Here is a 176200-nt window from a genome sequence, read left to right as displayed (position 1 = left end):
ATGGGGCGCTCCTCTCCAAAAACCGGCAGCATGAGCGCCAACCCTGGCCGAGCCCAGGCCCCGATTACCCCATCTCAACGACACGCTGTTCTCGACGCTCGTCGAGGCCCGCAGCGCCATCACCTCATGGAAGGAGGACTACAACCGCCACAGACCCCACTCGGCCCTCGGCAACATCACGCCCGCCGAGTTCGCCCTCAAATCCACGCTGGAAAAACAGGCCGCATGAGGCCAGAAACGAAACCCAGGACTCTCCCTCAGACCGGAGGAGAAAAGGGTCTCAGGTCAGACCCTCTACGCCCATGCCTTCTGGCTCAAGCCCGAGGCCGAGCGCTTCCTGCATCGCAACATCTTCTTCGAGCATGTCGCGATCGCCGGCGGGCTGATCCTCCTCGCCATTCTCTCGAGCCGGCAGGCGCGGGCCCGATGACACAGACCTCGCCCGGCTCCGCGCCGCCGGCCTCGGCTTTCACGCCGCTGCGCTATGCTGTCTTCGCCGTGCTCTGGGCCGCGACGATCCTCGGCAATATCGGCAGCTTCATGCGCGATGTGGCGAGCGCCTGGCTGGTCACCGAGATCTCCGGTTCGCCCGCGGCGGTGGCGATGGTGCAGGTCGCCGGCACGCTGCCGATCTTCCTGCTCGCGATCCCGGCAGGCGTCCTGTCGGACATCGTCGATCGCCGCAAGCTGCTGATCGGCGTGCAGCTTCTGCTCGGACTCGTCAGCGCCGTGCTGATGGGGCTGGCGCTCACTGGGCATCTCAGCGTCGCGCTGCTGGTCGGCCTGACCTTTCTGGGCGGCATCGGCGCGGCGCTGATGGGGCCGACCTGGCAGTCCATCGTCCCCGAGCTCGTGCCGAAGCCGGAACTGCGCAGCGCGGTCGCGCTCAATTCGCTCGGCTTCAACATCGCGCGTGCGCTCGGGCCGGCCTTGGGCGGCGCGATCCTCGTCGCGTTCGGCGCCGCCGCGACCTATGGCGCCGACGTGCTCAGCTATGTCTTCGTCATCGCGGCGCTGCTCTGGTGGCGGCGCCCGGCGTCGGCCGATGACGAGCTGCGCGAGCAGTTCGCCGGCGCCTTCCGGGCCGGGCTGCGCTATGCCCGGGCGAGCCGGGACCTTCACAGAGTCCTGTTGCGCGCGACGCTGTTCTTCCTGTCGGCCAGCGCGATCTGGGCGCTGCTGCCGCTGGTGGCGCGCCAGTTGCTGGGCGGCGGCGCCGGCTTCTACGGCCTCTTGCTCGGCGCCGTCGGCGCCGGCGCCATTGCCGGCGCGATGATCCTGCCCCGGCTGCGCGCCCGCCTGGGCGCCGACGGCATCATGCTGGCGGCCGGGCTGCTCGCCGCTTTCGTGACGGCGGCGCTCGCCGCCGCACCGCCGCAATGGCTGGCCGTCGCCTTGCTGCTGATCCTCGGCGGCGCCTGGATCGGCGCCCTGACGACGCTCAACGGCACCGTCCAGGCGGTCCTGCCGAACTGGGTGCGCGGCCGCGGACTGGCGATCTACCTCACCGTCTTCAATGGCGCCTCCGCTGCCGGTAGCCTCCTCTGGGGCGTCATCGCAGAGGCGCTCGGCCTCCAGGGCACGCTGATCGCGGCGGGGGTGGCGCTCGTCACGGTCTCGCTCGTCTCGACCAGGCTGCCGCTGCCGGCCGGCGAAGCCGATCTCACCCCGTCATCGCATTGGCCGGAGCCGGCGCTGGCCGAACCCGTCGCGCATGATCGCGGCCCGGTCACGGTCAGCATCGAATACCGGATTGCCCGCGAGAACCGCGCGGCCTTCCTGCAGGCGATCGCGAAGCTGGCGGCGGAGCGGCGGCGCGACGGCGCTTTCGCCTGGGGCGTCAGCGAGGATGCCGCCGATCCCGAGCGCATCGTCGAATGGTTCATGGTCGAGTCCTGGGCCGAGCATTTGCGGCAGCACCGGCGCGTCTCGCTCGCCGATGCCGATATCCAGGCCGAGATGGCGCGTTTCCATATCGGTCCCGAAAAGCCCGTGGTCCGCCATCTGCTGGGGCTGGCGGCTGGGGAGGGGCGCGGCACGTAAATGCGCAACCCGCTGTCCGGCGGGCGCATGATTTCGGCGACCCCGCGCGAGGACCCGAATGTCTGCTTAGAAGCAAAGACTAAATGTCCGGGAGCCATGCTGCCGCGGCCTGGCAGTCGGCTGGTGCGGTGGTATGGCGGTGCATCCCGGTGCGGCATTCGACAACGCTGTCCGCGCCCTCGCGGCGGAGCTATCACCGCCTGGGGTTACGTCGCCGCGAGGGTCCAGGGGCAATGTCGTTGCAGGCCGTCGCGCTGGCGCGCAGCGACGACTCCGCTCAGTGCGAAAGAAGGAGGGGCACGTCGCAGTCCTTGAGCAGTGACTGCGTTACGCCGCCGAGCAGGAGCTCGCGCAGCCGCGAATGCCGATAGGCGCCCGCTACGATCAGCCCCGCCCCAAGGCCGGCGGCATGCGATCTGATGACGTCGGCGACGTCTCCGGAACCGGTCTCGGCGAGCTTGACCGTGACCTTGATCCCGTGCCGCGCCAAATGCGGCGCCAGTTCCGTTCCGGGGAGAGTGCCTTTGAGCTCTTCTTCATCGGCAACGGACAGGATCTCGACCGCTTCCGCCGCCCGCAGGATAGGAAGGGCGTCGGCGACGGCGCGCGCTGCGCTCGCCCCGCCATCCCAGGCGATGAGCACATTCCGGGCATCAAAGCTGGCATGGCCCGGCGGGACGATGATCAGCGGCCGGCCGCTGTCGAAGAGAACGGCTTCGATCAGACCGCGATCGATTTCAGACACGGAGGCTTCGGCGTCGAGCACGGTGACGTCGGCGACGCGGGCGCGGCCGACCAGCCGATCCCGCATCTCGGCGAACCCGGACTGCTCAGTCTCCACGGTGGAGACCACGCCGGCGAAATCGGCCTCCGCTTTGGCCGTTTCAGCGAGTGCGGTCGTCAGCTTGGCGATCCGGCGATTCTCTGACGACATCAGCGCGCGCCCAAAATCGGCAACCGCCGAATAAGGGATCGCATAGCGTCGCGCAGCGGCCTCCACCGTCAGATGCGCGTCGGCCGCCTTGGCCAGGGATAGGGCATAGGCGAGCGCGACATGGGTTTCCTGGAGACCCTCTTCGGTGATCGCGACGAAAACGCTCTTGATGCCGGTCAGCATGCCGTACTCCATTGCTCTTGATGAGCTTTGTCGAGCGGCCCCGCTTCGGCCGCTCGCATTGGCCACTATGAGAGTACAATCGGTCGAGGCGGCTGCTCTTCTGGCCAGACGGTCCGGCGGGCCTATGTCCGGGGCGGCATCACCTGGCCCCTCCAGCAAGAGATTCCCAATCTCCGGACGCATGCGACCTAGACCTTCGCATTGCCCGACAAATGCCTCCGCCCGATAGCCCGCTCGCGCAACTCCATCGCATTGTTCTCAGCGAAGGTTGAGTGAAGAGCCGGCCGATTATCCGGCTCCGCGAGACCATCCCCGCAACGCGAGCAAGGAGCTTTCGTAATGAAGATCGTCGTTATCGGCGGCACTGGGTTGATCGGCACGAAGACCGTCGCGAGGCTGCGCAGCAAAGGGCACGAGGTGATCGCCGCGTCACCGAACAGCGGCGTCGACACCATCACCGGCAAAGGGCTGAGCGAGGCCCTCGCGGGAGCGCAGGTCGTGATCGACCTGGCGAATTCGCCTTCGTTCGAGGACAAGGCCGTTCTGGAGTTCTTCGAGACCTCCGGCCGCAACCTTCTCGCCGCCGGAAAGGCGGCTGGCGTGAAGCACCATGTCGCGCTCTCGGTGGTGGGCACCGGTCGCCTGCCCAAGAGCGGCTATCTGCGTGCCAAGATGGCTCAGGAAGACCTGATCCGCCAATCCGGCCTCCCCTACACCATCGTCCACTCGACGCAGTTCTTCGAGTTCCTGGGCGCCATCGCCCAGTCGGGGACGGCCGGGGACACGACCACGCTCCCTTCAGCCTACTTCCAGCCGATCGCATCCGACGACGTCGCCGACATCATGTCCGAGGTGGCGCTCTCCGCTCCTGCTAACGGCGTGATCGAGATCGCCGGGCCCGAACGTGTCCCAATGAACGACCTCGTCGCGCGGTTCCTGAAAGCGAGCAACGATCCGCGTAAGGTGATCGGCAGCACGCAGGCGCAGTATTTCGGTACGGAGCTTGACGACCGCTCGCTCGTCCCCGTCGGCGACAATCCGCGCATCGGCGCGATCGGCTTTGAGGACTGGTTCAGCCACGCCGCACATCCGCGGCACTGACGACGCGCGGCCCGCGCCGGGCCCAAGCGCAAACCGGGAGGACTGCACCGATGCATGACGACATTCCTCGCGCTGGCGGAGCATCGCGTCGCGATGTCTTGTCCGGCGCCCTGGCCACGACGGTTGCAACCGGTCTGTCACGGGCCGCGGCGGCGCGGGCGGACCAGAACTCTCCTTTTTCCGACCCGAGCAAAGGAACGCTGACCATGAGCACGATCACCACCAGGGACGGTGCGGCCATATTCTACAAAGACTGGGGTCCCAAGGACGCACCGCCGATTGTCTTCCACCATGGCTGGCCGCTCAGCGGTGACGACTGGGATGCCCAGATGCTCTACTTCCTGGGCAAGGGCTATCGCGTCATTGCTCATGACCGGCGCGGCCATGGCCGCTCGGCGCAGATCAGCGACGGTCACGACATGGACCACTACGCTGCCGATGCAGCTGCAGTGATCGACCATCTCGGGCTTACCGGCGCCGTCCATGTCGGACATTCCACGGGCGGCGGAGAGGCGGCTCGCTACGTCGCCCGCCATAGCCGGGGGCGCGCTGCCAAGCTCGTCCTGATCGGCGCCGTGCCGCCGATCATGGTAAAGACGCAGACCAATCCCGGTGGACTTCCGATCGACGTCTTCGACGGTTTGCGCGCCTCCCTTGCTAGCAATCGGGCGCAGTTCTACGTCGATTTCCCGTCGGGTCCATTCTACGGCTTCAATCGGCCCGGCGCGAAACCAATACCCGGCGCAATCCAGAACTGGTGGCGGCAGGGCATGATAGGCAGCGCCAAGGCGCATTACGAGGGCATCAAGGCATTCTCGGAGACGGATTTTACCGAGGACCTCAAGCTGATCGGCGTGCCGACCCTCGTCATGCACGGCACGGACGACCAAATCGTCCCGTTCGCCAATTCCGCACCGCTCTCCGCGAAAGTTCTGAAGAAGGGAACTCTCAAGGTCTACGAGGGCCTGCCACATGGCATGTGCACGACGCACGCCGAGCTGGTGAATGCCGACCTGCTCGCATTCATCAGGTCATAGGCTCGAGCTGTGCTCCAGCGAGAGCCTGATCGCCGGCCGGACCGCCCCTTACCGGTCGGCGATCACCCTTTCAGCCTCATCGCAAACGGAGGCCATGACCAATGAACAGCGCGGCTCAATCGTCCTGCCCCCGGCCGAATTCGTGGGTTGTGACTCTGGTCGCGGTTGCACGGGTCCGGACAGACCGTCTGCGGGTGCTTCGCATTTCCCGCCTCAAATTCAATCGTGGGAGGTACCGACCATGGACTTCAGCGGAGAAAACCGGACTGTCGCAGCGGCCGTCATCGCAATGGTGATCTTCAACGGGGCGTTCCTCTCCCTGAACGGCCTTTTCATGCTGATCGCCCCACTGGCCTGGTATGAGCTGGTGCCCGGCGTGACCGATACCGGCTTCTTCAACCAGCATTTCATCCGCGATATCGGGATGATCCAGCTCTTCCTCGGCATCGCTTTTGCGATCGGGCTCTACCTGCCCGAGCGTCGCATCGGGCTTTGGGCCGCCTCGACGGCCTGGCTCAGCGCCCATGCGCTCTTTCACTTCTGGGAGGTTGCTGTCGGCATCTGCTCCCCTTCCGTCCTGCCACGCGATTTCCCGGGCGTGACCATGCCGGCGCTCTTCGGGATCGCGCTGACCCTGTGGGCGATCCGTCGCTCGCACGCGCAAAAGCCCGCCGCCGCAGCCGACCAGCCGCGCCTGCAGCAGCCGGAGGGAGGCGCATGAGAATCGTCGTCATCGGCGGCGATCGCCCGGTTGGCAGGAAACTGGCCGACATCCTGCGCCGGAAAGGGCACGACGTTCTGGTCGCATCGCCTCGTTCCGGCGTCGACACCATCACCGGCGAAGGTCTGGCAAAGGCGTTGAGAGGCGCCCGGGTCGTCGTCGATGTGGCACATCCGCCTTCGTTGGAAGACCTGTCGGCGCTGAATTACTTCGAGCGCTCTGGCCGCAACCTTCTTGCCGCTGAGGTCGCGGCCGGCGTCGGGCATCACGTGGCCCTGTCGGCAGTCGGCGCCGATCGCTTGCTCGAAAGCGGCTATTTCCGCGGCAGGATGGCTCAGGAGAAGCTGATCAGGGCGTCCAAGGTCCCGTATTCGATCCTGAGGTCGACCCAGTTCGCCGATTTCATGTGCGGGATCGCGCACGCCGCGACCAAGGGCCGAACGGTTCGCCTATCCTCGGCCGCCATCCAGCCGATCCTATCCGACGACGTCGCTGGTGCGCTGGCCGCGCTTGCCCTCGGTGCTCCGGTCAACGGTATTGTCGAGATCGCCGGCCCGGACCGCTTCCGGCTCGACGAGTTCGTCCGTCGCTTCCTCGCGGTCATCGGCGATGCGCGCCGGGTCATGACCGACCCCAGCGCCCGCTATTTCGGCGCGCGGTTGGACGACCGCTCGCTTCTGCCCGCAGAAGGGACCCATATCGGCGTCAGCCGTTTCGAGGATTGGGCCGAACGCGCGGCTTTCAGGATGTCAGCCTGAAGCGCCAGCGCGGCTGCCGGAATCGTGGAGTCGCTCCAGGCCCCTGTTTGATCGCGTTTTTCAGGCGATCCGGCGTCCGCTTCGCTCGACAATGCTCCGAGGCGCAACGGGCGGCGACTACCTGATCGGAGAAGATCCAGGACGATCGTGGCCGTGCGCGACACTAGGCCGATCACCGCCCGGAGGAGCGAACCGGACGATATGGCTTCGATCATCACATCTCATGGATTTCCATAAGGTGCGACGCAACCATGGCGGGGCTAACGTAGGCCGCATCCGGTTGGAGCAGCCGATAATGTATGCTTGGTCGCCACGCCCTCGACTCCTACACCTCGGGCTTTTTTTCTCGGCGTACCTCCTCGGGTGTGGCTTCGCTCAGGCGCTTGCGATCGTTCCCGGAATTACCGTCTCGATCTGGCCGCCGGGCGGGCTTTTCATGGCGACGCTCATCCTCGCCTCACCGTATAGCTGGCCGTGGTGGATTCTGTCCGGCTGCCTGGCCGAGATGACCGCGCAGCTCCTGTGGTTCCACAGTCCGCCGCTCGCGGGTTTGCTGATCTTCATCGGCAACGCGCTCTGCGCAGCCTTCGGCGCGACGCTCGTGAACCGGGCGCTGGGACGCCCCGTTCGGCTGGAGACTTTGCCGGACGTTTTCGTCTTCGTCGTTCTGGGCGCCGGGGTCGCTCCTCTGGTAAGCGCCACGATCGGAAGCGCGACGCTGGCCTGGTTCGGCGTAAAGTCCCAGACCTTCACTGCCGTATGGCCGTTGTTCTGGATCGGCGACGCCACCGGCATCCTGCTCGTCGCGCCGCTGGCTCTGGTCGCGATCCAGAGCTGGCGCAGCAAGACGCGACTCTCTGCGGGACAATGGATGGAAGCCGGCATCCTGGGGCTGATCTTCCTGGGGATCGCCGCGCTGTCGCTGAAGCACGACTTCCTGCTATCCGCCTACATCATCATGCCGCCGATTCTCTGGGCTGCGGTGCGCTTCGAGTTCAAGGGCGTCGCCGTCGCCCTGACCTTCCTTGCCCTCGTCACCTTGGCGCTCACCATATCCGGCGCCAGCCAGTTCGTCGGGGATGCCGAGACCCAGAGGCAGAAGCAGGTCATGCTGCAGCTCTTTCTGGCGATCTCGGCGCTTTCGGCCCTCATCGTGGCTGCGATCTCCCGGCAACACCAGCAGGCGCTGCTCTCCTTGCGGCAAAGGGAGCGCTCGATGCGGGAGCTCCTCGAAACGCTCCCCACCTGCATCTGGTGCGCTGCTCCGGACGGCGAGCTCACCTATTTCAGTCCGCAGTTCCGGGACTTCGTCGGCTTCGACATCGCCGACAAGGATACCGAGGGCGCTTCGCGACTGTCGAACGTGCTGAAGGCGATCGTTCATCCGGATGAGCTGGAAGCCGTCAAGGCGCACTTCAGTCGCTGCCTGGCCACCGGCGAGCCCTATGCGCGCAAGCACCGTCTGCGGCGCTTCGACGGGCAGTACCGATGGGTCGAGACCCGCGCGGCCGCGATGCGCAACAGCGAGGCGAAGATCGTCCAATGGAACGGCGTCTTCCTCGACATGGATGATCAGATGCGCCTCCACAGCGAGGTTCAGGAGCGTGACGCCAAGATTCGGCGGCTGGTCGAGTCGGATGTCATCGGGATCGTCTTCTGGGACCTGGACGGGCGGCTCATCGACGCCAACGACGCGTTTCTCCGCCTCGTCCAATACGACCGCACGGACGTGGAGGCGGGGCTTCGGTGGTTCGATATGACACCCCCGGAATGGCAGGAGGTGCATAACCGGGAGGAAGCGGAGGAGATCAGGGCGACGGGCAAGATGCAGGCCCGCGAGAAGGAGTTCTTCAGGAAGGATGGCAGCCGGGTGCCCGTGCTGATAGGGGCGGCCTGCTTCGAGGGGCAGCCGACGCAAGGCGTCGCCTACATCCTCGATCTAACCGAACGCAAGCGCGCCGAAGCGGAGCAGACGCGTGCCGAAGAGGCGCTGCGACGCAGCCAACTGCAGCTTCAGCAGCTCGTCGATACGGTGCCGGTCCAGATCTGGTGCGTCATGCCGGGTGGCGAGCCGGCCTACATCAACAAGACGATGATGGACTATATCGGGCTGAAGCTCGATGACTTCGACGCCGAGGGGGGACTGCCCAGCGCGATCCAGACGCTCGTTCATCCCGATGACAGGGCGGCTTTGCAGGCGGCACTATTCCACTCGTTCAGTACGGGCGAAGCGTTCGCGATGAGGTTTCGCAACCGCCGGGCCGATGGCGAATACCGCTGGCAGGACGGGCGTGCCGAACCGCTTTACGATGAATGCGGCCGCATCATCCGCTGGTTTGGCGCCAACGTCGACATTCATGATCTCGTCACGGCTCAAGATGCGCTGCGCGCGAGGGAGCACGAGCTTGCGCAGCTCGTCGACATGCTTCCGGTCTACATCAGGCGTCTGACGCCCGAAGGGGAGCCGATCTTCTTCAACAAGCGGCTGACGGATTTCATTGGCGTGAGCCTGGAGGAAATACGCGCGACCGGCACGAGTCGGCTTGCACCTGCCGTCGAGAATTTTGTCCATCCCGATGAGACCGCCAAAGTCATGGCGGCGCTCCGCCGTGCCGTCGCCACCGGCGAGCACTACACGATGAAGTATCGCATGCGCGGCGCGAATGGCGTGTATCGCTGGATCGAGACCCGTGCGGAGCCGCTGCGCAATCAGGATGGAACCATCGCGCAATGGTACTCGATGTCGATCGACATCGAGGACCAAGTGCGTGCGCTGAGAGCGGAAGAAGCGCTCAGGCAAGCCTCCGACGAACTTGCCAAGGCGACGCAAGCCGCCAGCCTCGCGGAGCTGTCGGCCTCGATCGCGCATGAGGTGAACCAGCCGCTCGCGGCGATCGTCGCCAACTCGCACGCTTGCAATCGCTGGCTGGCAGCCGAGCCGCCGAATCTCGAGCGCGCGAAGATCACGGCCGAGCGTATCATCCGTAACGCGAACTCTGCGGCCGATGTCGTAAGCCGCATCCGTGCCCTGTTCAACCAGTCGACCCAGTCCAGCAGCGCCACCGCGCTCGGCAGCGCCATCAAGGAAGCGGTGGAGCTCATCGCGGACGAGGCGGCGCAGCGCCATGTTCGGATCGACACCGACATCGAAGCTGATCTACCGCCGGTGCCCCTCGATCGGGTCCAGGTCCAGCAGGTGCTGATCAACCTCATTCGCAATGGAATGGAGGCAATGGAGTCGACCAGCGACGACAAAGTTCTTGGAATACGCGCGCGGCGGCTTGGGGACGTCGTTCAGACCGAGATCAGCGACTGCGGGCCCGGAATCGCGTCTTCCGACAAGATGTTCGAGCCGTTCTTCACGACGAAGGCGAACGGCATGGGCATGGGCCTCACGATCTGCCGATCGATCGTCGAATCCCACGGTGGGCGGCTTTGGGCCGACAAGAACGAGCCGTGCGGAGCGATCTTCGTCTTCACATTGCCGGTTGAACCGAAGGCGGCGCCATGACGTCGATGGGCGATCATATCATCTTCATCGTGGATGACGACGAGCCCATGCGGGAGGCCCTTACCGAGCTGCTGGCGTCCTACGGCATGCGCTCCGAAGCGTTCGGATCGGCCGGCGACTACATCAACGCCGAGAAGCCGGAGATCCCAGCCTGTCTCATCCTCGATGTCGAGCTTCCGGACATCAACGGTCTCGAACTGCAGCGGCAGATCGCGATCGGCGATCATCCGCCGATCATTTTCATTACCGGTCATGGCGACATCCCCTCATCGGTTCAGGCGATCAAGCACGGCGCCGTGGACTTCCTGACCAAGCCGTTCAGCCACGCAGACCTCCTCGCCGCGATCGATGCGGCAATGGCGCTGGACCGGGACAGGCGATCGGAGCGCGCCGAACTCGCTGCGCTGAAGCGACGCTATCTCGACCTGACGCCTCGCGAACGGGAGGTGCTACCGCTGGTAGTGAGCGGCCTTCTGAACAAGCAAGCTGCCGCCCAATTGGATATCAGCGAGGTTACCCTGCAGATCCATAGAAGAAACGTGATGAAGAAGATGGCTGCAGCTTCATTTGCCGACCTCGTGCGGATCGCGGAGAGGTTGGAGATACCGATTACTCACTCGCGCCGAGCGAGAGGGAGCTGAGCGTGACAAAGAAGAGACCTGTCGTGGCTGTTGTCGATGACGATCCAAGGTTACTGGAATCGCTCGAAGACCTTTTGGAATCTGCGGGTTACGCAGCCCGCACCTTCTCCTCGGCACACTCGTTCCTGGCCGACGGCCTATCGGATTCCGATGCGCTTATCAGCGATATCGGGATGCCGGACATGAACGGTTTCGAGCTTCGTGACCTCGTGAAGAAGGCGCGTCCCGAGCTGCCGGTATTCATGATCACAGGCCGCCACGAGCTTGCCGACCAAAGCCGGGCGCGGGGCATCAGCGGCTTCTTCCGCAAGCCCTTCGACGGGCAGGTCCTGCTGGCGGCAATTGGCGATGCCTTGCTGAACTCGAAAAAGGGAGGATCTCCATGAAAACTGGCCACCTGACTCTACGAGGATCGCAGTCGCTGTCGTCGCAGCCGGCACAGGGAGCGGAACCGCTGGTCATCATCGTGGATGACGACGCCGCTGTCCGGGAAGGGCTGTCCGAGCTGATCCTGTCGGCGGGCTTCCGGACGGTCAGCTTCCCCTCGACCGGCGAATTGCTCGATGCCGGCGCCTTGGACAGTCCCGGCTGCCTGATCCTCGATGTGCGCATGCCGGGAGCGAGCGGCCTCCAGTTGCAGAACCAGCTCGTTCAGAACGGCAACCGCAAGCCGATCATCTTCCTGACTGGGCATGGGGACATCCCGATGACCGTCCAGGCGATGAAGGCCGGCGCCGTGGACTTCCTCACCAAGCCGGTGAGGGACCAGACCTTGCTCGACGCCGTGACCGCGGCGATCGAGGCAGATGCCGCACAGCGGGCCGAAGCCGCGATCACGAAGCGCAGCATGGAATGCCTGGAGACGCTGACGCCACGCGAGCGCGCGGTTCTGCGTGAAGTGGCGCGGGGACGCCTCAACAAGCAGATCGCGTTCGATTTCGGCATCAGCGAAGTGACGGTCAAGCTCCACCGCAGCAACGCGATGCGGAAAATGCATGCGAACTCGCTCGGGGAGCTCATCCGCGCCTGGGAAGCGCTGCCTGCCGAGATCCGCGAAAGGCGCCCGGAGTAGAGCTATCCGGAACATGGCAGGCATTGCTGATGCGTGTTCGAGTCAGACTACGGAAAGGCCTCCGGCGCCGTCCCACTTCTCCGGGCCGGGCCGAAGCCCGTTCAAGAAGATTTCGACGACGGAGGCGACCGTCTCCTTCATTTCCTCGCCCGACGGCGGGGCGCGGAGTCCGAGAACGATCTGGAGATGAAGGTTGCCGCGGATCATGCCGACGAAATGCCCGGCAGCGCGCAGGCAATCATCCGTCCGGATGTCCCCTCGTTCCCGGGCGCGTTCGAGGACCCCAGCGAGCTGGGAAGTGGCGCGGCCGGGGCCCCGTTCATAGAATGATCGGACAAGGTCCGGGAAGCGATTGGCCTCGGTGATGGCGATCCGGTAGATGCCGACCAGAGCCGGCGACGTGTAGATGGACATGAGATGCTGGCCGAACGACGTCAGCGTCTCCTGCAGGTCACGCCCGCCCGGCTCGTCCATCGGCAAGGTCGACAAGGCCATGTCCGCGTTCTCGGCGACGAGGGCCAGGAAAAGGCCCTCCTTGTTGCCGAACTCGTTGTAGATGTTGCGCTTCGAGCCGCCGGCCCGCTCGATGATGGCATCGATCTTCGTCGCTGCGTAACCTTGCTCGAAGAATTCCTCGGCAGCCGCCTTCAGCAGCGCCTCCCGCCGATTGCCCGCCGAACCCGTCCTTGCTGCATCCACAGGACACCTGCTCCCGATCCGGAAATCCTCTCCGGCAACGGCCGGCAACCCTGCCGTCGCCGCCCCGACCTAGCCCTCGGTCTGGTCATCATAGACCGATCGCTTGGGCGCCCACGCCGCCGGCTCAATAGCGCGATCCGCGCCGGACCGACATGCTCCCCAGGACGACTGCGGCTGCATCCGGTCTCAGCCGTCTCTTGACTGGTAATCATTATTACCATATATGTCAACGGTAACAGGAATTACCGGAGGGCGACATGGCACATCTCAGCAAGAGGATGCGGATCGGCCTGCTTTTATGCATCAGCGCCGCGGCGGTCCCCGCTGCCGGGTGGGCCTGGGTTCGCTCGAACAGCGAGACCTCCACCGACAACGCCTATATCCGCGGGGACGTGACCGCCCTCGCGCCGAAGGTCGCGGGTTACGTCACGACCGTGGAGGTCGCCGACAACCAGCCGGTCAAGGTGGGCGACGTCCTGTTCCGGATCGACGATGCCGACTATCGCGCCAAGCTCGCCCAAGCCGTGGCCAATATCGAGGCGGCGCAGGCGCGCGTCACCAATGTCGACGCCGAGACCAAGCTCCAGCACGCTTTGGTCAAGCAGGCCGAGGCGCAGAAGCAGGCGGCGATCGCCGAAGTGACCCTGGCGACACGGTCGCAAGGGCGGCGGCGCGAGCTCATCCGTAGCAATGCGGTGAGCCAGGCCCTGCTCGACGAGAGCGACGCCGCCCGCTCGCGGGCCGAGGCCAACCTGGCCGCCGCCTCGGCGACGATCGAGGCGCAGCAGCAGCGCATCGCCGTGCTGACCACGCAGCGCGAAGCCGCCGTCGCCGCGGTGGCGCAGGCGCAGGCGGCGCATGACCTCGCTCAGATCGATCTCGACAACACCATCGTGCGCGCGCCGGTCGGCGGCGTGATCGGCAACCGCCAGGTCCGCGTCGGCCGGCTGGTCGCGCCCGGAACCGCCCTGCTCGACATCGTCCCGGTCGACGACGTCTGGGTCGTCGCCAACTTCAAGGAGACCCAGCTCGAGGAGATCCGGCCGGGCCAGCAGGTCCGCATCACCGTCGACGGCTATCCGAACCAGGCGCTGCAGGGCGTGGTCGACAGCTTCGCCCCCGGCAGCGGCTCCGCCTTCAGCCTGCTCCCGACCGACAATGCGACGGGCAATTTCGTCCGCGTCGTCCAGCGCGTGCCGGTCAAGATCCGGTTCGCGAACAATCCGCTGACCGGCCGCCTCGTGCCGGGCCTGTCCGCGCGGGTCGAGGTCGCCGTGGGAGGCAGCTCATGACCGCGGTCGTCGTCCCCCTGCCGAGCCGCGACCGCCCAACGGCCGGCGCCGTGCTCCTCCTGGGCATCGTGCTCGCCGCGCTGACCGAGGCGATCGCCGGCACCGTGCTCGCGCTCGGGCGCAGCGACATCATCGGCGACACCTCCGCCACGCCCGACGAGTTCGCCTGGCTCGACATCGGCTACACCACGCTCAAGCTGATCGGCTTCGTGACCGCCCCCTGGCTGATGAGCCGGATCGACCCGCGCAACCTGATCATCGCCGCGACCCTGACCATGGGCCTGGCTTCCGGCATCGCCGCCATGACGGCCCGGCTGGATCTGCTGATCGCGCTTCGCATTGTCCAGGGCTTCTGTGGCGGCGCCCTGCTCATCGCCGGTCAGGCGCTGGTTTTCCTGCGTTATCCGCGCGCCCATCAGCCGCTGCTCCAGGCGCTGTTCGCGATGGGCGCCGTGGTCGCGCCCGCGACGATCGCGCCGGCTCTTCAGGGCTGGCTGGTCGACACCCATTCCTGGACCTGGATCTTCTTCGGCATCGTCCCGCTGGCGCTGGCGGCCGCCGGGCTCCTGCTGATCGCAGACGGCCCGAAGTCCGCCAAGGAGGCGCCGCGCCCCTTCGACTGGGCCGGCTTCGCGCTGATCTCCGTCACGTTCTTCTGCGTCAGCTATGTCCTCTCGCAAGGCAGCCGCTGGGATTGGTTCGAGGAGCCGCGCATTCTCTGGCTGGCGCTGCTCGGCGTCGCCGCGCTGCTCGCCTTTCTCGGCCGGCAGGTCATGGCCAAAGGCCGGGGCCTGCTCGACTTCAGCATCTTCGGAGCGAATGATTTCACCTTCGCCTTCATCGTCAGCTTCGTCGCCGGCGCCGCCTTGTCGGGCAGCGGGTTCCTGCTCCCGTCCTTCGCGGTCTCGGTCCTCGCCCTCACGCCGACGGATGCCGGCCTGCTGCTGTTCCCGAGCGGCGCAGCCTTCATCGGCACGCTGCTCCTCGCCGCCTGCCTCATCCAGTTCCGCCACCTGCCGCCCTTCGCCACGGTGCCCTTCGGCATCCTAATCTTCATGGTCGCGATGTGGCTGCTCTCCGGCTCGAGTAGCGAGAGCGGCGCGCACGACATGATGACCGCGGTCCTGCTGCGCGGCTTCGGCCTCGGCTTCCTGTTCCTGTCGATCAACCTGATCGCGTTCAGCGATCTTCCCAGCCGCGGCCTCGCCAGCGGCATCGGCCTGTTCAACACCGGCCGGCAGCTCGGCGGGCTCATGGGGATCGCGGCTCTCCAGACGCTGATCGACCATCACACCATCGCCAATCTCTCGGTCCTCGGCGCCAATATCGCCGCCGGGAGGCCGGCGGTGATGGAGCGGCTGGCGACCATGACGGCGCTGCTGACGGCGAAGGGGATGGATGCGGTTGCGGCCAGCCGGGCAGCGGCGAGCTTCCTCGGCCGGCTCGTCACGGGTCAGTCGGCCGTGATCGCCTTCGACACCGCCTTCAACGCAGTCGCCCTGCTCTTCGTCGTCGCCGCGCCGCTGCTGGTCGCGATCAAGATCGGCTTGCACAAATACGCCCACGCTCACCACTCGGCCGGTCACGGCCCGGCGCCGGCGGAGCCAATCCCGTTGCAGCCCCGAGCGCCGGTGCAGGAACAGGCACACACGGCCCCCGCTCCAGCAGAACCGTTCAGCGGCGGAGCGCAGAGCATCCGCCTGTAACGATGGCCAAGTCGACATGCGTGCGGATAGCGCCCGCTGCCGAAGAGCGGCGGCGAATGTCGGTTCGCGCCGGCACCTTGGGTGAGCGCCTCCCGGGCGTCTGACAACGCCGAGTCCTTCGGTGCCTCCCTTCCTCCCAACCAGAGTAAAACGCCGCGGAAAGCTGCAACCCAAAGCCATCCGGTTTTTGGGACTCGGGCGGCTGGGGCTGGCGGCCTGCAGGTCGGCGATCTATCCTCACGCGGCGGCTGTCGGTGGTTACCGGTACGCCACGTCTCGGGTCGTCTTGCCAGCAGGGTACCAGGACAGTGGCTCAGCCCCAGACACCGCTGATCTCGAGTGTGCCACCGAGCAGGACGGAGAGGCGCGCGGCATTCGTCACCGCTGCGTTGCTTCTGGTCGTGTTCTTGTCGGTGCTGCCGTTCGCCAATGTTCGCCTCGAACGGCTTGATGTCTTCCTTCCGATCGTGGCGACCATCCTGTTTCTAACCGATTTGATCTCCGCGACGTTCCTTTATGCGCATTTTGCCATATTACGGACCTGGCCGCTTCGATTGCTCGCGGGCGGCTATCTATTCTGCGCACTCATCATCATTCCATATGCTCTCACCTTCCCGGGAGCATTTGCGCCGAACGGTCTGTTCAACGCCGGCCTGCAAACCTCACCATGGCTGTTCACCGTCTGGCACATGGCCTTGCCGACGACCATCATCGTGTACGCGATCGCCTGGCATTTTACGCCGCAGCGAGTGGTACGTGGCTCCGTTGCGACGGCCATTACTGCTGACGTCTGCATCGTGGCAGCCGCGGTGTGCGTCATAACCTGGTTTCTCACCGCACATGAGAACGTGGTGCCACGGTTGATCGTTACGGAAACCGACCCGGCAGTATTTGTGACATTCGTCTCCGCCTTCATGATGATGGTCGCCATAGCCGCATTGTTGTTCATTTGGTTCTCGCAGCGTTCAGTGCTTGACCTGTCGCTGCTGATCGTTGCGCTGGCCTGGCTCTTCTCGTCGATCCTCGTGAATCTCGTCGACACTCGCTTTGACGTCGCCTGGTATTCGAACCGCGTTTTCGCGGTCGTGTCGGACAGCCTGGTTCTGCTCGTCCTGCTTGCCGAGTCGACGATGCTCTACGCAGGACTGGCCTTGTCGGCGCTGGCGCGCCAGAGCGAGCGCGACAGCCGGCTGATTTCAATGAACGTTGTGTCCGCGGCGATGGCACATGAGATCAGGCAGCCGCTGACTGCGATTGCCTCCAATGCCGGAGCCGGGTTGAACTGGATCAACAAGGTCCCACCCGATCTCGGCAGGGCCCGGCGAGCATATGAACGTATCATTTCCGATATCGACAGAGTCAACGAAGTCATTCAATCGATACGAGATATATTTTCCGGGAGCGAAAGACCAAAAACGCCGATAAATACAAACCAGATCATCAGGGAGACCGTTGCTCTCACCCGGGAAGAAACGGAGAGCAGAAAGATCGCGATTGAACTGGATCTGAACGAGACGATTCCAACGGTGCTGGGTCACCAAGGGCAGCTTCGCCAGGTTTTGCTGAATCTTGTCGGTAATGCGATCGAGGCCATGCGGCATACGAACGGTCGCTCGCGACTGCTGCGGATCAAGTCGGAACCGGATGAGCGCGGTGGTATAGCGGTCTTCGTGGAGGACAATGGGACCGGGATCGCCCCGGAGAACACCGAGCGGATATTCGACGTATTCTTCACGACCAGGTCTGATGGAATGGGTGTCGGCTTGGCCGTCTGCCGATCGATCGTCGAAGCGCATGGCGGCACGCTATCCGTAGCACGGACCGGCAACGAGGGATCCGTTTTCCGGATCACGCTGCCGCAATCGCAGCACCTGGAGACCGAGGCCTCTCCAACGCGAGTTCGAACGCAGGACGTGCGATGAGAAACACGTTGTTATCGGGGGCTCAATTCGCCGGCAATCAGCCAATGACGACGCGTTGAATTGCGCCTCGCTCGGGCGCTGTAAAGGGTCCGCCGCTATTCGCTCGGATTGACCTGCGCGGCCAACGCAGCCGTCAGCGGAGGATCGGCGCCCCAATTGCCCGCTCGCCCGACCCCGCGTCCGACTTCGAACAATCGTTGCATGTAGTCGCGGTCGAATTCCGACTTCGCGACCGCCGTAAATCCGGCGGGGATGGCGACGAAGCGCAGTTGCGCGTGAGCTGCCGTGGCGTGGCCCTTGATGCGGGTCAGATCCGAGATCGCCTGATATTTGACGATCGTCTCGATCGCTCTGCGCGCGATGGCGATCGTCGTTTCCTTGGTTGTCGCATATTGCGGGGCCAACCGGCCGTTGCGGATGAGGAAAATGCGTCGCGAGCGGATATGCCCGAAATGGCGCCGTTCGAACTCGCCGAGACGGATCTCGGGCGGCGCGAAGAACAGCTGCGCGATGGTGCCGCCATCGACATGGAGTTCCTGGCGGCGGTCGCCACCGGCCTCGACTTCGATCCGAACCGGCGGGAAGACGGCGGGAATCGCGGCAGAGGCCAGGAGGATATCGATGATGAGCTTGCGACGCTCGGGGCGCCCGCTCGCCGCGATCGCCGAGAGATCCCAGATCACCGGGCGCTGTGCATCGATATTCGTGGTCTGGACCAGGAGCCGGCGCCCGCGGCGGTATTGGGCGGCGATCTCGTCGATCATCCGGTCCGTCAGGTAGCGGCCAATCAAGGCGCGCAACGGCGTGTTGTCGCTCAGGCTGCTCCCGGCGAGCCCGAACAGGCCCCGGCTCGTATAGATGTCGCCGTCGCCGTAGAGCGTATAGACCTGCCGCAGTTCCTCGTCGTAGCGGGAGCCGAGGAATGCGAACGGCGCCGCGAGCGCGCCGGTGCTGACGCCGGTGACCACCTCGAACTGCGGGCGGCCGCCCTTCTCGCTCCACCCGACGAGGACGCCGGCCGCATAGGCGCCATCGGCGCCACCGCCCGAGATGGCCAGGAAATCGGCCTTCTTCAGAGCTTCGGCGGGGCGCCGTCCCGATCCGACCGCGGCTTTTGTCTGACGGTATTGGACGTCGAGGAGCGCGCGCATCTCAGGCGTGGTACGGTCGCCCCAGACGCGAGCGAGCTCGACATGCTCGATCCGCGCGGCAGCAGCGAGATCGACCGGCACCGCAGCGCGATCCTCGACGGCAACGCAACCGGCTGCCAGGGCCGCCGACAGCATCGCGATGCCGATCGCTGTTCGGCGACCGCCCATGGCCGGTGGACGCAGATGTCGCGGCACGCCCCGCAACTCCGGCTGCCCGCGCGGAGCAGGATCGGCAAAGTGAGGCAGGATACCGGCGGCGATATCGGGGCGCTCCGGCTCCTGGGCCGGCTCCCGTCCGACCGGCGCCGTCCCGGGACTCTTCAACTTTTCATCCATCCCGGGAGCTCCCTGCCAAGCGATCGATCCGTCACGGATATCCTGGCGGAAGCAGCGGGCAGCGAAACGATACCGGGGTCGAGCCCGCACTATCGAAAGGTCGAAACCTCCTTATCCTAAGCCTCGGCGTGAAGAGCACTGGTTCCGCAGTTCTGCCGAATGCCTATCCCTGGCGATGGCACCGGAGCGATGGCCCGGAGAGGGCACCGCGCGCTGCGCGAAAGCGCTCGAGCGACCTCGAACGCGCGAAGCAGCTCTCGAACACGTAAGCGGGACAGCTGGCGGTCATTGCAGTCCCCAAGAGCCGATTGCCTATCCAACGGTCCATAGCGGCATCACCAGGTGCAGCTACTCAGTATCCTTGTGGGTGATTGAGAACTCCCCCGTCCCGTCACCACAATCCCGACAAGAGCCCACGACTGCGAAACTTGCGTGCGGCATCCGCCATTGATCGCGATGGCTCTGCAAATTGGAGTTGCTGCAATGCGTTCCGTCACGCGCCTTCTTGGATTGTCGGTCTTCCTACTGTCGCCGGGAGAGGCGGCTGAAGCGGCCGAGAGCGGACAGGTAGTTTCTCAAGCTCCGCGGCTGGGCGATATCGTTCCTGCCTCTGTGCGGGTGATCGGCGTCGACGGAGAGAGATTCCCGCGTCCCTATGGGCTGTTGATCATCGACGGTCGCATCATCATCCTGGTGGAAGCAAGCAGCCGCAAGGTCGTCGAGGTCACTTCGGACGCGCCGCTTCCCGCTCCTGCCACCCCAACACGGTGACCAGGCCAACAGCCCCAGATAACTTGCACTGCAGTATGTATTACCTCTCACTCGGCTCAATCGATTGCAATTGGCCTGTTTGCATGAGCTCTTGATCTGACCAGAGCCATCAGCGGTAGCCGATCAAACCGGCTGGTTGCGCGGCCTCCTTTCGACACGGGCCGCCGGCCCGGCATCTGGAGACCGTCGATGGGCACCGTCTCGTTCCTCAACATCGGGATGCACGGATATATCAATCCGACGCTTCCGGTCGTGGCAGAACTCGTCCGGCGCGGTCACACCGTGACTTACCACACCTTCCCCGCCTTCGCGGCCCCGATCGCTGCCGCCGGCGCGAAGGTGTGTCTCTATGCCCAAGGCAACCTGCCGCTGCCGGATCCGCCGATCCCCCTCGTGATGCTGGAATGGCTCGCGCGGTCCGCTCTTGCCGTGCTGCCCGGCGTACTCTCGGATCTCCGCGGGACCCGGCCCGACCTGATCGTGCACGGGGCGGCCTGTCCATGGGGGGCGGTGGCCGCGCGCGAGCTCGCCGTGCCGGCAGCCGCCACCTTCACTACCTTCGCCTTCAATGGACAGGTGCCCAGCCCCACCGGCATCTCCCGCGCGCTGCTGGCCGCGGCCGCCGCACATCCTCGCAGCGGCTGGGGCTACGCCCGCGCGCGCTGGGAACTGCACCGTGAGTACGACACCGGCGCACTGCCTCTGCTCGACCTGATGAACGCGCACGCAGCGCTGAACCTGGTCTTCACCTCCGGCGCGTTCCAGCCCGGCGCCGACGTGTTCGATCCTTCCTACCGGTTCGTCGGGGCAAGCGTCGGGTCCCGCCCGCACGATCCGGAGTTCGACACCGCCGGGCTGGAGGCCCCTGTGCTGTACGCGTCGCTGGGCACGGTGTTCGATGGCGGCCCCGCGCTGCTGCGGACCTTCGCGACCGCGTTGGCGCCGCTGGGCGGCACCGTCGTCGTCTCGACCGGGCAAACCGAACCGGCAGATCTCGGCCCGCTGCCGCCAAATGTGCTGGCCCGCCGATCCGTGCCGCAGCTCCAGGTGCTGGACCGGGCGGCGCTCTTCGTGACGCATGGCGGCATGAATAGCGTCAACGAGGCGATGCGGGCCGGGGTGCCGACGCTGGTCGTGCCGCAGGGCGCGGACCAGCCGCTGGTGGCGCGACGGGTCGTCGAACTCGGCGCCGGCCTCTCGCTGCGCACGGAAGACGCGACTGCCGAAACGGTCCATGCGCTCGCCCGAAGATTGCTGGACGAGCCGCGCTTCCGCGAGGCGGCTGCCGCCCAGCGCACGGCGCAACAGGAGGCCGGCGGCGCCCGGCGCGCCGCGGACGAGCTCGAGCGCTACCTCGACGATGCGCGCGCAGGCGCTGCGACCGCGCGGGCACGGGAGCGCTGAGCCATGTCGACGACCGTCCTCGTCCTGCTGGTCCTCGCCGGGCTGTCCGAGAGCGCCGGGCGGGTGCTGCCGCTGGTGGCGCGCCGGCCGAAGCTGTCGCCGCCGCTCGTGGCCGGGCTGATGGCGACCGGCACCGTCGTCGAGGGCACGATGATCGCGCTGTGGCCCCTCGCCGCCTGGACCGTCGCCGAGCTGGTGCAGCCGGTCGTAGCACCTGAAGCGGCCCCGCTGCCGGACTCGTCGGGACTGGCCTGGACACCCGCCCTCATCGCCCCGCTGCTCCTGGCCGCCATCCTCGCCTTTCCGCTGCTCGGCCCATTGCTGCACATCCTGCTCGTGGCCGCAGTCGGGGCCGGGCTGGCCGGCCCGTTGTCCGCGGCCTCGGGGCTGGGCTGGTGGAGCGCGGCCGGGTGCATCGCCGCGGCGGGGCTCGGGCTCACCGCCACGGTCGAGCTGGTTCGGCGGCTGATCGCCCGGATCATCGCCGGGCCACGGGAAAGGGAGGCGATCCTGTGAACGAGATCTTCCTCATCGCCCTCCTGGCGCTCGGCCCGTTCCTGCTCGCCGAGGGCCTGCTCGCCCGCTACGAGCTGATGCTCTACACCATCAGCCGGCGCACACCCGCCGCCGCGCTGCCGCCGGAGGTGCCCTACGCCAGGGGGGCCGATCCGGGGCGACCGCCGGACGCCTACCTGGTCTACCTGGACGGCATCGGCAAGCGCCGCTTCACCGATACGCGCGACGGCGGCCAGCTCGTCAGGGCGGTCATCGCCGGAGCACCGGAGCTGCGCGTGCTGGGCCAGGTCCAGCCCTACTCGCCTCTGGCGGAGCCGCTCGCGGGGCGTCCGGTGTGGGACTGGCTCCGGCGGCACGCCGGCATCACGCTGTTCCTGCACAACGTCATGCAAACCTTCGTCGCCGCCGATCGCCGGTACCGGCCGCTATACAACCGGGCCGTCGGCGCCCAGATCGCCGACCAGCTCCGGCGCGCGGGCTACGAGCCCGGCAGCGGCATACCGCTCGTCCTGCTGAGCTATAGCGGCGGCGCCCAGGTGGCCACCGGAGCGGTCGAGGAACTCTTCGAGCAGCTCCGCGCTCCGCTCTGGCTGATCACGCTCGGCGGCTTCCACAACGGCGCCAACGACCTCACGCATGCGCTCCACCTGTATCGGCTCACCAGCGCGAACGACTGGATCGAGCGGGTTGGCGCCCGGCTCTTCCCCCAGCGCTGGCGCCTGTGGCGACGCAGCGCCTGGAACCGGGCTCTCGCCTCCGGGAAGATCACGGCGCACGCGCTCGATCCGGCAACCCATGTCGGCCCGCAGAGCTACATCAGCGCGACCGCACGGCTCGCCGACGGGCGCAGCCATCTCGACCGCACCACAGAGACCGTGATCGAGATCATCCGGCATGACTGCAGGACGAGGATACCGTCTAAGCGAGGCGCGTCCGCTCACGCTCATAGGCTTGCGAGGAAACGGTCGGTTTGATTTCCGCCTATGCCGTTTCAAGGGCCGCCTGCGCGCGCGCCAAGTCAACCGGATCGCTCAACGACGAGAATGGCATGATCTGCAAGCTTTTGGCCAAATTCGGCGCTGATGCAAACTCGCGGGCGCCGCGGAAGTCCGCGGCGCCCGCAATGCGTCAGTAGTCCATACCGCCGGCTGGCGATCTCGTCGGCGATTCACTCCTACTGTCTTATCGGATAGCGAAGGCGGACGCGTGTTATGACCAAAGCTGCGAGCGAGCGGGCCATCCGCAGCCTGTGCCATGAATGGGAGCGCGAGACAGGAGCCATGCGAGAGCCGGCCGCGCATCCCCAATTCTGGGATTTCAAGCGTTGGTTGCAAGAGAAAGGCTATGCTCATTACCTAGACTTTCGGTCTATTGGGGGTGCCGATATGGCCGCCGAGCAATGGTTCGACGAGGAATTGAAGCAGACTTGGCGCAACTGAAACGTAAGGCAGGGGGATGCCAGAACTGACGGCGCGTACGATGCGCTCTTGGACCACGGGCGGGCTGGTCCTGCTGGTCTATCTGATGGGTGTAGGCATCGGCGTCTGCACGTGGACCATAGCGACCACGAAGACGCTCTTCGACTGGCAGACGCTTATTGGCGCGCTGACCGCGCTGCTGGCGGCGTTCATCGGTGCAGTATTTATCCATCGGCAGATTCGTACCGCTTGGCTCATCGAGGAGGACAAGCGTGTCCGCAAGCTCCTGGCAGCGCGTAGCGTGTTGCCGGTCGCGCTGTCCGCTTTGACGGATTACGCGATCGAGTGCGGCAAACGCTTGAGGCGCCTGCTGACCCACACCGGCTCGCCTCCGAGCGCTAACCTGCTTCGCTTCCCACCGCTTCCGACCGAGCTTATCCCGCTCTTCAAGGAAATCGTCGAGAATGCGCCGGCGGAGCACACCGTGAGCTTCCGGGCAGTGGTATCCGAGCTTCAGGTGCTCAACGCCAATCTCAGCGGACTACGACGGCCCTCTGATCTCGCGCCACTCAATCTGTCTTCCTATGCGGCTCGATGTGCTTATCTGCATGCCTTGTCGGACATGCTGTTTCCCTATGCTCGTTTCGAGCACGACCACCCTGCTCGTACGCCGGGCCTGAAGGAACTGGAGAAGGCGTTGCTGTTCTTCGGCTTCCACAAGGAGCATCCGGACGCCGAGCCGGCCTACAGGCTAGTGGCCCGGCGGGTCGAGAAGCTGGCATCACGGTGAGGCTCCATGCCGCAGGGTCAGGAACCGTCCCATGGCAGGTGACTTGTATTGTCTGGAGCGATCACGATTGGAATGCAGTGGCGATCTATGTTCTTGATTTGTTCTCATCTAAAGGCTATTTTTACTGCGATCTGGCAAGGCGCGAGCAGGTGAGCTGCGCCTGCTGATTCGATTGTGTGGATAGCAAAACGAGACCGCATAGGCCTGCAAAGCCTGAGGGGATATAAGCGCAAGAAGAGAGAGTTTCAGTGACCAACACAAAGCAAATCCTGGCCCTGCTTCGTAGCCGTGCCGAAGGCGATGATGACGCCTTCTATTCGATTGCTTTGCAGGTCGCTGCCTCCGAAGCGCGTCAAGGTCACAAGACCACTGCTGAGGAAATGCGCGCCGAGATCGAGCGCGCACGCGCACGTCGGCCCCGTGGCCCATCCATCCCCATCGCGTTCAATCAGCCCAGGGGCAATCTCGAAGGTCTGATCGAGGTCCGCGAACCGCGGTTCCGAATGAAGGACGTCGTGCTCGCGCCGAAACTGGTCGAGCGCATCGCCGATGTGGTGCTGCAGCAGCGCAAGCGCGAATGGTTGCGCGAGCATGGACGCGTTCCAGGGCGCAGGCTCCTGTTCGTGGGCCCGCCCGGTTCCGGCAAGACGATGTCGGCCGAGGCGCTCGCCGGCGAATTACATCTGCCACTGTATGTCATTCGCCTCGAAGGGCTCATCACGCGGTTCATGGGTGACACTGCCGCAAAGCTACGCCTCGTGTTCGATGAATCCGCCAAACGACGTGGTGTCTATCTGTTCGACGAATTCGACGCTGTCGGCGGGCACCGGACTGCGCCGAACGATGTCGCAGAGATGCGTCGTGTTCTCAATTCCTTCCTGCAGTTCATGGAAGAAGAGAGCGCAACGGACAGTTTGATTGTCTGCGCGACCAACCATCCCGAGCTGCTCGATCGCGCCTTGCTGCGCCGGTACGATCAGGTCCTCGAATTCGCCGCGCCGTCGCGCGAACAGATACGCGAGATCGTCACCAACCATCTGCGGCCGATGAAGGCTGCGCGGATAGCATGGACGAAGGTGGCCGAGGCCGCCCAGCATCTCAGCCAGTCGGAGATCGTCCGTGCGACCGACGATGCCGTAAAATCGGCCATCTTGGCAGAGCGTAAAGCGATTTCGACCGATGATCTAGTCAAACGCCTGACGGAGCGGCAGGATATGCGTGTGAGCTTTTCCGAAAGGCGAATCACCTAACGTATGGCGTCCCGTTTCACCCTTCCTCATATCGACATTACGAGGTTCCGGTCCTCTGGCGAGTACACGGGGCAAGGGAGCGGGGGATCAAGCGCCGTTCGCATCCGCGAAGAGCACGGCGCAAAGCTGCTGCACGAACTTGATGCCGCGTTCGCTGCGGCAGATGCATCCCGCCAGACCGATCCGAGGCTGCCCGATCCAACGGGCAGTTATATCGAGGTGGAGCTGCGACGGGGAGCGGACCCTTATCAGCTGGAGCGCAAGACCGAGGGCATCAGCCCGCGCGCGGTGAAGGAGCATGCCGGCGGCCGATCGGTCGCACTGTTCGTACCGGATCACGCGCGTATCGCGCTTCAACAGATCCTTGAAGATTACCGGGCGGGTCCACTGACCGCTGCGGGCAAACCACGCCGCGAGACCATGGTCGGGCCCATCGAGGCCTTCCGGCGCGCACGGCTCGAGGTGCTGTGGACGGATGACCTCGCGGCGCTGCCGACCGACCCCCAGCATCAGATGTGGTGGTCCATCTGGACGTTCCGCGAGACGGAAGCCGAGCTCGAGGCGCGATGCCAGTCGTTGGGTTTGCGCACGGCGGGTGCGGACCGGCGCTTGTATTTTCCGGAAGCGGCCGTTGTCCCCGTGCTGGCAACACGCGCAGCGATCGAGCTGCTGATGTTCGCGACCGGCGTCATCGTGGAACTGAGGCGCGCCTCCGACAATCCTGTGTTCTTCATCGAGGATGAGCGCGACACGCAGCACGCATGGAGCGACGATCTCGCCGAGCGCATTGAATGGCCGGGCGCGGACGTCCCTGTGGTCTGCCTGCTCGATACGGGCGTCAATCGCGCACATGCGTTGCTGGAGCCTGCGGTCGCACCGGCGGACATGCACAGCTACGAGCCGGATTGGGGCACGGACGATCATGCTGGGCATGGCACGTCGATGGCCGGCATTGCACTGCATGGGGACCTGGTGGCCCCGCTTGCCGATACCGAACCGCGCCGGCTGGCGCATCGGCTGGAATCGGTGAAGATCCTGCCGCCGAAGCTGAACGACCCCAACTCGCCGAGTGCGTATGGTGCGATCACCCAGGCTGCGGTGGCGTTGCCGGCGATCGAGCAGAGCGAGCGACAGCGCATCTTCTGTATGGCCGTCACCAACGGCGACGTGCCCGGCGCTCGTCCGACGACCTGGAGCGCTGCGATCGACCAGATCGCAGCGGGTACGATGCCGGGCGACGAGGAAGGCGCACCGCGCCGCCTGTTCGTGATATCGACCGGCAATTCTGATCCAGTGATGCGGCTTGCCGAGTGGCCGGGACCGGACGCCTATCCGGTCGAAGACCCTGCGCAGGCCTGGAATGCGCTGACGATCGGCGGATACACTGACGCCATCCATGTGTCCGACCCCGGCTACGAGGACTGGACGCCGTTGTCCGGGGCGGGTGAACTCAGCCCGCACAGCCGGACCAGCACGGGTTGGGGTGCCGGCCGGTCGCCGTTCAAACCTGAACTGGTAATGGAAGCCGGTAACCGGGCGGTCTGCCCTGCAAGGCGCGATCTACTGACGCTCGATTCCTTGCGATTGCTAAGCACCGGGCATGAGGTCGATCGCGTGCCGCTCGTCGCATTCGACGGCACTAGTGCAGCGGCGGCGCAGGCGGCAAGGATGGCAGCTCGTATCTCGGCCGAGCATCCCGATTATTGGCCGGAGTTGATACGCGCGTTGATGGTTCATAGCGCGGAATACACTGAGCCGATGCAGGCCGCCTTCGCGGCGCATCCGCAGTTGCGAGACCGCTACGGATTGGCCCGGCAGTTCGGCTATGGCGTGCCTGATCACGATCGCGCTGCCGCGTCCGCGCGCGACCAGCTGGCATTGATCGCGCAGTCGGAGATCCAGCCCTTTCGATTGAAGGGCAGTCGCCAATTCAATGAGTGCCATTATTACCAGCTGCCCATGCCCAACGCGGTACTGGAATCGCTTGGCAACGAGTTCGTCGACCTGAAGGTCACGCTATCTTACTTCGTCGATCCCAGCCCGGGTGTCTCTGCAAATGTCGACCCGCAGCGTTACCAGTCGTTCGGTCTGCGTTTTGACCTGCGGCGCAAGGGCGAAGGCGTCGGTGCGTTCCGCCAGCGGGTGAACCCATCCGAACGCGAGGACCCGCGAAAAGGCCCGCCTGCGCATCCAGACGATAACCGTTGGCTGCTTGGCCCGGACAGCATGTCTGCTGGGTCACTTCATTGCGACTCGTGGAGCGGCCCTGCGGTCGATCTGCTGGGACGCGATATGCTGTGCATCCGACCTGTGGTTGGCTGGTGGCGCGAGCGTTCGAGCCCGACCATCGTCAATCGCCAGTCACGTTATGCGCTGGTGGTCACATTGAAGGCGCGGCGCACGGACATCGACCTGTACACGCCGATCTCGACGCTGGTGACGCCGTCGGTCGAGACGCCGATCGACCCCTTTGCAGGGCTATAGCGGCGCGCGCCCCCACTTGCATGCCGATGCAGCATCTCGCCGCAACAATGCGCGTATTCTTCTCTTGAAGCGAATATCTAGACCGGATGGCGAATGCGCACGGTCTTCATGGGCAGGTAGGAGTGGAAGCCGCGAGAAGCCATCACCTGAGCGCAAAGCCGCTCCTGATTGGACTTCGTATCGATGACATACCAGGCGAGATTTTCGTTCATCTGGCACCGCAGCAGGGAGGCGCCCACGAGCGTCGGCTGTCAACGGCGCAGCCGATCCGTGTCTCGGAAACTGCGACCGGTTAGGACGCGATCACGCCGGGAGCGCGCAAATCTGGGATGGGGCCGGAACCATCAGAGGTCGACCGGCTTGCCCGATGCCTCCTCCTCCAGCGTCACGGCGATGCCGGCATTGGCGGAGAGGCGCACCTTGTTGCCTTCGACGCCAGCGACGAAGCCGAGGTCGATATAGTGGTGATGGCCCTCATGCCGGCCGTAGGAGTCGCTCTTCTTCAGCTTGATGCGCTCCCCTTCGACGCGATCCACCGTCCCGACATGGACGCCGTCGGCGCCGATGATCTCCATGCCTTCCTCGACCTTGGCGTTCATGCTGACGTCCTCCTGGGTTGAGATCTGCCGAATGCACGACCGCGAACGGCGGCTGTCGCTTCGGCGTGCCGAAACCTAACCGCCGGCGCCCATGTCGGTTCCAGCCCGTCCCTGCCAGCCGATTTGGGGCGGCTTACCCTCGAGGCTCAGTGCCCCTTCGCCACGAAGACCGCCACTTTCGAACTACCACGAATCTCGCGCGAGACGATGTTCTAGCGGAACGTTTTCGCCAATGCGTCGGCGTGCCTGGTCAGCAGGCCGAGATCGGAGCCGACCGCAACGAAACGGTAGCCCCATTCGATGTAGCGGCGCGCATCGGCCTCGGACGGCGTCAGGATGCCAGCCGGCTTGCCGACGGCCGTCAGCCGCTCGACCGCGCCCTTGATCGCGGCCTGCACCTCGGGATGGCCGGGATTGCCGATATGGCCGAGCGAGGCCGAGAGATCGGCCGGGCCGATGAAGACGCCGTCGACGCCGTCGACCGAGGCAATCGCCTCGATCTCCGCCAGCGCTTCGCCGGTCTCGACCTGGACGAGGACGCAGATCTCGGCATCGGCGTGCTTGAGATAGTCGGGGACGCGGCCATAGCGGCTGCCGCGCCCGCTGACGGTGATGCCGCGGATGCCGGCCGGCGGATAGCGACAGGCGGCGACGGCCTTGGCCGCCTCCTCCGCGTTCTGCACGAAGGGCACCAGCACGGCCTGCGTGCCGATGTCGAGCAGGCGCTTCAGCAGCACCGGATCGTTCCAGGCCGGGCGCACGATCGGCGTCGCCGTGCCGGCCTGCAGCGCCTGGAGCTGGGCGAGAACCGCCGGCGGCTCGTTGGGCGAATGCTCGGTGTCGACCAGGATCCAGTCGAAGCCGCTCTGGCCGATGATCTCGGCGACGATCGGGCTGCACAGGCTGCTCCATAGCCCGATCTGCAATTCGCCGCGAGCGAGCGCGGCCTTGAAGGCGTTGCGGGGCAGATCCATCGACGGCTCCTCCGAGCATGTTCCGCAAAAGTGGGGACCACTTTTGCGACGAGAACATGCTCAACTTGTTGAGTTGGCGCGAATTCTTTCCGTTCCGCCGAAGTCGGCTGAACGGAAAGCGCGCTAGACGAACTGCACGGAGACGCTACCGAGCGGCCCGAAATCGGCGTGCAGCGTATCGCCCTTAGCCGCCCAGACCGGCCGTGTGAAGGAGCCGGAAAGCATCAGGTCGCCCGGCTGCAGGGTGATGTCGAAGGGCGCGAGCTTGTTGGCGAGCCAGGCGATCGCCATGGCCGGGTGACCCAGCACGCCTGCGGCGAGACCGGTCTCCTCGATCTCGGCGTTGCGATAGAAGATCGCGCCGACCCAGCGCAGGTCGACATCCTCAGGCCGGACCGGGCGGCCGCCCAGCACGATGCCGGCGGCGGCGCCGTTGTCGGCGACCGTGTCGAAGATCTTGCGCGGCTCGGTGACGCGCGCATCGATGATCTCGATCGAAGGCACGACATATTCGGTCGCCCTGAGCACGTCGATCAGTCCGATGCCGGGCCCCTTCAGCGGTTCCTTCAGGATGAAGGTCAGCTCCGGCTCGACGCGCGGCACGCAGAAATTCTCGAACTTCACCTTGGCGCCGTCATTGAGCAGGAGGTCGTCGAAGAGATAGCCATAGTCGGGCTCGTCGATCTTCGAGGAGGCCTGCATCGCCTTCGAGGTTAGGCCGATCTTGTGGCCGATGATGCGGGCGCCGGACTTGACCCGCTCCTGCGCCACAGCCGAGGAGATCGCATAGGAATCGGCGATCTCGATCTCCGGGAACATCTGCGAGGGCCGCTCGCCCTGCTTCTTGGTGCGGTGGCTCTCGAGCAAAGAGCGCACCACCTGCGCGCGCTGGGCTTCGGTCAGCATGGACGTTTCCTATGGTTTACGGCGCTGAGCGCATTTGTGGAGCCGGCGGTCGCAAGCGGCGACCGCCGGGTGTCATTGAGAAAGCGAGGAGGTCTCAGAGCTTGACGCAGACGTTGCGCAGCTCGGTGTAGAACTCCATCGAGTGCACACCGCCCTCGCGGCCGATGCCGGACTGCTTCGAGCCGCCGAAGGGCGTGCGCAGGTCGCGCAGGAACCAGGAGTTCACCCAGGCGATGCCGACCTCGACCTGCGCCGCGACGCGATGGGCCCGTGTCAGGTTCTGCGTCCAGATCGAGGTGGCGAGGCCGTAGGGGCTGTCGTTCGCCAGCGCGATCACGGCATCCTCCTCGTCGAAGGGCACGATGTTGCAGCAGGGCCCGAAGATCTCCTCCCGCATCACCGCCGAATCCTCGGCAAGGCCCGTCCAGATCGTCGGCTCGACGAAGGAGCCGGTGGAGTACGGCGCCGCCAGCTCTGGGATGCCTCCGCCGGTGACGATCTCAGCCCCCTCGGCCTTCGCCTTGGCGTAATAGGACAGCACCTTGTCGCGATGAGCCTGGCTGATCAGCGGGCCGAGCGTGGTCGAGGCATCGAACGGATCGCCAGGCTTCAGCTTCTCGGCAGCCTGCTTCAGCCTTTGCGTGAACTCGGCGAACATCGACCGCTCGACATAGACGCGCTCGGTGCCAAGGCAGACCTGGCCGCAATTGGCGAAGACGGCGCGGGTCACGCCTTCGATCGCCTTGTCCATGTCGCAATCGGCGAAGACCAGCGATGCGTTCTTGCCGCCGAGCTCGAGCGAGACCGGACGGACGCCCCTAGACGCCGCCCGCATGATCGCCTCGCCGGTGCGGGTCTCGCCGGTGAAGGTGATGCCGTCGACGTCGGGGTGGCTGGTCAGGTATTCGCCGGCGCTGTCCTGGCCGAAGCCGTGCACGACATTGTAGACGCCGGGCGGCACACCGGCCTCGTTCATGATCTCGCCGAGCATGGTCGCCGTGGTCGGCGTCTCCTCCGAAGGCTTGACCACGACGGTGTTGCCGCAGGCGAGCGCCGGCGCGACCTTCCAGGTCATCAGCAAGAGCGGCAGATTCCACGGGCAGACCACGGCGATGACGCCGCGCGGCCCACGGATCGCATAGTTCAGTGCCCCTGCCCCGTCAGGCGTCGCCATGCGGAAGGTCTCGGTCGAAAGCGTCAGCACCTGGTCGGCGAAGACGTTGAAGTTCGCGGCGCCGCGCGGAATGTCGATATGCGAGGCGAGACTCCGGGGCTTGCCGGTGTCGAGCACCTCGGCGGCGAGGAAATCGTCGAAGCGGGCCATGATCCCGTCGGCGACCTTGCGCAGGATGGCCGAGCGCTGCTGCTCGCTCATCTTGCCCCACGGCCCCTTCAGCGCGCGCTTGGCCGCCTTGACCGCATCGTCGATCGCAGCCGAGTCGGCCTCCGGCACGAGGTTGATCACTTCGCCGGTCGCCGGATGGCGATTCTCGAAGCTGCTGCGGCCGGCCGGCACGAAGCGCCCGTCGATGAAATGCGACAGGCGGGCGGTCTCGGCACTGACGGCAGCGCCCTGGTAGCGCGGAACGGCGCTGTTCATCGTCTCACTCCCGGTTTGTTGTCGTTGTCGTCATGGGCGCATCATCGCGCCGCCGTTCACGTCGAGGATGGCGCCCGAGACGAAGCTCGCGGCCGGTGAACAAAGAAAGGCGATCGGCCAGGCGATCTCCTCCGGCCGGGCGGCCCGGCCGAGCGGATGCCTCGCCAACGCCGCCGAGAGATCGTGGACGCCGACCATGGCCGTGTCGGTGATCCCTGGCGCGACACCGTTGACCAGCACGCCCTGCCCGCCGAAGCGGGCGGCAAGCCAGCGCACCAGCGTGTGCAGGCCGCCCTTGGAGGCCGCGTAATGCGGGCCGACGCCCGGGAAGGAGCCGCCGGTCGCCGCGACGATCGAGCCGACGAGGACGACCCGGCCGCCGCCGCGCGCCGCCATGGCGGGCACGAGCTCGCGTGCCAGCCGCATCGGCGCCATCAGATTGAGCGACAGGGTCGTCTCGGCGATCTCTTCCCAGCCATCGGCATCCCAGTCGACCGGGCGGTAGATGCCGGCGCCGAGCACCGCGGCGTCGATGGGGCCGGCCAGTTCGGACAGTCGCCGTGGCGCCTCGCCGTCGAGCAGGTCGACGATGATCTCGCGTGGCGAGCCCGCCTTCTCGCCGAGCCCCGCGATGGTCGCAGCGCAGGAGACACGGTCGGTGAGAACGAGTTTCGCGCCCAGGCCCGCCAGCACTTGCGCCGTCACCGCACCGATGCCGCCGGCCGCGCCGGTGACCAGAATGGTCTTCCCGCTTAGATCGAAACCGCTCACGCCTTGTCTCCGGGAGCATCGTCGTCCTGCGCCAGCGCGGCCATCGCCTTGCGGACCTCTTCGGCCGTGCGAGAAAGATGCAGTTCGGTCATCCGGCAGGCGCGCAGCGCATTGCGCTGCATCGTCGCGTCGTAGATGGCGCGATGCTCGTCATGGACGTTGCGCCAGCCGCGCGAGACGTTGAGCGAGACACGGCGATAGCGCTCCGACTGCTGGTAGAGCAGGGCGCGCAGCTTGATCAGCATCGGCGAGCCGGCGGCCGAGACCAGAGCGGCGTGGAAGGCGCGGTTGCGCGCTTCCCAGATCTCGAGCTGCTCCGGGGGCAAGGGCTCTCTGGTATGCGGCAGATGCTCCTCAACCGCCGCCAGCGCCTCGAACGCTGCCGTGACGTCGCGCTCCCAATCTGCATCGCCATTGCGGATCGCAGCGTTCAGCGCCTCGGTCTCGATGAGGGCACGGACGCGGGAGACGTCGTCGAGCTCGTCGAGCGAGAGCGGCGCCACCCAGAAGCCGCGCTGCCCTTCCGAGACGACGAGCAGGTCGCCCATCAAACGGGCAAGCGCCTCGCGCAGCGGCGACATGCCGACGGCGTAGTCCAGCGCCAGCCCTTCGAGCTTCAGCTTGCTGCCGGCGGCGAGGCGGCCATTGACGATGTCGCCGCGCAATTGGCGGTAGGTCCGGTCGGCCAGGGTCTTGTCGGAAGAGGTCATCCCGAGGCACGCGGCTTCCATGGTTGATGGCCCTCTGTATCATTAAATTTCGAAATTACAATCCTGATTGAAGCATCAAGCTCGGCTAGATGTCGGCAATTGCGAGGTGTTTGTGGGTCGCTATGGCGATTGATGCTCGCCGCATCGCAAAAATATCGAAATAAGATTGACAACCTCATATCGACCTTGTTGGATGCCGGGCAATCGGGCGGCGCCAAGACCGCCCCGTTGGAGGACGTCCGATGACCGAGCTCTTTCCTCTCTCCCGCCGCAGCTTCCTCGCGACCGCCGGCGCCACCGCTCTCACCGGCGCTATCGGCGCACCCGCTTTGGCGCAGGGCGCCAACAAGCCGCTGAAGATCGGTATGGTGACCTCGCTGTCGGGGCCGTTCACGGCGCTCGGCGAGAGCATGCGCGCCGGCATGCAGATGTTCCTGGCGGAGAATGGCGGCAAGCTCGCCGGTCGCGCCGTCGAACTGATCGTCGAGGACGATCAGGCCAAGCCGGACGAAGGCGTGCGCAAATTCCGCAAGCTCCTCGGGCAGGACAATGTCGATATCGTCTCGGGCGTGATCTCGTCGGCCGTGGCGCTCGCCGTCCGCGACGTGGTGACCGAGGCCAAGGCGCTGACCTTCATCTCGGCCGGCTCGGCCAACGATCTCGCCCGCAAGGCGGCGAGCCCCTTCGTCTTCCGGCCGACCAAGACCAACTGGATGCTCGGCCATACCGCCGGCCAGTGGGCCTTCGAGAAGCTCGGCAAATCCGGCTGCCTGACCATCGCCGCCGACTACGCCGCAGGTCGCGAATCCGTCGGCGATTTCGTCGCGAGCTACCAGCGGCAGGGCGGCAAGGTCGGCAAGCAGCTCTGGGCGCCGCTCGGCACCACCGATTTCGGGCCGCTGCTGACGACGATCGCCGCCGAGAAGCCCGAATTCATCTTCTCCTTCTTCGCCGGCTCGGACGCGGTGCGCTTCCTGCGTCAGATGCGCGAGTACCGCCTGCACGGCAAGGTCAAGCTGATCGGCAGCGGCGCGCTGTTCGATCAGGAGGACGTGGTCTCCGCCGTCAAAGAAGCGGCGCTGGGCGGGCTCAATACCTGCAACCAGTCGCCGACGGCACCGAGCTCGGCCGCCTTCACCAGGGCCTATCAGGCCGCCCGCAACGCGATGCCCGGCGAGATGGGCACGGCCGGCTACGTCACCGGCCAGGTGATCAAGGCCGCGATCGAGCGCGTCCAGGGCGATCTTTCCAACAAGGACAAGGTCAAGGAGGCCCTGCTGGCCAAGGAAGTCGAGACAGTGTTCGGACCGATGCCGTTCGATCCGCGCAACAACCAGGCGATCCTCGACATCTACGTCAACGAGATCAAGGAAGGCGCTGGCGGCCCGGTCAACCAGGTAATCCACACCTATAAGGGCGTGCGCGATCCGGGCCCGGTGGCCTAAGGTCTACGAAGGAGCTTTTCCGTGGGCTTCTACGCCGTCCAGAGCCTGAACGCGCTGTCGTTCTCGATGCTCTTGCTGCTGACCGGCCTCGGCCTGTCGGTGGTGCTCAACCTGATGAATTTCGTCAACCTGACCCACGGCTCCTTCTTCCTGCTCGGCGCCTATGTCGGCGTCTACTGGCTGGCTTCGGGCGCGCCCTGGTGGCTCGCCTTTCCGGTCGCCTTTGTAGCCGCCGGCCTTGCCGGCTTCCTGCTGGAACGCTTCCCGTTCCGGCAGTTCTACGCCCGAACCCATCTGATGCAGGTGCTCTTGACCTACGGCCTGTCGGTGATCTTCGCCGACCTGATGCGCTGGGGTTTTGGCGCGCAGATCCTCTCGGCGGAAATCCCGGAGGCGCTGCGCGGCGTCGTCTTCATCATGGACATGCCGTTCCCGATCTACCGGCTGTTCATCATCGGCTTCGGCGCGGCGCTGGCCTTCGCGCTCTGGTTCGTGATCGACCGCACGATCTGGGGCGCGGTGGTCAGGGCCTGCGTCACCGATCGCGGCTTCGTCGAGACGCTCGGCCTCGACACGCGCCGGATCTTCACGGCGGTGCTGGTGATCTCGGCAGGGCTGGGCGGCATTTCCGGCGCGCTCGGCGCCGGCATCCTCTCCGCCTATCCCGGCCTCGACGAGGAGGTGCTGATCCTGGCGCTGATCGTCGTCGTCGCCGGCGGGCTCGGCACCTTCCGCGGCACCGTGCTGAGCGCGCTGCTGCTCGGCTTCGCCATGACCTTCTCCAAGGTCTGGGTGCCGGAATTCTCCAATGTCGTCGCCCTCGCCATCATGGCCGCGCTGCTGGTCGCGCTGCCCGAAGGCCTGGTCGCCAGGAAGGTGAGGCAGGTATGAGCTCGATCGCCGACGGGACCGGCCGCGTGGAGGCGCGCCCCGCCAGTGAGCGGCGCAGCCTGCCGATAGCGGCAAGGGGCGCGCTGCTCGCGCTTGCCGCCGCAGTCCCCCTGCTCTTCGCCGGCGACTACCAGCTGCGCTTCCTCGCCGAGATCCTGATCATCGGCACCGCCGTGCTCAGCCTCGACCTCCTGGTCGGCTTCGGCGGGCTGGTCTCGCTCGGCCATGCCATCTTCTTCGGCGGCGCGGCCTATGCCGCCGCGATCGCCGCGCAGACGCTCGGCGCCGATGTCGTGGTGATGCTCTCCGTCGGCATCGCCACCGGCATGGCGGCGGCGCTGCTGATGGGCGTCGTGGTGATGCGCACCATCGCCCTGTTCTTCCTGATCCTCAGCCTGATCGTCGGCCAGATCGTCTGGGAGGTTGTGTTCCACTGGCGCGAGGTCACCGGCGGCGCCGACGGCCTGCGCGGCTTCCCGGTGCTGACCCTGCACACCGGCTTCGCCACCATCCCGCTCAACAATGGCATCGCGCTTTATCTCGCCGCGCTGGTGCTGGCACTCGCCGCTTATCTTGCCGCCCGCTCCTTCGTCGATGCGCCGATCGGCCGGGCCCTGCTCGGCACCCGCGAGCGCCAGCTCCGGATGAGCGCGCTCGGTTATTCGATCCCGCGCATCCGCCTGATGGCGCTGCTCGCCTCCGGCGCCATCGCCGGCGCGGCCGGCGCGCTCTATCCCTTCGTCAACCAGTATGTCGGCCCCAATGCCGTGCATTGGACGATGTCGGCGATGATGATCATCATGCTGGTGATCGGCGGCGTCGGCTCGCTCTATGGCGCCTTCATCGGCGCGGCGATCTATCTCGGCATCCAGACCTATGTCTCGTCCTACACCGATCGCTGGCAGCTCGTCGTCGGCCTAGTCTTCGTGCTGACCGTGATGATCATGCCGAAGGGCGTCGTCGCCGGGCTGAAGGCCGCCTTTGGACGGCGCAAGGCTGCGGAGGGCCGCTCATGAGCGCGAACGCCATTCCCGCCCTCGCGATCGAGGGCGTCGCCAAATCCTTTGGCGGGCTGAAAGTGCTGAGCGATGTCTCGGTCACGCTCGGCCAGGGCGAATGCCTCGGCCTGATCGGCCCCAACGGCGCCGGCAAGACGACTTTGTTCAACATCGTCACCGGCTTCCTGATCCCGGACCATGGCCGCGTCGCCTTCGCCGGCGAGGACATCACCCGGGCAAAGCCGGATGTGCGCGTCCGCGCCGGGCTGGTACGCACCTTCCAGAAGAGCATGGCCTTCCCGGAGCTCAGCGTCCGCGAGAACCTCGCTCTCGCCGCACGCTCGCGGACGAGCGAAGGCTATGGCTGGTTCGGCAGCCGCAAGGCCGTCGCGGCAGCGGACGAGGCCGCCGATGAGCTGCTGACGCGCGCCCAATTGCGCGATCGCGCGGAACTGCCGGTCGCAGGCCTGTCCTATGGCGAGCAGCGCATCGTCGACGTGCTGGTCTCGCTGGCGATGCGCCCGCGCGTGCTCCTGCTCGACGAGCCCACCGCCGGCCTGTCGCGCGCCGAGGGGGAGCATCTGATCGAGGTCGTGCGCACGCTCGGCGAGGACCTCTCGACCATTCTGATCGCGCATGATCTCGATATCGTCTTCGGCGTCTGCGACCGCGTCGCCGTGCTCGATCTCGGCCGGTTGATCGCCTGCGACACGCCGGAGGCGATCAAGGCACATGAGGGCGCGCAGGCCGCCTATCTCGGCGCCTCGCTCGGGGAGGCCGCATGATGTCCGTGCAAGCACAGGAACAGGCGGCTCCCGCCAGCTATATCGAGGTCGCCGGGCTCGATGCCGGCTATGACGGCGTGCGCGTCCTGCACGGCGTCGACTTCTCGCTGGCGCAGGGCGAGGCCGTGGCGCTGCTCGGCCGCAACGGCGCCGGCAAGAGCACGCTCTGCTCGGCCCTGTTCGGGCTGGAGCCGCAGATCTCCGGCCGCATCGCGATCAAGGGCCAGGAGGTCGCCGGCTGGCCGGGGCATCGCATCGCCCGGCTTGGCGTCGCGCTGGTGCCGCAGGGGCGCGGCGTCTACGCCAACCTCACCGTCGACGAGAACCTGACCATGGCGGCGCTGTGGTCGCGCAAGCAGCCGAGCCGGCGCTGGGTCAAGGAGCGCATCTACGAGGACTTCCCGCGCCTCGCCGAGCGCCGCAGCTTCTCCAGCGGTGCGCTCAGCGGCGGCGAGCGGCAATTGCTGGCGATCGCGCGGGCATTGCTGACGCAGGCCGACCTGATCGTGCTCGACGAGCCCAGCGAGGGCCTCTCGCCACGGGCGATCGAAGAGGTCATCATCGGCACGGTCGGGCGCTTGCGTGGTGAGGGCTATACCTTGCTGATCGCCGAGCAGAACCTCGCCATGGCGCTGACGCTGGCCGAACGGGCGCTGGTCCTCGACCATGGCCGCGTCGTCTTCGACGGGTCGTCGGCGACCCTGCTGGCCGACAAGGACTTCCAGAAAGAGCATCTCGGGCTATGAGCGACGCGATCACCATCGAGCAACTGCGCTATGTCCGGCTCGGCACCGCGGATCTGAAAGGCGCGGCCGACTTCGCCTCGCGCATCCTCGGCCTGCAACTGGTCGACCGCACCGAGACATCAGCCTATTTCCGCTCCGACTACCGCGACCACACGCTGGTCTATGTCGAGGGGCTCGACGCCGGCCAGGCGATCGGCTTCGAGCTGCGCGATCCCGAGGCGCTGGCCCATGCCGAAAAGCTGCTGCAGGGCGCCGGCTTCGCCACCACGCGTGGCGATGCCGAGGCCTGCGCCATCAGAAAAGTCCGGCAGTTTGTCTCCTTCAGGATGGCTGGAGGCTACGACATCGAGCTTGTGGTCAGGCCGCTGGAGTCCGGCTGGCGCTATCACGGCCCGCGCGATGCCGGCATCACCGGGCTGGAAGCCATCGCCTTGCGCGGCGTACTCGACGCTTCCGACCAGCAGGTCTGGACCAGACTGCTCGGCGGCAAGGTCAGCGACTGGGTCGGCGAAGCCGCCTATATCCGCTTCGACGAGGCGCACCATCGCATCGCCGTGCATCCCTCCCAGGAGAAGGGCATCCTCTCCGTCGAGTTCGGCGTGGAGGACGTCGATCTCGTCATGCAGAACGCCTATCATCTGCGTGGCGCGCAGGCGCGCATCATGGATGGCCCCGGCCGCCGCACCGCCTCGCAGCAGCTCTTCCTCAGCGTCGCCGGCCCCGACGGCGTCAACTTCTCCTATGTCGCCGAAGGAGAGCGCCTCGCCTCTCCCCGCCGTGCCCGGCAGTTCCCACGCAAGCGCGAATCCTTCTGCGCCTGGGGCAGCGACACCCAGATTCCCGAATATCAGTGAAGCGTCTTCGCCGGCTTTGAACCGGCAGCAAGGAGCGACCCATGATCAAGCTTGCCGATGTCTCCTATGTCCGGCTCGGGACCCGCGATCTCGAAGGCGCGACCCATTTCGCCACCGAATATCTCGGCCTCGACGTCGCCGAGCGCGCCAAGGGCTCGGTCTATTTCAAGTCGGACGAGCGCGAGCACACGCTCTGCTATTTCGAGGGCGATCCGGGCGACCAGGTCGTGTGCTTCGAAGTGGAAGAACAGTTCCATCTCGACGAGGCCGCGGCGCAGCTCGAAAGCCTCGGCCATCCCGTCCGGCGTGGCACCGCCTCCGAGGCGGCACTGCGCAAGGTCCACGATTTCATCGCCTTCCGCGACCCGACCGGCAATCCGATCGAGCTCACCTGGCGCCCGGCCTATAGCGGGCGGCGCTATCACGGCGCGCGCGATGCCGGCATCACCGGCTTCAGCCATGTCGGCCTCTGCTCCAGCGATCTTGCCCGCGACGAGGCGTTCTGGACCAAGGTCACCAATGCCCAGGTCTCCGACCGGATCGGCGATGCGCCGCTGCTGCGCATCGATGAGGTCCATCACACCATCGCGCTGTTCCCGTCGGTGAAACCCGGCATCCAGCACATCAACCATCAGGTCGAGACCGGCGACGACATCATGCGCTCGCACCAGTTCCTGAAGGACCGGCAGGTGCGCATGGTCTTCGGCCCCGGCCGGCATCCGACCTCCTCGGCCAAGTTCCTCTATTTCGAGGGGCCGGACGGCATGGTCTTCGAATATTCCAGCGGCGTGCGCGAGATCGCCGACGAGCTGCTCTGGCGCGAGCGCCAGTTCATGTTCGAGCCGAAGGGCTTCTGCAAATGGGGCGCCAAGCCCAACATCGCCGAATTCAACAAGTGAGCGCTTCATCAGTGCCGCCGAGCGCCGCCCAGGAGGATCTGGTCCGGCAGGCCGGGCGCGCGCTGGCGCGCCATGGCCTCGTCCATGCCTATGGCCATTGCAGCGTGCGGCTCGACGAAGGCCATTTCCTGGTCTCGCCGGCCAAACCGCTTGGGTTGGTCGCCGACGGGGACATTTGCACCGTCGTGCCGATCGACGGGCCATTGCCGGACGGGGTGCTCGGCGAGGTCCGCATCCATCGCGAGATCTATCGGCGCCGGCCCGAGGTCGGCGGCGTCGTGCGGTCGATGCCTCCGAGGGTGATGACGCTCGGCACGGCCCGGATCACACCAAAACCACGACATGGCTTCGGCAGCTATTTCGCGCCGCAGCCGCCGCTCTGGGACGATCCGCAATTGCTGCGCAATGACGAGCAGGCGGCTGCGCTAGCCGAGCAGATGGGCCGGGCGCGCGCCATCGTCATGCGCGGCAACGGCGCGGTCACCGCTGGCGCGAGCCTGGAAGAGGCGGTCGTCCTGACCTGGTATCTCGAGGACGCGGCGCGGGTCGAGTTCGAGGCCAGGGCCGCCGGCATCGCCGATGCCGGAGTCATCCTCGGTGAGACGGAAGTTGCGCAGCGCGCGACCTGGTCCGGCGCCATCCTCGAGCGGATGTGGGCCTATCTGACGTCGGAGAAAACCTAGAGCCTGTAGATGTTCCTTGGAACCGCGTCGTCATCCTGGACAAGCGCCGAAGGCGCGCAGCTCCAGGATCCATCGTAGGGTTCCGGAGCCCTACGATGGATCCCGGGACGAGCTTCGCTCGCCCAGGATGACGGTGGTGGTTCCGCGGGAACTCGGTCAGCGAATGTCCTCGGCGGAGAGACGAGGCCAGGTGGCGTCGGCACGGGCGATATAAGTCTTCGTCCGGCGTGCCCAGGTCTCGCGCACGCCGAGGTCGTAGTTGAGGTAGAGCTTGCCATCGACAATCGACCAGGCTTCGGGCTCGATCTTGACGAGATAGCCGCGCGATGTGCCATAGGCGCAAAAGCCGCCATAGGCCGGCAAATAGCGCTTCGGCTCAGCCTCGAACAGCGCCTTGTGCTCGGCGCTGGCGAAGCGCCAGATGGCGCCGCCGTGCCGCACCGAAAATTCCGGTTTGCCGAGGCGCGGACCGCCATCGCGAAAATAGGCGACGGGGTCGTAGCCGCGGATCGCGAGTTCCTCGGTCGAGTCCAGCGTGTTGACCGGGCGGGGCGCGTCCGACCATGCCTCCGCGCCGACGAGGCCGGGAACGAGCACTACTGCTGCCAGATGGATGAAGCTGCGTCTGTCGAGCATCGTCTTGCCCTCCGCGTTCAGGACCGGCGCGCTTCGAGCGCTTCGAAGACATAGGCCGCGAGCCAGCCATAGATCGCATGGCCGACGAGACTCATCAGCGAGAGGCGCGGCACGTCGTTCAGCAGAAAATGCTGGCCGGCGAGCGGAGCGAAGAAGGCGAGCGCGATGAAATAGGTGATCACGCCCCAGATCCAGCCGTCGGCGGGCATGCCGAAGCTCTTCACCCAGCGCGTCAGCAGCCAATAGCCGAGCGGATAGAACAGGAAGCCGGTGACGAAATGCAGCAGCTTTGCGACTGGCGTCGAGAGGGTGATGCCGAGCTGATGGGCGAACAGCGACTTCACCAGCTCCGGCGGCTCCAGCGGATATTCGGCGAACCAGGCAGTCGGGACGGCGGAGAACAACTCCCAGAAGCCGAGGCCGGCGAAGCCGCCGATCGCGAGATTCATCACGGTGCGAGCCGAGGGCAGCGCGAAGCCCCTGGTCATGGTTGCGGTGTTCATGGCGTGTCCTTTCCGTGGGATCAGTGGGCGATTGCGAGCGGGGTTGAGGCGACGGCGAGTGCGGCGACGAGGCCGCTCGCCGTCTTTCCGAGCCGCCCGAGCTTTTCGAGCCGGCGGCTGGCGAAACGGTTGTGACCCCGGCGCCGGGCCAGGCGCTCGAGCAGGACGATCGCGGCCCGGTCGTGATTGCCGGAGCGGATCAGGCTCTCGGCATAGGCCTGCTCGAACAGGTCGCGCTGGGCATGGCTGCCACCGACCGTGAGCAGGCCGGGGCGCGCGGCTCCGAGAAGGCGGGCCGCCTCGCCATAGTCGCGCTCGTGGAAGGCGATCAGTCCGAAGGCGGCGAGCGCGCCGTTGCGGGCAGCATCGCGCCGCTCGCCGCTATGATGAGTTTTGGCATCTGCGATCAGGCCGCGGGCGATGGTCGCTGCTCCGTCGGTCTGGCCGGCGCCGAGCAGCGACAGCGCATAATGCAGGTCGGCGAAGACGAGGCAGCCGTCATGGACGCGGCCTTCCGCCCTGGCGGCGAGCTCCTCCCAGCGCTCGCCGACATCGATGCCGGCGAATTCGAGCCGGGCCAGCAGCGAGGCGCCGTTGGCGATGTCGCGATAATCGTCGGTCGATTCGGCCCGGATCTCCTCGTCGTAAAGCCGCAGGACCTCGCCGGTCTCGCCGCGCTCCAGCCGGAACAGCGCGAGATGCCAAAAAATATGGAAGCGCAGGTTGTTGGCGTGGGCCCAGTTGCGGCCGTCGCCGAGCCAGGCGATACCCTCGTCGGCCCGACCGGTCATCTCCAGCACATGGGCGACGGCATGGCGACCCCAGGCGTCGCGCGGGCTCAAGCTCACGGCGCGGCGGCCGGCGCGCTCGGCGTCAGCATAGAAGCCCTGTTCCTCGAGCGCGAAGGCGTGGCAGCCATGGACGTAGCCGGCGAGCGGATGATGCTCGCCGAAGCCGGGCGCGACGCGGCGCAGGGTCGACAGCATCTGCGCCTGGTCGCCGAGCATGAACCGGATGCCGTGCGAGAGCTTGAGCGCCAGTACGTCGAAAGGATGGGCGAGAAGAATCGCCTCCAGCTGCTCGGCCGCCCGGCGCGGGGCGTCGTCGAGCCAGAGCGCCAGCGCCTCGACGACCATGGTCTCGCGCCGTGAGATCGGCCGTTGCGCTGCCGCTGCCCTTGCCCGGGCAAGGCAATCGCGGGCTGGGCCGAGCAGCTCGCCGCGCGCCAGCGAGAGCAGCATCAGTCCTTTGGCGGCATGGGCCAAAGCGAAATCGGGATCGGCGGCGAGGGTGCGGGCGAGATGATCGGGCGTCGCGGCGGCATGGGCGACCAGCGCTTCGAGTGTGTCGTTCCAGGCGCGGCGCGCGGCGTCGCTCACCACGGTGACGGGGTCGCCGGACAGGTCGTGTTGCGTGGCGTAGGACATGGACTGCTCCGGGGTCGCGCCGGGAAGGGCGCTTTTCAGGGAGTTCGCAAAAGGTCGATCAAGCGGCGTTCAACTCGCTTCACGGACCCGTGTAGGCATGGTGGCGTCGGGCGTGGGGTCCTCCTGGCGTTCCACCACGGGCTGTCGCTCCGGGCCGGCCCAGGGCGCGCGCTTGAACCAACCGACCAGGATTGCGGTCGCGAGGATCAGCGCGAAGCCGGTGAGGTTGAGCAGCGCCACGATGAGCTCGCTGCGCCCGGCCATGTCGGCGGCTGCACCGAGCAGCCGGGCGAGCACGGCGCTGGCGAGGAAAGCCGCCAGAGACTGCCGGCCGATCAGGATCAGGAGATGGCCGGCGCCGCGATCAAGCCGCTCGCGCCAGGGCTCGATCAGGCTCAGCACGAAATAGGCGAGCGCCAGAAAATGCAGCACGCGCAGGATGTGCAGGTCGGTCTTCTCGTTAGCGGGGAGGAGGAGGTCGCGGGCGGCCTGTGCCAACGGCCAGTGCTCGAGGATGCCCCAGAAGGACAGCGGCAGCGAGACGAGGACGAAGAGCGCCGCGGCGAGCATCAGCCGCCGGTCGCCGAGCCGAGGCACCGGCAGCCATTTCATGCCGATGAAGAAGCCGATGAAGAAAATGAACTGCCAGGCGAACGGGTTGAGGAACCAGCTCGCGCCGTTCCAGGGATTGCCGGGCAAGTTGATACCCCTTGCCCAGACCGCGGCGTAGAGCAGGGCGGCGACGAGGAAGGGCAGGGCGGGGTGGAGGCGCCGGACCAGCATCATCACCGGAATCAGCGCCAGTATGACGAGATACATCGGCAGGATGTCGAGATAGTCCGGCTGCCAGGTCAGGGTGGCGATGCCGAGCAGCGCGCCCGCCGGATCGGTGAGCAGCGGCGGGAATTGCTCGGCGACCTTGCCCAAGCCGAAGACATGGTCGAGCCCGGCGGCGAGAGCGATCAGAGCCAGGACAAGACTGATCTGGGCCCAGTAGACCTGCCAGATCCGATAGGCGATGCGCGCCGTGCCGAGCGCGAGCCCGCGCCGGACAAAGACGCCGCCGAAGGCGAGCGCGCTGGCGATGCCGGAGCAGAAGACGAAGAGCTCGGCGCCTGAGGAGAAACCGAAACGGGCCGGAATCCACGCATTCCAGCTGTTCTCAGGCAGATGTGCCACGAAGATGATCAGCATGGTCAGGCCGCGAAAGACGTCGAGCCGTTCGTCGCGGGGCCGCTTCGCTGGCGTCGCGGGGAGGGCGGCCATCAGAAGGCTCCCTCATAGCTGGCGGCATCGATGCGGCAGGCGAGCAGCGTGAAGCCGTCGCGGCGCCGGAAGCCTGCCTGCGCTTCGCGCCCGAGGGTTTCGCGATCGTCGATCGTCGCGCCATGGCCGCCCATCGCCCGGGCGATTGCGGCGAAGTCGGTCTCGCCAATGTCGACGCCGGCACGCGAAAGACCGAGCTGGCGCTGCTTCAGCGCGATCAGCCCGAGCGCCTTGTCGACGAGCGCGACGACGATCAGCGGCAGGCGAAGATCGCGCAGCGTCGCCAGCTCGCCCAGCACCATCTCCAGCCCGGCATCGCCGACGAAGCATAGCGTCGGCTGGCCCCAGCCGAGCGCCGCCCCCGTCGCCAGCGGCAGCGCGCAGCCCATGGTGCACAGCCCGCTCGACTGCAGCAGGCGGCGCGGCCCGTCGCAGCTCCACATTTGGCTGAGCAGGATGCGGTGCGCGCCGGAATCGGCTGTTGCGATCGTGCCCGCAGGAGCAATGGCGCGCAGCGTCTCGACGACGATGTGGGGGCCCCATGCCGCAGGAGCGGCGAAGGCGGCATGGAGGCGGCTGCGGATCATGGCCGGCTCGCCGTCGCTCCAGGCAGCTTTTGTCGGCAGATCATCCGCCAGCGCAGTCAGGATCGCGCCGACGTCGCCTTCGAGCAGCAGGCTCGATGCATGCATGCCGTGCTGGACCGGCTCGGCGACAATGTCGATCACCGGCTTGCCGGCCGGCCAGGGATTGCGCCAGCCCTGGCGCATCTCGATCGGGTCGTAACCGGCCAGCACGATCAGATCGGCCGCGTCGATCAGAGGGCGGACGATGGCGTCGGCCTTCGGCGACAGGCCGACAGCGCCGATCACGCGCGGATCGTCCTCCGGCACAAGCCCCTTTGCCTTGTAGGTGGTGAGGAGCGGCGCGCCCGTGGCGGCCAGGAAGCGTTCGAGCCCGCTAGCGCCATCCTGGACGAGATCGAGCCCGGCGATGACCAGCGGCTTCTGCGCGGCGGCGAGCAGCGTTCGCGCGGGCCCGAGACCAGCCGGAATGACGGGAGAGGGAGGCGGGATGGCGGGCGCCTCGCGCAGGCTGGTCCGAGCTTCGGCGACCGAGATCGGCAGGTCGATATGAACCGGCCCCGGCCGGCCGCGCCGCGCAATGGCGACGGCCTTCTCGACGACAAGGTCCTCGGTGCCGGGCGCAACCCGGAAGCTCGCCTTGACCAGCGGGCGCAGCACCGCCTGATGGTCGAAGACCTGATGCGTGTAGCTCTCGGCCAGCGCCTGATCGACGCAGCCGGTGACGATTATGAGGGGCACCCGGTCCTGCTGCGCATTGGCGACGACGTTGACCGCGTTGGCGACGCCAGGCCCGAGCGTCGCGACCAGCACCGGTAGGGCTCCCGTCGTGTGCCAGAGCCCCTCGGCCATGAAGCCGGCAGCGTTCTCATGCCGCGCCAGCTCGAAGCGGATGCCGGCGCGACCGAGCGCATCGACCAGCGCCAGCACCTCGCCGCCGGGGATGCCGAAGGCATGGGTCGCGCCTGCTGCCGCCAGGCGAAGGGCCAGGAGATCCGCGCCGGTCACGATGTCGTCCGGGCCGGTTTCGCTCGACTCTGCGGCCGCTATCCGTTCGTGACGCATGCTTTGTCTCCAACTCGCCGGGCGGGCGTCGTTGCAGGAGAGATCGCGGCGGAGAGCGGTTTGGTTACATGATCACGCCGATGTGAGGCCGACCTGTCCGATCCCTCCGCGCGAGTTCGCGAACCTCGCCCGCCCTGTCGCGGCTTGTGAGTGCGCCATGAGCGTGCGACGGAAGAGGCCGGCCCGACCCGCGACCTCCCGAAAAGCGCGCCTGCCTTGTCGCTCGACGAACTCGAAACCCAGCTTAGACCGGTCTTCCTAGCGGCTCTCGCCGGCGATGCCGCGGCCTATCGCCTGTTCCTCGACGCGATCAGCGTGCGTTTGCGCGGCTATCTGCGCGGCATGCTGGCCCGGGCAGGGCGCCATGAGCCGAGCGAGATCGAGGACGTGTTGCAGGAGACGTTGCTGGCGCTGCATCTCTCGCAGCACACCTATGATCGCACGAGCCCGGTGACAGCCTGGGCCCATGCGATCGCGCGGTACAAGCTGATCGACCATCTGCGACGCTCCGGGCGCCATGCCGGCAGCCTGCCGCTCGACGATGAGGCCTATCAGCTCGCCGATCCGACCGGTGGCGCGGCCTCGGAAGCGAGGCTCGACCTGGAGCGCGCCATGGCGACCCTGCCCGAGCGCACGCGCAGGCTGATCGACCGGGTCAAGCTCCAGGGCGGGAGCATCGCCGAGGCCGCGCAGGCGGCGGGCATGACCGAGACGGCGGCCAAGGTCGCGATCCATCGCGGCCTGCAGGCCATGGCCCGGTTTCTCTCGCGACGCGGGGAGCGGCCGGGATGATGTCCTTGCACGATGGTGAGTGCGTAACCTTTCGGGGGCTTGGCCCGAACTTCCTGCCAAGTGGAACAGACAGCCATGCGAACCGATGACCTGATCGCCGTGATGACCGCCGGCCACCGCCCGGTGGATACTGGCTGGCTGCGCCGCGCCACCTGGCTCTGTGCCGTGGCGGCGCTGGCGCTGACCGTCCTGCTTGTCTTCCTCATCCTCGGCGCTCGTGCGGACATCGCCGGCGCCTGGCTGACACGCCCCGTGATCGCCAAGGCGCTGCTCGGCGCCAGCGTCGCGAGCATCGCGCTCGTTCTGTTCCAGCGCAGCCTTCGGCCTGGGCTGAAGCCCGGCCGTGCCCTGCCGCTCGTCGCCATTCCTGTCGCCTTCGTCGCCGGCTGGGCCTTGTTCACGCTGGCGCAGGCGCCCGCCGAGCAATGGGGCGAGCTGGTCTTCGGCCGCCACTGGCGTGCCTGCCTCATCGCGGTGCCGCTCTATGCGCTGGTGCCGCTCGTGGTCCTGTACGGGCTTGCGCGCCATGGCGCGCCGGTCGACGGCAGGGTGACAGGCGCCTGCGCCGGCCTCGCCTCAGCGGGGCTCGCGACGCTCGCCTACAGTCTGCACTGCCCGGACGACGCCGCGCCCTTCCTGGCGACGTGGTACACGATCGCGATCGCGGCGGTCGCCGCTATCGGCGCGATGGCCTTTCCGCGGCTACTGCGCTGGTGAGCAGGGCTCCGGTCGCCTGCGACCATCTTGCTCCGCGGAGGAGCGCGAGGAGCAGGTGCTCGGCATGCTGCTCGACAAGCGCGTCGACGGCCTGATCATCTGCAGCGCCCGCCTCGATGATGAACGGCTATTGCGCGTGATCGCGCCGCACCGGGCGGTGGTGCTGATCAACCGCGCCGCCGCCAAGCGCCATGCCGCCACGATCGAGGTCGATTACTGCGCCGGCGTCGAAGCCGTGGTGACGCAATTGAGCGCCCTGGACCGCATGCGCTTGGGCTTCGCCGCCGGGCCGGCGGCCTTGCAAGGCGGGCGCAAGCGGAGGGAAGGGATCGAGGCGGCGCTGGCGCGCCACGGCCTCTCCCCTCTTCTTCGATCTGCCCTGCACGCCGGACCGCCAGGGTGGCGCCGAGATCGCCGCAAGGCTGCTGCCCGAGGTTGCTCAGGTCGATACCATGATCTGCTACAACGACCTGGTCGCGCTCGGCCTGATGAAGCCGCTCGAACCGGCCGGCATCAAGGTGCCAGAGGAGAGATGGCCCTGGTCGGTTGGGACGATATCCCGGCCTCCGACCTGGTCTCGCCGGCGCTGACGACGCTCAGGATCGCCAAGCAGGGCCTCGGCGAGATGGCGATGCGGATGCTGCTCGACCGCATCGCCGGCCGCAACGCCCAGCAAGGCATCGTCATCGAGCCGGATCCGATCTGGCGGGCGACGACGCCGGCCGTTTAACACCCGGCAGCTCAGCTCATATTGTCGCGCAGGAATATCTCGATGCGGATGCGCTCCTGGTCGAGCAGGATCGGTTCGCCGGTGACCTCCGCCATCAGCAGGCGCGCCGCCGAGCGCGCCTCGTGGCCGGGGTCCTGGTTGATCACGGCCGCGACCGTGCCCGACAGAAGGCCGCGCCGCGTCGCCTCGGTCAATTCGTGCGCAATGAAGACGAGCGGCCTGCCGGCAGCTTCCAGCGCGGCGACGATGCCCTCATTGCCGGCGCCGATATTGTAGAGCCCGATCAGGTCGGGATACTCCGCGAGGAGCTTGGCCGCCGCCGCCTCGTTGCGCTCGCTCTGATCGCGCCCCTCCAGCGCCGGCAGCAGTCCGAGCCCGGGATACTCGCCGGAGAGCACCTGCTGGAAGCCGTAGAGCCGCTCGACGTGGTCGCGCAGCGACATCGAGCCGAGGACGACGCCGACCTTGCCGGTGCGGCCGCCGAGGAAGCGGCCCATCAGCGAGGCGCTGGTGCGCCCCGCCGCCGGATTGTCGATGCCGACATAATGGGCGCGGCGGGAGGTCGGGGCGTCCGAGACCAAGGTGACCACGGCAATGCCGCGCGCGACGAGATCGTCGATGGCGGCGCGGACCTTGGGATGGTCGAGTGCCACCGTGGCGACGCCGTGGAAATGCTCGGCGAGGCCGGCTAGCCCGCTCGCCAGTGCCTCGGGATCGAAGACGTCGAGCTGCAGGATGTCGATGAAGGCGTTCTGCGGCTCGAGCCAGTCCGAAATCCGGCGCACCTGCTGCATCAGCCCGGCCATGAACGCGTTCGTGCTGGAAGGGAGGATGAAGGCGAAGCGGAAGGACTGGCCGCGCGCCAGCCGCGCCGCCGCCGGATTGGCCCGGTAGTCGAGCTTGGCGATGGCGCGCCTGACGCTTTCGACGGTCTTGGCGCGGACGCCGTCGCGCTGGTTGACGACCCGGTCGGCCGTGGCGAGCGAGACCCCGGCCTCGCGCGCCACGTCTTCCAGCGTCGCTCGCCTGACCGGGAGCCGGTTCCGATCCACCGCGTCCTCCACGACCTCTCCTCGCATCTGCGCCATGGGATCGGCGTCAAGCTTCGCCCACGACGCAGGCCTTTGACATTGGCGTGGGCCTCAAGTCCAGCCGTTCGGCTAGCCCGATGCCTCAGCCATCAGCGCGCCGCCCAAAGCAGGCCGCGCGTCATGATCGTGCGGATCTCCGGCACGTCGAGCTCATAGGCACGGTGGCCGAGCGAGGAATAGAACACTCGCCCCTTGCCATAGCGCTTGCGCCAGACCACCGGCATCACCACCCCGTCGATCCAGGGCGCGTGCTCGCCCGTGAAGGTCGTGGTCGCCAGCACCTCGTTGGCCGGGTCGACATGCATGTAATACTGCTCCGAGCGGTGCTCGAAGCTGGCGATGCCCTGCATCAGCGGATCGTCGGGCCGGGTGATGTCGACGGTGTAGTCGATGATCCCGCCGGGATGGGCCACCCATTGGCCGCCGCACATGAACTGGTAGTCGACCGCGTCGCGGAAGGCGTCGCCCATGCCGCCGTGATGGCCGGCGAGCCCGACGCCGCCGGCGACCGCCTCGCACAGGGCGGCCGCCTCCGGCTTCTCGATCTTCGACATCGTATAGATCGGCACGATCAGCGAGTAGTCACGGATCGCGGGATCGAGAAAGACGGAAGTCGCGGTCTCGACCCGCACGTCGAAGCCCTCCGCCTTCAGCCAGCCCCGGATCATCGAGCTGCAGAGGTCGGGGTCATGGCCGCTCCAGCCGCCCCAGACGATGAGCGCAGTCCTTGTCATGTCGATCCCCGTTCAATCCAAAGTGCCGGTGGGCAGGCCGGGCGGCAGCATGGCCGGCCGCTCGACCGTGGTTGCAAGCGTGACGCGCCGCCCTTCGTCGGAGGCGGTCTGGAAAGCTTCCATCGCCTCGAGCACATGCAGCGCCAGCGCGCCGCTGGCCCGGTGCGGCCGGCCCGAGATCAGGCCCGCCGCCATGTCGGCGACGCCGATCGAGCGGAACTCGCCCTCGCTGTTGCCGTGGCTGAGGGCCTGCGCCTGCCAGTCGCCGCCGGCCTTGGCGACCAGGACCTCGCCGCCGAAGCGGTTGGGGTCGGGCACCGACAGGCTGCCCTGCGAGCCATAAATCTCGATCGGGCTGTGGCGGTGCTTGGGAACGTCGAAGCTCATGGTGATCGAGACCACCGCGCCCGAGACGAATTCGAGCACGCCGGTGACATGGGTCGCGACCTCGACCGGGATCAGCGTGCCGTTCAGCGGCTGGCTGGTGACGAGGCGCTCGGCCTTCGGCCGCGTCGCGAAGCCGACGACGGAGGCGATCGGCCCGAGCAGGTTGACGAGGTCGGTGATGTAATAGGGGCCCATGTCGAGCATTGGGCCACCGCCGCGCAGATAGTAGAAGCCTGGCGCCGGGTGCCAACGCTCATGGCCGGGACAGCCGAAGAAGGCGTTGCCGGCGACAGCCTTGCCGATGGCGCCATCGTCGATCAGCTTGCGGGCGGTCTGGTGGCCGCCGCCGAGGAAGGTGTCGGGGGCCGAGCCGACGCGCAGGCCCTTCTCCTCCGCGAGATCCATCACCTTGCGGGCCTCGGCGACGTTGACGCCGAGCGGCTTCTCGGAATGGACGTGCTTGCCGGCCCGCAGCGCCGCGAGGCTGACATCGGTATGGGCCAGCGGCACGGTCAGGTTGACGACGATCTCGACATCGTCGCGCTTCAGCAGCTGGTCGACCCGCATCGCCGGCACGCCGAACTCGGCGCCGCGCGCCTCGGCCGGGGCGGTGCGCATGTCGGCGACGGCGCGCAGTTCGATGGTCGAGAACTGCTGCATCGCCGTCATGTATTTCGTCGAGATGTTGCCGCATCCGATGATGCCGACGCCGATCTTTCGCATGGGACGCTCCTTGATAGCCGGATGCTCAGCCTTTCACCGCGCCGGCGGTCAGGCCGGCGACGATGTGCTTCTGGGCGAAGAGGAAAAGGATGATGGTGGGCAGGATGGTGAGGGTGATGAAGGCGAGGATCAGGTGCCACTCGGTCGAGTATTCGCCCTGGTAGACCATGATGCCGAGCGGCCAGGGGTAGAGGCGGTCGCTGTTCAGCATGACCAGCGGGATCAGATAGGCGTTCCAGCTGTGCACGAAGGTGATGGTGCCGACCGTCGCCAGGATCGGGCGCGACAGCGGCAGCGTCACGTAGCGGAAGAACTTCGGATAGGAGCAGCCGTCGACCAGCGCAGCCTCGAGCAGCTCGGTCGGCAGGTCCTTGAAGAAGCGCCGCAGCAGCAGGATGCTCATCGCCAGCGCGAAGGCGACCTGGGGCAGGACGACGCCCATATGGCTGTCGAGCAGGCCGAGATCGCGCACCTTGATGAACATCGGCAGGATCGCGGTGGCGGCCGGGAAGAGCAGGCCCATCGTCAGGTAGTTCAGCAGCATGTCGCGGCCGAAGAAGTGCAGATGGGCGAAGACGAAGGCGGCCATCGACGCGCAGATCAACGTCAGCACCACGGTCAACGTGGCGATGACGAAGGAATTGCCGAGCAGCTGCCAATAGCGCCGCGAGAGCAGGATGTCGGCGTAATTGCTCCATTCCCAGACGCTCGGCAGGCCGAACGGGTTGGTGCGCAATTCGCCGAGCGACTTGAAGCCGCCGAGAACGGTAGCGACCAGCGGCGTCATCACGAACAGGACGATGGCGGCAAGATAGAGCGCCTTGCCGACGGCTGCCGGGCTGAAACCGTCGTCGCTGAAGGGGGCGGAGGAGGCGGGCTCACTCATCGCGCATGATCCAGCGCTTGTAGGTGAAGGCGAACACCACGCAGATCAGGAACAGGATCACGCCGACGGCGCTGCCGAAGCCGACGCGCATGCGCGTGATCCCGAAGGTGTAGAGGAAGCTCACCATGGTGTGGGAGGAGTCCGAGGGGCCGCCGCGCGTCAGCGGCATCACCAGGTCGAAGAGCTGCAGCGAGCCGACGATGGCGAAGAAGACCGAGAGGCGGATGGTCGGCGCCAAGGCGGGTATGACGACATAGCGCAGGGTCTGCCAGCGGCTGGCGCCGTCGATCCTGGCCGCCTCCAGCATGGAGCGGTCGATGGTTTGCAATGCTGCGATGAACAGCATCATGTGGAAGCCGAAATACTTCCATACGACGACGACGAGGATGGCGGCGAAGGCCGTCTGCGGGCTGGCCAGGAGGTGTGGCGCCTCGGCGCCGAAGCCCTTGTAGATCGCCGCCAGCAGGCCGTAATCGCCGTCATAGACGAAGCTGAAGATCAGGCCGGTGGCGATCTCCGCCAGGATATAGGGCAGGAAGAACACCATCCTGAGCGCCACCGAGCCGCGGAAACGGTCGGCCAGGATGATCGCGAGCGAGAGCGCCAGCGGCAGCTGGATCACCAGCGAGACGACGATGATCAGCAGGTTGTTCTTGAAGGCGGTGCCGAAGGCGCGGTTGTCGAAGACGAAGCGGTAGTTGTCGAGGCCGATCCAGTTGGTCGGCTTGCCGAAGCCGTTCCAGTTGAAGCCCGAATACCAGGCGGCCTCGCCGACCGGCAGCACCACGAACAGCGTGAACAGCAGCAGCGCCGGCGGCAGGAACAGCAGGATCGTCGAGAGCTTGCCGACATCGGCGACTCTGCGTCCGGCGAGCGCAGCCATGATCACCTCGCGATGTGAACGGGCAGGAGAGGTCGGCCGGCGGGATGGAGCCGCCGTCTCGCACTTCGATCGATGGGGGACGAGCGATGTCCCCCGACTGGCTGGTCGTCAGTTGCCCTGGCGGAAGGCGTCTTGGATCGCCTTGGCCGCCTGCTTCGGCGTCATCGTGCCGGCGGCGATCTCGGTGGTCGCGTCGTTGACGACGCGGCCGACGGAGGGGCCGAGATCCTGGTCGTAGAAGTTCTGGTGATAGCTCGAATTGGCGATGTTCTGGGCGATGTTGCGCATGAAGGCGCTGCCCAGCCCCGCTTCGGCGCCCTTGTAGACAGGCACGATGAAGTTGCCGGCGGCGAGGCGCTTCTGCGGCTCGGCGCTGACGAAGTGCTTCAGGAAGGCGACGGCCTCCTTCGGGGCGCCCTTGGTGACGAGCCAGCCATTAATGCCGCCCAGCGTGTCGCTCGGCTGTCCTTTGCCGCCCGGGACGGTTGGGAAGTTGATCCAGGCGAGCTTGTCGTCGGGGATGCCGGTCTTGTCGACCGCGAAGACCTTCTGGGTGTGGTAGAAGCTGGAGATGGCGAGCAGCATCGCCGCCTTGCCGTCGCCGAAATGGCCGATGGCCTGCTGGCTCTTGAAGCCGAGAAAACCGTTCTGGAAAGGCTGGAGATCGACGAGCTGCTTGAAGAGCTCGCCCGATTTCTGGAAGGTGTCGCCCTCGAAGCCGCCGTCCTGCCCCTTCAGCGCCGCCTGGATCGCAGCCTTGCCGCCGAGGCGCATGGCCAGGTTGGTCCAGTAGAAATGCACCGGCCATTTGTCGGCGCCGCCGACCGCGAGCGGCGTGATGCCGGCGGCCTTGAGCTTCTTCACCGCGTCGAGGAGGTCGTCATAGGTCACGATCTTGCCGGCATCGACGCCGGCTTTGCCAAGCAGGTCCTTGTTGGCCATGAAGCCGACCTGCGAGACACCGTAGGGCACGCCGTAGATCTTGCCGTCGATCGTGAAGGCGTCGACCGCGCTCTGGGAGAGATTGTCCTTGTAGCCCTGCATCGCCGGGGTGATGTCCTCGAGGACGCCGGCCTCGACCTGGGACTTCAGCACGCCGCCGGCCCAGCTGTAGATGACGTGGGGCCGGTCCCTGGACTGCAGCAGAGTCGGCGCCTTGGCCTTGTAGGCCTCGTTTTCGAGATATTGCATCTCGACCTTCACGCCGGGGTTCTTCGCCTCGAAATCGCGCGCCACCTCTTCCCAGAGCTTCACCACGACGGGATTGGCCTCGATGTGCAGCCATCTGACCGTAGTCTGGGCGAAGGCCGAGCCTGCGCTAACGGCGAGGGCGACGGCGCCGACGAGCAGGGCTTTGAAACGAGCCATGAGTTCCTCCCGGGGTTCGGCCGCTGGCGGGCCGTTGATGGTTCGAACCGTAAGCTCAGGATTTGAGGTGCGCAACTCAAATTTTGATGTTATTCGGAGCCGGACGCTGCGACCTTGATGCGGCGATGGCGAGGGAGGCGGTCTTGGCGGGTGCGATTTATCCCGATCTCGAGGGCAAGGTGGTGCTGGTCACGGGCGGTGGCTCCGGCATCGGCGAGGCGATTGTGCGTGCCTTCGTCCGGCAGGGCGCGAAGGTCGGCTTCATCGACCTGAAGGAGGCCGAGTCCCGCGCCATTGCGGCGGAACTCGCTGCCGCTGGTGCGAGCGTCCATTTCGAGGGTGCGGACCTGACCGATATCGCCGCGCTGCGACAGGCGATCGGCGCGATCCGGGAGACGCTCGGTCCGGTCGACATCCTCATCAACAATGCCGCCCATGACGAGCGCCATAATGCGCTGGACGTGACGCCCGAATACTGGGACGAGCGCATGGCGGTGAACCTGAAGCACCAGTTCTTCGCGGCGCAGGCGGTGCTGCCCGACATGATCGCGCGGAAGGGCGGCGCGATCGTCAATTTCGGCTCGACCTCCTGGATGATCGGCCAGGGCGGCATGCCGGCCTATACGGCGGCGAAGTCGGCCGTGCTTGGGTTGACGCGCTCGCTGGCGCGCGATTTCGGCGAGCACAATATCCGCGTCAACGCGATCGCGCCGGGCTGGATCATGACGCAGCGCCAGATCGACCTGTGGCTGACGCCGGAAAGCGAGGCCGAGCTGATGCGGCGCCAGTGCCTGAAGCGCCGGCTGGTGCCGGAGGACATCGCCCGCGCGACGCTGTTCTTCGCTTCGGAAGAAGCGGGTGCCTGCACCAACCAGCATTACGTCGTTGATGGCGGCTGGGTCTGATCGCGGTCACATCGCCGGCGACGACATGGGTGAGGGCGGAGGGCGCGTGTCGCCGTGCTGGCGCTGGATTGTGCCGGCTGCATCTAGCCGTCGAGGAGGGCGGCGATCTCCGGCAAAGCTCGCAGGGCCGCCATCTCCTGCGCGGTCGGCAGCAACGACGCGGCCGACGATGTCGCCGAGGACGAAGGGGTCGATCGCCTAGGCCGGCATCTCGATGCTCTGCTCGACGGCGATCGCCCGGGCGCGCGCCTCGGCCTCGCCGGCCGCGCCCCGCAGATGATGGTGACTTCGATCCAGCTCGTCGCCGATCCCACCGAGGCGGGGTTCCGCCATTCCGTTCCTGCAGCGTTGTCGCGCGGGTGCACGGCGGCTGGGAGCCTGATGCGGTTGCAGGTGTCGTTCACCTTAAGGGGCAAGCCTCGCCGCTGTCCAAACGGCGCAGCAGCCGCCGTCCACAGCCCGTTCGAGGGCCGATGCCTCGCCGCTTGACGCCACAATCCCGCCATATAGGTTGACGCCCGTCGAGGTCTTCGGAGCGATCCGAAGCTAAGAGGGAATCCGGTGCGGCGTTCGCGCCCAATCCGGAGCTGCCCCCGCAACTGTAAGCGGTGAGTTTTCGACCCTGATGTCACTGGCGCTCGTGCGCTGGGAAGACGGTCGAGAGCGCTGATCCGCGAGCCAGGAGACCTGCCCCGACGGCGTATTGATGTCGCGCGGGCGGGGTGTCCGGCGGATCGAAGGCAGCTTTGGCCGCTTCCGCCGCCATAGCTGCCGCGTTCCCGAGCAGCCCTGTCCCGCACAGCGAGGGGCTGACGACGATGACCATGCACTCACAGTGCCGCTGTCGCTATTGGCGTCAGGCAGGGCCGGTCGCGCCCGCAGACGATAGAATTTCTTGTAATGATATAACATTTCATTCATAGCCGCGACATGACCGCTGCTCTTCTCCATTCCGCTGGGCCGAACGCCAGTTCGCTCGATCCCCTCGCGCTTTACGCCAGCGCGATCGACACGTCCGACTACGCGGAGCGCGTCGCGCCGCTCATCCTCAGCCTGAGTTCGGAGATCGGCGATCTCGTCGATGTCGGGGCAGGGGGCGGCCAGCTCGGCGCAGCCCTGCTCGATCCTGGGAGCCGCTGGACAACGATCGAGCCATCGCCGGTCATGCAGGCGCGCCTCGCACTCAGGCCGGAGCGGCCGCTCGTCATCCCCTTCGGCTGGGATGACGCGCGCGTCGTCTGCAAGCCAGCCGATACGGTGCTGGCGGCGACCATGCCGGGCTATTTCCACGATCCGCTCGCCTTCCTGGCGCGCTGCCGGCAATGGGCGCGGCGCCAGGTCATCTGGGCCGTGCCGGCGCAGGCGGGCCCGAAGGGCTTGATCCTCGCCGCCTGCCTGCCGCGCAAATGGCATGGCGAGGACGAGACACCCGGCATCGACCTCGTCCTGCCCAAGCTCGGGCGCCATCTGCCCGGCCGGATGGACGCGATCGACTGGACCTTCTCGCTCGTGCTGCCCGATCTGCCGGCCTTCGCCAGCTTCCAGGCCGACCGGCTCGGCTGGGCGCCGGGCGATCCGCGCCGGGCCGAGTTGCTCGACCATCTCGGCAAACAGGCGGTGCCGACCGATGGCAGCCTGCGTCTCTCCTGCCATCGCCGCTCCGCCATCCTCGTCTGGACCCTGTCATGACCGCCGTCGTCCGTCGTTCCCTGCTCGCAGCCACCGCCCTGGCTTCGATGCTTCTCGCCGCGCCTGCCTTCGCTCAGACCGAGATCAAGCTCGATGAGCTCGTCGTCACGGCAACCGGACGCCCCGAGCCGCGCAGCAGCATTCCGGGCACCGTCCAGGTCATCGACGCCTCGCAGATCGAGCGCACGCATGCGCAGTCGCTCACCGACCTGCTCGCCGAGAACGCTGTCGGCTTTTTCAGCCAGTGGACGCCCGGGCAGACCTCGATCAACATCCGCGGCGGCGCCACTGATGGCCAAGGCAAGGATTTCCGCAGCCAGGTGCTGGTGCTGATGAATGGCCGGCGCGCCGGCACGGCCAACCTGTCGAAGCTGTCGACGGCCGATGTCGAGCGCATCGAGATCATCCGCGGCCCGTCCTCGGTGGTCTATGGCAGCCAGAACATCGGCGGCGTGATCAACATCATCCTGAAGACCGGCCGCACCGCGCCGGGCACGATGATCGAGGGCGCCGGCGGTTCCTGGGGGCTGCTGAAGGGCAAGGCCCAGACCGGCGGGCTCTATGACAGCATCGACTACTACGCCGGCATCTCCGGCGGCACGCGCGACAACTACCATTCCGGCCGCGGCGGCACGACCATGGCCAATACCGGCTGGAAGCGCTTCGGCGCGGCCGGCGCCCTCGGCCTCCAGATCAATGCCGATCATCGCGTCGAGGCCACCTTGCGGACCGACGGCATCTACGATGTCGGCTTCCGTGGCTCCGGCGCCAACACGCTCAGCCAGGAAGACCGCTACAACAACTCCTTCGACGTGACCTATCGCGGTCAGCTCCCCGGCGGCCAGTATCGCTGGATGCTGCAGGGCTATGCGGTGCAGGACGTCGATAATTTCCGCTGGGCCTCGCCGGTCATCCGCGGCGGCAGCGGCCTGCCCGCGCCCGGTACTGCGGCCGATTATAACCGACGTGAGCTGAACATCGTCGGCACGCGTTTCCAGCCGAGCATGGCGCTCTGGGCCGGCAACGACCTGCTCGTCGGCTGGGACTGGGAGCGCAGCACGCTGCGCTCGACCCGCGACCGCATCGGCGTTCCCGGCAATCCGCTGGCGCAAGTCTCGCCGCAGGACAACAACCAGTCCGAGACGGTCAACGCGCTTTATGTCGAGGATTCCCAGAAGCTCTTCGACGATCGTCTCACACTGCGCGCCGGCGTGCGCCGCACGTTCGGCACGACCAGCTTCGAGTACACGCCGAATCTCGCTGGCCAACGCCCGCGCGAGGTCGATTATCAGGCGACGACCTACTCGACCGGCGCGACCTTCAAGGCGACCGACCGCCTGACCTTCCGCGTCGGCTATGCCACGGGTTTCCGCGCACCCACGGCGAGCGAGCTCGCCGCCGACTTCAACACGCTTGGCGGCGGGCGCATCTTCGGCAATCCCTCGCTGAAGCCGGAAACCAGCGAGCAGGTCGAGGCCGGCGCCGCCTATGCCGGTGAGGGCTGGCGCGCGGATTTCGCGATCTTCCAGAACGTGATCTCCGACCGCATCCTCACCCGCGCCCGCACAGGCGTGGCCAACACCTCCGACTACGCCAATAACTCCGCTGACATCGTCGTGCGCGGCGTCGAGCTGCAGCTCGATGGCGACATCCTGACGCTCGCCGGATACAACGACACGCCCTGGCGCTGGTCGGTGTTCGGCAATGGCGCCTGGAACTTCGACATGGAGGACAAGGGTGTGGCCGCGACGGCCAACAGCCGCAAGCCCGAGCGCATGTATCAGTACCAGGCGGCGGTCGGCACACGCTTCGGCCAGGGCGGCGTACGCTATCCGTGGTCGGTGCAGGTCTCAGGCGTGCTCTACGGGCCGATGTGGTACAATACCGAGGAAAACCTCCTGATCCCCTTCGCCGAGCCCAATCGCGACTGGATTCACCGCAAGAACCCGTTCTGGGTCTGGAACGTACGTGGCGAAGTAGAGATCACCAAGGGTGTGAAGCTGTTCGCGCTGGTCAACAACCTGTTCAACAAGAACGAGCACCCGATCTTCATCGGCATCGACAAGAAGCCCTACAAGCTCGACTCGCGCTTCGCCAATGGCGGCTACGGCACCTCGATGCCGGGGCTCGAGGTGCAGGCCGGCCTGCAGGCGAAGTTCTGACGGGCTGATGAAGCGTCTGCGCCTTCTCAGCCTGGCTCTGACGCTGCTGGCGTCGCCCTGGCGGGTCGCTGCGGCCGAGCCTGTCCGGCTGACCGACGCTGTCGGCCGGAGGATCGAGATCGCGCGGCCGCCGCAGCGCATTGTGCCGATCTTCGCCTCCAACACGGAACTGGTGGCGGCGCTCGGGCTGTCGGAGCGGGTCGTCGGCATCGAGGCCTATACGCGCTATCCGCCGGAGGTTCTGGACCGGCCGCAGGTCGGCGGCCGGCTCGGCTTCTCGGTCGACGCCATCGTCGCACAGCGGCCAGAGCTGCTGATCGTGACGCCCTCGCGCCAGGCGATGCATCTCTTGATCGAGCCGATGACCCGGCTTGGCATCCCCGTGATCGTGCTGCTCAGCCGCAGCGTCGCCGAGGTGATGGCCAATCTGCGGCTGGTCGGGCAGGCGACCGGAGAGCCCGCGCGCGGTGACGCGGTGGCGACGGCGCTGGAAGCGAGGCTCGCGACGGTTGAGGCGGCCGTCCCGGCGAGGCGACCCAACGTGGTCATGATCACCGGCCGGCTCGGCAACGGGCTGGTGCTGGTCGCACGCGCCGACAGCTATACTGGCGACGCCATGGTCAAGGCCGGCGGGCGCCATGCGCTGGAGCGCACCATCGTCGCGCAGGTCTCGCCCGAGGCTGTTATCGCCGCCGATCCCGACATCCTGCTCTTCGCCGGCCGCAAGGACGAGCTGGAAGCATTGATCGCCCAGCCCGGCTGGCGGCTGCTGCGCGCCGTGCGCAGCGGCAACGCCCATCTGGTCGCTCGTGCCGAGTTCCTCATCCCGGGCCCACGCACCGTCGACGGCATCGAGAAGCTCGCAGCGCTGCTGCGGCGGACGCCGCAGCCATGAAGCGCGCACTGCCCCTTCTTCTTGCCCTGTCGTCGGCGCTCGCCTTCGGTGCCATGGCGGGGCACGACTGGGCCAGCCCCGGCAGGCTTTTCTCGGCCTTATCGGGCGATACCTCGCTGCAAAGCCAGCTGTTGATGGTCTGGCGTCTGCCGCGCGTTCTGGCGGCGGCCCTCGTCGGCGCCCTGCTCGGCCTGGGCGGCGCCATCTTCCAGGGCGTATTCCGCAACCCGCTGGCCGAACCCTATCTGCTCGGCTCGTCCGGCGGGGCGGCGATCGGGGCGACGATCGCGCTGCTGGTGCCGCTCGGACTGCCGGCGGGGCCGGCGCTCGCCGGCCTGTCCTTTCTCGGCGCCTGGGGGGCGACCTGGCTGGTCCTCGCCGTCGCCGGCCTACACGGGCGGCCGGATACTGCCGGGCTGCTGCTCGCCGGGGTCGCGATCGCGGCGATGCTGGGCGCGCTGCGCTCCTTCCTGATGCTGGCGCTGTCCGACGACACGGTGAATCTCCAGGTCGTGCTGAGCTGGACACTGGGCGGCATCCAGACGCCGGACATGGCCGGGCTGGCGCTGCTCTCCGGCCTGGTCGTCGCGGCGCTCGCTCTATCGTTGCGGCTGGCGCGCGGGCTCGATCTGCTCGGGCTCGGCGAGGAGCAGGCCTTCGCCTTCGGGCTCGATCCTGCCGGCTTCGTGCGGATCGCGGTGCTGGTCGGCGCCGGCATCGTCGCTGCCGCCGTCGCCTATGGCGGGCTCGTCGCCTTCATAGGCCTGATCGCGCCGCATCTGGCGCGCTGGTGGACGGGGCCACGCCATGCCGGGATGCTTCCCGCGAGCGCCCTGATCGGAGCCGCGATCGTCTGCGCCTGCGACGGTATCGCCCGCGCCGTCCTGCCACCCGCGGAGGTTCCGCTCGGGCTGATCACGGCGCTGTTCGGCGGGCCATTCTTCCTGCTGCTGCTGGCGCGGAGGCTCCGGGCATGAGCGGGATCGAGTGCCGTTCGATCCGCGTCGAGGCCGGCGGCAAGCGCCTGCTTGACGATATCTCGCTCGCCTTCGCCAAGGGCACGCTGACCGGCCTCGTCGGCCCGAACGGCGCTGGCAAGTCGACGCTGCTGCGCGTGCTCGCCGGCTATCGCCGTGCGGATGCCGGACAGGTGCTCTGGCAGGGGCGGGATCTGGCCGATTGGTCGGCTGCAGAGCGTGGGGCGGCGGGCGGCTATCTCCCGCAACAGCTCGAACCGGCCTGGAACTATTCGGTCGAGGAGGTCGTTGCGCTGGGTGCGAGCCGCTCGGCTACGCCCCGGCCCGTCGCCGAACTCCTCGTCGAGCACGGCCTGAGCGAGCTCGCCGCGCGTCGCTGGAGCGCCTTGTCGGGCGGCGAGAGGGCGCGCACCATGCTCGCCGCAACCGTCGCCCCGCGGCCCGGCATCATTCTCGCCGACGAACCGGGCGCCAGCCTGGACATCCGCCACAGGCTCGATCTGGCGCACCGGCTGCGTGCCTTGGCTGAAACGGCTGTCCTCGTGGTGATCATGCACGACCTCGATCTGGCGGCCCGCTTCTGTGATCGTATCGTGCTGCTCGATGCCGGGCGCGTGGTCGCCGATGCGGCCGCGCAGTCCGTGATCTCCGACCCGGAGCTCGAGCGCGTCTTCAACATCCGTCTGCAGCGGCAGGCGCTCGAGCGCGACCGCGACTGGCTGATCGGGCTGAGCGCATGACCCCGGCGGCGGCGGGGCGCCGGCACCTCGTCGCTGGCCCGCGAGACCAACCACAGCCCGACCTGCGGCGAGACCTGCCTGCACAACAGTCGCCCATTCGACAATCGCAGGTGCAAAACTGCGAGCGACGGCGATAAGCTTGCCAGCGTGATGCCGGACTCGACCACGCAAGGGATGCTGGATCTATCCAAGCGCGACCTGGACGGGCTGAGGCCGGCAGACGGCATGGGTGCCGGGGCCGCGCACGCGGCCATGTCCAAGGAATGCGCTGATCTGATGAGACAGAGCTTCAAGCGGCGGACCCCCTTCCCGTCGACCTCATGAATTGGGCCTCTTGATCCGAGGTCCGGTAGCCAGCGCAATCCCGGAGAGTTTGCCATGCTCGAGAAGAAGCAGTTCTACATCGATGGTGCCTGGGTCGCCCCATCGGCCGGCCGTGAGCTCGCGGTCATTGATCCGTCGACCGAGCAGGCCTGCGCGGTGATCTCGCTCGGCGACGATGCCGATGCCGATCGCGCAGTCGCCGCCGCCAAGCGCGCCTTCGGGAGCTGGTCGCGCACCGAGCCGGCCGAGCGGCTGCGGCTGGTGGAACGGCTGCTCGAGATCTACAAGCGCCGCGCGCCCGACATGGCCAAGGCGATCAGCCTGGAGATGGGCGCCCCGATCGACATGGCGCTGACCAATCAGGTCGGCGCCGGCGCCTATCACATCACCAACTTCATCACGGCTTTCAAGGATTTCCAGTTCCTGCGCCCGCTCGGCCCGCATGCTCCCAACGACCGGATCCAGATGGATGCGATCGGCGTGGTCGGGCTGATCACGCCCTGGAACTGGCCGATGAACCAGGTGACGCTGAAGGTCGTACCGGCCCTGCTGGCCGGCTGCACCATGGTGCTCAAGCCGTCCGAGATCGCGCCACTCTCCTCGATGCTGTTCGCCGAATATGTCGACGAGGCAGGCTTCCCGAAGGGTGTGTTCAACCTGGTCAACGGCGACGGCGCCGGTGTCGGCACCCGCCTGTCCTCGCATCCCGACATCGAGATGATCAGCTTCACCGGCTCGACCCGCGCCGGCATCGCGATCTCGAAGGTGGCGGCCGAGAGCCTGAAGCGCGTCGTGCTTGAGCTCGGCGGCAAGGGCGCCAACATCGTCTTCGCGGACGCCGATCCGACGGCCGTGAAGCGCGGCGTGCTGCACTGCTTCAACAATACCGGGCAGAGCTGCAATGCGCCGACCCGCATGCTGGTCGAGCGCACGATCTACGATCGTGCCGTCGAGGAAGCGAAGGCGGTCGCCGAGCAGGTCGTGGTCGATACCGCGCACAAGCCCGGCAAGCATATCGGCCCGCTGGCGTCGGAAACCCAGTTCCGCAAGGTCCAGGATCTGATCCAGAAGGGCATCGACGAGGGTGCGCGGCTCGTCACCGGCGGCGTCGGTCGCCCGAATGGGCAGAACCAGGGCTATTTCGTCCGTCCCACCGTGTTCGCCGATGTGAACAACGGCATGACGATCGCGCGCGAGGAGATCTTCGGACCCGTCCTGTCGATCATCCCCTTCGACAACGAGGAGCAGGCGATCGAGATCGCCAACGATACGCCCTACGGGCTGACCAACTATGTCCAGTCCAATGACGGCGAGAAGCGCAACCGCGTCGCTTTGCGGCTGCGCTCCGGCATGGTCGAGATGAACGGCAATCCGCGCGGTCCTGGCGCGCCCTTCGGCGGCGTCAAGGCATCGGGCCGGGCGCGCGAGGGCGGTGTCTGGGGCATCGAGGAATTCCTCGAGCCCAAGGCGATCTCCGGCTGGGGCTCGCAGGGCTAACGGCATTCCATCGGCGCGCATCCGCTCGACAGAGCGGGTGCGCGAGCCGACGATCCAGATCGCCTGGATAGACGGGCGAGGCCTCGCGCAGGCGCATTTCCCCCGAGCTTTTCGCATGTAGCCGGGCCGCTTGCTTTCTATCAATTAACACGTTAAGTGTTTTGGAGAAGGCCCGCTCGGAGGCGCCCCTGCATGCCCCATCTCATCGTCGAGTACTCGGCCAATCTCGATTCCCTGGTCGATTTCCAGACGGTCGTCGAGGCACTACGAGCCGCTGCGGCGGAGACAGGCGTCTTCCCGCTCGGTGGCATCCGGGCGCGGGCGCATCGCTGCACTTATGTCGCCATGGCGGATGGCGCTCCCGAACACGGCTTCGTCGACGTGACGCTTCGGATCGGGAAAGGGCGCGACGAGGCCGTCCGGCAGCGGGCCGGCGAATATATCTTCGCAGCCCTGTCGAAGGCGCTCGATCCAGCCTTCGCCGCAACGACGGTCGCTCTCTCGTTCCAGCTCGAGGAGCTCCAGGGGCTGAGCTGGAAGCGCAACACCGTCCACGACGCGCTCGATCGCGCCTGAACAGCTTGCCCAGAACTCTGCGGTTCCCTTGAAGGATATGTGCCATGGCGACGTCATCCGCTGATCCGGCTGCCCTGTTCGACCAGCATCGGCAACGAGCGGCGACCCTGACCGCAAAACTTCAGCGCGACGGGGTCGGCCATCACATTGCCGGCCGCCGGGTCGAGTCGGCCTCAGGCGCGCGTTTCCAGACGATCTCGCCGATCGACAAGTCGGTTCTGGCGGAGGTGGCGCGCGGCGGCGCCGGCGAGATCGATCAGGCGGCCCAGGCCGCGGCCAAGGCTTTCCGATCCTGGCGCGATCTCGAGTCCGAGAAGCGCCGTGCCGTGCTGCACAAGGTCGCCGACGCGATCGAGGCGCATCAGGACGACATCGCGGTGCTCGAATGCGTCGATGCCGGTCAGCCCTACAAATTCATGGCCAAGGCGGCGCTGCGCGCGGCCGAGAATTTCCGCTTCTTCGCCGACAAGGCCGTCGAGGCCCGCCACGGCCTCAACCTGCCGACGAAAGACCACTGGAACGTCACGACGCGGGTGCCGATCGGGCCGGTCGGCGTGATCACGCCCTGGAACACGCCGTTCATGCTCTCGACCTGGAAGATCGCGCCGGCCCTGGCCGCCGGCTGCACCGTCGTCCACAAGCCGGCGGAATGGTCGCCGCTCACGGCCGATCTGCTGCCGCGCCTCCTCGCCGAGGCGGGCGTGCCCGAGGGCGTGCTCAACACAGTGCACGGCTTCGGCGAGGAGGCGGGCAAGGCGCTGACCGAGCATCCCGCGATCAAGGCGATCGGCTTCGTCGGCGAAAGCTCCACGGGCTCGGCGATCATGGCGCAGGGCGCGGCGACGCTGAAGCGCGTGCATTTCGAGCTCGGCGGCAAGAATCCGGTGATCGTCTTCGCCGATGCCGATCTGGAGCGGGCGCTCGATGCGGTGATCTTCATGATCTACTCGCTCAACGGCGAGCGCTGCACCTCGTCGAGCCGCCTGCTGGTGCAGGAGGACATCGCGGATGCCTTCATCGAGGCGCTCGCGGCGCGGGTGCGGCGGCTGAAGATCGGCCATCCGCTCGACCCGCGGACCGAGATCGGCCCGCTGATCCATGAGCGCCACTATGCCAAGGTCTGCTCCTATTTCGACATCGCGCGCGCCGAGGGCGCGATCGTGAAGGCAGGCGGCAGGGCCCATGACGGGCCGGGCGGCGGCTTCTATGTCGAGCCGACCCTGGTGGCGGGCGCGCATCCTCGGATGCGGGTCGCGCAGGAGGAGGTCTTCGGCCCCTATCTCACGGTGATCCCGTTCGCGGACGAGGCGGCCGCCGTCGCGATCGCGAACGACATCGACTACGGCCTGACCGGCTATGTCTGGACCGCCGAGATGGGCCGGGCGCTGCGCGTCGCCGACCAGCTCGACGCCGGGATGATCTGGCTGAACTCCGAGAACGTCCGCCATCTGCCGACACCGTTCGGCGGCATGAAGGCCTCCGGCATCGGCCGCGACGGCGGCGACTATTCCTTCGATTTCTACATGGAGACCAAGAATATCTGCCTCGCCAAGGGACTTCACCAGGTGCCTCGGCTGGGCGCCTGATCCGCCGAGATCAGGCCATCCAAGACAAGAATGTCGCTCAAGCGACCCGTCCGCCCAAGGAGATCAGCCATGCCCGCCCCGACGCATATCTTTACGCCGCCGTTCAACATCGTGCGCGCCAGCCATGTCGTCCTCGACGTGACCGATCTCGGCCGCAGCCGCGCCTTCTACGAGGACACGATCGGGCTTCATGTCGAGGACGCCGACAAGGACGCGGTCTATCTGCGCGCCGTCGAGGAGCGGCAGCATCATTCGCTGGTGCTGCGACGGGCCGACGGACCCTCCTGCCGCCGGCTCGGCTTCCGCGTCGGCACGCAGGACGATCTCGACAAGGCGGCGCAGCATTTCCGCGAGCTGGGCCTGCCGGCAGATTTCGTCGAGCAGCCCTATCAGGGACGCACGCTGCAGGTGAGCGATCCCGAAGGCCTGCCGCTCGAATTCGTGGCCTCGATGGTGCGCCGCGAAATCCTCCTGCAGAAATACGAGCATTATCGCGGGGTCAGGCCGCAGCGCTTCGATCACGTCAACATCTTCGCGCCCGACGTCCAGGCCTCGCTCGATTTCTACGCCGGCCTCGGCTTCCGCCTGACCGAATATGCCGAGGAGGACGGCCCGAACGGCCGCATCGCCGCCGGCTGGATGCATCGCAAGGGCAATGTCCACGACATCGCCTTCACCAATGGCCGCGGGCCGCGCCTGCATCATTTCTGCTACTGGACGCCGACCGCGCTTGACATCATCCATCTCTGCGACGTGATGGCGACGACCGGCCATCTGGCGAACATGGAGCGGGGGCCTGGCCGCCACGGCATCTCCAACGCCTTCTTCCTCTATGTCCGCGATCCCGACGGCCACAGGCTGGAGCTCTATACCTGCGACTACCAGACGATGGATCCGGATCATGAGCCGATCCGCTGGTCGCTGCGCGATCCGCGCCGGCAGACCTTGTGGGGCGCTCCGGCACCGAAATCCTGGTTCGAGGAGGGCTCGCGCTTTCACGATCTGGCCGATCGCGAGGCGGCTTTCACCGCCAATGTCTTGGTCGCGAGCTGATCATGGCGAGCGTGGTACAGCGCGGCCGGCTTGCCGCGTTCGCGGTCGAGGGCAAGCGAGGGTTCGGCCTGGTGTCGGATCGTGGGATCGTCGATCTGACCGGGCGGGTGGCCGGCCTTCGCAATCTCAAGGATGCCGTCGAGCAGGGAAAACTCGCCGACCTGGTCGAGGAGGGAGCGCGACGCTCTCCCGACCACCCGTTCGAGTCCGTCACGTTCCTGCCGGTCATGGCCGAGGGCGGGAAGATCATCTGCGTCGGCGTGAACTATCCGGATCGCAATGCCGAGTACAAGGATGGCCAGGCTGCTCCGGCCTTTCCGAGCCTGTTTCCCCGCTTCGCCCAATCCTTCACCGGCCATGGCCAGCCCCTGATCCGGCCGAAAGCCTCGCAGCAGCTGGACTATGAAGGCGAGATCGCCATCGTCATCGGCAAGGCTGGCCGCCACATTGTCGAGGCCGACGCGCTCGACCACATCGCGGCGCTGACGCTCTGCAACGAAGGCACCGTCCGCGACTGGGTGCGGCACGCCAAGTTCAACGTGACCCAGGGCAAGAACTTCGATGCGTCGGGTGCGCTCGGCCCCTGGCTCGTGCCTTACGAGGGCGAGGCGCAGATCGCCGATATCCGCCTGACCACCGCGGTCAATGGCGAGCTGCGCCAGGACGACCGGACGAGCCGGATGATCTTCCCGTTCCGCTATCTGATCGCCTACATCTCGACCTTCACCACCTTGCTGCCCGGCGATCTGATCGTGACGGGAACGCCGACGGGTGCCGGAGCCCGTTTCGAGCCACCGCGCTTCCTCGTTCCGGGCGATGTCGTCGAGGTCGCCGCCGAGGGTATCGGCACTCTCATTAACACCGTCGCCGACGAGGCCTGAACCCATGCTCACGACAGACCAGGTCCATGCCGCCGCCACCGCGCTCGATCAGGCCGAGCGCACCCGCATCCAGATCCGCCAGCTCACCCAGCAATATCCGGGGATCACGCTGGACGACGCCTACGCCATCCAGCGCAGCTGGATCACGCAGAAGCTCGCAGCTGGCCGGCGAGTCATCGGCCACAAGATCGGGCTGACCTCGAAGGCGATGCAGCTTGCCCTAAACATCGACACGCCGGATTCAGGTTATCTGCTCGACGACATGCTGTTCGGCGATGGCGGCGAGATCCCAACCGGCCGCTTCATCGCGACGCGCGTCGAGATGGAGCTCGCCTTCGTGATGAAGACGCGGTTGCAAGGTCCGGACTGCACGCTTTTCGACGTCCTGAAAGCAACGGACTATGTCGTGCCGGCGCTGGAGATCCTCGACACCCGCATCGAACGTGTCGACCGCCAGAGCGGCGAGACCCGAAAGATTGCCGATACGATCGCCGACAACGCAGCCAATGCCGGCATCGTCGTCGGCGGCCGCCCGTTCAGGCCGGACGAGACCGATCTGCGCTGGGTTGCGGGGATCCTGACCAAGAACGCGGCGATCGAGGAAACCGGCGTGGCGGCCGGCGTGCTCAACCACCCCGGCAATGGTATCGCTTGGCTCGTGCGCAATCTTGCGCCACATGGGCTGGCGCTCGAACCGGGCCAGATCGTCCTGGCTGGTTCGTTCGTGCGCCCGGTCGAGGCGCGCAAGGGCGATACCATCCAGGCCGATTTCGGGCCGTTTGGGACCGTGGGGTGTCATTTTGGCTGAACTGCCGGACGACAGGGCTGTTGCGACCACGAAAGTGCGCCTGCGCGATTTCTCGCGCTCGCTGCCGATGTCGCTGCTGCGTACGCGCGAGGCGGTCATGCGCCATTTCCGCGCCTCGCTGCGCAATTTCGAGCTGACCGAGCAGCAATGGCGGGTGCTGCGAGCGCTGTCCTCGGTCACGGAGACCGAGATCAACGATCTCGTGCGCTCGACCCATCTGCTGGCACCGAGCCTGTCACGCATCCTGCGCGATCTCGATGCGCGAGGCCTGATCGTCCGGCGCGCCCAGGAGAGCGATCTGCGCCGGGCCCTGATCGCGATCTCGCCGACGGGGATCGCATTGATGGAGCAGGTCGCGCCGATGTCGGAAGCGATCTATGCCGAGATCACGCGCCGCTTCGGCGTCGAGCGGCTGGCCGCCCTGCAGGCGATGCTGGGCGAGCTCGAAGCCGAGATGAACGCCTATGCGTCCGAGAGCCTGCCGGGTGATCTCGACGAGTGAGAACCAGAGCATTTTCGAGCGAAGCGGACACCGGTTCGCGTGAAGAAAATGCGATAAAACAAGGATCTAGGACATTTCCGCGATTCGAAGAATTGCGGGATGCTCCAGCCTCAGGACCGGTTGCGCTGCGTCACGTCGCGGATAGCCGTCAGCCCCGACAGCGCCTGCGGTGACCTGTTTGCCTTGTAGAGCGCCTCGAAGATCTGGCTGGCATCGTCATAGCGGCCGAGATTGAAGTAGGACCAGCCGCGCATCAGCATCAGATCGGTGGTCTCTGAAGCAAAGCGCGCGCGCTCGCCGAGCGTGATCAGCGCGCCATTGTAGTCCTTGGCGTCATACTGGGCATAGAAGCGCTCGGACAGCAGCAGGGATTGGAGCTCCCTCTGACGGGCCGGCGGCAGCTTCGCGGCTGCGGCTGCGGCGCTTGCCTCTGCCGTCAGCCCCTGCTGGATTTTCGCATAGGCCTTGCCGGCGGCGGCATCGGCCGCGACCTGCGCATTGCCGCTGCGGAGCGCCGCATCGAACGCGGCCGCGGCGGCCGCGGGACGCCTGAGGTTGAGCAGGCACCAGCCGCGCTGGAGCGCTGCGGCTCCGCCTGCACCTGAACCGCAGGAGCCGCTTCGCGGGCGCTCGGGCGCCGGACGGCGCGTCGCCACCATGGCCGGGACGTCGTCTTCGTAGCTCGTTCGTGGCACGGGCTCGGCGCGAACGGCACGGCGCGGTGCTAGCTCGGCAGGGGCCGGCGTTGGCACCGGCCGATCAGCCGGGCTGGCATCGGGCAGGGGGCGCGCTTCGCGTGTATCGACCCGCCTGCGCGCCGGGTTCAGCAGGTCGGCGATGCGCGGCGAGCGCGTGCGCCATTCTGCGATGATGGCGCGCAGGCCTGCCTGATCGCGCAGCCGCTGGTGCACCAAAGCGAGCCCGTAGGCGGCCGGCTCGTAACCACGATCCCAGGTGAGGGCGGTCTCGAACCAGGTCTCGGCGGGGGCGATCTGCCCGGAATTGTAGGCGTACCAGCCGAGGCCGGCGCCTCCAGGGGCATAGCGGTCGACGCCGACCGTCTTGGCGATGCGCTCGATCACGACGCGTTCGAGTCGCGGTGGCGGCTCCTGCGTGATCAGCGCGGTTGCGACGTCGAGATAGGCCTTGCGATTTGCCGGGCTTGCGCCAAGCCACTGCGCGCCGAGCGTTTCCGCTTCATCGTATTTCTGGATCGCGCCAAGCGCGAGCACTGCCCCTTCCGCCGCCTTGGCGCCGCCATTGCGCGCGAGCGCGGTCTGGAACCAGGTCACGGCCTTGGCCGGTTCGCCATGATGGAAGGTGTAGAAGCCGAGCAGGATCGCATCGTCCGGCGCCGTCGCCGCGTTGGCGAGCGCCTCGATGCGCCGGAGGTCCTCCGGCGTCGCGGTCAAGCTGGGATCCTCGGCCGCCTTGCCGATACGGCGCCGCGCGATCTCGTCGCGGATGCTCGCGAACTCGTTCTGCCGTTCCTGCCCCAGCAGCTGGCCGATCGATGCCTCAGGCAGGTCGGCCAACGCCTTTTGCATGGTGCCGAGCCGCTCGGCCGGATTGGTGCAATTGGTCAGGACATAGGCGTACGCGTCGCGCGCCCGCTCGGGGGCCTTGGTCTGGACGAAGGCCTCGGCCACCCGCCAGAGCGCGTCGACATTGGCGCAGGTGAGCAGTGCCGGTGTCTCGGTGCCGATGCGGATCACCTGCTCCCACTGCTTGGCATTGGAGGCATTGATCAGGCGCTGGCCGGCTTCGACCCGGTCGAGCTGCGCGACGAGATCGACGGGAACCTGCCAGGTCGGATCGGCGCTGCTGCGCTGGGCGATCGCGGCACGCACTTCGCCGAACTTGCCGTCGGCGAACAGCTTCCACATCCGCTCCAGGTCGGGGTCGCCGGCTGGCAGGGGCGTGTTCAGATCGGTCGGCGGCTTCCATTCGGGGTAGAGCGCGCGCAGACGCGCCAGCTCCGCCTCGAAGCGGCGTGTGTCGCCCTGGCTGGCGAAATAGCGCAGTGCCGTCTCGTCTACTTTCTGTGGCGCGGGCGCTGCAGGGCGGCCCGGTGCAGTCGGGGCCTGGGCGAACTCGGTTTCGGCCTGTGCGGGCTCGGGCATGGCAGGCTGCGCCGGCTCCGGTGATTTCTCGGGCTGAGCCAGGGCCTGCTGCACGGCCGGGCTCGGCGCGGGCCAGCGGATCTCGCTCCCATAGCGGCCGATTGTGTAGAAAGCGGCACTGGAGGCCGCCACGGCGATCAGAGCGGATTTCACATGCATTGCGGATACCTCTCGCTCAGCATCGAGAGGGCGAGCAGGTGCAGCGTCGACGGGTAGTAGAGCGTCGGCTGAAACGCCTTCAGCTCGGCCGGGACAGGTGTGCGATCGAGCGCGCAAGCCATGGCGGCGGCCAGGATGCGATAGCCGGGCTCCGGCAGCGGCTCGACCGCCTTGCCGGTGGCCACGTCGATCACCGCCGTACCGTTGGCCCAGGCCCGCTGGAACGGCTCGAGCCGCTGCCTGTCGGCGAGGCCGGCCCGCAGGAGATAGAGCGGGATGCGCAGGGCGTTATAGGCGAACTGGGGTGGGAAACCCTCGGCCGGTTTCGGCTCGCCCTTGAGCGAGAGCCAATCGGGGGCGAGAGCCTTGCGCCTGGCGAGGTCGTCGAGCAGCTTCAGCCCGGTCGCCTGCACCTGCATCCAGCTCTGGTCATTGGTGAGACGCGAGAGGGTCGGAAAAGCCTCGAACACCCAATAGGACGGATTGATCACCGGGCCATCCGGCCGTTCCTTCTCGGAAAAGCCTTTCGCAGCGGGCATCAGCCAGGTTTCGCTGCCGCGCTTCACCAGAGCGGTCTTGGCCAGCGAGCGAGCGATCTGGCGGGCCGCGGCGGTGTAGGCCGGCATCGACCAGCGTGCCCCGGCGCAGGCGAGGGCGTCGGCGATCAGGATGTCTCCGTCACTGGCATTGTTGATGTCGGTGACGCGAGGCGTGGCCCGGGGGTCCCAGCGCCAGGCGGCGAGGCCGTCGTCGCGGATGAGCAGCTCGGTCCTGGTGAACGACAGGATGCTGGCGAAGCTACCGCGATCTCCGGCGAGACAGGCCAGCAGCAGCCCATAGCCCTGGCTCTCGCTATGGCTGATGCCGCCATTGGCGTCATCGACGACCCGGCCCTCCGGCGTGACGAATTTCTGGCGATAGAGCTCCCAAGCGCCGGCCGGCAGAGTCGCTGAGGAGGCCGGGACGAAGCCGAGAACGGTCATAGCCAGGGTCAAGAGGAAGCGCCTCACGAGTGCCTCCCCAAACGCCGGAGCATGAGGAAGGTGCCTATGCCGAGGCCGATGCAGGCTGCCAGCAATGTCAGCGCGTAGATGCCGATATTGCTCGACATCCAGTTGGCGAAAACGAGGCGCATATTGGCCAGGCTGAACGGCCGGGTCATGACGAAGGCGGTGCTGTCCGCCGAGATGACGTGATTGTCCTGCGCGCTGCGGAAAGCCGTGAGCTTGCCGGCCATGCCGGCCCAGTTGCCGGGCGTGACGAGCCTGTCGATGTTTTTCTCCAGCGCCTCTTCCTGGCGCACGACGAAGGCGGTCCAGACGTGCCTTGTGTCGGGGTCGCTCGCCTGGGCGGCGATCAGCTCGGCTCCTTCGGCGGGTTGATAGAGCGTCGGGGCGCGCGAGGGCGTGCGCAGCTGGGCGAAGGAGAGATCGAAGGTGCGCTGCAGCCACTGGTCGAAGCTGATGAAATAGCGTGCGACGGGGCCGCCGAACGAGCCGCGCCAGCGGTCGCGGATTGCCTCGGTGCTAGGTGCGACGCCGCCTGAGTCCTCCGGCGTCGTCTGCCGGCCCTGGAAGCGGTTGATCACCGCATCGAACACCGCCGTGCCCTCGGTCTCCGGCACGAGGACGACCGCATCCGCACGCTGCGGCCAGGTGCTGCGGACAGTGTCGGCGATGCCGACGCGCGGCAGCAATCCCGCGGGCATCTGGCCGGCGGCGCCGACGATCAAAGCGGGACGACTGCCGATGGCGGCGGCGCTGCCGATCACATCGACCGGGAGCGGCCGGTCGGCGCGCTGCGCGAGCCGTGCGAGCAGCGTTGCCGCGGCGCTGAGATTGGGAATGTCCAGGCGGCCGACGAGCAGCGCGATCTGTGAGGTGATCGAATACGGAAAGCCGGTTCCCGCTACGGCGGCAAGATTTGGACTGACGCCGATCTTGGCGAAGTTCGGGATCGCCAATGCCGTGGTGTCGAAGAGAGCAAAGCGGTTCTTCCCCGGCAGCGTCGCACCCGGCCCGCAGGCGAGATCGGATTTGGCCAGCGTAACGGCCTCGAACCAGATTTCGTTGATCCCGGGACGGAAATGCCGGAGCGGTATCGTGATCGGGGTTTGCTGGAAGAGGCCGCCGCTCGTCGTGTTGAGCGGCAAGGTCGCCGCGACATTGCCGTTGACGAAGATCTCGATATGGCTGTCGCCGGGTAGGATTTCGGAAAAGGCGCCGTCGAGATAGAGCGTCGCTTCGCCATAGGCGTTGGCGTAAAAGTCACCCGGCATCGCGACGACGGCGCGCACGCGCATGCGCCGCCCCGAGGATTCCTGGGTTGGAATGCCGAGTTCAGAGAAGCGCAGCACTTGGCTGTCGGAGATGAACGGCGCATCGGGGACATGCCAGCTCGCCGTGCCCATCGTCTTGCGGTTGATGTTGGTCGGCCGCGAAACCGGCCCGGTCAGGAGCTTGGCGATGATCGCCTCGAGGTCCTGCCAGGACTCTCCGGTGACGAGCAGGGCGGCGGGGCCAAACTTCGGATGCGCGGCGAAGCCGATGAAGCTCCCGGTGCCGGCCTCCGTCGGCAATGTGCCGATGAGGTCGCGCAACTCCTTGCCCGTCCCGAGCAGGACGGTGAGCATGCCCGGACGGATCCTGTCCGGCAGCCGCTCTGAAATCCGAACCGTCGTCTGGCTGTAGCGGCCGCGCAGCGCGACGCCTTGCGCGACGGCAAGAATGCTGTTGGCGGCAACGGCGCTCGCCGCGCCGGGCGCAACGATGTGGATCGTCGTCTGTCCGCTTTCGTCGGCGCCGACGGCGGGAAGATCGTCGATGCTGCGCAGCCGCGATTGCTGAGCCGGGTTCTTGAAGCTGAGACGCGTACCGGCGCCGTCGATACGGGTCCACAACTCATAGGTGGAGGCGACGGTGCAGTCGGTGCGATGGCGCTGCACGGCCTCGAAGCGGATCGTGTTCTGGCCGGCTCTGAGCAGCCCTTTGCGGATCGCGGTGGAGTTCCGTCTCAGGCTGTCGGAGGAGGCGATCGGCGACTCCATGATGCGTTCGCCATTGATGCGCACGGTGAGGCGCGAGGCCTCCGGCATCACGACCAGCGCATTCTGGAAGGCAATGTCGAGATTGAGGTCGGCACCCGCCTCGTCCTGGGTCAGGTAGAAGGCCCAGCTGCGCGTATCACTCTCGCCTTCGAGCGTGACGCGGGCGGCGGGCAGCAGCGGCTTGAAGGCGAAGCTGGCAGGAATGGCGGGCGTTGCAGGTGCGGGCTCGGCAGGCTTGCGCTCGGCCGGACCAGGGACCGTCGGCTGCTGGGCCGGCGGCGCGATCATGAACGGCGCCGGCTCGCGCGGCTGGGCTTCCTGCGCCCGCAGACCGCTCATCGGAAGGAGCGCCGCTGCGGCGAGGATATGGAGGAAGCGCGCGCTCATTCCGCTGCCCTCCGCGCAGAGTTGGAACGCGCAAAGCGATAGAGGCCGAAGAAATAGGACAGGCCGCGGCTGGTCTGGAACACGGCTATGCGCAGGAACCGCAGGGTGCCATAGACGACACCCATGTTCTGGCGCCGCGCCTTCTGGAAGTCGCTCCAGATCGCGGCGTCCGAGAAGGCGAGATCGGCGATGATGCGGCTGTGCACGGGATCGCTGGGTTCGTACCGGCAGCCGAGAACCAGCCCCTTCTGGTCGGATGCCGTCCTTGCGACGCGTACCGGCAGCGCATCGCGCGGCATCGCGATGGTGGTCTCGAACGAGACCTCGCCGCGGCTGCCTACAGGCAAGGTGTCGAAGCCCTTCGACAGAACCCGGATGGCGACGCCGTCGACGGAGACGTTCTCGGTGACGATCGGCGCGGTGCGGCCGTCGATGCTGATCTGCCCCCGGCGCTTCACCGGGAAACGCCGGGCGCCGCGCCCTTCCGGCCGCTCCGAGACCACGCCGAGCGCGCAGCCCGCCATCAGCAGGTTGAGGATGTTCCACAGCCCGACCACCAGTGTCGTATCGGCGTTGTAGGGCTGGGTGATGGTGCGCCAGTAGGTGGCGATAACGCCGAGCGTCAGTACCGCGAAGATGATGAAGAAGGGCAGGCCGAGCTCGGAGATGCGGCGTGTCCCTAGCTCTTCGCTCTTGGCGGTGACCTTGAAGGTCGGCTTGCCGGGGTTGACGAGGACCGAGATCACCGCCGGCAGCAGATAGACCGATTGGATGAACTCGTAGAGTTCCGAGATCCAAGGCCAGCGATAGCGGCCGTAGAGATAGTTCTGCATCATCAGGTTCACCACCATGTAGCTGAAGACATAGGCGATGAACTCGGGGCCCGAGGCGGTGAAGATCTCCAGTCCGAAGAACAGATAGAACAGCGGCGCGACCAGGAAGATCAGACGCACGAAGGGGAACAGCCAGAACAGGGCCGAGGAGGAGTAGCACAGGCGCTGCGGCAGCGAGAGGCCGCTTTTGAGCATCGGGCGATGGTAGATCAGGATCTGCATCATCCCCTGAGCCCAGCGCGAGCGCTGGCCGATGAAGCTCGCGAAGGTGGCAGGCTGGAGCCCGGCGATCAGCGGCTTGTCGACATAGACGCTGTTCCAGCCGGTGGCGTGCAGAGTGATCGCGGTCTCGGCATCCTCGGTGATGCTGCGACCGGAGAAGCCGTTCGTCGTCTGCAGGGCGGTGCGCCGCAGCACCGCGGCCGAGCCGCAGAAGAAGGAGGCATTCCACTTGTCGAGGCCACGCTGGATGATGCCGTAGAACATCTCGTTCTCGGACGGCATCGCTTTGAAGGTCTTGAGGTTGCGCTCCAGCGGGTCGGGATTGATGAAGAAGTGCGGCGTCTGGACCAGGAAGAGCTTCGGGTCCTGGCCGAAATAGCCGATCGTCTCGGTGAGGAAAGTGCGCGCCGGTGCATGATCGGCGTCGAAGACGACGATGAGGTCGCCGCTGGAATTGGCCAGCCCATTATTGAGGTTGCCGGCCTTGGCGCTGATGTTGCGCTCGCGCGTCAGATAGGTGCAGCCGAGCCCCGCGCAGAGCGCCTGCAATTGCGTTCGTCGTTCCCGCGCCGCGCTGGCGGCGACGAAATTGTCGGCGTTGCACTTCTCGTCGGTGCCGCCGTCGTCGAGCAGATAGACGGCGAGACGGCCGGCCGGATAGTCCATGGCGAGCGCCGCCGAGAGCGTCGTCGCCAGGAGCTCGGGCTCCTCGTTGTATGTGGGCACGAAAACATCGACGGTCGGCGCCTCCGCCGGGAGCGGAGGTGCGCTCTTGCGCCGTGGCAGCGGCATCGCGACGACGAACAGGCTGAGGAACAGCATGCCGATATTGTAGAGCTCGGCCAGATAGAGGATCAGGCCGGGTATGAAATCCTCGAGCTGGTTGACCGGCGGCAGCGTGCTCGTCGTGCGCCAGTAGACATAACGCAGCACGATTGCCGTCCCGAGGCCGAGCGCGATCAGCCGCCAGACCCCGTAGGGCCGCAGGAACTTGAGCAGGATCATCGCCCCGACGACGATCGTCCCCGCGATCAGATGCGCCTGCAGGCTGATCGGCAGCGTGATGAGCGCGACGACCACGGCGGTGGCGAAGGCCCAGAAGATGACGTAGCTCGCGGTTCGCATCGGTTCGCTGAAAGGTCGGTTGCCTCAGGGGCGGGGCGGCGGTGGAACGGTGGGATATCCCTCCAAAGGTCTGTCCGGGATCGCCGGCAGGTCAGGGGCGGGCTCGGCTTCACCTCGCGGGGCCCGGCTCGGCCGCGAGCGCACGATACGCTGCGGAGCGGCTGCGTCAGGGGACGAGGCCTGCGGCAGCGGGTAGATCGGCGCGCCGGCCTTGCCGAGCTCGGGCGCGGGTGGCGGTGCCTCGCCGATCGGATTCCAGCCCGGCCGCCGCAAGGAGGCGTTGAGCGAATAGTCATAGGCCAGACGCAGCAGCGTCGCTTCGGTGGCCGTGGGATCGCAGACGCGGATGCGGACCGAGACCGCGCCGGATTTCGGCCGGAAGATGCTGTCGCCGTCGGCGATGCGCTGCCAGGCATAGAGGCAGGCTTCGCCGCCGATGCCGCGGCCGAAGGCGTAGCCGAACGGGCCGTATTTGTTCTGGACGAAGACAGCCGACGGCATCATGACGACGCCCGGCAGGCGGTCCTCCATCTCCCGCGCGACGTCGTGGTCCTCGATTCCCGGCAGCTTCAGCAGATTGCCGGCGACAGCGGCGCTGTCGGGCAGATCGGCCGCGGTGAAGAAGGCGATGTCGATAGCATTCTCCCCGGGTGTGCGGCCGCGCGTCGCCAGCGAAATGATCTGTGAGACGGCATTGTCGTAATTGCGCTGGGTCACACCGATGACCGGCATGCTGCCCGGCGGGAGCAGGGCGAGCGCGCGGGCCGGGGAGACCGAGGTCGCGCGGGATGCCGTGACGAGCTCGTCGCTTGCGAGCCTGCTCTCGCCACAGCCGGCGCCGGAGAGCCCCAGCAAGGCCGCCATGGCGAACCGCGCCGCACGCCTGGATGGCATGCGGGGGAGGGCAAAGGGCGTCGGATGAGCGCGTTTCCGAGGGCTCATCGCCAAAGGTGCCGATCTCGGTGCAGCATCGTCATGTCTTGACCATTGGTTAATGCGGGTTAACGGACGCTTACGTCCACGAGCACGCGCACGTCCCAATTTTCACGCGAGGCGCCGCGCCCAATACAAATGATTCGTGCGGTGGTTCCAACCACGAGGCAGACGTATTCCGCTGCTGGCATCTTTCGCCGTCAAAGCAGTTTGCTGGCGGCCGCATCAGCGAAACGCCTCGAATGAGCTGCTGCGGCGATGTCGATCTCTCGAAGGCGATAATCGGCGGCCAAGCCCAAGAGCGTCTGGCTCTCGACGGCGTCGGACATTCCGAACCCGTTCATCCGGCGCTGACGGTTTCAGCCGATAGCGGCGCTCCTCAGAAGTGGCCGCTGCCGGTGATCATCGCTTTCCAGGGCGTACCGAGATTCTCGCCGTCGATCGAGTATTCGACGCGGTACTCGTAGCGATCGGGCCGGTAGCGCCGCACAGCGAGGCCGATATCGCGGCGACCGAGACTGCGATCGCGGCCGCGATGGATGTGATGGCGCAGTCGACGGCCGCCTGAGGCGGCCATTCTGCATCAGGCCTGCAGCATCTTGAAGTGGCTGCAGAATTCCCGATAGCTCGACTGCAGGATCTTCTCGCCGCCGCGGACCTTCAGGGTCTCGGCGACGGCAAGGCCGAGCTCGCGCGCCCGGTCACCGTGCTCATCCTGAGACGCCACGACCCGCTCATGGCCGTCGAGCGAGGTGATCTGGGCCTGCAGGCTCAGCCGCTCGTTCTGCCAGTTGCAGACGGCGCCGACGGGCAGGCTGCAGCCGGCCCCGAGCGTATGCATCATCTCGCGCTCGGCATCGACCTCGGCCCGGGTCTGCTTGCACTCGATCGAGCGCAGGATTTCGACCAGGTCGGCATCCTCGCTGCGCGCCTCGATGCCCAGCGCACCTTGGCCGACGGCATAGGGGAAGGCGACGGGGTCGAGGAATTCGGAGTTCTTGCTGACGAGGCCGAGGCGCTCCAGCCCGGCATGGGCGAGGATGACCGCATCGAGCGCGTCGTCCCCTTCGATCTTGGCGAGCCGCGGGCCGATATTGCCGCGGATCGGGACGACGGTGACGTCGGGCCGCAGGCTCAGGATCTGGGCGCGGCGGCGCAGCGATCCGGTTCCGACCCTGGCGCCCTCGCGCAATCCTTCGAGCGTTGCGCCACAGAGTACATCGCGCGGATCCTCGCGCTTCGGCACCGAGGCCAGCGTGAGACCATCCCGCAGCACGGTGGGCAGATCCTTGAGGGAGTGGACGACGAAGTCGACGTCCTTGCGGAGCAATTGCTCCTCATGCTCGGTCGTGAAGACGCCGATCATGCGGAACTGATGAAACTCGGAGACCCTGTCACGGTCGGCGACCGTCGAGATCGGGCAAATTTCGAACTCGATATGCGGGTGCAACGCCTGAATTGCACCAATTACAAAGTTGGTTTGCGTCATGGCAAGGGGGCTGCGGCGGGTGCCAACGCGAAGGAGCATCGTATTTGTGACCTGTTTGCGCCGTGCACGCGCGATTGGGCTTTCGTCTAGCAGGTGCGATCCCGGTGTGAAAGTGCGGCACATTGCCGGCTTTTCGACGGGTCGGCGGCTGTTGATGGAGCAGTGAAATGCATTTGGATCGGCCGGTGAGACACGGCTTCGCGACATCGAGGACCCCTGATGAAACTGGCAGGTAAGACCGCCCTGGTCACCGGGGCGGGCAGAGGGCTCGGCCTCGAGATCGCCCATGGGCTCGCAGGGAACGGTGCGCATGTCGTGCTGCACGGGCGCAAACCTGCCGAGCTGGATGAAGCGATGCATGCTCTGGCCGCCGATGGCGCCAGCGTCTCCACGCTCGTTGCCGATCTGGCCGACGAGGCTTCGACGGCAGCTGCCTGCCGCAAGCTCGTCGAGCAGCGCGGGAGCGTCGACATCCTCGTCAACAATGCCGGTGTGCGCGACCGCCGCCCACTCGATCAGCTCGATCGCGCCGCCTTGCGGGCTTTGCTGGAGGTCAATCTCGTCGCACCGTTCGATCTGGTGCGGCAGCTGGCCCCGCATATGCCCGATGGCGGGCGGATCGTGAACATCACCTCGATCGCCGGGCCGATCGCCCGGGCAGGCGATCCCGGCTATATCGCAAGCAAGGGCGGGCTCGATGCGCTGACCAGGGCGCTCGCCGCCGAACTCGGCCACCGCGCCATCACCGTCAACGCCGTTGCACCGGGATTCTTCGCGACGGAAGCCAATTCAGCGCTGGTTGCGGATCCCGGCATCGCTGAACGCTTGTCGCATCGCACCTCGCTCGGACGCTGGGGCGTGCCGAAGGAGCTGGTCGGTGCGGTCGTGTTCCTCTGCTCGCCGGAAGCGTCGTTCATCACCGGTGTAACGCTGCCGGTCGATGGCGGCTATCTCGCGCATTTCTAGAGAATTTCCGCAATTCTTCGAATCGCGAAATTTCTCTAAGTCTTTGTTTTATCGAATTTTCTTCACGCAACCCGGTGTCCGCTTCGCTCAAAAATGCTCTAGCTTGAAGCGCGCTGGCGGGTCGTTTGGCCTATGTTCACGAGAGATGTCTGGCACCAATTTGATGGCGGAGGGCCTCAGGCCCTCCGCCCGGTCTCGAGTGGCTAGCTCCAGAAGCCTGCCTGGTGGTCGCGCGGCGAGAACGTTTCAGTGACGTCCTGCGGCTGCGCTTCGTGGTTGTCTTCGTGGTCGTGCTCTGTCTCGAGCGCACACTCACAATCGTGCCGTTCCAGCATGGATCGCTCCTTTCGAAACGTGGGAGGTTGCTTCGGCACGGATTAGATATGAACTATTGCTGCGCTGCACAAGTTTTCTGAGCGGGCGCGGGATGACACCCGCGCATGGAACAAAATCAAAAACCTCGTGCGATCAACCGCTGTCGGCATCCTTAGGGCTGGCGATGGTCGCCGATTGGCGTTCCGCGGCCCGGTCGAGACACTCGGCCATCTCCGACGTGCCCCATTTGAACTTCGAGCATTGTTCGGTGCCGATCGTCAGATTTCGGGCGACGCCGCTAGGCTCGTTGCTCCCGCTGCAGCCGGCGAGAGCCATGGCGATGACCGCGAGTACAATGCGCATGTTTGCCCCTCCTTTCCGAATGCGTCAGTCGAGCAGGCGCATGAGGCGATAATTTGATCTTTCTCGCACGGGAGCGCGATCGGGCGCTGGCTCGATACGATCATCGTGGCGGATGCCTGCCAGGATCCACTGTCCCCATCGCAGGAAAGCACAGCTCAATTGGCTTGGCCATCCGCTCACATGGTGGGCGATCAGGCCATTTTGTAGTTAGTAGAGTGGGAATGGGCTGGCGGGGCACTGGCAAGGATCGCCGGGTCCGCATCACAGGATAGTGGCGAGAGAGGCCGAGATCGCCTGCACCGTGTCGCGCACCTTCTCGATGAAGATCCCGGCGCGCGCCTCGTCGTAGCGATAAAGCGGGATGCTCAGGCTGACCGCTCCGACCGGACGCCCTGAGCGGTCAAGGATCGCGCCGCCGAAGCAGCGGATGTCGGACTCGTTCTCCTCGTTGTCATAGGAGTAGCCACGCGCCCGCGTCTTCTGGATGTCGGCGTTCAGTGAATCGGCATCGGTGATGGTGTTGCGCGTGCGCGGCTGCATGGTCAGCCGCTCGATCAGGGCGCGGCACTGCTCCGCCGGCAGCGCCGCGAGATAGGCCTTGCCGACGGATGTCGAGTGCATTTCGACGCGCATGCCGATCCGCGACATCATGCCGACAGTGCGGGGGCTTTCGAGCTTGTCGATATAGACCATGCCGTCGCCGCTGGGCACGGCGAGATGCACGGTCTCCTCCGTCGCGTTGCGCAGGGCTTCGATATGCATGCGCGCCACCGAGCGAAGATCGGAGGTCTCCCAGCTCTTCGATGCAAGATGAATCAGCCTGTGGCCGAGCTGGTAAGTCCCGTTGTCGAGGCTTTCGGCGATGAGCCCTTCGGCGAGCAGGGCGGTCACGATCCGGTACAGCGTGCCGCGCGGATAGGGCAGGAGCTTGGCGAGCCTTGCTATGTCCAGCTTGCCCGGCGCGTCGGCGATCGCCTGCAGAACGACCATGAACTTCCCGAAGGACGCTGTGCCCTGAACCTGCGAGCGCGCCCGCTCCGCCTGCGCATCCAAAGAACTCGTGTCCACGGCGGACATCCCTTCGACCGAGCTTGACAAGCAAACCCTCTCCTATCGATAATGTGGGCAATATGACCACATAGTGGTCAAATATTCGATCGCCTTCGTTTCATGTTGTCCTGCTTAGGCTTCGCTAAGGAGGTCCGCAACGGGGACGAAAAGGCGGGTGCGGGAGGAAAACATGGCGATCTCGACGCCGGCCGATGCCGCTGTTCACGAAAAATGGATTCCCTACAGGAAGCCGCAGCCGCGCGAATCCCCGCCCGAGCTGGTGATCCCGGATGCGATCCCGACCGACGAGCGCGTCTGGGTGCCGGTCGAGGAGAATGTCTGGTTCCGGCCGCTGCTGATGTGCGCCTCCCGCGGCTACTGGATGAACCTGCTCAAGGTTCGCAAATCCGGCGTGCTCTCGCGCCATCGCCACCCGCTGCCCGTCCACGGCTTCGTGCTGAAGGGCGAGTGGCGCTATCTCGAACATGACTGGGTCGCCCGCGAGGGCGGTTACGTCTACGAGGCGCCCGGCGAAACCCACACCCTCGTCGTGGACGCCCATGTCGAGGAGATGATCACGCTGTTCCAGGTGAACGGCGCCATGATCTATGTCGACCCGGACGGCAACACCGTCGGCTATGACGACGTGTTCACCCGCATCGACAAGTGCCGCGCGCACTACGCGAGAAACGGCCTGGGCGCCGATTTCATCGATCAGTTCATCCGCTAGGCGCCGCTTCAGCCCGCACATCGACTGCGCTCTACCGGCCGGCGAGCAGATGAGAGGTTCCGGCCACAAAAAACAACGAGCCAGGTCGGGGGACGATGCGCAAGGACAGTCATGACTGACGAGGTCGTCAGCTTCTCGCCGCTGCCTTACAGGCGCACGCTGGCCGCGGTGAAGTTCATCGCGCCGCTGCTGGCGCTGGTCGCGCTGTGGCAGGCCGTCGTCACCGTCTTCGCCGTCGATCCGCGTGTCTTCCCGAGCGTGCCGATGGTGCTGCGGGCCGGCTGGAGCACGATCGTCGACGGCACGCTGGTCGCGCATGTCGGGGCGAGCCTATGGCGGGTCACGGTCGGCACGGTGATCGCGATCCTAACCGCCGTGCCGCTCGGCATCGCGATGGGCGTGAGCAAGGGCGTCTCGACCTTTCTGACTCCGCTGTTCCGGTTCTTCTCCGTGCTCGCCGGCATCGCCTGGATTCCAATCGCGACGCTTTGGTTCGGCTACGGCTTCGGGGCGATCACCTTCGTCATCTTCAACGCGGTCTTCTTCGTCGTCGCCTACAACACGCTGATGGGGGTCTCGACGATCCCGATGCCGCTGCGCCATGCCGCCGCCGCGCTCGGCGCCAATCGCTGGCAGATGCTGACGCAGGTCCTATTGCCCGGCGCGCTGCCCAACATCGTGACCGGCATCCGCACCGGGATCGGCTTCGCCTGGCGCGGGCTGATCGCGGCCGAGATGATCGCCACAAATGTCGGCCTCGGCTACATGCTGTTCCTCGCCCGCGACTTCTACCGGACCGAAGTCATCGTCTTCGCGATGATCGTCATCGGCGTGATCTGGCTCGTCCTCGACCGCTTCCTGCTCGCACCGCTCGAACGGGCGACGGTCGAACGCTGGGGGCTGGTCCAGTCATGATCGCACCGCTCCAACTCCTCTGGGGCTACTACATGCGCTGGACGGTGCGCTGGCCCGCTCTCGCCGCCTTCGTGCCCTTCATCCCGCTGATCGCGCTCTGGTCCCTGATCGTCTGGCTGGGCGTGTTCCCGCGCGCCTTCCTGCCCGGGCCGCTCGATGTGCTGAACAAGGGCTGGGCGCTGCTCTACAAGGGCATCCTGACCGACTACCTCGCCGACAGCCTGGGGCGCCTCGCCGTCGGCGCCGCGGCCGGGATGGCGATCGCCATTCCCCTGGGCGTGCTCATCGGCCTCGACCGCAGGGCTTATGAGATCAGCTGGCCGATCCTGCTGTTCTTCCAGGCCATCGGCGACATCGCCTGGCTGCCGATCCTGCTCGTCTGGTTCGGCTTCGGGCTGACGACGATGACCTTCGTCATCGTTTACACCGTGCTGTTCCCGGTGGTGCTGAACACCGTCCTCGGCATCCGCACCGTCAAGCCAGAGCTGCGCCGCGCCGCTCAGAGCCTGGGCGCCTCGCGCACGCGCATCCTGTTCGAGGTGATGCTGCCCGGCGCCTTGCCGAATATCATCACCGGCCTGCGCAACGGGCTCGGCTATGGCTGGCGCGCTCTGATCGCCGCCGAGATCATCGTCGGCACCAGCGGGATCGGCTTTCTGATGTTCGATGCGCGGCGGGCGGGCTCGGTCGAGGAGATCGTCGTCGGCATGATCGTGCTCGGGGTGCTCTGGTACATCGTCGACAGCTGGCTGCTGGCGCCGATCGAGCGGGCGACGGGGCAGCGCTGGGGGTTGGTGACGACATGAAGAGCCTCGTCCTCGAGAACCTGTCCAAGACCTATTTCGATCCATACAGGGGCACGCAGTTCACCGCGATCAAGGACGTGTCGCTGCAGGTCGGCGAAGGCGATTTCGTCGCGGTCGTCGGGCCGTCCGGCTGCGGCAAGTCGACGATCCTCAACATGATCGCCGGCTTCGTGCCGATCTCGGGCGGGCGCATTCTTGTCGACGGTCATCAGGTCAAGGGTCCCGGCCCGGACCGGGGCGTGGTCTTTCAGTCGCACGCGCTGTTCCCGTGGAAGACGGTGGCGGAGAACGTGACCTTCGGGCCGAAGATGCGCGGCGTCGGCAAGGCGGAGCGCGCCAGGATCGCAGAGGAATACCTCGCGCTCGCCGGGCTTTCGCATGCGGCCGAGCGCTATCCGAACGAATTGTCGGGAGGCATGCAGCAGCGCGTCGGCGTGGTCCGCGCGCTCGCCAACAACCCGGACGTACTCTTGATGGACGAGCCATTCGCCAGCGTCGATGCGCAGACGCGGATGACCTTGCAGGAGGAGCTGACCCGGATCTGGGAGGAGCGGCGGCCCACCGTCGTGTTCATCACCCACGACGTGTCCGAAGCCGTCTTCCTCGCCAACCGTGTGGTCGTGCTCTCGAAAGGCCATGTGCTGGCGGAGGTCGCGGTGCCGCTCGCGCGTCCGCGCTCCTGGACCAGGCTGGTCGAGGACGACGGCTTCAAGGCCCTGTCGAACCAGGTCCTGCAGTTGGTGCGCTCGGCATGAGCGTGCTCCGGGAGGCTATCACGTCGACCCGCGGCAGGATCGTCGCCGCCGTGATCGTGGCGCTGATCGGCTGGCAGGCCTGGCTCAGCCTGGCCGCGGCCGGAAAGATCGCAGTGGGCTTCCCCGAGCAGGGCAGCCGTCTCAACGCCCTCGTCACGCTGCCGTTCCCGCCGGAACGCTTCCACATCCAGAAGTTCCAGCAGCTCGGGCGTGTCTCAGGGACAAAAGGGAATTCCGTGCAGGTGCGCGGGGTCAACAGGGCGGAACTGAAAACACTGGCGAGGCCCTTCTGGGTCTCGAAGGTGGAGCCGCTCACATAGGGAGGAGGAGAAAGATGATCAGACGACTTGCATTGGCCGTCGGGTTGGCGCTCGCGATACCTTTCGCCGCGAGCGCGCAGGAACTCGTCAAGCTCAAGGCCGGCATGGTCTCGGGTATCGACCAGCTCGGCCTGGCGATTGCGCTCGAGCAGGGCTTCTTCGAGAAGAACGGGCTGGACGTCACCATCGCCAATCCCTTCGCCACCGGCGTCGATGCGCTGAACGCGCTGCAGGCAGGCCAGGTCGACACGGTGCAGGTCGGCGTGCCGATGATCGGCGCCGTGGTGCGCGGCATGGATCTGGTCGCGCTCGGCAACTATAGCGGCAACGCCGCCCAGCTCGGCTCCGACACCACGGTGGCGCTGGTCGCGCGCGACGGCTCCGGCATCAAGGCCGGCGATCTCTCGACGATCAAGGGCAAGAAGATCGCCGCCTCGTTCGGCACGATCAACCATCTCTACATCCTGGCGCTGATCGAGGCCGCCGGGCTCAAGGTCGCCGACGTGCAGCTGGTGAACACCCCGCCGCCCGACATGACGGTGGCGCTGCTGTCGAAGGGCATCGACGCCTTCGTCGGTTGGGACCCGTGGCCGATCGTCGCCCAGAAGGACGTCCCCGGCGCCTATCAGGTCATTCGCGGCGGCAACCACATCTCCTATATCGGCTTCAATGTCGGCCTACGCGCCTGGGTCGCGAAGAACGGTGAGACGATCAAGAAGTTCCTGGCCGGGTTGTCGGAGGCCGACAAGTGGATGCGCGCCAATCCCAAGGACGCTGCCCAAACCGCCACCCGCTGGATTCCCGGCCTCGATCCGGCCGTCGCGGAGAAGGCGATGGCCTTCAACATCCAGCAGGCCGACCGTCGGCTGTCGGCGAACAACTACGCCGCGCTGCATAGCGCCGTCGCGACGCTCAACCGCCTCGGCTTCATCGACAAGACCTTCGACGTGAACAAGCACATGAATGCGAGCTATATCGTCGACGTGATGAAGACCAAGCCCGAGCTGTTCTCCGATCTGCCGAAGATTCCCGAAGCGGCGATGATCGGCGAGGGCTACGTCTTCACGCCGAAGAACTGAGTACCGGCCCTGCCGCTCCTTCGGGCGGCAGGGCGACCATCCCGCGCTGTCGGCGCGGACAGCAAACAACCAAGGACCACATGACGATATCCCCTGATCCGCAATGGGCCCGCCCCTTCTTCGCCGAGCGGAGCGTCCTGGTCACCGGCGGCACCTCCGGCATCGGGGCCGCCATCGCGGCCGGCTTCGCCGGAGCCGGTGCGGACGTCGTGGCCACGGGCGCAACGCAGGCGGAGGTCGAGGCGGCTGCCGGCCGGGCGGTATTAGGCGTCGCGCATCGTCTGCTCGATGTCCGCGACGGCGGCGCGGTTACGGCATTGCTGTCGTCTTTCGCCAGGCTGGACGTCGTGGTCAATTGCGCCGGGATCATCCGGCGCGGAGACGAGCTCGATCCCGAGGTCTTCGCCGCGGTGATCGACGTCAACCTGACCGGCTCGATGCGGGTCTGCGCCGCGGCGCGGCCGCTCCTGGCCAGGACCGGGGAGGGCGCGATCATCAACCTCGCCTCGATGCTGACCTTTCAGGGCGGCGGCCTGGTTCCCGGCTATTCGGCCAGCAAGGGCGGCATCGGCCAGATGACGAAGTCGCTGGCGATCGCCTATGCGTCCGACGGCATCCGCGTCAACGCGATCGCCCCGGGCTGGATCGCCACGCCCCTGACCGAAGCACTGCGCAGCGATCCGGAGCGCAGCGGCCCGATCCTGTCCCGGACCGCCCTGAAGCGCTGGGGGCAGCCCGACGACATCGTCGGCGGAGCCCTGTTCCTGGCCTCACCCGCAGCAGCCTTTGTCACAGGGGTGATCCTGCCGATCGATGGCGGCTATCTCGCCGGCTGAATTGCAGCCGGCCACCAAACAAGCGAACTGGAAGCACGATGCACATCATCACCTATCTCACCACCATCCACTTCGGCTCCGGCGCCCTGGGGTCGCTGCCGGCTGCGATGCAGGAACTGGGCATCTCGCGCCCACTGCTCGTCAGCGACCATGGCATCGCCTCGACCGGGCTGCTCGAGCGCGTGACGTCACTCATCGGCAAAGATGTCCCGACCTTCCTGGACGTGCCGACCAACCCGACCGAGAGCGGCGTCCAGCAGGCGCTGGCGCTCTATCGCCAGCAGGGATGCGACGGCGTCGTCGCCTTCGGCGGCGGCTCGCCGATCGACCTCGCCAAGGGCGTCGCGCTGCTGGCGACGCATCCGGGCGATCTCGCGCAATACGCCGGCATTCTCGGCGGCATCCCGCGCATCACCGCGGCGGTCGCGCCGCTGATCGCCATTCCGACGACGGCGGGCACAGGCTCGGAGGTCGGCCGTGCCGCGCTGATCACGCTCGACGACGAGCGCAAGCTCGGCTTCATCAGCCCCCATCTCATTCCCAAGCGCGCCATCTGCGACCCCGACCTGACGCTCGGCCTGCCGCCCTTTCTCACCGCCGCGACCGGTCTCGACGCGCTCTCGCACTGCATCGAGACCTATCTCTCGCCGCGCTACAACCCGCCGGCCGAAGCGATCGCGGTCGATGGCTTTGCGCGCATCTGGGCGGCCCTGCCGAAGGCCTTCGCCGACGGCGCCGACGCGGATGCCCGCAGCGAACTGATGATGGGGGCGCTGCAAGGCGGCATGACCTTCCAGAAGGGTCTCGGGGCGGTCCATGCGCTGAGCCATGCGCTCGGGGGCATCAAATCGCTGAAGCTGCATCACGGCACGCTGAACGCGATCCTGATGCCGCCGGTGCTGCGCTGGAACGCCGATGCCGTGCCCGCCAAGATCGCGCGCCTGCAGGAGGTGGCCGGCGTGAGCGATCTTGCCGCCGCGCTGGAGCGTCTCAACCGCGATCTGGGATTGCCCGCGACCCTGTCGGAGCTCGGCGTGACCCGGGCGATGTTCGACTGGATCTGCGAGCGGGCGCTCGCCGACCACAGCCACCAGACCAATCCCAAGCCGCTGAGCGCAACAGACTATGCAGGCATTCTCGACGCCGTGATGTGAGCGCTTGCCGGGGCGCGCTTCATCGAAGCCTGGGGATTTTGCCCGGACCTGCGACGTCGCCTTGGACAGGCGGCGAAGCCGCGCCGATCCGGGAGCCATCGGAGAGCATTAGGGCTCTGCGATGGCTCCAGGTCGCTCGTCCAGGGTGACGATCGTGACTCCGCGTGAAGCCAGTACGCTTTCCGGCCGTCAGGCCGGCAGCACCTTGCCGGGGTTCATGATGTTGTCGGGGTCGAGGCTCGCCTTCAGCGTGCGCATCACCTCGACGGCGGCGTCGCCATGCTCCTTGCGCAGGAACTTGGCCTTGCCGTAGCCGACGCCGTGCTCGCCGGTGCAGGTGCCGCCGAGCTCGATGGCGCGGTTGACCAGCAGGCCGTTCAGCCGCTCGGCCTCGCGGAGCTCCTCGGGCGAATCCATCCGGATCAGGAAGCCCATGTGGAAGTTGCCGTCGCCGACATGGCCGAGCGCCGTGACCGGGAAGGGCGCGTCCTTGGCATGCTCCTTGATCTCGGTGATGCAGGTGGCGAGCTGCGAGATCGGCACACAGGTGTCGGTGCCCCAGCTGCTGGCGCCGGGACGCAAGGCGAGCAGCGCGTAATGCATGTTGTGCCTTGCCTGCCAGAGCTTGTTGCGCTCCTCGGTGCTGGTGGCAAAGCGCCAGCCTTCGCCGCCATGGCCCTCGGCGAGCATCTGCACGGTCTCAGCCTGCGAGACCACGGCCGCCTCCGTGCCGTGGAATTCGAGGAAGAGCGCGACCGTCTCGGGATAGCTCAGATTGTTGTGGCGGTTGATGGCGCGCATGCAGGTCTCGTCGAGCAGCTCGACGCGGGCGACCTGGATGCCGCATTGGATCGTCTCGATGGCGCAATTGACGGCGCTGGCGATGTCCGGGAAGGAGCAGACCGCGGCCGAGCTCGCCTCGGGGATGCCGTAGAGCCGCAAGGTGATCTCGGTGATGACGCCGAGGGTACCCTCCGAACCGACGAAGAGGCGGGTGAGGTCGTAGCCGGCCGAGGATTTGCGGGCGCGCCCGCCGGTCTTCAGGATGGTGCCGTCGGCGAGCACGACGGTCAGCGCCAGCACATTGTCCTTCATCGTGCCGTAGCGCACCGCATTGGTGCCGGAGGCGCGCGTCGCGGTCATGCCGCCGAGGGTGGCGTCGGCGCCGGGATCGACCGGGAAGAACAGGCCGGTGTCGCGCAGGTGCTCGTTGAGCTGCTTGCGGGTGACGCCGGCCTCGACCGTGCAGTCGAGATCCTCGGCGTTGACGGCGGTGATCGCGTTCATGCGCGACAGGTCGATGCAGACGCCGCCATGCAGCGCGACGACATGGCCTTCGAGCGAGGTGCCGGCGCCGAACGGGATGACCGGCACCTTCGCCTGATGGCAGAGCTTGACGATCGCGCTGACCTCCTCGGTCGTCTGCGGATAGCAGACCACGTCCGGCGCCCTGGTCGGATGATAGGATTCGCCATGGCCGTGATGCTCGCGCTCGCTGTCCGAGGTCGAGCAGCGCGGGCCGAGCAGCTCGCGCAGGGCGGTCGTAAGGTCGTCGAGGGCAGGGTGCCGGAGGGGCTGGGGCGTGGCGGCAGGAACGTTCATTCTGTCCTCGACTTCCGGCGTGTCCGGCATGCTCATAAGGCAATCTCGACCGTGATGTCGCCCTTAGCCACGGCGGTGGCAGCATGAGCGCTCTGCATCGCCAGGGGAAGTGCGCGATTCGGCCGCCTCCCCGCCCGAGCCTCAACCCGCGGCGTCGAAGCGGCGGCCCTCCTCGCAGAGCCAGGCGACCAAAGCGTCCAGGGCGGGGCTGCGCTCGCTCTGCGGGTTGACCGTCAGCCAGCAACCGGTGGCGCTGTCGAAGGCGAGGTCGAGCGGATTGACCAGCGCGCCCGAGGCCAGTTCCTCGGCCACATAGCAGCGCGGGGCAAGCGCGACGCCGAGCCCGGCCACGGCGGCGCGGATGATCACGGAGTAATAGCCGTAGCGCACGGTGTGGGCGGGCACCGCGCCGCGCAGGCCGTGCGCCTCGGTGAATTCCGCCCAGAAGGCCGGCATCTGGAAATGCTGCAGCAGCGTCATCTTCTGGACGTCGGCGGCGCGATTGAAACCGCCCAAGCGCTCCAGCGCCGACGGCGCGGCGACCAACGCGACCTGGCGCCCGAACAGGTAGTGCGACTCGCGATCCGGCCAGGGGCCGAAGCCATGGACGATCTCGAGGTCGGCTTCCTCGATCTCCTTCTCGCTGACGAAATTGGTGAACTGGACGTCGATCTCGGGGTGCGCCTGGGCGAATTCCGGGAAACGCTCCATCAGCCAGCGTTCGCCGGCGATGGCGATCATGTGCAGGCGGATCGGCCGGCCGATCGCGGCGCGCTCGGCGAGGCGGCGGGCGCCGCGCTCCATCTGCTCGATCGCCGCCTCGGCATAGGGGCGGTAGATCGTGCCGGCCTCGGTCGGTCTCAGCCCGGCCGGGCTGCGCTCGAACAGCTCCGTGCCGAGATGGTCCTCCAGCGCCTGGATCTGCTTGGAGACGGCGCTCTGGGTCAGGTGCACCTCGCCGGCCGCCTTCGCCGTCGAGCCGAGGCGGGCGACGGCAAGAAAGACCCGGAGCGCCGTGGTCGACGGCGGGAGATTGCGGCCGGCCAAACAGATATTCCTTCAGCGACTACCCTTGAGGAGATCGTTTCGTTTGCCGGTTGCGCGGTCAAGGGCGCAGTGTTTTGCGCAGGGGAGAAGATCATGAACCACAATACGCGTCTCTGGGGCGGCCGTTTCCGCAAGTCGCCAGACCCGCGCATGATGAAGCTGTCGAGCGCGGCGGGTGCCCATGCCCGCCTTGCGCCGCAGGACATCGCCGGCGGCAAGGCCCATGCGGCTGAACTGGAGCGCGCCGGACTGCTCAGCCAGGACGAGTTCAGGACCATCGTCGCGGCGCTCGACGCGATTGCTGCCGACCTCGCCGCCGGGACGCTCGCCCCTGACGAGAGCGACGAGGACGTCCATACCTTCATCGAGCGCGTGCTGACCGCCCGGATCGGCGCTACGGGTGCCAAGCTCAGGGCCGGGCGCTCGCGCAACGACCAGGCCGCCAACAACCTCAAGCTCTATCTGCGCGCCGAGGCGCGCTCGATCGGCGCGATGCTGGCCGAGCTGCTCGATGCCATCGCCGGCCAGGCCGAGCGGCACGCGGCCTCGATCTGCCCCGGCTTCACCCATCTGCAGAGCGCCCAGCCCGTGACTTTCGGCCATTGGCTGATGGCCCATGGCCAGGCGCTGTCGCGCGACGCCTCCCGCCTGCAGGATTGGGAGAAGCGCTCCTCACTCTCGCCGCTGGGTGCCGCCGCGCTCGCCGGCTCGGCGATCGCGCTGACGCCCGAGCTCAGCGCCAAAGCGCTCGGCTATGACGGCCCCTGCGAGAACTCGGTCGACGCCGTCGGCGCGCGCGACCATGTCGCGGAGTTCCTGTTCGTTGCGGCGATGCTGGCGACGAACCTGTCGCGGCTGGCGGAGGAGGTGACGCTCTGGACCTCGCGCCAGTTCGGCTGGGTCGTGCTCGACGATGCCTTCGCGACCGGTTCCTCGATCATGCCGCAGAAGAAGAACCCGGATATCGCCGAGATCTCGCGCGGCCGGGCGGCGCGCCTGACCGGCGACCTCGTCGCCATGCTCGGCGCGCTGAAGGGCTTGCCGCTCGCCTATAACCGCGACCTCGCCGAGGACAAGCGCGCGGCCTTCGATGCGGTCGATGTGCTTGGTGAAGTACTGCCGGCCTTCGCCGGGCTGGTCGCGACGATGGAGGCCAAGCCCGAGGTGATGCGGGCGCAGGCCGGCGCCGGCTTTGCGCTCGCCACCGAAGTCGCCGATCACCTCGCCCGCAAGGGCGTGCCCTTCGCCGAGGCGCATGAGATCAGCGGCACGCTGGTGCGCTATTGCGAGGAGATGGGGCGCGAGCTCGAAGGGCTGGAGCCGGTGGAACTGCGTGCGATCGATCCGCGCCTCGACGAGAGCGTGCTCAAGGTACTGACGCTCGATGCGGCGGTGGCGGCGCGCAGCGGCCATGGCGGTACGGCGCCCGTACGGGTCGCCGAGCAGATCGGCCGCTTCCGCGGCTGGCTCACCGGCTTCTCGCAGTGGACGAGGGAGCGCGCAGCATGAGCCGTGCAACCCAGACCATGCCGGATCGCGGCCTCGCCGAGATTGCCGGCCTGACTATCGTGCCCAAGCGCTTCTACGGGCGCTGGGTTGCCGCTGCCGCGATCCTGTTCGTGCTGGCCTGGATCGTGAAGGCCTTCGCCCAGGGGCAGATCGCCTGGCCGGTGGTGGCGCAATTCTTCACCGCGCCGGCCATCCTCGCCGGCCTCGTCAACACGCTGATCATGACCGTCTGCGCCATGGGGCTCGGCATCGTGCTCGGCGTGGTCTTCGCGATCATGTACATGTCGCCGAACCCGGTGCTGCGCGGCGTCGCCCTGTTCTACATCTGGTTCTTCCGCGGCACGCCGCTGCTGCTGCAATTGCTGCTCTGGTTCAACCTGGCGCTGGTCTTCCCGACGATCGGCATCCCCGGCGTGATCGAGTGGCGCACCATCGACATCATCGGCCCGTTCATGGCGACCCTGCTCGGCCTCGGCATGAACCAGGGCGCCTACACCGCCGAGGTCGTCCGCTCCGGCATCCTCTCGGTCGATCTCGGCCAGACCGAAGCCGCCAAGGCGATCGGCATGACGCGGCTGACGACGTTGCGCCGGATCGTGCTGCCGCAGGCGATGCGGGTGATCATTCCGCCCGTGGGCAACGAGGTGATCAGCATGGTCAAGCTGACCTCGGTCGCCAGCGTCATCCAGTTCTCCGAGATCCTGCGCAATGCGCAGAACGTCTATTATGCCAATGCCCGCGTCATCGAACTGCTGATCGTCGCGGCCGGCTGGTACCTGCTCGTCGTCACCCTGCTGCAGATCGGACAGTTCTTCCTGGAACGCGCCTTCTCAAAGGGTCGGGGCGAGCGCCGTGCCAAGCCCCAGGTCGCCGAGGAGGCCGCCGCGTGACGTCCCTGTCCCCGATCGTCGTCGCTGCCAGCGTCACCAAGCAGTTTGGACCGCTGAAGGCGCTGAACAAGGTCTCGCTTTCGGTCCTGCCGGGCGCGGTGCAATGCATCATCGGTCCGTCCGGCTCGGGCAAGTCGACGCTGCTGCGCTGCATCAACCAGCTCGAGAAGATCGACGCCGGCGCGATCACCGTCGCCGGCGAGCTGATCGGCTATCGCCGCGTCGGCAACGAGCTGCACGAGCTCAGCGACACCGAGATCGCGCGCCAGCGCCTCAAGACCGGCATGGTCTTCCAGCGCTTCAACCTGTTCAACCACATGACGGTGCTGCAGAACATCATCGAGGGGCCGCTCACGGTGCTGAAGCGGCCGCGGCGCGAGATCGTCGCCGAGGCCATGGCGCTGCTCGACCGCGTCGGCCTTGCCGAGAAGCGCGATTCCTATCCGATCGAGCTTTCGGGCGGCCAGCAGCAGCGCATCGCGATCGCCCGCGCGCTGGCGATGAAGCCGCAGGTGATGCTGTTCGACGAGCCGACCTCGGCGCTCGACCCGGAGCTCGTCGGCGAAGTCCTGAACGTGATGCGCGACCTCGCCGCCTCCGGCATGACCATGATCGTCGTGACCCATGAGCTCGGCTTCGCCCGCGAGGTCGCGAGCGACGTCGTCTTCATGGACAAGGGCGAGATCGTCGAGCAGGGCCCGCCGCAGCAGGTGCTGGTCGCGCCGAGCCAGGCCCGCACCCGCGACTTTATCGCCGCCGTCCTCAAGTGACCCGAGACCCAGTGAACCCAAGCAAAGACAAGAGGGAGATCACCATGCTTCGCCTTTCGCTCGCCGCCGCGCTCATCGCCGGCACCGCGCTCGTCGCCCAGGCCCAGGCCCTGCCGGACCGGATCAAGACCGCCGGCAAGATCGTCATCGCGACCCAGCCGAACTATGCGCCGATCGTCTACAAGGACCCGGCGACCAACCAGATGGCCGGCTTCGACTATGAGCTCGGCGAAGCCATCGCCAAGGAGCTCGGCGTCAAGGCCGAATGGCAGGACACTGCCTTCGCCCAGATGCTGCCCTCACTGACGACCGGCCGCGTCGACATGGTGATGGCCGGGATGAGCGACCTGCCGGCGCGGCGCGAGACGGTCGACTTCGTCGACTACATGGTCTCGGGCGCACAGTTCTACACGGTCACCGCCTTCAAGGATTCGGTGAAGAGCGTCGAGGATCTCTGCGGCAAGAGCGTCGGTGCCAGCCGCTCGACCAATTGGCCGAAGCAGATCGGCGAGTGGAGCGATGCCAACTGCGTCGCCAAGGGCAAGCCGGCGATCACCGTGGTCGGAACCGAGGGGTCGGTCGACGCTCGCACCCAGCTCAAGACGCAGCGCCTGCAGGGCGGCGTCCAGGGCAGCGAGACGATGACGCATTTCCAGAAGCTCGAGCCCAACACCTATATCCCGCTCGGCGAGCCCTTCACCCGTTCGTTGACCGGCATCCCGTTCCCGAAGACGGCCGAGGGCGGCCAGCTGCGCGACGCGGTCAAGGGCGCGCTCGAGCGGCTGCAGGCGAACGGCACCTATGACGCGCTGATCGCCAAATACGTCCAGCCGAGCAACGCGCTGAAGCCGATCTCGGTCAACAAGGGCGAGTGAGGCGGTCGGATCAGTCCTGGCGGCTTCCCTTTCGCTGGAGGCCGCCACTGTGACGACCACCATCGGGAACGGCGCTGACGGCAGAGCGCTTGTCTGTTATACATTTTGTACAACAGACAAGCCTGGAGCCTGCCATGAACAAGCCCGAAAAGCCGGCGGGCGAGCAGGCCATGGTCCTGCAGGTCCGAAAGATCGGAAATTCTGTCGGCATCATCCTGCCGAAGGAGCTGCTGGCGCGATTGAAGCTGGCCGAAGGCGACAAGCTGACGGTGGTCGAGCAGCCCGAGCTCGGCCTGAAGCTGACACGACGTGACGATACCCATGTGCGGGGTCTCGAAATCGCTCGCCGCTCGTTCAAGACCTATGCGAACACCTACCGCGCTCTGGCGAAAAGACCGAGCCGGTCTCGGTCAGCGTCGAGTTGGTGATCGATATCCATGCCGAGCAGCTGGCGCTGTTCGGCGGGCCGGAAGGCATACACGATCAAGGGCTGCTGGAATCGGCGCTGGCGCGTGCGCCGAACAAGCATGCCTAAAGTGAGGACGATCTTGCAGCGCTGGCAGCGGCATACGCTTTCGGCGTCGCGCGCAACCATCCTTTTGTCGACGGCAACAAGCGGGCGGCCTTCGCCGCCATGATTGTCTTCCTTGGCCTCAACGGCATCGACGTCCTGGTTCCCGAGCCGGAGGCGACGGCCGCCATCCTCGCACTCGCCGCCGGCGAGGTCGAGGAGGAGGGGCTGACGCGCTGGATCCGCGACAACTGGCCGAAGGACGCACCCCGATGAAAACCCCGATCTGGATCGAGGCCGCGATCAACGGGCCGTGGGGCAAGGAGCGCCAGCCCGGCATTCCGATCGCGATCCCCGACATCGTCGCCGACGGGATCGCTGCGGTCGAGGCCGGCGCCGCGATCGTCCACCTGCATGTCTACGACCTCGAGACCGGCCGCCAGCGCGACGATTGGGAACTCTATGCGCAAGCCATCGAGGGGATCAGGGCCAAGGTCGATGCGATCGTCTACCCGACCATCCCGATCCTGGGCCCTGCTTACGCCGGCGACATGATCGGCTCGCGCCGCTACGCGCATCTGGAGGAACTCGCCAAGCGCGGCCTGGTCGAATGGGGCGTGCTCGATCCCGGCTCGTGCAACTGGACGACCTTCGCCGGCATCCCTGATGGCGAGGCCGGCTTCATCTACCAGAACCCCGGCGAGCACATTCGCGAGGGTATGGCGGTGGCTGAGAAGCACAGCATCCATCCGAGCTATGCGATCTACGAGCCCGGCTTCACCCGCCTGGGCGCGGCGCTGGCCAAGGTCTATTCCGGCATGCCGACGCCGATTTATCGCTTGATGTTCTCCGACGCCTTCGCCTGGGGCTTCCCCCCGAAGCCTTATGCGCTGGAGGCCCATCTCGCCCTGCTGGCGGAGTGTGCGCCGCAGGCCCCGGTGATGATCGCCGGACTCGGCGTCGACCTTACCGAGATCGTCGCCCCTGCGGTCGCGCGCGGCGTCCATGTCCGGGCTGGGCTGGAGGATGCGCCCTTCGGCGAGAGCCGCAGCAATGCAGAGCTGATCGCTGCCATGGTCCGCAAGGTCGAGGCTGCCGGTGGGCGGCCGGCGAGCGTGGCCGACGTCAGGGCGAGCCTGGCGGCGGTTCCGCAAGCACGGCGCTCCTGAGACAGCATGCCCGCTGGCTTTCCCCGGTGGAGCGCCTACATCGGGTGCAGCCCGTCATAAGCCGTGCGAGCCCCGATGTCCGAACGCGATAGCGAAGCCAATCGATTCTCCGCCCGCGCGGCGCGCTATGCCCGCGTCGGCGCCAATGTCGGCGGGGTGGCGGCGCGCATCGCCGGCACCAAGCTGTTCGGGCTGGAAGGCCGCAACGCCACCAATGCCGAGGCGCTGGCCAAGGCGCTCGGCGGGCTGAAGGGGCCGCTGATGAAGGTGGCGCAACTCGTCGCCACCATTCCCGACGTGGTGCCACCGGAATACGCCGCCGAATTGCAGAAGCTGCAGTCGGAAGCGCCGCCGATGGGGGCGGCCTTCGTCAAGCGCCGGATGCAGGCCGAGCTCGGCGCCAGCTGGCGCGGACGCTTCGGCGAGTTCGATCTGAAACCGGCGGCAGCGGCCTCGCTCGGGCAGGTGCACCGGGCGACCTCGCTCGATGGCGCGCCGTTCGCCTGCAAGCTGCAATACCCCGACATGGAATCGGCCGTCGAAGCCGATATCTCCCAGCTCGAGATCCTGTTCGGCCTGCACCGACGCATGGGCGCGGTGATCGACACCAGCGAGATCGCCAAGGAGATCAGCGCCCGCGTCCGCGAGGAGCTCGACTATCGCCGCGAAGCAAAGCATGTCGCGCTCTACCGGCAGATGCTCGCGGCGACGCCGGAGGTGCGCGTGCCCGATGTCGTGCCGGAGCTGTCGACGCGGCGGCTGCTGACAATGGGCTGGCTCGACGGCGACAAGATCCTCAACCACAAGCAGGCGAGTCAGCAGGTCCGCGACCGGATCTCGACCGCGATGTTCCGAGCCTGGTGGCGGCCGTTCAGCCATCACGGCGTAATCCATGGCGATCCGCATCTCGGGAACTACACGGTTTTCCAGGAGGGCGGCGAGCCAGGGGGTATCAACCTGCTCGACTATGGCTGCATCCGCATCTTTCCGCCGAGCTTCGTCGGCGGCGTGGTCGACCTCTACCGCGGCTTGCTCGAAGGCGATGACGCCCGCGTCGTCCATGCCTATGAGGTCTGGGGCTTCAAGGGGCTGAACAAGGAGCTGATCGACATCCTCAACATCTGGGCGCGGTTCATCTATGGGCCGCTGCTGGAGGATCGCACCCGCCGGATCGCCGAGGGTGTCAGCCCGGCCGAATACGGCCGCAAGCAGGCCTTCCAGGTCCATTCGGCGCTGAAGGCACGAGGGCCGGTGACGGTGCCGCGCGAATTTGTCTTCATGGACCGCGCCGCGATCGGCTTAGGCGGCGTCTTCCTGCATCTCGACGCCGAGCTGAATTTCCACCGGCTGTTTGAGCAGGAGATCGAGGATTTCAGCGTCGAGCGCGTGGCGCTGGAACAGGCCGCAGCCCTGGCTATAGCCGGACTTGGGCATTCCTGACGATCAGAATCGTCAATACAGTTGTGCCGCGGCACATGCCCCGCCGGCGCTGCTGCCACAGATCGCGCTGGTGATGACGGGATTTAAATCGATTTAATTGACAAGGATTGCGGTTTTTCCTTAGCGTCATGTTGCAGCTGCGCAGAAAATGGGCGCAGCCGCCCCGACACTCCGTTGCCAGACCCTTTTCAGGTGCGGTACAGGGCTTCAGGATAGGGTTGAACTCGGGACTTTTTTCATGGCCGACCACGGACACGCCGCCGACATTCCGGAGATGGATTATCCGGAGCACGAGCGCACCTATGTGGGCTTCGTGCACTTCGCCGAAGTCGGCACGCTTGCTTGCCTCGCCATCGTCGCGGCGCTCGCCGTCGGCGGCACCAAGCACGCCTGGGGCACAGCCATCATCGGCACGCTGCTGACCCTGGTCGGCACCGGCGTCGGCATCGCCGCCCCGTCGATCGGCTGGCGCGCCACCCTCGTCCCCTTCGTTCTGATGCTGCTCGCGCTCCTCCTCTACTAAGCCCGAAAGGCCTGGCCTCCATGCGCATCGCTGTCCCAGCCGAAACGCAAGGGGCGGAGACCCGCGTCGCCGTGACGCCGGAAACCGTCCGCAAGTTCATTGGCCTCGGAGCCGATGTCGCAGTGGAGAAGGGGGCGGGCCTCGCCTCCGGCATTACGGATGGCGAGTACGAGGCGGCCGGCGCCAAGCTGGCCGGCAGCGCCGCCGAGGCGCTGGCCGGCGCCGACATCGTGCTGAAGGTGCGCCGCCCGGCCGAAAGCGAGATCGCCGGCCTGCCCGCCGGTGCGCTCGTCGTCGGGATCATGGACCCCTATGGCAGCGAGGCGCAGGTCGAGGCGCTGGCCAAGGCCAATGTCTCAGCCTTCGCCATGGAGTTCATGCCGCGCATCACCCGTGCGCAGGTGATGGACGTGCTGTCCTCGCAGGCCAATCTCGCCGGCTATCGGGCGGTGGTCGACGGCGCCGCCGAATATGGCCGGGCGCTGCCGATGATGATGACCGCGGCGGGCACCGTGCCGGCCGCGAAGATCTTCATCATGGGCGTCGGCGTCGCCGGGCTGCAGGCGATCGCGACCGCGCGCCGCATGGGCGCCATCGTCACTGCGACGGACGTCCGGCCTGCAACCAAGGAGCAGGTCGAATCGCTCGGCGCCAAGTTCCTCGCCGTCGAGGACGAGGAGTTCAAGCAGGCGCAGACAGCCGGCGGTTACGCCAAGGAAATGTCCAAGGAATACCAGGCCAAGCAGGCCGAGCTGACGGCGAGCCATATCGCCAAGCAGGACATCGTCATCACCACCGCGCTGATCCCGGGCCGCCCGGCGCCGAAGCTGATCTCGGCGGCGATGGTCGAGAGCATGAAGCCCGGCTCGGTCATCGTCGACCTCGCGGTCGAGCGCGGCGGCAATTGCGAGCTCGCCAAGCCGGGCGAGGTCGTGACCACGGCCAACGGCGTCAAGATCGTCGGCCATCTCAACGTGCCGGGCCGCCTGCCTGCGACCTCGTCCAGCCTCTACGCCAAGAACCTCTTCGCCTTCGTCGAGACGCTGATCGACAAGGCCGAGAAGAAGCTCGCGGTGAACTGGGAAGACGAGTTGGTCAAGGCGACCTGCCTGACCAAAGACGGCACTGTCATCCATCCGAATTTCGCGGCCAAGGCCTAAAGCACTGCACAGGGGAGGGTCACGTCATGGCTAATCCGGCACCCGAACAGGCGCTCGAACAGGCCCGCTCCGCCGCGGCATTGGCAAAACAGGCGGCCGAACTCGCCGAGAAATATGCCGAGCAGGCCGCTGCGGCGGCCGGCGCCGCGACCGGCGTCGATCCGACGGTCTATCGCCTCGCCATCTTCGTGCTCGCGGTCTTCGTCGGCTACTACGTCGTCTGGTCGGTGACCCCGGCGCTGCACACGCCGCTTATGTCGGTCACCAACGCGATCTCCTCGGTCATCGTCGTCGGGGCGCTGCTGGCGGTGGGAGTTCAGGCGGCGCCCGCCATGGGCGACGGGCCGCTCTGGGCCAAGGTCTTCGGCTTCATCGCGCTGATCCTGGCCTCGGTGAACATCTTCGGCGGCTTCCTCGTCACCGAGCGGATGCTCGCCATGTACAAGAAGAAGGGCTGACGCGCATGGCCGCCAATCTCGCCGCCCTTCTCTATGTCGTCTCCGGCGTCCTCTTCATCATGGCCCTGCGCGGGCTGTCGCATCCGACGAGCTCGCGCCAGGGCAATCGCTACGGCATGATCGGCATGGCGATCGCCGTGCTGACCACGGTGATCTTCTATCCGCCGGCCGGCTTCTCCGGCTGGCTGCTCGTTCTGCTCGGTATCGCCATCGGCGGCGGCTTCGGCGCCTTCATGGCCAAGCGCGTGCAGATGACGCAGATGCCGCAGCTCGTCGCCTTCTTCCATTCGCTGGTCGGCCTCGCCGCGGTGCTGGTGGCGGCGGCGGCGCTCTATGCGCCAGAGGCCTTCGGCATCGGACAGGTCGGCAAGATCAAGGGCGCCAGCCTGTTCGAGATGGGGCTCGGCGTCGCCATCGGCGCGATCACCTTCACCGGATCGATCATCGCCTTCCTCAAGCTCGACGGGCGTATGAGCGGCAAGCCGATCATGCTGCCGCAGCGCCACGCCATCAATATCGGCCTTGGCGTCGCGCTCTTCGTGATGCTGCTGATCTTCCTGAAGACGGAAAGCCACGTCCTCTTCTGGCTGATCGTGCTGGTCTCCTTCGCGCTCGGCGTGCTGCTGATCATCCCGATCGGCGGCGCGGACATGCCGGTCGTCGTCTCGATGCTCAACTCCTATTCCGGCTGGGCCGCGGCGGGCATCGGCTTCACGCTCGGCAACATGGCGCTGATCATCACCGGCGCGCTGGTCGGCTCGTCCGGCGCGATCCTGTCCTACATCATGTGCAAGGCGATGAACCGGAGCTTCATCTCCGTCATCCTCGGCGGCTTCGGCGGCGACGATGCCGCTGCTGGCGCCGGTGGTGCGGTCGAGGCGCGCCCGGTCAAGCAGGGCTCGCCCGACGATGCCGCCTACATCATGAAGAACGCCGGCAAGGTCCTGATCGTGCCGGGCTACGGCATGGCGGTGGCTCAGGCGCAGCACGCGCTGCGCGAAATGGCCGACCTCCTCAAGAAGGAAGGCGTCGAGGTCAAGTACGCCATCCATCCGGTGGCGGGCCGCATGCCGGGCCATATGAACGTGCTGCTGGCCGAGGCCAATGTGCCCTATGACGAGGTCTTCGAGCTCGAGGACATCAACTCGGAGTTCGGCCAGGCCGACGTCGCCTTCGTCATCGGTGCCAACGACGTCACCAACCCTGCCGCCAAGACCGACAAGTCCTCACCGATCTACGGCATGCCGATCCTCGACGTCGAGAAGGCCAAGACCGTGCTGTTCATCAAGCGCGGTATGGCGGCCGGCTATGCCGGCGTCGAGAACGAGCTGTTCTTCCGGCCCAACACGATGATGCTGTTCGGCGACGCCAAGAAGGTCACCGACGAGATCGTCAAGGCGATGGCGCACTGAGGCAGGGCGCTCGTCATCGGAACGTCGCAAAGGGCCGGCTCGATGCCGGCCCTTTTGTTTCTGGCGAGAGTGTAGGCAGCGGGCGATGCGCAGGATCCTGAAGCTTCTCGCCATCGGAGCGTTCGGCGCCTATGTCGCAATGCTCGCGCTGCTGTACATCAAGCAGCGCGAGATGATGTATCCGCGCAATGCGGCGCGGGCCGAGATCGCCAGCGCCAATCTGCCGGGTGTCGAGGAGGCGGCGTTGACCGCCGCGGACGGCGAAAAGCTGATCGCCTGGGTGGTGCCGCCGCGCGACGGCAAGCCGGTGCTGCTGTTCTTCCACGGCAATGCCGGCAATTTCGGTCGGCCGATCCGGCAGGCGCGTTTCCGGGCGTTGACGGAGGATGGGACGGGGCTCTTCGCCGTCAATTATCGCGGCTATGGCGGCTCGACCGGCTCGCCAACCGAGGACGGCCTGGCGCAGGATGCCCGTGCCGCCTATGCCGCGGCCGTGGAGCGCTTCGGCGCGGAGCGGCTGGTCGGCTATGGCGAGTCGCTTGGCACGGGCGTGGTGCTGAAGCTGGCGGCGGAGGCCCCGCTCAAGGCGGTGATCCTCGAGGCGCCCTATCTCTCCACTGCCGCTGTCGCACAGCAGCTCTACCCTTACATCCCGGTCGGGCTGGTCATGCATGACCAGTTTCACTCCGATCAGGTCATCGGCAAGGTCAAGGCGCCGCTGCTGATCCTGCACGGCCAGCGCGACGGCGTCATCCCGTTCAGCCAAGGCGAGGCGCTGTTCGGGCTCGCCAATCCGCCGAAGCGCTTCGTCCGATTCCCTGAGGGCAATCACGAGAACCTGCCGGCGCATGGCTCGGTGCCGGAGATCAGGCGCTTCCTGGCAGATCTGGATACGAGCCGTCTGGCAGGTAGCGAAACGGTGACCGCTATGGCGCAGCGGTGAGACGACCTCAGAGCCGGAACATCCCGCCGCCGCCACCGACACGAGCAGCGCCAGCGCGGGCGATCTGATTGTTGCCGTCGAGGCCGAGGGCGCGCTGATAGGCCTCGCTTGCCTCGGTCTTCTTGCCCTGCTTCTCGAAGGCGAAGCCGCGGCCGGCCCAGGCGGCGGCATTGCGGTTGTCGACATTGAGCGCCGCGGTGAAGTCCTCCAGCGCGGAATCGTATTTGCCGAGCGCGTTCAGGCTCTCGCCGCGGGCGATATAGGGCGGGGCGGTGTAGGGGTTGCGGTCGATCACCGAGTCGAAATCGGTGACGGCCTGCTGGTGCTGGCCTTCCTTCTGGTAGACCAGCCCGCGCGCGTGGAAGGCCTCGGCCGATTCCGGGTTGAGGCGGATCGCGGCGTTGAGGTCTGCCAGCGCCTGCTGGCTGTTGCCCTGCACGCGCAGCAGATTGGCGCGGGCGATATAGGCCGGGGCGTAGTTCGGATTGGCGGTGGTGGCGCGGTTGAAGTCCTGCAGGGCAGCGTCGTTGCGGCCGCTCTGGCGCAGCGCCAGGCCGCGATTTGTGTAGGCCGGCGCAAAATTGGCGTCGATCTGCACGGCCTTGGTGAAGTCGGAGATCGCGTCGGAATAGCGGCCGATGCGGGCGTAAGCCGCGCCGCGCGTGTTGTAGGCCTGCGGATCGTTCGGGTTGCGGTTGATCACCTCGCTGAGCGAGCCGATGTTGACGCTGGCTGCCTCGGTGTTCTCGGTCTGGAGCTCGGCGACGCCGGCGCCGGAACTCATGCTCACCGTGTCGCAGCCTGCGAGCGCGAGCGCCAGGCCCGTCGCGATCAGCCAGTTCCTGCCTGTGAGCATGCTCTTATCCATCGCCTTGCAACTCTCGCCTGCCATGCGGCGCCACCGCCCCGGTGCGCCGCCATCCTCCAAAACGCCCAAGCCCTGACAAAGTTTGGTTAACGAGCCTACAAAAACAACAGCGCCCGGAGAAGCTCCAGGCGCAAACAGATATCAGTGTGACGCTGGCTGGCGGCCGGTCCCTGGCGCGGTCAGACCGCCGGCCGAGCGGGACGCTCAGGGCGCTTCGGCTTCACCGGCGCGGGCAGCAAGCCTTCGCGCTGCAGCTTCTTGCGGATCAGCTTGCGGGCCCGGCGGACGGCCTCGGCCTTCTCGCGCGCCTTCTTCTCGGACGGCTTCTCGTAATGGCCGCGCAGCTTCATCTCACGGAAGATGCCCTCGCGCTGCATCTTCTTCTTAAGCGCCCGCAGCGCCTGATCGACATTGTTGTCGCGAACGAGAACCTGCACGTCTCTTAGTCCGTCGTTGTCTGTGGTCCGGAATCGGGGCGGCGACCTCCCGCTCGGAAGATCGCCGCGAAGGTCGTGCGGATACCAGAATTCCCGCGGCCTGTCCACGCTGCAGCGCGGCAAAACCCGTGAAACCACGCGGGTTTTGGAGAGGAGAGGCAGGTCGGCTCAGGTGCGGCTCGACACCGCTCAGCCCTCATCCTGAGAAGCGTGGCCGATCGCGTCTCGAAGGAATGCTCTAGCTGGTTCAGCAGCCTTTCTCAGCCGGCTTCGGGGAGGACGCGGGTGACATGGCCCATCTTGCGGCCGGGCCTCGCCTCCCGCTTGCCGTAGAGGTGCAGATGCGTGCCGGGCTCAGCCAGGAGCGCGCGCCAGTCATTCGCCTGGTCGCCGATCAGGTTCTGCATGGTGACGCGGCCGCGCCGAGCGGTTGCGCCCAGCGGGAAGCCGCAGACGGCGCGGACATGCTGGTGGAACTGCGAGGTCTGCGCTCCCTCGCTGGTCCAATGCCCGGAATTGTGGACGCGCGGGGCGATTTCGTTGACGACGACCTGTTGACCGCTCTTGCCCTCGACCAGGAAGAACTCGACGGCGAAAACGCCGACATAGGCGAGCGCCTCGCCGATGCGCCGTGCGGCCTCGATCGCGGCGTCGGCCGCGGCTGTGTCGATCCGGGCGGGCACCTGCGTCAGCGCCAGGATGTGGTCGCGGTGCTCGTTCTCGCACACGTCGAAGGCGGCGAAGGAGCCGTCGGCGGCGCGGGCGGCGACGACCGAGACCTCGCGCGCGAAGGTGACGAAGCCTTCGAGGATCGCGGGGAAATGCCCGATCTCGTCCCAGACCTGCGCGAGATCGACGCCGTCGACGATCTTGACCTGGCCTTTGCCGTCATAGCCGAAGCGACGCGTCTTCAGCACGGCGGGACGGCCGAGGCTGGCGACGGCCTTTTCCAGATCGGCGAGCGAGTTGACGGACTCGAAGGGGGCGACCGCTAGGCCGAGATCGGCGACGAAGCGCTTTTCGGTCAGGCGGTCCTGCGTCACCGCCAGCGCGCGTGCTCCGGGATGCAGTGGGGTGCGGGCCGCAAGGAAGGCGGCGGTCGCGGCCGGGACGTTCTCGAATTCGTAGGTCACGACATCGACGGCGTCGGCGAAGCTGGCGAGCGCCGCCTCGTCCTCATAGGCACCGATGGTGTGGCGGGCGGCGACCTCATAGGCCGGGCTGTCGGCGTCCGGCGCGAAGATGTGCACGCGCACGCCGAGATCGGCCGCGGCCAGCGCCAGCATCCGGGCGAGCTGCCCGCCGCCGAGAATGCCGAGAACGGCGCCGGGACCGAGGCCGCGCGGATCGGGCTGGCTCATGCGTCGTCCTTCGGACGTTCGGCGACTGCGGCGCTCAGCCGGCCGCGCCAGGCGTCGAGGCGCTCTGCGAGGTCGTCGTCGGAGAGGGCGAGCACGGCCGCGGCCAGCAGGGCGGCGTTGATAGCGCCGGCCTTGCCGATGGCGAGCGTACCGACCGGGATGCCGCCTGGCATCTGTACGATCGAGAGCAGGCTGTCCTGGCCGGAAAGCGCCTTGGATTCGACGGGGACGCCAAAGACGGGGAGGGGCGTCAGCGACGCCGTCATGCCCGGCAGATGGGCCGCGCCGCCGGCGCCGGCGATGATGACCTTGAATCCGGCTGCCTTGGCGCCCTTGGCGAAGTCGACCATCCGGTCGGGCGTGCGATGGGCCGAGACGATGCGGGCGTCGAAGGCGATGCCGAGTTCGCGGAGCGTGTCGGCCGCGTGGCGCATCGTCGCCCAGTCGGACTGGCTGCCCATGATGATGGCGACGGGTGGGGTCGGCTCGGCCATGAGATCAGATGCTTCCCGGCAGGAGGGAGGAAGCGCGCGATCTAGACCGGCCGCAGCGTCACAGGCAAGGGCGGAATCGTCTTGGCGCCACGATTCGCGCTGGAATTCCATCGGTTTCGGAGTCGTCCCGGACAAGCCGCGCTGGCGGCGCCGATCCGGGACCCATGTCTGAACCTCTTTCGGACGGGCTCAGGCATGGCTCCCGGGTCGAGCTGCGCTCCCCGGGGACGAGTCGGAGTGTGGGGACACTCAGGCGATGATGTCCGGCGTCAGCTGGTCCTCGAGATAGGAGATGCGGTCGCGCAGATAGAGCTTGCGCTTCTTCAGGCGCTGGATCTGGATCTGGTTGACCGGACCGAGACGTTCGAGCGCATCGATGGCGCTGTCGAGGTCGCGATGCTCCTCGCGCAGTCGCGCCAGCTCCGCTTCCAGAACCTCGATCTCCTCCGGGCTCAATTCGAATCCCATGAAGCCGTCTCATCATCGCCGCGATCGCGGCCGACTATGCGCAGGCGCGGGCGGCCCGGCAAGGGTATCGCCAGCGCGATGCGGGCCGGCTTGCTCGCATTCATGCGCCTCGGGAAAGGTCCCGGAAGGGATCACAGAAACTCATGGTGCAGCGCACGTCTGCCCGGCAGACGTGAAGCCGGCTCTGTGTCAGACTTCTCTTGTTAGAACGCTCATCAGGAGGATCCAGATGTCGCTGCAGACACATCTCGCCGAGCTCGAACGCAAGCATCGCCAGCTCGAGGAAGCCATCGCCCAGGCGATCGCCAGCCCCTCGTCGAGCGATCTTGGCGTAGCCGAGCTCAAGCGGAAGAAGCTGCTGCTGAAGGATGAGATCGAGCGCGTGCGGCTGACCATGCCGGCACCGACGTTGCACTGAGAGGACAGGCGGGCCGCGGCGCCCGCGACGAATTCGCGCATTCGCGCTGCCGGCCCCGAAAGGGGCCGGCCTTTTTATGAGCAGAGGCACGGCACAGCCCGACCGGCGTGGAAGCGCTCGCTCGATCGTGCAACAATCCCCGGCCGCTGCGAGGGGATGCGCCGTTGGCCCGCGTCGATCGACACAACACCACCCGTTACTGGAACGCGACCGGCGTCGACGGGCTCAGCTGCCTCTACGCCGATTTCACGACGCATGACTATGCGCCGCACCAGCATGATGCCTTCGTCGTCGCCGTGACGGAAAGCGGCGGCTCCGAATTCAAGAGCCGCGGTCGCAGCGACGAGGCCCGCGAGAGCGTGCTGCTCGTCTTCAATCCCGCCGAGCCCCATTCCGGCCGCATGGGCTGGAGCAGACGCTGGCGCTATCGCTCGTTCTATCTGACGCAGCCCGCCATCGAGACAGTGGTCGCCGATCTCGGCATCGCTCGCCCGGCCTATTTCATGCGCAATGTCGTTGGCGACGCCGATCTGATCGCGGCCTTCGCCCGGCTGCACTGCAGCCTGGAGGATGGCCAGGACCCGCTCGAAGAGCGCGAGCTCCTCGTCGCCAGCTTCGGGACGCTGTTCCAGAGGCATGGCGACGGCGCCCGCTCTGTCCCGATGGCCGTACGCGACGAGGCAGTGGTTGCACGTGTGGCGAAGCGGCTGGCCTCGCAGCATGCGGAAAGCGGGCTGACCCTGAACGAAATGGGGCTTTGGGTCGATATGACCCCGTTCCAGCTCATTCACCTGTTCAAACGCACGGCCGGCCTGACGCCCCATGCCTATCTGACCCAGCTCCGGCTGAAGGCGGCGATCCGGGAGCTGAAGGCCGGCGTGCCGATCGCCGACGCGGCGCTGGCCAGCGGCTTCTACGACCAGAGCGCGCTGACGCGGCACTTCAAGCGCTCCTTCGGCATCACGCCCTTGCAGTATCAGCGGGCGGGCGCTGCCGGCCGCGCCCGCTGATCTGTCAATTTCCGCCAATACGGTTCCAAGCCGCGTCCCCAGACTTCTTCGAAAAGGAGTCTTTTCGTGACGCGCTATTTCTGTCTGGACGAGCCGGAGGTGTTCGCCCTCAAAACCGTCGTGACGGCCGCCGAGCCGGGCCGTATCCGGCTCGATCGATCGCCGTTCTATCCCGGCGGTGGCGGCCAACTTCCCGACAAGGGCACATTGCAATGGTCGGGCGGCGATGTCGCGATCGCCGGCTTCGAGGACACAGCCGAGGGCATCTGGCATCTTCTGGCCGAGCCGGTCGTGCTCTCGGGGGCGGTGGTCGCCGAGGTCGACCGCCCGTTCCGGCAGCTCATGCGCGAGCTCCATACCGCTCTGCACATCGTCAATGCACTCGTCTACCAGGGCTTCGACGGAGCGCTCGTGACCGGCGTGCAGATGAACGCGGACGGCACGGCGCGGATCGATTTCGACCTGCCCGAAGCCGATAACGAGCGCCTGCGTGGCCTCGAAGGCGCGATCAACGACGTGATCAGGCAGGACCTACCGGTCCGCGAAACTTATGTCGGCGGGGGCGAGGCCTTCGACGAGCCCGGCCTGATCCGGTCGCGCTCGGTCACGCCGCCGCCGACGGCCGATGGCCGCATCAGGGTCGTCGAGATCGCCGGGCTCGATCGCCAGGCCTGCGGCGGCACGCATCTGGCATCGACCGGTGCGTCGCGACCGCTGCGCATCCTGAAGATCGACAATAAGGGCCGGCACAACCGGCGTCTGCGCATCGGCCTCGACGGCGCGTGAGGTCGGCCATGTCCGCCCTGCTCAAAGGGCTCTGGGCCCGCCCGCTCCTGCTGCTCTGGCTGCCGCCGCTGTTCTGGGCGGGCAATCTCGTCCTCGGCCGGGCGCTCGGCCCGAGCTTTCCGCCGGTGTCGCTCGCCGTCGGGCGCTGGCTCGTGGCGCTGGCCTGCCTTGCTCCCTTCATCGGCCGGCAGGCCTGGCGGGAGCGGGCGCTGCTGCGGCAGCACCTTGCCCTGATCGTCGCCTGCGGCGCCTTCGGCATCGCCGGCTACAATGCGCTCGGATACCTGGCGCTGCAGACGACCCCAGCCGCCAGCGTCGCTTTCCTGAACTCGACCCTGCCGCTGATGGTGCCGCTCGCGGCTGTCGCGCTCGGCGTCGAGCGCGTTTCCGGTCGGACGCTCGCCGGCATTGCGCTGTCCTTCGCCGGCGTGATCTGGATCGTCTCGCGCGGCGATCTGCAGCAGCTCTCCGGATTGCGGGCCGATGGCGGCGAGTTCCTGGTGCTGATCGCCGTCGCCAACTACGCAATCTATTCCGTCCTGCTGCGCCGCAAGCCGGTGAGCTTGAGCCCGCTCGTCTTCCTGGCCGCGACCATGGCGGCGGGCCTGCTGGTGCTCGCGCCGTTCTGGGCGTTCGAGTTGGTGCAAGGCGCGCGCATCCCGACAGATGCCGGCTCGGTCGCAGCCGTGCTCTATATCGGCGTGTTCGCCTCGCTCTTCGCCTTCATCCTCTGGGGGCATTGCGTGGCGACGCTCGGGCCGAGCGTCACCGGCGTCTCGTTCCATCTGGTGGCGCTGTTCACGGCGCTGCTCGCGGTCGCGGTGCTGGGAGAACCGGTGCGCGGCTTCCATCTCGTCGGCATGGCGCTGATCCTTGCCGGATTCTTCCTGGCGACCGGGAAGTGGCCAGGCGCCCGGTTGCGGCCGGCGCGGCAATCGGGCGCCTAGGCAGCCATGGATACCACCGAGATCCTGCGCCGGCTCGTGGCGTTCGACACCACCTCGCGGCGCTCCAATCTCGATCTGGTCAATTGGGTCGCGGACTATCTCGACAGCTTGGGCGCGCGGATCCGCCTGACCAGCGACGCTTCGGGCGAGAAGGCCAATATCCTGGCGACGATCGGGCCTGACGAGCCGGGCGGCATCGTCCTCTCCGGCCACACTGATGTCGTCCCGGTCGACGATCAGGACTGGGCGAGCGATCCGTTCGTGCTCGCGAGCCGGGACGGGCGCCTGCACGGCCGGGGCGCTGTCGACATGAAGGGCTTCGTCGCGGCCTGCCTCGCAGCCGTCCCGGGCTGGCGGGCCCGAGAGCTGCGGCGGCCGATCCATCTGGCTCTGTCCTATGACGAGGAGGTCGGCTGCCTCGGCGTCCCGCTGCTGATCGCCGACATGCTCGCGCACTGCCCCATGCCGGCGCTCGCCATCATCGGCGAGCCGACGCAGATGCGCATCGGGCTCAGCCATCGCGGCTTCTATGGCTATCGCAGCGTTTTCCATGGCCGCGCCGCGCATTCGAGCGACCCGCGGCTGGGCGCCAGCGCAATCGAGCCGGCGGCGGCGCTGGTCGCGGCGCTGTCGGGCCTCGGAGCGCGTGGTGAATGCTGCGGGATCACGGTCAATATCGGCAGGATCGCGGGAGGTAGCGCCATCAACATCGTTCCTGAGCGCTGCGAAGTGGTCTGGGAGTTTCGTCCGCCCAATGAGGCTGTCGTGGGCGCCGTGCTCGCTGAAGTCGAGGATTTCGTGGCGAGATTGCCACCCGACCTGAGTGTCGAGACGACGCCGCTGGCACGCGTGTTGCCGCTCGACTGCGCGGCGGACAGCTCCGCTGTCGCAGCAACGCGCGAATTTGGCGGCCTGTGGCCGCCGCTCGCAATGCCGTTCGGAACCGAGGCCGGCTTCTTCCAGCAAGCCGGGATCCCCGCTGTGGTCTGTGGCCCCGGCTCGATCGCGCAGGCGCATCAGCCGAACGAGTGGGTCGCGAGCGCCGAGCTGGAGGCTGCGGATCGTTTCCTGGCACGGATCGGGAGCGGGGCAACGGAGAAAGTCGAGATCTGAAAATCCCTTATCGTCCTCATTGATCCCTATTCTGGAATAAATTATTCCTTATTGGGATCAATGAGGAATATCCCGGTGAACGCGCTTCTTACCGTCGAGCAGGCCGCCGAGCGCCTGAAGCTGCATCCAAAAACCGTGCTCCGCTTCATTCGCGAGGGCCGGCTTCGCGCGACGCGGGTCGGCAAGTCCTATCGCATCGTCGCTTCCGATCTGGAGGCTTTTGCGGGCGTGGATACGTCTGCCGCCGCAAAGCGCGCGGTGCGGGTGACCTCCGTCCTAGAGGTGGTGGATCTCGATCCCGACGGGGCGCAGAAGATCGCGACCTTCCTGAGCGCGGCGATCATGAGCACGGAGGTCAGGCCGAATCCGATCCAGCTGACGACGGCGTTCGACCAAGCGGCCAGGCTTCTGAAGGTCGTGGTCATCGGCTCGCCTGCCGATACCGCCCAATTGCTCCAACTCGCCCAGGTCCAGCTGGAGAACCTGCGATGACGACGGGGGCCTTCCGCTCGGCCGAGGGAGCCGAGGCCGTGCATCGCCTCTATCGCGAGGTCCTCGACGGCTGGCCTGCGCCGGCATCCGAGCTGCGCCTGCCCACGCGCCAGGGCGAAACCTTCGTGCTGGCCTTCGGCCGCGAGGACGGGCCGCCGGTCATCCTCCTCCACGGCGCGCAGGCCAATGCCGCGGCCTGGATTCTCGATGCCGTGCCCTGGGCCGAACGTTTTAGGCTCTATGCCATCGACATGATCGGGGAGGCGGGCTTCAGCGCGCCCTCCCGGCCGCCACTCGCCTCCGACGCTCATGCACTCTGGCTCGATGACGTCATGTCCGGGCTCGGCCTGTCACGGGCTGCCGTGGTCGGCGTCTCGCTCGGCGGCTGGCTGGCGCTGGATTATGCCAACCGCCGGCCGGATTTCGTCGAGCGCCTCGCCTTGATCTGCCCGGCCGGGATCGGCCGGCAGAAGAACTTCCTGCTGCGGGCCTTACCCTTCCTGCTGCTCGGCTCATGGGGAAAGCGCCGAATGCGCGAGCTCGTCCTCGGGCCGCAGGTGAGCGAGCCGCCGGAAGCGCTGAAGCCCGTTATTGCCCTGATGGAGGCGATCGGGCGCTCGATCCGGCTTCGCCTCGGGATGATACCCCGCTTGAGCGACGCCGAGCTGGCAAGGCTGAAGATGCCTATTCTGGCGATCATGGGCGGGCGGGACGTGCTGATCGATTCGGACGATACCCGCAGGCGGCTGCAGGCGTTCGCGCCGCATGCCGAGATCGGCTTCCTGCCTGAGGCGCTGCACTTCATTCCAGGGCAGTCGGAACCGGTGCAGCGCTTCCTCGCCGGGCAGACACACCATGGATAGCGCGGTGCTGGAGGTGGCGGGACGGCGTGTCCTGATTTGCGCGCCTGCCGGAGCCGCGCTGGCCAAGCCGAGCGACGCCAATGACTTCCTGGCCGAGGCCTGGGTGCAGGAGGTCGACATGCTCGCCATTCCGATGGCGCGCCTCGGCGAGGATTTCTTCGATCTGGGCAGCGGCCTCGCTGGCGAGGTCGGCCAGAAGTTCGCGAATTACCGGATGCCGCTCGTCATCATCGGCGACATCGCGCAATGGACCGCGAAGAGCCGCGCTTTTCGCGAGTTTGTTCGCGAGGCCAATGACGGAAGCTGTCTCTGGTTCGTGGCGGATCGGGCCGAGCTGATTGCGAAGCTCTCGACGCGGCGCGACTGACGGGCGGCCGCCAGCGATGGCGCGCGGTGCTACAGCGCCCGCGCCATTTCCCTCAGCTTGAACTTCTGGATCTTGCCGGTCGAGGTCTTGGGGACCTCGACGAAGACGACGGTCCGCGGGCATTTGAACGAGGCGAGCAGGGTCCTGCACCAGGCGATGATCTCGTCCTGCGTGGCTGATTGCCCCGGCTTCAATTCGACGAAGGCGCAGGGCGTCTCGCCCCATTTCTCGTCGGGGCGGGCGACGACGGCGGCGGCCTGCACCGCCGGGTGCTTGTAGAGGGCGTCCTCGACCTCGATCGAGGAGATGTTCTCGCCTCCGGAGATGATGATGTCCTTGGAGCGGTCCTTGAGCTGGATATAGCCGTCGGGATGCATCACGCCGAGATCGCCGGAATGGAACCAGCCGCCTTCGAAGGCGGCTGCCGTCGATTTCGGGTTCTTGAGATAGCCCTTCATCACGACATTGCCGCGGAACATCACCTCGCCGAGCGTTTCCCCGTCATGTGGCACGCGCTGCATCGTCTCGGGATCGAGCACGTCGAGCCCTTCCAAAGCCGGATAGCGCACGCCCTGGCGCGCCTTCAGCGCCGCCTGGTCTCCAGCGGGCAGGGCGTCCCAGGCGCTGTTCCATTCGTTGACCACGGCGGGGCCGTAGACCTCGGTCAGCCCATAGAGGTGGACGACGTTGAAGCCGGCCTGCGCCATGCCGGCGAGCACCGCTTCCGGCGGCGGCGCGGCGGCGGTGAAGAAGTTGACCTTCTGCGGGAAGCTGCGGCGCTCGGCCTCGGGCGCGTTGAGCAGCGTCGACATCACGATCGGCGCGCCGCACATATGAGTGACGCCATGGTCGGCGAGCGCGTCGTACATCGCCTTGGCCCGGACCTGGCGCAGGCAGACATGGGTGCCTGCGAGCAGCGAGATCGTCCAGGGGAAGCACCAGCCATTGCAGTGGAACATCGGCAGGGTCCAGAGATAGACCGGGTGCCGGCCCATGCCGCCGGTGAGCACGTTCGAGGTCGCGAGCAGATTGGCGCCGCGATGATGGTAGACCACGCCCTTGGGATCGCCGGTCGTGCCGGAGGTGTAGTTCAGCGCGATCGCATCCCACTCGTCCGACGGCATGACCCAGTCGAAATCGGGATCGCCCTGGTCAAGGAAATCCTCGTATTCGACGCTGCCGAGGCGCTCGCCCGGGCCGTCATAGACCGGGTCGTCATAGTCGATGACCAGCGGCTTCGCCTTGCAGAGGGAGAGCGCCTCCTTGACCGTCCCAGAGAACTCGCGGTCGGCGATCAGCACCTTGGCCTCGCCATGGTCGAGCGAGAAGGCGATGATCGCGGCGTCGAGGCGGGTGTTGAGCGTGTTCAGCACCGCGCCGCACATCGGCACGCCGTAATGGCATTCGAGCATGGCCGGGGTGTTCGGCAGCATCGCCGCGACGGTGTCGTTCTTGCCGATGCCGTGCTGCTTCAGCGCCGAGGCGAGCCGGCGGGTGCGGGCGTAGAGCTCGGCGTAACTCCGCTGCAGCGGGCCGTGGATGACCGCGACATGGTCCGGGAAGACGCTGGCGGCGCGCTCGAGGAAGGGCAGCGGCGAGAGCGGCTGGAAGTTCGCCGGGTTGCGATCGAGGTCAGTGTCGTAAGGTGAGAGCGGCATGGCGTTCGGCGTTCCCGGCTGTCGTTGCGACAAGCCTAGAAGCGCATCTCGCCATGGGCAATCAGCCGAAGAGCGGACGCAGGCCGTCGAAGACCAGTTTCACGCCGACCGCGGTCAGCAGCCAGTAGATGATGGTGTAGAAGCGTTCGGCGGGGACACGCCTGACCAGCCAGACGCCGGCGATGGTCGAGAGGATCGCCACGGGCGCTAGCGCCGCCGAGGCCGTCAGGTTTTGCGGGCTGAACTGGCCGAGGACGAAATAGGGCAGCACCTTGATCCAGTTCATCAGCGCGAAGAACAGCGCGCCGGTGCCGACGAAGACGGCCGGCGGCAAGCGCTGCGGCATCACATAGATCTGGAAGGGCGGCCCGCCGGCATGGGCGATCATGCTGGTGAAGCCGCAGATCGCGCCCCAGAGCGTGCCGGTCGCATAATTCGCCCTGGTCACCGGTTGCGCCGTCGCCTTGCCGGCGAGGAGGCGGCGGAGCGCGAAGCCGATCGAGATCACCCCGACGGCGAGGCCGACGGCGGCATCCGAGACCTTCGCCGCCAGCAGATAGCCGGCGAGGACGCCGAGCAGCATGCCGGGAATGAGTGTCGCGAGGTTGCGGCGGTCGAAGTCGCGGCGATAGGACCAGACCGAGACGATGTCCTGGATGATCAGGATCGGCAGCATGATCGCCGCCGCCTGCACCGGCGAGACGATCAGCGCCATCAGTGGCAGCGAGAGCAGGCTAAGGCCTGCGAAGCCGCCCTTGGACAGCCCCATCAGGACGACCGCAGGCACCATGACGGCAAAGAAGGTGAGGTCGAAGGTCATGGCCCCGGCAAAGGCGAGATGTGCAGCGCAGCCCATCCGGTTGCGCTGAAAGTCTGAGATCGCGGTGCTTGCACGCAAGCGGCGGACATGGGCACGATCCCGCGCCAAATCCGGCCCCCAGACGGCCAGCCCGGAGTTCACCTCTAGGCTCAATACCAGGCGAAGAGGAACGCTTTTCATGACTGCCAGCCATGCAAGCCGCTATGCGCAGACCTATGCCGCCTGGCAGCGGGACCCTGAGGGCTATTGGGCGCAGATCGCCGAGGGGATCGAGTGGATCAAGCCGCCGCAGCAGATCTTCGATGCGGAGGCTGGCATCTATGGCCGCTGGTTTCCGGATGCGAGCTGCAATACCTGCTTCAACGCACTCGATCGGCATGTCCGCGACGGCCGCGCCGAGCAGACGGCGCTGATCTATGACAGCCCGGTCACCGGCACCAAGCAGCGTTTCACCTATGCGCAGATGCTCGATGAGGTTTCGACGCTGGCGGCGGTGCTGCAGGACCAGGGCGTCGGCAAGGGCGACCGCGTCATCATCTATATGCCGATGATCCCGGAGGCGGCCTTCGCCATGCTGGCCTGCGCCCGGATCGGCGCGGTGCATTCGGTGGTGTTCGGCGGCTTTGCGGCCAAAGAGCTGGCAACCCGCATCGACGACGCGACGCCGAAGCTGATCATGACCGCGACCTGCGGCATCGAGCCGACGCGCGTGGTCGAATACAAGCCGCTGCTCGACGCGGCGATCGATCTCGCGACGCATAAGCCAAATGCCTGCATCGTGCTGCAGCGGCCGCAGGTCGATGCCTCCATGCATGTCAGCCGTGACAAGAACTGGCGCACGCTCGTCGCCGCCGCGCGCGCAAACGGGCGCAAGGCCGACTGCGTCGAGGTCGCCGCGACCGACCCGCTCTATGTGCTCTACACCTCCGGCACGACGGGGCGGCCCAAGGGCGTGGTGCGCGACAATGGCGGCCACATGGTCATGCTGGTCGCGACCATGACCCAGCTCTACGACGTCAGGCCCGGCGAGGTGATGTTCACCGCCTCCGATGTCGGTTGGGTCGTCGGCCACAGCTATATCGTCTACGGACCGCTGATCCAGGGCGCGACCTCGGTCCTCTACGAGGGCAAGCCGGTCGGCACGCCCGATCCCGGCGCGTTCTGGCGGGTGATCGCCGAGCACAAGGCGGTGGCGATGTTCACCGCGCCGACCGCCTTCCGGGCAATCCGCAAGGAGGATCCGCAGGCGACCTATCTCAAGAATTACGATCTCTCGCAGTTTCGCACCCTCTTCCTTGCCGGCGAGCGGGCCGATCCCGATACGCTGAAATGGGCCGAGGATGTGCTCGGGGTGCCCGTGGTCGACCATTGGTGGCAGACCGAGACCGGCGCCTGCATGGTCGGCAACCCGGTGGGACTGGGATTGCTGCCGATCAAGCACGGCTCGCCGAGCGTGCCGTTGCCAGGCTACGACATAAAGTGCCTCGACGAAGGCGGCCGGCCGGTGCCGGCCGGGACGATGGGGGCGATCGTCGCCAAGCTGCCGCTGCCCCCCGGCGCATTGCCGACGCTGTGGCAGGACGACGAGCGCTTCCGCAGCGCCTATCTCGAGACCTATCCCGGCTTCTACCACACCTCGGATGCCGGCTTCATCGACGAGGACGGTTATGTCTTCATCATGGGCCGCACCGACGACATCATCAATGTCGCCGGCCACCGGCTCTCGACCGGCAGCATGGAGGAGGTATTGGCCTCGCATCCGGCTGTGGCCGAATGCGCCGTGGTCGGCATCAAGGACGCGCTCAAGGGCGAGCAGCCCTGCGGCTTCGTCGTAATGAAGGCCGGGGTGACGCAGTCGCCGGCCGAGGTCGAGCAGGAGCTGGTCGGGCTGGTGCGCGACAGGATCGGCCCCGTCGCAGCCTTCAAGCTCGCGATCACCGTGGCGCGGCTGCCGAAGACGCGCTCGGGCAAGATCCTGCGCGCGACGATGAAGAAGATCGCCGACGGCGAGGAGTATGCGATGCCGGCGACGATCGAGGATCCCGCCGTGCTCGGTGAGATCGGCACCGCGCTGAAGGGCAGGGGACTCGGGTAGCTCAGAACCCGATCGCGGCGCCGTTCCAGCGCAGCAGCCGCGCCGGCAATTCCAGCCGCATCAGGTCTTCGCCGACGATCAGCGGCCCGGAATAGCCGCCGGCGCGGACTTCGGCGAACAGTGCCGCGGTGTCGGCCCCCGGCGGGACGAGGTGGGTCAGCGCCAGCGCCTTGACGCCGGCGCGCCGGGCAAGGCCGGCCACCACCGCCGGAGTCATGTGATAGCTCTGGACCGAGGCGACCGTCTGCGCCGAGCGCACGCCGGCGGTGATAGGCATCTGGCTGTCGATGAAGACTTCGCAGACCAGGAGATCGCAGCCCTCAGCAACCCGTTCGAGCGAAGGCGTCAGGCGAGTGTCGCCGGAGAAGACGATGCGGCTGCCATTGGCCGACAGCGACAGCCCGAAGGCCGGTTCGACCGGCTTGTGATCGACCAGGAAGGCTTCGACTGCGAGGTCGCCAAGTCCCGCTACCGGGCCTTGTTGCAACTCCTCGAACACGACCTCTAGGCCGGTCGCATCCGGGCGCTTCTCGAAGGCGATGCGCAAGGCGCGCTCGCGGGCGAAGGCCTCGTACTGGCCGCGCATATTGGCGAGCGCCGGCTCCGGCGCGAGCACGCGCCAGGGCCGATTGCGGCCCTGATGCCAGGACGAGACGATCAGCTGGTAGAAATCGACCAGATGGTCGGAATGCTCATGCGTGACGATCAGCGCATCGATCTGCGCTCCGGCATGGCCGGCGGCGACGAGGCGCTGGCTGACGCCCGAGCCGCAATCGACCAGAACCTTGGCACCACCCGTCTCGACGAGATGGGCCGGGCCGGCGCGGCGCAGGCTGACGGGCGGCGCGCCGCTGCCGAGGAAGGTGAAGGCGAGGTCCGTCGTCATCGTCACTCGCCTCCGATCCTAATCCGGCCGGCCGGACTCAGTAGCCGCCGTCGTCATCCTCGTCGTCAGCCGGGCGCTTAAGCTGCTTCAGCTTGGCGAAGACCGAATCGACGTCGATCTTCTCCTCGTCCTGCCGCTTCGGCCGGCTCATGTCGGCGAAGGGCTGCGAGGACGGCGCCGGCTCGGGTGCGGTCGTCTCCTCGGCCGGGAGCAGGGTCGAGCCGGTGTCCTGCAGGACCATGGCCGGGCGCTCCTTGGCGGCGCGGGCCACCTCGAAGTCGAGGTCGATCTGCGAGGTCAGGCCGAGGCTGACCGGGTCGATCGGCTGCAACTGCTGGGTGTTCCAGTGCGTCCGGTCGCGGATCTGGGCGATCGTCGTCTTGGTCGTGCCGATCAGGCGGATGATCTGCGCGTCCTTGAGCTCGGGGTGGTTGCGCAGCAGCCAGAGGATCGCGTTCGGGCGGTCCTGGCGCTTCGAGACCGGGGTGTAGCGCGGGCCCTTGGTGCGCTTGATCTCCGGCACCTTGACCTTGCGCTCGGCCAGCTTGAGCTGGTGCGACGGGTTCTTGGCGGCGCGCTCGAGCTCCTCGCGGGTAAGCTGGCCGGAGGTGATCGGGTCGAGGCCCTTGATGCCGGCCGCAACCTCCCCATCGGCGATGCCGCGCACCTCGAGCGGGTGCAGTTTGCAGAACTCGGCGATCTGCTCGAAGGTCAGCGAGGTGTTCTCGACCAGCCAGACCGCAGTGGCCTTGGGCATCAGCGGCGTTTGTGACACGGGCCGTCTCCTGGAATGTCGCGGGCAATAGCTCTCAGGCGCCGACCGGCCGCCCCGGCCGGTCATCCAAATCATCGACGATGAGGAGGATGGGCCGCCTTATAGGCAAAGCCGGGAAGGCTGTCCAATCAATCCGATCGCTCAGATCGTCAGCACGATCTTGCCGATATGGGCGTTGCTCTCCATCAGCGCGTGCGCCTGCGCCGCTTGCGCCAGCGGGAAGCGGGCATGGATCACCGGCTTGCAGCGCCCTTCCGTCAGCAGCGGCCAGACCTTCTCCTCGAGCTCGCGGGCGATCGCAGCCTTCTCGGGAATCGTGCGCGGGCGCAGGGTCGAGCCGGTATGGGTCAGCCGCTTCAGCATCAGGCGGCTGAAATTGACCTCGGCCTTCGGGCCGTTAAGGAAGGCGATCTGGGCGATGCGGCCGCTCTCGGCAGCCACATCGTAATTGCGGTTGATATAGTCGCCGCCGACCATGTCGAGGATCAGGTCGACGCCGCGCCCGCCGGTCGCCGCCTTCGCCGCGGCGACGAAATCCTCGGTGCGGTAGTTGATTGCGTGGTCGGCGCCGAGGTCGCGGCAGGCGGCGCATTTGTCGTCCGATCCCGCGGTCGCCAGCACGGTGGCGCCAAAAGCCTTGGCGAGCTGGATCGCGGTGGTCCCGATGCCGGAGGTGCCGCCATGCACCAGGAAGCTCTCGCCCTTCTTCAGGCCGCCGCGCTGGAAGACATTGGTCCAGACGGTGAAGAAGGTCTCGGGGATCGCTCCGGCCTGCTCCAGCGACAGCCCGGCCGGGATCGGCAGGGCGTTGTCTTCATGAACCACGGCATATTCGGCGTAGCCGCCGCCGGCGACGAGCGCGCAGACCTGATCGCCGACCTCGTAGCGCGAGACGCCCTCGCCAAGCGCGACGATGCGGCCGGCGAATTCAAGGCCGGGAATGTCGGAAGCGCCCGGCGGTGGAGCGTAGCCGCCCATGCGCTGCAGCACGTCGGGCCGGTTGACGCCGGCGACCGCGACATGGACCAGGAGCTGGCCGGGGCCGGGCTGCGGCACCGGACGCTGCTGGGGTTTCAGCACATCCGGGCCGCCGGGGGCCTCGAAGCCGATGGCGGTCATGGTCTGGGGCAGGGCAGTCATGGGCGTCTCCTCGCCTGTGGTGCTGGCGTTGTGCTGCGATTAAGCTCGCACGTCCGGAGGATGCAAGGCGAGGCTATGATGGCTGGATTTCTCGACGACGACCGCCCGGCACCGAAGCGGGCCCATGAGATCGGGCAGGATCTGTCTCAGCTCTCGGTTGCCGAACTCAGCGAACGGATCGTGCTGCTGGAAGCGGAAATCGAACGCTTGAAGGAAGCCCGAGAGAAGAAGTCGGCCTCACGCTCGGCGGCCGACGCCTTCTTCAAGAAGGCCTGAGGCGAATTCGCGGCCGTCAACAGGTGTCGCAGGTGCCGCGGCAATTTTGGAACGGCTGAGTCCTTCCCGCCACGCGACAAGATGCGCCGGCAGATGAACGGATATTCATCTTCGCATTGCGGGCCGATGGGCCTATCCTGAGGACGTGGTCAGAAGGCGGCCGAATGCCGCCCGCCCGCGCCGACGCAACGGCTCGGCCGGCGCCGCTTCCGACAATGACAGCAGGTGGAAACGAACGGAGAGACGGCTGGACGCCGTTCCCGATCGCGCGCCTGCATTTCGACAGGAGACAAGACGATGCGCTTCGTCGCACTCGCCATGGCCTTGCTCGCGGTCACGCCGGCCATCGCCGTAGAGGATACCGCCCGGATCGGATTGCGCGAGGATGGCGGCAAGCCGCTCGCCGCCTTCCAGTTTCGCTGGCCGCAGACCGTCGTGATCATGCAGGCGCCGGTCACCGTGCTTGGCGGCCACAGCATCGAGATCCGGCGGGAGATCGCGCCCAGCGTCAGCCTCGGCGGCACCTATCGCTATTCGCTCGGCGAGCGCTTTCTCAGCGAGCGCTTCGGCCTGAAGCTGACAGTGACGCGCTGACGAAATGAACTGCGTCAGGATCGTTCGAATGTGTCGCATTTTCGGGCGGCGTTAACGCCCGCTTAACGATTCCAAAGTATGAATCGCATCATCCAGTTTGTCTGGATGTCGAGTGGCTCCTGCCCACTCTGTTTGACGCCTCCCTGTTGACCTTCGAGCCGCCTTCGGGGCGGCTCTTTTTTTGGTCTACAGCCCGATCCGGCCGGGCAGGGCGGGCGTCGTCGGGCCGGACCATCGCACCGTTAACCTTAACGACACGTTACCACGGCGCCGACAAGCTCATGGCGTTATCCTTGCGATGTCCCGGCCAGTTCGGCGTCGCGTCTCTCGATCGCACGCCGCTGTACCGATTGGAGACATGGGATGACCGATCTGACGATGCTAAGGCCCGAGGCCGAGGACGGCGCGATCTCGTTCGCGCGCGGCTTCGTCAAGTCGGACGCGTTCATGCAGCTGTTCCGCGAGGGGATGGGGCTGGTCGAGGCGACCGCCGCCTATCTCGACGGGGACGGCCGGGCCGAATCGGCGGCGCTGCCGCGAGAGGTCTCGCTGACCTATGCGACGGAGAGCATGCGCCTGACGACGCGGCTGATGCAGATCGCCTCCTGGCTGCTGGTGCAGCGCGCCGTCGCCGAGGGCGAGATGAGCGCCGATCAAGCGCGCAACGAGCATAACAAGGTGCGCATCGCCGAGCCGATGCTGCAGCCGACGAACGCCGAGGCGGCGCGCCTGCCGCAGCGCCTGCGCGATCTGATTGCCCATTCGATCCGCCTGCAGGAGCGCATCCGCAATCTCGACGCCCAGATGTCGGGCGCTATCCGGCCCGCCACGGCGAATCCTGTGCGCGGACAGCTCGAGAGCCTGCAGGCGCGTCTCGGCCTGCTGCGCTGACTTCCTGTGGCGTCATGCTCGGGCTCGACCCGAGCATCTCAGGCCAGAAGAGGCTCCGATAGAGGCTTCTCGTCACGAGATTCTCGGGCCTGCGCTTCGCTCCGCACGAGAATGACGGCAAGCCCAACCGCGGCCTATCGTCGCCACCAATGCAAAAAGCCCGGCCGCGAGGCCGGGCTTTTCTGTCGTGCTCGCAGGCCCGGAAGGGCCGCGAAAACGCGAATTACTTCTTGCCGAGGGCGCCCAGCGCGCCGAAACGCGAGTTGAAGCGCGAGACGCGGCCGCCGCGGTCCATCAGCTGCTGGCTGCCGCCGGTCCAGGCCGGGTGCGTCTTCGGGTCGATGTCGAGGTTGAGGGTGTCACCCTCCTTGCCCAGCGTCGAACGCGTGAAGTATTCGGTGCCATCGGTCATGACGACCTTGATGGTGTGGTAGTCGGGATGAATGCCGGTCTTCATGGCGAAATCCTCAATTCGAAAAGCGGGCGGCCGGAACTCGGCGCGCATCGCCGGCTCTTCGAACAATTCGTATGAGCCTGTCGTGAAGTGGGCTGCCCATAGCGCAGCCGCGGCGGCGGTGCAAGCTTTTCGGGACGAGTGAGCGTGGCGAACGAGAACAACGACGACAAAAAGGCCCGGCCGGATTTCAAGGCGCTGCGCTCGTTCTGGCCCTATGCGCTGGCGCAGAAGCGGCGGATCGCCCTCGCGCTGGTCGCCCTGATCGTCGCTTCCGTGGCGACGCTGGCGCTGCCCATGGCGGTCCGCCGTGTCATCGATGTCGGCTTTTCCGGTGGCGAACAGCAACTGGCGAACTCCTATTTCGCCATACTGATCGGCGTCGTCGCCGTGCTGGCCCTGGCGAGCTCGTTTCGCTTCTACCTGGTGATGACGGTCGGCGAGCGCGTCGTCTCACAGTTGCGCGCCGACGTCTTCGCCCACCTGACCCGGCTGGAGCCGGCCTTCTTCGACGCCAGCCGCGCCGGCGACCTGGTCTCGCGCCTGACCGCCGACACCACGCAGATCAAGTCGACCTTCGCCTCGACCGCCTCGATCGCGCTGCGCAACGGCATCATGTTCCTCGGCGCGCTCGTGCTGATGGTCATCACCAGCCCGCAGCTCTCGGCGATCGTGATCGGCGCGATCCCGCTCGTCGTGCTGCCGCTGGTCTTCTCCGGACGCAGCGTGCGCAAGCGCGCCCGCGCCGCGCAGGACCGCCTCGCCGACGCTTCCGCCTTCGCTTCCGAAGCGATCGGCGCGATCCGGACCATGCAGTCCTTCGGCGCCGAGCGCGCGACCACGCAGCGTTTCCAGGGGGCCTCTGACGGCGCCTATGAGGCCTCGCGCGATGCGACGCGCTCGCGCGCCTGGCTGTCGGGCATCGCGATCTTCCTGGTCTCAGCCAGCGTCGTCCTGGTGCTCTGGGTCGGCGCGACCGAGGTCTTCGCCGGCCGGATGAGCGGCGGACGCCTGTCGCAATTCGTGCTCTACGCCGTGCTGGCGGCAAGCTCGCTCGGCCAGCTCTCCGAGGTCTATGGTGACATCTCGGCGGCGGCCGGCGCCGCCGGACGGCTCGGTGAGATCCTCGCGACCAAGCCGGCGATCGCCGCGCCGCCGCACCCGAAGGCGCTGCCGACACCGCCGGTCGGCGCGCTCGCCTTCGAGGGCGTCTCCTTCCGCTATCCTGGCCGCAGCGACCTCGCGCTCGCCGATCTCGATCTGGCGATCAAGCCGGGCGAGCGGGTCGCGCTGGTCGGTCCGTCCGGCGCCGGCAAGAGCACGGTTCTGCAATTGGCGCTGCGCTTCTACGATCCCTTCGCCGGCCGCGTCGTCGTCGACGGCGTCGCCGGGCCGGAGGCCGACCCGACAGACTGGCGCAGCCGCTTTGCGCTGGTGCCGCAGGAGCCGACCGTATTCGGCGTCTCTGTCGCCGACAACATCGCCTATGGCCGCCCCGGAGCGAGTCGAGCTGAGATCGAGGACGCCGCGCAGCTCGCCGCCGCCGACGGCTTCATCCGGGCTCTGCCTGATGGCTACGACACCATCATCGGCGAGCGCGGCGTCACGCTCTCCGGCGGCCAGCGCCAGCGCCTCGCCATTGCGCGGGCTGTCCTGAAGGACGCGCCGATCCTGCTGCTTGACGAGGCGACCTCGGCGCTCGATTCGGAAAGCGAGCGCGCCGTGCAGGACGCGCTCGATCGGTTGATGCAGGGGCGCACCACGCTGGTCGTCGCGCACCGCCTTGCCACTATTCTCTCGGCCGACCGCATCCTGGTGATGGAGGACGGACGGGTCATCGAGGAAGGCACGCACGCCGCCCTCGTCGCCAAGGGCGGGCTCTATGCGCGCCTCGCCGCGCTCCAGTTTGGGCTGGAGGCGGCGTAAGATTCTACTCCCGTCGGGGATTCCTCTGCGAAACGCTGGTCGCCTGAGTTTCTCTCTTCCCCCTTGCGGGGAGGGTATGGGGATGGGGGGCGAATGACTGGGTGACTGGTCGCTTGTCGGTGCGGGCTCGGCTGGTTGCCCAAGGCTGCGCTTCGACTTTGCGCCCCCCACCCCTGCCCCTCCCCATAAGGGGGAGGGGTTCCCGCGCCTGCTATTGCGCGATCGCTTGCTCCAGCAGCGCCGCCGTATCCAGCAGTCCACGCTTGCGCGCGACCTGCGCCGGCGTCAGCCCTTCGGCGTTCCGCACAGCCGGATCAGCCCCCGCCGCCAGCAGGACCTCGACGAGATCGCAGGCGCTGGCGTCGTCGTCGGGAAGGCAGAACAGCGGCGCCTCGCCGGAGCGGGCCGGCGCCTTGGCCAGCGCCGGCTCCTCCGCGAAGAGCGCTTCCAGCCGCTCGATCTCGGCCGCCTCGCACAGCGCTTGGATGTCGCGGCTGCGCGAGGCCAGATAGATTTGCGCGGCGTTGGCGCCCTGATGCCGCGCCCATCCGAGCGGGGTCGAGCCATAGCGCCGCTCGATCGGGTCGATCTCTGCGCCCGCTTCGACCAGGAGCGCGACGCTTTCGATCGCATCGCTGCCTGCCGCCCCGTGCAAGGCGCGAACGCCGTCGCGGGTCTGCGCATCCGGCGAGACACCGAACCTGAGCGCGAGTGCCGCAATCTCCGCCTTGCCCTGCCGGATCGCGACAAAGAGCGGCGCCGGATCGCGCAGGAACTCCGGATTGCCGGCGAGCAAACGGCGCGCCTCGACCTCGTCGCCTCGCGCGACTGCTGCAGTGAAAGCTTCCTGCCCGCTGAGCTCGACCGGGCTCGCGCCATTGTCGAGGAGCAGGCGGACCAAATCGCTGCGGCCGTCGAGCATGGCCTGCCTGACCAGGCTCTGCTGCGAATAGGCGTTGAGCGCCTGCGCGTTGGCACCATGAGCGAGCAGCCAGGCCGCCCGCTTCGGCTGGCGCGGCACGGCATTGCCGAGCAGATAATCGAGCGGCGGCGCCGGCAGCTCCCGCACAGGCTCGCGCCAACGCGTGCTCTGCCCGCGCTTCTTCGTCTCGCTCCAGAGCAGATCGAGCCAGACGACGTCGTCGGCGCCGAGCGAGGAGTTGTAGAGCGCCTGGCCATTCAAGGGGTCGGCGCCGCGGGCGATCAGGAGCCGCGCCAGCGCCTCCGCGTGCGGATGCGGCGGCTGGTTGCTTTCGCCGCCGCCGATGACGCCGGTCAACGGCGTGAAGTGATTGCTGCCGTCGCTGAAGAGCGCATTCGGATCGGCGCCATGGTCGAGCAGGAGCCGCGCGATCGTCACAGCGTTGCGCGACAGGGCCTCGTTCGGCAGGCGGGTGAACGCGAGGCGGACGAGCGGCGTCCAGCCGTCGAACGCGCTCGGCTTGTTTGCAAGCGCAGCATCCTTGTCGATGAACTCGCGAACGGCGTCGAGATCATGTGCGGCAACGGCAGTGTGAAGGCTATGGCGGACAATCTTCGGATAGTGGTCGAGCAGGCGCTGCGCCAATGCGCCGCGCGCCGGCCGGTCGCCCTCATAGTCGCCCCAGGACTGCGTGCCCGGTCTGACGCCATAGCGCAGCGCCGATTTTTCCAGGAACAGCGCGACGAGCGCGGCATGGCCGCGCGCTGCCGCTTCGCGCGCGATGAGTTCCTGTTTCAGCGCGGCCCAGTTCAGGAGACCGTAATCCCGGGCGAGGGCATGCTGGACCTCGCGCAGCTTCGGCGCGCCGGCATGGCCGGGCATCAGCGTGCGGAAGCGGGCAAGGGCCTCGGGGTCGCCGGCCTCGATCTCCTTCAGCCAACGCTTAGCCTGGCGACGGATCGTTTCGAGATTGGAGCGAGGCGTGAGGTCGCGGGTGGGATCAGACATGGGTCTTCCTTCCGAGAAAAGCCTGATGTCCGCTCGACAGGCCGGAAGAAAGCGATGATGCGATGCCGTCGCTCAGATATGGGTGGGAGCAGGCTCCCTTGCCGCGGACTGGTGGCGCCCCATGCGCTCTAATGGCGATGGAAAGCGCATGGCGGCGGCGAAGTCAATCGCTGCCCCAGGCCCTGAGCCGATCGCGTTCAGGTCAAAACGGAAGGCGGATCGTCGCGCCGCCTTTGCAATTCCTCAATCATCCCCGACTGACGCTTCGCAGGCGAAGCGAATCGATGAAGGCGGCGACGATGGGCGACAGGGTTCGGGTGGCGATTCTCCTCGGGGGCAGATCTTCCGAGCACGAGGTTTCGCTGATGTCCGCCGCCAATGTGGTCAAGGCGATCGACAAGGCCGCCTATGACGTCGTGCCGATCCTGATTACCAAGACTGGTGAGTGGCGGGAACTCGAACTGCAGAACGGCGTGCTGCCCGATCCGGTCCCGCAGGACGGCGCCGAGCTCTGCCTGCTGCCCGGCGGCAGCGGTCGCCTCCTGCGCCTGCAGGATGGCGCTGCGCCGCAGGCGCTGCCGAAGATCGACGTGCTGTTCCCGGTTCTGCATGGGCTCGACGGCGAGGACGGTTCGGTCCAGGGGCTGGCTCAGGTCGCCGGCATCCCGCTCGCCGGCTGCGGCATCGCCGGCTCGGCCAATGCGCTCGACAAGGACCTGGCCAAGCGGCTGCTGCGGGAAGCGGGCCTTAACGTCGCGCGTTCACTCACCGTCCGCCGAGGCGAGGCGCTGAGCTTCGAAGAGGCCAGCGCCGCGCTCGGCCTGCCGCTGTTCGTCAAGCCGGCGCGCCAAGGCTCATCGGTCGGTGTCAGCAAGGCGACGGATGCCGAGAGCTTCGCAGCGGCGCTGACGGAGGCGTTCCGGCACGACAGTGTCGTCCTGGTCGAGGAGTTCATCGCCGGCCGCGAGATCGAGCTCAGCGTGCTGGAGCAGGCCGATGGCGAGACCATCGTCTCGCTGCCGGGCGAGATCGTCGCGGCCGCCAGCCACGGCTTCTACACCTACAAGGCCAAATATCTCGACGAGGACGGCGCCCGCGTCGAGGTTCCGGCTGCCCTGCCCGAGGAGGTGATCGCGAACCTGCAGGTGCTGGCGAAGCGCGCCTTCCATGCACTCGGCTGCGACGGCATGGCCCGCGTCGACTTCTTCCTGCGCCCGGACGGCAGCGCATTGGTGAACGAGATCAACACCATTCCGGGCTTCACCGACATCAGCATGTTCCCGAAGGCGCTCGCCGCCAGCGGCATCGCCTATCCCGACCTGATCGATCGCGTGATCCGGCATGGGATGGCGCGCGGGGCCTGAAACGCTTTCAAACTCCATCCCTGATCCTGAGGAGCGCCCGCAGGGCGCGTCTCGAAGGATGAGGGTTGGAGAAGGATCGCCGCATAATTTCTCAGGCCATCACATGAACGCCACTGGCGCTTTGCCGGCATGCGTCCTACCTTGTCGCGGCGGGGCTGCCTGGTGCGTGCGAGTCATGTATTCCCGGGCCCATACGACTCCCTAGGGAGCTGTCCCTGACCGGGTCCCTGGACCCGGACACACGGCGCCCACCTACTTTGTAGGTGTCCCGGGATCGAAATCTCTACGGCCGAGGTGGCTCCGCACCCCATGACCGATAGCGTCTCTCTCGCCCCCTCCCCGCGCAAGGCCGCGCTGCGCGCCGAGGCGCTGGCCCGACGCGACAGCCTCGAACTCGACGACCGCCTGATCTGGGACGAGGCCATCGTCGCACGCGTGCTGGCTCTGCCGGTCTTCGAGAACGGGCCGGTGTCCGCCTATTGGCCGATGCGCTCGGAGGCCGATCCGCGCCCGATCCTGGAAACCCTGCACGAGCGCGGCCTTTCGCTCTGCCTGCCGGCGATCGTCGAGAAGCGCCTGCATTTCCGGCGCTGGGCGCCCTGGGAGCCGATCGTGCCCGGGGGCTTCGGCACGCTGGTGCCGGCGCCCGAGCAGCCCGAGGTCAGGCCGGCGATCCTGATCGTCCCGCTCGCCGCTTTCGACCGGCGTGGCTACCGCATCGGCTATGGCAAGGGCTATTACGACCGCGCCATCACCGAGCTGGAGCCGGCCGCGACAATCGGCATCGCCTATGCGGCACAGGAGATCGCCGAAGTGCCGGCCGAAGCGCATGACCGCCGCCTCGACTGGGTGGTGACGCAGGACGAGACGGTCCGCTGCGGTTGATTTCGCCGCGGCGATCACGTCATTAGCGGCTGCGCCTTTCGTTCAAGACGCCACCGTCCTGCCGTGTTTTCTCAAAGCCGCATAATCGTACCGCGCGGCCTGGGAAGCGCCGGGATGGCCGACTTGCGCGGACATGCGACATAACGGCCGTGATGGGGCGGCCCACTGGTTGGATCGTGAGATGCGTCTACTTTTTCTTGGCGACATCGTCGGGCGCGCCGGCCGCCTCGCCGTCCAGGATCGTCTCCCCGGCCTGCGCGAGCGCTGGAAGCTCGACTGCGTCGTCATCAACGGCGAGAACGCCGCCGGCGGCTTCGGCATCACCGAGGCGATCTGCGACGAGACGCTCGCCGCCGGCGCCGATGTCGTCACGCTCGGCAACCATTCCTGGGACCAGCGCGAGGCGATGGTCTTCATCGAGCGCCAGCCGCGCCTGATCCGCCCGGCGAACTATCCACCCGGCACTCCCGGCCGCGGCGCGACCGTGATCGAGGCGAAGAACGGCGCCCGCGTCCTCGTCGTCAACGTCATGGGCCGGCTGTTCATGGACGCGCTCGACGATCCCTTCGCAGCGCTGGAGCGCGAGCTCGCCGCCTGCCCGCTGGGAGATGCCGCCGACGCCGTCATCGTCGACGTCCACGCCGAGGCGACGAGCGAGAAGCTCGCAATGGCCTATTACCTCGACGGCCGCGCCAGCCTCGTCGTCGGCACTCACACCCATGTCCCGACCTCGGATACGCGCGTGTTGCCGGCCGGCACCGCCTACCAGACCGATGCCGGCATGTGCGGCGACTACGAATCGATCCTCGGCATGCAGAAGGAGGAGGCGATCCGCCGCTTCCTGCAGAAGACGCCCGGCTCGCGGCTGGAGCCGGCGCTCGGCGAAGGCACGCTGTCGGGCGTCGCGGTCGAGACCGACGACCGGACCGGCCTCGCCAAGGGTGCCTGGCCAGTGCGTCTCGGTCCGACGCTGGCCGAGACCTGGCCGGCTGCCTGGGACGCATAGGCCAGCCGATGTCGCAGCTCTTCTCCGCCTTCGTCGCCGTCTTCGTCGGCTATGCGGCCTCGGTCGCGGTCGTGCTGGCGGCGGCGCAGGCGCTCGGCGCGACGCCGGGACAGACCGTGTCCTGGCTCGCCGGGCTCGCCATCGCCAAAGGGCTCGCCAGTCTCTTTCTGTCCTGGCGGCACCGCATGCCGATCATCTGCGCCTGGTCGACGCCGGGCGCGGCGCTGATCGCGGCTGCGAGCGGCCTCGATATGGCCTCGGCTGTCGGCGCCTTCCTGGCGGCGGCCGCGCTGATCATGGCAACCGCCGCCTTCCGCCCGCTCGGCGCGCTGGTCGAGCGCATCCCGATGAGCATCGCCGCCGCCATGCTCGCCGGCGTGATCTTCCGCTTCGTCGTCGCCGTCTTCGACGAAATGCGCCTGCAGCCGGCCCTTGTCCTGACGCTGCTCGTCGTCTTCCTGCTGGCGCGGTTGTGGAATCCCTTTCTCGGCGTCATCGCCGCGCTGGCCGCAGGGCTCGCGCTCGCCTTCGCCACCGGGACGGCAACTCTGCCGGCCGGGCCGGTTGCGCTGACGCATATCGAGCTGATCGTCCCGCGCGCTGATCTCACCGCGATCGTCGGCATCGGCCTCCCGCTTTATCTCGTCACCATGGCGGCACAGAACCTGCCGGGCTTCGCGGTGCTGCGCGCCTCGGGCTATCAGCCGCCGACCGCATCCTGTCTGTTCGTCACCGGGCTGATGTCCTTCCTCACCGCCCCGACCGGCGCCCATATGGTCAACATGGCGGCGATCAGCGCCTCGATTTGCACCGGCGCCGACACCCATCCCGATCCGAAGGAGCGTTGGAAGGCCGGGATCTGGTATGGCTTGCTGTGGCTCGCCATCGCCGCCACGGCCGGTCTGCTGCTGGCGCTGATCCTCGCCATGCCGAAGGCGCTGATCGTCGCCGTCGCCGGGCTCGGCCTGGTCGGTTCGTTGACAGGTGCGCTCGGCCAGGCGATGGGCAGCGACAAGGACCGCTTCGCCGCGGTCGTCACCTTCGCCGTTGCCGCCTCGAGCCTGTCGCTGTTCGGCGTCGGCTCGGCCTTCTGGAGCCTCGTCGCCGGGCTCATGGTCTTGACATTGGACCACGCTGCGGGCCGTTTGCGCGGACGATCATGAATACATCTGTCCCCCGCACCCGCCTGATGCTCGTCACGCCACCGGTCTCCGATGCCGGCGCGCTGTCCTTTCGCCTGATGCAGGCCTTCGCCGGCGGCGACGTCGCCGCCGTGCTGCTGCGGCTCGCGCCCGGCGACGAGCGCAGCTTGACCGAGCGCGTCAAGGCGCTGGCCCCGCCGGTGCAGGCCCAGAACGTCGCTTTGGTGGTCGAGGCCTCGGCCCAGATCGCCAGCCGCGGCGGCGCCGACGGCGTCCACCTGACGGCCGGCATCGAGGCGATCGCCGAGGCGCGCTCCAGCCTGAAACAGGAGCGCATCATCGGGGCAGGGGGCCTGCGCTCGCGCCATGACGCCATGGATGTCGGCGAGGCCGGTGTCGACTACGTCATGTTCGGCGAGCCGCGACCTGACGGTTCCTTGCCGCCGCTGGCGGCGGTGATCGAGCGAGCCGCCTGGTGGGCCGAGATCTTCGAGACGCCCTGCATCGCCTACTGCCCTGATGCCAAGTCGGTTCCGGCGCTGATCGAAACCGGCGCCGAATTCGTCGCGCTCGGCGAATGGGTCTTCGCCGAAGGCGCCGACATCCGAACGGCAGTCGCTGCAGCTGATGCCGCGATCACGGCCCAGCACGCCCGCAGGACGGCGCGATGAGGCTTGCGCCCGCCGCGCTCGCCCTGATGATCGCTCTGCCAGCCGCCGCGGCGGAGCGCGAGCCCGATCTCGCCTATGGCGCCTATCAGGCCGGGCACTATCGCCGCGCCCAGGCGGAAGCGTTGAAGCGCCTCGAAGCAGACCCCGGCGACGCCGCCGCGATGACGCTGCTCGGCGAGATCTACCGACAGGGGCTCGGCATCCGCATCGACCCCAAGGCCGCCGCCGACTGGTATCGCCTCGCGGCCGACAGGGGCGACGCCAACGCGATCTTCGCTCTCGGCATGGCGATGCTGGAAGGCCGCGGCCTGTCGCGCGATGCGAAGGCGGGCGGCGCCCTGCTGGAGAAGGCGGCGGCGGCTGGCCATCCCGCCGCCAACTACAACCTCGCCATCACCTTGCTCGCGACCGGGCGGCCGCAGGACGACCAGCGAGCGATCGGCTGCCTCAGGGTCGCCGCGTCCGCCGGTCTCGGCGATGCCCAGCATGCGCTCGCCGTGCTCTACAAGATGGGCCGCGGCCTGCCGCAGGATGACGGCATGGCCGCCGAATGGATGGGCAAGGCGGCTGCCAACGGGCTGATCGCCGGCGAGGTCGAATACGCGATCATGCTGTTCAACGGCGACGGCGTCGCCAAGGACGAGCGGGCCGCTGCCAGGCTCTTCATCCGCGCCGCCAACAAGGGCAACGCCATCGCCCAGAACCGGCTGGCCAAGCTCTACCAGTTCGGGCGCGCCGTTCCGCCCGACCTGTCGGAGGCGGCCGCCTGGCACCTCGCCGCACGTGCGCAGGGCCTCGCCGATGCCACGCTCGACCAGGTCCTGGAGCGGCTTTCGCCGGAGCAGCGCACCCGCGCCGCCCGCCTCGCCGCCGACCGGATCGAGGCCACGGCCTTGACGACGCCGAGCCAACCGAGCAAGTGACGGCCGAACCGGTGGCCGCACGGACCACCGCCGCTCTTTGATAGTCCGCTCCGTTCTGCCGCGCGCCACCGCGCACCGAGGTTTTGACCATGATCCGCTCCCCCCTGATGACCGTGATGACCGATGCCGTGATGAAGGCTTCGCGTTCGCTGAAGCGCGATTTCGGCGAGGTCGAGAACCTGCAGGTCCTCGCCAAGGGCCCGGGCGACTTCGTCTCCAAGGCCGACCACAAGGCAGAGGAGATCCTGCGCGCTTCCCTGGAGAAGGCGCGCCCCGGATACGGCTTCGTCATGGAAGAGAGCGGCGTCGTCGCCGGGACCGACGAGAGCAATCGCTGGCACATCGATCCGCTCGACGGCACCCACAACTTCCTGCGCGGCATCCCGCACTGGAACATCTCCGTGGCGCTGGAGCGCGACAACCAGTTCATCGCCGGCGTGATCTACGACGCCGCCAAAGATGAGCTCTTCATCGCCGAGAAGGGCAAGGGCGCCTATGTCAACAACCGCCGCCTGCGCGTCTCCGGCCGACGCGAAACGCCGGACATGCTGATCGGCATGGGCGTGCCCCATATCGGCAAGGGTGGCCATCCGCTCTTCTTGAAGGAGCTCGGCGCGGTGATGAGCCGCTTCGCCAATGTCCGCCGCATGGGCTCGGCCGCGCTCGACATCGCCTATGTCGCCGCCGGCCGCATGGACGCCTATTGGGAACGCGGCCTCAACACCTGGGATTTCGCCGCCGGCGCGGTGATGGTGCGCGAGGCGGGCGGCACCTTCGGCACGCTCGACGGCAAGCAGCCGACCTCGGCCAAGGACGTGATCTGCGGCAACGAAGCCGGCGAGCCGGCGTTGCGCGCAGTCCTCAAGACCGTGGTTTGATCGTGCGGGCGCCGTTTCCTGCTTGATCCCGGCGTGGCGGGAGGCGACAGTCGCCGCCGCGACGAAACCGGATCGGATGAGCAGGCATGGCCAATGACGAGGCGGCCCCGGAGGTCCCGCCGCTGGAGCCCCCAGCGACGAGCCCCATTCGGCCGCAGACGTTCCGCTTCTCCCGACCGCTGCGCTATGTCCTCCGCGCGCTGGTCTTCCTCGCGCTGATCGGCTTCCTGATCTTCATCCTGCAGGACGGTCTGCGCACTGCCTTCATGACCAATCCTGGCCTCAACGGCCTGATCGTCGGCGCGCTCGCAGTCGGCGTGCTCCTTTCGCTGCGCGAGCTCTGGCGCGTCGACAGCGAGGCGCGCGCCGCGACCCGCCTCGCCGCCGACCCCGCCGGCGCGACGCTGCGGCGGGCACAGGTGATCAGCCCGCTCGCCCCAGTGTTGCCGGCGCTGGAGCAGCGCAACCTCGCTCCGAGCCAGGCGACGAGTCTGCTCGAATCGGTCGCGGTTCGGCTCGACGACGGCCGCGAGGTGCTGCGCTATCTCGCCGGACTGCTCGTCTTCCTTGGCCTGCTCGGCACCTTCTGGGGCCTGCTCGAGACCGTCTCCTCGGTCGGCAACGTCATCAAGAGCCTGCGCACCGGGGCGGAAGCCGGCGTGCTCTTCGACGAGCTCAAGGCGGGCCTCGCCGCCCCGCTCGCCGGCATGGGCCTGTCCTTCTCGTCCTCGCTGTTCGGCATCGCCGGCTCGCTGATCCTCGGCTTCCTCGACCTGCAGGTCGGCCAGAGTCAGCGCCGCTTCCGCAACGAGGTCGAGGGCTATCTTGGCACCGCCACCGCGCATTCCGCTACGATTCCGCTGGCTATGTCTGCCACCGCCCCGGCACTGGCTGGCGATGTCGTGGTCGAGCGCCTCGACAAGCTCCAGGCCGCCATGCAGGACGGCTCGAACAACCGCGCGGCGACGCAGGCGCTGGCCAATCTCGCCGAGGGCATCCAGGGCCTCGTGCAGCACATGCGCTCCGAGCAGCAACTGATCCGCGACTGGGTCGAGGCGCAGGCGGCGCGCGAGAAGGATCTGAAGCGCCTGATCGAGCGCCTCGCAGCGGAACGCGTGGGCGAGCCATGACGTTGCCACGGTGCTGCTGCATCGAGAGCGCTGATCGCAAGGAAGACTGAGCATGGCCCTGTCGCGCGCCCATCGCCGGGAAGAGGTCAATTTCTGGCCGGGCTTCGTCGACGCGCTCTCGACGATGCTGATCGGCATCGTCTTCCTGCTCTCGGTCTTCGTGCTCGGCCAGTTCTTCCTGTCGCAGGAGATCTCCGGCCGAGACACGGTGCTCGACCGGCTGAACCGCCAGATATCTGAACTCAGCGACCTGCTGGCGCTGGAGCGGGCGAGCGGCAAGGAGGCGAAGGATTCGCTCGCTTTGCTGCAGTCCTCGCTCGCCAGCGAGCAGGCCGAGCGCGCTCGCGTCCAAGGGCTGCTCGACGGCGCCGCCAGTAGCAATGCCCAGGGCCAACTGGCCGACACGCAGAAAGCGCTGGACGCCGAGAAGCAGCTCTCGGCCAAGGCCCAGGCCACCGTCGAATTGGTCAACCAGCAAATTGTCGCCATGCGCCGCCAGCTCGCGGCGCTGGAGGAGGCGATCGCCGCCTCCGAGGCCAAGGACAAGGAATCGCAGGCGCGCATCTCTGAGCTCGGCTCGCGCCTCAACGTCGCGTTGGCCCAGCGCGTGCAGGAATTGGCGCGGTATCGTTCCGATTTCTTCGGCCGCCTGCGCCAGGTGCTCGGCACGCGGCCGGACATCCGCGTCGTCGGCGACCGCTTCGTCTTCCAGTCGGAAGTCTTCTTCGATGCCGGCCAGGCGGTGCTGAAGCCGGAAGGCCGCGGCGAGCTCGACAAGCTCGGCGCGATCATCGCCGATCTCGGCCGCGAGATGCCGCCGGACCTGCCCTGGATCCTGCGCGTCGACGGCCACACAGACAACCGGCCGATCCGCTCGCCGCAATTCCCGTCGAACTGGAGCCTGTCGACGGCGCGCGCCGTCGCCGTGGTCGAGTACCTCGTCAGCAAGGGAATTCCGGCGGACCGGATCGCCGCGACCGGTTTCGGCGAGTTCCAGCCCCTCGACGTCGCCAACAACGACGATGCCTGGCGCCGCAACCGCAGGATCGAATTCAAGATCACCGAGCGGTGAGGCGAACGGCGGCAGGATCTCGCCCCTGGGTTACCTCAGCCCTCATCCTGAGGAGCGATCGGAGATCGCGTCTCGAAGGATGCTCCAGATATCGCTGGAGCCTCCTGGAGCATCCTTCGAGACGCGCTCTTTCAGAGTGCTCCTCAGGATGAGGGCTCAGGGGGCTTTCGAGCAGGGCTCAATGCCGCTGGGCGATCTGGATCAGGTTGCCGCAAGTGTCGTCGAACACCGCTGTCGTGACCGGGCCGAGATGGACCGGCGGCTGGGTGAAGGCGACGCCGAGCGCAGAAAGCCTCTTGTGCTCGGCATGGACATCCTCGACCCCGAAGGAGGTCGCCGGGATGCCGTCGGCGACGAGCGCGGTCTTCCACGGCTTCGCCGCCGGATGCTCGTCCGGCTCGAGCAAAAGCTCGACGCCGTCGGAATCGCCTGACGAGGTCAGGGTCAGCCAGCGATGATGTCCCATCGGGATGTCGTGCTTGAGCTCGAAGCCGAGCATGTCGCGGTAGAAGCGCAGCGCCTTCTCCTGGTCATCGACCAGCACGCTCGTCACGACGATCTTGATCGGCATCGGTCTTCTCCTTCTCCGGCGGCTCGGCCAGCGGCCGCATCCACACATCCCACATCTGCCGCAGAGGCGATCGCTCGAGGAAATGGTGCTTGCTGCGCCAGCGCCATTCCGTGCGGAGCAAGCCGGCCTCCTCCAGCACCTGCAGATGCTTCGAGAGGGCTTGCCGCGACAGGCTTGCCCCGTGCCAGCTGATCAGGCGAACATGCAGCTCGAACAGCGTCTGACCGTCCCGTTCCGCCAGCTCATCCAGCATGCGACGTCGCGTCGGGTCGGCCAGCGCCCGGAAGAGACGGTCGAGATCCATGGGACTTTGCTAGCACGTCGGCTCTTGTCATGCAATAATATGGTTGCATGATGAGGGCGTCGGCGTCACTTGCAGCTGATCTTGCCTCCTGTCACATCCGCGGAGCGTTAGCGCTATCCTGACGCTGCACTGGAGATTTTGCAGCATGGCGAAGCTCGTCTTCGGAATGAACCTGTCGTTGGACGGCTATGTCGACCTCCAGGCATCAGAGCCCGATGCCGCTCTCTTCCGCCACTGGACTGAGCACGTGCGCGATTTGGCCGGCAGCGTGTATGGCCGCCGCATGTACGAGACCATGCGCTATTGGGACGAAGACCGCCCCGAATGGACCAAGGAGCAGCGCGAATTCGCGGCGGCCTGGCGGCGCCTGCCAAAATGGGTGGCGTCACGCTCGCTGAAGTCGGTCGGATCGGATGTCGCGCTCGTTGCCGAAGACGTCGAAACCGTAGTCCATGGGCTGAAAGCCCGGCTCTCTGGGGAGATCAGCGTTTCCGGGCCGGAACTGGCGCAGAGCCTCACCGACGCGGGTCTCATCGACGAGTATCGGCTCTATCTCCACCCGATCGTGCTCGGGCGCGGCATGCCGTTCTTCGCCGGCCCACGTCCGCCCCTCCGCCTCGTCGCCAACGAGCGGATTGGCGAGACCGTGATCCGGTTGACCTATGTCCCCGCCTGACCGCACAGCTCCCTCGATAAGTTCGCGAGGCAGCAAAACCCTTGCGCGCAAACCCCGCAAAAAGCAGCGGCGTGCCATGCCACTTCGCTAGGTGCGCCCCCGCGCGCTCATGCTAGGCTGATCGCTGGTATGGTAGTATACCAACGCCGCAGCCGTGCCAGGCAGGAGCAGCATGATCGACATTCGCATCACCCCCGACAAGAACGAGCTCGGCAGGCAGGCTGCGGCGCTGGGAGCCGAGGCGATCCGCACTGCGATCGCCCGGCATGGCGAGGCGACGATCATCGTCGCCACCGGCGCGAGCCAGTTCGAGATGCTGCAGAACCTCGTCGTGGCCGGGGGCATCGACTGGTCGAAGGTGACGGCCTTCCATCTCGACGAATATGTCGGCCTGCCCGAGAGCCATCCGGCGAGCTTCCGCGGCTATCTCAGGGAACGTTTCCTCGCGCCGCTCGCCGTCAAACCAGCCTTCCACTTCGTCAATGGCGAGGGCGACCCCGCCGCCGAGACGAGGCGTCTCAATGCACTGATCGCCGGGCGCCGCATCGATCTCTGCTTCGCCGGTTTTGGCGAGAACTGCCATCTCGCCTTCAACGACCCGCCGGCCGATTTCGAGACCGAGGAGCCGTACATCGTCGTCACGCTCGACGAGGCCTGCCGCAACCAGCAGTTCGGCGAGGGTTGGTTCGAGAGCTTCGAAGCCGTGCCGGAGCAGGCGATCTCGATGAGCATCCGCCAGATCCTGAAGAGCGAGCTGATTGTGCTGTCGGTGCCGGACGCGCGCAAGGCGCAGGCGGTGAAGGATGCTCTCGAAGGCGACGTGACGCCGCTGCACCCGGCCTCGATCCTGCAGCGCCATCCCAATACGGTGCTCTTCCTCGATCCGCCGGCCGCCTCGCTGCTGAACAAGGGCTGAGCGGCGATGCCCGTCTCGCCCGGCCTCGTCGATCTCCAGGTCAACGGCTTCGCCGGCGTCGACTTCAACGATCCGGCGATCACTCCGGCCGATCTCGACCGGGCGCTGGAGGCGATGCTCGCGAGCGGCGTGACGCACTGCCTGCCGACGATCATCACCGCCCATCCGCATGAGCTGGTCGAGCGCTTCCAGGCGTTGGACAAAGCCGTCGCCGAGAGCCGGCTCGGGCCCCTGATGTGCCCGGGCTATCATCTCGAGGGCCCGTTCCTGAACCCGGCGCCGGGCTATCATGGCTGCCATCCGCCGCAGGCCATGACGGCGGCGCGGCCCGAGCTGATCGCCGAGGCCGAGCGCGACCTGTCACGGCCGATCCTGATGGTGACGCTCGCCGCCGAGCGCGAAGGAGCGCTCGCTCTGACCAAGACTTTGGCCAATGCCGGCAAGATCGTTGCCATCGGCCATTCAGCGGCCGATTTCGATCAGGTCGCAGCCGCAGCCGATGCCGGCCTCTCGCTCTCGACCCATCTCGGCAACGGCCTGCCGCAGACCTTGCACAAGCTCGCCAACCCGATCTTCGCCCAGCTCGCGGAGGACCGGCTGATGGCCGGCTTCATCGCCGACGGCATCCATGTCCATCCCAAGGCGCTCGTCGCGCTGATCCGGGCCAAGGGTTTCGAGCGCTCGATCCTGGTCACCGATGCGGTGGTGGCGGCCGCGGCGCCGATCGGCCGCTACCACTTCGCCGGCATGGCGGTCGACAGCATGCCCGATGGTTCGGTGCGGCAGGAGGAAGGGCTGCTCGCCGGCTCGGCGCTCTGCCTCGACGAGGCGGTGCGCAATGTCGTCGCCTGGGGCATCGCGACGCCCGAGCAGGCTTTCGCCATGGCCTCCGACCATGCCCTGGCCGCGATCCGGTCGGCCCTGTCCGCGCATGGCATCACGCTTGCCGAGGGGAAGGTCGAGTGGTCGGATGAGCTTTTCGTCCGGCGCGTCCGCATCGCCGATCAGGAACGCCATTACGACGCATGAACGCCGCCACCAGCGGCGCGACAACAAGAGGGGAAGGCAATGACCAAGCATCTCAAGGGTATCGACCGCCGCACCGTGCTCGGTGGCCTCGGCGCACTCGCAGCGGGCGGACCGGCGCTCGCCGCCTCGCCGCCGCTGCCGACCAGCCCGGTCGTGATCAGCGTCATGGATGTCGGCGGCGCGCTGGCGCTGATGCAGAAAGCCTTCGAGGATTACCGCGCTGCCAATCCCAAGCTGGTCTCGCGCATCGCCTTCGTGAAGGCGCCTGCGCCCGAGCTCGCCAGCAAGCTCAAGGCGCAGCAGGACGCCGGCAAGGTCGATCTCGACCTGATCCTGACCGGCAGCGACGGCCTCGCCGCTGGCCTCGACCAGAAGCTCTGGCAGAAGATACTGCCCGATTTTTCCGACAAGTTCCCGAACATCGAGGCCAATTACGAGCCGGCCGCGCTCAACCTGCACAAGGCGCAGGGCGACGGCTTCGGCGTCGTCGTCAACTACTACCCCTCCGGCCCGCTGCTCGAATACATGCCCGACCGGGTCAAGAACGTGCCGACCACGGCCGAGGAGCTGCTCGCCTGGGCTAAGGCCAATCCGAACAAGTTCATGTATGCCCGCCCGACCAATTCCGGCCCGGGCCGCACCTTCATGATGGGGCTGCCCTATCTCCTCGGCGACAAGGACCCGCAGGACCCGGTCGGCGGCTGGGACAAGACCTGGGCCTATCTGCAGGAGCTCGGCCAGTACATCGAGTACTATCCGGCCGGCACCGGTGCGACGATGAAGGAGTTCGGCGACGGCTCGCGCGACATCATCATCACGACCACCGGCTGGGACATCAATCCACGCGCGCTCGGCATCGTGCCGAAGGAAGCGAAGATCCAGACGCTGAAGGGCTTCCACTGGGTCTCGGACGCCTTCTTCATGTGCGTGCCCAAGGGCCTGCCCAATGACCGGCTCGCCGTCGTTCTCGACATCATGGCGCATGTGCTGACGCCGAAGATGCAGGCCTATTCCTATGACGAGGGCTATCTCTATCCCGGGCCGGCGGTGAAGAACGTGCCGCTCTCGCTGGCGCCGGAGGCGAGCCAGAAGGTCATCGCCGAGTTCGGCAGGCCGGAATATGCCGAGCTGATCGCCAACAACCCGATCGAGCTGCCGCTGAAGCCCGACAAGATGGTGGTGGCGTTCCGGAAGTGGGACGAGCTGGTGGGGGTGAAGCGGGCGAAATGATGCTCCGCCGTCTTGGCCCGGCAGGCCAGGACGGCACCGTCCCCGGCGCGGGATGAGGCGCTGCCTATCCCGCCTGTGTCGGCAGCAGGCTCTTGGCCACGCTCTCGATGCGCTCGGCCGCGGCGACGAGGGCGGCCGCCGCCTTCTCCTCGACCTCGCCGGCACGCTGGTCGGCGAAGCCCGCATCGCCTTGCAGCGATTGCAGCCGGCCTTCGAGCGTCTCGACCTTCTTCCTCAGCTCGGTGGCCTCGTCGGCGACCATCAGCGCCGCCATGACGTGCAGGCGCATGTCGCCGATCTCGCCGAAGGCCTGGCGCATCTCCTCGATCTTGCCGTCATACAGGCGGGCGAGCGCTTCCAGATGCGGCTCCTCGCCTTCGCCGCAGGCCATGCGGTAGGCCTTGCCGGAGATGGTGACGTTGACCTGGGGCATCAGGCGTCCTGCTCGGCTTCTTCCTCAGGGCGGGCTTCGACGCGCGCGATCACCTCGGCGAGCGCCGTCATGGCGCGGTCGAGCTTGCGGTCGACCTCCTGCGCGACGCCCTCGACCTGGCCGATCCGGGCCATGGCGCCGTCGAGCTCGACCGCGAGGCGGGCCCGATCGTCCTGCATCAGGGTGAGTTCGGTTTCGAGATTGGCGCGGCCACGCTCGACCTCGAGCCGCCTGCGGGCGGCCGCTTCGAGTTGGCCGAGCGCGCCTTCGAGGCGCGACAGGGCGTGATCCAGTGCTGGAGACGCCACGCTTCGTCCTTTGCGTGCCGGGGAAGCCGGCTCATCCGATTCGGAAGCGTAGATTAACAAATATCTCCGTGGAAAGCGCTTTGGCCGGTGCGGTCCGAGCGAAGCGTGGGGAAAACTCGATATCTGCGTCCTTGCAGGCGAATTGACTCCGCTTGAGCGGGCGGCCTATCGAACGCGCGACCTTTTTCTCAAGAGTTCGCTGCTCGTCGCCGGCCAGCTTCGGCGCGAGCCTCGTTCCGCACTTGCCGGAGAGACTCCATGACGACGCCTGCGATCGACCGCGCCCAGCACGAGCGGCTCGCCAACGCCATCCGTTCTCTCGCCATGGACGGCGTCGAGCAGGCCAAGTCCGGCCATCCCGGCCTGCCGATGGGCGCCGCCGACGTTGCGACCGTGCTGTTCACGCGCATCCTGAAATACGATGCGGCCGAGCCGCGCTGGCCCGATCGCGACCGTTTCGTGCTCTCGGCCGGCCATGGCTCGATGCTGATCTACGCGCTGCTCTACCTCACCGGCACGCCCGGCATGGATCTCGACGACCTCAAGACGTTCCGCCAGCTCGAATCGAAGACGCCGGGCCATCCCGAGAACTTCATGACTGCCGGCGTCGAGACCACCACGGGCCCGCTCGGCCAGGGGTTGGCCACCGCGGTCGGCATGGCGATGGCCGAGCGCATGCTCGCCGCCGAGTTCGGCAAGAAGCTGGTCGACCACAAGACCTATGTGCTCGCCTCCGACGGCGACCTGATGGAGGGCATCAGCCAGGAGGCGATCGCGCTCGCCGGCCATCAGAAGCTCAACAAGCTGATCGTGCTTTGGGACGATAACGGCATCTCGATCGACGGGCCGCTCTCGATCTCCGACTCGGTCGACCAGCTCGCCCGCTTCAAGGCCTGCGGCTGGAAGGCCGAGCGCGTCGACGGGCATGATCCCGACGCGATCGAGGCGGCGATCCGCCGCGCCCAGAAGTCGAGCAAGCCGACGCTGATCGCCTGCAAGACCGTGATCGGCTTCGGCGCGCCGAAGAAGGCCGGCACCTCGAAGGCGCATGGCGAGCCGCTCGGCGCCGAAGAGCTCGCCGCCGCCAAGACGGCGCTCGGCATCACCGGCGGGCCGTTCGAGGTCGCCGCCGACGTGCTCAAGGCCTGGCGCGGCTTCGGCGCCAGCGGCTTCGCCGAGCGCAAGGAGTGGAATGCGCGCCTGGCTGCGCTGTCCGAGCGCAAGCGCGGCGAGTTCGAGCGTCGCCTGAACCATACCGTACCGGCCAAGCTCGCCAAGGCGCTGGTCGCCCACAAGAAGGCGCTGGCTGCGAGCCCGGTCACCGTCGCGACCCGCAAGGCCTCGGAGCTGGCGCTCGAAGCCATCGCGCCGGTCATGCCGGAGCTGGTGATGGGCTCGGCCGACCTCACGCCGTCCAACAACACGCGCACGAAGGCGGCCGAGGACTTCACGCCGAAGACCCCGAAGGGCCGCTATGTCCGCTACGGCATCCGCGAGCACGGCATGGCCGCGGCGATGAACGGCATCACCTTGCATGGCGGCTTCCGCACCGCCGGGGGCACCTTCCTGGTCTTCGCCGACTATGCCCGTCCCTCGATGCGGCTCGCCGCGCTGATGGGGCTGCCGGTCGTCTATGTCATGACCCATGATTCGATCGGCCTCGGCGAGGACGGTCCGACCCACCAGCCGGTCGAGCAAATCGCCAGCTTGCGCGCCATGCCGAACATGCGCGTGCTGCGTCCCGCCGATGCGATCGAGACGGCCGAAGCCTGGCAGATCGCGCTGGAGCGCACCGACGGCCCGACGGTGCTGGCGCTGTCGCGCCAGAACCTGGCACCGGTCCGTACCGACGGCACCGCGACGAACCGTTCGGCCAAGGGCGCCTACGAGTTGCTGGCGGCTGAAGGTGGCAAGGCGCAGGTCTCGCTCTTCGCCTCGGGCTCCGAGGTCGAGATCGCGGTCGCTGCCCGTAAGCTCCTGGCCGACAAGGGCATGCGCGCCCGTGTCGTCTCGGTGCCCTCGCTGGAAGCACTGCTTGAGCAGGACGAGGCTACCAGGGCCGCGATCATCGGCGATGCCCCGATCAAGATTGCGGTCGAGGCGGCCGTGCGCTTCGGCTGGGATGGCGTGATCGGCACTGACGGCGGCTTCGTCGGCATGTCCTCCTTCGGGGCGAGCGGCCCCTACAAGGAGGTCTACAAGCATTTCGGCATCACCCCGGAGGCGGTGGTCGAGGCGGCGATCAAGCGTCACAACGGCTGAGACACCTCAAATTTTTAAGGCCTGCCCTTGCGTTCCGCCATGGTTTGGCCGATTTGCCCGCGTGAATCGGGCATGATGCCGAAAAGTGTTGAGCGGTTTTCGGACGACATCATGCCCAACATTTTGTAGGAGGCCGATTCACGCTTCAGATCGTGCCGATCTGAAGCGATCGGACTCCGCGGCCCATGCCGATGAACGGCGAAGGAGAGGATTGAGATGACGGTCAAGGTGGCGATCAACGGCTTCGGCCGTATCGGGCGCAACGTTCTGCGCGCGATCATCGAGTCGAAGCGCAAGGACATCGAGGTCGTGGCGATCAACGATCTCGGCCCGGTCGAGACCAACGCCCATCTCTTCCGCTTCGATTCCGTGCACGGCCGCTTCCCCGGCACGGTCACCGTCTCCGGCGACACGATCGATGTCGGCCGCGGCCCGATCAAGGTCACCGCGATCCGCGATCCCAAGGACCTGCCGCACAAGGCGCTCGGCGTCGACATCGCGCTGGAATGCACCGGCATCTTCACCACCCGCGACAAGGCTGCGGCGCACCTCGCTGCCGGCGCCAAGCGCGTGCTGGTCTCGGCGCCCTGCGACGGCGCCGACCTGACGGTGGTCTACGGCGTCAACAACGAGGCGCTGACCAAGGACCATATCGTCGTCTCGAATGCCTCCTGCACGACCAACTGCCTCGCGCCGGTGGTCAAGGTGCTGCATGACGCCGTCGGCATCGACAAGGGCTTCATGACCACGATCCATGCCTATACCGGCGACCAGCCGACGCTGGACACGATGCACAAGGATCTCTATCGCGGCCGCGCCGCCGCGATGTCGATGATCCCGACCTCGACCGGCGCCGCCAAGGCGATCGGCCTCGTCATTCCCGAGCTCAAGGGCCGGCTCGACGGCACCTCGATCCGCGTGCCGACCCCGAACGTCTCGGTCGTCGACTTCAAGTTCATCTCGAAGCGCAAGACCACGGTCGAGAAGATCAACGACGCCATCATCAAGGCGAGCAAGCGCGGCGCCCTGAAGGGCATCCTCGCGGTCACCGACCAGCCGAACGTCTCGATCGATTTCAACCACGATCCGGCCTCGTCGACCTTCGCGCTCGACCAGACCAAGGTCATGGACGAGAAGTTCGTCCGCGTCCTCTCCTGGTACGACAACGAGTGGGGCTTCTCGAACCGCATGAGCGACACCGCCGTCGCCATGGCGAAGCTCATCTGACGCATGCAATCGCTGCGGCCGCGCCCTCTCGGTGCGGCCGCGCCCACGCCGCCGAGGAACGGACCGCGCAATGAACAAGATCGAGCCGACCGTCGCCACGCCGACCACGCCCACCGAGGCCGTCATCGTGCCGCCGGCTCCCAGCATGGCCGAGATCGCCGCGGCCCGCGCTACAGAGGCGAAGCCGGCCGAGACCAAGACCGAGCCCGCTGCTGCCAGCGACCCGCGCAAACTCGATCAGCTTTCGCGGATCGAGGAGAAGACTGCCCGGATCGAGGAGAAATTCGCGCGCTATGAGGCGGTGCTGACCCGCGCCGAGGCCTCGCTGGAGCGCAGCGCCCAAAAGGTCGATCTCGCCGCCGGCACCATGGACTTCGCCGGCCTGCGCGAGGAACTCTCGGCCCTGCGCCAGCGCGTCAATTCGACCCCGCGCTTCGGCGCGCTGCTGCTCGCCGGCATCGTGACGGCGGTTCTGACGGTTGTCCTGACGGTGATCGTGCTGAAGAGCGGCGTTCCCGGCGTGCTGCCGCCGATCCTGCCGCGATGAGCTTTCGCCCGCCCGCCGATTTCGCGGACGGGCACAGCGCCCGCTGGCGGGCGCTGGAAGGCGACGGGCTCGAACATCTGACCTTGCGTGCTGAGGCGGACGGCCTGCGCGCCGATGCAGCCCTGGTCGGCGAGCGCGATGGGAGCCGCTTCGGCGCGACCTATCGCATCGACTGCGATGCCGATTTCACGGTTCGCTCCTTCGAGATCGCGACGACCGATGGCCGCGGCCTCGCCATGGCCCGCCGCGACGGTCGCTGGCACGACAGCCGGCGCGGTCATCTGCCGGCTTTCGACGCCTGCATCGACATCGATCTTTCCGCTACACCCTTCACCAACACGCTGCCGATCCGGCGCTGCGCCTGGCACACCGGCCAGCAGCGGCGCATCGCCATGCTGTTCGTGCCGTTCGACAGCTTCGAGCCCTTCGTCACCGAGCAGATCTACACTTGCCTCGCGCCAAGGCTCTTCCGGTTCGAGACAGCCGATGGCAGTTTCACCGCCGAGCTTCCGGTCGACGAGGACGGCCTCGTCATGGATTATCCCTGTCTGTTCCAACGCCTGTAAGAGAGCCCTCCATGCCCGCTTTCCGCACCCTCGACGACGCCGATCTCGCCGGCAAGCGCGTCCTCGTCCGTGTCGATCTGAACGTGCCGATGGAGGAGGGCAGGGTCACCGACACCACCCGGATCGACCGCATCCTGCCGACGATCCGCGAGATCGCGCAGAAGGGCGGCAAGGTCATCCTGCTGGCGCATTTCGGCCGGCCGAAGGGGCGCGACGAGAAGAATAGCCTGCGGCAGGTCGTGCCGGCTCTGGCGCATGCACTCGGCCAGCCCGTGATCTTCGTTGGCGACTGTATCGGCACGGAGGCTCCGAAGGCGATCGCCGCCGCCAAGAACGGCGAGATCCTGCTGCTGGAGAACACCCGCTTCCACGCCGGCGACGAGAAGAACGATCCCGAGTTCGTCAAGGCGCTCGCCGCAAATGGCGATCTCTACGTCAACGACGCCTTCTCGGCCGCGCACCGCGCTCATGCCTCGACCGAAGGGCTGGCGCATCTGCTGCCGGCCTATGCCGGGCGCACCATGCAGGCCGAGCTGGAAGCGCTCTCGGCCGGCCTCGACAACCCGGCCCGGCCGGTGATGGCGATCGTCGGCGGCGCCAAGGTCTCGACCAAGCTCGAACTGCTGGGGAACCTCGTCCAGAAGGTCGATGTGCTCGTCATCGGCGGCGGCATGGCCAACACCTTCCTCGCCGCCCGCGGCGTCAATGTCGGCAAGTCGCTATGCGAGCACGATCTCGCCGAGACCGCCCGCGAGATCGAGGCCAAGGCCAAGGCGGCCGGCTGCGAGATCATCCTGCCGGTCGATGCGCTGGTGGCGCGCGAGTTCAAGGCCCATCCCGGCCATCGCGTCGTCTCGATCAATGAGGTCGGACCGGACGAGATGATCCTCGATGCCGGCCCGCTCAGCGTCGCCGAGGTCGTGCTCAAGCTCGACAGCGTGAAGACCGTGGTCTGGAACGGCCCGTTCGGCGCCTTCGAGCTGCCCCCCTTCGACACCGCGACGGTCGCCGTGGCGAAGGCAGTGGCGGAGCGGGTGCGCGAGGGCAAGCTCGTTGCGGTCGCCGGCGGCGGCGATACGGTCGCGGCGATGAACCATGCCGAGGTCGCCGAGGATCTCACTTACGTCTCGACCGCCGGCGGCGCCTTCCTCGAATGGATGGAAGGCAAGACCCTGCCGGGCGTCGAGGCCCTGCGGAAGGGCTAATCGGCGGCGCAGCCTCAGGTTGCGGAGCGCAGTGTTTATGCTATGTTCTCCCTAGGGCATGATGATTTCGCCGGAGCCATGATCCGATGAGCGAGAATGTGCAGACTGCGATGTTCGAAGTTTTGAAGCGGCTTCAGAACGATTTCGCGTCTTTTCGGTCCGAAGCCAATGAGCGCTTCGAGCGGCTTGAAGACCTCGTCCGCAAGCAGCGCCGCGACACGGCCGGCCTCCTCGTCATGGCCAAGGCCGTGACGGGCGACTTTGCCGAGCAGGTCGCCGCGATCGAGGAGCGCGTCAGGGTCCTCGAAGCGCGCGGGCGCTGATCGCGTTCACGTTTTCAGCGCTTTGGCTTTGCGTCCGCCACAGTTCGATTCTAAACCCTCCGGATAAGCTGAGCCCAACCGGAGGATCATCGTGGCCCGCATCACGCTTCGCCAATTGCTCGACCATGCCGCCGAGAACGACTACGGCGTTCCGGCTTTCAACATCAACAACATGGAGCAGGCGCTCGCGATCATGGCCGCGGCGGACGCGACGGACGCGCCGGTGATCATCCAGGCCTCGCGCGGCGCGCGCTCTTACGCCAATGACATCATGCTCAAGCACATGATGGACGCGGTCACCGAGATCTATCCGCATATCCCGGTCTGCGTGCATCTCGACCACGGCAACGAGCCGGCGACCTGCATGACCGCGATCCAGGCCGGCTTCACCTCGGTGATGATGGACGGCTCGCTCAAGGCCGACGGCAAGACCCCGGGCGACTGGGATTACAATGTCGGCGTGACCAAGACCGTCACCGACATGGCCCATCTCGGTGGCATCTCGGTTGAAGGCGAGCTCGGTGTTCTGGGTTCGCTCGAAAGCGGCGAGGGCGAGAAGGAGGACGGCCACGGCTTCGAGGGCAAGCTCAGCCACGACCAGCTCCTGACCAATCCGGACGAGGCGGTGAAGTTCGTCGCCGAGACCAAGGTCGACGCGCTCGCCATCGCCATGGGCACCTCGCACGGCGCCTACAAGTTCACCCGCAAGCCCGACGGCGCGATCCTCGCGATGCATGTCATCGAGGAGATCCACAAGAAGCTGCCGAACATGCACCTCGTCATGCATGGCTCCTCCTCGGTGCCGCAGGACCTGCAGGACATCATCAACCAGTATGGCGGCAAGATGCCCCAGACCTGGGGCGTTCCGGTCGAGGAGATCCAGCGCGGCATCAAGCACGGCGTGCGCAAGATCAACATCGACACCGACAACCGGATGGCGATGACCGGCCAGATCCGCAAGATCCTGTCCGAGCATCCCGGCGAGTTCGACCCGCGCAAATATCTGAAGCCGGCGATGGAGGCGATGACCGCGCTCTGCAAGAAGCGGCTGGAAGAGTTCAACACCGCCGGCCAGGCCTCGAAGATCAAGCGCGTGATCACGCTGGCCGACATGGCCAAGCGCTACGCCAAGGGCGAGCTCGACCCGACCTTCGGCGCCAAGAAGGCGGCGTGATCAGCCGCTGAAGCTGCGGTATCCGTCATGGTCGGGCTTGTCCCGACCATCCACGTCCTCGCTTCGCCGATCGAAGACGGTGTTCAGGACGTGAGTGCTCGCCAGGAGGGCGAGCATGACGGCGGAGCCACATGACAGCCTACAAGCAAAACGCCCGGCATTGCCGGGCGTTTCCATTTTCAAGAGATGGTCGGGTCAAGCCAGACCATGAGGGCTTCGCTCACACGCCGATCTTGCCGCCGCCGCGCTTGGTGATCGCCACCACCGAAGGGCGCACCGGCATGTCCGGCTTGAAGTCGGGCCAGCGGGTCGAAAGGTCCTCGTAATAGGAGCGGCGGCCGAAGGCAGGCCAGTCCGGGCCGTCGTCGCCCGGATGCTGGACCGCGACGAAGGCCGTGGTGTCGTCGGGCGTGAAGCAGGGGCCGCAGAGCTCGGCGCCATGCGGCACGCGGTAGAACAGCTTGGAGGTACGGCGCGCCTCGCCTTCGGTGTCGACCGCCCAGAGCCCATCGGTGCGGCCGGTCTCCTGCGGGCCGTTACCGTCGGTCGAGACCCAGAGCCGGCCGGCGGAATCGACCACCGCATTGTCCGGCATGCCGAACCAGCCGTTCTTGCTGGTCTCGGTCGAGAAGCTCGCGCCGACCGCGGCGACGGACGGGTCGCCGCATTTCAGCAGCACTTCCCATTTGCCCTTGGTCGCGGTGAAGTCGCCGCCGTCCTCGATGATCTCGATGATGTGGCCGAAGGCGTTCTTGGCGCGCGGGTTGGCGGCGTCGACCTGGTCTTCCTTGCGGTTGGTGTTGTTGGTCAGCATCACATAGACGCGGCCGTTGACGCCGTTGGGCGTGATGTCCTCGGGCCGGTCCATCTTGGTGGCGCCGAGCAAGTCGCCGGCGCGGCGGGTCTCGATCAGCACATCCGCCTGGCTGGCGAAGCCGTTGGCCGCAGTGAGAGGGCCCTGGCCGAAGACCAGCGGCAGCCACTCGACCGTGCCGTCGGCGGCGAACTTCGCGACATAGAGCGTGCCGGCGTCGAGCAGGTCCATATTGGCGGCGCGATTGTTCGGGTCGAAGCGACCGGCCGTGACGAATTTGTAGACGTAGTCAAAGCGCTCGTCGTCGCCGAGATAGACGACGACGCGGCCATCCCTGGCGACGATGCTGTCGGCGCCTTCATGCTTGAAGCGGCCGAGCGCGGTGCGCTTCTTTGGCACCGAGTTCGGATCGAACGGGTCGACCTCGATCACCCAGCCGAAGCGGTTGGCCTCGTTCGGCTCCTTGGCCAGATCGAAGCGCTCCTCGAACCGGCCCCAGGCATAGGGTGCCGAAGGAATCGCAAGGCGCTTGTAGTTGGCTTCCTCGCGGTGGCCGTCAGGCAGCTTGCCGGAGAAGTAGCCGTGGAAGTTCTCTTCGCCGGAGACGAAGGTGCCCCAGGGCGTCATCGCGCCGGAGCAGTTGTTCAGCGTGCCGAAGACCTTGCGGCCGCTGGCATCGGCATTGGTCTTGACGCGGTCGCTGCCGGCGACGGGGCCGGAAAGCTGCATCTCGGTGGCGGCGGTGATGCGGCGATTGTACTTGGACTCCTTCACCAGAGCCCATTTGCCGTCGGTCTTGCGGATTTCGGCGACGGTCGCGCCATGCGCCATGGCCTCGATCGCAAAACGTTCTGGGGTCGCGTTCTTCATAACGGGTTTGCCGTCCTTGATCTCGACGACGCCCGGGAACATCAGATGCGGGTTGGTGTATTCGTGGTTGACGAAGAGCACGCCGTGGGCTGAGGGGTCGGCTGCGCCGGGCATGGGCAGGTAGCCGACGAAGTCGTTGTTGTAGCCGAACTGCTTCGCCTGGGACTCGGGCGTCTGCCTGGTCGGATCGAAGGCCGGCGCGTCGGGGAAGAGCGGATCGCCCCAGCGCAGCAACACATCGGCCTGATAGCCTTCCGCGACATGGTGGTCGGCGTCGACCCCGGCCTCGACTTCCTTGAAGCTGAAGGCGGAGCCCTTTGCCTGGGCCTTGGCTTCCTCGGCGGTCGCCAGCGCGGTCGCGCCGACTGTCGCCGAGATGGCGGAGACGGCGAGCGCGCCCTTGAGCAGGCCGCGGCGCGAGAAGCGCTGGCCGATCAACTCGCCCATGGTCGGGTTGGCGGAGTGGTTCTGCGGGGGGGCATCGTCATGCTCGAGCATGCTGGCGCCGAAGGTGGATTCGTACTGGATCTCGTCGGTCATGGCCGGCCCCTCCTGTGATCGAAGCTAGAATGACTCAAAATTAAGAGCCATGCTTGACAGGTCGGTGACGGTCGATGCTCAGGCGGCGCGGTTCTGCCGGGTCAGGTTCTCGAAGGCCTCGTTGAGGGTCTCCGCCTGGCGCGTCAATGCCTGGGCTAGGCCGAGCATCTCGTCGACGCCCGTGCCCGCGGCCTGGGCGGACTCGTTGACGCTGGCGATGGCGTGGGCGACCTCCTGCGTGCCCTGCGAGGCGAAATTGATGCTGCGGGCGATCTCCTGGGTCGCTGCCCGTTGCTCATCGACGGAGCTGGCGATCGTCAGAGTCGTCTGGTCCATGTCGCCGACGAAGCCGACAATGCTCTCGATCGCCTCGACGGCCTCCTGCGTCGCCGCCTGCATCGCCGGAACCTGCGCCGCGATCTCGTCGGTCGCCCTGGCGGTACGGGCGGAGAGCTGCTTGACCTCCTGGGCGACGACCGCAAAGCCGCGCCCGGCCTCGCCGGCCCTGGCGGCCTCGATCGTCGCGTTGAGCGCCAGCAGATTGGTCTGCGCGGCGATATCGCGGATCAGATCGACGATCGAGCCGATCGTCTGCGCCGATTGCGCGAGGCCCTTGACGATCGCCTCCGTTCGCAGAGCCGCCTTGTTGGCGTCGTTCGCCTTGGTCGTGGCGCGGGCGACCTCATCGGAGATCTGGCTCAGCGAGATGGAGAGCTCTTCGGTGGCGCTGGCGACGCTGCCGACATTGTCGGAGGCCTCGTCGGAGGCCCGAGCGGCGGCTACGGCCTGCAAGCCGGTCTCCTTGACGACGCCGTTCATCGTGTTCGCCATGTCCTCGACGACGTGAGCGCTGTTTGTGACCGCGCCGACGACGTTGCGGACGGTAATCTCGAAGGCCGAGATCTCGCGCTGGATGCGCTCGCGACTCTGCCGTTGCGCATGGGTATAGCTCTCGAGCAGCAGTTCGAGATCGAGCTGCACGGCCTTCTGCAAGGCGGCGCGCAGCGCGATGCGCCGATTGTACTCCTTGGCCTGCCAGATGTGGCTGAGCTTGGCTAGGCCGTCGCGCAGCAGGCCGAGCTCGGCGCCGATCGCGTTGCTGACGATGGCATGACAGATCGCGACCGCATGGGCCGGGACGCCGTTGTCGTTGAAGGCGCTGGCGAGCGCATGCGCCGATTGCAGATAGCCGTCTTCGAGCTCGCCCGATACCAGCCTGATCCAGTGCGCGAGCCTGAGTTCATGCACGTCCGGCCGCTGCATGGCGCTCAGGATCTCCGGCCAGGCCTCGAAGCGCTCATGCAACTCCGGCAGCAATGTCGGCAGGCGGCGGCGCGCGAACTCTGCCTGCTGCCGCAGCAGGTCGATGTCTATCGCGTCGATCCGGAAGGTCCGCAGGCGCGCAGCGTGCTCGGCGATGGCGTTGGTCATGCGCGCTGTGTTCGGTTCCGCTGGTGGGCCTGTCCGCACATTGCGTACAGTTCGCGAACAAACACTTAAGCATCGGGAAGAGCATGGCCGCGACCGGAAACGCCGCCGCCGCGCTTGCCTCGCGCCGAGCCGGCTGAGTATAAGCCGCGCCAGCGGAACCGCGGAGATTTGGGCGTATGGCCGGCCATTCACAGTTCAAGAACATCATGCACCGCAAGGGCAAGCAGGATGCGGTGCGCTCCAAGCTGTTCTCGAAGCTGGCCCGTGAAATCACCGTCGCCGCCAAGATGGGCATGCCCGACCCGAACATGAACCCGCGCCTGCGCATGGCCGTGCTGGCGGCGCGGGCCGAGAACATGCCGAAGGACAACATCGAGCGCGCCATCAAGAAGGCGCTCGGCGGTGACAGCGAGAACTATGACGAGGTCCGCTATGAGGGCTACGGACCCGGCGGCACGGCCGTGATCGTCGAGGCGCTCACCGACAACCGCAACCGCACCGCCTCCGCCGTCCGCTCCTACTTCACCAAGTCCGGCGGGGCGCTCGGCGAGAGCAACTCGGTCTCCTTCATGTTCAACCGCGTCGGCGAGATCAGCTATCCGCCGGCGGCGGGCGATGCCGACAAGGTGATGGAGGCGGCGATCGAGGCCGGCGCCGACGACGTGATCTCGGATGAGAACGGCCACACCATCCTGTGCGCCTTCGACGCCCTGAACGAGGTCTCCAAGGCGCTGGAAGCTACTCTCGGCGCGCCGGCCTCGGCCAAGCCGGTCTGGCGGCCGACGACCACGACGCCGCTCGACGAGGAGAAGGCGGCGTCGATGATGAAGCTGATGGAAGCGCTCGACAATGACGACGACGTCCAGAACGTCTTCGCCAATTTCGAGATCGCCGACGACATCATGGCCAAGCTCGGCTGAGGCGAGCCGCTATATCGGCATGCGGTGGCCCTGGGCGCGGCTGGCGATCAGCCCGATCGCGAGCAGCACGAGGAAGGTCACGCCGAGACCCCCGGCCGCGAAGGCGAGCTGCACGGCGCCGAGCAGACCCAGGACGATGGCGAGAAGCGCGAGCCAGGGAATGGCGAGCGCCATCACCACGAAGGGCATCCGGGCCCCCAGGGGCTCGCCCGGGCCCAGATAGACGCTCTCATAGGGATACTGCTGTTTCGGCCCAGGCAGCGTCAGGGTCTGGAACGAGGCGGCGCGCAGGCCGATCACCCGGTACAGGCAGTCGATCACCGTGCGGTGATGAAAATAGCCGGCATGCGAGGCCGCCGGCATCGGGAAGCGGTAGCTCGCGACATGGATGTTGTCGACGCGCTGGGCGAAGTCCTTCGCGCTGGCCGGCGAATGCAGCGGGCCGCTGATCGGGTCGCCCTCGTCCCAGAAGTTGATCCAATGGATGAACGGCTTGGTGTTGTGCTTGAACGGCTCGGTGCCGATATCGCCGCGCAGATCCTCGACCACCCGCTTGTAGCGGTGCGAATTCGAGACATAGCTCTCGAAGAAGTACTCGATCTTGTCGATAGGGCTGCCCATGGTGACGAAATGCTCGATCTTGGAGAGATCGACCATGCCGGTCATCGGGTCTGCCGGGTTGTAGGCGCGGTTGCGCCGGCTGAGCGCCAGCAGGGCGTCATGGGCGACGCTGGTGCCGAGGCTATGGGCGACGACGGCGACGCGGGTGCAGGCATCGTCGAGCAGGACATGGCTCAGCACCTCCAGGCTGCGATCGATCACCTTGCTGCGCGCCATGTGCTTGGCGTCGGTCTCCTCATAGGTCGCCCAGGCCTGAACGTCGCCCATGTAGTCCGAGAGGAAACGGGTCAGCCCGAGGGCGGCGGCGAGAAAACCGGCCACCGCGAGCACGCTCTTCCAGTCTGCCGCGAAGGGCAGGGCGGATTGCGGCACGAGTTCCAGGCCGAGCACGGCCTTGAGCGCGACGAAGATGCCGAGCAACGCACCGCCGCCGAGAAGCAGTAGGGCGAGCGCCATGGTCGCGAGCAGGACGGCATTGCGCACCTCGTCCTGCCGGTACTGCGACTGCCAGCGCCGGGCCAGAAGCTGAAGCCGCACGCCGGCATCGGGGGCGACCGAAGGATGCTCGCGGATGAAGCTGAGGAAATCGTCGAAGCTGCCGGCCGGAAACGCCTGATCCGCCCGGTCGAAATCGTCATAGAGTTCGAGCAGGTCGCGATAGTCCTGCTTCTGCTCCGGCGTCGCTGTTGCATGCTCGCCCTCGAACATGGCGGCGAACACGGCGCGGCGCAGCCGCTGACGTTCGCGCCAGGGCGAGTTCAATGTGTCGAGCGGGCGGAAAGGCTGCCGGAAGATCCATTTCAGCACGCCCCATGGCGATTTCTGCTCCGCCATGATCGGCGCCCAATAGACTTCGTAGAAGCGGAGCGAGCGGTTGTCGGGCTCGAGCGGAGGATCGACCAGCTTCGCCCTAAGATGGCTGACCGTTCCGGACTGGCCGAGCTTCGGGTGTAGCGGTTCGACACGTGCCTTGATGCTTCGCAACTGCCCGAGCTGGTCGCCGGCCCGCGCCCGGTTGCCGAGATAGCGGTCGATCTGGTCGACGAGATGGCTCGTCTCCTCATAGCGTCTTTGGCTGCCCATGCCGTGGAAATAGACGACGGCGGTGTAGGCCGCCGGCTTGTTCTGACCGGCTTGCGTGGCCGTCTCGGTCGTCGCGCTCATCGCCTTTCCCCTCCCGCTGCAGGATGTGCCGTAGCGTCATATTACAACCATGCCGAGACGCGGGGACAGGGCAAGTTCGAGGACCGGCTCGGAAAGTTCAGCGCGGCAGCACGGCGTCCCAGAGCGGCAGGCTGACGAGCGCGCTGAGGAAAATCGTCAGATAGGCGATGCGGCGGAAGGTCTGCTCGGAGGCGATGCCGAAGGCATGGGTGCCGAGCCAGAGGCCCGCGCCGTAGACGGCGAAGAGCGGCAGCGCCATCAGCGCCGACGCCAGCGTGATGATGCCCTTCAGCGCGAGGATCGTGCCGCTGACCACGGTGCTCAGGCCGAAATAGGTCTGTAGGTTGGCGCGGGTCTTGTGCCGGTCGTTGCGCTGGGCGCCGAGCCAGAACACGGCGAGCGGCATGCCGCCGATGCTGGCGAGCCCGTTGCAGAGGCCCGAGGCCGCACCGACGCCGAGCGAGAGCGGGATACCGGGCTTGCCGTGATAACGCCAGCCGGGCGCCATCAGTGCGACGGCGGCAAGCACCAGCAGCGCCAGCAGCCAGCGCATCGTTGCGCGATCGAGCCAGGTCAGCAGCGCGACGCCGAGCGGCAGCGTCAGCGTTGCGGCGATGAGGAGCGGGATCACTTCGCTCCATTCCGCACGCTTGGCCGAGCGCGCCGCCAGCGGCAGCGCGAAGGGCAGGTCGATCACCCAGATCAGCCCGAGCGCCGCGACGGGGCCGATCACGGTCGAGGCCAGCGGCATGAACACCATGGCGAAGCCGAAGCCGGTGAAGCCGCGCACGAGCCCGCCGAGCAGTGTCGCGCCGACGAGAATGGCGATGCCATGGGGCGTGACATCGGGAAAGAACAGGGGAACGAGATCGGTCATCGCGCGGCCGGGAAGGATTGTCTTTCCTTCACGCTGCAAGGCGAGTGATCAACCCCCGTCGCTGTGATGGCAGCGATGAGCCTCGTTCATCCATTCGCCCCGCCTGAAATCATCTAGTCTGCGCCGATGTCCGACCCGATTCGCATTCTCGGCCTCGATCCCGGTCTCAGGAAGACCGGCTGGGGCGTCGTCGTCAGCGAGGGCACCAAGCTCTCCTTCATCGCCTGCGGCGTGGTCGAGAGCGACGGGACGCAGCCGCTCGCCGATCGGCTGCGGCAGTTGCACGAGGGCATCGCCGGCGTGATCTTGCGGCATCAGCCGCAGGAGGTCGCGGTCGAGGAGACCTTCGTCAACCGCGATCCGCAATCGGCGCTGAAGCTCGGCCAGGCGCGCGGCATCGCCTTGGTCGTGCCGGCGCTGGCCGGGCTCGACGTCGCCGAATACGCCGCCAATCTGGTGAAGAAGACCGTGGTCGGCGTCGGCCATGCCGACAAGAAGCAGGTGCAGGCGATGATCCGCGTGCTGCTGCCGAAGGCCGAGACGCGCAGCGCCGACGCAGCGGACGCGCTGGCGGTCGCGATCTGCCATGCCCAGCACCGCGGCGCCCGGGCCCTGCTGGCGCAGTATCAGCTGCGGAAGGCGTAGAGCTCGGCATCCGGGTCGCCCTTGCCGAGGAGGCCGGAGCGAATGATTTCGGCACCGATGCGGCTATAGGTGATGCCGTTGCCGCCGAAACCCATCACGGCCCAGCAATTCCTGAGATCCGGCATCGGACCTAAGGTCGGTAGGCCGGTTTCAGAGGTCCCGAAGGTGCCGGTCCAGGCATAGTCGACCTGCGTCGAGATATTAGGCAGCAGCTTGCCAAGCTTGCGCTGGATCGCTGCCGTCTTTCGTTCGATTAAGGCATCGCGTTTGTCCTCGTCGACGAAATCCTCGTCCTCGCCGCCGCAGATGACGCGGCCGTCGCGGGTGCTGCGCATGTAGAGGTAAGGGTCCGATGCTTCCCAGATGAAGCAGCAATCGGCCCAGAGGCGGCGCTTCTGCGGCACGGTCGCCAGAGCCCAGGTCGAGAGCACCTGGTGTCCCTTCGGCATCTTGCCGAAGGGCAGTTCGTAGCCGGTAGCAAAGATGAGATGGCGGCAGCTTATGCGACGGCCTTCGCCGGTGCGCAGGCTGACCGAACGCGGTTTCGCATCGAGATCGACGATCTCGACCGGCCAGGCGAGGCGGGCACCTCTCGCGAGCGCGGCTCGCAGGAAGCCGGAAGCGAGCACGACCGGATCGGCTTCGAGGTTGTCATAGCCGAGCAGGGCTGCTGGGCGCTCGATGCCGAAGCGTTCCCTTAGCGCCGCGGCGTCAAGGAAAGCGGCCTCCAGCCCGGCGCGGCGGCGCGCCTCGTGCTCTCGCGCGAGGGCGTTGGCATCGAGCACGTCGCCGGCCAAGTAGAGCGAGTCGCGGCGGGTGACGGGCGCGATCGACAGCGCCCTGATCCGCGCCCCCAGCCCGTCGACGGCGAGGCGCGAGCGGCGCCAGGCGCGGATCGCCGCCTCCTCGCCGATCTGGCGCGTCAGCTTCGTCAGCGGCTGGTCGATCTCGTATTGCAGCAGGGCGGTGCTGGCCGGAGTCGAACCGCGGACCGGGCCGCGTCGGTCGACCACCAGTACGTCGAAACCGGCAGCGCTCAACGCGTCGGCCTGCATCGCGCCGGAGATGCCGGCGCCGATGACGACGACGTCGGCTTGCGTATCGCCGGTGATCTCGTGCCTTGGAAAGCGCGGTGGCCGCTTGCCCTGCCAGACCGAGCGGCCGGTCCGCAGATCCCTGGTCTTCGTCAGCACGTCGAGCTCCCCGATTTCGCCGGTGGAGAACGCATGATCGCCGCGAATGATCCGGTCTGGCGGCGGGCTGCCGCCATGCTAACAGGAATCATGATCGGAAAGCTCAAGGGCCTCATCGATTCGTATGGCGAGGACCACGTCATCGTCGACGTGCAGGGCGTCGGCTATGTCGTGCAGTGCTCCTCGCGCACGCTGCAGCGCCTGCCGAAGATCGGCGAGGCGGCGGCCCTCTCGATCGAGACCCATGTCCGCGAGGACGCGATCCGGCTCTACGGCTTCATGTCGGATACCGAGCGCGACTGGTTCCGGCTGATGCAGATGGTGCAAGGTGTCGGCGCCAAGGTCGCGCTCGCCATCCTCTCGACGCTGGAGCCCGGTGCGCTCGCGACCGCGATCGCCAGCAACGACAAGGCGGCGGTGGCACGCGCGCCGGGCGTCGGCCCCAAGCTCGCGCAGCGCATCTGCGCCGAGCTTAAGGACAAGGCGCCGGCCTTTGGCCATGTCGACCCGGCACTGGCGCAGCTCTCCGGCGCGCTGGAAGACAAAAAGCTGCCGCAGCCGGTGGCGGACGCCGTCTCGGCGCTAACCAATCTCGGCTATCCGCAGGCGCAGGCTATTGCGGCGGTCGCGGCTGCCTCGCGTGAGGCGGGGGAGGGGGCCGGCACGGCGCAGCTGATTCGGCTCGGCCTGAAGGAGCTGGCGAAATGAGGAAGGGACCGGCGGTGATCTTCCGCGAGATCGCCGACAAGTCGGCCTTCCTCGCCTTGATGATGCGGCATTGGGGCTCGCATCGCATGATGATCGGCTCGAAGCTCTATGATTGCGCCGAACTGCCCTTGATGGGGATGTTCACGGCCGAGGGCGAATTGCTGGCGGTGGCAAGCTGGGCGCGCGACGGCGACATCGCGGTGCTGTGTGCGCTGCATTCGCTGAAGCCGGGCGAGGGCGCGGCCTCGCGCATGCTCGAGGCGGTGAAGGCGGCGGCGAAGGCGGCCGGCGCGCGCAAGCTCAGGGCGATGCTGACCAACGACAACATGCCGGCGCTGGTGTTCTACCAGAAGCACGGCTTCCGCTTCTCCGGGCTCTACATCGAGGCGATCGACGCCTATCGCGCAATGGTTCCGACAATCATCAAGACCGGCTACCAGAACATCCCGGTGCATGACGCGCTGGAGCTGGAGATCGAGTTGTGAGTGAGCCGAGGCGCCCTGGCCTGATGACGGCGGACAAGCGCGAGGATGACAGCGAGGCCTCGCTGCGGCCGCTTTCGCTTGCCGATTTCACCGGGCAGGCGGCGGCGCGCGCGAATCTTCAGGTCTTCATCAACGCCGCCCGCACCCGCGGCGATGCGCTCGACCATGTCCTGTTCGTCGGCCCGCCCGGTCTCGGCAAGACGACCTTGGCGCAGATCGTGGCGCGCGAGCTCGGGGTCAGCTTCCGTTCGACCTCGGGGCCGGTGATCGCCAAGGCCGGCGATCTTGCGGCGCAGCTCACCAATCTCGAAGAGCGCGACGTGCTCTTCATCGACGAGATCCACCGCCTCAACCCGGCGGTAGAGGAGATCCTCTATCCGGCGATGGAGGACTACCAGCTCGACCTGATCATCGGCGAGGGGCCGGCGGCGCGCTCGGTCAAGATCGACCTGCCGAAGTTCACTTTGGTCGGCGCCACTACCCGCGCCGGCCTTTTGACGACGCCGCTGCGCGACCGCTTCGGCATTCCGATCCGCCTGCAGTTCTACACGGTCGAGGAATTGCAGGGCATCGTTGCGCGCGGGGCGCGGGTGCTTGGCGTGCCGATGTCTGACGACGGCGCCAACGAGATCGCGCGCCGGTCCCGCGGGACGCCGCGCATCGCCGGTCGGCTGCTGCGGCGCGTGCGCGACTTCGCCATCGTCGATGGCGACGCGATCGTCACCCGCAAGGTCGCCGACAAGGCGCTCGGCCTGCTCGATGTCGACGCGATCGGCCTCGACCAGATGGACCGGCGGTACCTCACCACCGTCGCGATCAATTTCGGCGGCGGCCCGGTCGGGATCGAAACCATCGCCGCCTCGCTCTCCGAGCCGCGCGATGCGATCGAGGAGATCATCGAGCCCTTCCTGCTGCAGCAGGGATTCATCCAGCGCACGCCGCGCGGCCGCCTCCTGACCCCGCACGCCTTCCGGCATCTCGGCATGCCGGAGCCGAGCCGGGAAGGGGCGCAGTTCGGCCTGTTCGGGGACAGCGACGAGGACTGACGCTGCTCGATAGCGTTGTCCCGCATTTGGATGATGCGGCGCTCGCTCCGTCGTGCTGTCGTCGGGTTCGATCAGGCGGTACCGGGAGAGACGATATGCGATCTGCGCTAGTGGCCACCGGCCTGATGCTGGTTTCCATGGCTGGCCATGCCGCCGAGCCCACGCCCGACGCCACCGTGCGCAAGGCCTATGCGGTCACGCAGAAGACCCTGGACGGCGGCGGCGAACCGCCCTGGCGGCCGCCGCATCGCGATGCGCTGATGAGCAAGGGCCTGGCGGCGCTGTTCGCCCGCGACGACCGCTACCAGGAAGAGAGCGGCGAGATCGGCCATGTCGGCGCCGATCCGTTCATCCAGGGCCAGGATGGCGAGGTCAAGAATCTCAAGGTCACGGTCACGCAAGCTCCGGCCGGCGGCAAGGCGCTGGTGACGGCGAGCTTCCGCAGCTTCGGCAAGGCGATGTCCGTGCCGTTCCGCATGGTGGAGGAGGGCGGTGGCTGGCGCATCGACGATATCGGCGTCGGCAAAAATTCTGTCCGCCGCGAGCTGTCGCAGCCCTATGATTGCGGCTCGTTCATGGGCAAGCCTTGCAAGCGCTGAACGCTCGGCAGTTTGCCATGAGGTTGTCCGGCTGGTGCGCGGCGGTCTAGAACCCCTGCGCCAACCTGCAGAAGGACGACCATGGCCGGCGCCCACGCGATCTCAGTCCGTGTCTATTACGAGGACACCGACTTCTCTGGCGTCGTCTACCACGCCTCCTATCTGCGCTTCATGGAGCGCGGCCGGACCGAGCTGATCCGCGACCTCGGCATCGAGCAGCGCGAGCTCTTCGACGGCGAGGCGGCGCTCGGCTTTGCGGTTCGGCGTATGCTGATCGATTTCGTCAGGCCGGCGGTGATGGACGACCTGCTCACTGTCGAAACCAAGCCGACCCTGGCGCGCGGCGCCACCATGGAGCTCGACCAGCGCATCCTGCGGGGCGGGGAAGTCCTGGTCACGGCGCAGGTCAAGGTCGCCTGCGTCGGCGGCGGCAAGGCGCGGCGTATCCCGGATGTGCTGCGGCATCGCCTGGGTCTCGAAATCCTCTGATCGCTCCTGCCGCCGCTGGCATCGACGCTGGCGGATCGCCATGTTAGGGCCCGTAACATGAGCTGGAAACGCAACGAGCCCGAGCAGCCGCGGGGTTACCACCACGGCAATCTCAAGGAGGCGCTGGTGCGCGCCGCCCTCGGCCTGATCGGCGAGAAGGGGCCGAACGGCTTCACCTTCGCCGAGGCCGCGCGCATGGCGGGGGTGAGCCCGGCTGCTCCCTACCGGCACTATCGCGATCGGGATGAGCTGTTGGCCGATGTCGCGGTGCACGGCTTCGCCGCTTTTGAGTCGGCCCTCGCCAAGGCCTGGGACAATGGCCGGCCCGATCCCGAGACGGCGTTCCATCGGCTCGGCCGGGCCTATCTCGCCTTCGCGCATGACCAGCCGGCCTTCTATTCGGCGATGTTCGAAGCCGGAGTGCCGCTCGACGCCAGCCCCGAATTGCGCGCTGCCGCCGACCGGTCCTTCCAGCAATTGCGGCAGGCGGCGGAGACGCTAATCGCGGCGCTGCCGCAGGGCAAGCGCCCGCCGGCGCTGATGATGGCGCTGCATATTTGGGCGATGTCGCACGGCGTTGCGGCCCTATTCGGCCGCGCGGATGCCGGCCGGCGCCCACTGCCGATGTCGGCTTCCGACCTGCTGGAGGCGGGAATGCTGATTTATCTCAAGGGCCTGGGCCTGCCGCCCGAGCAGGCTGGCTGACGTCCTCCTGAAATTTTGATGCGGCTGTCTTGAAAGACTTGGCAGGTGCGTCCAGATATGTGAATGTGATTTACATTCACACGGTCGGCGAGGGCCGGATCCGATCAACCTGGACAGGCTGATTGGCGAATCCGTCCCTCTCTCCAAGATGGAGCCGAACGGGAGGTTGGCCGGCCGCGGCATCCGCCGCTGCCATTCAGGTTCGAGAGGGATCGATGCCGATCGTCGCGAAGCTTGACGAATATGGAAAGGGAGCCTGGATCGCCTTCGCGGTGCTCGGCTTCATCATCTTCTGGCCGCTGGGTCTGGCGACCCTGGTCTTTCTTTTCTGGAGTGGACGCATGGGACATGGTTGCGGACAGGCTCGCTACGAGCACCGGATGAGCCGCCTGCAGGACAAGATGGAGCGCCTGCGTGAGCGCATGGGCGGTGCCCAGCAATGGGGCAGCCGCGGCGGTTTCGGCGGCTGGGGCCGCGGCCCGTCCTCGAGCGGCAACCGCGCCTTCGACGAATACCGTGACGAGACGCTGCGTCGTCTCGAAGACGAACAGCGCGAGTTCCATGACTTCCTTGGTCGGCTGCGCATGGCCAAGGACAAGGCCGAGTTCGACGAGTTCATGAACGAGCGTCGCCGCACTGGCGGCACGGATACTGTCGAAAGCGCCTGATCGCCCCTTTTTCAGAGCTGACGACCGTCGGCGGCCCGCTTCCTCACGGAAGCGGGCCGTTGGCGTTTCAGGCGTTGATTTTGCGGTTCCGGAGATCATTTCAAGCCGGCAGGTGCGCGCTCTCGCCAACCGCTGCACTCCAGCCGCATGGCCGTCATAACGCGAAATTAACCATACAGGCCCTTAACCTCGAAGCTGACTTAACGGGATCTCAGGCCCCTGGCGCACGGGAACATCGCCGTTTGGCCCATCTTTCGCCGAATTCAGCGGCAATTGGTGTCATCGGCATATCCCCGGAGCGCAGAAACGGGCGGCGGCGCGAGCTTCGCGGCGCGGAGAATTGGCTGCGCGGGGCCGGACTCGGTTTCGTGCTCGCCAGGCAGAAGGATGACAGGATGAACCCCGCCGTGGAGATCGCGCAGGCCGCGCCGCAGATCGACATGTCTTTCTGGTCGCTGTTCTGGCACGCCCATATCGTCGTCAAGCTGGTGATGATGGGGCTACTCGCCGCTTCGATCTGGTGCTGGTCGATCATCATCGACAAGACCCTGCTCTATCGCCGCACGCGCCAGGACATGGATGCGTTCGAGGAGGTGTTCTGGTCCGGCCGTTCGCTGGAGGAGCTCTATCGCGACCTCGCCAACCGGCCGGTCAACGACATGGCCGCCGTCTTCGTCGCGGCGATGCGCGAATGGAAGCGCTCCTTCGAGAATGGCGGGCGCTCGGTCGCGAGCCTGTCGGCGCGCATCGACAAGGTGCTCGACGTCACCATCCAGCGCGAGGCGGAGCGACTCGAATCGAAGCTGCTCGTGCTCTCGACCATCGCCTCTGCGGCCCCGTTCATCGGCCTGTTTGGCACGGTCTGGGGCATCATGAATTCGTTCACCGCGATCGCTGTCTCGAAGAATTCCTCGCTCGCGGTTGTCGCCCCTGGCATCGCCGAGGCGCTGTTCGCCACGGCGATCGGCCTGTTTGCCGCGATCCCGGCGCTGATGGCCTATAACAAGCTGCAGGCCGAGGTCGCCAAGGCCCAGAACCGGCTCGAAGCTTTCGCCGACGAGTTCTCCGCGATCCTGTCGCGGCAGATCGACGAGCGCTTGGCTGCGTGAGGGCCTGAAGCATGGGCATGTCAGCCGCAGCCAGTCCCAAGGCCGGAGGGCGCCGTCGCCGGCCCCGTCGCCATGGTGCCATCGCCGAGATCAATATGACGCCGTTCATCGACGTCATGCTGGTGTTGCTGATCATCTTCATGGTCGCCGCGCCGCTGATCGCTACCGGCGTTCCGATCGACCTGCCGCAGACCGGCGCCAAGCCGATCAATGTCGATCAGAAGCCGATCACCATTGCCATCGACGACAAGGGTCAGATCTTTCTGCAGGACCAGCCGACGCTCGAGCCCGATCTGGTGCAGAAGCTGCAAGGCATCGCCAAGCAGGGCACGGACGAGCGCATCTATGTGCGCGGCCACAAGCAGGTCGACTATGGCCGTGTCGCTTCCGTGATGGCGACGATCACCAGCGCCGGTTTCAGGCGCGTGGCGCTGGTCACCGAACCGCATTCGCGTTGAACGAGAAGGTGCCGTCGCGTTGATGGTCTCGCGTTCCGAACCCGGCTTGGCGGTATCCGCCCTTGCCCACGCGACCGTGCTGGTCGCGGGGTTGCTGGCGTTTTCCGGCGTGGCGCCGCTGCCCGAGCACCAGGAAGCGATCGCCGTCGAGGTGATCGATCCCTCGGCGCTGAATCAGGTCACCCGCGGCGAGCGCCAGGCCGAGAAGGTGCAGGAGCAGCCGCAGCAGCGAGCCGAGCGCCAGTCCGAGATCGTCGAACGCAAGGACGCGGGCGAGGCCAAGCAAGACACGCCGGCGCCGCCCTCACGTCCGCCCGAGCTCAAGGTCGCCGATGACAACGTCGCGGCGCCGCTGCCGCCGGCGCGCCCGACCCCGAGGCCGACCCCGCCGGCAGAGCCGGTGAAGCAACCGCCGCAGAAATCAGAGCAGGCCGCTGCCCAGGAAGCCGAGCAGCGCCGCGAGGAATTGGCCAAGCTCGCCGAGGAGGCCGAGCTCGAGCGCAAGGCCAAGCAGGCTGAAGCCGAGGCCAAGGCCGCCGCCAAGGCGAAGGCCGAAGCGGAGGCGCAGGCCAAGGCCGAAGCGGCCAAGGCCGCCAAGCTCAAGGCCGAAGCGGAAGCCAAGGCGAAGGCGGAGGCTGAAGCCAAGGCCAAGCTCGCCGCCGAGGCCAAGGCGAAGCGCGAGGCGGAGGCTAAGGCAAAGCGCGAGGCCGAGCTCGCCAAGAACTTCAATCCCAACGACATCGCCAAGCTGCTGCAGTCGAAGGAGCAGGCGCAGTCCTCGGGATCGAGTGCGCCGCAGATCAACCGCACCGCCTCCCTCGGTACCCAGACCGGCTCGTCGCAGAAGCTCTCGCCCTCGCTCAGGGCGCAGCTGATGGGCATCATCCAGGACCAGCTGCAGAAGTGCTGGAACGTGCCGATCGCGCTGCAGAGCGCGCCGAAGCCGGTGGTGCCGCAGGTCCGGATGAAGCTCAACACCGACGGCTCGCTGATCGGCCAGGCGAGCGTGACCAATTCCTCGCCCGACCCGCTCTTCCGGGTCGCGGCCGATTCGGCGCTGACGGCGACGCGCCGCTGCTCGCCGCTGCGCATTCCCGCGCAATTTGCCGCCTATTACGACGATTGGCGTGACGTCATCGTCAATTTCGACGCCAGGGACGTGCTGTGACCGCCATGGATCGCATTGATAGTTCTATTTCCCGCCCGGCCGCCGGGATCGCCGGGCTGACCCGCCGAGACGCTCTCGCGCTTGCCGGCTCGGGCCTGGTCCTGCCCGCGCTGATCGCTCCGGCCCAGGCCGAGCTGGTGATCGACTTGCGCAAGGGCACCTTCCAGCCGATGCCGATCGCGGTCGCCGACTTCGCCGGCGAGGGCGGGGCGCTGGTTTCCGGCATCATCGCCAACAACCTCAAGCGCTGCGGCTACTTCCTGCCGATCGAGAAGGCGCGCCATCCCGAGAAGAACCCGCCCTTCGACGCCGCGCCGCAGTTCGAGGCGTGGAAGGCGGCCGGCGTGCAGGCGTTGGTGATCGGCCGGGTCTCGCGCGACGGTGGCCGCCTCAAGGCGGAGTTCCGGCTCTGGGACGTGGTCGCCGGCCAGCAGATCGACGGCCAGCAATATTTCACCGACCCGAACAATTCCCGCCGCGTCGGCCACATCATCTCGGATGCGGTCTTCACCAAGATCACCGGCGTCGGCGGCTTCTTCGACACGCGCGTCGTCTTCGTCGATGAATCCGGCTCGAAGGAGGCAAGGCGCAAGCGTCTCGCCATCATGGACCAGGACGGCGCCAATGTGCGCTACCTGACCGGCGGCGAGACCTCGGTGGTGACGCCGCGCTACTCGCCGGTGGCGCAGGAGGTCACCTATATGGCGCAGCGCACCGGCGAGCAGCCGCGCGTGCATGTGCTCAACATCGAGACCGGCCAGCGCCAGGTCGTCGGCAATTTCCCCGACATGACGACGAGCCCGCGCTTCTCCCCGAATGGGGCGCGCATCGCGCTCAGCCTGCAGCAGGGCGGCAACGCCAATCTCTATGCGATCGACATCGGTTCGCGCACGACGCAGCGGCTGACCTCGACGGCGGCTATCGACACCTCACCGTCCTATTCGCCTGATGGATCGCAGATCGTCTTCGAGAGCGACCGCGGCGGCTCGCAGCAGCTCTACGTGATGGGGGCGGGTGGTGGCGAGGGCAAGCGCATCTCCTTCGGCCAGGGCTCCTATTCCCAGCCGTCCTGGTCGCCGCGCGGCGACCTGATCGCCTTCACCCGTCAGGGGGGCGGTACCTTCTCGATCGGCGTGATGAAGCCGGACGGCTCGGGCGAGCGCATCCTGACCGAGGGCTTCCACAACGAGGCGCCGAACTGGGCCCCGAACGGCCAGTACATCATGTTCTTCCGCGATCCGGGCGGACAGTCCGGTGGGAAATTGTACATGGTGGACATCACCGGCCGTGTCGAAGTGCCGGTGCCGACGCCGGCCTTCGCCTCCGACCCGACCTGGTCGCCGCTGCTGACGGCGGCGCGCTGAGCGACAGCCGTCTTTCTGGTGTTCTCACGACTTCGCGAGAGTCGGGGCGGGGCCGTGCCTCGGACACTTTGGACGCCTAGCACCGTCGCGAGCGGGTTGCTCCCGGCCCGGCAGGAGCCGCAGGCGTGACGATGCAACCGGCCATCGATGATGAACCCGCCAGCGAGACAGAGGCTCGCCGGCCGCGCTGGGGGCTTCGAATCGCGCTCGGCATCGTCGCCGCGGTGCTGATCGGCTACTGGGCTTCCCCTTATCTGAGCGTGACGCGCTTTGCGCTCGCGGCCAATGTCGGCGCAACCGAAGAGGTGCTGGCACGAACCGATTTGCGGGCGCTGCGTGCATCCTTCGCGCGTCAGATTGTCCGGACCTATCTCGGGCGCCAGCCGCAAACGCGTTCGCTCGATCCGCTGGCACGCCAGGTCGTCGGCAGCGTGGCCACCGGCTATGTCGATGCCATCATCGCTGAGCACCTGACGCCGCAGGCCATCGCGGCGCTGATCAGCGCGCGCGGGGCGAGGGCGCAGTCCGGGGCGCTGCTCGGCCAGGGTGTGACCTTGCCGCGCGCCGATCTGCAAGGCGTATGGACACTGTTCGCAAACTCCGGTTTCGATGGTCTGGCGAGCTTCGTCGTCGCGGTTCCGGCCGGACCTGGCGCGGCGGAGGAGGAGCGCTATCGTCTCCGATTCGGGCTGGCCGGCTTGCGCTGGGTGCTTCGGGCGATCGAACTGCCGCGATCGGCCTTGGAAAAACTCGCGGACGAACTGAAGGCTCGAGTAGACCGGGCTTCGTGATGCATTCGTGCAACAGCGACCGGAATGCCGCCCATTGCCACAATTGGTTAACCATAAGCCGCAATGCCGCCACTTCGCCTTGTTTTGGCAAGGTCTCGTTTAGGTTGACACTTCATTGATGGGGAACGCGTGACGCCGCCCGGCGCGCTCCGCGTCCGACATTCGGAGAGAATTGACATGCTCGCCTCCTTCGCTGCCAGCGCCCGCACCGTGCGCCTCGCCGCCGCCCTGATGGGCGCGCTCGCCCTCGGCGCCTGCGCCAAAGACCAGAATGCCGACGGCTTCGGCGCCGGCGGCGCCGCCACCCCCGGCAGCGCCCAGGACTTCGTCGTGAACGTCGGCGATCGCGTCTTCTTCGAGACCGACTCGACCGACCTGACCCCGACCGCGGTCGCGACCCTCGACAAGCAGTCGGCCTGGCTGCAGCGCTATCCGCGCTACACCTTCACCATCGAAGGCCATGCCGACGAGCGCGGCACCCGCGAATACAACTATTCACTCGGCGCCCGCCGCGCCCAGACGGTTCGCGACTACCTTGCCTCGCGCGGCATCGCCGGCAACCGCATCCGCACCATCTCCTACGGCAAGGAGCGGCCGGTCGCGGTCTGCAACGACATCTCCTGCTGGTCGCAGAACCGCCGCGCCGTGACGGTTCTCGACGGGGCCGGCGGCGTCTGATCCGGACAGCGCGATAGCAGCTTGACGGGGCCGGCGCTTACCGCAAGGAAAGCGCCGGTTTTTCCATATTTTGGCCGTGGTATTCGCGTGTGATAGTTCTGATCTCCGGGGCGATGCGGTTTGCTTGACATGAGCTTTGTGACGACTTCGATCTCGGGCCGGACGCGGCCCTTGTTGCGGCATGCCCTGCTTGCCGGTTTTTCGCTGCTGGCGATCGGCGTGACCCAGCCTGCCGCGGCGCAGGATGCGGCCGATCTCGTGGTCCGCACCAGCCGCCTCGAGAATCAGTTGCGTCAGCTTTCCGGCCAGATCGAGCAATTGCAGTTCGAGAACCGGCGCCTGACCGAGCAGCTGCGCAAATTCCAGGAAGATGTCGACTTCCGCCTGTCGGAGCGCGGCGGCCAGCGTGGCGGCGCCGCTCCGGCGCCTGCACCGCAAGCCACTCGCCCGGCCAATCCGCCGCCGCAGCAGCCGGGGCGTGAGCGCCGCGGCGACGCCTTCGACCCCGCCGCTCAGCCCGGGGCTGCTGGCGGGCCGCGCCAGCTCGGCCAGATCATCGACGAGGAGTTCGCCGGGGACCAGGGGCAGGGCCCGATGGATCTGTCCAGCGTCGGTCGTCCCGTGCCGGACGGCGCGCTGCCGCCGGCGACGCCGCGTGGCCCGAGCGTCGCGGCGACGGGGCAGGCAGGTTCCCCGCGCGAGCTCTACGATCTCGCCTACGCCCACGTGCTGCGCAAGGAGTATGAGCGCGCCGAGATGGGCTTCCGGGAGTTTCTGCAGAGCTATCCGCGCGATCGCCTGGCGGCGGATGCGACCTTCTGGCTCGGCGAGAGCTATTTCCAGCGCCGGCGCTATCGCGAGGCGGCCGAGCAGTTCCTGAAGATCTCGCGCGACTTTCCGAAGGCCGGCAAGGGCGCCGACAGTCTGCTCAAGCTCGGCATGTCGCTGAACGGACTCGGCGCGCGCGACCAGGCTTGCGCAACCTACGCCAAGGTCGGCGTCGACTATCCCGCCGCCTCCAATGCGGTGCGCCAGGGTGTCGAGCGCGAGCAGCGGCGCGCCCGCTGCGCTTGAGCGCAGAGCTTGCCCAGCCACACCAAGCCGAGCCGCTGACGGCAGCGGAAGCCGCTCGCCTGTTTCGCCCGCTCGCGGGTGAGGACGTGCTGCTCGTCGCGGTATCCGGCGGGCCGGATTCGGTCGCTCTCCTGGCGCTTCTGGCCGAATGGGCCGGTCATGACCGACCGCGGCTCCTGGCGGTCACCGTCGATCACGGCCTGCGTCCCGAGGCGGCACAGGAGGCGCGCCAGGTCGGCAGGCTCTGTGCCCGGCTGGGTGTGGAGCATCGCACCAGGCACTGGCCCGGGAACAAGCCGCAGACCGGCCTGCAGGAGAAGGCGCGGATCGCGCGCTATGCCTTGCTGGCTGAGGAGGCGAAGGCTTTCGGCGCCAGGACGATCGTCACCGCCCACACCGGCGACGACCAGGCCGAGACCCTGTTGATGCGCATGGCTGCCGGTTCGGGCCTTGCTGGTCTTGCGGGCATGGCGCCGCGCAGCGCCTTAAACGGTATCGAGTTGGCAAGACCGCTGCTCGGAATTGGGAAAGTCCGGCTCGTCGCGACCTGCGAGGCGCGCAGGCTCCCTTTCGTTCGCGATCCGTCCAATGACGATCCGCGCTTCACCCGCGTCCGCTGGCGCGGGCTGCTACCAGAGCTGGCCGAGGCCGGGCTGACTGCGGTGCGCCTCGGTCAGCTAGCAGGCCGGATGGCACGGGCCGACGCGGCGCTGGACCGGCTCGCAGCCCGCTCGCTGGCTGCTGTGCCGGCGGGCGACGAAGCCGGACAACGCTGGTTCGATTTCGCCCGTCTCTGCCAGGAGCCGGATGAGATCGTCATCCGGGGCCTGGCTTTGGCGCTCGCCGCGGCGCAGGACAGTGATACGCAAGCGCAAGCGCCGCTGCGCCTGGCGCGGCTCGAGGATTGCGCGCAGGCGCTGATCGCCGCGGCGCGCGAGGGCAAGGCAGTCCGGCGCACGCTCGGCGGCTTCCGCCTGTCGCTCGCCAGCGACGGCGTTTTGACGCTCGCGCGCGAGGGTGCGAGGCGGCGAGGCGTTCACCCTGCGACGGTATAGCCCTAAGAAGGGCCAGGCTTCCCTTGGCAAGGGGGCATGGGGGCCCTAGATTAGGCAGCGAAAATCATGAGGCTCGCGCGGCAAGCCCGCCGGCGAGCGGATCGGAACCCTGATGAATCCGAACTTCCGCAATTTCGCCCTCTGGGTGGTGATCTTCCTGCTTGTTCTGGCGCTGGTCACCTTGTTCCAGAGCCCGAGCCAGCGCGCCAGCACCAACGAGATCCCCTATAGCCAGCTGATCAACGAGTCCGAGGCCGGCCGCATCGCGAATGTCGTGGTCGCCGGACAGGAGATCACCGGCACCTTCTCCGACGGGCGCAGCTTCGTCACCTACGCCCCCTATGGCGACCCGGCCCTGCTGAAGACGCTGGCTCAGAAGGGCGTACAAGTGTCGGCCCGCGCCCCATCCGAGGGCACGCCCTGGTTCATGGCGCTCCTGGTCAATTCGCTGCCCTTCGTGATCTTCATTGGACTGTGGATCTTCATGTCCCGCCAGATGCAGAACGGCGCCGGCCGGGCGATGGGCTTCGGCAAGTCGAAGGCGAAGCTCCTCACCGAGGCGCATGGCCGCGTCACCTTCGAGGACGTCGCCGGCATCGACGAGGCCAAGGAAGATCTGCAGGAGATCGTCGAGTTCCTGCGCGATCCGCAAAAGTTCCAGCGCCTGGGCGGCCGCATCCCGCGTGGCGTGCTGCTCGTCGGCCCTCCGGGTACCGGTAAGACGCTGACCGCGCGCGCCGTCGCCGGCGAGGCGAATGTGCCGTTCTTCACCATTTCGGGCTCCGACTTCGTCGAAATGTTCGTCGGCGTCGGCGCCAGCCGCGTGCGCGACATGTTCGAGCAGGCCAAGAAGAACGCGCCCTGCATCATCTTCATCGACGAGATCGACGCGGTCGGCCGCCATCGCGGCGCCGGCCTCGGCGGCGGCAATGACGAGCGCGAGCAGACGCTGAACCAGCTGCTGGTGGAGATGGACGGGTTCGAGCCGAACGAGGGCGTGATCATCATCGCCGCGACCAACCGTCCGGACGTGCTCGACCCCGCGCTGCTGCGCCCCGGCCGCTTCGACCGCCAGATCGTCGTGCCGAATCCGGACGTCGCCGGCCGCGAGAAGATCCTGCGCGTGCATGTGCGCAAGGTCCCGCTCGCGCCGGATGTCGATCTCAAGGTGCTGGCCCGCGGCACGCCCGGCTTTTCCGGCGCCGACCTGATGAACCTCGTCAACGAGGCCGCCCTGCTGGCCGCCCGCCGCGGCAAGCGCATGGTGACGCACCTTGAGTTCGAGGACGCCAAGGACAAGGTCATGATGGGCGCCGAGCGCAAGTCGATGGCGATGTCCGAGGAGGAGAAGAAGCTGACCGCCTATCACGAGGCGGGCCATGCCATCGTCGGCCTCTACGTGCCGGCCGGCATCCCCGTCCACAAGGCGACGATCATCCCGCGCGGCCGCGCGCTCGGCATGGTCAAGTTCCTGCCGGAGGGCGACCGCTACTCGATGAAGTTCAAGGAGTTCACCTCGCAGCTCGCGGTCGCCATGGGCGGGCGCGTCGCCGAGGAGATCACCTTTGGCAAGGAAAACATCACCTCGGGCGCCACTGGCGACATCCAGCAGGCGACCAAGATGGCCAAGGCCATGGTCACGCAAATGGGCTATTCGGACGAGCTCGGCCTCGTTGCCTACGGCGACCAGCAGGAAGAGGTCTTCCTCGGAATGTCGATGGGCCGGACGCAGAACCTGTCGGAGGCGACCGCGCAGAAGATCGACAGCGAGGTGCGCCGTTTGGTTCACCAGGGCTATGTCGACGCCAAGGAGATCCTCAGCAAGCACCATGACGAATTCGTCGCGGTGGCCGAGGCGCTGCTCGAATACGAGACGCTGACCGGTGACGAGATCCGTGACCTGATCGCCGGCAAGCGCCCCTCGCGCGACGCTGACGACACGCCGCACGCCCCGCGCGGCTCGGCCGTGCCGAGCGCCGGCAAAGGCCGCAAGCGCGACGAGCCGGACGCCGGCCTGGAGCCGCAGCCTCAGGCCTGAAGCGGTACTGCACCATCGCAGTGACAAGGGCGGCCTTGTGGCCGCCCTTTCTTTTGCCGTTTCTCCCCGCAATCCACCGGGCAGAGGCATAGCCCTGCTTGACGGATACGGTTCGACACAATTTGTGAGAGGCTGAGCAGGCGAAACGCCTGTATGAGCTGAAAAAAAGCAATTGATCGGACAGGGTTCCGAGGACACTCCTGATGACACGCAAATATTTCGGCACTGACGGCATTCGCGGGCGCGCCAATGGCGTGATCACGCCTGACCTCGCCATGCGCGTCGGCCAGGCGACCGGCATCGCCTTCCGTCGTGGCGACCATCGCCATCGCGTGGTGATCGGCAAGGATACGCGTCTGTCCGGCTACATGATCGAGACCGCGCTGATCGCTGGTTTCACCTCTGTCGGCATGGACGTGCTGCAGCTCGGCCCGATGCCGACGCCGGCGGTGGCAATGCTGACGCGCTCGATGCGCGCCGACCTCGGCGTGATGATCTCGGCTTCGCACAACCCCTATGAAGACAACGGCATCAAGCTGTTCGGCCCCGACGGCTACAAGCTCAGCGACGAGGTCGAGGCCGAGATCACCCGGCTGATCGATTCCGATCTCGGCAAGCAGCTGTCGCCCTCGGCGCTGCTCGGCCGGGCCAAGCGCATCGACAGCGCCCATGCTCGCTATATCGAGTTCGCCAAGCGCACGTTGCCGCGCAATCTCGGCCTGGACGGTTTGCGCATCGTGCTCGACTGCGCCAATGGCGCCGCCTACAAGGTCGCGCCCGAGGCGCTCTGGGAGCTCGGCGCCGAGGTCATCACCATTGGTGACGAGCCTGATGGCTTCAACATCAACAGGGATGTCGGCTCGACCAGGCCGGAGGCCTTGTCGAGCAAGGTGCGCGAATTGCGTGCCGATCTCGGTATCGCGCTCGACGGCGATGCCGACCGGGTTTTGATCGTCGACGAGCATGGCCAGATCGTCGATGGCGATCAGCTCATGGGCGTGATCGCGCGCAGCTGGCAGGAAGACGGGCGGCTTTCGGCGCCGGGCATTGTCGCGACCGTGATGTCAAATCTTGGCCTGGAGCGCTATCTGGCCGGTCTCGGCTTGTCGCTGGCCCGCACCGCGGTCGGCGACCGCTACGTGCTGGAGCATATGCGCGCCAACGGCTTCAATCTCGGCGGCGAGCAATCCGGCCACATCATTCTCTCCGACTACGGCACCACGGGCGACGGGCTGGTCGCGGCGCTGCAACTGCTCGCCGTGGTCAAGCGGCAGGAGAAGCCGGTCTCCGAAGTCTGCCATTGCTTCGAGCCGCTGCCGCAGATCCTCAAGAACGTCCGCTACAAGCAGGGCCGCCCGCTGGAAGAAAAGCCGGTGGTCAGCGCGATCAAGGCAGCCGAGCTACTGCTCGGCGAGAGCGGGCGGCTGGTGATCCGTCCTTCCGGCACCGAGCCGGTGATCCGCGTCATGGCCGAGGGCGACGACCGCGATCTCGTCATGCGGGCCGTCGACGAAGTGGTCGAGGCGGTGACCAAGGCGGCCGCCTGAGCGCGCTCTGCCGCCCTTGCATCGCTGTTCCGGCCAGGCCGTGACCGGCACGGCATGCCGTTTTCAGAGCGGCGACTATTTGGCCGATAGACTCCGCATGATTGGGCGCTGTCAGCGTCCAAGCAGCTGTTTACGGGTCGATAGGGTTAGTTTTTAGGGTTAAGTCTCATTTAAGAAATCCATGGCAGGGTTTCCCCATCGGTAACTCGCGCGCACTCGAGTCCAGCTGCGCGCAAACTTGAAGGGACCTGCCATGGGCAGCCTGAAAACCCTTGCGCTCGCAGGCGCCATGGCCGTGTGCGCATCCGCCATTGCCAGCGCCGCGGACTTTCCGGTCGCCCAGCCTGTGCCTCCGCCGCCGCCGGAGCTGCGCGGCACGATCTCGTCGGGCATCTATCTGCGTGGCGATATCGGTGTGAGCGTCACCAATTACGGCGACTACAACCAAGCGGACATCACCCAGTTCGGCGGAGTCTTCGTCACCAAGGAGGACAGATCGAACTCCTACTTCGCCGGCGTTGGTGTCGGCTATCGCTTCAACAACTGGTTCCGCGTGGACGGCACGCTGGAGTATCGCGGCGGCGCTACGATCGGCGCGACCGACGTCGTCTTCAACCCCTTCATCGGCGGTAACCAGTCCAACACCTACAAGGGCAACCTTTCGTCGATGGTCGCCCTGTTCAACGCTTACGTCGATCTGGGTACCTGGAACTGCCTGACGCCCTATATCGGTGCCGGTATCGGCTATGCGACCAACCGCATCAGCGGCCTGACCGACCAGGGGCTGCAATATACCGGGGCCGGCACGCTCGGCACGGCCGGTAATGGCGACAAGTCCGGAATGGCCTGGGCGCTGATGGCAGGCGTCGGCTACGAGGTGAACAAGAACCTCACACTCGAAGTGGGCTACCGCTATCTCAATCTCGGCGATGCTCATTCGGGCCGCATCCGCAACGCCTTCCTGAACGAGAGCTATGCGCCGCTGAAGGTCAAGGACATCGACAGCCACGATTTCCGCATCGGCATGCGCTGGAACTTCGGCGATCCCGATTGCTGCGGCCCGAAGGAGCAGCCGATCTACGCGCCGGCTCCGGTCGTCCGCAAGTACTGAGCGACCTGATAATCCTATCTGATGGCCGCGCGAGCCTAGCTCGCGCGGCTTTTTCGTTTTCAGCCGGGCCATCGCCGAGCCGCCGGCGAATCTCATGCTGATCCGGACGCCGTCCTGCCGGGATCAGCCGTTGATGCACGGCAGTTGACATACTCCCATGGAGTATCCTAGCCGTATTGAATGACAAGCCATGCCGCATAACCCGGACGAGAAAAAACGTGCCGTCTCGCGCCTGCGCCGGATCAAGGGGCAGGCGGAAGCGCTGGAGCGCGCGGTCGAAGCCGGGGTCGATTGCAGCGCGCTGCTGCAACAGATCGCAGCGCTGCGCGGCGCCGCGAACGGATTGATGGCCGAGGTGCTGGAAAGCCATCTGCGCGAGACCTTCGGCCTTGCGCAGGGAAACGGACGTCGCCGCGAAGACGAGGCCGGTTTCGAGTCCGAAGCCGAGCTCGACGGAATCATACGGATGCTGCGAACCTATCTGAAATAGGCGCGGGCAACGCTCTGAAGGAGGATGCTGAGATGAAGACACGTGCCGCCGTGGCCTGGGAGGCCGGCAAGCCGCTGACGATCGAGACCATCGAGATCGGCGGGCCCAAGGCCGGCGAGGTTCTGGTCGAGGTCATGGCGACCGGCATCTGCCATACCGACGCCTATACGCTGTCCGGCCTGGACTCCGAGGGCAAGTTCCCGGCGATCCTCGGCCATGAGGGCGCCGGCATCGTGCGCGAGGTCGGCGCCGGCGTGACGACGCTCAAAGCCGGCGACCACGTCATCCCGCTCTACACCCCGGAATGCCGCAGCTGTAAGTCCTGCCTGTCGCGCCGGACCAATCTCTGCACCTCGATCCGCGCCACGCAGGGGCAGGGGCTGATGCCGGACGGCACCTCGCGCTTCTTCTGCGATGGCGGCGAGGTCTTCCACTATATGGGCTGCTCGACCTTCGCGAACTTCACCGTCCTGCCCGAGATCGCGCTGGCCAAGGTCCGCGAGGACGCGCCCTTCGACAAGATCTGCTATATCGGCTGCGGCGTGACCACCGGCATCGGCGCAGTGATCTACACCGCCAAGGTCTGGCCGGGCGCGAACGTCGTGGTCTTCGGCCTCGGCGGCATCGGCCTCAACGTCATCCAGGGCGCCCGCATGGTCGGGGCCGACAAGATCATCGGCGTCGACATCAATCCGGCCAAGCGCGCGATGGCCGAAAAATTCGGCATGACCAACTTCATCAACCCGGCCGAGATCGGCAACGACAAGGTGGTGCAGGCGATCGTCGACCTGACCGGCGGCGGCGCCGACTTCTCCTTCGACGCCACCGGCAACACCACTGTGATGCGTCAGGCGCTGGAGTGCTGCCATCGCGGCTGGGGCGAGTCGATTATCATCGGCGTCGCCGAGGCCGGCAAGGAGATCGCGACAAGGCCGTTCCAGCTCGTCACCGGCCGCGTCTGGAGGGGCACGGCCTTCGGCGGGGCGAGGGGGCGAACCGACGTGCCGAAAATCGTCGACTGGTACATGGAGGGGAAGATCAACATCGACGACCTGATCACCCACAAGCTCTCGCTCGACGAGATCAATCACGGCTTCGACCTGATGCATGAGGGCAAGTCGATCCGCTCGGTCGTCGTCTACTGACGAAACGACCTGCTCCGGGAACGCCTGCACGCGATCGGTGTTGATCGGTGCAGGCTCACCCGGAGGCCGTCATGACATTGAAGATCGCATCGCCCGAGAAGCGATCCTTCTTTACCCGGTTGTCGCAGGCGACGGCGCATTGGGCGGGCAAGCCGCAAACCTTCTTCGTCGCGCTCGCCATCATCGTCGTTTGGGCGCTATCGGGGCCGGTGTTCGGCTTCAACGACACCTGGCAACTGGTGATCAACACCTCGACGACGATCGTCACCTTCCTGATGGTGTTCATCATCCAGAACAGCCAGAACCGCGACACGGCGGCGATGCAGATCAAGCTCGACGAACTCATCGACAAGGTCGAAGGGGCTCGCGAGGAACTGCTCGATCTCGAGGAACTCGACGAGGACAAGCTCGAGGAGATGCGGGCGGAGTTCGAGGAACTGGCGCGCAAGGCACGCGCGGCGCGCGAAGGCCGCTCCGGCTGATTCTTTATGGAATGGCTCGCCCCTTACCCTCGGCGCAAGATTGCGTCGGCCGCAAATGGCACGGAGGTGAGCCGATGAATGAGATCAGGGTTCTGGGAATC

Annotated in this window: 177 protein-coding genes, 1 other RNA gene, 2 pseudogenes and 1 riboswitch; of the genes and pseudogenes, 124 read left to right on the top strand and 56 right to left on the bottom strand. The window is 66.9% G+C overall.

Going from position 1 to position 176200, the window contains the following annotated elements; all coding sequences use genetic code 11:
- Positions 1 to 55 precede the first annotated feature (55 nt).
- Positions 56 to 196, top strand: a pseudogene (locus ACFPOB_RS22640) (integrase core domain-containing protein); the annotation flags it as partial.
- A gap of 230 nt (positions 197 to 426) precedes the next feature.
- Positions 427 to 2043: an MFS transporter gene (locus ACFPOB_RS22635; RefSeq protein ID WP_377800642.1), complete on the top strand. Its 1617-nt coding sequence runs from the start codon at positions 427 to 429 to the stop codon at positions 2041 to 2043.
- Positions 2044 to 2320: 277 nt separating this feature from the next.
- On the opposite strand, the gene ACFPOB_RS22630 is transcribed toward ACFPOB_RS22635, so the two are convergent.
- Entirely contained in the window at positions 2321 to 3319 is a 999-nt protein-coding gene (locus ACFPOB_RS22630; protein WP_377800641.1) for a universal stress protein, read from the bottom strand.
- Between the two features lie 180 nt (positions 3320 to 3499).
- On the opposite strand from ACFPOB_RS22630, the gene ACFPOB_RS22625 reads away from it, so the two are divergent.
- From ACFPOB_RS22625 to ACFPOB_RS22590, 8 genes are all read left to right on the top strand, one after another.
- Complete coding sequence (locus ACFPOB_RS22625) at positions 3500 to 4261, top strand: SDR family oxidoreductase (protein WP_377800640.1); 762 nt, start codon at positions 3500 to 3502, stop codon at positions 4259 to 4261.
- 206 nt (positions 4262 to 4467) lie between these two features.
- Complete coding sequence (locus tag ACFPOB_RS22620) at positions 4468 to 5298, top strand: alpha/beta fold hydrolase (protein ID WP_377800647.1); 831 nt, start codon at positions 4468 to 4470, stop codon at positions 5296 to 5298.
- Between the two features lie 94 nt (positions 5299 to 5392).
- The gene (locus ACFPOB_RS22615) at positions 5393 to 6019 is read left to right on the top strand and encodes a hypothetical protein (RefSeq protein WP_377800639.1); all 627 of its coding nucleotides are present in this window, start codon (positions 5393 to 5395) and stop codon (positions 6017 to 6019) included.
- A complete protein-coding gene (locus ACFPOB_RS22610; RefSeq protein ID WP_377800646.1) occupies positions 6016 to 6777 on the top strand; it encodes an SDR family oxidoreductase in 762 nt (253 codons plus the stop codon). The genes ACFPOB_RS22615 and ACFPOB_RS22610 overlap by 4 nt, the downstream gene beginning before the upstream one ends.
- Before the next feature lie 292 nt (positions 6778 to 7069).
- Positions 7070 to 10288: an MASE1 domain-containing protein gene (locus ACFPOB_RS22605; protein WP_465248451.1), complete on the top strand. Its 3219-nt coding sequence runs from the start codon at positions 7070 to 7072 to the stop codon at positions 10286 to 10288.
- The gene (locus ACFPOB_RS22600; RefSeq protein ID WP_377800637.1) at positions 10285 to 10929 is read left to right on the top strand and encodes a response regulator transcription factor; all 645 of its coding nucleotides are present in this window, start codon (positions 10285 to 10287) and stop codon (positions 10927 to 10929) included. Before ACFPOB_RS22605 ends, ACFPOB_RS22600 begins: the two co-directional genes overlap by 4 nt.
- A gap of 2 nt (positions 10930 to 10931) precedes the next feature.
- Positions 10932 to 11315, top strand: coding sequence for a response regulator (locus ACFPOB_RS22595; RefSeq protein ID WP_377800636.1), 384 nt, complete (start codon positions 10932 to 10934; stop codon positions 11313 to 11315).
- Positions 11312 to 12001, top strand: a complete 690-nt coding sequence (locus ACFPOB_RS22590) for a response regulator transcription factor (RefSeq protein WP_377800635.1) — start codon at positions 11312 to 11314, stop codon at positions 11999 to 12001. Before ACFPOB_RS22595 ends, ACFPOB_RS22590 begins: the two co-directional genes overlap by 4 nt.
- A gap of 42 nt (positions 12002 to 12043) precedes the next feature.
- Here the strand turns inward: ACFPOB_RS22590 and ACFPOB_RS22585 are convergent, their stop codons facing one another.
- Positions 12044 to 12700, bottom strand: coding sequence for a TetR/AcrR family transcriptional regulator (locus tag ACFPOB_RS22585; RefSeq protein WP_377800634.1), 657 nt, complete (start codon positions 12698 to 12700; stop codon positions 12044 to 12046).
- Positions 12701 to 12957: 257 nt separating this feature from the next.
- On the opposite strand from ACFPOB_RS22585, the gene ACFPOB_RS22580 reads away from it, so the two are divergent.
- The 3 genes from ACFPOB_RS22580 (at position 12958) to ACFPOB_RS22570 (ending at position 17620) form a co-directional block, all read left to right on the top strand.
- Positions 12958 to 13992 carry an HlyD family secretion protein gene (locus tag ACFPOB_RS22580; protein ID WP_377800633.1) on the top strand — a complete coding sequence of 345 codons (1035 nt, stop codon included), beginning with the start codon at positions 12958 to 12960 and terminating at the stop codon, positions 13990 to 13992.
- Complete coding sequence (locus ACFPOB_RS22575) at positions 13989 to 15698, top strand: DHA2 family efflux MFS transporter permease subunit (RefSeq protein WP_377800632.1); 1710 nt, start codon at positions 13989 to 13991, stop codon at positions 15696 to 15698. Before ACFPOB_RS22580 ends, ACFPOB_RS22575 begins: the two co-directional genes overlap by 4 nt.
- 308 nt (positions 15699 to 16006) lie before the next feature.
- Positions 16007 to 17620 carry an MASE4 domain-containing protein gene (locus tag ACFPOB_RS22570; RefSeq protein ID WP_377800631.1) on the top strand — a complete coding sequence of 538 codons (1614 nt, stop codon included), beginning with the start codon at positions 16007 to 16009 and terminating at the stop codon, positions 17618 to 17620.
- Between the two features lie 95 nt (positions 17621 to 17715).
- Here ACFPOB_RS22570 and ACFPOB_RS22565 read toward each other — a convergent pair whose 3' ends face one another.
- On the bottom strand, positions 17716 to 19107 hold the full coding sequence (locus ACFPOB_RS22565) for a patatin-like phospholipase family protein (protein ID WP_377800630.1): 1392 nt from the start codon (positions 19105 to 19107) through the stop codon (positions 17716 to 17718).
- Between the two features lie 483 nt (positions 19108 to 19590).
- Between ACFPOB_RS22565 and ACFPOB_RS22560 the strand changes: the two genes are divergently transcribed.
- The 8 genes from ACFPOB_RS22560 (at position 19591) to ACFPOB_RS22525 (ending at position 27740) form a co-directional block, all read left to right on the top strand.
- Positions 19591 to 19878, top strand: a complete 288-nt coding sequence (locus ACFPOB_RS22560; RefSeq protein WP_377800629.1) for a hypothetical protein — start codon at positions 19591 to 19593, stop codon at positions 19876 to 19878.
- 189 nt (positions 19879 to 20067) lie between these two features.
- Positions 20068 to 21282, top strand: coding sequence for a macrolide family glycosyltransferase (locus ACFPOB_RS22555; protein ID WP_377800628.1), 1215 nt, complete (start codon positions 20068 to 20070; stop codon positions 21280 to 21282).
- 3 nt (positions 21283 to 21285) lie between these two features.
- The gene (locus ACFPOB_RS22550; protein WP_377800627.1) at positions 21286 to 21798 is read left to right on the top strand and encodes a hypothetical protein; all 513 of its coding nucleotides are present in this window, start codon (positions 21286 to 21288) and stop codon (positions 21796 to 21798) included.
- A complete protein-coding gene (locus tag ACFPOB_RS22545; RefSeq protein WP_377800626.1) occupies positions 21795 to 22772 on the top strand; it encodes a hypothetical protein in 978 nt (325 codons plus the stop codon). The genes ACFPOB_RS22550 and ACFPOB_RS22545 overlap by 4 nt, the downstream gene beginning before the upstream one ends.
- Before the next feature lie 237 nt (positions 22773 to 23009).
- On the top strand, positions 23010 to 23237 hold the full coding sequence (locus ACFPOB_RS22540) for a hypothetical protein (RefSeq protein WP_377800625.1): 228 nt from the start codon (positions 23010 to 23012) through the stop codon (positions 23235 to 23237).
- A gap of 16 nt (positions 23238 to 23253) precedes the next feature.
- Positions 23254 to 24006 (top strand): hypothetical protein, encoded by a 753-nt coding sequence (locus tag ACFPOB_RS22535; protein ID WP_377800624.1) that lies wholly within the window; start codon positions 23254 to 23256, stop codon positions 24004 to 24006.
- Between the two features lie 248 nt (positions 24007 to 24254).
- Positions 24255 to 25256, top strand: coding sequence for an AAA family ATPase (locus tag ACFPOB_RS22530; RefSeq protein ID WP_377800623.1), 1002 nt, complete (start codon positions 24255 to 24257; stop codon positions 25254 to 25256).
- A gap of 3 nt (positions 25257 to 25259) precedes the next feature.
- Positions 25260 to 27740, top strand: a complete 2481-nt coding sequence (locus ACFPOB_RS22525; RefSeq protein ID WP_377800622.1) for a S8 family peptidase — start codon at positions 25260 to 25262, stop codon at positions 27738 to 27740.
- A gap of 77 nt (positions 27741 to 27817) precedes the next feature.
- Here ACFPOB_RS22525 and ACFPOB_RS22520 read toward each other — a convergent pair whose 3' ends face one another.
- The 7 genes from ACFPOB_RS22520 to ACFPOB_RS22490 form a co-directional block, all read right to left on the bottom strand.
- On the bottom strand, positions 27818 to 27952 hold the full coding sequence (locus ACFPOB_RS22520) for a transcription termination/antitermination NusG family protein (protein WP_377800621.1): 135 nt from the start codon (positions 27950 to 27952) through the stop codon (positions 27818 to 27820).
- A 132-nt stretch (positions 27953 to 28084) separates the two neighbouring features.
- The gene (locus ACFPOB_RS22515) at positions 28085 to 28339 is read right to left on the bottom strand and encodes a DUF2171 domain-containing protein (protein ID WP_377800620.1); all 255 of its coding nucleotides are present in this window, start codon (positions 28337 to 28339) and stop codon (positions 28085 to 28087) included.
- A 212-nt stretch (positions 28340 to 28551) separates the two neighbouring features.
- Complete coding sequence (locus ACFPOB_RS22510) at positions 28552 to 29313, bottom strand: HpcH/HpaI aldolase family protein (RefSeq protein WP_377800619.1); 762 nt, start codon at positions 29311 to 29313, stop codon at positions 28552 to 28554.
- 123 nt (positions 29314 to 29436) lie between these two features.
- Positions 29437 to 30219 carry a fumarylacetoacetate hydrolase family protein gene (locus ACFPOB_RS22505; protein WP_377800618.1) on the bottom strand — a complete coding sequence of 261 codons (783 nt, stop codon included), beginning with the start codon at positions 30217 to 30219 and terminating at the stop codon, positions 29437 to 29439.
- 94 nt (positions 30220 to 30313) lie between these two features.
- A complete protein-coding gene (locus tag ACFPOB_RS22500; protein ID WP_377800617.1) occupies positions 30314 to 31819 on the bottom strand; it encodes a 2-hydroxymuconic semialdehyde dehydrogenase in 1506 nt (501 codons plus the stop codon).
- A gap of 30 nt (positions 31820 to 31849) precedes the next feature.
- Complete coding sequence (locus tag ACFPOB_RS22495) at positions 31850 to 32590, bottom strand: SDR family NAD(P)-dependent oxidoreductase (protein ID WP_377800616.1); 741 nt, start codon at positions 32588 to 32590, stop codon at positions 31850 to 31852.
- The gene (locus ACFPOB_RS22490) at positions 32587 to 33300 is read right to left on the bottom strand and encodes a GntR family transcriptional regulator (RefSeq protein WP_377800615.1); all 714 of its coding nucleotides are present in this window, start codon (positions 33298 to 33300) and stop codon (positions 32587 to 32589) included. Before ACFPOB_RS22490 ends, ACFPOB_RS22495 begins: the two co-directional genes overlap by 4 nt.
- Before the next feature lie 242 nt (positions 33301 to 33542).
- On the opposite strand from ACFPOB_RS22490, the gene ACFPOB_RS22485 reads away from it, so the two are divergent.
- Genes ACFPOB_RS22485 through ACFPOB_RS22450 form a run of 8 tightly spaced genes read left to right on the top strand, consistent with a single transcriptional unit; the run spans position 33543 to position 40601 of the window.
- Entirely contained in the window at positions 33543 to 34745 is a 1203-nt protein-coding gene (locus ACFPOB_RS22485) for an ABC transporter substrate-binding protein (RefSeq protein ID WP_377800614.1), read from the top strand.
- Positions 34746 to 34766: 21 nt separating this feature from the next.
- Positions 34767 to 35636, top strand: a complete 870-nt coding sequence (locus ACFPOB_RS22480; RefSeq protein WP_126115890.1) for a branched-chain amino acid ABC transporter permease — start codon at positions 34767 to 34769, stop codon at positions 35634 to 35636.
- The gene (locus ACFPOB_RS22475; protein ID WP_377800613.1) at positions 35633 to 36652 is read left to right on the top strand and encodes a branched-chain amino acid ABC transporter permease; all 1020 of its coding nucleotides are present in this window, start codon (positions 35633 to 35635) and stop codon (positions 36650 to 36652) included. Before ACFPOB_RS22480 ends, ACFPOB_RS22475 begins: the two co-directional genes overlap by 4 nt.
- A complete protein-coding gene (locus ACFPOB_RS22470; RefSeq protein ID WP_377800612.1) occupies positions 36649 to 37419 on the top strand; it encodes an ABC transporter ATP-binding protein in 771 nt (256 codons plus the stop codon). The genes ACFPOB_RS22475 and ACFPOB_RS22470 overlap by 4 nt, the downstream gene beginning before the upstream one ends.
- Complete coding sequence (locus tag ACFPOB_RS22465; protein WP_377800611.1) at positions 37419 to 38165, top strand: ABC transporter ATP-binding protein; 747 nt, start codon at positions 37419 to 37421, stop codon at positions 38163 to 38165. Before ACFPOB_RS22470 ends, ACFPOB_RS22465 begins: the two co-directional genes overlap by 1 nt.
- Positions 38162 to 39019 carry a VOC family protein gene (locus tag ACFPOB_RS22460; protein ID WP_377800610.1) on the top strand — a complete coding sequence of 286 codons (858 nt, stop codon included), beginning with the start codon at positions 38162 to 38164 and terminating at the stop codon, positions 39017 to 39019. Before ACFPOB_RS22465 ends, ACFPOB_RS22460 begins: the two co-directional genes overlap by 4 nt.
- A 41-nt stretch (positions 39020 to 39060) precedes the next feature.
- Positions 39061 to 39918, top strand: a complete 858-nt coding sequence (locus ACFPOB_RS22455; protein WP_377800609.1) for a VOC family protein — start codon at positions 39061 to 39063, stop codon at positions 39916 to 39918.
- Positions 39915 to 40601, top strand: coding sequence for a class II aldolase/adducin family protein (locus ACFPOB_RS22450; protein ID WP_377800608.1), 687 nt, complete (start codon positions 39915 to 39917; stop codon positions 40599 to 40601). The genes ACFPOB_RS22455 and ACFPOB_RS22450 overlap by 4 nt, the downstream gene beginning before the upstream one ends.
- A gap of 156 nt (positions 40602 to 40757) precedes the next feature.
- Here ACFPOB_RS22450 and ACFPOB_RS22445 read toward each other — a convergent pair whose 3' ends face one another.
- The 5 genes from ACFPOB_RS22445 to ACFPOB_RS22425 form a co-directional block, all read right to left on the bottom strand.
- On the bottom strand, positions 40758 to 41237 hold the full coding sequence (locus ACFPOB_RS22445) for a YHS domain-containing (seleno)protein (RefSeq protein ID WP_377800607.1): 480 nt from the start codon (positions 41235 to 41237) through the stop codon (positions 40758 to 40760).
- A gap of 17 nt (positions 41238 to 41254) precedes the next feature.
- The gene (locus ACFPOB_RS22440) at positions 41255 to 41740 is read right to left on the bottom strand and encodes a hypothetical protein (RefSeq protein WP_377800606.1); all 486 of its coding nucleotides are present in this window, start codon (positions 41738 to 41740) and stop codon (positions 41255 to 41257) included.
- Positions 41741 to 41760: 20 nt separating this feature from the next.
- On the bottom strand, positions 41761 to 43167 hold the full coding sequence (locus ACFPOB_RS22435; RefSeq protein WP_377800605.1) for a tetratricopeptide repeat protein: 1407 nt from the start codon (positions 43165 to 43167) through the stop codon (positions 41761 to 41763).
- A gap of 69 nt (positions 43168 to 43236) precedes the next feature.
- On the bottom strand, positions 43237 to 44433 hold the full coding sequence (locus ACFPOB_RS22430; RefSeq protein ID WP_377800604.1) for an OpgC family protein: 1197 nt from the start codon (positions 44431 to 44433) through the stop codon (positions 43237 to 43239).
- Positions 44433 to 46082: a thiamine pyrophosphate-binding protein gene (locus ACFPOB_RS22425; protein ID WP_377800603.1), complete on the bottom strand. Its 1650-nt coding sequence runs from the start codon at positions 46080 to 46082 to the stop codon at positions 44433 to 44435. The genes ACFPOB_RS22430 and ACFPOB_RS22425 overlap by 1 nt, the downstream gene beginning before the upstream one ends.
- Before the next feature lie 150 nt (positions 46083 to 46232).
- Between ACFPOB_RS22425 and ACFPOB_RS22420 the strand changes: the two genes are divergently transcribed.
- The 3 genes from ACFPOB_RS22420 to ACFPOB_RS22410 all read left to right on the top strand — a co-directional run bounded on the left by ACFPOB_RS22420 (position 46233) and on the right by ACFPOB_RS22410 (position 48321).
- A complete protein-coding gene (locus ACFPOB_RS22420; protein ID WP_377800602.1) occupies positions 46233 to 46874 on the top strand; it encodes a sigma-70 family RNA polymerase sigma factor in 642 nt (213 codons plus the stop codon).
- A 75-nt stretch (positions 46875 to 46949) separates the two neighbouring features.
- On the top strand, positions 46950 to 47591 hold the full coding sequence (locus ACFPOB_RS22415) for an NrsF family protein (protein ID WP_377800601.1): 642 nt from the start codon (positions 46950 to 46952) through the stop codon (positions 47589 to 47591).
- A 64-nt stretch (positions 47592 to 47655) separates the two neighbouring features.
- Positions 47656 to 48321 carry a substrate-binding domain-containing protein gene (locus ACFPOB_RS22410; protein WP_377800600.1) on the top strand — a complete coding sequence of 222 codons (666 nt, stop codon included), beginning with the start codon at positions 47656 to 47658 and terminating at the stop codon, positions 48319 to 48321.
- An 11-nt stretch (positions 48322 to 48332) separates the two neighbouring features.
- Here ACFPOB_RS22410 and ACFPOB_RS22405 read toward each other — a convergent pair whose 3' ends face one another.
- From ACFPOB_RS22405 to ACFPOB_RS22380, 6 genes are all read right to left on the bottom strand, one after another.
- Entirely contained in the window at positions 48333 to 49385 is a 1053-nt protein-coding gene (locus ACFPOB_RS22405) for a LacI family DNA-binding transcriptional regulator (RefSeq protein ID WP_377800599.1), read from the bottom strand.
- A 116-nt stretch (positions 49386 to 49501) separates the two neighbouring features.
- Entirely contained in the window at positions 49502 to 50146 is a 645-nt protein-coding gene (locus tag ACFPOB_RS22400; RefSeq protein WP_091841604.1) for a ThuA domain-containing protein, read from the bottom strand.
- A 12-nt stretch (positions 50147 to 50158) separates the two neighbouring features.
- Positions 50159 to 51256 (bottom strand): Gfo/Idh/MocA family protein, encoded by a 1098-nt coding sequence (locus ACFPOB_RS22395; protein WP_377800598.1) that lies wholly within the window; start codon positions 51254 to 51256, stop codon positions 50159 to 50161.
- A 25-nt stretch (positions 51257 to 51281) separates the two neighbouring features.
- Positions 51282 to 52142, bottom strand: coding sequence for a carbohydrate ABC transporter permease (locus ACFPOB_RS22390; RefSeq protein WP_377800597.1), 861 nt, complete (start codon positions 52140 to 52142; stop codon positions 51282 to 51284).
- Positions 52135 to 53025 carry a carbohydrate ABC transporter permease gene (locus ACFPOB_RS22385; RefSeq protein ID WP_377800596.1) on the bottom strand — a complete coding sequence of 297 codons (891 nt, stop codon included), beginning with the start codon at positions 53023 to 53025 and terminating at the stop codon, positions 52135 to 52137. Before ACFPOB_RS22385 ends, ACFPOB_RS22390 begins: the two co-directional genes overlap by 8 nt.
- Positions 53026 to 53133: 108 nt before the next feature.
- Positions 53134 to 54393, bottom strand: coding sequence for an ABC transporter substrate-binding protein (locus tag ACFPOB_RS22380; RefSeq protein WP_377800595.1), 1260 nt, complete (start codon positions 54391 to 54393; stop codon positions 53134 to 53136).
- A 125-nt stretch (positions 54394 to 54518) separates the two neighbouring features.
- Here ACFPOB_RS22380 and ACFPOB_RS22375 point away from each other — a divergent pair, with 125 nt between their 5' ends.
- Positions 54519 to 55298, top strand: coding sequence for an SDR family NAD(P)-dependent oxidoreductase (locus ACFPOB_RS22375; protein WP_377800594.1), 780 nt, complete (start codon positions 54519 to 54521; stop codon positions 55296 to 55298).
- Positions 55299 to 55496: 198 nt separating this feature from the next.
- On the opposite strand, the gene ACFPOB_RS22370 is transcribed toward ACFPOB_RS22375, so the two are convergent.
- Positions 55497 to 55631: a hypothetical protein gene (locus ACFPOB_RS22370; protein ID WP_377800593.1), complete on the bottom strand. Its 135-nt coding sequence runs from the start codon at positions 55629 to 55631 to the stop codon at positions 55497 to 55499.
- A 174-nt stretch (positions 55632 to 55805) separates the two neighbouring features.
- A riboswitch (cobalamin riboswitch) is annotated at positions 55806 to 56006 on the top strand.
- Positions 56007 to 56228: 222 nt separating this feature from the next.
- Between ACFPOB_RS22370 and ACFPOB_RS22365 the strand changes: the two genes are divergently transcribed.
- The 12 genes from ACFPOB_RS22365 to hpaR all read left to right on the top strand — a co-directional run bounded on the left by ACFPOB_RS22365 (position 56229) and on the right by hpaR (position 68988).
- A complete protein-coding gene (locus ACFPOB_RS22365) occupies positions 56229 to 56987 on the top strand; it encodes a hypothetical protein (RefSeq protein WP_377800592.1) in 759 nt (252 codons plus the stop codon).
- The gene (locus ACFPOB_RS22360) at positions 56984 to 59149 is read left to right on the top strand and encodes a TonB-dependent receptor (RefSeq protein ID WP_377800591.1); all 2166 of its coding nucleotides are present in this window, start codon (positions 56984 to 56986) and stop codon (positions 59147 to 59149) included. Before ACFPOB_RS22365 ends, ACFPOB_RS22360 begins: the two co-directional genes overlap by 4 nt.
- Before the next feature lie 7 nt (positions 59150 to 59156).
- Positions 59157 to 60044 (top strand): ABC transporter substrate-binding protein, encoded by an 888-nt coding sequence (locus ACFPOB_RS22355; RefSeq protein ID WP_377800590.1) that lies wholly within the window; start codon positions 59157 to 59159, stop codon positions 60042 to 60044.
- Entirely contained in the window at positions 60041 to 61021 is a 981-nt protein-coding gene (locus tag ACFPOB_RS22350) for a FecCD family ABC transporter permease (RefSeq protein ID WP_377800589.1), read from the top strand. The genes ACFPOB_RS22355 and ACFPOB_RS22350 overlap by 4 nt, the downstream gene beginning before the upstream one ends.
- Positions 61018 to 61761, top strand: coding sequence for an ABC transporter ATP-binding protein (locus tag ACFPOB_RS22345; protein WP_377800588.1), 744 nt, complete (start codon positions 61018 to 61020; stop codon positions 61759 to 61761). Before ACFPOB_RS22350 ends, ACFPOB_RS22345 begins: the two co-directional genes overlap by 4 nt.
- A 378-nt stretch (positions 61762 to 62139) precedes the next feature.
- Positions 62140 to 63582, top strand: a complete 1443-nt coding sequence (locus ACFPOB_RS22340; RefSeq protein ID WP_377800587.1) for an aldehyde dehydrogenase family protein — start codon at positions 62140 to 62142, stop codon at positions 63580 to 63582.
- 192 nt (positions 63583 to 63774) lie between these two features.
- Entirely contained in the window at positions 63775 to 64158 is a 384-nt protein-coding gene (locus ACFPOB_RS22335) for a 5-carboxymethyl-2-hydroxymuconate Delta-isomerase (RefSeq protein ID WP_377800586.1), read from the top strand.
- A 44-nt stretch (positions 64159 to 64202) separates the two neighbouring features.
- Entirely contained in the window at positions 64203 to 65744 is a 1542-nt protein-coding gene (hpaE, locus tag ACFPOB_RS22330) for a 5-carboxymethyl-2-hydroxymuconate semialdehyde dehydrogenase (protein ID WP_377800585.1), read from the top strand.
- A gap of 69 nt (positions 65745 to 65813) precedes the next feature.
- The gene (hpaD, locus tag ACFPOB_RS22325; RefSeq protein WP_377800584.1) at positions 65814 to 66797 is read left to right on the top strand and encodes a 3,4-dihydroxyphenylacetate 2,3-dioxygenase; all 984 of its coding nucleotides are present in this window, start codon (positions 65814 to 65816) and stop codon (positions 66795 to 66797) included.
- A gap of 2 nt (positions 66798 to 66799) precedes the next feature.
- Entirely contained in the window at positions 66800 to 67678 is an 879-nt protein-coding gene (locus tag ACFPOB_RS22320; protein WP_377800583.1) for a fumarylacetoacetate hydrolase family protein, read from the top strand.
- A gap of 4 nt (positions 67679 to 67682) precedes the next feature.
- Entirely contained in the window at positions 67683 to 68486 is an 804-nt protein-coding gene (gene hpaH / locus ACFPOB_RS22315; protein ID WP_377800582.1) for a 2-oxo-hept-4-ene-1,7-dioate hydratase, read from the top strand.
- Positions 68479 to 68988, top strand: coding sequence for a homoprotocatechuate degradation operon regulator HpaR (hpaR, locus tag ACFPOB_RS22310; protein WP_377800581.1), 510 nt, complete (start codon positions 68479 to 68481; stop codon positions 68986 to 68988). Before hpaH ends, hpaR begins: the two co-directional genes overlap by 8 nt.
- A gap of 110 nt (positions 68989 to 69098) precedes the next feature.
- Here hpaR and ACFPOB_RS22305 read toward each other — a convergent pair whose 3' ends face one another.
- The 8 genes from ACFPOB_RS22305 to hemC all read right to left on the bottom strand — a co-directional run bounded on the left by ACFPOB_RS22305 (position 69099) and on the right by hemC (position 79344).
- Positions 69099 to 71270: a hypothetical protein gene (locus ACFPOB_RS22305; RefSeq protein WP_377800580.1), complete on the bottom strand. Its 2172-nt coding sequence runs from the start codon at positions 71268 to 71270 to the stop codon at positions 69099 to 69101.
- Complete coding sequence (locus ACFPOB_RS22300; protein WP_377800579.1) at positions 71261 to 72280, bottom strand: glycosyl hydrolase family 8; 1020 nt, start codon at positions 72278 to 72280, stop codon at positions 71261 to 71263. The genes ACFPOB_RS22305 and ACFPOB_RS22300 overlap by 10 nt, the downstream gene beginning before the upstream one ends.
- The gene (locus tag ACFPOB_RS22295; RefSeq protein WP_377800578.1) at positions 72277 to 74703 is read right to left on the bottom strand and encodes a cellulose biosynthesis cyclic di-GMP-binding regulatory protein BcsB; all 2427 of its coding nucleotides are present in this window, start codon (positions 74701 to 74703) and stop codon (positions 72277 to 72279) included. The genes ACFPOB_RS22300 and ACFPOB_RS22295 overlap by 4 nt, the downstream gene beginning before the upstream one ends.
- Entirely contained in the window at positions 74700 to 76883 is a 2184-nt protein-coding gene (gene bcsA / locus ACFPOB_RS22290) for a UDP-forming cellulose synthase catalytic subunit (RefSeq protein ID WP_377800577.1), read from the bottom strand. The genes ACFPOB_RS22295 and bcsA overlap by 4 nt, the downstream gene beginning before the upstream one ends.
- Positions 76884 to 76907: 24 nt before the next feature.
- A complete protein-coding gene (bcsN, locus tag ACFPOB_RS22285) occupies positions 76908 to 77747 on the bottom strand; it encodes a cellulose biosynthesis protein BcsN (protein WP_377800576.1) in 840 nt (279 codons plus the stop codon).
- 269 nt (positions 77748 to 78016) lie between these two features.
- Positions 78017 to 78145, bottom strand: coding sequence for a hypothetical protein (locus ACFPOB_RS22280; protein WP_377800575.1), 129 nt, complete (start codon positions 78143 to 78145; stop codon positions 78017 to 78019).
- A gap of 50 nt (positions 78146 to 78195) precedes the next feature.
- Positions 78196 to 78393, bottom strand: a complete 198-nt coding sequence (locus ACFPOB_RS22275; RefSeq protein WP_377800574.1) for a hypothetical protein — start codon at positions 78391 to 78393, stop codon at positions 78196 to 78198.
- A 6-nt stretch (positions 78394 to 78399) separates the two neighbouring features.
- Positions 78400 to 79344 (bottom strand): hydroxymethylbilane synthase, encoded by a 945-nt coding sequence (gene hemC, locus ACFPOB_RS22270; RefSeq protein WP_377800573.1) that lies wholly within the window; start codon positions 79342 to 79344, stop codon positions 78400 to 78402.
- A gap of 180 nt (positions 79345 to 79524) precedes the next feature.
- On the opposite strand from hemC, the gene ACFPOB_RS22265 reads away from it, so the two are divergent.
- A complete protein-coding gene (locus ACFPOB_RS22265; protein WP_377800572.1) occupies positions 79525 to 80271 on the top strand; it encodes an SDR family oxidoreductase in 747 nt (248 codons plus the stop codon).
- Positions 80272 to 80474: 203 nt separating this feature from the next.
- Here ACFPOB_RS22265 and ACFPOB_RS22260 read toward each other — a convergent pair whose 3' ends face one another.
- From ACFPOB_RS22260 to ACFPOB_RS22250, 3 genes are all read right to left on the bottom strand, one after another.
- The gene (locus ACFPOB_RS22260; protein ID WP_377800571.1) at positions 80475 to 80606 is read right to left on the bottom strand and encodes a hypothetical protein; all 132 of its coding nucleotides are present in this window, start codon (positions 80604 to 80606) and stop codon (positions 80475 to 80477) included.
- A gap of 133 nt (positions 80607 to 80739) precedes the next feature.
- The gene (locus tag ACFPOB_RS22255) at positions 80740 to 80949 is read right to left on the bottom strand and encodes a hypothetical protein (RefSeq protein WP_377800570.1); all 210 of its coding nucleotides are present in this window, start codon (positions 80947 to 80949) and stop codon (positions 80740 to 80742) included.
- A gap of 261 nt (positions 80950 to 81210) precedes the next feature.
- Positions 81211 to 82017, bottom strand: coding sequence for an IclR family transcriptional regulator (locus tag ACFPOB_RS22250; RefSeq protein ID WP_377800569.1), 807 nt, complete (start codon positions 82015 to 82017; stop codon positions 81211 to 81213).
- A gap of 172 nt (positions 82018 to 82189) precedes the next feature.
- Here ACFPOB_RS22250 and ACFPOB_RS22245 point away from each other — a divergent pair, with 172 nt between their 5' ends.
- From ACFPOB_RS22245 to ACFPOB_RS22210, 8 genes are all read left to right on the top strand, one after another.
- Positions 82190 to 82729, top strand: coding sequence for a 2,4'-dihydroxyacetophenone dioxygenase family protein (locus tag ACFPOB_RS22245; RefSeq protein WP_377800568.1), 540 nt, complete (start codon positions 82190 to 82192; stop codon positions 82727 to 82729).
- A gap of 111 nt (positions 82730 to 82840) precedes the next feature.
- A complete protein-coding gene (locus tag ACFPOB_RS22240) occupies positions 82841 to 83644 on the top strand; it encodes an ABC transporter permease (protein ID WP_377800567.1) in 804 nt (267 codons plus the stop codon).
- On the top strand, positions 83641 to 84450 hold the full coding sequence (locus ACFPOB_RS22235) for an ABC transporter permease (protein ID WP_377800566.1): 810 nt from the start codon (positions 83641 to 83643) through the stop codon (positions 84448 to 84450). The genes ACFPOB_RS22240 and ACFPOB_RS22235 overlap by 4 nt, the downstream gene beginning before the upstream one ends.
- A complete protein-coding gene (locus ACFPOB_RS22230) occupies positions 84447 to 85205 on the top strand; it encodes an ABC transporter ATP-binding protein (protein ID WP_377800565.1) in 759 nt (252 codons plus the stop codon). The genes ACFPOB_RS22235 and ACFPOB_RS22230 overlap by 4 nt, the downstream gene beginning before the upstream one ends.
- Positions 85202 to 85525: a hypothetical protein gene (locus ACFPOB_RS22225; protein ID WP_377800564.1), complete on the top strand. Its 324-nt coding sequence runs from the start codon at positions 85202 to 85204 to the stop codon at positions 85523 to 85525. Before ACFPOB_RS22230 ends, ACFPOB_RS22225 begins: the two co-directional genes overlap by 4 nt.
- A 14-nt stretch (positions 85526 to 85539) precedes the next feature.
- Positions 85540 to 86604, top strand: coding sequence for an ABC transporter substrate-binding protein (locus ACFPOB_RS22220; RefSeq protein WP_377800563.1), 1065 nt, complete (start codon positions 85540 to 85542; stop codon positions 86602 to 86604).
- 80 nt (positions 86605 to 86684) lie between these two features.
- Positions 86685 to 87440 carry an SDR family NAD(P)-dependent oxidoreductase gene (locus ACFPOB_RS22215; RefSeq protein WP_377800562.1) on the top strand — a complete coding sequence of 252 codons (756 nt, stop codon included), beginning with the start codon at positions 86685 to 86687 and terminating at the stop codon, positions 87438 to 87440.
- A gap of 38 nt (positions 87441 to 87478) precedes the next feature.
- Positions 87479 to 88594, top strand: coding sequence for an iron-containing alcohol dehydrogenase (locus ACFPOB_RS22210; RefSeq protein ID WP_377800561.1), 1116 nt, complete (start codon positions 87479 to 87481; stop codon positions 88592 to 88594).
- Between the two features lie 189 nt (positions 88595 to 88783).
- Here ACFPOB_RS22210 and ACFPOB_RS22205 read toward each other — a convergent pair whose 3' ends face one another.
- Both ACFPOB_RS22205 and ACFPOB_RS22200 read right to left on the bottom strand, forming a co-directional pair.
- Positions 88784 to 90196 carry an FAD-binding oxidoreductase gene (locus ACFPOB_RS22205; RefSeq protein WP_377800560.1) on the bottom strand — a complete coding sequence of 471 codons (1413 nt, stop codon included), beginning with the start codon at positions 90194 to 90196 and terminating at the stop codon, positions 88784 to 88786.
- A 141-nt stretch (positions 90197 to 90337) separates the two neighbouring features.
- Positions 90338 to 91243 (bottom strand): LysR substrate-binding domain-containing protein, encoded by a 906-nt coding sequence (locus ACFPOB_RS22200; protein ID WP_377800559.1) that lies wholly within the window; start codon positions 91241 to 91243, stop codon positions 90338 to 90340.
- Between the two features lie 93 nt (positions 91244 to 91336).
- On the opposite strand from ACFPOB_RS22200, the gene argH reads away from it, so the two are divergent.
- The 13 genes and pseudogenes from argH to ACFPOB_RS22135 all read left to right on the top strand — a co-directional run bounded on the left by argH (position 91337) and on the right by ACFPOB_RS22135 (position 102903).
- The gene (gene argH, locus ACFPOB_RS22195; RefSeq protein WP_377800558.1) at positions 91337 to 92752 is read left to right on the top strand and encodes an argininosuccinate lyase; all 1416 of its coding nucleotides are present in this window, start codon (positions 91337 to 91339) and stop codon (positions 92750 to 92752) included.
- Positions 92749 to 93642, top strand: coding sequence for an amino acid ABC transporter permease (locus ACFPOB_RS22190; RefSeq protein ID WP_377800557.1), 894 nt, complete (start codon positions 92749 to 92751; stop codon positions 93640 to 93642). Before argH ends, ACFPOB_RS22190 begins: the two co-directional genes overlap by 4 nt.
- 5 nt (positions 93643 to 93647) lie before the next feature.
- Entirely contained in the window at positions 93648 to 94412 is a 765-nt protein-coding gene (locus ACFPOB_RS22185; RefSeq protein WP_377800645.1) for an amino acid ABC transporter ATP-binding protein, read from the top strand.
- 44 nt (positions 94413 to 94456) lie between these two features.
- Positions 94457 to 95287, top strand: a complete 831-nt coding sequence (locus ACFPOB_RS22180) for an ABC transporter substrate-binding protein (protein WP_377800556.1) — start codon at positions 94457 to 94459, stop codon at positions 95285 to 95287.
- A gap of 134 nt (positions 95288 to 95421) precedes the next feature.
- Positions 95422 to 95715 carry an AbrB/MazE/SpoVT family DNA-binding domain-containing protein gene (locus ACFPOB_RS22175; RefSeq protein ID WP_377800555.1) on the top strand — a complete coding sequence of 98 codons (294 nt, stop codon included), beginning with the start codon at positions 95422 to 95424 and terminating at the stop codon, positions 95713 to 95715.
- Positions 95709 to 96074: pseudogene (locus tag ACFPOB_RS22170) on the top strand (type II toxin-antitoxin system death-on-curing family toxin). Before ACFPOB_RS22175 ends, ACFPOB_RS22170 begins: the two are co-directional and overlap by 7 nt.
- Complete coding sequence (locus ACFPOB_RS22165) at positions 96071 to 96967, top strand: beta-keto acid cleavage family enzyme (protein WP_377800554.1); 897 nt, start codon at positions 96071 to 96073, stop codon at positions 96965 to 96967. The pseudogene ACFPOB_RS22170 and the gene ACFPOB_RS22165 overlap by 4 nt, the downstream one beginning before the upstream one ends.
- Positions 96968 to 97042: 75 nt before the next feature.
- On the top strand, positions 97043 to 98407 hold the full coding sequence (locus tag ACFPOB_RS22160) for an ABC1 kinase family protein (RefSeq protein WP_377800553.1): 1365 nt from the start codon (positions 97043 to 97045) through the stop codon (positions 98405 to 98407).
- Between the two features lie 238 nt (positions 98408 to 98645).
- Positions 98646 to 98930 (top strand): aa3-type cytochrome c oxidase subunit IV, encoded by a 285-nt coding sequence (locus ACFPOB_RS22155; protein WP_092161272.1) that lies wholly within the window; start codon positions 98646 to 98648, stop codon positions 98928 to 98930.
- A gap of 20 nt (positions 98931 to 98950) precedes the next feature.
- Positions 98951 to 100090 carry a Re/Si-specific NAD(P)(+) transhydrogenase subunit alpha gene (locus tag ACFPOB_RS22150; RefSeq protein WP_377800552.1) on the top strand — a complete coding sequence of 380 codons (1140 nt, stop codon included), beginning with the start codon at positions 98951 to 98953 and terminating at the stop codon, positions 100088 to 100090.
- A 26-nt stretch (positions 100091 to 100116) separates the two neighbouring features.
- The gene (locus ACFPOB_RS22145) at positions 100117 to 100548 is read left to right on the top strand and encodes an NAD(P) transhydrogenase subunit alpha part 2 (protein WP_092161274.1); all 432 of its coding nucleotides are present in this window, start codon (positions 100117 to 100119) and stop codon (positions 100546 to 100548) included.
- A gap of 5 nt (positions 100549 to 100553) precedes the next feature.
- Positions 100554 to 101960 (top strand): NAD(P)(+) transhydrogenase (Re/Si-specific) subunit beta, encoded by a 1407-nt coding sequence (locus ACFPOB_RS22140; RefSeq protein ID WP_377800551.1) that lies wholly within the window; start codon positions 100554 to 100556, stop codon positions 101958 to 101960.
- An 85-nt stretch (positions 101961 to 102045) separates the two neighbouring features.
- A complete protein-coding gene (locus ACFPOB_RS22135) occupies positions 102046 to 102903 on the top strand; it encodes an alpha/beta hydrolase (protein WP_377800550.1) in 858 nt (285 codons plus the stop codon).
- A gap of 7 nt (positions 102904 to 102910) precedes the next feature.
- Here ACFPOB_RS22135 and ACFPOB_RS22130 read toward each other — a convergent pair whose 3' ends face one another.
- The 5 genes from ACFPOB_RS22130 to ACFPOB_RS22110 form a co-directional block, all read right to left on the bottom strand.
- Complete coding sequence (locus tag ACFPOB_RS22130; RefSeq protein WP_377800549.1) at positions 102911 to 103759, bottom strand: tetratricopeptide repeat protein; 849 nt, start codon at positions 103757 to 103759, stop codon at positions 102911 to 102913.
- 191 nt (positions 103760 to 103950) lie between these two features.
- Positions 103951 to 104208 carry a 30S ribosomal protein S21 gene (gene rpsU / locus ACFPOB_RS22125; RefSeq protein WP_092161278.1) on the bottom strand — a complete coding sequence of 86 codons (258 nt, stop codon included), beginning with the start codon at positions 104206 to 104208 and terminating at the stop codon, positions 103951 to 103953.
- A 260-nt stretch (positions 104209 to 104468) separates the two neighbouring features.
- Positions 104469 to 105569: a 5-(carboxyamino)imidazole ribonucleotide synthase gene (locus ACFPOB_RS22120; RefSeq protein ID WP_377800548.1), complete on the bottom strand. Its 1101-nt coding sequence runs from the start codon at positions 105567 to 105569 to the stop codon at positions 104469 to 104471.
- Positions 105566 to 106063 (bottom strand): 5-(carboxyamino)imidazole ribonucleotide mutase, encoded by a 498-nt coding sequence (gene purE, locus ACFPOB_RS22115; RefSeq protein ID WP_377800547.1) that lies wholly within the window; start codon positions 106061 to 106063, stop codon positions 105566 to 105568. The genes ACFPOB_RS22120 and purE overlap by 4 nt, the downstream gene beginning before the upstream one ends.
- Positions 106064 to 106312: 249 nt before the next feature.
- Positions 106313 to 106531, bottom strand: coding sequence for a YdcH family protein (locus ACFPOB_RS22110; RefSeq protein ID WP_110488657.1), 219 nt, complete (start codon positions 106529 to 106531; stop codon positions 106313 to 106315).
- Between the two features lie 229 nt (positions 106532 to 106760).
- Here ACFPOB_RS22110 and ACFPOB_RS22105 point away from each other — a divergent pair, with 229 nt between their 5' ends.
- From ACFPOB_RS22105 to ACFPOB_RS22070, 8 genes are all read left to right on the top strand, one after another.
- A complete protein-coding gene (locus ACFPOB_RS22105) occupies positions 106761 to 106949 on the top strand; it encodes a YdcH family protein (protein WP_377800546.1) in 189 nt (62 codons plus the stop codon).
- Between the two features lie 164 nt (positions 106950 to 107113).
- Positions 107114 to 107959: an AraC family transcriptional regulator gene (locus ACFPOB_RS22100; RefSeq protein WP_377800545.1), complete on the top strand. Its 846-nt coding sequence runs from the start codon at positions 107114 to 107116 to the stop codon at positions 107957 to 107959.
- 66 nt (positions 107960 to 108025) lie between these two features.
- Positions 108026 to 108745 carry an alanyl-tRNA editing protein gene (locus ACFPOB_RS22095; protein WP_377800544.1) on the top strand — a complete coding sequence of 240 codons (720 nt, stop codon included), beginning with the start codon at positions 108026 to 108028 and terminating at the stop codon, positions 108743 to 108745.
- Between the two features lie 8 nt (positions 108746 to 108753).
- Positions 108754 to 109692 (top strand): DMT family transporter, encoded by a 939-nt coding sequence (locus ACFPOB_RS22090; RefSeq protein WP_377800543.1) that lies wholly within the window; start codon positions 108754 to 108756, stop codon positions 109690 to 109692.
- A gap of 6 nt (positions 109693 to 109698) precedes the next feature.
- The gene (gene argE, locus ACFPOB_RS22085) at positions 109699 to 110805 is read left to right on the top strand and encodes an acetylornithine deacetylase (protein WP_377800542.1); all 1107 of its coding nucleotides are present in this window, start codon (positions 109699 to 109701) and stop codon (positions 110803 to 110805) included.
- Between the two features lie 75 nt (positions 110806 to 110880).
- Entirely contained in the window at positions 110881 to 111297 is a 417-nt protein-coding gene (locus ACFPOB_RS22080) for a helix-turn-helix domain-containing protein (protein ID WP_377800541.1), read from the top strand.
- Positions 111294 to 112160 (top strand): alpha/beta fold hydrolase, encoded by an 867-nt coding sequence (locus ACFPOB_RS22075; protein ID WP_377800540.1) that lies wholly within the window; start codon positions 111294 to 111296, stop codon positions 112158 to 112160. Before ACFPOB_RS22080 ends, ACFPOB_RS22075 begins: the two co-directional genes overlap by 4 nt.
- Positions 112153 to 112527 (top strand): DUF4180 domain-containing protein, encoded by a 375-nt coding sequence (locus tag ACFPOB_RS22070; protein ID WP_377800539.1) that lies wholly within the window; start codon positions 112153 to 112155, stop codon positions 112525 to 112527. The genes ACFPOB_RS22075 and ACFPOB_RS22070 overlap by 8 nt, the downstream gene beginning before the upstream one ends.
- 29 nt (positions 112528 to 112556) lie before the next feature.
- Here the strand turns inward: ACFPOB_RS22070 and ACFPOB_RS22065 are convergent, their stop codons facing one another.
- Positions 112557 to 114185 carry an acyl-CoA synthetase gene (locus tag ACFPOB_RS22065; RefSeq protein ID WP_377800538.1) on the bottom strand — a complete coding sequence of 543 codons (1629 nt, stop codon included), beginning with the start codon at positions 114183 to 114185 and terminating at the stop codon, positions 112557 to 112559.
- 61 nt (positions 114186 to 114246) lie between these two features.
- The gene (locus ACFPOB_RS22060) at positions 114247 to 115146 is read right to left on the bottom strand and encodes a sulfite exporter TauE/SafE family protein (RefSeq protein ID WP_377800537.1); all 900 of its coding nucleotides are present in this window, start codon (positions 115144 to 115146) and stop codon (positions 114247 to 114249) included.
- A gap of 37 nt (positions 115147 to 115183) precedes the next feature.
- On the opposite strand from ACFPOB_RS22060, the gene ACFPOB_RS22055 reads away from it, so the two are divergent.
- Positions 115184 to 117100 carry a propionyl-CoA synthetase gene (locus tag ACFPOB_RS22055; RefSeq protein ID WP_377800536.1) on the top strand — a complete coding sequence of 639 codons (1917 nt, stop codon included), beginning with the start codon at positions 115184 to 115186 and terminating at the stop codon, positions 117098 to 117100.
- Position 117101: 1 nt separating this feature from the next.
- Here ACFPOB_RS22055 and ACFPOB_RS22050 read toward each other — a convergent pair whose 3' ends face one another.
- The 3 genes from ACFPOB_RS22050 to ACFPOB_RS22040 form a co-directional block, all read right to left on the bottom strand.
- On the bottom strand, positions 117102 to 117986 hold the full coding sequence (locus ACFPOB_RS22050; RefSeq protein WP_377800644.1) for an MBL fold metallo-hydrolase: 885 nt from the start codon (positions 117984 to 117986) through the stop codon (positions 117102 to 117104).
- 37 nt (positions 117987 to 118023) lie between these two features.
- Positions 118024 to 118761 (bottom strand): DUF1013 domain-containing protein, encoded by a 738-nt coding sequence (locus tag ACFPOB_RS22045; protein ID WP_377800535.1) that lies wholly within the window; start codon positions 118759 to 118761, stop codon positions 118024 to 118026.
- A gap of 141 nt (positions 118762 to 118902) precedes the next feature.
- Positions 118903 to 119901: an NAD(P)H-quinone oxidoreductase gene (locus ACFPOB_RS22040; protein WP_377800534.1), complete on the bottom strand. Its 999-nt coding sequence runs from the start codon at positions 119899 to 119901 to the stop codon at positions 118903 to 118905.
- A gap of 78 nt (positions 119902 to 119979) precedes the next feature.
- Between ACFPOB_RS22040 and ACFPOB_RS22035 the strand changes: the two genes are divergently transcribed.
- The 3 genes from ACFPOB_RS22035 to rcdA all read left to right on the top strand — a co-directional run bounded on the left by ACFPOB_RS22035 (position 119980) and on the right by rcdA (position 121662).
- Positions 119980 to 120177: a DUF1192 domain-containing protein gene (locus tag ACFPOB_RS22035; RefSeq protein WP_092161348.1), complete on the top strand. Its 198-nt coding sequence runs from the start codon at positions 119980 to 119982 to the stop codon at positions 120175 to 120177.
- 297 nt (positions 120178 to 120474) lie between these two features.
- On the top strand, positions 120475 to 120771 hold the full coding sequence (locus ACFPOB_RS22030; protein ID WP_377800533.1) for a hypothetical protein: 297 nt from the start codon (positions 120475 to 120477) through the stop codon (positions 120769 to 120771).
- A gap of 363 nt (positions 120772 to 121134) precedes the next feature.
- Positions 121135 to 121662, top strand: a complete 528-nt coding sequence (rcdA, locus tag ACFPOB_RS22025; protein WP_377800532.1) for a protease adaptor protein RcdA — start codon at positions 121135 to 121137, stop codon at positions 121660 to 121662.
- Positions 121663 to 121885: 223 nt separating this feature from the next.
- On the opposite strand, the gene rpmE is transcribed toward rcdA, so the two are convergent.
- Entirely contained in the window at positions 121886 to 122119 is a 234-nt protein-coding gene (gene rpmE / locus ACFPOB_RS22020; protein WP_137879994.1) for a 50S ribosomal protein L31, read from the bottom strand.
- Between the two features lie 144 nt (positions 122120 to 122263).
- Here rpmE and ACFPOB_RS22015 point away from each other — a divergent pair, with 144 nt between their 5' ends.
- Complete coding sequence (locus tag ACFPOB_RS22015) at positions 122264 to 124042, top strand: ABC transporter transmembrane domain-containing protein (protein WP_377800531.1); 1779 nt, start codon at positions 122264 to 122266, stop codon at positions 124040 to 124042.
- Between the two features lie 211 nt (positions 124043 to 124253).
- Here ACFPOB_RS22015 and ACFPOB_RS22010 read toward each other — a convergent pair whose 3' ends face one another.
- Entirely contained in the window at positions 124254 to 125972 is a 1719-nt protein-coding gene (locus ACFPOB_RS22010; RefSeq protein WP_377800530.1) for an ankyrin repeat domain-containing protein, read from the bottom strand.
- 299 nt (positions 125973 to 126271) lie between these two features.
- Here ACFPOB_RS22010 and ACFPOB_RS22005 point away from each other — a divergent pair, with 299 nt between their 5' ends.
- The 10 genes from ACFPOB_RS22005 (at position 126272) to ACFPOB_RS21960 (ending at position 135043) form a co-directional block, all read left to right on the top strand.
- Positions 126272 to 127336: a D-alanine--D-alanine ligase family protein gene (locus ACFPOB_RS22005; protein WP_377800529.1), complete on the top strand. Its 1065-nt coding sequence runs from the start codon at positions 126272 to 126274 to the stop codon at positions 127334 to 127336.
- A 149-nt stretch (positions 127337 to 127485) separates the two neighbouring features.
- Positions 127486 to 127641: non-coding RNA, 6S RNA (gene ssrS / locus ACFPOB_RS22000), on the top strand.
- A gap of 4 nt (positions 127642 to 127645) precedes the next feature.
- Positions 127646 to 128221, top strand: a complete 576-nt coding sequence (locus tag ACFPOB_RS21995) for a 5-formyltetrahydrofolate cyclo-ligase (protein ID WP_377800528.1) — start codon at positions 127646 to 127648, stop codon at positions 128219 to 128221.
- 181 nt (positions 128222 to 128402) lie between these two features.
- Entirely contained in the window at positions 128403 to 129227 is an 825-nt protein-coding gene (locus ACFPOB_RS21990) for a TIGR00282 family metallophosphoesterase (RefSeq protein ID WP_377800527.1), read from the top strand.
- 8 nt (positions 129228 to 129235) lie between these two features.
- On the top strand, positions 129236 to 130390 hold the full coding sequence (locus ACFPOB_RS21985) for a benzoate/H(+) symporter BenE family transporter (protein ID WP_377800526.1): 1155 nt from the start codon (positions 129236 to 129238) through the stop codon (positions 130388 to 130390).
- Positions 130387 to 131040 carry a thiamine phosphate synthase gene (locus ACFPOB_RS21980; protein WP_377800525.1) on the top strand — a complete coding sequence of 218 codons (654 nt, stop codon included), beginning with the start codon at positions 130387 to 130389 and terminating at the stop codon, positions 131038 to 131040. Before ACFPOB_RS21985 ends, ACFPOB_RS21980 begins: the two co-directional genes overlap by 4 nt.
- The gene (locus tag ACFPOB_RS21975) at positions 131037 to 131963 is read left to right on the top strand and encodes a tetratricopeptide repeat protein (protein ID WP_377800524.1); all 927 of its coding nucleotides are present in this window, start codon (positions 131037 to 131039) and stop codon (positions 131961 to 131963) included. The genes ACFPOB_RS21980 and ACFPOB_RS21975 overlap by 4 nt, the downstream gene beginning before the upstream one ends.
- An 89-nt stretch (positions 131964 to 132052) precedes the next feature.
- Positions 132053 to 132841, top strand: coding sequence for an inositol monophosphatase family protein (locus ACFPOB_RS21970; RefSeq protein WP_377800523.1), 789 nt, complete (start codon positions 132053 to 132055; stop codon positions 132839 to 132841).
- An 86-nt stretch (positions 132842 to 132927) separates the two neighbouring features.
- Complete coding sequence (locus tag ACFPOB_RS21965) at positions 132928 to 133971, top strand: flagellar motor protein MotA (RefSeq protein ID WP_377800522.1); 1044 nt, start codon at positions 132928 to 132930, stop codon at positions 133969 to 133971.
- Between the two features lie 52 nt (positions 133972 to 134023).
- The gene (locus ACFPOB_RS21960; protein ID WP_377800521.1) at positions 134024 to 135043 is read left to right on the top strand and encodes a peptidoglycan -binding protein; all 1020 of its coding nucleotides are present in this window, start codon (positions 134024 to 134026) and stop codon (positions 135041 to 135043) included.
- 178 nt (positions 135044 to 135221) lie between these two features.
- On the opposite strand, the gene ACFPOB_RS21955 is transcribed toward ACFPOB_RS21960, so the two are convergent.
- Entirely contained in the window at positions 135222 to 135614 is a 393-nt protein-coding gene (locus tag ACFPOB_RS21955; RefSeq protein WP_377800520.1) for a VOC family protein, read from the bottom strand.
- On the bottom strand, positions 135574 to 135918 hold the full coding sequence (locus tag ACFPOB_RS21950; RefSeq protein WP_377800519.1) for an ArsR/SmtB family transcription factor: 345 nt from the start codon (positions 135916 to 135918) through the stop codon (positions 135574 to 135576). The genes ACFPOB_RS21955 and ACFPOB_RS21950 overlap by 41 nt, the downstream gene beginning before the upstream one ends.
- Before the next feature lie 145 nt (positions 135919 to 136063).
- Between ACFPOB_RS21950 and ACFPOB_RS21945 the strand changes: the two genes are divergently transcribed.
- From ACFPOB_RS21945 to ACFPOB_RS21930, 4 genes are all read left to right on the top strand, one after another.
- Entirely contained in the window at positions 136064 to 136594 is a 531-nt protein-coding gene (locus ACFPOB_RS21945; protein ID WP_377800518.1) for a dihydrofolate reductase family protein, read from the top strand.
- A 172-nt stretch (positions 136595 to 136766) separates the two neighbouring features.
- The gene (locus ACFPOB_RS21940) at positions 136767 to 137510 is read left to right on the top strand and encodes a glucosamine-6-phosphate deaminase (protein WP_377800517.1); all 744 of its coding nucleotides are present in this window, start codon (positions 136767 to 136769) and stop codon (positions 137508 to 137510) included.
- 6 nt (positions 137511 to 137516) lie between these two features.
- Positions 137517 to 138539 (top strand): N-acetylglucosamine-6-phosphate deacetylase, encoded by a 1023-nt coding sequence (locus tag ACFPOB_RS21935; RefSeq protein WP_377800516.1) that lies wholly within the window; start codon positions 137517 to 137519, stop codon positions 138537 to 138539.
- A 39-nt stretch (positions 138540 to 138578) separates the two neighbouring features.
- The gene (locus ACFPOB_RS21930; RefSeq protein WP_377800515.1) at positions 138579 to 139769 is read left to right on the top strand and encodes an ABC transporter substrate-binding protein; all 1191 of its coding nucleotides are present in this window, start codon (positions 138579 to 138581) and stop codon (positions 139767 to 139769) included.
- 64 nt (positions 139770 to 139833) lie between these two features.
- Here ACFPOB_RS21930 and ACFPOB_RS21925 read toward each other — a convergent pair whose 3' ends face one another.
- Positions 139834 to 140202, bottom strand: a complete 369-nt coding sequence (locus ACFPOB_RS21925; RefSeq protein WP_377800514.1) for a cell division protein ZapA — start codon at positions 140200 to 140202, stop codon at positions 139834 to 139836.
- Positions 140202 to 140510 (bottom strand): DUF4164 family protein, encoded by a 309-nt coding sequence (locus tag ACFPOB_RS21920; protein ID WP_377800513.1) that lies wholly within the window; start codon positions 140508 to 140510, stop codon positions 140202 to 140204. The genes ACFPOB_RS21925 and ACFPOB_RS21920 overlap by 1 nt, the downstream gene beginning before the upstream one ends.
- Before the next feature lie 258 nt (positions 140511 to 140768).
- Here ACFPOB_RS21920 and tkt point away from each other — a divergent pair, with 258 nt between their 5' ends.
- The 7 genes from tkt to fba all read left to right on the top strand — a co-directional run bounded on the left by tkt (position 140769) and on the right by fba (position 147814).
- Positions 140769 to 142772 (top strand): transketolase, encoded by a 2004-nt coding sequence (tkt, locus tag ACFPOB_RS21915; protein ID WP_377800512.1) that lies wholly within the window; start codon positions 140769 to 140771, stop codon positions 142770 to 142772.
- Positions 142773 to 142988: 216 nt separating this feature from the next.
- Positions 142989 to 143999 carry a type I glyceraldehyde-3-phosphate dehydrogenase gene (gene gap, locus ACFPOB_RS21910; protein WP_091838943.1) on the top strand — a complete coding sequence of 337 codons (1011 nt, stop codon included), beginning with the start codon at positions 142989 to 142991 and terminating at the stop codon, positions 143997 to 143999.
- Between the two features lie 70 nt (positions 144000 to 144069).
- Positions 144070 to 144546, top strand: coding sequence for a hypothetical protein (locus ACFPOB_RS21905; protein WP_377800511.1), 477 nt, complete (start codon positions 144070 to 144072; stop codon positions 144544 to 144546).
- Entirely contained in the window at positions 144543 to 145112 is a 570-nt protein-coding gene (locus ACFPOB_RS21900) for a putative glycolipid-binding domain-containing protein (RefSeq protein ID WP_377800510.1), read from the top strand. Before ACFPOB_RS21905 ends, ACFPOB_RS21900 begins: the two co-directional genes overlap by 4 nt.
- An 11-nt stretch (positions 145113 to 145123) precedes the next feature.
- Positions 145124 to 146317: a phosphoglycerate kinase gene (locus ACFPOB_RS21895; RefSeq protein ID WP_377800509.1), complete on the top strand. Its 1194-nt coding sequence runs from the start codon at positions 145124 to 145126 to the stop codon at positions 146315 to 146317.
- Between the two features lie 86 nt (positions 146318 to 146403).
- On the top strand, positions 146404 to 146640 hold the full coding sequence (locus tag ACFPOB_RS21890; protein ID WP_336529949.1) for a hypothetical protein: 237 nt from the start codon (positions 146404 to 146406) through the stop codon (positions 146638 to 146640).
- Positions 146641 to 146731: 91 nt separating this feature from the next.
- The gene (fba, locus tag ACFPOB_RS21885) at positions 146732 to 147814 is read left to right on the top strand and encodes a class II fructose-bisphosphate aldolase (protein ID WP_377800508.1); all 1083 of its coding nucleotides are present in this window, start codon (positions 146732 to 146734) and stop codon (positions 147812 to 147814) included.
- A 220-nt stretch (positions 147815 to 148034) separates the two neighbouring features.
- Here fba and ACFPOB_RS21880 read toward each other — a convergent pair whose 3' ends face one another.
- Complete coding sequence (locus ACFPOB_RS21880) at positions 148035 to 150038, bottom strand: PhoX family protein (protein WP_377800507.1); 2004 nt, start codon at positions 150036 to 150038, stop codon at positions 148035 to 148037.
- A 78-nt stretch (positions 150039 to 150116) separates the two neighbouring features.
- Complete coding sequence (locus ACFPOB_RS21875) at positions 150117 to 151469, bottom strand: globin-coupled sensor protein (RefSeq protein ID WP_377800506.1); 1353 nt, start codon at positions 151467 to 151469, stop codon at positions 150117 to 150119.
- A gap of 176 nt (positions 151470 to 151645) precedes the next feature.
- On the opposite strand from ACFPOB_RS21875, the gene ACFPOB_RS21870 reads away from it, so the two are divergent.
- Positions 151646 to 152389: a YebC/PmpR family DNA-binding transcriptional regulator gene (locus tag ACFPOB_RS21870; protein ID WP_377800505.1), complete on the top strand. Its 744-nt coding sequence runs from the start codon at positions 151646 to 151648 to the stop codon at positions 152387 to 152389.
- A gap of 9 nt (positions 152390 to 152398) precedes the next feature.
- On the opposite strand, the gene ACFPOB_RS21865 is transcribed toward ACFPOB_RS21870, so the two are convergent.
- The gene (locus ACFPOB_RS21865) at positions 152399 to 154174 is read right to left on the bottom strand and encodes a hypothetical protein (protein ID WP_377800504.1); all 1776 of its coding nucleotides are present in this window, start codon (positions 154172 to 154174) and stop codon (positions 152399 to 152401) included.
- A gap of 97 nt (positions 154175 to 154271) precedes the next feature.
- On the bottom strand, positions 154272 to 155051 hold the full coding sequence (locus ACFPOB_RS21860; RefSeq protein ID WP_377800503.1) for a sulfite exporter TauE/SafE family protein: 780 nt from the start codon (positions 155049 to 155051) through the stop codon (positions 154272 to 154274).
- A 126-nt stretch (positions 155052 to 155177) separates the two neighbouring features.
- Between ACFPOB_RS21860 and ruvC the strand changes: the two genes are divergently transcribed.
- The gene (ruvC, locus tag ACFPOB_RS21855; protein ID WP_377800502.1) at positions 155178 to 155696 is read left to right on the top strand and encodes a crossover junction endodeoxyribonuclease RuvC; all 519 of its coding nucleotides are present in this window, start codon (positions 155178 to 155180) and stop codon (positions 155694 to 155696) included.
- Here ruvC and ACFPOB_RS21850 read toward each other — a convergent pair.
- On the bottom strand, positions 155678 to 156889 hold the full coding sequence (locus ACFPOB_RS21850; RefSeq protein ID WP_377800501.1) for an NAD(P)/FAD-dependent oxidoreductase: 1212 nt from the start codon (positions 156887 to 156889) through the stop codon (positions 155678 to 155680). The two genes, ruvC and ACFPOB_RS21850, sit on opposite strands and share 19 nt — an antisense overlap.
- 90 nt (positions 156890 to 156979) lie before the next feature.
- On the opposite strand from ACFPOB_RS21850, the gene ruvA reads away from it, so the two are divergent.
- From ruvA to ACFPOB_RS21745, 21 genes are all read left to right on the top strand, one after another.
- Entirely contained in the window at positions 156980 to 157597 is a 618-nt protein-coding gene (ruvA, locus tag ACFPOB_RS21845; protein ID WP_377800643.1) for a Holliday junction branch migration protein RuvA, read from the top strand.
- The gene (locus tag ACFPOB_RS21840; protein ID WP_377800500.1) at positions 157594 to 158082 is read left to right on the top strand and encodes a GNAT family N-acetyltransferase; all 489 of its coding nucleotides are present in this window, start codon (positions 157594 to 157596) and stop codon (positions 158080 to 158082) included. The genes ruvA and ACFPOB_RS21840 overlap by 4 nt, the downstream gene beginning before the upstream one ends.
- A gap of 23 nt (positions 158083 to 158105) precedes the next feature.
- Positions 158106 to 159128, top strand: coding sequence for a Holliday junction branch migration DNA helicase RuvB (gene ruvB / locus ACFPOB_RS21835; protein ID WP_377800499.1), 1023 nt, complete (start codon positions 158106 to 158108; stop codon positions 159126 to 159128).
- A 95-nt stretch (positions 159129 to 159223) separates the two neighbouring features.
- Positions 159224 to 159727, top strand: coding sequence for a DUF3828 domain-containing protein (locus tag ACFPOB_RS21830; RefSeq protein WP_377800498.1), 504 nt, complete (start codon positions 159224 to 159226; stop codon positions 159725 to 159727).
- A gap of 81 nt (positions 159728 to 159808) precedes the next feature.
- Entirely contained in the window at positions 159809 to 160216 is a 408-nt protein-coding gene (gene ybgC, locus ACFPOB_RS21825; protein ID WP_377800497.1) for a tol-pal system-associated acyl-CoA thioesterase, read from the top strand.
- A gap of 57 nt (positions 160217 to 160273) precedes the next feature.
- Positions 160274 to 160921: a TetR/AcrR family transcriptional regulator gene (locus ACFPOB_RS21820; protein WP_377800496.1), complete on the top strand. Its 648-nt coding sequence runs from the start codon at positions 160274 to 160276 to the stop codon at positions 160919 to 160921.
- A 215-nt stretch (positions 160922 to 161136) separates the two neighbouring features.
- Positions 161137 to 161589, top strand: a complete 453-nt coding sequence (locus ACFPOB_RS21815; protein WP_377800495.1) for a DUF2852 domain-containing protein — start codon at positions 161137 to 161139, stop codon at positions 161587 to 161589.
- 395 nt (positions 161590 to 161984) lie between these two features.
- Positions 161985 to 162698 (top strand): protein TolQ, encoded by a 714-nt coding sequence (gene tolQ / locus ACFPOB_RS21810; protein ID WP_092156110.1) that lies wholly within the window; start codon positions 161985 to 161987, stop codon positions 162696 to 162698.
- Positions 162699 to 162709: 11 nt separating this feature from the next.
- Entirely contained in the window at positions 162710 to 163156 is a 447-nt protein-coding gene (gene tolR / locus ACFPOB_RS21805) for a protein TolR (RefSeq protein ID WP_377800494.1), read from the top strand.
- 22 nt (positions 163157 to 163178) lie between these two features.
- Positions 163179 to 164324, top strand: coding sequence for a cell envelope integrity protein TolA (gene tolA, locus ACFPOB_RS21800; protein WP_377800493.1), 1146 nt, complete (start codon positions 163179 to 163181; stop codon positions 164322 to 164324).
- A gap of 5 nt (positions 164325 to 164329) precedes the next feature.
- Positions 164330 to 165688, top strand: a complete 1359-nt coding sequence (gene tolB / locus ACFPOB_RS21795; RefSeq protein WP_377800492.1) for a Tol-Pal system beta propeller repeat protein TolB — start codon at positions 164330 to 164332, stop codon at positions 165686 to 165688.
- A 224-nt stretch (positions 165689 to 165912) separates the two neighbouring features.
- Positions 165913 to 166479, top strand: coding sequence for a DUF2939 domain-containing protein (locus ACFPOB_RS21790; protein ID WP_377800491.1), 567 nt, complete (start codon positions 165913 to 165915; stop codon positions 166477 to 166479).
- 177 nt (positions 166480 to 166656) lie between these two features.
- Entirely contained in the window at positions 166657 to 167157 is a 501-nt protein-coding gene (pal, locus tag ACFPOB_RS21785) for a peptidoglycan-associated lipoprotein Pal (RefSeq protein WP_377800490.1), read from the top strand.
- A 129-nt stretch (positions 167158 to 167286) separates the two neighbouring features.
- Positions 167287 to 168231 carry a tol-pal system protein YbgF gene (ybgF, locus tag ACFPOB_RS21780; protein ID WP_377800489.1) on the top strand — a complete coding sequence of 315 codons (945 nt, stop codon included), beginning with the start codon at positions 167287 to 167289 and terminating at the stop codon, positions 168229 to 168231.
- A complete protein-coding gene (gene tilS / locus ACFPOB_RS21775) occupies positions 168228 to 169286 on the top strand; it encodes a tRNA lysidine(34) synthetase TilS (protein WP_377800488.1) in 1059 nt (352 codons plus the stop codon). The genes ybgF and tilS overlap by 4 nt, the downstream gene beginning before the upstream one ends.
- A gap of 112 nt (positions 169287 to 169398) precedes the next feature.
- The gene (gene ftsH / locus ACFPOB_RS21770; protein ID WP_377800487.1) at positions 169399 to 171324 is read left to right on the top strand and encodes an ATP-dependent zinc metalloprotease FtsH; all 1926 of its coding nucleotides are present in this window, start codon (positions 169399 to 169401) and stop codon (positions 171322 to 171324) included.
- A 203-nt stretch (positions 171325 to 171527) separates the two neighbouring features.
- On the top strand, positions 171528 to 172871 hold the full coding sequence (gene glmM, locus ACFPOB_RS21765; protein WP_377800486.1) for a phosphoglucosamine mutase: 1344 nt from the start codon (positions 171528 to 171530) through the stop codon (positions 172869 to 172871).
- A gap of 253 nt (positions 172872 to 173124) precedes the next feature.
- Entirely contained in the window at positions 173125 to 173982 is an 858-nt protein-coding gene (locus ACFPOB_RS21760) for an outer membrane protein (RefSeq protein WP_377800485.1), read from the top strand.
- Positions 173983 to 174172: 190 nt separating this feature from the next.
- Positions 174173 to 174472, top strand: coding sequence for a metal-sensing transcriptional repressor (locus tag ACFPOB_RS21755; protein ID WP_377800484.1), 300 nt, complete (start codon positions 174173 to 174175; stop codon positions 174470 to 174472).
- A gap of 32 nt (positions 174473 to 174504) precedes the next feature.
- Entirely contained in the window at positions 174505 to 175617 is a 1113-nt protein-coding gene (locus tag ACFPOB_RS21750) for an S-(hydroxymethyl)glutathione dehydrogenase/class III alcohol dehydrogenase (protein ID WP_377800483.1), read from the top strand.
- A 71-nt stretch (positions 175618 to 175688) separates the two neighbouring features.
- On the top strand, positions 175689 to 176099 hold the full coding sequence (locus tag ACFPOB_RS21745; RefSeq protein ID WP_377800482.1) for a low affinity iron permease family protein: 411 nt from the start codon (positions 175689 to 175691) through the stop codon (positions 176097 to 176099).
- Positions 176100 to 176200: the final 101 nt, after the last annotated feature.

It is taken from the genome of Allobosea eneae, assembly GCF_042657265.1.
In the GTDB taxonomy this organism is placed as follows: domain Bacteria; phylum Pseudomonadota; class Alphaproteobacteria; order Rhizobiales; family Beijerinckiaceae; genus Allobosea; species Allobosea eneae.
Note: the sequence above shows the minus strand (reverse complement) of the source record. Positions and strands in the feature narration are given on the sequence as shown.

Excerpts from the sequence above, each read along its gene's own strand:
- pal (WP_377800490.1), top strand. The coding sequence starts at position 166,657 with ATGCTCGCCTCCTTCGCTGCCAGCGCCCGCACCGTGCGCCTCGCCGCC.
- ACFPOB_RS21950 (WP_377800519.1), bottom strand. The coding sequence starts at position 135,918 with ATGGATCTCGACCGTCTCTTCCGGGCGCTGGCCGACCCGACGCGACGT.
- ACFPOB_RS22455 (WP_377800609.1), top strand. The coding sequence starts at position 39,061 with ATGATCAAGCTTGCCGATGTCTCCTATGTCCGGCTCGGGACCCGCGAT.
- ACFPOB_RS22590 (WP_377800635.1), top strand. The coding sequence starts at position 11,312 with ATGAAAACTGGCCACCTGACTCTACGAGGATCGCAGTCGCTGTCGTCG.
- ACFPOB_RS21935 (WP_377800516.1), top strand. The coding sequence starts at position 137,517 with ATGCCCGTCTCGCCCGGCCTCGTCGATCTCCAGGTCAACGGCTTCGCC.
- ACFPOB_RS22355 (WP_377800590.1), top strand. The coding sequence starts at position 59,157 with ATGAAGCGTCTGCGCCTTCTCAGCCTGGCTCTGACGCTGCTGGCGTCG.
- ACFPOB_RS21995 (WP_377800528.1), top strand. The coding sequence starts at position 127,646 with ATGACCGATAGCGTCTCTCTCGCCCCCTCCCCGCGCAAGGCCGCGCTG.
- glmM (WP_377800486.1), top strand. The coding sequence starts at position 171,528 with ATGACACGCAAATATTTCGGCACTGACGGCATTCGCGGGCGCGCCAAT.
- ACFPOB_RS22465 (WP_377800611.1), top strand. The coding sequence starts at position 37,419 with ATGTCCGTGCAAGCACAGGAACAGGCGGCTCCCGCCAGCTATATCGAG.
- ACFPOB_RS22145 (WP_092161274.1), top strand. The coding sequence starts at position 100,117 with ATGGCTAATCCGGCACCCGAACAGGCGCTCGAACAGGCCCGCTCCGCC.
- ybgF (WP_377800489.1), top strand. The coding sequence starts at position 167,287 with ATGAGCTTTGTGACGACTTCGATCTCGGGCCGGACGCGGCCCTTGTTG.
- ACFPOB_RS21990 (WP_377800527.1), top strand. The coding sequence starts at position 128,403 with ATGCGTCTACTTTTTCTTGGCGACATCGTCGGGCGCGCCGGCCGCCTC.
- ACFPOB_RS22260 (WP_377800571.1), bottom strand. The coding sequence starts at position 80,606 with ATGCTGGAACGGCACGATTGTGAGTGTGCGCTCGAGACAGAGCACGAC.
- ACFPOB_RS22075 (WP_377800540.1), top strand. The coding sequence starts at position 111,294 with ATGACGACGGGGGCCTTCCGCTCGGCCGAGGGAGCCGAGGCCGTGCAT.
- ACFPOB_RS21980 (WP_377800525.1), top strand. The coding sequence starts at position 130,387 with ATGAATACATCTGTCCCCCGCACCCGCCTGATGCTCGTCACGCCACCG.
- ACFPOB_RS22400 (WP_091841604.1), bottom strand. The coding sequence starts at position 50,146 with ATGACAAGGACTGCGCTCATCGTCTGGGGCGGCTGGAGCGGCCATGAC.
- ACFPOB_RS22490 (WP_377800615.1), bottom strand. The coding sequence starts at position 33,300 with ATGACCTCTTCCGACAAGACCCTGGCCGACCGGACCTACCGCCAATTG.
- ACFPOB_RS22065 (WP_377800538.1), bottom strand. The coding sequence starts at position 114,185 with ATGCCGCTCTCACCTTACGACACTGACCTCGATCGCAACCCGGCGAAC.
- ACFPOB_RS22425 (WP_377800603.1), bottom strand. The coding sequence starts at position 46,082 with ATGCGTCACGAACGGATAGCGGCCGCAGAGTCGAGCGAAACCGGCCCG.
- ACFPOB_RS22395 (WP_377800598.1), bottom strand. The coding sequence starts at position 51,256 with ATGCGAAAGATCGGCGTCGGCATCATCGGATGCGGCAACATCTCGACG.
- ACFPOB_RS21985 (WP_377800526.1), top strand. The coding sequence starts at position 129,236 with ATGTCGCAGCTCTTCTCCGCCTTCGTCGCCGTCTTCGTCGGCTATGCG.
- ACFPOB_RS22050 (WP_377800644.1), bottom strand. The coding sequence starts at position 117,986 with ATGACGACGGACCTCGCCTTCACCTTCCTCGGCAGCGGCGCGCCGCCC.
- ACFPOB_RS21900 (WP_377800510.1), top strand. The coding sequence starts at position 144,543 with ATGAGCTTTCGCCCGCCCGCCGATTTCGCGGACGGGCACAGCGCCCGC.
- ACFPOB_RS22485 (WP_377800614.1), top strand. The coding sequence starts at position 33,543 with ATGACCGAGCTCTTTCCTCTCTCCCGCCGCAGCTTCCTCGCGACCGCC.
- ACFPOB_RS22155 (WP_092161272.1), top strand. The coding sequence starts at position 98,646 with ATGGCCGACCACGGACACGCCGCCGACATTCCGGAGATGGATTATCCG.
- ACFPOB_RS22340 (WP_377800587.1), top strand. The coding sequence starts at position 62,140 with ATGCTCGAGAAGAAGCAGTTCTACATCGATGGTGCCTGGGTCGCCCCA.
- ACFPOB_RS21905 (WP_377800511.1), top strand. The coding sequence starts at position 144,070 with ATGAACAAGATCGAGCCGACCGTCGCCACGCCGACCACGCCCACCGAG.
- ACFPOB_RS22175 (WP_377800555.1), top strand. The coding sequence starts at position 95,422 with ATGAACAAGCCCGAAAAGCCGGCGGGCGAGCAGGCCATGGTCCTGCAG.
- ACFPOB_RS22030 (WP_377800533.1), top strand. The coding sequence starts at position 120,475 with ATGCGCTTCGTCGCACTCGCCATGGCCTTGCTCGCGGTCACGCCGGCC.
- ACFPOB_RS22610 (WP_377800646.1), top strand. The coding sequence starts at position 6,016 with ATGAGAATCGTCGTCATCGGCGGCGATCGCCCGGTTGGCAGGAAACTG.
- ACFPOB_RS22555 (WP_377800628.1), top strand. The coding sequence starts at position 20,068 with ATGGGCACCGTCTCGTTCCTCAACATCGGGATGCACGGATATATCAAT.
- ACFPOB_RS22445 (WP_377800607.1), bottom strand. The coding sequence starts at position 41,237 with ATGCTCGACAGACGCAGCTTCATCCATCTGGCAGCAGTAGTGCTCGTT.
- ACFPOB_RS22150 (WP_377800552.1), top strand. The coding sequence starts at position 98,951 with ATGCGCATCGCTGTCCCAGCCGAAACGCAAGGGGCGGAGACCCGCGTC.
- ACFPOB_RS22005 (WP_377800529.1), top strand. The coding sequence starts at position 126,272 with ATGGGCGACAGGGTTCGGGTGGCGATTCTCCTCGGGGGCAGATCTTCC.
- ACFPOB_RS22275 (WP_377800574.1), bottom strand. The coding sequence starts at position 78,393 with ATGGCCGCCTCAGGCGGCCGTCGACTGCGCCATCACATCCATCGCGGC.
- hpaD (WP_377800584.1), top strand. The coding sequence starts at position 65,814 with ATGCCCGCCCCGACGCATATCTTTACGCCGCCGTTCAACATCGTGCGC.
- ACFPOB_RS22160 (WP_377800553.1), top strand. The coding sequence starts at position 97,043 with ATGTCCGAACGCGATAGCGAAGCCAATCGATTCTCCGCCCGCGCGGCG.
- ACFPOB_RS21965 (WP_377800522.1), top strand. The coding sequence starts at position 132,928 with ATGGCCAATGACGAGGCGGCCCCGGAGGTCCCGCCGCTGGAGCCCCCA.
- ACFPOB_RS22370 (WP_377800593.1), bottom strand. The coding sequence starts at position 55,631 with ATGGCGGAACCCCGCCTCGGTGGGATCGGCGACGAGCTGGATCGAAGT.
- argH (WP_377800558.1), top strand. The coding sequence starts at position 91,337 with ATGAACCACAATACGCGTCTCTGGGGCGGCCGTTTCCGCAAGTCGCCA.
- ACFPOB_RS22560 (WP_377800629.1), top strand. The coding sequence starts at position 19,591 with ATGCGTTCCGTCACGCGCCTTCTTGGATTGTCGGTCTTCCTACTGTCG.
- ACFPOB_RS22205 (WP_377800560.1), bottom strand. The coding sequence starts at position 90,196 with ATGAACGTTCCTGCCGCCACGCCCCAGCCCCTCCGGCACCCTGCCCTC.
- argE (WP_377800542.1), top strand. The coding sequence starts at position 109,699 with ATGGATACCACCGAGATCCTGCGCCGGCTCGTGGCGTTCGACACCACC.
- ruvC (WP_377800502.1), top strand. The coding sequence starts at position 155,178 with ATGTCCGACCCGATTCGCATTCTCGGCCTCGATCCCGGTCTCAGGAAG.
- ACFPOB_RS22220 (WP_377800563.1), top strand. The coding sequence starts at position 85,540 with ATGATCAGACGACTTGCATTGGCCGTCGGGTTGGCGCTCGCGATACCT.
- ACFPOB_RS21890 (WP_336529949.1), top strand. The coding sequence starts at position 146,404 with ATGAGCGAGAATGTGCAGACTGCGATGTTCGAAGTTTTGAAGCGGCTT.
- ACFPOB_RS22055 (WP_377800536.1), top strand. The coding sequence starts at position 115,184 with ATGACTGCCAGCCATGCAAGCCGCTATGCGCAGACCTATGCCGCCTGG.
- ACFPOB_RS22180 (WP_377800556.1), top strand. The coding sequence starts at position 94,457 with ATGCTTCGCCTTTCGCTCGCCGCCGCGCTCATCGCCGGCACCGCGCTC.
- ACFPOB_RS21755 (WP_377800484.1), top strand. The coding sequence starts at position 174,173 with ATGCCGCATAACCCGGACGAGAAAAAACGTGCCGTCTCGCGCCTGCGC.
- ACFPOB_RS21750 (WP_377800483.1), top strand. The coding sequence starts at position 174,505 with ATGAAGACACGTGCCGCCGTGGCCTGGGAGGCCGGCAAGCCGCTGACG.
- ACFPOB_RS21870 (WP_377800505.1), top strand. The coding sequence starts at position 151,646 with ATGGCCGGCCATTCACAGTTCAAGAACATCATGCACCGCAAGGGCAAG.
- ACFPOB_RS22375 (WP_377800594.1), top strand. The coding sequence starts at position 54,519 with ATGGCGAGGGAGGCGGTCTTGGCGGGTGCGATTTATCCCGATCTCGAG.
- ACFPOB_RS21970 (WP_377800523.1), top strand. The coding sequence starts at position 132,053 with ATGATCCGCTCCCCCCTGATGACCGTGATGACCGATGCCGTGATGAAG.
- ACFPOB_RS21895 (WP_377800509.1), top strand. The coding sequence starts at position 145,124 with ATGCCCGCTTTCCGCACCCTCGACGACGCCGATCTCGCCGGCAAGCGC.
- ACFPOB_RS22165 (WP_377800554.1), top strand. The coding sequence starts at position 96,071 with ATGAAAACCCCGATCTGGATCGAGGCCGCGATCAACGGGCCGTGGGGC.
- ACFPOB_RS22415 (WP_377800601.1), top strand. The coding sequence starts at position 46,950 with ATGCGAACCGATGACCTGATCGCCGTGATGACCGCCGGCCACCGCCCG.
- ACFPOB_RS21955 (WP_377800520.1), bottom strand. The coding sequence starts at position 135,614 with ATGCCGATCAAGATCGTCGTGACGAGCGTGCTGGTCGATGACCAGGAG.
- purE (WP_377800547.1), bottom strand. The coding sequence starts at position 106,063 with ATGGCCGAGCCGACCCCACCCGTCGCCATCATCATGGGCAGCCAGTCC.
- ACFPOB_RS22620 (WP_377800647.1), top strand. The coding sequence starts at position 4,468 with ATGAGCACGATCACCACCAGGGACGGTGCGGCCATATTCTACAAAGAC.
- ACFPOB_RS22215 (WP_377800562.1), top strand. The coding sequence starts at position 86,685 with ATGACGATATCCCCTGATCCGCAATGGGCCCGCCCCTTCTTCGCCGAG.
- ACFPOB_RS22305 (WP_377800580.1), bottom strand. The coding sequence starts at position 71,270 with ATGCATGTGAAATCCGCTCTGATCGCCGTGGCGGCCTCCAGTGCCGCT.
- ACFPOB_RS22190 (WP_377800557.1), top strand. The coding sequence starts at position 92,749 with ATGAGCCGTGCAACCCAGACCATGCCGGATCGCGGCCTCGCCGAGATT.
- ACFPOB_RS22550 (WP_377800627.1), top strand. The coding sequence starts at position 21,286 with ATGTCGACGACCGTCCTCGTCCTGCTGGTCCTCGCCGGGCTGTCCGAG.
- ACFPOB_RS22510 (WP_377800619.1), bottom strand. The coding sequence starts at position 29,313 with ATGGATCTGCCCCGCAACGCCTTCAAGGCCGCGCTCGCTCGCGGCGAA.
- ACFPOB_RS22265 (WP_377800572.1), top strand. The coding sequence starts at position 79,525 with ATGAAACTGGCAGGTAAGACCGCCCTGGTCACCGGGGCGGGCAGAGGG.
- ACFPOB_RS22135 (WP_377800550.1), top strand. The coding sequence starts at position 102,046 with ATGCGCAGGATCCTGAAGCTTCTCGCCATCGGAGCGTTCGGCGCCTAT.
- ACFPOB_RS21815 (WP_377800495.1), top strand. The coding sequence starts at position 161,137 with ATGCCGATCGTCGCGAAGCTTGACGAATATGGAAAGGGAGCCTGGATC.
- ACFPOB_RS22140 (WP_377800551.1), top strand. The coding sequence starts at position 100,554 with ATGGCCGCCAATCTCGCCGCCCTTCTCTATGTCGTCTCCGGCGTCCTC.
- ACFPOB_RS22345 (WP_377800588.1), top strand. The coding sequence starts at position 61,018 with ATGAGCGGGATCGAGTGCCGTTCGATCCGCGTCGAGGCCGGCGGCAAG.
- ACFPOB_RS22280 (WP_377800575.1), bottom strand. The coding sequence starts at position 78,145 with ATGTCCGACGCCGTCGAGAGCCAGACGCTCTTGGGCTTGGCCGCCGAT.
- ACFPOB_RS22390 (WP_377800597.1), bottom strand. The coding sequence starts at position 52,142 with ATGAGTGAGCCCGCCTCCTCCGCCCCCTTCAGCGACGACGGTTTCAGC.
- ACFPOB_RS22575 (WP_377800632.1), top strand. The coding sequence starts at position 13,989 with ATGACCGCGGTCGTCGTCCCCCTGCCGAGCCGCGACCGCCCAACGGCC.
- hpaE (WP_377800585.1), top strand. The coding sequence starts at position 64,203 with ATGGCGACGTCATCCGCTGATCCGGCTGCCCTGTTCGACCAGCATCGG.
- tolA (WP_377800493.1), top strand. The coding sequence starts at position 163,179 with ATGGTCTCGCGTTCCGAACCCGGCTTGGCGGTATCCGCCCTTGCCCAC.
- ACFPOB_RS22475 (WP_377800613.1), top strand. The coding sequence starts at position 35,633 with ATGAGCTCGATCGCCGACGGGACCGGCCGCGTGGAGGCGCGCCCCGCC.
- ACFPOB_RS22130 (WP_377800549.1), bottom strand. The coding sequence starts at position 103,759 with ATGCTCACAGGCAGGAACTGGCTGATCGCGACGGGCCTGGCGCTCGCG.
- ACFPOB_RS22240 (WP_377800567.1), top strand. The coding sequence starts at position 82,841 with ATGACTGACGAGGTCGTCAGCTTCTCGCCGCTGCCTTACAGGCGCACG.
- ACFPOB_RS22245 (WP_377800568.1), top strand. The coding sequence starts at position 82,190 with ATGGCGATCTCGACGCCGGCCGATGCCGCTGTTCACGAAAAATGGATT.
- ACFPOB_RS22430 (WP_377800604.1), bottom strand. The coding sequence starts at position 44,433 with ATGGCCGCCCTCCCCGCGACGCCAGCGAAGCGGCCCCGCGACGAACGG.
- rcdA (WP_377800532.1), top strand. The coding sequence starts at position 121,135 with ATGACCGATCTGACGATGCTAAGGCCCGAGGCCGAGGACGGCGCGATC.
- ACFPOB_RS22110 (WP_110488657.1), bottom strand. The coding sequence starts at position 106,531 with ATGGGATTCGAATTGAGCCCGGAGGAGATCGAGGTTCTGGAAGCGGAG.
- bcsN (WP_377800576.1), bottom strand. The coding sequence starts at position 77,747 with ATGGCGGCCTTGCTGGGGCTCTCCGGCGCCGGCTGTGGCGAGAGCAGG.
- tolR (WP_377800494.1), top strand. The coding sequence starts at position 162,710 with ATGGGCATGTCAGCCGCAGCCAGTCCCAAGGCCGGAGGGCGCCGTCGC.
- ACFPOB_RS21960 (WP_377800521.1), top strand. The coding sequence starts at position 134,024 with ATGGCCCTGTCGCGCGCCCATCGCCGGGAAGAGGTCAATTTCTGGCCG.
- ACFPOB_RS22010 (WP_377800530.1), bottom strand. The coding sequence starts at position 125,972 with ATGTCTGATCCCACCCGCGACCTCACGCCTCGCTCCAATCTCGAAACG.
- ACFPOB_RS22440 (WP_377800606.1), bottom strand. The coding sequence starts at position 41,740 with ATGAACACCGCAACCATGACCAGGGGCTTCGCGCTGCCCTCGGCTCGC.
- ACFPOB_RS22515 (WP_377800620.1), bottom strand. The coding sequence starts at position 28,339 with ATGAACGCCAAGGTCGAGGAAGGCATGGAGATCATCGGCGCCGACGGC.
- hemC (WP_377800573.1), bottom strand. The coding sequence starts at position 79,344 with ATGCTCCTTCGCGTTGGCACCCGCCGCAGCCCCCTTGCCATGACGCAA.
- ACFPOB_RS22600 (WP_377800637.1), top strand. The coding sequence starts at position 10,285 with ATGACGTCGATGGGCGATCATATCATCTTCATCGTGGATGACGACGAG.
- ACFPOB_RS22410 (WP_377800600.1), top strand. The coding sequence starts at position 47,656 with ATGCTGCTCGACAAGCGCGTCGACGGCCTGATCATCTGCAGCGCCCGC.
- ACFPOB_RS22335 (WP_377800586.1), top strand. The coding sequence starts at position 63,775 with ATGCCCCATCTCATCGTCGAGTACTCGGCCAATCTCGATTCCCTGGTC.
- tolB (WP_377800492.1), top strand. The coding sequence starts at position 164,330 with ATGGATCGCATTGATAGTTCTATTTCCCGCCCGGCCGCCGGGATCGCC.
- ACFPOB_RS22565 (WP_377800630.1), bottom strand. The coding sequence starts at position 19,107 with ATGGATGAAAAGTTGAAGAGTCCCGGGACGGCGCCGGTCGGACGGGAG.
- ACFPOB_RS22470 (WP_377800612.1), top strand. The coding sequence starts at position 36,649 with ATGAGCGCGAACGCCATTCCCGCCCTCGCGATCGAGGGCGTCGCCAAA.
- ACFPOB_RS22295 (WP_377800578.1), bottom strand. The coding sequence starts at position 74,703 with ATGAGCGCGCGCTTCCTCCATATCCTCGCCGCAGCGGCGCTCCTTCCG.
- ACFPOB_RS21925 (WP_377800514.1), bottom strand. The coding sequence starts at position 140,202 with ATGCCCCAGGTCAACGTCACCATCTCCGGCAAGGCCTACCGCATGGCC.
- ACFPOB_RS22540 (WP_377800625.1), top strand. The coding sequence starts at position 23,010 with ATGACCAAAGCTGCGAGCGAGCGGGCCATCCGCAGCCTGTGCCATGAA.
- ACFPOB_RS22505 (WP_377800618.1), bottom strand. The coding sequence starts at position 30,219 with ATGCTGACCGAAGCCCAGCGCGCGCAGGTGGTGCGCTCTTTGCTCGAG.
- ruvB (WP_377800499.1), top strand. The coding sequence starts at position 158,106 with ATGACGGCGGACAAGCGCGAGGATGACAGCGAGGCCTCGCTGCGGCCG.
- ACFPOB_RS22615 (WP_377800639.1), top strand. The coding sequence starts at position 5,393 with ATGACCAATGAACAGCGCGGCTCAATCGTCCTGCCCCCGGCCGAATTC.
- gap (WP_091838943.1), top strand. The coding sequence starts at position 142,989 with ATGACGGTCAAGGTGGCGATCAACGGCTTCGGCCGTATCGGGCGCAAC.
- tolQ (WP_092156110.1), top strand. The coding sequence starts at position 161,985 with ATGAACCCCGCCGTGGAGATCGCGCAGGCCGCGCCGCAGATCGACATG.
- ACFPOB_RS22385 (WP_377800596.1), bottom strand. The coding sequence starts at position 53,025 with ATGGCTGCGCTCGCCGGACGCAGAGTCGCCGATGTCGGCAAGCTCTCG.
- hpaH (WP_377800582.1), top strand. The coding sequence starts at position 67,683 with ATGCTCACGACAGACCAGGTCCATGCCGCCGCCACCGCGCTCGATCAG.
- ACFPOB_RS22380 (WP_377800595.1), bottom strand. The coding sequence starts at position 54,393 with ATGGCTCGTTTCAAAGCCCTGCTCGTCGGCGCCGTCGCCCTCGCCGTT.
- ACFPOB_RS22500 (WP_377800617.1), bottom strand. The coding sequence starts at position 31,819 with ATGAACAGCGCCGTTCCGCGCTACCAGGGCGCTGCCGTCAGTGCCGAG.
- bcsA (WP_377800577.1), bottom strand. The coding sequence starts at position 76,883 with ATGCGAACCGCGAGCTACGTCATCTTCTGGGCCTTCGCCACCGCCGTG.
- ACFPOB_RS21945 (WP_377800518.1), top strand. The coding sequence starts at position 136,064 with ATGGCGAAGCTCGTCTTCGGAATGAACCTGTCGTTGGACGGCTATGTC.
- ACFPOB_RS21760 (WP_377800485.1), top strand. The coding sequence starts at position 173,125 with ATGGGCAGCCTGAAAACCCTTGCGCTCGCAGGCGCCATGGCCGTGTGC.
- ACFPOB_RS22525 (WP_377800622.1), top strand. The coding sequence starts at position 25,260 with ATGGCGTCCCGTTTCACCCTTCCTCATATCGACATTACGAGGTTCCGG.
- ACFPOB_RS22435 (WP_377800605.1), bottom strand. The coding sequence starts at position 43,167 with ATGTCCTACGCCACGCAACACGACCTGTCCGGCGACCCCGTCACCGTG.
- ybgC (WP_377800497.1), top strand. The coding sequence starts at position 159,809 with ATGGCCGGCGCCCACGCGATCTCAGTCCGTGTCTATTACGAGGACACC.
- ACFPOB_RS22320 (WP_377800583.1), top strand. The coding sequence starts at position 66,800 with ATGGCGAGCGTGGTACAGCGCGGCCGGCTTGCCGCGTTCGCGGTCGAG.
- ACFPOB_RS22625 (WP_377800640.1), top strand. The coding sequence starts at position 3,500 with ATGAAGATCGTCGTTATCGGCGGCACTGGGTTGATCGGCACGAAGACC.
- ACFPOB_RS21930 (WP_377800515.1), top strand. The coding sequence starts at position 138,579 with ATGACCAAGCATCTCAAGGGTATCGACCGCCGCACCGTGCTCGGTGGC.
- ACFPOB_RS22105 (WP_377800546.1), top strand. The coding sequence starts at position 106,761 with ATGTCGCTGCAGACACATCTCGCCGAGCTCGAACGCAAGCATCGCCAG.
- ACFPOB_RS22040 (WP_377800534.1), bottom strand. The coding sequence starts at position 119,901 with ATGACTGCCCTGCCCCAGACCATGACCGCCATCGGCTTCGAGGCCCCC.
- ACFPOB_RS22535 (WP_377800624.1), top strand. The coding sequence starts at position 23,254 with ATGCCAGAACTGACGGCGCGTACGATGCGCTCTTGGACCACGGGCGGG.
- ACFPOB_RS22230 (WP_377800565.1), top strand. The coding sequence starts at position 84,447 with ATGAAGAGCCTCGTCCTCGAGAACCTGTCCAAGACCTATTTCGATCCA.
- rpmE (WP_137879994.1), bottom strand. The coding sequence starts at position 122,119 with ATGAAGACCGGCATTCATCCCGACTACCACACCATCAAGGTCGTCATG.
- ACFPOB_RS22035 (WP_092161348.1), top strand. The coding sequence starts at position 119,980 with ATGGCTGGATTTCTCGACGACGACCGCCCGGCACCGAAGCGGGCCCAT.
- ACFPOB_RS21860 (WP_377800503.1), bottom strand. The coding sequence starts at position 155,051 with ATGACCGATCTCGTTCCCCTGTTCTTTCCCGATGTCACGCCCCATGGC.
- ACFPOB_RS21940 (WP_377800517.1), top strand. The coding sequence starts at position 136,767 with ATGATCGACATTCGCATCACCCCCGACAAGAACGAGCTCGGCAGGCAG.
- ACFPOB_RS22460 (WP_377800610.1), top strand. The coding sequence starts at position 38,162 with ATGAGCGACGCGATCACCATCGAGCAACTGCGCTATGTCCGGCTCGGC.
- ACFPOB_RS21865 (WP_377800504.1), bottom strand. The coding sequence starts at position 154,174 with ATGAGCGCGACGACCGAGACGGCCACGCAAGCCGGTCAGAACAAGCCG.
- ACFPOB_RS21745 (WP_377800482.1), top strand. The coding sequence starts at position 175,689 with ATGACATTGAAGATCGCATCGCCCGAGAAGCGATCCTTCTTTACCCGG.
- ACFPOB_RS21830 (WP_377800498.1), top strand. The coding sequence starts at position 159,224 with ATGCGATCTGCGCTAGTGGCCACCGGCCTGATGCTGGTTTCCATGGCT.
- ACFPOB_RS22235 (WP_377800566.1), top strand. The coding sequence starts at position 83,641 with ATGATCGCACCGCTCCAACTCCTCTGGGGCTACTACATGCGCTGGACG.
- ACFPOB_RS22580 (WP_377800633.1), top strand. The coding sequence starts at position 12,958 with ATGGCACATCTCAGCAAGAGGATGCGGATCGGCCTGCTTTTATGCATC.
- ACFPOB_RS22365 (WP_377800592.1), top strand. The coding sequence starts at position 56,229 with ATGACCGCTGCTCTTCTCCATTCCGCTGGGCCGAACGCCAGTTCGCTC.
- ACFPOB_RS22070 (WP_377800539.1), top strand. The coding sequence starts at position 112,153 with ATGGATAGCGCGGTGCTGGAGGTGGCGGGACGGCGTGTCCTGATTTGC.
- ACFPOB_RS22255 (WP_377800570.1), bottom strand. The coding sequence starts at position 80,949 with ATGCGCATTGTACTCGCGGTCATCGCCATGGCTCTCGCCGGCTGCAGC.
- ACFPOB_RS22225 (WP_377800564.1), top strand. The coding sequence starts at position 85,202 with ATGAGCGTGCTCCGGGAGGCTATCACGTCGACCCGCGGCAGGATCGTC.
- ACFPOB_RS22120 (WP_377800548.1), bottom strand. The coding sequence starts at position 105,569 with ATGAGCCAGCCCGATCCGCGCGGCCTCGGTCCCGGCGCCGTTCTCGGC.
- ACFPOB_RS22360 (WP_377800591.1), top strand. The coding sequence starts at position 56,984 with ATGACCGCCGTCGTCCGTCGTTCCCTGCTCGCAGCCACCGCCCTGGCT.
- ACFPOB_RS22350 (WP_377800589.1), top strand. The coding sequence starts at position 60,041 with ATGAAGCGCGCACTGCCCCTTCTTCTTGCCCTGTCGTCGGCGCTCGCC.
- tkt (WP_377800512.1), top strand. The coding sequence starts at position 140,769 with ATGACGACGCCTGCGATCGACCGCGCCCAGCACGAGCGGCTCGCCAAC.
- ACFPOB_RS21975 (WP_377800524.1), top strand. The coding sequence starts at position 131,037 with ATGAGGCTTGCGCCCGCCGCGCTCGCCCTGATGATCGCTCTGCCAGCC.
- ACFPOB_RS22520 (WP_377800621.1), bottom strand. The coding sequence starts at position 27,952 with ATGAACGAAAATCTCGCCTGGTATGTCATCGATACGAAGTCCAATCAG.
- ruvA (WP_377800643.1), top strand. The coding sequence starts at position 156,980 with ATGATCGGAAAGCTCAAGGGCCTCATCGATTCGTATGGCGAGGACCAC.
- ACFPOB_RS22210 (WP_377800561.1), top strand. The coding sequence starts at position 87,479 with ATGCACATCATCACCTATCTCACCACCATCCACTTCGGCTCCGGCGCC.
- ACFPOB_RS21840 (WP_377800500.1), top strand. The coding sequence starts at position 157,594 with ATGAGGAAGGGACCGGCGGTGATCTTCCGCGAGATCGCCGACAAGTCG.
- ftsH (WP_377800487.1), top strand. The coding sequence starts at position 169,399 with ATGAATCCGAACTTCCGCAATTTCGCCCTCTGGGTGGTGATCTTCCTG.
- ACFPOB_RS21875 (WP_377800506.1), bottom strand. The coding sequence starts at position 151,469 with ATGACCAACGCCATCGCCGAGCACGCTGCGCGCCTGCGGACCTTCCGG.
- ACFPOB_RS21880 (WP_377800507.1), bottom strand. The coding sequence starts at position 150,038 with ATGACCGACGAGATCCAGTACGAATCCACCTTCGGCGCCAGCATGCTC.
- ACFPOB_RS22090 (WP_377800543.1), top strand. The coding sequence starts at position 108,754 with ATGTCCGCCCTGCTCAAAGGGCTCTGGGCCCGCCCGCTCCTGCTGCTC.
- ACFPOB_RS22635 (WP_377800642.1), top strand. The coding sequence starts at position 427 with ATGACACAGACCTCGCCCGGCTCCGCGCCGCCGGCCTCGGCTTTCACG.
- ACFPOB_RS21820 (WP_377800496.1), top strand. The coding sequence starts at position 160,274 with ATGAGCTGGAAACGCAACGAGCCCGAGCAGCCGCGGGGTTACCACCAC.